A 225,116-nucleotide genomic window follows, 5' to 3' on the forward strand; every position below is an offset into this window, starting at 1 on the left:
AGACTTCCTCCACACCTACAACCACCACCGCTGCCACACCGCACTGGGCGGCCACCCGCCCATCAGCCGAGTTAACAACCCTGCGGGTCAATACACCTAGGACGCGTCCGGCGGTGCGGCGACGGGCTCGCGGGAGAGCCAGTCGCCGTACGCGCGGACCCGGCGCCGGTGGCGGAGGGCGTCCGCGGTGAAGATCCAGCGCGGGGAGACCCGCTCGCGGGGTTCCAGGCCCTGGGCCAGCCGGTCCAGCTGGAAGCGTACGAGGGCCAGCGTGCCCGCGGCGGCGAGGCTGCGGTCCCGCCACTCCAGCCGGGGCACGGCCACCCCCGCGTCCTCGCCCGCCCGCCAGCGCTCGGGCAGGTCGGGCCGCAGCGCCAGGGCGGAGGCCATCCCGACGACGGCGACCCCGCGGGCCAGGGCCTTCTCGGCGGTGGCGCGGCGGGTGATGCCGCCGGTCAGCATCAGCGGCACCCGAGCCGTCTCCAGCAGGTACTCGGCGAGGGAGAGGAAGTACGCCTCCCGTTCCAGGGTCCGCTGGTCGGTGGTGTGGCCCATGCTGGCGGGGCTCTCGACGGTTCCTCCGGAGAGCTCGACGAGGTCCACGCCGAGGCCTTCGAGGGCCGTGAGGACCTGGGCGGCCTCCTCGGCGTCGAAGCCGCCGCGCTGGAAGTCGGCGGCGTTCAGCTTGACCCCGATCGCGAAGCCCGCCGAGACTCCGGCCCGGACGGCGCCCACGATCTCGGTGAGCAGCCGGACGCGGTTCTCCAGACCGCCGCCCCACCGGTCGGTGCGCCGGTTGACGAGCGGGGACAGGAACTGGCTGAGGAGGTAGCCGTGCGCGGCGTGGACCTGTACGCCGTGGAAGCCGGCTTCCTCGGCCCGCCGGGCGGTGAGGGCGAAACGGGCGATGGTGGCCTCGATGTCGGCCTCGGTCATGGCGGTGGGCCGGGCGAAGCGCCGGGTGTGCTTGCCGAGGCTGATCGGGACGGCGGAGGGGGCCCAGGCGGTGCCGGGCATGTCGGAGCCGACCTGGCGGCCGGGGTGGTTGATCTGCATCCAGACGCGGGCTTGGCCGGAGGTGGCGGCCTTGGCCCAGCGGCGGAAGGGCTCCAGCGGGGAGCGGGCGTCGAGGACGACGGTGCCCGGGGAGGTCAGGGCCCGCCGGTCGACCATCACGTTGCCGGTGATCACCAGTCCGGCGCCGCCGCGCGCCCACCGCGCGTACAGCCGTTCCATGCGGGCGTCCGGGAGCTGGCCGGGCTGGGCGGCGAAGCTCTCCTCCATGGCGGCTTTGGCGAGACGGTTGGGCAGGGTGGTGCCACCGGGCAGGTCGAGCGGTGCGAAAAGGTCCATCCGAGCCCCCAAGCTTGTGGCGCGGCCGTCACGCGGGGCCGCGCCACAAGATGATCGCCTCAGAGCTCGGCGAGGTCCAGTCCGGCCTGGGCCGCGGCGGCCTGGACGGTCTGCTCCAGGAGGACCGCGATGGTCATCGGGCCGACGCCGCCGGGCACCGGGGTGATCAGGGAGGCGCGGGCGGCGGCGGACTCGAAGTGGACGTCGCCGACGTTGCCCTCGTTGTATCCGGCGTCCAGGACGACCGCGCCGGGCTTGATGTCCTCGCCCCGGATGAACTCGGCCTTGCCGACCGCGGCGACCAGGACGTCCGCCTGGCGCACGATCGAGGGCAGGTCCCGGGTGCGGGAGTGGCAGTAGGTGACGGTGGCGTTCTTCTCCAGCAGCAGCATCCCGGCCGGCTTGCCCAGGATGGCGCTGCGGCCGACGACGACGGCGTGCTTGCCGGTGAGGTCCACGTCGTACTCCTCCAGCAGGCGCATGATGCCGCCGGGGGTGCAGGAGACGAAGCCGGGCAGGCCGAAGCCCATGGCGGCGAAGGAGTGCATGGTCACGCCGTCGACGTCCTTGCCGGGGGCGATGGCCTCGAAGGCGGCGCGCTCGTCGATGTGGTGCGGGACGGGGTGCTGGAGCAGGATGCCGCTGATCTCCGGGTCCTCGGAGAGGGCGGTGAGGGTGGCGACGAGCTCTTCGGTGGTGGTCGCGGCCGGAAGCTCCACGTGGCGGGAGGTGATCCCGGCCTTGGCGCAGCGGTTCTGCTTCATCTTGACGTAGGTCACGGACGCGGGGTCCTCGCCGACGAGGACGGTGGCCAGGCAGGGCGCGGTGCCGGTGCGCTCGGTGATCTTCGCCGCGAGGGCGGCGGTGCGCTCCGAGACGCGGCGGGCGAGGGCCGTGCCGTCCATGAGCTGGGCGGTGGCGGTGGGGGCAGTCGTCACGGGGTCTCCTGAACGTCGCTGCGGATCGCGGTTCGCCCAGGCGCGCGGCAGACGACGTACGGACCGTACGGACGTACGCCGGGCCGCTCCCCGGTGGTGATCCACCCGAACGCCAGTCACGGCCCGGGGCCCACTGTAGTCGACATATCCGGTGGATGACCGGGGCCCGAGCTGGGACGATCGAGACATGACACGCACTTTCGACCATCTCGTCGCCGAGGCCGAGACCGTCTCGGTGGACGGGTGGGACTTCTCCTGGCTCGACGGCCGGGCGACCGAGCAGCGGCCCTCCTGGGGCTACCAGCGGCTGCTGGGCGAGCGTCTGGCCACGGTCCGCTCGGCCCTGGACATCCAGACCGGCGGGGGCGAGGTCCTCGCCGGAGCCGGTCCGCTGCCCCCGCTGATGGCGGCCACCGAGTCCTGGCCGCCGAACATCGACAAGGCGACGCGGCTGCTGCACCCGCTGGGCGCGGTCGTGGTGGCGGACGCCGACGAGCCCCCGCTGCCCTTCGGTGACGGGGCCTTCGAGCTGGTCGCCAGCCGCCACCCGGTGACCATCTGGTGGGACGAGATCGCCCGCGTGCTGGCGCCGGGCGGTACGTACCTCTCGCAGCAGGTGGGTCCGGCGAGCGTCTTCGAGCTCGTCGAGTACTTCCTCGGCCCCCAGCCGGAGGAGGTCCGGCGCGCCCGCCACCCCGACGACGCGGTCGCCGACGCGGCCCGGGCCGGGCTGGAGGTCGTGGACCTGCGGTCCGAGCGGCTGCGTACGGAGTTCCACGACATCGGGGCCGTGATCTACTTCCTGCGGAAGGTGATCTGGATGGTGCCCGGCTTCACAGTGGCGCAGTACCGGGACCGGCTGCGCGAGCTCCACGAACGGATCGGGCGGGAGGGTCCGTTCGTCGCGCACACCGCCCGCTTCCTCATCGAGGCCCGCAAGAAGCACTGACCGGAAGGGCCGACGGATCCCGGCCCGATCGGTTGCGCGGCCACAGCGTGGCGCAGGTCACTCAATTCAGCGCGTAACGAATCGACTCGGGCAGGCGATGAACCGACAGGTGTCCTCGCGCGGCCCCGGAATACAGACCCGCTTCGGTCTGTTTCCCGAGTCCGCGCGATGATGTCCCGCCCACTCCTTATCTGTTCGCAACGAGAGGCTCCTTGTGTCGCTCAGCCCGTCCCGTACGTTCCCTCCGGAGATCGCCGAATCCGAGGCCCTGGTCGCGCTCGTCGAGCGCGGCCGCGAGCAGGGTCACATCAACGGTGACGATGTCCGCCAGGCCTTCGAGGCCGGCCGCATCCCGGTGGACCAGTGGAAGCGGGTCCTGCGCAGCCTGAACCAGGTCCTGGACGAGGAGGGTGTCGCCCTCCACGTCAGCGCCGCCCCCGCCACCAAGGCTGCTGCCAAGAAGCCCCGCAAGGCAGCTGCCGCCCCGGCCCGCACCGTGACGAAGAAGGCGGTCGCCCCGCCGCGCCCCATCGGCGCGCGCAAGGCCTCGGCCTCCGCTGCCGCCCCGGCCGCCGCCGCGGCGATATCCGCTCCGTCGGCCGCCGCGTCGGAGGAGGTGTCGGCCGAGGCCGTCGCCGAGCCCAAGAAGCGCGTGGTCAAGAAGACCGCCGCCAAGAAGGCCACGGCCACCAAGAAGACCGCCGCCTCGAAGAAGGCCGGTGCCAAGGACGCCGACGACGCCGAGAACCCGGTCGTCGAGGGCGAGGACTGGGCCGTCGAGGACCTCGCCGACGACACCGAGGAGGAGGCGCCCAAGGCGGGCGGCCAGGGCTTCGTGCTGTCCGACGAGGACGAGGACGACGCCCCGGCGCAGACGGTCATGGTGGCCGGTGCCACCGCCGACCCCGTCAAGGACTACCTGAAGCTGATCGGCAAGGTGCCGCTCCTCAACGCCGAGCAGGAGGTCGAGCTCGCCAAGCGCATCGAGGCGGGCCTGTTCTCCGAGTACAAGCTCGAAGAGGAGGAGGACCACAAGCCCGCGTTCAAGCGTGAGCTGGAGATCCTCGTCGAGGACGGCCGCCGCGCGAAGAACCACCTGCTGGAGGCCAACCTCCGTCTCGTGGTCTCCCTGGCCAAGCGCTACACCGGCCGCGGCATGCTCTTCCTGGACCTGATCCAGGAGGGCAACGTCGGTCTGATCCGCGCGGTGGAGAAGTTCGACTACACCAAGGGCTTCAAGTTCTCCACGTACGCGACCTGGTGGATCCGGCAGGCGATCACGCGTGCCATGGCCGACCAGTCGCGCACGATCCGCATCCCCGTGCACATGGTCGAGATCATCAACAAGCTCGCCCGCGTGCAGCGCCAGATGCTCCAGGACCTGGGCCGTGAGCCCACCCCGGAGGAGCTGGGCAAGGAACTCGACATGACCCCCGAGAAGGTCATCGAGGTCCAGAAGTACGGCCGTGAGCCGATCTCCCTGCACACCCCGCTGGGTGAGGAGGGCGACAGCGAGTTCGGTGACCTCATCGAGGACTCCGAGGCGGTCGTGCCGGCCGACGCCGTGTCCTTCACCTTCCTCCAGGAGCAGCTGCAGTCGATCCTGGGCACGCTCTCCGAGCGTGAGGCGGGCGTGGTCTCCATGCGCTACGGCCTCAACGACGGGCAGCCGAAGACCCTGGACGAGATCGGCCGCGTGTACGGGGTCACCCGTGAGCGCATCCGCCAGATCGAGTCCAAGACCATGTCGAAGCTGCGCCACCCGTCGCGTTCGCAGGTCCTGCGCGACTACCTGGACTGAGCCGCTCCAGGCACCGGACAGACCGGAGGCCCGCGCCGTGCGTACGGCGCGGGCCTCCGCGTTCTCCGGGTCCGGCGTTCTCCGGGTCTCCGGGTCTCCGGCTGCCGTTCTCCGGGTCTCCGGGTCTCCGGGTGTCAGTGTTCGAGGAGGTGCTTGAGCTTCTCCTCGCTGCGGGGCATCTCCTTGCGGACCCTGGGCTTCACCACGAGGGGGACCAGGCCGCGGCCGAGGCCGTGGCCCTCGAAGTCGACGGACAGGGTGACGCGGGAGCGGGTCCCGCCGTCGAGGGGCTCGATCCGGCCGCGCACGTCCGGCCGGACCGGCCCGTCGACGCCGTGGATGTGCCAGCTCCGCGGCGGGTCGAGCTCGGTGAACTCCACGGTGGTGGGGATCCTCCGCTTGCCGTACCGCCGGGTGATCGCGACCCTGGATCCGACGTGCACGGGCAGATCGCCCATGGGGACGGCGGAGACCGCGCTGTCCTGCCACTCGGGCAGGTGCGTGGGGTCCGTCACGTAGGCGAAGACGTCCTCGGGCCTGCGGTCGATGTCGATGGTCTTGCTGATCGCGGACATGGCGACCCCTTGGACCCCCCTGGCGGGTCTTTCCCTCCAAATTACTCCGCGGCCGCACCGGCCGCGCGGCTCCGGCGGGCGGCCATCAGCGCGTACACGAGGACGCCGGCGAAGAGGAACAGCACGCCCTGGTAGACGGCCGCGTAGCCGGATCCGGCGACCAGCCACATCGAGAAGGCGAAGGCCACACCGGCCAGGGCGGCGTCGCGGACCAGCCGGCCGCGCCGGACCCGCTCCGACTGGCCGGACGCCAGGAAGTACAGCTGCGCGGCGGTGGAGAGCAGGTAGGGGACGGTCGCGGTGAAGGTGGTGACCAGGACCAGGATCTCGAAGACGCCCTCGGAGCCCGCCGTGTAGTTGTAGACGGTCAGCGCGGAGGCCAGGGCGGCGGTGACGAGGACGCCGACGACCGGGACCCCGCGCTGCTTCTTCTCGAAGACCTTCGGGAAGAGCCCGTCCTTGGCGGCCGCGTACGGGGTCTGCGCGCTGAGCAGGGTCCAGCCGTTGAGGGCGCCGAGCATCGAGACGACGGCGGCGCAGGCGACCAGCGTGCCGCCCCAGCCGCCGCCGAACATCGCGTCGACGGCGTCGGTGAAGGGGGCCTGGGAGGCCACCAGCTTGTCGTGGGCGACCAGGCCGAAGACGGACAGGGTGCCGAGCAGGTACACGATGGCGGCGCCGACGGTGCCGAGGACGGTGGCGCGGCCGACGTTGCGGGCCGGGTCGCGGACCTCGCCCGCGCTGACGGCGGCGGACTCGACGCCGATGTAGCTGAAGAGCAGGATCGCGGCGGAGGCGGAGACCGCGCCGACCGGGCTCTGGTCGGTGGCCTGGAAGGGGCCGAGGTTCGCCGGGTCGAAGAAGAACAGGCCGCCGACGGCCACCAGCAGCAGCGGGACCAGCTTCAGGACGGTCGCGACCACCTGGACGGCGCCCACGTACCGGGTGCCGGCGAGGTTGGCGAGGGCGGGCAGCCACTGCACGGCCAGGGCGGCCAGGCACATGGACCACCGGTGCTCCCCCACGGCCGGGAACAGCACCGCGAGGTAGCCGACGGAGGCCACGGCCAGGGCGGCGTTCGAGACCCAGGCGGTCATCCAGTAGCTGTACGCGGCGAGGAAGCCCGCGAAGTCGCCGAACGCGGCGCGCACGTACACGTACGGGCCGCCGGTCCGCGGGTGGCGCTGGGCGAGGCGGCCGAAGACGAGGGCGAGGGCGATCGCGCCGAGGGTCAGGACGGCGAAGGCCAGGAGGCTGATGGTGCCGAAGGGCGCGACCGAGGCGGGCAGCAGGAAGATCCCGCCGCCGATGACGTTGCCCATGACGAGGCAGACGGCGACCGGGAGGCCGAAGCGGCGCGCGTGCCGGTCCTCCGGGCGGGGGGTCTGCGGGGGTGCTGCTGCCTCGGCCGGCGGGGCTGCGGTGCTGGTCATCGGTGGTGCGCCTCTGGGTGTCTCACATGGTGGGCAGGTCAACACATGGTTGACCACCGCGAAGTGGGCGCCAAATCACCGGGTTTCGTCCGGCGCGGGGACCCCTGCGGAAGGAAGGGTTCCACCCGATGCGCCCCCCGGCCGGGAATCCTCCCGCGAGCCCGGCGGGACCGGCACCTGCGGGCCGTCCGCCTCGCGGAGCCAGCGGCGCAGCACCGCGTGCACCGCTTCGGCGCCCACCAGCTCCCGGTCCGGCTCCGACAGCCCCGTCGGCCACATCAGGAACGGGTGGGCCTGCTCCCCGCCCAGCCCGCCGTGCGAGCCGATCTGCTCCTCGAAGGCGTGCACGGCTCCGGTCTCCGGGTCGTACGCCGAGTTGACCATGATGTCGGCCACGTGCGGGAAGGAGTCCGTCCGGCGCACGGCCCGCGCCGCGCACGGCCCGAAGGCGGCCAGCAGCTCCTCCGCCTCCCCCGGTACGTCCAGCCGCGCCACCGCCCCGTTCCGTCCCAGCACCTCCCCGTCCACCAGCAGGAAGCCCACCCCGGGGTGGTTGGCCAGGGTGGGCAGCAGGGCCGGGTGCGCCCGCTCGATCCGCGCCCGGGAGGCCCGCCCCGGCAGGTCCGGGAAGGAGATCAGCCCGAGGTTCCCCGAAGCCAGCACCACCGGGCCCCGGCCCGTTCCCGGACGGACCTCCTCCGCCTCCTCCTCCACGGGCCGGTGCAGCGCGGCCAGCACCGCCGCGCGGGCCTCGGCGCCGCTGCGCGTACGGCCGGCCCGGCGGGAGACGGGCAGTCCGCAGCCCGCCCGGACCAGGTCCCTGAGACTGAGGCCGTACCGGCCGAGGAAGGTCTCCCCGGGGCTCTGGCCGTGGTCCGACAGCAGCACCACGCGGTACTCCCGGGGGGCGTGCTCGACGACCCGGGCGATCAGCGCGAGGCTCCGGTCGAGGCGGGCCAGTACCCGGTCGGTGTCCCGGCCGTGCGGTCCCGAGTGGTGCGCGACCTCGTCGTAGGCCACCAGGTCCGCGTAGACGGCGGCGCGCCCCGCGAGCACGTCCCCGATCACCGCCGCGACCACCACGTCCCGTTCGACCACCGTCGCGAAGGCGCGGATCAGCGGGTACAGCCCGCCGCGCGCCACCCGGGGACGTTCTCCCCGGGCCCGTGAGCGCAGCGACTGGCCGATCTCCCGTCCCACCTCGGCGACGAAGGACAGCGCCGTGCGCACCGCGTTCGCCGGGTCGGAGAAGTACGCGAAGTAGCCCGCGCGGGAGCGGTTGGCGCGGCCCCGCCGGGCCGCGACGGACAGCACCAGCGCCAGCTGGTCGGCGCCCCCGCTGAACAGGTTGCCCCGGCTGGCGCCGTCCAGGGTGAGCAGCCCGCCGTCCCGGGTCCGCTCGACGGCCCGGCGCTGGAGTTCGGCGGCGCTCGTGGGCCGGTTGCAGACCATCACCTCGCCGGTGTCCTTCTCGTACCAGCGGAAGGCGGGGACGTCGAAGGTCGAGCCGTGCAGGATGCCGAGCTGGCTGGCTCCGGTCTGGCTGGACCAGTCCGTGTGCCAGGGCACGACCCGGTGGGTGCGCTCCAGCCAGTCGGCCACCGTGGGCATCAGCCCGTCGGCGGCCGCCCGGCGCAGCGCCTCGTACCCGACCCCGTCGAGCTGGAGGAACACCAGCCCGGGGCCGCCGCCCGGGGGCGCCCCGAAGCGGCGGCGGCGCCGGTCGGCGAGCCGGTACAGCCGGCGCCGGTACGCCTCGTCGTCGCGCACCGCGAGGGCGGTGGAGGTGGCCGAGGCCACGGCCGACATGACGGCGGCGACGACCACGGCCGTCTCGGGCGCGGCCGCCGCACCCCGCCCGGCGGGGATCAGGCTGAGGGCCATCAGCAGCAGCGAGCCGTTGAGGAAGAAGACGAGCAGCCCGAGCACGAGGGCCGGCACCAGGAGCAGGGCCCGGACGAGGAGCGGCCACACCAGCGCGCTGAGGAGGCCGAAGGCCCCGGCGCCCCAGGCGGCGGTCAGACCGGTCCGGGTGATGCTGGCTCCGTCCGCGGACTGGAGCCGGAAGTCCGGCAGGATCCCGGCCAGGACGAGCATCGTCAGGGTCGACGCCGCCCAGACGAGGACCACCCGCAGCAGTGCCCCGCCCGCGGACCGCCAGCGCCACCGCTCCCGCCACACGCCGCACCCGCCTCGCTCCCCGGTCCGCGCCCGGCCCGCGGTCCCCTCTGCCAGCGTCGCACAGGGCGGCGGGGGCGGCCGGTCGACACGGGTGGCGCACGGGAGTACGGGGCGGGGCGGCCGGGCGGCCGGCGGGTGCCGTCGCGTCAGGTGCCGTCGTAGCCGGCGGTCGGCATGGACAGCCTGCGGTGCACCTCGGCCTTCATGGCGGAGGTGTACACCGGTTCGTCGAGACCGGCGGTCTCCAGCCGTACGCCGCGCCGCGCGCACTCGGCGGTGAACTCCTCGACGGAGCGCAGCGCGCGGGCGAGGACCCGGCGGTTGGGGGCGACGAACAGGTCGACCTGTCCGGCGTCCACGTCCCGCCAGAGCCCGCAGTGGTCGGTCCGCAGCCCGTAGAAGAGCAGCTGGCGGGTGACGACGTACCCCTGCTCGGCGGCCCAGCGCGCGCACATGGCGTGCTGGCTGCGGGTGTCCACGGCGAAGGGGTCGGCGTCGAGTTCCTCGAGCGGGGCCAGGCTGGCGATCGCGGCCACGCGCAGCGCATCCATGGCGCCCGACCCTACTCCGATCCGGGCCCGGGGAGGAGGGGTGCGCCGGGTTCCGCTGCCGCGCGGGCGGGCAGGGAGACCCCTGGGGCCCGTGGTCGGACTGCCGTCGTCGCCCGCAGGGCGGCCCCGCGGCGTCCGGTGCGTGCTCTCGGCGTGCCGGGCGTCGCGGGGCGGACGGGAGTTTGACGGCAGGCCCTAGGCTCGGAGGGTCGAGGGAAGGCGGTGCGCGGGGTGCCGGTGGAGATCACCTGGTGGGGTCATGCCACGTGTGCGGTACGGGACTCGGGGGTGCGGGTGCTGACCGATCCGCTGTTCGCCCGGCGGCTGGCGCACCTGCGGCGGCGGCGCGGGGCGGTGCCCCCGCCGGAGGCGGCGGAGGCGGACGTGGTGCTGGTCTCGCACCTGCACGCCGACCATCTGCACCTGCCCTCACTGGCGCTGCTGGCGCCCGGGACCCGGCTGGTGGTGCCGCGCGGGGCGCGCCGGGCGGTGCCGGGGCTGGCGCGGCTGGCGGGGGCGCGGGGGCTGGTGGTGTCGGAGGTGGTCCCGGGCGAGGAGGTCGGCGTACGGGAGGGGGTGCGGGTGCGGGCGGTGAGCGCGCGGCACGACGGGCGGCGGCTGCCGTACGGGCCGCAGCGGGCGCCGGCGCTGGGGTACGTGGTCCAGGGCTCGGCGCGGACGTACTTCGCCGGGGACACCGGGCTGTTCGACTCGATGGCCGAGGAGGTCGGTCCGGTGGACGTGGCGCTGCTTCCGGTCGGGGGCTGGGGGCCGTACCTGGGGCCGGGGCACCTGGACGCGGGGCGGGCGGCGCGGGCGGCGGCGGAGCTGGCGCCGGCGGCGGCGGTGCCGGTGCACTACGGGACGTACTGGCCGATCGGCATGGACGCGGTGCGGCCGCACGAGTTCCACGCGCCGGGCGGGGAGTTCGCGCGGCTGGCGGGGCTCCTCGCGCCGAAGGTGGCGGTACGGGTCCCCGCGCACGGGGAGCGGGTGCGGCTGCCGTGACGCCGTGGCGGCTGGCGGCGGACGTGGTGGGGCGGGTGCCGCCGGAGACCACGCAGCAGGCGGTGGGCTACCCGGCGCTGTTCGTGCTGGTGGCGCTGGGGGCGCTGGTGCCGGTGATCCCGACGGGGGCGCTGGTGAGTTCGGCGGCGGTGGTGGCGTTCCATCAGCAGTCGCTGCCCTTCGGGGTGCTGCTGGTGTTCGCGGTGGCGGCCCTGGCGGCCTTCGCGGGGGACGTCACGCTGTACTGGCTGGGGTCGCGCGGGGTGCGTTCGCGGGGCGGCTCGCGCTGGCTGGAGTCGTTGCGGGGGCGGGCCGACCCGGAGCGGCTGGAGCGGGCGCGGCTGAAGCTGGACGAGCACGGGGTGCTGGTGCTGGTGCTGTCGCGGCTGGTCCCGGCGGGCCGGATCCCGGTGATGCTGGCGTGTCTGCTGGGCGGGCTGCCGCTGCGGCGGTTCGCACGGGGGGACGCGCCCGCGTGCCTGGCCTGGGCGGCGGCGTACGGGCTGATCGGGATCCTGGGCGGCTCGCTGTTCTCCGAGCCGTGGAAGGGCGTGGTGCTGGCGGTGGGGCTGACGCTGCTGATCAGCGTGGCGCCGGGGGTGTGGCGGCGGGTCCGGCCGGGCAGGGTCCGGCCGTGAACTCCGCCTCCTGGGACACGGTCCGCGCCCTCGCCGCCCATTTCGAAGCGTCCGCCGCCGAGCGCGGGGTGCGTCCTCCGCAGAGCCACGTCCTCCAGGTGCTGAAGATCGGCGAGGAGTTCGGCGAGGCCGCGCAGGCGGTGATCGGCGCCACGGGGAGCAACCCGCGCAAGGGGCAGTCGCACAGCTGGGACGACGTCCACGACGAGGTGTGCGACGTGATCATCACCGGCATGGTGGCGCTGGCCCGGATGCGCCCGGACGCGGCGGCCTATTTCGCGGAGCAGCTGGCGCTGAAGGCGTCCCGCTTCCTGCCGGATCAGGTCGGCTGAGACCGGGGCGGCGGCTCCTGGGGCGAGGACCGCGCTCCGGGGGCCGCGGGGGCAACCCCTGTTGCCGTTTCCGGGACGCCGGTGTGGAATGCCCGCATGGACGACCGTGCCGGAGCCCGTGACGATGCCGATGCCGACGGCGGTGCCCGCGCGGACGCGGCGTCGGCCCACCGCGCCGTCCTCGACGAGGTCGGCCCCCGGCTCAGGCGGCTGCGGGACCGGCGCGGTCTGACCCTGGCCGCGCTGTCGGAGGAGACGGGGATCTCCAAGAGCACCCTGTCCCGGCTGGAGTCGGGGCAGCGGCGGCCGAGCCTGGAGCTGCTGCTCCCGCTCGCCCGCGCCCACCGGGTGGCCCTGGACGAGCTGGTCGGGGCGCCTCCGGTGGGCGATCCGCGGGTGCGGATGACGCCCCGGGCGATGCGGCACGGCGGGACGTCCGTGGCGCTGACGCAGGGGCTGGGGCCGCTCCAGGCGTACAAGATGGTGATCCCGGACCGGGGCGCCGAGCCCGACCTGCGCACGCACGAGGGCTACGAGTGGCTGTACGTGCTGGACGGCCGGCTGCGGCTCGTCCTCGCCGGGCACGACCTCGTGCTCGGGCCCGGGGAGGCAGCCGAGTGGGACACCCGGACCCCCCACTGGTTCGGCAGTGCCGACGGGCGGCCCGTGGAGATCCTCAGCCTCTTCGGGAAGCAGGGCGAGCGCATGCACGTGGTCGCGAAGCCGAAGTCCGCCGCGCGGGGGAACGGATAAATCGCTCGCCGGTCCCCGACGGGGCCCCGTAACATCCCCATCCGAGTCGTGGTCATTACTCGGAGGGGTGGTCGGATGTGGGACCTCGCACGCTCGTGGGTCGACGGCTGGGCCGTCTCGCGGCGGACGCCGAAGCCGGTCGACGAGCCGTGGGGGCTGAGCGTCCGGGTCGGGGCGCCGAAGGAGGCGGTCCGGTACGTCCTGCTCGACGCCGGTGAGGACACGGCCCGCGGGCTCGTCGGCACGGTCACCGAGCCGGCCGTCTGCGTCAAGGCCTTCCTGGCTCCGGCCGTCATGGAGCCGTGGTTCACGCCCGCGTGGGAGGCGGTCGAGCCCTGTGCGCTGATGGCCGTCGACCTGCGGCCGTCCCTCGTGCGCGCGCCCAACGGGTACACGGTCACCACCGAGACCGCCGACGACGTCACGAGCGTCCGCGTCCTGGCCGCCGACGGCCGGCTCGCCGCGGAGGGCCGGGCCGGTCTGGCGGGCGGCGCCTGCGTCTTCGACCAGATCGGCACCGAGGAGGCCCACCGGCGCCGCGGCCTCGGGACGGTCGTGATGGGCGCGCTCACCGGCGCGGCCGTCGAGAACGGCGCGGTCACCGGCCTGCTGGGCGCGACCGTCCAGGGCCGGGCCCTGTACGAGACGCTCGGCTGGAAGGTGCTGGCCCCGCTGAGCGGTTTCGTCCACCGGCCCGCCGCCCGCTGAACCCCGTCCCGTGCGAGGGAGCCGTCCGGCCGTCCGGGCCCACGCCTCCTACGGGCCGAGGGTGCGGGAGGCGCCGATCGGCAGGTCCCAGAGGTCCTCGCGGGGCAGTCCGGCACGGGCCCAGGCGGCGCGGGCGCGGCGCAGGGGCTCCATGACGGGCTCCGCCGACAGGACGAAGGTGGCCCAGTGCATGGGGGCCATCCTGCGGGCCCCGAGGTCCAGGCAGGCCCGCACCGCCTCCTCCGGGTCGGCGTGCACGTCGCGCAGCCACCAGCGCGGGGCGTAGGCACCGATCGGCAGGAGGGCGAGGTCGATGCCGGGGTGGCGGCGGCCGATCTCGCCGAACCAGTGGCCGTAGCCGGTGTCGCCCGCGAAGTACACCGTGCGGCCGTGCGCCGGGTCGGTGAGCACCCAGCCGCCCCACAGGGTGCGACAGGTGTCCAGCAGGGAGCGCTTGGACCAGTGGTGCGCCGGGACGAACTCGAAGCGTACGCCGCCCAGTTCGGCCGATTCCCACCAGTCGAGCTCCGTCACCCGGGTGAAGCCCCGGCGGCGGCACCAGCGGGCGAGCCCGGCCGGGACGAAGAGCGCGGTGTCGCGCGGCAGCCGCCGCAGGGTCGGGGCGTCGAGGTGGTCGTAGTGGTTGTGGCTGATCACCACGGCGTCGACGGGCGGCAGTTCCTCCCACGGCACCCCGACGGGGGTCACCCGGGCCGGGGTGCCGAGGATCCGGCGGGACCAGACCGGGTCGGTGAGGACCGTCAGCCCGCCGGTCCGCAGCACCCAGCTGGCGTGCCCCGCCCAGGTGGCGGACACCGTCCCCGGGGGTGCGGCCGGCAGCGGCGCGGGGTCGTACGGCAGGTCGGGGATCCCGCTCAGCCCCTCCGGGCCGGGCCGGAAGGCGCCCTCGCGGGCCAGCCGGGCGAAGGCGCGCAGCCCGGGCAGGGGGGTGGTCAGCCGGTCCGCGAAGGAGCGCGGCCAGAGCCGGTGTTCACCGAGCGGGCGCGGTGCGCCGGGGGCGGACGCGGGCCCGGGCGGGGCGGCCGGCGGCTGCCCCGGGGCGCGGCGGGGACCGGCGGTCGTCGGCGTGGCCGCCGGGGCGGCGGCCGGCGGGGCGGCCGTCACGGGGGCGTCCGGCTGGTCCCTCATCGAGAAGTCTCCGTTCGGCGGCGGCGGGCCGGTCCGGGCCGCACGTCAGTCGGCCAGCCCTGCGAGCACCGACCCGAGCCGGTCGAGCGCGCCCCGGACCTGCGGCAGTGTCAGCGGATCCCGGGAGCCCAGTGCGGCGAGCCGCTCCTGCGGGGTGGCGCCCAGCAGGGGTCCCGTCGACAGCCGTACGCGCAGCGCGCCCAGTTCGTCGGCGAAGCGCTGTCCGCCGGGTGTCGGCACGCCCAGCCGGGCGCCGAGCCAGTCCTCCAGTTCCATCGCGTCGCCGACGCCGTGCCGGGCGAGGCCGGTGCGCAGCGGGGTGAGGTCCGCGTACAGGTGCCGCCCGGCCTGCGGGGGCCGGGCGAGGGCTCCGGCGGCCAGCAGCTCGCGGTGCGCGGCGGTGGCCACCGTGCCGTGCAGGGCGGCGGCCGCGTAGGCGCGTCCCGCGACGGCGTCGGGTTCGTCGAGGGCGTGCGCGGCGGCCACCGCGACGGGGCCGGCGACGAGTGCGCCGGTGGCGGTGAGGACGTCGAGGGTGCGGGCGCGCAGCCAGGTGCCGCTCGGGGTGCCGGGGAAGCGGACCACAGCGGCGGGCCAGCCGCCCGGCAGCAGCGCCCCGGCGAGGTCGACGAGGACGGCGGCCCGGTCGGGGAGCATCTCGGCGGGGCTCAGCACCAGGGTGTCGTGCGGCCGGTGCACGGTGTCGCGCCAGCTCTCGTCGCTGACCACGAACAGCCCGGCGGCCTCCGCCGCCTCGCACGCCTCGCGGACCAGCTCGGGCGGCGGCACGGTGGCGGTCGGGTCGTCGGCCACCGACAGGAGCAGCACGCGCGGGTCGCCGCCCTCGGCGCGTACCCGCCGTACGGTCTCCAGCAGGGCGTACGGATCGGGTACGCCGCCGCACTCCGCCGGGGTGGGCACGTGGTAGGCCCGCCGTCCCAGCAGCCGGACCTGCGGGGTCCACCAGGCGGGACAGGGCCGGGGCAGCATCACGTCGCCGCCGTACGCGCCGAGCAGGGCGAGCAGCAGGGCGGGCGCGCCGGGTCCGGCGGCCACGTTCTCGGGGGCGGTGGCGAGGCCCCGCCGGGCCCAGTGGCGGCAGGCGGCCTCGCGTACGGGCTCCCCGCCGCCCGGGGGCTCGGGGGCGGCCCGGTCGGCGGCACCGGCGAACACGGAGGTCAGCTCGGGCAGGACGGGCAGGCCGGGCTCGGGGGCGGGGGGGCCGTACCGGACGGGACCGCGCCCCTCGGGTGCCGGCCGGTGCCAGGCCCCGGCCAGTCGTTCCGTCATGCCTTCGGCCATCCCCGACACGTGCCCGCCTCCCGCCGCCGCCACCGATCGACCTGCCCTTTATACGATCATTTACGGCGATACGCCCGTCAACCGTTACGGCCCGGTCGCGCTTTCACGGCCCGGCCGGGCACTCCGCTCAGCCCTTCCTGCCGAGGAGCGCCAGCAGCCTGGTCTGCGCGTCGGCCCCGGCGGGCACCTCCAGCGGCTCCGCGTACATCCCGCTCGCGGCGAGCCCGTCGGCGTACGGCATGACCTCCTTGATCGAGAACTCGACGAGGCCGGCGGGCAGCCGGTCGTCCGCCCCGATGGCCCGCGAGAGGTCCCAGGTGTGCACGACGCAGTCCGCCGTCAGCTCCGAGCAGTACGCCGACCCGCGCGTGGGCCCGTACGAGAGCGTGACCGTCCGCTCCAGCGCGCCGGGCGCGGCGAAGGCCGCGTGTCCGGCGGCCGCGGCCCTGTCCCAGGCCGCCACCGGGTCCTCGCCCAGCAGGTCGCCGGAGAGCTCGTCGCCGACCTCCGCCACCGTGCGCCCCTCGGTGACCAGCGGCGGGATCCAGAGCTGCTCGCCGGCGACGTGGTTGACCAGGTCCCGCACGGTCCACTCCGTGCAGGGGGTGGCGGCGCCCCACTGGGAGGCGTCGACGGCCCGCACGCGCTCACCGAAGAGCCGCAGTGCCGCGGCGTGCCATTCCAGCAGCGTCTCCGGCATGGGTCTCACCGTCCTTCGCCCCGAGGTGCGCCGCCCCCTGGGGCCCACTGTCCTCGCCCCGGCACGGCCCCGCCACCGACCCGGCCGATGCCCGGTCCCCGCAAGGAGACTGTCCACATGTCAATACACCCGTCTCGTATGGCGGTCGGATCGCCTACCGTGATCACCACGCCTTCGACGACCTTCGACGACGAGGAGTCCGCCATGAACGCCGCCCACGACACCCACGAGACGGCCGTCTACACCCACGGCCACCACGAGTCCGTCCTGCGCTCGCACCGCTGGCGCACCGCCGCCAACTCGGCCGCGTACCTGACCGGCGAACTGCGCCCCGGCATGCGGGTGCTGGACGTGGGCTGCGGGCCGGGCACCATCACGGCGGACCTGGCGGACCTGGTCTCCCCCGGCGGGCACGTCACCGCCGTCGACGCGGCCGCGGACGTACTGGAGCAGGCGGCCGCGCACGCGGCGGAGCGCGGGCTGTCCGGGGCGGTCGACTTCGCCACGGCGGACGTCCACGCGCTGGAGTTCCCCGACGACTCCTTCGACGTGGTCCACGCCCACCAGGTGCTGCAGCACGTCGGCGACCCGGTGCGGGCCCTGCGGGAGATGCGCCGGGTGTGCCGGCCGGGCGGGATCGTCGCCGTACGGGACGCCGACTACGCGGCGATGACCTGGTACCCGCAGACCCCCGGCCTGGAGGAGTGGCAGAGCCTGTACCGGCGGGTCGCCCGGGCCAACGGCGGCGAACCGGACGCCGGGCGCAGGCTGCTGTCCTGGGCCCGGGCGGCCGGCTTCACCGAGGTGGCCGCGTCGGCGACCGCCTGGTGCTACGCGACGCGGGACGAGGTCTCCTGGTGGTCGTCCCTGTGGGCGGACCGCACCACCGCCTCCTCCTACGCCTCCGTCGCGACGGAGGGCGGCCAGGCCACCCCGGAGGACCTGGCCGCCGTCGCCGAGGCCTGGCACTCCTGGGGCGCGGCCCCCGACGCGTGGTTCTCCGTCCTGAACGGCGAACTGCTGTGCCGCGCCTGACCTCCGCGTGACCGGCCCAGGGCCTGTCGTCATACTGCCGTCGTCGCCCGCGGGGCAGACGGAAGTGTGACGACGGGCCCTAGGCCGGCGGGCGCATCCGGAAGTCGTACCTCGGGGGCAGCGGGCGGTCCGTCAGGGTCGCCCACACCTCGGACAGGGTCTCCTCGCCCTCCAGCAGGTCGGCGATCTCGAAGCCGTCCTCGAAGACCCGCCGGGCCGCGGCCACGTGCCCCTCGGCCGCCAGCAGCCGGGCGGCGAGCAGCCGGAAGCGGCCCTGCTCGCGCAGCGGCGGGCGCAGCCGGTCCCAGACGGCCCGCGCCGCCGCCGGCCGTCCCGCGGCGAGCAGCGCGGTCATCGCCTCCCGGCCCAGCGCGGCCTCGGCGGCCGCCCAGGGCTCGCCGGGGCGGCTCTCCGCCGCCAGGCCCTCGAAGGCCGCCGCGTAGCGGTCCGCGGCCCGCTCCGGGTTCCCGGCCAGGGCGTCGGCCGCCGCCAGGCAGCGCAGCAGCGGCCAGCGGGAGGGGGCCTGCGCCAGCCCGCGCTCCCAGCTGCGCACGGCCTGGGCCACGTCCCCCGCGTGCCACTGGGCCACCCCCAGGTGGTACTCGGTCAGCGGGTCCGCCGGGGCGGTCTCCAGCATGTCCCGCCAGTGCGCGGCGACCAGTCCGGGCCCGGGCGGGGCGTCCTGGAGCGGGGCCGGGAGGACCCCGGTGCGCCACAGCCGGAGCCAGGGTTCCTGGGCGTCGTCCAGCGTGGACTCCGGGAAGGGGGTCCCGGGCAGCTCGAAGCCCCCGCACAGCACCTCCAGCGCGCCCCAGCCGGAGCCCTCCGCCAGCCGCTCCCCCGGTTCGGCGTCGGCCTGCCCGCGCCACGCCTTGTACGCCGCGTCCAGCGCCCCGGCCGGCAGCACCGCGTCGAGCGCCGCGGAGGCGGCACCGCGCGCGGCCGCCCAGTCGGCTCCGTGCACCGCGCCGGGCTCCGCCGACAGCGGCCCGTACGCCTCCAGCCAGCTGAACTCCGCTCCGGCGTCCAGCCGTACGTGCTCCAGCTGGGTCCGGGCCAGCCCGGCCTGGATCTCGGCGTAGCCGCCCGTACCGGGCTCCGTCAGCCACTCCTGCCACCGCCGGCCGCCCGGGCCCGCCCCCCACACGAACAGCTTGCGCCCGCGCAGCAGCCCGGTGGAGGCCTGCACCAGACCGCGCCCCTCGGAGTCCAGCGCGGCGATCCAGGGCCGCTCGGCCGCCCCGTCCTCGACCTCGTAGAAGAAGTCGGCGGGGTACGTACTGCCCGGCAGGTACGTCCGGTCCGCGCCCTCCCACTCCGGCACGGGGATCCGCCGCAGCGCCCGCTCGTACCCGAAGTGCCAGGCCTCCTCGGCGGGCGCCAGCACACGCGTCCCGTCGCCCTCGGGGACCGCGGTGTTGGACCACCAGTACACGGGGGCGGGCCGCTCGTGCGGATTGCGCACGCGCACACCGGCGTACAGGAAGTCCGAGTCCGCGGGCAGCCACAGGTCCACCTGGAACGGCAGGTCGCGCAGCCGTTCCCATTCCCACAGCCGCACCATCACTCCCCCGTCCGGCGCCGGTACCAGCGCGGCGTGCAGCGGGGCGCAGGACAGCGCGGTGTGCCCGGTGGCGCCGATGTTCCACTCGATGCCGCCGGAGAACCAGGCCCCGTTGAGCGCGAAGTGGGCGGGCTGGAACACCGGGTTGCTGTACAGGAGTTCACGCCCCGTCGGCAGGTGCACGAGGGAGTGGACCCGCCCGCCGAGTCCGGGCAGCACGGTGACGCGCAGCCGCCCGTTCTCGATGACGACCGCCTCGAACTCCCGCTCCGCGCGCCGCCGTCCGTACCCGTCGCGGATCCGGACCGGCAGCAGGGAGCGCAGCGGCTCGTAGCCGATCTGCCGCGCCATGTCGGGCGGCAGTCCCCGGCGCGAGCGTTCGTCCAGCTCGTGCACGCCGTCCGGGGCGCGCAGGGCGGGAAGCGGGTTGTCGGGTCCCAAGGAGGCGGCGGGGAGGGTCAGCTGGGCACGTCGCACGGTGGTGGCCATGGGGGAATGGAACACGCGGGTGGGCCCTGTGCACAGGGGTTCCGCACATCACCACCGGTCAGGATTACGCAAAGGCCCCCACGACCAGGTCGGCAAGGAGAGCGCCCGCACGCGCGTCCGGATCCAGGTCCGGATCGTAGATCGTGACGTTGAGGCCGACACAGCGCGGCGACCGGGCCAGTTCGCCCAGCAGTCCGGCGAGTTCGTCCGGGAGCAGCCCGCCCGGGTCCGGGCTGTCCACGGCCGGCATCACGGACGGGTCCAGCACGTCGGCGTCGAGGTGGATCCAGAAACCGGCCGTCTCAGGCGGGTGCAGTCCGTCCAGCGCCGCCCGCGCCACCGCGCCGGCGCCGCGCTCGCGGATCTCCCCGACGGTGTGGGCGGCGACGCCGGCCGCGCGCAGCTCCGGCAGGTCCTCGTCACCGTCGCGCAGCCCGAAGAGCCGTACGTCCTCCTCCCGCAGGTAGGGGCGGAGCCCCTCCAGGTCGGTGAGGGAGCTCTGCCCCCGCCCGGTGGACAGCGCGAGCTCCTCGCCCCCGGCCGCCCCGACGGGCCCGTTGACGGCCTCGTTGCCGGGGTGCCGGAAGTCGGCGGAGCCGTCGATGGCGGCCAGGCCGTAGCGGCCGAGGCGGCGCATGGCGAGTGCGGCACCGAGCTGGATGGAGCAGTCACCGCCGAGGACCACGGGGAACTCCCCGGCCCGCAGGTGCCCTTCGATCCGGTCGGCGAGGGCCACGGTGTACGCGGCGATGGCATCGGCGTGGAAGACGCCGTCGCCCTCCTTCCACTCGCCCCGGTCGTAGCGGGGCGGAACGACCACCCCGCCCTCCCGGGCACCGAGCCGATGCAGCAGCCCTTGCTCGCGCAGCGCTCCGGCGAGCTTGTACACCCCGGGCACGGTTCCGGGGGTGGGCGGGCGCAGACCGAGGTTGGAGGGGGCGTCGAGGAGTACGAGGCTTCGCATACCGCCATCCTGCGCCACGCCCCGCCGTCCGCGCCGGGATTTCCGCCCTGCGGGGCCGGGACAGGTGGGCGCGGGCACCAGCCCCGGACGGCCGCCGGACGGCAACCGATGAGGAGCGCGTAGCGATCAGCCGCGCCCGGGGGCTCCGCAGGGGGCTCTGGTCACCTTCTCGCGCGGGTAGCCGCGCCCCGGCCCCCACCCCACCCCACCCCATCAACCATCCCGCCGCGTCACCGCCCACCGCTCGTGGTCGCGCCACGCCCCGTCCACGTAGAGGAACTCCGGCGAGAGCCCCTCCAGGCGGAAGCCCCGGCCGCGGACCAGGCCGATCGACGCGGTGTTGCCCGGCTGGATGTTCGCCTCCAGGCGGTGCAGGCCCAGGCCCGGCACTGGACCCGACGGCTCCGCGAAGGCGTGCGCCAGGAGCAGGTCGAAGCCCTCCCCAAACAGCCCCCGCCCGGCGGCGTGCGCGAACGCCCCGTAGCCCAGCGCCCCGCACTGGAAGGCGCCGCGGACGATGTTGTTGACGTTGACGAACCCGGCGATGGTCCCGGTGTCCAGCTCGCAGACCAGGAAGCCGCTCCCGGCCCGCTGGGCCGCGTAGGGCTCGTACTCCTCAAGGGTCGCGGGCGGGGACAGCCAGGGCCGGTGCAGCTCGCGGCTCTCGCGCACCCGGGCGGTGAACTCGGGCCCGTCGGCGGTCCGGAAGGGGCGCAGGCCGACCCGGGCGCCCGTACGGACGTACTCAACGGAGTAGGACATCGCCCCAGGTTAGGCACTGTGGCAGCATCCCGGTGTGATCATCACCAGCACCCCCGCACCCGAGCAGCTCCGCACCGCCGCCGCGCGCAACAACGCCGAGTGGTGCGCCGCCGTTTCCCGCAGCGGACACTTCCGCGACTCGCTCTGGTCCAGCCCCCGCCGCACCCCGCCCCTCTACCCCGACGCCGTGACGCTCGCCCCGGACGCCACGGCCGCCGAGGTGCTCGCCGGGATCGACACCGCCACGCCCGGCTGCTCGGTGAAGGACAGTTTCGCCGCGCTCGACCTGGCCCCGGGCGGCTTCGAGGTGCTGTTCGAGGCGCAGTGGATCCACCGCCCGGCGGGGCCCGCCGCACCGGTGGGCGGCCGGCTGGAGTGGGACGAGCTGGAGGCGCCCGGGGAGCTGGTGGCCTGGGAGACCGCCTGGGACGGCGAGGAAAGCACGGACCTGTTCCACGAAGGCCTGCTGCAACCGGGCATCGTCTTCCTCGCGGGCCGTGACGGTGCCGGGATCGCCGCCGGGGCCGTCGTCAGCGCCGGCGGCGGCGTCGTCGGCGTCTCCAACGTGTTCGCCCACGACGACGCGGACGCCGACGCCGCCTGGGCGGCGGCCCTCGACGCGGCCGCCCGGCACTGGCCTGACCTCCCGGTCGTGGGCTACGAGCACGGCGAGGACCTAGACACCGCCGTACGGGCGGGATTCGCCCCGCTCGGCCCGTTGCGCATCTGGCTGCACACCGCCTAGAAGCACCGACTCGGCCACCCACGCATGCGGCGGCGCACCACCCGGAGAACCCGCTCGGCAAGCCACGCATCCGACCACGCACAACCCGAGAAGACCGGCTGGATCTCGTATACCCTTTCGGGCGATGACGTACCAACAGGCCGACCCCACCTGGGACTCGACGCTGTCGGCGGGGGAGTTCGCGGCGGTCACCGGCGTCGGGTTCGAACCCGTCGGACAGGTGATGGGCACGGCCGTCTTCTACTTGGGCAACACCGGGGCCTGGGGCTGCCCGGGCGCCTGGGAGGCCGCCGGCGGCCCCTCGGGCCCGTCCTCGCCGTGGAGCCCCTCCCTCGTGCCGTTGACGAGGGCCGTCCACGCGGCGCGCAGGCTGGCACTGAGCCGCGCGGTGGCCGAGTGCCGCGCACTGGGCGGCGACGGGATCGTCGCGATCAAGCTGACGGAACGCGCAGTCGGTCTCGACGCGACGGAGTTCACCGTCATCGGCACCGCGGTGCGGGCGCGCTCCCGCGTCCGGCCGCGGCAGCCCTTCACCTCGCACCTCGGCGGGCAGGACTTCGCGCGGCTCCTGCGATCCGGCTGGGTCCCCACCGGGCTCGCGTTCGGCGTCTCGCTCGCGATCCGGCACAACGACTGGCACGCCTCCGGACTCATCCGCCGGTTCGCGGGCAACCAGGAGATCGACGGCCACACGCGGCTGATCGCCCACGTCCGCCAGGACGCCCGCGCCCGCCTCGCCCTGGACGCCCGCAAGCACACCGTCGGCACCAGCACCGACGGAATCGTCGTGGACGAGGTCGGGCTACGGCTGCGGAAGACCGAGTGCCCCGACTCCGGGACGGCGCGCGACCTCATCGCGGAAGCCGTCTTCGTCGGCACGTCCATCACCCGGTTCGGCCGCTCCGGGCTGCCGGCCGCGGCCGGGCCCCTGACCATCATGAGACTGGAGCGCGAGCACTGACATGACCGGGCGAACAGAACGCGTACCAGCACCGGTGCCGGCACCGGCACCGGCACCGGACGGACGGGACCTCTCCGAGGACGCGATGCGGCGTCTGGCGCAGCTCCGGCCGGAGGGCGACGAGGGCTCCATGTTCACCTCGGACCTGACGGTGAACGAGTTCCTCCTCGTGCGCGAGGCCGGCTTCCGCCCCCTCGGTCTGGTCCTCGGCTGCTCCGTCTACCACGTCGGCTTCCAGATCGGCCGCTGGTCGAAGAACCAGGAGCTCACCAAGCTGTCCCAGGCCATGTACGACGCCCGCGAACTCGCGATGAGCCGGATGGAGGCCGAGGCGAGCGCGCTGGGGGCGGACGGGATCGTGGGAGTGCGGCTTGACGTCGAGTTCAAGGAATTCGGCTCGGACATAGCGGAGTTCATCGCGGTGGGCACGGCCGTCAAGGCGGACGGTGCCGATCCGGGACCGGCCGGGACCTGGCTCAACAACAAGGGCAAGCCGTTCACCTCGGACCTCTCCGGCCAGGAGTTCTGGACGCTGGTCCGCGCCGGGTACGCCCCGCTGGACCTGGTCATGGGCTCCTGCGTCTACCACGTGGCGCACCAGGGCTTCGTGCAGGCGCTGGGCAACACGGGCCGCAACGTCGAGATCGAGCCGTTCACCCAGGCCCTGTACGACGCCCGCGAGCTGGCGATGAGCCGGATGCAGGCGGAGGGCAGGGCCCTGGGTGCCGAGGGGATCGTGGCGGTGCGGCTGAAGCAGCACTCGCACGGCTGGGGGTCGCACACCACCGAGTTCTTCGCCATCGGGACGGCGGTACGGCCGCTGCGCGAGGACCACGTCATCGAACGGCCGACCATGGTGCTGGGCCTCGATGACTGACGGGAAGGGGCCTGCTCCGGTGGACGTGGCACTGCTGGCCGCCGCGCTGCGCCGGGACAGCGCCGACCTGGAGCTCTACGCCGGTGTGCTGTCCGCGAGCCTCGCCGACTCGCTGCCGCCCGGCGCCGTCCGGGTCAGCCGCAGGCGTTCAGTGGCACGACGGCTGTCCGGGCGGGAGGGGCCGGTCGACGGACTGGACGTCGCCCTCGGCGAGCAGCGTCTGTCCCTGCGCACGGACCGGGGCCGGACCACCGGCGAGATCTGCCACGAGGTCCGGGGGATCGTCCTCTCGCGGCGGCAGGTGGGGCTGGACGAGTGGATCGGCGTGCTGGCCGGGGCCCTCGCGGACGCCGCGGCCTCGAACACCCGCGCCCGCGAGGCCCTCGAACGGTTCCTCACGTAGGGGCCACCCGGCGTGTCCCGGCGGCCGCCGCCCTCACCCCTCACTCTCCACCCCTGACCCGCTCCCCCTTCCCTCACCCCCTACTCCGTACGCAGTTCCACCCGGGGCACATCACCGCGCTCGATGCCGAATACCTGGGTATACAGCGACAGTTCCGCCTCCAGGGCCCGCACCATCGTCTCCGCGCGGCGGAAGCCGTGGCCTTCGCCCTCGAAGGTGAGGTACGCGTGCGGGACCGCCGGCTCGCGGCCGCGCAGGGCGGCCAGCAGCCGTTCGGCCTGTGCGGGCGGGCAGACGGGGTCGTCGAGGCCCTGGAGCAGCACGAAGGGGGCGGTGATGCGGTCGGCGCGGGCCACCGGGGAGCGTTCGCGGCAGCGCAGCGCGAGGGTGGCCGGGGGGCCGGCCAGGCCGTCGGTGTAGTGCGACTCCAGGTCGTGGGTCTCGGCGGCGAAGCCCCTCAGGTCGAGCACCGGGTAGATGATCGCGGCGCAGGCGTACAGGTCGGTGGAGGCCAGGGAGGCGGCCGCCGTCCAGCCGCCGGCGCTGCCGCCGCGGATCGCGAGCCGGGCGGGGTCGGCGGTGCCCTCGGCGGCCAGGGCCCGGGCCACCGCCGCGCAGTCCTCGACGTCCACCACGCCCCACTGCTCGCGCAGCCGTTCGCGGTAGGCCCGGCCGTAGCCGGTGGACCCGCCGTAGTTCACCTCGACGACGCCGATGCCGCGCGAGGTGAAGTAGGCGATGTGCAGGTCCAGTACGGGAGGCACGTGCTCGGTGGGGCCGCCGTGCGCCCACACCACGTACGGGGGCAGTTCGTCGGCGGGCGCCCGCAGGTCCGGGTGGTGCGGCGGGTAGACGTGGGCGTGGATGTCCCGGCCGCCGGGGCCGGGGAAGGTGCGGGTCTGCGGCTCCGGGTAGTACGCCGGGTCCACCGGGTCGGCGGCCGGGGCGCCGACGACCCGGGCGTGGCCGGTGGCGGTGTCCAGTTCGACGACCTCGTACGCGCTGCGCGGGCTGGCCGCGACCCCGTAGACGCGGGTGCCGCTGACGGCGAGGGCCGGCTGCCAGGACGTCCAGGGGCCGGCGGCGTCCACGAGGTCGCCGGTGTCGGGGTCCAGGACGCCGAGGACGCAGGAGCCCAGCCCGTGCAGGACGGCCACCGGCCCTTCCGGCAGCGGGGCCAGCCAGGTCAGGCCGGGCTTCCAGAGGGCGCCGCCGAACTCCTCCTCGCGGGGGCACAGGTTGACCGGCGCCCCGCCGTCCGGGTCCACCCGGTACGGGTTCCACCAGCCGCTGCGGTCGCTCACGGCGAGCAGGGTCCCGTCGGCCGCCCACGCCACCTGGGCCACGGCCTCCTCGGGCCCGCCCAGCACGGTGCGGGGCTCGCCGAGCGTCCCGTCGGGCCGTACGGCGGCGAGCTGGAGTTCCGTACCGTCCCAGGGCATCCGGGGGTGGTCCCAGACCAGCCAGGCCGCGCTCCGCCCGTCGGGGGAGGGCTTCGGGCCGGTGCGGAAGCGGTGCCGGTCGTCGGTGAGCTCCCGTACGGCGGCACGGTCCCCGGCGGCGGAGCCGTCCAGCGGTACGGCGGCCGCGACGCGGCGGACGTCTCCCGGCGCGGGGCCGGTGAACTCCTCCAGCACGCACCAGACCTCGCCGTCGCGCAGCACGGGATCGGCCCAGCGCAGGCCGCCGCCGACGGCCGAGACGGGGGTGAGGGGGCGCGGCCCGGGGCTGCCGGGGGCGTCGGGTTCGTACGCGTACAGCCGCTGGTCGGGGTGGTGGACGAAGACCACCAGCGGCCCCCGGGGGCCCTGTTCGGCGCCCGCCCAGGGCAGGCCCCCGTACTCGGTGAGGCGGCTGCGCACGTTCCACGGGGCGGGCAGCACCGGCCGGGCGGCGGAGCCGTCGGCGGGGCGGCGCACCAGGGTGCGGCGGCCGCCTTCCTCGGGGCGGGGCTCGGTCCACCACACCTCGGAGCCGACGGTGCCCACGTATTCGGGCCGGCCGTCGTGCGCGGCGGCGTGCGCGGCGGCGAGCGGGGAGGGCCAGCTGCCGTAGGGTCCGCCGGCGGCGGCCGCCATCACCGGGCCCCCATCACAGGGTCCGCAGCGCGCGGTCGAGGACGCGGACCCCGAAGTGCAGGGCGTCGACGGGGACCCGTTCGTCCACGCCGTGGAAGAGGGACCAGTAGTCGAAGCCCGGCGGCAGCTTGAGCGGGGAGAAGCCGTAGCCGGTGATGCCGAGCCGGGAGAACTGCTTGGCGTCGGTGCCGCCCGCCATGCAGAAGGGGACCACGTGTCCGTCGGGGTCGAAGTGCTCGACGGACTCGCGCAGGATCCCGTACGTCCGCCCGTCGACGGGGGCCTGGAGGGCGACCTCCCGGTGGGCGAACTCCCAGTGCACGCCGGGGCCGGTGAGTTCGTCGAGGGTGGCGGCGAACTCCGCTTCGCCGCCGGGGACGGTGCGCCCGTCGACGTGGGCGGTGGCGTGGCCGGGGATGACGTTGAGCTTGTAACCGGCGTTGAACATGGTCGGGTTGGCGCTGTTGCGGATGGTCGCCTCGACGAGGGCTGCGGCCGGTCCGAGCTTGCCGAGGAGGTCGTCGAGGTCGGTGCCGGGGGCGCGCGGGTCGACGGTGAGGCCTTGGAGGGCTGCGAGTCCGCTGATGCAGGCGGTCACGGTGTCGGTGAGGCGGACCGGCCATGTGTGGGCGCCGATGCGGGCCACCGCGGCGGCGAGCCGGCTGACGGCGTTGTCCGGGTTGGGCTTGGATCCGTGTCCGGTGGTGCCGTGGGCGGTCAGCTTCAGCCAGGCGGTGCCGCGTTCGCCGGCCGCGATCGGGTAGAGGGCCTGGCCGGGCCGGGGGTGCACGGTGAAGGCCCCGGACTCGCTCAGGCCCTCCGTACAGCCTTCGAAGAGGTGCGGGTGCTCGTCGGCGAGGAAGCCGGATCCGTCGGCCGCGCTGTCCTCCTCGTCGGCGGTGTAGGCGATGACGATGTCCCGGCGGGGCCGTACGCCGTGGCGTGCCCAGGCGCGTACGACGGCCAGCACCATCGCGTCCATGTTCTTCATGTCGACGGCGCCGCGGCCCCAGACGACGCCGTCGCGGACCTCTCCGGAGAAGGGGTCGACGCTCCAGTCGGCGGCCTCGGCGGGGACCACGTCGAGGTGGCCGTGGACGAGGAGGGCGGGGGCGGACGGGTCGGTGCCGGCGATACGGGCCACGACGTTGGTCCGGCCGGGGGTGCGCTCCAGCAGGACGGGTTCGAGTCCGGCCCCGGCGAGGCGTTCGGCGGCGTACTCGGCGGCGGGCCGTTCGCGGCAGTCGCCGCCGCCGCGGTTGCTCGTGTCGATGCGGATCAGGCCGGAGGTGAACTCGACGGCCTCGTCGAGGGCGAGATCGTCGATGGCGGGACCGACGGAGACAGAACCAACCGGGGCCGAACCGACCGAGGCGGGACCGTGCGTGCCCGCGGAGCCGGGGCCGCCGTCCGGCACACCCGCTCCGCCGTGTCCTTCGCGGGCGGCCCCGCGGGGGTCGTCCTTCACCTGGTGCATGTCAGCCATACTGCTCCTCCACGGCCGCCGAGACGACCGTCGTGACCGCTTTGAAGGTCCGGATCGCCTCGTACATCGTCCCGCTGCTGTACGCGACCCTGCGTTCCGCACACCGTTCGACGCCGGGCACGACGGTCGCGGCCATCGACAGGTGCTCGGCGTCGAACTCGACCTCCATCGCGAAGGGGCCCCCGCGCACCGGCTCGTGCCGGACCGCGAGCTTGACCGCCTCGGCGGCGGCGGCGCGGATGTCGGCGGCGGTGCGGGCGGGGGTGCGGCAGACGGCCGCGTAGCGCGAGACGTGGTCCTTGACGGCGACGGTACGGGCGTCCGGCGCGTAACCGGCGGCGTCGGCGCAGGTCAGGTCGTCGCCGGTGACCAGGATGACGGGGACCCCGTACTCGGCCACGACGTGGGCGTTGAGGACGCCCTCGCTCGCGCGCAGGCCGCCCAGCCAGACCCCGGTGATGGAGTTGGCGAGGTAGGTGTGGGCGAGGACCCCTTCGGCGCCCGCGCCGGTGTGGTAGCCGACGAAGGCGATGCCGTCGACGTCGCCGTGCTGGACGCCCTCGACCATGGAGAGGGACTTGTGCCGGCCCGTGATCATCTCGGCGCGGGCGTCGAGCTTCTCCAGGAGCAGGTTGCGCATGGTCCAGTGGGCCTCGTTGATGAGGACCTGGTCGGCACCGCCGTCGAAGAAGCCGAGGACGGCCGCGTTCACGTCGGAGGTGAACATGCCCCGGCAGCGCTCCCATTGGGGGGTGCCGGGCAGCACGTCGGCGGGCCAGGTGACGCCCGTGGCGCCTTCCATGTCGGCGGAGACGAGGATCTTCATCGGGCCCCCGGTGGGTCGGGTCGCGGAGCCCCACCCTAGCCGCCCGGGGCCCTGGCGGCCCGGGGCCACGCCCGGCCGGGACGGGCTCCGGGGAAGGGGTTCACGGCGGGTCCCGGAGCGGCTCGCGGCGCGGCTCGCGGCGCGTGTCCCGGGGCGGCTCACGGCGGCCGGGAATTCCACCCGAACCGGTGAGCCGTCCCCGGGCGTCGTCCCGTCGGCGGCGCGTGGCCCTCGTCACGGCCCGGCGGTCAGCCCTTGACTTCCTTGGCCAGGTTCTCCAGCACGGTGTCGTAGATGCGGCCGAGGCCCTTGGGGGCGAAGGCGCGCTCGAAGAAGCCGCCGATGCCGCCCGCGCCGTTCCACACGGTGCTGACCACGGTCCGGGAGCGGCCCTCGCCGGCCGGGGTGACGGTCCAGGTGGTGACCATGGTGGAGTTGCGGTCCTTCTCCACGAGCTGGCCGTCCGTGGGCTCGGTGACCTCGAGCAGGCAGTCCCGTACGCGCTTGCTGGTGGCCTGGAGCTTCCAGTGGACCAGGGTGCCCTCGCCGTCGCCGCCCTCGCGCACCTCGTACTCGCTGAAGTGCTCGGGGAGCAGCTTGTTCCGGGTGCCGGTGTAGTCCGCCAGCGCGTCGAACACGGTGTCCGCGTCGGCCTCGATGATGCGCTCCGTGGTGGCCTCGACCTGCGCCATACCTGTTCCTCCAGCAGTTGGGATCGTGCGTCGCGGCAAGCCAACCACCTCCGGGGCGGCCGCCCAAATCCGGGGGGCGGGCGGGGGCGGGCGGTGGCGGGCGGGGGCGGGCCCCGCCGGGCGGGCCATCCGGCACGGTCGCGGAACAGGTGTTCAGTTCTGCGGGCCCCCGTCACGGTGACGGGGGCCCTCCGGGTGCTGCGGGGCCGGTCAGTGGATGACGCGGAAGCTCCGCCAGGGGAGGCTGGCGGGGGCCGTCACGTTCGACAGGGTGGTGGCCACGTAGGTGCCGTCCTCGCGGTCGCCCTTCTTGCAGTCGGGCGTGCGGTAGAGCACGACGTCGACGAGGGTGTTGTTCTCGACGTGGGTGGCCCCGTGGGGCACGGGGACGCGGTGGCAGCCCTTGACCGAGGTGTTGGAGTAGCTCACCTCCAGCGGGGAGTCGTGCCCCCGGAACGTCAGCATGCCCACGGTGCTGCGGCCCAGGCCCGAGCACGCGGTGCCGGTCAGCAGCAGGGCTGCGACCCCGGTCATGACGCCGATACGCCGTCTGTGGGTCATGGCGCGGTCCTCGTCTGTGCGGTGGCGGCGGTCGATGGCCACAGCCTGCCCCGGCCCGGCGCGCGCGGCATCCCGGGTGGGCCGTCCGTGTCGGCACCCCCGGAACACCGCCCGGCCCGGGGCGGCCGGGACGCACGGGGCGGGCTCCGTGACACCCCCGGTACTCCATCTGCGGCCCGGGGTGCGCGGTCGGACCGGGGGCGCCGCCGGGCGGTACGGGGCCGCGCCCGGGGGCCGTTCGCACGCGCCCGGCGCGCGCCGGGGCCGCACCGTCCGTCAAGTCCCGCCACCGGCGTCGGAGTCCGGCCACCGGCTACGCCCCCGCGGCCCGAAGGCCACTCCCGCCGGCCCCCGCCGGCCCCGCCTTCCGGCGCCGGGGTGGGTCCGGTCCGCGTACGGCGCGTGACCCGGACGCCACCCGACGGGTCATCACATCGGGCCAATGCGCGGCCCAATCCCGCGTTACCGCCACGGTTTCCGGGACGATTCCGCCCAGAACCCTCGGCTGGGAGGCCCCATGCTCCACCCCTCGAAGCTGCGCCCCGCGAAGAAGCGGGCCGCCGTCCTGCTGGCGACCGCCACCGTCGCCGCCGCCCTCGCGACCCCCGTCACCGCCGCCGCACCGGCGGAGGCGGAGACGGCCGCCGCGGCCGCGCTGCGCTGGACCGGCTGCGCCACCCCCCGTTACCCGACGCTGCAGTGCGCCTCCCTCAAGGTCCCGCTCGACCACGAACAGCCGGCGGGCCGGCAGATCTCCCTGGCCCTGACCCGGGTCCCGCACACGGCCGCCACCTCCCAGGGCCCCCTGCTGGTCAACCCCGGCGGGCCGGGCGGCAGCGGCCGCGCCCTCGCCGGGTTCATCGCGTCCGCCCTGCCGAAGGACGTGGCCGCCCAGTACGACGTGATCGGCTTCGACCCCCGGGGCGTGGGCAAGAGCGAGCCCGCCCTGGACTGCGGCTCCGGGCACTTCAAGCCCGTACGGCCCGACTCCGTGCCGCGTGACGGGGCGACGGAGCGGGCCAACCTGGAGCGGGTGCGCGCCTTCGCGGTGTCCTGCCAGGAGAAGCACGCGGACGTGCTCCCGTACGTCGGCACCGTCTCGGCGGCCCGCGACCTGGAGGTGCTGCGCACCGCCCTGGGCGCGGAGAAGCTCAGCTACTTCGGGTACTCCTACGGCACGTACCTGGGCGCCGTGTACGCCAAGCTCCACCCGCAGCGGGTGCACCGGCTGGTCCTGGACTCCGTGGTCGACCCGGCCGGCGTCTGGTACGAGGACAACCTCGCGCAGGACCTGGCCTTCGACGCCCGCCACAAGGCGTTCCTGGCCTGGGTGGCCCAGTACGACTCCACGTACCACCTGGGCACCGACCCGGCGCGGGTCGAGGCCCGCTGGTACGAGATGCGCGACGCGCTGCGCGCGGCCCCGGCGGGCGGGAAGGTGGGCCCGGCGGAGCTGGAGGACACGTTCATGCCGGGCGGCTACTACAACGGCTACTGGCCTTCGCTGGCGGAGGCCTTCGCGGCGTACGCGCTGAAGCAGGACCCGAAGCCGCTGGTGGCGACGTACGAGCGGCTGGGCGCGGTGGAGCCCTCGGCGAACAACAGCTACAGCGTCTACACGGCGGTGCAGTGCCGGGACTCGGCGTGGCCGAGGGACTGGAACCGGTGGCGGGCCGACATGTGGCGCACGCACGCCAAGGCGCCGTTCATGACCTGGAACAACGCCTGGTACAACGCCCCCTGCGCGTTCTGGCCGACGCAGCCGCTCCAGGCCCCGGACGTGACGAACGCCGGGCTGCCGAAGGCGCTGCTGTTCCAGGCGACCGAGGACGCGGCGACCCCGTACGAGGGCGCGGTGAGCATGCGGGACAAGCTGGCGGGCTCGGCGCTGGTGGTGGAGGAGGGCGGCGGCAACCACGGCATCGCCCTGAGCGGCAACAAGTGCCTCGACGAGAAGCTCTCCCTGTACCTGAGGACGGGACAGGCGGCGGACGCGACCTGCCCGGCGCAGCCCGCGCCGAAGCCGGCGGCCGCGACCCGTGCGGTGCCGCCGTCGGCGGGCGGGGCGGCCCTGCACGGTCTGCTGGGCTTCCGCGGCTGAGGCCGGGCGGGCAAGATCGTCCGCATGACCTCATCCGAGTACCGCGGCAACGACCACCTCACCCGTATCGCCGCCCCGGAGGGCGTCAGCCCCGGCAGCGGGTACAGCCACGTCGTCTGGGGCACCGGGCGGTTCGTGGCCGTATCGGGGCAGTGCGCCTTCGACGAGAAGGGCGAGGTGGTCGGCGAGGGCGATCCGGCCGCGCAGGCCCGGCAGGTGTTCGAGAACCTGCGGCGGTGCCTGGCGGCGGCCGGGGCGGGCTTCGAGGACGTGGTGAAGCTGACGTACTTCGTCACGGACGTGGCCCACCTGCCGGCGGTCCGGGCGGCGCGGGACGAGGTGATCGCGGCGGACCGGCTGCCGGCCTCCTCGGCGGTCCAGGTGGCCGCCCTGTTCCGGCCGGAGCTCCTGCTGGAGGTGGAGGCCTTCGCGGTGGTTCCGACGGCGGGCTGAGGGTCCGAGGCGGGGGGCCGGCCCGGCGGGACGCCCCGGCCCCCGGCCCCCGGCTCCCTGCCCCCGGCCGGGGTTCACACGCCGGGGTTCACGCGTCGGGGTGCCCCGCCTCCAGCCGGGTCAGGGCGTCGGTGGCGGCGAGCGCCAGCCGGGGGTGGGCCTGGGCGCGGACCAGGACGTCGCGGGCCCGGGGGTCGGCGAGGGTACCCAGGCCCTCGACGCAGGCCAGGGCCACCCGCCAGTACGGGTCGTGCGGGGCCAGCAGCCGGGACAGGGTCCTGATCAGGGCCGGGGCCGACTCCGGCGCCCGCAGCGCGGTGAGCAGCCGGACCGGGTGGAGGGCGTAGGCCGTGCGCAGGGCGTTGGTCGCCAGGGCCGCCGCCGCGCGGGCGGTGCGCGGGTCCCCGAGGACCCCGAGCGCCTGGGCGGCGGCCGCGCAGCGGGCCGGGTCCCGGTGGTTCAGCAGGAGCACCAGCGGCTCGAAGGCCCGCCGGTCCCCGGCCATGCCGAGCCGGTACGCGGCCAGTTCGCGGGCCCACAGGGGCAGTCCGGCGGACGTCAGGGAGGCGGCCAGGGCGTCCGGGCCGGCGGCGAGCAGTTCCGGGTACGCGGCCGACCCGTCGGCCTCCGCCCGCAGGCGTTCCAGCACGTCGTTCACGCGGCCACCCTAGGGGGCCGCGGGCCCCGGCAGGGGGTGTTCCGCGGAGCCCGTTGATCGATGATCGATGATCGGTACATTTGGGCGGTACAGGTCACATCTCCGCGCTCTGGCGGACCAGTTACCGGCCGGTTAATCTCACTTCCACACGTACGGAGCCGGCCTGGTGACGCAGCCGCCCCGTACCAGTCGGTTCGTCCGCTCGACCGTTCCACCCCACGGCTGGACCCCGGGACAGGGTTCCGCCGGTTTCCGCCCGCTGCCGCGCCCCGCTCCCTCTCGGGCGCACCGCCGGGCGTGCCCCGCACGGCTCTTCTCTTCCGTACGGCATCCGCGCGCGCTGTGCGCCGCGCGCTCCCTCAGTCGTCACCCTCTTCCACTGGAGTCCCGCGATGGACCTTCCGTCCACGTCCAGTCAGTCCTCCCTCCGCACCGTCGCCGTCGTCGGCCTCGGCACCATGGGCACCGGCATCGCCGAGGTCCTCGCCCGGGCCGGCCGCGAGGTCATCGGCATCGACGTCAGCGAGACCGCCACCCGCCGCGCCGCCGGGGCCCTCGCGGCCGCCACCGCCCGCTCCGTGGCCAAGGACAAGCTCACCGAGCAGGAGCGCGAGGCCGTGCTGGCGCGCTTCCGCACCTTCACCGACCTCGGTGCCGCCGCCGAGGCCGACCTGGTCATCGAGGTGGTCCCGGAGGACTACGACCTCAAGCACCGGATCATCGGCGAGCTCGACGCGATCGTCCGTCCGGACACCGTCCTGGCCACCGGCACCAACGCACTGTCCGTGACCCGGCTCGCCGCCGAGTCGCTGCGGCCCGAGCGCGTCCTCGGGATGCACTTCTTCAACCCGGCGCCGGCGATGAAGCTCGTCGAGATCGTGTCGAGCGTCCTGACCTCCCCGGCCGCCGTGGAGGCCGTCACCGAGCTGGCGGTGGAGCTCGGCAAGCAGCCCGTCGCGGTCGGCGACCGGCCCGGGTTCGTCGCGGACGGCCTGCTCTTCGGCTACCTCAACCAGGCCGCCGCGATGTACGAGGCCAAGTACGCCTCCCGCGAGGACATCGACGCGGCGATGAAGCTGGGCTGCGGCCTGCCGATGGGCCCCCTCGCCCTGCTCGACCTGGTCGGCGTGGACACCGCGCGCACGGTCCTGGAGGCCATGTACGCCTCCTCCGGCGACCGGCTGCACGCCCCGGCGCCGATCCTGGGCCAGCTCGTCGAGGCGGGCCTGACCGGGCAGAAGGCCGGGCGCGGCTTCTACACGTACGAGGCCCCGGGCAGCCCGGTGGTGGTGCGCGACCTCCAGACCCCGCTGGACGGGTCCCTGCTCGGCGCGGGCCGTCCGGTCTCCTCGGTCGGCGTGGCCGGCTCGGGAACGATGGCGAGCGGTATCGCGCAGGTCTTCGCGCAGGCCGGCTACCAGGTGGTCCTGGCCGCCCGCAGCGAGGAGAAGGCCGAGGCCGCGAAGGCCGCGATCGGGAAGTCCCTGGGCCGTGCGGTGTCCAAGGGCCGCCTGACCGAGGAGGCCGCCGCGCAGACCCTGGAGCGGATCACCCCGGCGGGGTCGCTGGAGGCCTTCGCCGACGTGGACCTGGCGGTCGAGGCGGTCGCCGAGGACCTGGCGGTCAAGCAGCAGCTCTTCGCGGGCCTGGACAAGGTCTGCAAGCCGGGCGCGGTGCTGGCCACCACCACCTCCTCGCTGCCGGTGATCGCCGTCGCGCGGGCGACCTCGCGCCCGCAGGACGTGATCGGCATGCACTTCTTCAACCCGGCGCCGGCCATGAAGCTGGTCGAGGTGGTCCGGACGGTCCTGACGGCCGACGACGTGCACGCCACGGTCCGCGAGGTCTGCGCGAAGGTCCGCAAGCACCCGGTGGACTGCGGGGACCGGGCCGGGTTCATCGTGAACGCGCTGCTGTTCCCGTACCTGAACAACGCGATCAAGATGGTCGAGCAGCACTACGCGGGCATCGACGAGATCGACGCCGCGATGAAGCTGGGCGGCGGCTACCCGATGGGGCCCTTCGAGCTCCTCGACGTGGTCGGCCTGGACGTGTCGCTCGCCATCGAGAAGGTCCTCTACCAGGAGTTCCGCGACCCCGCCCTGGCGCCGTCCCCGCTGCTGGAGCACCTGGTGGCGGCGGGCTGCCTGGGGCGGAAGACCGGCCGCGGATTCCGTGAGTACGCCCGCCGGTAGGCCGGGCCCTGAGCAGGATGCGTGGGGAGGGCTGCTCGGGTCCGCCGGACCCTCACGGCGGACATACCCTCCCGAGCCCAGTGCGGGCCCTCCCCCGCATCCACCCCCCTCGCACCCCCCTCCGGCGCGCGCGCCTGCGCGAATGAAGTACTTTCGCTCTATGTCCCAGCCCGCCAAGACCTCACCCCGTGCCGCGTCGGCCGCAGACTCCCCGGAGAGCGCGGCCGGCACCCGGGCGGCCGCCCAGCGGCTCAAGATGCGCCGCGAGCTGGCCGCCGCGGCCATGGAGCTCTTCGCGACCAAGGGGTACGAGGCCACGACGGTCGACGAGATCGCCGCCACCGCCGGGGTGGCCCGCCGGACGTTCTTCCGGCACTTCCGTTCCAAGGAAGAGGCGATCTTCCCGGACCACGACGACACCCTGACCCGCGCCGAGGCCGTCCTGGACGTGGCGCCGGCGCACGAGCACCCGCTCGACACGGTGTGCCGGGGGATCAAGGAAGTCATGAAGATGTACGCCGCCTCGCCGGCGGTGTCGGTGGAGCGCTACCGGCTCACCCGCGAGGTGCCGGCGCTGCGCGAGCGGGAGATCGCCTCCGTGGCCCGCTACGAGCGGCTCTTCACCCGCTACCTGCTCGCGCACTTCGACGAGACCGACCACCACGACGGCAACGACGACCCGCTGCTGGCCGAGGTGGCCGCGTCCGCGGTGGTGACCGCGCACAACCACGTGCTGCGGCGCTGGCTGCGGGCCGGGGGCCAGGGGGACGTGGAGGCGCAGCTGGACCACGCCTTCGCCATCGTCCGCAAGACCTTCGGCTCCGGGATCGGCGCCGGCCGTCCGGCGGACCCGGACGCCGGGGTCCCGAAGGCGGCGGTGCGCGCGGAGGGCGAGGTGCTCGTCGCGGTGGCCCGTACGGACGCTCCGCTCGACGAGGTCATGCGGACCATCGAGGAAGCGCTCAAGAACAAGTAGGCGGCTCCGTCGAGCCCCAGAAAGCGACTCTGGTCACAGCGGCCGCTCCCGTTCCGGGGGCGGCCGCTTTCGTATGCCCGAGTTGCCCCTACTCGCGGGTAACTCTGATCGATCATCGCTCATCTGCGCAGGTCAATCGGCAAGTGAGAGAAAGTTTTGGCACCCAGTGCCTTGCCGAGTGACACGGGGTGCCATACGTTGAGTCCCGTCCGGATGTCCCCGCGGCCCACGCCCACTCGGCACGGAACGCGCCCCGGATGCCTGCGTCACCAGGCCCCGCCCGCCCCACCACAGGCGCGCCAGCTCCACCGCTCCTCCCCCGGCCCCGGCCGGGACCCCAGGACCGACGGCACCACGCAGCAGCACCCACCACACGTAACCGCGCACCCCGCGCATCCCTCAGCGCACCCTCATCAGCGCTTGCCGGAGGCAATACCGTGAAGGACATCCTGGACGCGATTCAGTCGCAGTCCGCCACCGCCGCAGACTTCGCCGCACTGCCGCTCCCCGACTCCTACCGCGCGATCACCGTGCACAAGGACGAGACGGAGATGTTCGCCGGGCTCACCACCCGCGAGAAGGACCCGCGCAAGTCCCTGCACCTGGACCAGGTCCCGGTTCCGGAGCTGGGCCCGGGCGAGGCCCTGGTGGCCGTCATGGCCTCCTCGGTCAACTACAACTCGGTGTGGACCTCGATCTTCGAGCCGGTGTCCACCTTCAGCTTCCTGGAGCGCTACGGGCGCCTGTCGGAGCTCACCAAGCGCCACGACCTCCCGTACCACATCATCGGCTCCGACCTCGCGGGCGTCGTGCTGCGCACCGGCCCCGGCGTCAACTCCTGGAAGCCGGGCGACGAGGTCGTCGCGCACTGCCTCTCGGTCGAGCTGGAGTCCTCGGACGGCCACAACGACACGATGCTCGACCCCGAGCAGCGCATCTGGGGCTTCGAGACCAACTTCGGCGGCCTGGCGGAGATCGCGCTCGTCAAGTCGAACCAGCTGATGCCGAAGCCGGACCACCTCAGCTGGGAGGAGGCCGCCTCCCCCGGCCTGGTCAACTCCACCGCCTACCGCCAGCTGGTCTCCCGCAACGGCGCCGGCATGAAGCAGGGCGACAACGTCCTGATCTGGGGCGCCAGCGGCGGCCTCGGCTCCTACGCCACCCAGTTCGCCCTGGCCGGCGGCGCCAACCCGATCTGCGTCGTCTCCTCCCCGGAGAAGGCCGAGATCTGCCGCAAGATGGGCGCCACCGCGGTCATCGACCGCAACGCCGAGGGCTACAAGTTCTGGAAGGACGAGCGGACCCAGGACCCGCGCGAGTGGAAGCGCTTCGGCTCGAAGATCCGCGAGCTGACCGGCGGCGAGGACATCGACATCGTCTTCGAGCACCCGGGCCGCGAGACCTTCGGCGCCTCCGTCTACGTCACCCGCAAGGGCGGCACCATCACCACCTGCGCCTCGACCTCCGGCTACATGCACGAGTACGACAACCGCTACCTGTGGATGTCCCTCAAGAAGATCGTCGGCTCGCACTTCGCCAACTACCGCGAGGCGTGGGAGGCCAACCGCCTGATCGCCAAGGGCAAGATCCACCCCACCCTCTCGAAGGTCTACTCCCTGGAGGAGACCGGCCAGGCCGCCTACGACGTCCACCGCAACCTGCACCAGGGCAAGGTCGGCGTCCTCGCGCTCGCCCCCGAGGAGGGCCTGGGCGTCCGCGACCACGAGATGCGCGCCCGGCACCTCGACGCGATCAACCGCTTCCGCAACGTCTGAGTCTGAAGTCCACTCAAAGGCCATAAGGATCGCCTGAGATGACAGAGCGCCAGAAGGACCGTCCGTGGCTCATGCGGACGTACGCCGGCCACTCCACGGCCGAGGCGTCCAACGAGCTGTACCGCCGCAACCTCGCCAAGGGCCAGACCGGCCTGTCGGTCGCGTTCGACCTCCCGACGCAGACCGGCTACGACCCCGACCACGTCCTCGCCCGCGGCGAGGTGGGCCGGGTCGGGGTGCCGGTCTCCCACCTGGGCGACATGCGGCGGCTGTTCCAGGACATACCCCTGGAGCAGATGAACACCTCGATGACCATCAACGCCACCGCGATGTGGCTGCTGGCGCTCTACCAGGTGGCCGCCGAGGAGCAGGGAGCGGACATCTCCCAGCTCCAGGGCACCACCCAGAACGACATCGTCAAGGAGTACCTCTCGCGCGGGACGCACGTCTTCCCGCCCGGGCCCTCGCTCCGCCTGACGACGGACATGATCGCGTACACGGTCAACCACATCCCGAAGTGGAACCCGATCAACATCTGCAGCTACCACCTGCAGGAGGCCGGGGCCACGCCGGTCCAGGAGATCTCGTACGCGATGTCCACCGCGATCGCCGTCCTGGACTCCGTGCGCGACTCGGGCCAGGTGCCCGAGGAGCGCTTCGGCGAGGTGGTCGCCCGTATCTCCTTCTTCGTGAACGCGGGCGTCCGCTTCATCGAGGAGATGTGCAAGATGCGCGCCTTCGGCCGCATCTGGGACAAGGTCACCAAGGAGCGCTACGGCATCGAGAACGCCAAGCAGCGCCGGTTCCGCTACGGCGTCCAGGTGAACTCGCTCGGCCTGACCGAGGCGCAGCCCGAGAACAACGTCCAGCGGATCGTGCTGGAGATGCTCGCGGTCACCCTCTCCAAGGACGCCCGCGCCCGCGCGGTGCAGCTGCCCGCGTGGAACGAGGCGCTGGGCCTGCCCCGCCCCTGGGACCAGCAGTGGTCGCTGCGCATCCAGCAGGTCCTGGCCCACGAGAGCGACCTGCTGGAGTACGAGGACATCTTCGCCGGATCCCACGTCATCGAGGCCAAGGTCGACTCCCTGGTCGCCGACTGCCTGGCCGAGATCGACCGGATCCAGGAGATGGGCGGCGCGATGGCCGCCGTCGAGTCCGGGTACCTGAAGTCCCAGCTGGTCTCCTCGCACGCCGAGCGGCGCGCTCGGATCGAGGCCGGCGAGGACAAGATCGTCGGGGTGAACTGCTTTCAGCAGACCGAGGAGAACCCCCTCACCTCGGACCTCGACGGGGCCATCATGACCGTCGACCCCGCCGTGGAGGCGTTCACCGTCGAGCGCATCACCCGCTGGCGCGCCGAGCGGCAGGAGTCCTCGGACCGGCAGGGGGGCGGCGACCCGTTCGTCTTCCCGACCGCCGGGCAGGCCCTGGACCGGCTGAAGGAGGCCGCCGCCGGGACCGAGAACCTGATGGAGGCCACCCTGGAGTGCGCCCGCGCCGGTGTCACCACCGGCGAGTGGGCGAACGCCCTGCGCGAGGTCTTCGGCGAGTTCCGCGCCCCGACCGGGGTCTCCTCGGCCCCGGTCGCGGTCACCGCCGAGGAGGGCACGCCGCTGGCCCTGGTCCGGGAGAAGGTCGCCCGGACGGCGGACGAGCTGGGCTCCGGCCGGCTGCGCCTGCTGGTCGGCAAGCCCGGCCTCGACGGACACTCCAACGGTGCCGAGCAGATCGCCGTCCGGGCCCGCGACGCCGGGTTCGAGGTGGTCTACCAGGGCATCCGGCTGACTCCCGAGGAGATCTCCTCGGCGGCCCTGGCCGAGGACGTGCACTGCGTGGGACTGTCCATCCTGTCCGGTTCGCACAGCGCACTGGTCCCGGACGTCCTGGAACGCCTGCGCACGGCGGGGGCGGGCGACATCCCCGTCATCGTCGGGGGCATCATTCCGAACGCCGACGCCGTCACGCTGAAGGCCGCCGGGGTGGCCGCCGTGTTCACCCCGAAGGACTTCGGCATCACGGAGATCATCGGCCGTATCGTCGACGAGATCCGCAAGGCCAACAAGCTCCACCCTCTCAACATCGCTGAAAGCACGGAGGTCCCCGCATGACCACGCCCCTCTCCCCCGTGAACCGGCTGCGTCCGCGCCGCTCCTGCCTCGCGGTCCCGGGCTCGAACCCGCGGTTCCTGGAGAAGGCCCAGGGCCTGCCGGCCGACCAGGTCTTCCTGGACCTGGAGGACGCCTGCGCCCCCCTCGCCAAGGAAGGCGCCCGCCACACCATCGTGGACGCGCTGAACAACGGCGACTGGACCGGCAAGACCCGCGTGGTCCGCGTCAACGACTGGACCACCCACTGGACGTACCGCGATGTCATCACCGTCGTCGAGGGCGCCGGGCAGAACCTCGACTGCATCATGCTGCCGAAGGTCCAGGACGCCCAGCAGGTCGTCGCGCTGGACCTGCTGCTGACCCAGATCGAGAAGACCATGGGCTTCGAGGTCGGCAAGATCGGCATCGAGGCGCAGATCGAGAACGCCAAGGGCCTGGTCAACGTCGACGAGATCGCCGCCGCCTCGCCGCGCCTGGAGACCATCATCTTCGGCCCGGCCGACTTCATGGCCTCGATCAACATGAAGTCCCTGGTCGTGGGCATGCAGCCGCCCGGCTACCCGGCGGACGCCTACCACTACATCCTGATGCGGATCCTGATGGCGGCCCGTACGCACAACCTCCAGGCGATCGACGGCCCCTTCCTCCAGATCCGCGACGTGGACGCCTACCGCGAGGTCGCCGGGCGCGCCGCGGCCCTCGGCTTCGACGGCAAGTGGGTGCTGCACCCGGGCCAGGTCGACGCGGCCAACGAGGTCTTCTCGCCCTCGCAGGAGGACTACGACCACGCCGAGCTGATCCTCGACGCCTACGACTGGTGCACCTCCGAGGCGGGCGGCAAGAAGGGCTCCGCGATGCTCGGCGACGAGATGATCGACGAGGCCAGCCGCAAGATGGCCCTGGTCATCGCCGGCAAGGGCCGGGCCGCGGGCATGCGGCGGAATTCGAAGTTCGAGGCCCCCACCGCCTAGGCGATCCGGCAGAGCCGGGCGCACCCATCCCCAGCCCCAGGCCCCCCGCAGGGCCTGGGCAAGCACCCCGGAGGGGCACCATGCAGTTTGGCCGCACCTATGAAGAGTTCACGGTCGGAGACGTGTACCGGCACTGGCCCGGGAAGACGGTCACCGAGTACGACGACCACCTCTTCTGTCTGCTCACCATGAACCACCACCCGCTGCACATGGACGCGAACTACGCGGAGAACACCACGGACTTCGGCAGGAACGTGGTGGTGGGCAACTACGTCTACTCGCTGCTGCTCGGCATGTCCGTGCCGGACGTCTCCGGGAAGGCCATCGCCAACCTGGAGATCGAGTCGCTGCGGCACGTGGCGCCGACCTTCCACGGCGACACGATCTACGGCGAGACCACGGTGCTGGACAAGACCCCGTCGAAGTCCAAGGACGACCGCGGCATCGTCTACGTGGAGACCAAGGGCTACAAGCAGGACGGCACCCTCGTCTGCGTCTTCCGGCGCAAGGTGATGGTCCCGACCGAGACGTACATCACGGCGCGCGGCGGCGAGCAGCCCGGCCGGCCTCAGCTGAAGGAACAGGGGAAGTAGCCATGGCACGACTCGCCCAGACCGCCGGGCTCACGGACGTCCAGCAGGAGATCCTCAAGACCGTCCGGGAGTTCGTCGACAAGGAGATCATCCCGGTCGCGACCGAGCTGGAGCACCGCGACGAGTACCCGCAGCAGATCGTCGACGGCCTCAAGGAGCTCGGCCTCTTCGGTCTCATGATCCCCGAGGAGTACGGCGGCCTGGGTGAGTCGCTGCTCACCTACGCGCTGTGCGTCGAGGAGATAGCGCGCGGCTGGATGTCCGTGTCGGGCATCATCAACACGCACTTCATCGTGGCGTACATGCTCAAGCAGCACGGCACGCAGGAGCAGAAGGACCACTTCCTGCCGCGCATGGCGCTGGGCGAGGTCCGCGGCGCCTTCTCGATGTCCGAGCCGGGTCTGGGCTCGGATGTGTCGGCCATCACGTCCAAGGCGGTCAAGGACGGCGACGAGTACGTCCTGAACGGCCAGAAGATGTGGCTGACGAACGGCGGCTCCTCGACCCTGGTGGCCGTTCTGGTCCGGAGTGACGAAGGACACCCCGAGGGCACGGCGCCCCACAAGTCGATGACGACCTTCCTCGTGGAGAAGGAGCCGGGCTTCGGCGAGGTCCGTCCGGGCCTGACCATCCCGGGCAAGATCGACAAGATGGGCTACAAGGGTGTCGACACCACCGAGCTCATCATGGACGGACTACGCATTCCGGCCAATCGGGTCCTCGGAGGCCAGACGGGCCGAGGGTTTTACCAAATGATGGACGGCGTGGAGGTCGGCCGCGTCAACGTGGCGGCGCGTGGCTGCGGCGTCGCACAGCGTGCTTTCGAACTGGGTGTCTCCTATGCCCAGCAGCGTCACACTTTCGGCAAGGCGATCGCCGAGCACCAGGCCATCCAGTTCAAGCTGGCCGAGATGGCTACCAAGGTCGAAGCCGCCCATGCGATGATGGTGAACGCGGCACGCAAAAAGGACTCCGGGGAACGAAACGACCTCGAAGCCGGGATGGCGAAGTACCTCGCCTCCGAATACTGCAAGGAGGTCGTCGAGGATGCCTTCCGTATCCACGGCGGCTACGGGTTCTCGAAGGAGTACGAGATCGAGCGCCTCTACCGGGAAGCGCCGATGCTTCTGATCGGTGAAGGAACCGCCGAGATCCAGAAAATGATCATCGGGCGACGCCTGCTCGAGGAGTACCGACTCCAGGGCTGAATGTCCCTTTTGCGGTGGATCATCCGATGATCCACCGCAGAAGAGTGACCATCAGTCACTGGCCGACGGCCATCGACTCGGCTTCTGGCTTGCCCAGTTGTTGCGCGCAACCGATAGCATTCCAGTAAAGCCGCCGTCCCGTCCCCCCGTTTGCGGCGCGGCAATCACCCGCTACGAAGGTCATCCATGCCCCACAGCCAAACCTCTGCACACCGCGACAGCCTTGCCGGCGCACGCCTCGCGCGCGGAGCATCGCCGTGGCTTCTGCCGACCGTCGCCACCGCGGCGCTCAGCCTCACCCGGGCCCGCAAGTCCGGACGCTGGGCCGCGGTGGCCGTGCCCGCCACCGCTCTCGCGGCGGGCATGCTGTGGTTCTTCCGCGACCCCGAGCGTGAGATCGCCCAGGGCCGCGTCATCTCGCCCGCCGACGGTGTGGTGCAGAGCATCATGCCGTGGAAGGACGGGCGCACCCGCGTCGCGATCTTCATGAGCCCGCTGAACGTCCACGTCAACCGCGCGCCCCTGGCGGGCACGGTGACGTCCGTGGAGCACATCCCCGGCGGGTTCGTCCCGGCGTTCAACAAGGAGAGCGAGAACAACGAGCGCGTCGTCTGGCACTTCGACACCGAGCTCGGCGACATCGAAATGGTGCAGATCGCCGGCGCCGTCGCGCGCCGCATCGTCCCGTACCTGCCGGCCGGAACCAAGGTGGAGCAGGGCGAACGCATCGGTCTGATCCGCTTCGGCTCCCGCGTCGACATCTACCTCCCGGAGGGCGTCGAGGTCGCGGTCGAGGTCGGTCAGGCCACCACCGCGGGGGTGACCCGAATTGACCGTGACTGACCCCGAGACTCCTGCCACCGGCTGGGTTCCCGAGTCCGCCGAGGAGGAGTCCGCCGAGGACGACATGCCGCTCTCGCTGCGGCTGTCGATAGCGGACACGCTCACCCTCGGTAACGCCACGTGCGGATTCATGGCGGTGTACTTCACCACCACCGGGATCCTCATCCCGCACCTCACCGGCAGCGGCGAGTCGGGCATGGCCCGGCACAGCGCGGCGACCGCGGTGATACTGATGCTGCTCGCGGCGGTCTTCGACCTCTTCGACGGCATCGTCGCCCGCAAGCTGCGCAGCTCGCCGATGGGCGCGGAGCTGGACAACCTCTCCGACCTGATCAGCTTCGGGCTGGCGCCGGCGTACTTCGTGCTGGTCTACGGCATGGTCGCCGACGACGCGCACCAGAAGATGTCGGCGCTCGCGGCGATCGTGGTGCTGCTGGCGGTCGTCCTGAGGCTCGCGAGATTCAGCTGCGTGACGATGAAGGACGGCATGTTCCAGGGCATGCCGAGCCCCTTCGGCGCCCTGACGGTGGTCTCCGTGGTGCTGCTGGAGCTGCCGTTCATCCCGACGCTGCTGGCGATCATCGGGGTGGCCTGGCTGATGGTGAGCCGGGTCGAGTACCCGAAGCCGCGGGGTGTCCTCGCGGCGGCGATGCTGAGCTGGATCGTCGGGGCGATGGGCCTCCTGGCGGCCTGGGCGTTCGACGCCCCGGGCGGCCAGCTGCTCCTGCAGACGGGCTGCGCGCTCCAGATCGCCCTCGCGGCGACGATCCCGCTGTTCGCGACGACCCGTCGCGCGAACACGTTCCGCCACAACCGGCGGGAGGCGCGGGCGGCGTCGCAGCTGCCGTAACGCTGCCGCTCGGCCGTACGCGAAGGCCCCGGGTGCCACTGGCCCCGGGGCCTTTCGCCTTTTCTGACGCGCCGCTCGCGCGGCTGCGCCGGGCTCCGTCCGTGGGGTGCGGGGACGGGGTCGGTGCGCCTGGCTGGTGCCGGTGGCGTGTGCGGGCGGTGTGCCGCTGCGCTGGGCTGGCCCCTCCCCGCCCTTCACCCGTTCTCGCCCTCAGTCGCCGGGCGCGGCTCAAGACACGGCGCTACCGCGCCAGCGCCTCAAACGCCGGCGGGGCTGTGTGCAGCCCCGCCGCCGTTTGGGGCGCTGGGGGCACCTCCCAGCGGTAGCCGGGGGAGGGTCCGGGGGCGGAGCCCCCGGCAAGGGGCCGGGGCAGCGCCACGGGGAACGGGCGAAGGGCGGGGCGGGGAGCGGCTCCGCGCAGCGGAACCCCCGCGGCCCCCGCCAGGGCTACGCTTGATGTCGGAAAACCGCCAGCCCCGGCCGGGGGCGGCCCGGGATGCTGGAGCCATGTACACCGACACCGACCGCTGCGTCAGGGCCGTGCAGTCGAAGGACGCCCGGTTCGACGGGTGGTTCTTCACCGCGGTCCGGACGACCGGCATCTACTGCCGGCCCAGCTGCCCGGCCGTGCCGCCCAAGGTCGAGAACATGAGCTTCCTGCCCAGCGCCGCCGCCTGCCAGCAGGCCGGGTACCGGGCCTGCAAGCGGTGCCGGCCCGACACCAGCCCCGGCTCCCCCGAGTGGAACGCCCGCGCCGACGCCGTCGCGCGCGCGATGCGGCTGATCCAGGACGGGGTCGTGGACCGGGAAGGGGTACCGGGGCTGGCGCTGCGGCTGGGGTACTCCACCCGGCAGGTGGAGCGGCAGCTCAACGCCGAGCTCGGCGCCGGGCCGCTGGCCCTGGCCCGGGCGCAGCGCGCCCAGACCGCCCGGCTGCTCATCGAGACCTCCGAGCTCCCGATGGGGGACGTCGCCTTCGCCGCCGGGTTCTCCTCGATCCGGAACTTCAACGAGACGGTGCGCGAGGTGTTCGCCCTCACCCCCGGTGAGCTGCGGCTGCGGGCGGGCCGGAAGGGGGCCGGGCGGGGCGGGCCGCGGATCCCGGGGACGATCAGCCTGCGGCTGCCGTACCGGGCGCCGCTCAACCCCGACAACCTCTTCGGGCACCTCGCCGCGACCGCCGTCCCCGGGGTCGAGGAGTGGCGTGACGGGGCCTACCGGCGGACGCTGAGGCTGCCGTACGGCTCCGGCGTGGTCGCCCTGGCCCCCGGCCCCGGCCACATCGGCTGCCGGCTCGCGCTGACCGACCTGCGGGATCTGACCATCGCCATCAGCCGCTGCCGCTGGATGCTCGACCTGGACGCCGACCCGGAGGCCGTTGACGACCGGCTGCGCACCGATCCGCTGCTGGCCCCGCTCGTGGACAAGGCGCCCGGGCGCCGGGTTCCCCGGACCGTCGACGCGGCGGAGTTCGCCGTACGGGCGGTGCTCGGGCAGCAGGTGTCCACCGCGGCCGCCCGGACCCACGCGGCCCGGCTGGTGACCGCGTACGGGGAGCCCGTCGAGGACCCCCACGGCGGGCTCACGCACCTGTTCCCCTCCCCCGCAGCGCTGGCCGGCGTCGACCCGGAGACGCTGTCGATGCCGCGCAGCCGCCGCACCACCCTCACCACCCTCGTCACGGCCCTGGCGGACGGCTCGCTGCCGCTCGGCATCGACAGCGACTGGGAGGCCTCCCGGGCCCGGCTGTCGGCGCTGCCCGGCTTCGGCCCGTGGACCACCGAGGTCATCGCGATGCGGGCGCTCGGCGACCCGGACGCCTTCCTCCCCTCCGACCTGGGGGTCCGCAAGGCCGCCCGGGGGCTGGGGCTGCCGTCCACGCCCGCCGCCCTCACCGCCCGTGCGGGCGGCTGGCGGCCCTGGCGCGCGTACGCCGTCCAGTACCTGTGGGCCACCGACTCGCACCCGATCAACCACATGCCCGTACCGCAAGGAGCACCGTCGTGAAGAGCGTGAGCAGCGTCAGCAACAAGGTCCAGACCGTCGTCGACAGCCCGTACGGGCCGCTCACCCTGGTCGCCACGGACGGGGTCCTCAGCGGGCTGTACATGACGGGCCAGCGGCACCGGCCGGCGGAGGAGTCCTTCGGCGAGCGGGTGGCGGACTCCGAGGAGCCGTTCCCCGAGGTGCGGCGGCAGCTGGCCGGGTACTTCGCCGGCGAGCTGACCGAGTTCACCCTGCCGGTGCGGCTGGAGGGCACCGCGTTCCAGCGCAGCGTCTGGGAGCAGCTCGTGCGGATCCCCTACGGGCAGACGTGGTCGTACGGGCGGCTGGCGGCGGAGCTCGGCAAGCCGAACGCGTCTCGCGCGGTCGGCCTGGCGAACGGGAAGAACCCGGTCGGCATCATCGTGCCCTGCCACCGGGTGATCGGCGCCTCGGGCTCGATGACCGGGTACGGCGGCGGCATCGAGCGCAAGGTGCGGCTGCTGGAGTTCGAGAGCGGGGCCGCGGCGCGGTAGGCCGGATCCCCCGGGAGTCAGATCACCACGAGCGGGACGAGCAGCGCGAAGCCGGCGCCGGCTTCGACGGCGTAGGCGTAGAGGGACGGGTGCTGGACGGGGGCGGCGAGCAGGACCACGCCGTTCTGGGTGGCGGCGGCCTTGATCCAGTCCTCGTCGGCGCCGAGGCGGCCCTGGTACCAGCCCTCGCAGGCGCCGGGGCCGGTGACGGCGAGGACGTCGTCCTCGCGGCGGTAGAAGGCCTGCCAGCCTTCGGCGGGCGCGGACCAGCCCTCGAAGTCCTCGAAGGCGGACCAGCCGCCCTCGCGTATCGCGGTGTCGAACAGCCAGATCGGCATCCCCTCTTCGGAGACCTCGCCGCCCGACTGTTCGTCGGTGGTGAAGTGGACCATGGGGAGGGCGTCGGGCCCGTCGGCCGTGCTCGGCCAGGCGTACATCGTGATCATCTGTTGATTCTGCCCTGGTCGGAGGAGTCCAAGTACGCGGGGTTCAGGCGGCGCTGGGCCGCCGGCCGTTCTCCAGTTCCACGGTGCCCTCGCCCGACTCCAGGACCCGGTAGGCCTCTTGGGTGCGCAGGCCGAGGGATCCGAGGAGGTGGCCGGTGAGTTCGCCGGGCTCGACGAGCTTCCAGGAGAGCAGTTCCTCCTCCTGGAGCTTGATGGAGGCCAGCTGGGCGGCGTCGAGCACGCCTCCGTCGTAGAGGTAGGCGACGAGCGGCGGGCGGCCGGCGCCGAGGCTCCAGTCGACGGCGAGGAGCCGGCCGAGGGGGAGGTCGAGGCCGATCTCCTCGGCGCTCTCGCGGCGGGCGGCCGTACGGGGTGATTCGCCGGTGTCCGATTCGACGGTGCCGCCCGGCAGGGCCCAGCCCTCGCGGTAGTTGGGCTCGACGAGCAGGACCCGGCCCTGTTCGTCGCGGAAGAGCGCGGCGGAGCCGGCCAGCACCCGGGGCAGGCTCGCGATGTAGGTGGCGAAGTCATCCGTGGTGGTCACGCGGCCACCCTAACCGGCGGTCCGGCCCGCGGTACCGGGCGGGCCCCGCCCCGTCACACCTGGGTGTCGCCGCCGTCCTCCCGGTCGCGGCCCCGGGCTTCGGCGACGCGGCGCAGCCGGGGGTGGCGGGTCTGGCCCTGTTCGGTGATGGCGTCGCCGACCATGGCCTTGACGGCGTCCCGCAGTCCGTGGAGGGCGGGGTGGCGGGCGGGGCCGGCGCCGGGGTCCTCGCGGAGTTCCTTCAGCAGCGCCCAGCACAGCAGCAGCATGACGACCGCGAAGGGCAGGGCGACCAGGATGGTCGCGGTCTGGAGGGATTTCAGGCCGCCCGCGACGAGCAGGACGGCGGCCACGGCGGCCATCAGCACGCCCCAGGTGACGACGAGCCAGGTGGGCGGGTGCAGGGAGCCCCGGCTGGTGAGCGAGCCCATGACCAGGGAGGCCGAGTCGGCGCTGGTGACGAAGTACGTCATGACGAGGGCCATGGCGACCCAGGAGGTGAGGGTGCCGAGCGGGAGCGCGTCGAGCATCGCGAAGAGGGAGGCCTCGGCGCCTTCCCTGACCTTGGCGGCGAGGTCTGCGGCGCCCGTGGAGTCGAGGCGGATGGCGGTGCCGCCCATCACGCAGAACCAGACGACGGTGGCGCCGCTGGGGACCAGCAGGACACCGACGAGGAACTCGCGGATGGTGCGGCCGCGCGAGATGCGGGCGATGAAGGTGCCGACGAAGGGGGCCCAGGAGAGCCACCAGGCCCAGTAGAAGATCGTCCACGCGCCGAGCCAGGCGCTGTCGGTGAAGGCGCCGGTGCGGGTGGCCATGGGCAGCAGTTCGTGCAGGTAGCTGCCGACGCCGGCGGGGATGACGTCGAGGACGTAGACGGTGGGCCCGAGGACGAAGACGAAGAGCATCAGGGCGGCGGCGAGCACGATGTTGATGGTGCTGAGCCACTTGACGCCCTTGTGCAGGCCGGAGAAGGCGGACAGCACGAAGGCGGCGGAGAGCGAGGTGATGATGACCAGCTCGACGCCGGTGGAGTCCTCGATGCCGGTGGTGATGTTCAGGCCCTTGGAGACCTGGAGGGCGCCGAGGCCGAGGCTGGTCGCGGTGCCGAAGACGGTGGCGAAGACGGCGAGCAGGTCGATGGCCTTGCCGGGGCGGCCGTCGGCCCGTTCCGCGCCGATGAGGGGGACGAAGGCGGAGCTGAGGCGGTTGCCGCGGCCCTTGCGGAAGGTGGCGTAGGCGAGGGCGAGGCCGGCGATGCCGTAGATCGCCCAGGGGGTGAGGGTCCAGTGGAAGAAGGAGTAGTCCAGGGCGGCGCGGGCGGCGTCCCCGGTGCCGGGGGCGGCGCCGCTGGCGGGGGGCGGGTTCAGGTAGTGGGTGAGGGGCTCGCCCACCCCGTAGAACATCAGGCCGATGCCCATGCCCGCGCTGAACATCATCGCGATCCACGCGAGGTTGCCGAACTCCGGCTCGGAGTCGTCGGCGCCGAGCCGGATCCGGCCGAAGCGGCTGATCGCGAGGACGACGCACATGACGAGGAAGACGTCGGCGGCGATCACGAACAGCCAGGCGAAGTTGTTCAGCACCCAGGCGAGGGCGGTGGAGGAGGCGGTGTCGAAGGAGTCCTTGCCGAGGGCGGCCCAGCCGACGACGGCGAGCACGGCGACCACTCCTACGGTGACGACCCCGAGGTCGGGAGAGTCGTCCGCCGGTCCGCCGGGGCCCTCTCCCGGGGCATCCGGACGTGGTTGTTCCAGTGATTCCGCGCTCATGCGGCCACACTATGCAGGCGTATATCCGTATTTAGGCGTATGGCGCGCCGCATGTGGCCCAGGCCACTCATGGGCATAGGAGGATCCTCCGGATAAGCTCATGGTGGCGCGACCGCACTGTTCGATAGCAAGGGATAGCAAGGTGACGGACGGAGCAGTAACTGAGGCCGCGCGCGTGCTCATCGCCGCGGACAAATTCAAGGGCTCGCTCACGGCCGTTCAGGTCGCCGAGCGGGTGACGGCCGGCCTTCGCAGGGCCGTCCCGGACGTGGAGGTCGAGACCCTCCCCGTCGCGGACGGCGGCGACGGCACGGTCGCGGCCGCCGTGGCGGCCGGTTTCGAACGCCGGGAGGTACGGGTCACCGGACCCCTCGGCGACCAGGTCACGGCCGCTTTCGCCCTGCGCGACGGCACCGCCGTGGTCGAGATGGCGGAGGCCTCCGGGCTCCAGCTGCTGCCCGCGGGCACCTTCGCCGCGCTGACGGCGACCACCTACGGCTCCGGCGAGCTGCTGAAGGCCGCGCTGGACGCGGGCGCGCGCTCGATCGTCTTCGGCGTGGGCGGCAGCGCCACCACCGACGGCGGTGCCGGCATGCTGGCCGCGCTGGGCGCGGTGTTCCTGGACGCGAACGGCGAACCCGTCGGTCCGGGCGGCGGCGCGCTGGCACAGCTGGCGTCGGCCGACCTGTCCGGGATCGACCCCCGCTTCGCGGAGGTGGACTTCGTCCTGGCCAGCGACGTGGACAACCCGCTGACCGGCCCGAAGGGCTGCGCGGCGGTCTACGGCCCGCAGAAGGGCGCCTCGCCGGAGGACGTGGCGACGCTCGACGCGGCGCTGGCGCACTTCGCGGTGGTGCTGGAGAAGTCGATCGGCCCGAAGGCCGCCGAGTGCGCGGTGCTCCCGGGCGCGGGCGGTGCGGGCGGCATCGGCTACGGGGCGCTGCTGCTCGGCGCGACGTTCCGTCCCGGCATCGAGCTGATGCTGGAGGTGCTGGGCTTCGCCCCGGCGCTGGAGCGGGCCACGCTGGTCATCACCGGCGAGGGCTCCCTGGACGAGCAGACCCTGCACGGCAAGGCCCCGGCCGGTGTCGCGGCGGCGGCGCGGGCGGCGGGCAAGCCGGTGGTGGCGGTCTGCGGGCGGCTGCTGCTGGGGCAGGAGGCCCTGGAGGCGGCGGGCATCCGCAAGGCGTACCCGCTGACGGACCTGGAGCCGGACCCGGCGAAGTCCATCCCGAACGCCGGGCCCCTGCTGGAGCGCGTCGCGGAGAACATCGCCGCCGAGGTCCTCTGACCCCGGCCGCGTACGGCCTTGAGGCCCGTCACCCCCGCGCGGGGGTGGCGGGCCTCGCCGCTTCCCGTACGGAGCCGGTCCGCCTCCGGGGCTACGGGGTGTGAGCCGTCCGCGCGGCGTCGAGCAGCTCGGCCGTGGTGACCACGCGGGCGAAACCGCCGCCCTGGAGGTTCACGGCGGTGGCGGCGGCCAGCTCGCCGGCGGTCAGCGACAGCCCGGCCGGGCCGGCGAGGTCGAAGGTGTGGGTGGCGTCCAGCGGCAGCAGCACCTGGTAGCCCAGGTTCCCGGCCATGCGGGCGGTGGTCTCGACGCACATGTTGGTCTGGATCCCGGCGACGACCAGCTGGCGGATGCCGCTCGCGTCGAGCCACCCGGCCAGGTCCGGGGTGCCGTAGAAGGCCGAGTTGACGGTCTTGGTGACGAGCAGGGCCTCCTGGCCGCGCCGTTCCTCGACGAAGTCCTTGAAGGCGTGTCCGGGGTGGTCGGGGGCCAGGACGGAGCCGGGCCGCGAGGCGTGCCGCACGAGGACGACCGGGCGGCCGGTGTCGTGCCAGGCGTCCATGAGCGCGGCGATGTTCCCCTCGGCGGCCGGGTTGTCGCGCTTCCCCCAGAAGGCCGTGTCGTCGAAGCCCTTCTGGACGTCGATCACGAGCAGGGCGCCGTCGGCTGCGATCTCGATCGCGTTCTCTGTCATGGCTCCATCGTGTGCGCCCGGCCGTACCCGCCCCAGGGGCCACGGGACCGCGAACCGATGGGATCCTGCCAGACTGGCAGGACCGCCGCTCCGGGGTCTGGCACAGTGGCCGCATGCAGCGCGTCGCGATCGTCGCCCAGCCCGGGATCCGCAGCTTCGACCTCGCCGTCATCACCGAGGTCTGGGGCCCGGACCGCAGCCGCACCGGGGTGCCCGCCTTCGAGCTGCGCCGCTGCGCCCTGGACGACGGGCCGATCGCCCTGCCCGGCGGGCTGACCCTGATGCCCGACCGGGGCCTGGACTGGCTGGGACGGGCGGACCTGATCGTCGTACCGGCACTGGCCGAGCCCGCCGACCCGACGCCCGAACCGGTCCTCGCCGCCCTGCGCGCGGCGCACGCCCGCGGTGTTCCGGTGGCCGCGCTCTGCGCCGGGGCCTTCGTACTCGCCGAGGCGGGCCTGCTGGACGGGCGCCGGGCGGTGACCCACTGGTGGCTGGCCCCGCAGCTCGCGGCGCGCTACCCGGCGGTGCTGGTCGAGGAGGCGCCGCTCTTCGTGGAGGACGACGGGCTGTGGACCTCGGCCGGGGTGGCCTCCGGCATCGACCTGTGCCTGCACCTGGTGCGCGAGGCCCACGGCGCGGAGGCAGCCGCCGCCATCGCCCGCTCGATGGTGACCGGCCCCTTCCGCACCGGGGACCACGCCCAGTACCTGGACCGGCCCACGCCGGCGGCGGACCGTACCACCGAGGCGCTGGCCGCCGTACGGCAGCAGGCCCTGCGCCGGCTGCACGAGCCGCTGGACGTGGCCACGCTGGCCCGCTGGGCGGGGATGTCCCCGCGCTCCTTCGCCCGGCACTTCACCGCCGCCACCGGCACCACGCCGCACAAATGGCTGCTGAGCCGCCGCCTGGACGAGGCCCGCAAACTCCTGGAGCGCACCGACCATCCGGTGCCCGAGGTCGCCCGGCGCGCCGGGTTCGCCAGCGAGGTCACCTTCCGCCAGCACTTCGGCGCCTCCTTCGGACTGAGCCCCCGCGCGTACCGGGCGGCCGCGGCCAGCGCTCCCGCGCGCGGCGACAGTGTTAGAAATGGCTCATGACCGGACGTTCGGGTCGGCACAGGGAGACGCGGCCGGCGAGCCTGCTCGCGCGCCTCTCCCTGGCCCGGAACAGCATCGCCGGCCAGGTGTTCTCCGTCACCGCCGTCATCGTGCTGCTGCTGATCACCGCGGCCGCGCTGGCCCTGGTGTTCCAGGCCCGCTACGACAGCGAGCGCGGTGCCCGCGACCGCTCCCTGGCCGCCGCCGAGGCCTTCGCCCACGCCCCCGGCCTGCCCGCCGCCCTCGCCTCCCCCGACCCGACCGCGGCGCTGCAGCCGCTGGCCGACGGCGCCCGCCGCGCCTCCGGGCTGGACTTCGTCGCCGTCATGACCACCGACGGGATCCGCTACACGGACTCCCGCCCCGAACTGATCGGGCGGCGCGCCACCGGCGACCTCGCCCGCGCGGCGGCCGGGGAGTCCTTCACGGAGGTGTTCAAGGGCGACCCCAGTGACGCCGTCCGCGCCGTGGTCCCCGTACGGGACGCCCGGGGCACCGTGGTCGGGCTGGTCGCCACCGGCATCGAGGTGGAGAACGTCGGCAACGCCGTGGAGAAGCAGCTGCCGCTGCTGATCGGCGCGGCGGCGGGCGCCCTGCTGCTGGGCACCGGCGGCGCCGCCCTGGTCAGCCGGCGGCTGCGGCGCCAGACGCGGGGGCTGGGCGCCGTGGAGATGGCCCGGATGAACGAGCACCACGAGGCGGTGCTGCACGCCGTGCGCGAGGGGGTGCTCATCGTCGGCGCCGACCACCGGCTGCTGCTCGCCAACGACGAGGCCCGCCGGCTGCTGAACCTGCCGCCGGACGCCGAACAGCGGTACGTCGGCGACCTCGGCCTGGACCCGCGCACCACCGAGCTGCTGCTGTCGGGTCGGGTCGCCACGGACGAGGTCCACCTGGCGGGTGACCGGCTCCTCGCCGTCAACGTACGGCCCACCGAGCCCTTCGCCGGGCGTCCGTCGGGCAGTGTCACCACCCTGCGCGACACCACCGAGCTCGCGGCGCTGTCCGGGCGCGCCGAGGTGGCCCGGGAGCGGCTCCAGATGCTCTACGAGGCGGGGGTGCGGATCGGCACCACCCTGGACGTGGTGCGGACGGCGGAGGAGCTGTCGGAGGTGGCGGTGCCGCGGTTCGCGGACTTCGTCACCGTCGAGCTGCTGGAGCCGGTGCTGCGCGGGGACGAGCCCTCGCCGGGGACGGGGGTGCACACGCGGATGCGCCGGGCGGCGATGAGCGGGAGGCGCACCGACCAGCCGCTCCAGCCGGTCGGGGACGTGATCCGCTTCGAGGTGCCGACGGCTCCGATGGCGGCGGCCCTGGCGGCGGGGCACGCGGTGCTGGCGGCCGACCTGCACGCGGCGATGGGCTGGCGGGCCCAGGACGAGCCGGGGACGAAGCAGGCCCTGGACTACGGGTTCCACTCGCTGATCTCCGTACCGCTCCAGGCCCGGGGGGTGGTGCTGGGGATGGCGAACTTCTGGCGTGCGGCGGACACCCCGGAGGCCTTCGACGAGGAGGACCTGTCCTTCGCGGAGGAGCTGGGGACGCGGGCGGCGGTCTCCGTGGACAACGCCCGCCGGTTCACCCGCGAGCACGCCACCGCGGTGGCCCTCCAGCGGAGCCTGCTGCCGCGGGTGCTGCCGGAGCTGAGCGGGGTGGACGTGGCCTTCCGGTACCTGCCCGCGCAGGCGGGGGTGGGCGGGGACTGGTTCGACGTGATCCCGCTGCCGGGGACGCGGGTGGCGCTGGTGGTGGGCGACGTGGTCGGCCACGGGGTGCACGCGGCGGCGACGATGGGCCGGCTGCGGACCGCCGTGCACAACTTCTCCACCCTGGACATGCCGCCCGACGAGCTGCTGGGCCACCTGGACGAGCTGACGGCCCGGATCGACCAGCTGGAGAGCGGCGCCCCGGACGACGACGGGAACCCCGGCGGCACCGGCCTCGCCGAGGGGGCGGAGGAGCCGCCGGCCGGCATCACCGGCGCGACCTGCCTGTACGCCGTCTACGACCCCGTGTCGGGGCAGTGCACGATGGCCAGCGCCGGCCATCCCGGGCCGGCCCTCGTGCATCCGGACGGGCGGGTGGAGTTCCCCGAGCTGCCCACCGGGCTGCCCCTGGGGGTGGGCGGGATGCCCTTCGAGGCGGCGCGGCTGGTGCTGCCCGAGGGGAGCCGGCTCGTGCTGTTCACGGACGGGCTGCTGGAGGACCGCGACCGGGACTTCGACACCGGGCTGGCGCTGCTGACCGAGACCCTGGCCCGGCCCGGCCGCAGCCCCGAGCAGGCCTGCTCGGACGTGCTGGCGGCGATGCTGTTCCCGGTGCCGGGCGATGACATCGCGCTGCTGGTCGCCGACACCCGGCGGCTGGAGGCGGGCCGGATCGCGGAGTGGGACGTGCCCGACGACCCGGCGGCCGTCTCGCGGGTGCGCCGCGAGGCCGCCGCGCAGCTGCGGGAGTGGGGTCTGGAGGAAGCTTCCTTCACGGCCGAGCTGATCCTCAGCGAGCTGATCACCAACGCGATCCGCTACGGGGGCGAGCCGATCCGGGTCCGCCTGCTGCGCGACCGGGCCCTGATCTGCGAGGTCTCCGACGCCAGCAGCACCTCCCCGCACCTGCGGTACGCGGCCACCACCGACGAAGGGGGCCGCGGCCTGTTCCTGGTGGCGCAGTACGCCGAACGGTGGGGCACCCGTTACACGGAGCGCGGCAAGGTCATCTGGGCGGAGCTGTCGCCGTCGGGCGGCGCGGAGGCCCCGCTGCCGCTCGCGATGGACCTGGACGCCCTGGAGGACCTGGCCTGGTGAGGGGTGAGGGCCTCCGCCCTCACGCGGTGCGGACGGTACGGGCCAGCAGGACGGCCACGTCGTCCGGGGGCGCCTCAGGCAGCAGCCGGCCCAGGATGCCGTCGCAGAGCTCCTCCAGCGGCCGGCCGGCGTGCCGCAGGGCCCGCGCGAGGTGGTCCATTCCCTCGTCGAGGTCCCGGTGGCGGCATTCGATCAGCCCGTCGGTGTAGAGGGCGAGCAGGCTGCCGGGCGGCAGGGGGACCTCCTCCGTGCGGAAGTCCCGGCCGCCGGTGCCCAGCGGGGTGCCGGAGGGGCCGTGGAGGAAGGAGACGCGCCCGTCCGGGGTGGCGACGGCGGGCGGCGGGTGGCCGGCGCGGGCGACGACGCAGCCGCCGGCCACCGGGTCGTGCACGGCGTAGACGCAGGTCGCCATCTCGTCCTCGCCGAGGTCGGCGACCACCGCGTCGAGGGAGCGGAGCATCCGGGCGGGCGGCACGTCGTGGCGGGCGAGGGTGCGCACGGCCGTGCGCAGCTGGCCCATGACGGCGGCGGCGTGGATGCCGTGGCCCATGACGTCGCCGATGACGAGGCCGGTGCGGCCGCGGGGCAGCTGGATGACGTCGAACCAGTCGCCGCCGACGTCGTGCTCGCTGGCGGGCAGGTAGCGGCCGGTGAGTTCCAGGCCGGGCACCTCGGGGAGGGCGCTGTTGGTGAGGCTGCGCTGGAGGGTGAGGGCGGCCTGGCGCTGGCTGGTGTACATCCGGGCGTTGTCGATGTTGAGGGCGGCCCGGGCGACGAGTTCGTCGATGAGGACGCAGTCCTGCGCGTCGAAGGGCTCGCGGGAGCGCAGCCGGGTCACGGCCACGGCCCCGAGGACCTTGCCGCGCGCGACCAGGGGCACCATGCGGGCGCATCCGAGGGTGGCCAGGTAGTCGCGCAGGGCGCCCGCGCGCGGGTCGGTGATCAGTGCGGGGATGTCGGAGACGTAGAGGTTCATGGGCACGCCCTCGGCGATGACCCGTTCGTAGACGGTCCCGGCCGGGATCTGGAAGGTCTGGCCGGGCGCGAGGCGGGCGGTGGGGGCGGCGGGGTCGGGGAAGGTGGCCGCGAGCCGGCGCAGCACCCCGTGGGTGGAGGCGGCGGCGACGGCGCTCTCGTCGGGGTCGAGTACGGACTCCAGGAGCTGTACGTCGGCCGAGTCGGCGAGCTGCGGGACGAGCAGGTCGGTGATCTCCTGGGCGGTCTGGCGCAGGTCGAGGGTGGTTCCGATGCGGGCTCCGGCCTCGGCGAGGAGGGCGAAGCGGCTGCGGGCGCGTTCGGCCTCCAGCAGGGCCCGCTGGCCCTCGGTGATGTCGATGAGGGAGGCGATGAGGCCGAGGGGGCGGCCGTTGCCGTCGAGCAGCGGGGCGTAGGAGCAGGACCAGGTGCGGTCCTGGTCGGGGCAGGCGGGGGTGCGGCCGGTGCGGCGCACGTCGACGACGGCGGTGCCCTGTTCGAGGACCTGGCGCATGGTGGCTTCCAGGGCGGTGGCGTTGACGCCGGGGACCACCTCGGTGAGGCGTTTGCCGAGGTGCTCGGCGGCGGAGACGCCGTTCATCCGGGCGAGGGCGTCGTTGACGCGCAGGAAGCGCAGGTCGGGACCGAGGGTGGCGAGGCCGATCGGGGACTGGGTGAAGAGGCTCTGGAGGGCGGCGAGGGAGTCCCGCATCCGCAGGACCTCGGAGGTCTCGACGGCGATGAGCATGGCGCCCCTGCGGCCCTGGGGGTCGGCGGCGGGGACGATCCACATCTCCATGGCCACCCGGTGGCCGTCCCGGTGGCGGACGGGCAGGGTGCCGACGACGGTCTCTCCGGCCTGGACGCGGCGGGTGAGGTCCTCGGCGAGCTCGCGGTTGGCCTCGGGGACGAGCACGGCGGTGCCGGGGCGGCCGAGGATGTCCTCGGGACGGTGTCCCAGCAGGTCCTGGGCGGCCAGTGACCACTCCACGACCCGGCCGTCCGCGTCCTCCCGCCACAGGGCGATCGGGAGCAGTTCGCGCAGGACGCCCGCGTACCCGACCGCCGCCGTCGGCGGATCGGGCACCTTGCTCGTCGACTGGTAAGTGTCCAATGCACCGACCTCACCCCGAGGGGGCCTGATTCGTACCGATTCACCCTATCCGAGCCCCCGGTGCGGGGCTCTTCGCGACGGCGAAAGGGCCCCGGTCCGCAGTTCCCGGACCGGGGCCCCGGCGGAAGGGGGGTGCCCGTCAGAAATCCACCTGCGCGCGGACGTCGGCCCGGCCGACCGACTCCAGTTCCCACATGGTGCAGTAGAGGCGGCGGATGTACTCGATGTCGGCATTCCGGGCGTGGGCCTCGCGCACCGGGTACATCACCGTCAGCTCGTACGATCTTTCGCGGTTGATGTCGCCCTCCTTGTCACGCCACTGTCCGCGGCCTTCCTGGAGGGTCAGCCCGGACGGAAAGCGCGGTGTGACCACGTCCGCGATGAACTTGTTGAACTGCTCCTCGGTGATGGGCGGGTGCCCGTTGTGCCGGCCGGTGCCGAAGTAGAGGTGCGTCGAGATGTACGCCGTACCCGTCTCGGCGCCCTGCGCCTCCGCCGATGCCGCCGAGGCGGTCCCGGCGCCGAGGGTGGCCTGCGACACCGGTCCGCCGAAGGCGAAGAGGAGCGCGGCCGCTGCGAGGAGGCCGGCGGCGGGCGTGGAGAGGGAGATCCTTAAGGAGCGCATGCGGTGTTCCTGTCTGTGTCCGTGTGGGTGGTCCGTGGTCCGCGGGCCGGGGTCCGCCGGCCCGCCCCGCGGGCGGGCGGCCGGGTCCGGTTTCCGGGGTCTAGGCGGGCAGCAGCGGCGGCAGCGATTCCAGCAGGTGGGCCGCCGCGTCCCGCAGGGGGGCCGGGACCCCCTCGTCCCGGCGGAGGGCGGCTGCCGTCCTGCCGAGCGTGCCGGTGGTCCGTACGGACCCGATGGCGGCGGCGCCCGGGGCGACCCGCGCAATCAGGTCCTCCGCCTCCCGCCAGGCCCCGGCCCCCGCGAGGGCCGCGAGCAGTTCCGCCGTGAAGAGGTGCCGGTAGGAGGGGCCGGGGGCGGTGGCCGCCCGGTGCAGCAGCGGGACGGCCCGGTCCCAGCGGCGCAGCCGGGCCTGTACCCAGCCCTCGTGCCCGAGCAGTTCGGCCTCGTCGATCCACCAGGCCCAGTGCGGGTCCCGGTCCGAGACCCCGTCCAGGAAGCGGCCGCGGGCCCGGGAGATCAGCTCCAGCGGCTCCCTCCGGGCGCCGAGCAGGGCGGTCGCGTGGGCCCGGCGGATCAGGACGAGGCTCTCGACCCGGGCGGGCAGCGGCCGTGGCCCGCCGACCCTGGCCGCCGCCTCCAGGGCGGCGCGCGGCCGCCCGGTGTGGGTGGTGAGCATGCTGTCGTTGAGCAGGACGAGCCGGGCCGTCCAGCGGTCCCCGCACAGCTCCGCCAGGGCCAGGGCCCGCGCGTTCATCCGGCGGGCCCGGCGGTGGCGGCCGGCGTCGAAGAGGATCCAGCCGATGACCTCGCTCAGCTCGGCGAGGGCCGCGAGCCGGTCCGGGTCGTACCCGCGCAGGGCGCGGGGGTCGGCCGACAGTTCAGGGATCCGGCGCACGGCCTCGCGTACGGCGGGCACGGCGGCCGTCGCCCCGTGCGCGGTGTCGAGGTCCACCAGGCGCGCGATGGTGCGCACGGCCAGCCGGACCGCCGCGTCCCGCTCCTCGGCGCCCCCGGGCGGGCCGCCGGGCGCCGTCATGACAGCAGGCCGGCGTCGACCGCTCCGGCGCGGCGCTGGCCGAGGTCGTCGAAGGAGGAGGCCACCTTGCTGAGCCACTCCACCTCGTCGCGGAAGTCCTCGTACGGGGGCCGCACGGGGATGTCGGAGGTGTCGGCCCGCTCGGCGCGCTCCGCCCGCTCCTCGGCGGGGCGGCTCAGTACGGCGCGCACCTGGAGCGCCTCGCCCAGGGGGGAGGTGGGGTCCTCGGGCAGGTCCAGGGAGCGGGCCACGCGGGTGAAGTCCTCCAGGGAGAGGGAGGTGCGCAGGATCAGCTGGCCGTCGCGTATCTCGATGACGCGCCGGTAGAGGCGGTAGTGCGGGTCCCGGGGCGGCACCAGGTCGCGCAGCCAGGAGCGCGGAGGGTCCAGCGCGATGTCCGGGGAGGCCTCGTACAGGGCCCACCACAGGGGGCGCAGCCGCTGGTAGGAGCGGTAGCTGCGGGCCCAGCCGCGGGCGCGGGTGATGCGGATCCCCCAGGAGGGGATGGTCCAGCCGGCGATCTGGAGCAGGGCGCCGACGCTGCCGCACGTCCACTGGATGGGGTCGAGCGCGGCCGCGTCGTAGTCCAGCCGGGTCCCGGCGATCTGGATGCTGCGGGTGACGCAGTAGACGAGGATCATGCTGGCGCCGACGGTGACGGTGCGCATGCCGACCTTGAGCCACTGCCGGTTGGCCATCGTGGTGAAGCGCAGCGACAGCCGCACCGTCTCGAACTGGCCCACGGCGCAGATCAGCAGGTAGAAGGACATGTAGAGGGCGTAGCTGCCGTGCTGGATGCTCAGCAGGATCGTGGAGGTGGCCGTCTCCGAGTGCGCCACGGGCCCGACGGCGAAGGAGGCGACGATCAGCACGGCGAGGGCGGCGCCGAAGAACAGGACGCGGCGGCGCGCCATGCGCCGGGCCTCGGCGGGCGGCGAGGACCAGTACACGAGGACGACCTGCTGGGCGGCGGTCAGCACGACCACGGCGACCTGGGTGATCAGCGAGGTGATGTTCGGCAGGCCGAAGAAGGCGGAGATGTGCAGCCGGAGCTGGTCCAGGTCGACCAGGAAGCTGATTCCGGAGCACAGGAAGTAGGTGCACAGCGCCCACAGGGCGATGTCGTTCTTCCGGCGCAGCAGGTCCGGGAGGCGGTAGGCGAAGGCGGCCAGGCCCACGAAGGCGCAGACCCAGGCGAGGACGGTGTAGATCACGCGGGCCCCTGGTCCGGCCTGCCGAGGCCGCTCTCTATCCGGGCCACGATCTCGGCGGCCTCGTCCGGGACGCCCCAGGCCCGCTCGGTCCAGCGCTTGGTGGCGCGGGCCAGGATCAGCGAGGCCATGGTCTCGGCCTCCTGCTCCTCGTCGTCGCTGTAGCGGGAACGCATCAGTACGCCGCGTACGGCCTCGGGGTCGACGTCCGAGAACAGCCCCCCGGAATCGCCGGCTCCGGCCTCCGGGCCCGCCCCGCCGGCCTGGCCTCCGGCCGAGGCGCCGAGCTGGTCCAGCTGGACGGAGCCGTTGTGGTCGAAGGCGATGTGGGCGAGCTCGTGGGCGATGATGTGTTCCTTGTGCGACGCCGAAGCCGCCTTCTCGAAGGCGATGATGTCGAAGTCATCGGTTTTCAGCCATATGCCGAAGAGATGGCGTTCGGGGAAGGACGTCGGAATCAAATGGATCGGCCGGCCGCGCTGCTCACTGAGATATGCGTGGAGTTCGTCGATGCCGCAGCCGTGCTCCATGCCCCACTGGGCGAGCAGTCCCTCGCAGGTGTGGCGGACCTTCTTGAGACGGCGCCTGAGCCGCCTGTCCTCCGACGCCGGTAACGCGGAGCCAGGTAACTTCATCCCTCAGTCCTCCGGCGAACCCAGCGGTCGGACAATGCGGCCATGATGCCACACCCCAACTCAGCCCTGCTCAAGGCCAGTTCTATCCGGCCATTCGCTCAGGGATTTCCGCCGGGGATTCCGTCTCGACCACCACTTGACTCCGGGCAAAGGCGGAGGAAAATCGGTGATACACCGGAATACCGGAAAGAGCCGCACCTCCCTCGGGAGACGTCCCGGGGCCCGCGTGACCCTTGTCCAGGCTCTGGCCAGGCCCCCGGCCGTTCTCGCGGACCACGGGAGCCATCGGCGACGGCGGATGGCTCATGGCACCGGCGGGACGGCCGGGGACTGTCGTGTCGTCGTGTCCGGGGGGACCACGGGGCGGGGATCAGCGTTCCCTCACTTCCGCGATCCCGCGCTCCGTGCGCCCCCGGTCCGGCGCTCCGCGCCGCGCCCCCGCCGGCGGCCTGCGTCCCCGCCCGCGCCCGCGCTCCGGTCCGTGCCCGTGCCCCCGCCGGTGCTCCCTTGCGTCGCCCCGGCCGTCAGCGGCCGGCCAGCACTCCCGCGATGCCCCGTGCGAGGCAGGGGATCCGGTCGGCCCCGATGCCCGCGATGTTGATCCGCCCCGCGGTGGTCCCGTAGATGGCGTACTCGCGGCGCAGCCGGAGCATCTCCTGCGCCGTCAGCGGCAGCATCGAGAACATGCCCCGCTGCCGTGCCAGCGAGCGCGCCTGCGCCTCCCAGCCCAGGGCGTCCAGGCGTGCGGCGAGGTCCGTCCGGTTGGTCTCGATCCGGCCCCGCATCTCGTCCAGCTCCGCACGCCACAGGTCGCGCAGCCCCGCGTCCTCCAGGACGGTGGTGACGACGGCGGCCCCGTGCTCGGGCGGCATGGAGTACAGGGTCCGGGCGGCGTTCTGCAGCGCCGTCTCGGCGTGCCGCACCGCGCGGGCGGACGCGCCCAGGACGATGGCGCAGCCCGTGCGGTCGCTGTAGAGGCCGAAGTTCTTGGAGCAGCTCACGGCGACGAGCATCTCCGGGACGCGCTCGGCCAGCAGCCGCGTGGCCGCCAGATCGGCCTCCAGCCCGTCGCCGAGCCCGTGGTAGGCGAGGTCGACGAACGGGACCCAGCCGTCCCGGGCCGCCAGGTCGGCCAGCGCCGCCCAGTCCTCGGGCTCCGGGTCGGCGCCGGTCGGGTTGTGGCAGCAGCCCTGGAGCAGGACGACGTCGTCGCGGCGCGCCCCGGCCAGGTCGCGCAGGACTCCGGCCGCGTCGAAGCCGCCCGCGGCGTCGCACCAGCCGAAGGTGCGGACCTCCAGGCCGGCGGCCTCCAGGATGGGGCGGTGGTTGACGTAGGCGGGGTCGCTGATCCACACCGTGGTGCCCGGGCGGGTCCGGCAGATCAGGTCGGCCAGCAGCCGCAGCGCCCCGGAGCCGGCGACGGTCTGCACGGCGGCGGCGCGGTCGGAGGGGCCCTGGGGGCCGAGGACCAGGTCCAGCAGGGCCCGGTTGAAGGCGGCGTTCCCGGAGAGCCCGCGGTACTCCTTGGACTCGGAGCGCTCCGCGAGGCGCATCTCGGCCTCGCGGACGGCGGCCATCACCGGGGTGCGGCCGGTGTGGTCGCGGTAGACGCCGAGGACCAGGTTCAGCCGCTCGGCCCGCTCGTCGGAGCCGAACTCGTACGTCAGGTCCCACAGGGGGTCGGTGGGCGGCGGGGGGAGGAGCTCAAGCATCTGCGGGGACCTCGGGGCGGGGGGCGGGACGGACGGCGGCGGAACGGGCGGGGGTACGGCGGCGGTTGGCGAGGACGACGCCGGCGGTGATCAGCGGTACGCCGATCAGGACGGCCGGGGTCGGGGACTCGCCGAGGACGGGGATGGCGAGGAGGACGACGGCCACGGGGCTGAGGCTGCCCACGACGGAGCTGCGCTCGGCGCCGAGCCTGCGGATGGCGAAGGCGTACAGCAGGCCGGCGCACAGCCCGACCCCGAGCCCCTGCACGACGAGGAACGTCGCGATGTCGGCGCCGGCCGCGTGCGCGAGGCCCGTCGGGAGCACTCCGGTCAGCACCAGCAGCCCGATCACCGCGAAGGAGGGCAGGCACAGCAGTCCGATCGACCCGACGGGGTCGAGGTCCACGTCCCGCAGGCCCACCGTGTAGAGGGCCCACAGTCCGCTGGCCACCAGGAGCGTGCCGGCCCCCTCCAGTACGGCGGTGTCCACGGGGACGACGTACCGCCAGACGAGAGCGGCCACACCGGCGGCGATGAGGACGAGCCCGGCGGCCTGCGTGCCCCGGGGCACTCCGCGGCCCCGGGCGGCCATCAGCGCGGCGACGAAGAGCGGGACCATGCCGGGGACGATCGAGCCGACGAAGGCGGCCGAGGTCAGGGACCCGCCGTGCATCGCGGCCAGGAAGAACGGCACCCCCGCACCACAGATGATCTTGAGCGCGGCGCCCGGCTTCACGGCGGCGATGCGGCGCCGGCGCCGCCAGAGGGCGGGCAGCAGGACGAGCAGCGGGACGCCGAAGCGCAGCAGGGCGGCGTCGGCGGGCAGCAGGGAGGAGGCGCTCAGGCCGCGGGCGCTGAGCGCGAACGCCGCCCAGATGGCCACGGTCACGATCAGCGCGGCCATGCCGCGGGCCTGCGGTGACGGTCCGCGCCGGCCGGGGTTTCCGGCCGGCGGGACCGCCGTGTCATGAGGCGCGGCCGCGCCGGTGGTGTTGGTCGCGACCAAGGAATCTGCTCCAGCCTGTGAGAGCGGACCGGTCCGGCCCGTTCGCGGGCAACGCTAGGGCTTTTGCCGGGGCAGCCGATTGCCAGTTCTGCCGCTCGGACATACGTTTGGGGCAGGATCTGCCAAGAAACGGCGGAGAAACCCCAGCAGAGCCCCGTAGAACCCCCAGGAGCAGCCGTGGACGCGGTCGATCTGCAGATCATCCGGGAGTTGCAGGCCGACGGCCGGCTCTCCAACCAGGACCTCGCGGACCGCGTCCGCCTCTCCCCCTCCCCCTGCCTGCGCCGGGTCCGGCGGCTGGAGGAGGCCGGCCTGATCCGCGGCTACACGGCCGTGGTGGACCAGGTGTCCTTCGGGCTCCCGATCACCGTCTTCGTCCGGATCCGCCTGGAGCGCCACACGGCGGAGGCGGTCGCGCTGTTCGAGGAACACGTCGCGGTCATCGAGCACATCCAGGACTGCTACCTGATGGCGGGCAGCAGCGACTACCTCCTCCGGGTGGTCATCGAGGACCTGGAGGCGTACGAGTCCCTCGTACGCCACCGCATCCACGCCATTCCGGGGATCGCCTCGATCGAGTCGAGCTTCGCGTACGGCAGCGTGAAGCAGTCCCGTACGTATCCGCGTCCCGTCCCGGGCCGCACCGCACGGACCCCCTGACCGCCCCGGCGGGACCGGGAGCCCCGGGCTTCCTGGCGCTCGGGGGCTCAAGACGCGCGGGCAGTGCGGTGCCCGGGGCCGGCACCCGTCCACAACCTCCCGGGACAGAGCGTCTAATCCGTGCCCAGCGCTGCCTCGAAGGTGGCGTAGGCGGCCTCGTCGAAGAGGACGAAGCGGACCTCCTCCACCGAGGTGCGGGCGGCGCGGACCGTCTCGATCGCGATACGGGCTCCGTCGTCCATCGGCCAGCCGTAGATCCCGGTGGAGATCGCCGGGAAGACGACCGTACGGGCGCCCAGCTCGTCGGCGACCCGCAGGGATTCGCGGTAGCAGGAGGCGAGGAGGTGCGAGCGGTCCTCCTCGCGCGACCAGACCGGGCCCACGGTGTGGATGACGTGCCCGGCGGCCAGCCGGCCGGCCGTGGTGGCGACCGCCTGGCCGGTCGGCAGGCCCTTGCCGTAGTGGGAGCGGCGCAGGTCCTCGCAGGCGGCGAGGATCTCGGGGCCGCCGCGCCGGTGGATGGCGCCGTCCACTCCCCCGCCGCCGAGCAGCGAGGAGTTCGCCGCGTTGACGATCGCGTCGGCCTTCTCGGCCGTGATGTCGCCCCGGACGAGGGTGATGCGCACCATCAGTTCGCCTTTCGCAGGTGCCGCCATACCGCCTTGGCGGCGTTGTGGCCGGACATGCCGTGGACGCCCGGCCCCGGCGGGGTCGCCGAGGAGCAGAGGTACACCGCCGGGTGGGCGGTGGTGTACGGGGACAGGGTGAGCTTCGGCCGGAGCAGCAGCTGGAGGCCGGAGGCGGCGCCGCAGGCGATGTCCCCGCCGACGTAGTTGGGGTTGCGGGCCGCGAGCTGCGGCGGGCCGGCCGTGGCCCGGGCCAGGACCAGGTCGCGGAAGCCGGGGGCGAAGCGCTCCAGCTGCCGTTCCACGGCCTCGGTGAGGTCGCCGTCCCAGCCGGCGGGGACGTGGCCGTACGCCCAGAAGACGTGCTTGCCCTCGGGCGCCCGGCCGGGATCGGCCAGGCTGGGCTGGGCGGTGATGAGGAAGGGGCTGCGCGGGGCGCGGCCGCCGGAGGCGAGCTGGAGGGCGGCGTCGATGTCGCGGCTGCCGGGTCCGATCTGGACGGTTCCGGCCCGCCGGGGGGCCTCGGCGGTCCAGGGCACCGGTCCGTCGAGGGCGTAGTCGAGCTTGAAGGCGGCGGCGCCGTACCGGTAGCCGTCGTACGCGCGTCCGAGGCGGGCGATGCGGGCCAGAGCGGTCGGCGAGGTGTCGAAGACGTACGCGCGGGCCGGCGGCAGGTCGTCGAGCCGCTTGACCTCGAAGCCGGTGTGGATGGTGCCGCCGAGGTCCCGCAGGTAGCCGGCGAGGGCGTCGGAGACGGACTGCGAGCCGCCGCGGGCCATCGGCCAGCCGCCGGCGTGCGCGGCGAGGGCGAAGACCAGGCCGACGGCGCCGGTGGCGATGCCGTCCAGCGGGGCGATGACGTGCGCGACGAGCCCGGCGAACAGGGCGCGCGCCCGGTCGTCCCGGAAGCGGCGCAGCAGCCAGGTGGAGGGCGGCAGTCCGGCGAGCCCGAAGCGGGCCAGGGTGACGGGGTCCCGGGGCAGGGCGGTGCTGGGCAGGGACATGAAGTCCCGGGCGAGGGTGTCCCATTTCCCGAGGAACGGTTCCACCAGGCGCCGGTACGCGCCCGCGTCGCGGGGCCCGAAGGAGGCCGCCGTCTCCGCCACGGAGCGGGAGAGCACGGCGGCCGTGCCGTCGTCGAAGGGGTGCGCCATGGGCAGCGGGGCGTGCAGCCACTCCAGGCCGTAGCGCTTCAGCGGCATGGTCGCGAAGACCGGCGAGCCGGCGCCGAGCGGGTGCACCGCCGAGCAGGGGTCGTGCCGGAAGCCGGGGAGCGTCAGCTCCTCGGTGCGGGCGCCGCCGCCGATCGTACCGGCGGCCTCGAAGACGGCCACCGAGTGTCCCCGGCGGGCCAGTTCGACCGCGGCCGTCAGGCCGTTGGGCCCCGCCCCCACCACGACTGCGTCGAGAATCGGCGGCACTGACAACAGCTCCTTCGTCCGGCGGCGGCCTTGGCCCCACCCACCCTAGGGCCTGTCGTCGGCGTCTCGCCCGGCCCGCGGCGCCCGGTGCCGTGCGTCGCGGGCCTGACCGGCGCTGCTGTGACGACAGGGTCCAGGCGGTGTGGCCCGGGTCCGGCCCGTCCGCACCGGCCCGTAGCGACGGTCACGCACCCCGCAGCAGGTCGCGGATGCGGACGGCGGTGGCCTCGTCGCGACCGACCGCGAACGGCAGGGCGTTGTCCCGGTCCACCCGGAAGGGCACGCCCTCCACGGTGCTCTGCGCCCCGCCCGCCTCGGCGACCAGCAGCAGTCCGGCCGCGTGGTCCCAGGCGGAGGGCCAGGTGAAGGCCAGGGCGTCCATCTCCCCGCGCGCGACCTTCAGGTACTCCAGGCCGGCCGATCCGCAGGGCCGGGCGGCGACGCCCGGTACGTCGAGCCGGGCCAGGCTGCGCCGGTCCTCCTCGGACGTGTAGAGGGGGTGGGCGGTCGCCACGCGCAGGTCGGCGCCCGGTTCGGGCGAACCGCTGTGGATCCGCTCGCCGTTGACGTACGCGCCCTGCCCGCGCACGGCGGTGGACATCTCCTCCAGGGCCGGGGCGAAGGTCCATGAGGCGAGGATCTCGCCGCGCAGGGCGAGCGCCACCAGGGTGCAGAACTCGGGGTCGCCGTTGACGAACTGCCGGGTCCCGTCGACCGGGTCGACGATCCAGACGGGGGCGTCGGCGCGCAGCGCCCCGTAGACGTTCGGGTCGGCGTGCACGGCCTCCTCGCCGACGACGGCGGAGCCGGGCAGCAGCCGGGTCAGGGAGGCGGTGAGGTACTCCTCGGCCTTCCGGTCGGCGACGGTCACCAGGTCGTGCGGACCGCTCTTGTGGTCCACCTCGTGCTCGGCGAGCTGCCGGAATCTGGGCATGATCTCGACCGCCGCGGCCTTGCGGACGGCTTCTTCCACCTCGGGCAGGCCATGGGCCAGGAACTCATCGATCATGCCCCCATCACATCACGGCGGGCCGCCGATCCCCACTGCCGGGCGGGCCCGTGCCCGGCAGGACACCTTCCTGCCACGGGGCTAGCCTGAAAAGGGGTCGTCCGTGGCGGGAGAAAGGCGGCGGGCTCATGAGGGGACGCACCGGGGGTGCCGTGGCGATGGCCACGATGGTGGTACTCACGGTCGGCAGCGGCGGGGTGGTCTTTGCCGACGACCTGTCACCCAAGGAGATCTACGAACGCGCCGCACCGGCCACGGTGCACGTGATCGGGACCTACAGCGCCGGTACCGGGGTCATCTACGACGCGGAGAAGGGTCTCATCGTCACCAACGCGCACGTGGTGCAGGGCGAGCCGTCCCTGCGGGTCGCCGTCGAGGACCGGCCCCCCGCGGCCGCCCGCCTGCTGGGGATCGACCCGTGCGAGGACCTCGCCGTGCTGACCTTCTCGAACCCCCAACCGGATCTGAAGGAAGCCAAGTTCGGCGACAGCGAGAAGGTCTCGTTCGCCGACGGCGTCACCGCGCTCGGCTATCCGGACTCGATCGAGGCGCAGGGCGCGCAGAAGCCCGTGTTCACCACCGGTGCCGTCCAGAACCCGCAGGTCAGGGACTCCGCGCCGGACCCGACCCTGCCGCGCTATCCCTCGACGATCCAGCACTCGGCGACCATCAACCCGGGCAACTCGGGCGGCCCGCTGCTCAACGGCAAGGCCGAGGTGATCGGGATCAACACGCTCTCCTTCTCGGGAGGAGGGGTGCAGGGGCAGTTCTACGCCATCAGCAGCGACCACGTCCGGCCTCTGCTCGACCAGCTGGCCGGCGGCGACGTGAAGAACGACCCCGGCTGGCTGCTGGTGGACCTGAAGAACCCGGAGCTGGCCACCTACTTCTCCGAGGAGTACGCCGCCGACGTGGCTCGGACCCAGAAGGAACTGAAGGACGTCGACGGCATGATGGTCTGGTACGCGCGGACCAACTCCCCGGCCGCCAAGGCGAATCTGGGCCCCGGTGACGTGATCACGGACATGAAGGACACCCCCGTCACCTCGCTCGCGGAGGTCTGCGACGTCCTCCAGTCCGCGGCCCCCGGCGAGTCGGTGCCCCTGGCGGGCGTCTACTCCCCCATCAACGCCGACGGCAAGGAGATGAAGTCGGGCGAGGCCTGGACGACGGACCTCGTCATCGACAAGGGCAAGGGGTAGGGGCAGGGGCCGGCGCCGCTGGTACGGGGCCGTCACGGCCGGGCGGGGGCCCGGCCGGTCAGCTCACTCGCGCGTCACTCCGCCGCGTGGATGGCGGGCGGGCGCACCTCGATCTCCGCCCCGGTCTGCTTGAAGGACTCCGCCGAGACCGGAACCAGCACCGCGTCCCGGTGGAAGTCCCGCAGGTTCGTCGATCCGCAGCTGATCAGCGTGGCGGTCAGCTTCGCGCGGGTCCGCTCGACGTTGTCGTGCAGGCCGCCCGCGTACGGGACGTAGCCGTCGACTCCCTCCTCGAAGACCATCCGGCCGCCCTGCCCGTACCGGGCCGCGTTCTGCGCCCGCCGGGAGCCCTCGCCCCAGTACTCCTTGTACCACTGGCCGCCGATCTGGAGCTTGCGCGACGGGCTCTCGTCGAGCCGGGCGAAGTAGCGGCCGAGCATGATGAAGTCGGCGCCCATCGCCAGCGCCATCGCCATGTGCGAGTCGTTCAGCAGGCCGCCGTCACAGCACAGCGGTACGTACACCCCGGTCTCCCGGGCGTAGGCGTCGCGCGCCTCGACCACGTCGAGCAGCGCGGAGGCCTGGCCCCGGCCGATGCCCTTCTGGGCCCGCGTGGTGCAGATGGCACCGCCGCCGATGCCGACCTCCACGAACGCCGCGCCCGCGTCGGCCAGATAGCGGAATGCCCGCCCGTCGACGACGTTGCCGGCGCCGACGGGGACCTCGTCCCCGTACTCCGCCCGTGCGAATTCGAGGGTCTTCGCCTGGTACTCGGAGTAGCCGTCGGAGGAGTCCGGACGTGAGGGGAGCGGGGGCGCGCCCGGCGGGACGGTGCTCGCACGCGCGGCCGGATCGACACCGGTGGGCACCACAGACCCGGTCCGCGCGGTGCTGCACAGGCGCTCAATTCCGTTACGCCATACGGGATGGTACCCCAGCCGGCATGCAGACCGACCGAGTCCCCGCAGGTCGGGGCCCGGTGCGCGGGGCGCCAACTGCGCCCCGCCCACGGCGCGATGAGCGAGCTGACGTCGCGTCAGTCGGCGGTCGGGCGCGCCAGGTTCCTGGTGAACCACTGCAGGACGTCCGGGATCATCTTCCGGAAGTCCGATGTCAGGTGCTTGCCGCCCGGCTGCTCGTGGTACTCGATGGTGACCGGCGGGGCCGCCTTTGCCATCCAGCTCTTGACCACGCCCTTCTCGTACGCGTCGGCGCCCCCGGCCGTGGCCAGCATCCGCACGTCGGCCTTGCCCTGGGTGACCAGCTGATCGGGGTTGTTGGCCGCCTTCTCCGCGTCGTGGCCCTTCCACAGGGGCGAGTCCGGGATGAAGTAGCCGTCGATCGGCGCCGCCGCCTTGTAGACGTCCGGGTACTGGAGGGCGAGCTTGGCGCTGCAGAACCCGCCGGTGGAGGCGCCCATGACGCCCCAGCTGTCGCGGCCCTTCAGGGTGCGGAAGTTGGCGCGGACCCAGTCCGGGACGTCCTGGGCCATCCAGGTCGCCATCTTGGGCTGGCCCGGGATGTCGGAGCATTCCAGGCTCTTGCGCTCGTCGCCGCTGAAGTTCTGCACCGGCATGACCATGATGAAGGGGTGGGCCTTGCCCTCCCTGGCCAGCCGAGCGTTCTCCTCCTGGACGGGCAGCTCGCCGCCGGCCCACGTGTTGTAGCCGTTGCTCTGGCCGCCCGCGAACAGGGTGAGCACCGGGAAGCCCGTCCGGGCGTACTTGGGGTCGTGGTACTCGGGCGGCAGCCAGACCCAGACCTGGCCGGTCACACCGGACTTCGGGCCGGCCAGACGGGTCGTCGTGATCGGGCCGGCGGCGGTGTCCCGGGCCTTCGTCATGGCGGCGGCCGGGCCGGCCGGCATCTGCACCTTCCCCTCGGCCGGGGCACGCCGCCCGCCGGAGGGTCCGGCCGCAGGGCCGGCCGCGGCGCCGGTGGCCGCCGGTTCGCCGTCCGCCGGGGCGCTCCCCTTGCGGTCCCCGGAGCTCCCGCAGCCCGCGAGGGAGACGACCAGGGTCAGGACGGTGGCGCCGGTGAGGACGGCGCGGGACGAGGACAGCTGTCTGAGCACGTGAGAACTTTCGGACCGATGACGCGCCCGGTCCGTCCGACGGGGCGGCGGCCCCCGGTTGGGGCCGGACACCCGGGGCCCACGACGCTGGTGCGGCCCCCGGAGTGCCGGGCGCAGGGTCCCGTACGGAACCACACGGTCCGGCACGGCCCCCGTGACGCGGGCCGGGACGGACGGGGTGCGCCCACGACGACAGCTTAGCCCCAGGATTTCCGCCGATCGGACCGGCCCGCACGGGACGGCCGCCTCGGTTACCAGACGGCGTCTTCCGGGAGGAGGACGCGCAGATCGTCCAGGGTCGCTTCACGGCCGGAACGTTCGAAGGCCGCGATGCGGCGGGCATGGGCGCTCTTGACCTCGTCGAAGAGCTTCCTGATCTCGCGGGCGTTGCCCTGGGCGAACCTCTCCGGGTCGGCGGCGATCTGGGCGCGGACCGCCCGGAGCGTGGCGTCCGGGGTCTCGAAGCCGGAACGCTCCGCGTGGTGGGCCAGGATGGTGAGCAGCTCCTCGGGGCTGTAGGCGGGGAAGGCGATGGTGGCCGAGAACCGGGAGGCCAGACCGGGGTTGACGTCGAGGAAGGAGGCCATCTCGTCGGTGTAGCCGGCGGCGATCACGACGACCTCGTCCCGGTGGTCCTCCATCAGCTTCACCAGGGTGTCGATCGCCTCCTGACCGAAGTCGGCTCCGGACCCACCGGGGCGGGACAGGGTGTACGCCTCGTCGATGAACAGGACGCCGCCACGGGCGCGTTCGAACTGGGCGGCGGTCCGGAGGGCCGTGCTCCCGACGAACTGGCCGACCAGGTCGCTGCGGGACACCTCGACCACCTGGCCACGGGCCAGGACGCCGAGGGCGGCGAGCAGGGAGCCGTACAGGCGCGCGACCGTGGTCTTGCCGGTGCCGGGCGGGCCGGAGAAGATCAGGTGGCTCGGCATCGGGTCGGCGGGAAGGCCGGCCTGCCGGCGCCGCCGGGAGGTGACGATCAGGTCGGTCAGGCCGTGGATCTCCGCCTTGATGCCCTCCAGCCCGACCATGGCCGAGAGCTCGCCGAGGATCGTGTCCAGTTGCCCGGAATCCCTGGCCTCCGTGAACCGTGCGCCCAGTCCGCGGTCGACCACTCCGTCCAGGTCGTCGGGCAGGAGCAGCACCAGTTCCTCGGGGGACGGGGTGTCGTCGCGGTCGGCCAGCCTGAGGGCCTGCTGTTCGAGGGCGGCCTCGAAGATCCGGCGGGCCTCCCGTCCGTTGCCGAAGCTCTCGGTGCGCCGGGCCTGCCGGAAGTGGGCCGCCAGTGCGGCACGGGTCGGTTCGGCGAGCACGAAGCCGTACTGCCCGGCCAGCCCCTCGAAGATGCCGACCAGCTCGTCCGGGCTGTAGTCCTCGAACTCGATGGTGCGGGAGATCCGCGACTGCAGGCCCGGGTTGGCGGAGAGGAAGCCGCGCATCTCGGCCGAGTAGCCGGCGAAGACGACGACGACCTCCTCCCGGTGGTCTTCGAGCAGCTTGACCAGCGTGTCGATCGCTTCCTGGCCGAAGTCGGCGCCGGTGCCGAACCGGCGGGAGAGGGTGTAGGCCTCGTCGATGAACAGCACGCCGCCGCGGGCCTTGTTGAAGACCGCGGTGGTCATCGCGGTCGTCTCACCGAGGTGCGACCCGACCAGGTCGGCGCGGGAGACCTCGGTGAAGTGCCCGCCGGCGACCACGCCCAACGCGGCCAGCAGCCTGCCGTAGACGCGCGCGACGGTGGTCTTGCCGGTACCCGGGGAGCCCGAGAACACCATGTGCCGGCCGATCACCGGCCCTTCGGGCAGCCCCGCCGCCCGGCGCTGCTCGGCGACCCGCAGGAACTTGACCAGCTTCCGGATCTCGTCCTTGACCTCCCGCAGCCCGACCATGGCGTCCAGTTCGGCGAGGAGCCCGTCCACCGCCTCGGCGGCCACGGGTGCCGTCTCCGCCCGGGCGGGCTCGGCCCGTGCGGGGGCCTGCGCCGGCGCCGAGGCGGCCGTCGCCGCGGGCGGGACGTCCAGGCGGTCCTCGGCCTTGTTGCCCTCCGCGACCAGGTCCCGGATCTCGACGTGGGAGCCCTGCGCGGTGACGATCCCCGGCCCGTCGGTCTCGGTGACCGTAAGGCCCTGGAGCACCACCCGCGCCCCGGCGTCGACGCCGACGCCGGCCCGGCCGTTGCGTGCCAGCAGCGTCCCGTTCAGGATCAGGGAGCCGTCGCCCGTGACGCCCACCCCGATGTCGGACTCCGAGACCTTTCCCCTGACCAGGGCCGTCCTGCCCCCGTCGCCGGCCAGGACCCCGTGCGTGCCTGCCCGTACGACCTCGCAGTCCGTGAGGGTGGCCGTCGACCGCTCGTCCGCCGACACCCCGTTGCCCTTGGCGTCCCTCACGGTCATCCGGGCGGCGGTCAGGGAGCCGGAGGTCGTGCACCAGACGCCGTCGGCGGCCGAGTCCGCGATGAGGAGGCCGTGGACATCGGCCTGCCCGCTGTCACGGACCACCAGGCCGCACTGTCCCGAGCGGTGGATCTCGCTGGCACGGACGGCGGCCTGCGCGTGCTCCCGGACCAGGATCCCCGCCTGGCCGGCGTCCTCGACCCGGCACTGTTCGATCAGCGCGTTCACTCCCGAGGCCACGAGGACGCCGTGCTCCGCGGCGCCCTGTACCCGGGTGTCGCGGACGCTGACCCGGCTGCCGTCCCGCAGCGCGACACCGCACAGGGTGGAGCCGATCACCTCGCTCCCCTCGATCAGGCCCGCGGCGTCGGAGTAGACGACGGCGCCCTCCCGTACGGTGCTGCGCTGCAGGAAGAGCTCCGCCCCGCCCCAGGCGCTGACCGCCTGGCCGGACTTGGCGAGGAACTCGCAGTCCTCCACCACCCCGGTACCGCCCACCACGGCCAGCGCCCGCCCGGTCTCGTGCCAGTTGCGCAGGACCAGGCCCCGCAGGGTCATGTGGCCTTCCACCCGGAAGTTGTACTCGGCGGCCCCGTCGATGACGACCGATCCACGCCCGCCGAGCGCGTTGACGGCGACCGTCCCCCAGCAGCGGAGCGCCTCGGTCCGGTAGTGGCCCGGCGCGACGTCGATCAGGACCGGTCCGGTCGGCACGTGCGCCTCGAGCGCCTCGGCGATCGTACGCAGACCCCTCGGGTCCGTCTGCGACACCAGCAACCTGAACATCAACACCCCGTTAACCGCGACGACCCGCGCTCCTGATCGTATGTCAGGAGGCGGGTGTCCGAGGATCCGCTCCGGTACGGCGGACCGTCAGCCGGCGAGCGCCGGAATGATCTGCGCGCCGTAGGCGTCGATGACGGCCTCCCGTGCGTCGTGCATGTCGTAGACCGCGAACTGGTCGACGCCCAGGTCGCGCAGCGCCCGCAGCTTCTCGATGTGGGCCTCGGCCGGGCCCAGCAGGCAGAAGCGGTCCACGATCTCGTCCGGGACGAAGTCGGCGGACGGGTTCCCGGCGCGGCCGTGGTGGCTGTAGTCGTAGCCCTGGCGGGCCTTGATGTACTCGGTGAGGGCATCCGGGACCATGCCCGAGTGCTCCCCGTAGCGGGAGACCAGGTCGGCGACGTGGTTGCCGACCATCCCGCCGAACCAGCGGCACTGCTCACGGGCATGGGCCAGGGCGGCCGGGGAATCATCGGCCGTGACGTACGCCGGGGCGGCGACGCAGATGGTGATGGATGACGGGTCGCGGCCGGCCTCGGCGGCAGCCCGACGGACGGCCTTGACCATCCACTCCGTTGGACCATGCAAAGTCAAACTGGGTTGCCATCACGCCCTAAGGGCTGTCCCGCAAGTGCGGCCGTGCCGTGACCTGAGACCGGCTCGATAGGGTCAGGGCCACAGCCGATGGAAGAGGATCGTTCGATGGCGACGTACGACCAACTGACCGAGTGGGCCGGGCTGGGGCATGTCACGCGAGCCGGGCGGGATGTTATGGCCCGCTGGCGGATCCCCGGTTTCATGAAGGCACAGCTCGTCGAGGTGGGCATCCCGGTTGCTCCGCGCCTCATCGAACGAGCCGCGATGCAGAGCGAGGCTGAGCCAGCCCTGCTCACGTCCCGCGGCCCGCTCTACCGTCTCACCGAGCAGGCGGACCCCGATGATCAGGCCGAACAGTCATCGTTCGGCGTCGAGCCGGAGACCGGGGCGGTCTACTTCGTCATGCCTGACGGGGAGGCATGGTTCGCCAACTCGGGTATCGACGTGTGGCTCGACGTCCTTCACCGTTACGGCAGTCGCGTCACGGCCTCAAAGCTTCTCAGCGAGCCGGACGACCCGGAGGAATACCTCTCCGAAGAGGAGGAAGAGCGGGCTTTCGCCGAGCTGAACCGGCTGGCCGAGGAGCTGAAAGAGATCGACCCGGCAGCCTTCAACGGGTACGAGGGGTTTTTCTGGCCAGGGCTCCTGGACCGCTGGCTCTACTGACCTCGGCCGGCCGATCCGGGGCCCGTAAGTCTGGATCGTGCAGGGACGCCAGGCCCACCACTGAGATGATCTTCATGTGGGGGCTGTGATCACGGCGTCGGAGCCGTCATGGATAGCGCCGTACTCCGGCCTGAGTTCGAAGCAGTTCGGGAAACTGATCACCATGCTGCGACGGTGTGGACCGCCTCTTGTCTCCCGGGGTCGTCCGTGGAGTCTTCCGCTGGAAGACCGGGTGCTGCTGGTTGCCGCGTACTGGCGGACGAACCTGACCTTGCGGCAGCTGGCTCCCTTGTTCGGGATCTCGAAGTCGTCCGCGGGCCGGATCGTGAGCCAGCTCGGGCCCTTGCTCGCGCTGCGGCCGCGGAGCCGCTTTCGCAGAGACACGGTGCTGATCGTGGACGGCACCCTGGTGCCGACACGGGACCACAGCGTGGCCGAGCAGTCCAAGAACTACCGCTACTCGACCAACCACCAGGTCGTCATCGACGCCGACTCACGCCTTGTCGTCTCCGTCGGCCGGCCCGTGCCCGGCAACCGCAACGACTGCAAGGCATGGGAACTGTCCGGAGCCAAGAACTCGGTCGGCAACACCACCGTGATCGCCGACGGTGGCTACCGCGGCACCGGCCTGATCATCCCGCACCGTCGAGAACCCGGCCAGACCGAGCTACCGGCCTGGAAGGAAGCCCACAACACCTCCCACCGCAAAGTCCGCGCCCGAGTCGAGCACACCTTCGCCCGCATGAAGACCTGGAAGATCCTGCGCGACTGCCGTCTCAAAGGCGACGGCGTCCACCACGCCATGCTCGGCATCGCCCGCCTCCACAACCTCGCCCTGACCGGATAGTGGATCTATGCCGACGGCTGATGAGGAGCACGTCTGGGATCACTTGCGGGACAGCCCTTAGACACCTTGCTTGAAGGGCGAACGCTCACCGCCCACTGGAAAGTTGACGGTGAGCGGACCAAAAAGACCTACGGAGGAAATCAGTGAAACCCATCGCCGAGGCACGATATCGGGATGAGCACGGAGATGAACCGATACTTCTCTACACTCCCGAGGATGTAGACGCGGTCCTTGATGCCCTTCTGGAACCACCAAATGGGGTAATCAGGCAGAACCTCGCACAGATCCACTCACTAGAGAGGGAACTCCTACCTTCCGGGAATCCGGACCATGAATTGATGATTGGGCTTGACCGGGACCGGCAGGTCGGACTTGTCTCTTTCGCAGACACCGAAAACCATGTCACGCTCGGGCTTGACGATGGCAACCCGGCACCGGTTTATTTCATCGCAGGGCATGACACGTATTTTTCGGGGCGTTCAGAAATCCCGATGCACCTTGCACGTCAAGCGGCGAAGGAATTTTTGGCCTCCGGAGGTCAACGACCCGACTGCGTTCAATGGCAGGTAGACGACCTCTTCTAGTTCGACATATGCGGCACCGACATGAGCAGGCGTAAAGCCCCTCGATGCATGGGTACCACAGCGATCGAAGCCGAATAGAAAGCCGGTCAAGATCATATGGAGAATGCTCGGATCGGGATTCCCATCCGAGCATTTTGCAATGGACAGTCAGCAGGGACCGCCTCACATGTCCGACACCACAGATCCCGCTCACCGCAGATACGGCTGGGCGCTCTACGTAGACACCCTGCTACCTCTTCTTGACGCCCTGGTTCTCTTCCTCGGTCGCGAGCCGCGTGGTGGTGGAAGGGCACAGCACGGTGGCAGCCGCCAGGACGAAGGCCAGGCCGGTCGCGAAGATGCCGTAGATCAGGTGCTTGGTGTTCTCGATCGCCTCGCCGTACATGGCGGTGACGAACTGGGTCAGCGTGCACCCGGCGAGGCAGATCATCATGGCCAGGAAGGCCCGGCGGCGCGGATTGTCCTCGCTGCGGCGCAGCCACCAGGCTCCGGCCGCCGCCGAGGGCCCGCAGGAATCCGGCGTAGAGGGCCAGCCGGTGTTCCTGGGTGCCTTCAGGCTTGCCGGCGCTGCCGGGGTAGGAGCCGAGGTTGTCCGGCCGGGAGGCGCCGAAGTCGTCCAGCCCGCCGTCGGCGATCCGGAGCGCGACGCCCGGGTGCTTGGCCAGGTAAGTGCCGATGTTGGCGTAGGTGATGCGGTCCTTCACCTCGGGCCAGCGCGGATCCTTCTGGGGCGCCTTCTCGCCCCACCAGTTCAGCCCGGCGTACTGGCCGAAGCCGGCGGGGAGGCCGAGCTCGACGGCGCCCTTGGCCGGGTCGGGGCTCTTGCCCGTGATCCCGACGAAGATCATTTCGGTCCGGTTGATCTCCTTGAACGCCTCCATCTGGAACACCAGCGTGTGCGTGCCCGCCGCTCCGATCACCAGTGCGCCCGCGAGGGGGAGCACCCGGGCGGAGAAGCGGCCGGCGAGCCGGCCGACCGGCACCTTGGAGAAGAGGAGGAGCGCCAGGAGGGGGACGGCCATGGTGAGGGCCTGCATCTTGGAGCCGACCAGGGTGACCGACCCAACGGTGAACAGCAGCAGCCCGCCGAGCCTGGCCCGGGGCGAATCGCCGAGGTGGACCGCGCCGACCGCGGCGAACAGCAGCCCGGCCAGCCCGGCCAGCTCACTGAACGGCGAGGCCGCGTACCCCGCCACCACCGAGTCCCCGCCACCAGGAACAGCGCGCCGCAGACCAGGAGGCGCAGCATGAGCGGGCCCCGCAGCGCGACGGCGAAGACCGCGAAGGCCAGCCCCACGAGGGCGCACCAGAGCAGCGCCTGGGCCCGGAGGTCGAGCGCACCGGGATAGCCGAGCAGGTGGCTCAGCGGGCGGGCCGGCATGGGCATCCACTTGCCAGCGCCCGGATAGGTGTTCTCGGAGGTGCACGCCTCCGGCTTGGCCTGGTCATACCGGAAGTTCGCGTAGTGGAACCACCACCAGGACCCCTTGTCGAGGTGGACGGAGGTGTCGAGGGCGCACATCCGGGACGGGCCGTCACCGTAGTCCGCCATCCCGATCGGGCCGCCGTGGAAGATCCGGACGGCCGCCGCGAGGCCGACCAGCGGCCCGAACGAACACTACCGCCCGATTTGTCCCGCTATTCGCACATGCGCTCTCTGCTCACTCACCGGCACATTTTAGTCCACCTTTACCCAGCGTCCACCTCGCCGCTGGCTGCGGGGATAACCCGTTCCCCGTACGCGTCGATGACGGCCTCCCGGGCGTCGTGCATGTCGTAGACCGCGAACTGGTCGACGCCCAGGTCGCGCAGCGCCCGCAGCTTCTCGATGTGGGCCTCGGCCGGGCCCAGGATGCAGAAGCGGTCCACGATCTCGTCCGGGACGAAGTCGGCGGACGGGTTGCCGGCGCGGCCGTGGTGGCTGTAGTCGTAGCCCTGGCGGGCCTTGATGTACTCGGTGAGGGCATCCGGGACCATGCCCGAGTGCTCCCCGTAGCGGGAGACCAGGTCGGCGACGTGGTTGCCGACCATCCCGCCGAACCAGCGGCACTGCTCACGGGCATGGGCCAGGGCGGCCGGGGAATCATCGGCCGTGACGTACGCCGGGGCGGCGACGCAGATGGTGATGGATGACGGGTCGCGGCCGGCCTCGGCGGCAGCCTGGCGGACGGCCTTGACCATCCACTCCGTGAGGAACGGGTCGGCCAGCTGGAGGATGAAGCCGTCGGCCTTCTGGCCGGTCAGGGCGAGGGCCTTCGGTCCGTACGCCGCCATCCAGACGGGGAGTCTGCCCTCCTTGATCCAGGGGATGCGGATCGGGTTGCCGTCCACGACCGCCTCGCGGCCCTCGGCCAGGTCTCGGATGACCTCGATGGCCTCGCCCAGGCGGGCCAGGGTGTTGGGGGCGCGGCCGGCGACGCGCATCGCCGAGTCGCCGCGGCCGATGCCGCAGACGGTGCGGTTGCCGTACATGTCGTTGAGGGTGGCGAAGGTGGAGGCGGTGACCTCCCAGGTGCGGGTGCCCGGGTTGGTGACCATCGGGCCGACGTGGAGCTTGCGGGTGTTGGCGAGGATCTGGCTGTAGATGACGAACGGCTCCTGCCACAGCACCGCCGAGTCGAAGGTCCAGCCGTAGCGGAAGCCGTTGCGCTCCGCGCGCTTCATGAGGCTGACGACCTGGGAGGCGGGCGGGTCGGTCTGCAGGACGAGGCCGAAGTCCATACGTCGCTCCTTGCTGGGGAGTACGGGCGCCGGGGCGTGCGGGCCCCGGCACCGCCTAGAGGTACTGGCAGGTGGAGCGGGGGACGAAGGCTCCGTGGCCGGCCCGGCCGGTGAACTCCCGGCGTTCGATGACGAGTTCGCCGCGCGAGAGGACCGTGTCGACGCGCCCGGTGATCCGCCTGCCCTCGTACGCCGAGTAGTCCACGTTCATGTGGTGCGTCTCGGCGGAGATGACCTGCTCGGCGTGCGGATCGTAGAGGACGATGTCGGCGTCGGAGCCGGGCGCGATGGTGCCCTTCTGCGGGTAGAGGCCGAACATCCGGGCCGGTGTCGCGCAGGCGATCTCGATCCAGCGGCGGCGGGTGATGTGCCCGTCCAGGACCGCCTGGTGCAGGAGGTCCATGCGGTTCTCGACGCCGGGGAGACCGTTGGGGATCTTGGAGAAGTCGCCCCGGCCGAGCTCCTTCTGGCCTCGGAAGCAGAAGGGGCAGTGGTCGGTGGAAACGACCTGGAGGTCGTTCGTCCGCAGGCCCCGCCACAGCGCCGCCTGGTGCTCGCGCGGGCGCAGCGGGGTGGAGCAGACGTACTTGGCGCCCTGGAAGTCCGGTTCCGCCAGGTTGTCGGTGGACAGGAACAGGTACTGGGGGCAGGTCTCGCCGAAGACCGGCAGCCCCTTGTCCCGGGCGGCGGCCAGTTCCGCCACCGCCTCTTCGGCCGACACGTGGACCACGTAGAGGGGGGAGCCGGCGACCCTCGCGAGCTGGATCGCCCGGTGGGTGGCCTCCGCCTCCAGGAGCACCTTGCGGACCTCGCCGTGGTGGCGCGGATCGGTCTCCCCGCGTGCCAGGGCCTGCTCGACGAGGACGTCGATCGCGATGCCGTTCTCGGCGTGCATCATGATCAGCCCGCCGTTGCCGGAGGCCCGCTGCATCGCGCGCAGGATCTGCCCGTCGTCGCTGTAGAAGACGCCGGGATAGGCCATGAAGAGCTTGAAGGAGGTGACTCCCTCCCCGACGAGGAGGTCCATCTCCTTCAGGGTGCCCTCGTTGACGTCCGAGAGGATCATGTGGAAGGCGTAGTCGACGGCGCACTGGCCGTCGGCCTTGTCGTACCAGGTGTCGAGGCCCTCGCGCAGGGAGCGCCCCACGCTCTGCACGGCGAAGTCGACGATGGTGGTGGTGCCTCCCCAGGCGGCGGCGCGGGTGCCGGTCTCGAAGGTGTCCGAGGCCGCCGTGCCGCCGAAGGGGAGTTCCATGTGGGTGTGCGCGTCGACCCCGCCGGGGATGACGTACTTCCCGCTCGCGTCGATCGTGCGGTCGGCCGTCCAGGCCCGGGCCGCCGCCGAGCCGTGCGCGGCGAGGGCCGCCACCCGGCCGTCCTCGATCAGGACGTCCGCGTGGAGCTCGTCGGCGGCGGTGACGACCAGGCCGCCGCTGATCAGCGTACGGATGCTCATGTGCGTCCCCCTACTGGATGCTGCGCAGCGCCTGTTCGAGGATCTCGGCGCCCTCTTCCGCCTCGGCGACGGTGAGGGAGAGCGGCGGCGCGATGCGCAGCACGCTGGTGTCGTGCCCGCCGCCCTTGCCGAGGAGCAGCCCGCGTTCCCGGGCGGCCTCCAGGACGGCGGCCGCCGCCTGCGGGTCGGCCTGGTCGGTTCCGGGCTTCGTCAGTTCGATGCCGGCCATCAGGCCCCGGCCGCGGACCTCCCGTACGGCGGGAACGGAGGCGGTGACGGCGCGCAGCCGCTCCAGGAGCAGGCCGCCGACGCGGCGGGCGTTGCCCTGGAGGTCGTGGTCGAGCAGGTAGGCGAGGTTGGCGAGGCCGGCCGCCATGGTGACCGGGGAGCCGCCGAAGGTGGAGATGGAGTTGGAGTCGAGGCAGTTCATCACCTCGGCGCGGGCCACGACACCGCCGATGGACATGCCGTTGCCGATGCCCTTGGCGAAGGTGAGGACGTCCGGCGGGCCGTTCTGGGCGTGGGCCTGCCAGCCCCAGAAGTTGTCGCCGGTGCGGCCCCAGCCGGTCTGCACCTCGTCGCTGATCCAGAGGATGCCGTGCCGGTCGAGGACCTGGCGGAAGGCGGCGTACAGGCCGTCGGGCGGGGAGGTGAAGCCTCCGACGCCCTGGACCGGTTCGGCGATGAGCGCGGCCACTCCCCCGCGCGCCTGGCCCAGTACGTCTTCCAGGTCCGCGACGGCCGCGGCGGTGAAGGCGGCGTCGTCGAGGTGGGCGAAGGGGCCTCGGGTGCGGACCGCGCCGTGGACGTAGTAGGTCTGGAGCGGGGAGAGGCTGGTCGGGGACCAGCCCCGGTTGCCGGTGATCGAGACGGTGGAGAAGGACCTGCCGTGGTAGCTGTTGCGCATCGCCAGGATCTGGTTGGAGCGGCGGTACGTCGTGGCGAGCAGCAGGGCGGTGTCGTTGGCCTCGGTGCCGGAGGTGGTGAAGAAGACCCGGGCGTCGGGGATGCCGGACAGGGCGGCGACCCGTTCCGCCAGCTCGATCATGGGCCGGTTGAGGTACAGGGTGGAGGAGTGGATGATCCGCCCGGCCTGTTCGGCGACGGCCTTGGTGACCTCGGGCAGGGCGTGCGCGGTCATCGTGGTGAGGATGCCGCCGAAGAAGTCGAGGTAGCGGTTGCCGTCCGCGTCCCAGACGTGGCGGCCCTCGCCGTGGGTGAGCTCGATGGGGCGGTCGTAGTAGAGCGCGAGCCAGTCGGGCAGGACGGTGCGGTGGCGGCTGTGCAGCGGGATGGGGTTGGTCACGGCTGGACGAGTCCTCCGTAGGCGTCGGGACGGCGGTCGCGGTAGAAGGCCCACTGGTCGCGGACCTCCTTGATCAGGTCGAAGTCCAGGTCGCGGACGAGGAGTTCCTCCTCCTTGTCGCTGGCGACCTCGCCGACGAACTGTCCGCGCGGGTCGACGAAGTAGCTGGTTCCGTAGAAGTCGTTGTCCCCGTACTCCTCCTGGCCGACGCGGTTGATGGCGGCGACGAAGTACTCGTTGGCGACGGCGGAGGCGGGCTGTTCCAGCTGCCACAGGTACGCCGACAGGCCGCGCGAGGTGGCGGAGGGGTTGTAGACCAGCTGGGCGCCGCCCAGGCCGAGCTGGCGCCAGCCCTCGGGGAAGTGGCGGTCGTAGCAGATGTAGACGCCGACCTTGCCGACGGCGGTGTCGAACACCGGCCAGCCGAGGTTGCCGGGGCGGAAGTAGAACTTCTCCCAGAAGCCCTTGACCTGGGGGATGTGGTGCTTGCGGTACTTGCCGAGGTAGCTGCCGTCGGCGTCGATGACGGCGGCGGTGTTGTAGTAGAAGCCCTCGCTCTCCAGCTCGAAGACCGGGACGACGATCACCATGCCGGTCTCGCGGGCCAGGTCCTGCATCCGGCGGACGGTGGGGCCGTCGGGGACCGGTTCGGCCCAGCGGTAGTGCTCGGGCTCCTGGACCTGGCAGAAGTAGGGGGCGTTGAACACCTCCTGGAATCCGATGATCTTCGCGCCCTGGGCCGCGGCCCGACGGGCGTGCTCCTCGTGCTTGGCGATCATCGACTCGGTGTCTCCGGTCCAGGTGGCCTGGACGAGTGCGGCGCGGACGACTTGGGCCATGAGCTGCTCCTCGCGACGGGAACGCCGACTTCTACGCACGTAGACGGTGTGCGTAGGGAGTCGAAGGTAGGCCCCGTCACAGCGCGGGGCAAGACCACCTTGCGCGGTTGGAGTAGTCGATCAAGTTACGTCGCCCCGTGGTCGATTGCGGTCAGCAGACGGGCGGTTCAAGCCACCGGGATCCCGGCCACCCGCAGGGCGTGCGCCAGGTCGCGGTGGCGCGTGGCGGACTGGGCGCGGGCCGCGCGCAGCAGCCGGGGGGCGAACCAGTGCGGGTCCCGGCGGGCGAGGCCGGCCGCCTCCTCGGCGGTGCGCAGCCGGACGAACGCGGCCAGCAGGGCCTGGGCCTCGCGGTCCCGGCCCGCCGCGCCGAGAGCGAGCGCGGCCTCGGCCACTTCGGCGGCCGGGCGGGCCACGCCCTGGCGCAGCAGCCCGTCGCAGTCGGCCTCCCGGCCCGCCTCACCGAGGGCGGCGGCGGCCGCGGCGAGCCGGTCGGGCGGCAGCGAGGCCGCCTCCCAGAGCAGGGTGGCCCAGTCAGCGGCGAGGCCCGCGCGGCCGAGCTCGTCGGCGAGGGCGGGAAGTTCGGCGGCCGGCCAGGCGGCGGCCTCGCACAGCAGGGCGTGCGCCTCGCCGCTGCGCCCCTGGGCCCGCAGCGCGAGCAACTCGGCGGTGAACCCCCCGCGCGGCCCGCCTGCGGCACCCCCGCCGGGACTCCCCCACACGGAGACGTCGTCGGACGCGGGGTCACCCCCGGCATGAGCGGCGGCCTGGTGCGGGGGCGGGGCCGCGTGAGCGGCTGGGTGCGGGAGCGCTGCCGCGTGAGCGGCCGGGTGCGGGAGCGCTGCCGCGCGGGCGGCCGGGTGCGGGGGCGGGGCGGCATCCGGGTGGCCGGGCCGGTACGCGGGATCACCGGCGGCCGGGTGCGGGCCCGGGGCCGCTACCGCGTAGGGCGCGGCCGGGTGCGGGCCCGGGGCCGCTGCCGCGTAGGAGGCGGGCGCGGCCGGGTGGCTCAGCCGGGGCCCGGCACCGCCGGCAGCCGGATGCGGAGCCTGGGCGGCGGCCGGGTACGCGGGATCACCGGCGGCCTGATACGGGCCCGGGGCCGCTGACGCGTAGGTGGCGGCGGGCGCGGCCGGGGGGCTCGGCCTGGGCTCGGGACCGGCGGCGGCCGGGTGGGGCTGCGGGGCGGCGGCCCGGGGCGGGGGCGCGGCCGGGGTCGGGGGCTGTGGGGGTGGGGCCAGGCGGGCGAAGCGGGCGCCGCGCGGGGGCGGGACGGGGAGCTCCGGGACGGTGGCGGCGGACCCGGGCGGCGGGGCGTCCCCCGCGCCCGCGTACCGGGCTCCCCCGGCGCGCCGGGCCCCGCGCAGCCACCGGCCGCCCTCCGGCTGCGCCGGAACGGCGGGCAGCGGCTCCGGCTCCGGCTCCGGCAGAGGCTGCGACCCCGGCGGCTCCGGCCACGGCCACGACCCCGGTCCGGGCCGAGAACCCTGCCGAGGCTGCGACCCCGGCGGCTCCGGCCACGGCCCCGGCTCCGAGCGCGGCCGCGAATCCGGCGGCAAGGCGGCCAGCCGGGCCGCCAGGTCCGCGTGCCGCGCGGCGGCCCGCGCCGCGTCGTCCCGGGTCCAGGCCAGCTCCCGGTCGAGGGCGGCGGCCTCCGCCGGGTCCGCGGTGCCGGCGAGCCGGGCCGTCAGGGTCCGCAGGGCCTCCTCCAGCGCGGCCCGCTGCGCCTCCGCCGTGGCGAGCAGGCTCCGCAACTCCCACGGCCCGCCCGCCTGGGCGTCCCACGCGGCGACGGCCGCCGCCCGCAGCGCGGCCGCGTACCGGGCCTCGTCCGCCGCCCCGCCCTGCTCCCCCGGCAGGTCGCCGAGCAGGGATTCCAGTACGTCCCAGGGCGGGACCGCCACGCCGTCGAGACAGGCGCGCATCCCCTCCGGGTCCCGCCGCAGGAACTCCCCGTACCAGCCGGCTCCGGGATCGAGTCGCTGCGTCAGCCCCCGCAGGTAGTCCGTGAGTTGCCCGATCACCAGCGCAGTCGGCGTCTCCATGCACGCATTGCATCCCACCCGTGTTACGGGCGGGCTACGGACATCTCAAACCTTGACGGCGAACCCGCGTCCACCGCGCTCCCGCCCGCCGTGAGGACGGCGCCGGCCGGCGCCGGGGCCAGGGCGGAGGTCCGCCCCGCGGGGGTGGAGCAGGCGGCGGCCAGCAGGCCGGCCGCGAGGAGGGCGCCGAGGAGGGCGAGACCGAGGCGTTTCGTCGCGTTCATCACTGACACGCCCGTACGTCTGCCCCCGGGCGGGCCCTTCCACCGCGTTTTGGGCCGTCCGGCGGCCGGACACGCCCGCGAAGGAGCCCACCGGCGGCCGCGCGACCGGCCCCACCCGGGCCGGGCCGCGCCGCGCCGAGGCGCACCGGGACCGAGCGTCAGGCCGGCACGAGCGCGCAGCGCCGCACGACCTCGTCCAGGGAGAGTCCGAGCACGCCGGCGAGGGCGGCGACCGTGAAGAAGGCCGGCGTGGGCGCACGGCCCGTCTCGATCTTGCGCAGCGTCTCGGCGGAGAGCCCGGCGCCGGCCGCGACCTCGACCATGCTGCGGCCGGCGCGCGCCTCGCGCAGCAGGGCGCCCAGGCGCTCGCCGCGCTCGCGCTCTTCGGGTGTCAGGGGGGTACGGACCATGCCCCCATCCTACCCCGCACGCCAATAACTATCCCGGTAAACAAATACCGGTATAGTTATTGGCATGGTGCAACTGAAGACGGACAGATCGATCGACGAGATGCGCGCCGCCGGCCGGGTGGTCGCGCAGGCCCTGGCAGCCGTGCGCGGCGCCGCCCGGGTGGGGGTCTCCCTGCTGGAGCTGGACGCCACCGCCCGCGCGGTGCTGCGCGAGGCGGGCGCCGCCTCCCCCTTCCTCGGCTACCGGCCGCACTTCGCGCCCGTGCCCTTCCCGGCGGTGGTGTGCGCCTCGGTCAACGACGCCATCGTCCACGGCATCCCCGGCGCGTACCGGCTGAGCGACGGCGACCTGGTCAGCATCGACTGCGGGGCGAAGCTGCGCGGCTGGTGCGGGGACGCGGCCGTCAGCTTCACCGTCGGCCGCCCCCGCCCCGAGGACCTGCGACTCGTCGAGACCGCCGAGAGGGCCCTGGCGGCCGGCATCGCCGCCGCCGTGCCCGGCAACCGGATCGGCGACATCGCCCACGCCATCGGCACCGTCTGCCGCTCCGCCGGGTACGGCGTTCCCGAGGGCTTCGGCGGCCACGGCATCGGCCGCGGTATGCACGAGGACCCGGGCGTCCCCAACGAGGGCCCGCCGGGGCGCGGCATGAAGCTGCGCCCCGGCATGGTCCTCGCCATCGAGCCGATGCTGATCGCGGGCGGGACGGACGACTACGTCTGCGACCCCGACGGCTGGACCCTGCGCACCACCGACGGCTCCCGCGCCGCGCACGCCGAGCACACGGTCGCGATCACCACCCGCGGCCCGAGGATCCTCACCGCCCTCTAGTGCGGCTGCCGCCGACCGCCGCTACGGCCTGCCCTGCGGCCGTACGACCATCGCCGAACCGCCGCCCCGGCGGCTGGTCTCGGCGGCGGCCAGCCAGCGGCCGTCCGGCAGGCGCTGGACGCCGGTGGCGGCGCCGATCTCCGGGTTCTGCCGGAAGGCCTGGCCCAGGCCCTCCAGCTCGGTGCGCAGCTGGCTGTTCCACAGGCCCGGCTCCAGCTCGGTGGTGGTCTGGTTGCGCTGGCTGGCGCGCGGCGCGGCGATGGCGTCCACCAGCGGCAGGCCCCGGTCCAGATGGCCGGTCAGGGTCTGCAGGACGGTGGTGATGATGGTGGCGCCGCCCGGGGAGCCGACCGCGAGGACCGGGCGGCCGTGCTCCAGGACGATGGTCGGGGACATGGACGAGCGCGGGCGCTTGCCCGGGCCGGGCAGGTTCGGGTCGGGCACCCCGGGGGCGGCCGGCGCGAAGGAGAAGTCGGTCAGCTCGTTGTTGAGCAGGAAGCCCCGGCCGGGAACGGTGATGGCGCTGCCGCCCGTGGACTCGATGGTCAGGGTGTAGGACACCACGTTGCCCCAGCGGTCGGCGACCGTGAGGTGGGTGGTGTTCTCCCCCTCGTAGGTGGTGGGGGCGGCCTCGCCCGTGGTGGCGCAGGGGACGGGGTTGCGGGGGTCGCCGGGGGCCAGCGGGCTGGTCAGCGTACGGTCGGGCTCGATGAGGCAGGCGCGCGAGTCCGCGAACCGCTGCGAGAGCAGCTCGCGCGTGGGGACGGGCTGGGCGGCCGGGTCGCCGACCCAGCGGCCCCGGTCGGCGAAGGCGATCCGGGAGGCCTCGATGTACCGGTGCAGGTACTGCGTCTGGGACAGCTCCGACAGGTCGGTGCGCTCCAGGATGTTGAGCGCCTCGCCGACGGTGGTGCCGCCGGAGGAGGACGGGGCCATGCTGTACACGTCCAGGCCCCGGTAGCTCACCTGGGTCGGGGCCTGCCGCTTGGTCGCGTACGCGCGCAGGTCGTCGGTGGTCAGGTCACCGGGGCGGACCTTGCGGGTGGCGGCCGGGTCGACGGGGGGCTTGCGGACGGTGTTGACGATGTCCTCGGCGATGGGGCCCCGGTAGAGCGCGCCGGTGCCCTTGCGGGCGAGTTCGGCGTAGGTGGCCGCGAGGTCGGGGTTCTTGAACGTGGAACCGACGACGGGCAGTCGGCCGCCCGGCAGGAAGAGTTCGCGGGTGGCGGGGAAGTCCTTGAAGCGGTCCTGGTTCGCCTCGGTCTGGGCGCGGAAGGTGCTGTCGACCGTGAAGCCGTCCCGGGCCAGTTTCTCGGCCGGGCGCAGCAGGTGGGCGAGGGGGCGGCTGCCCCAGGCGTCGAGGGCGCTCTTCCAGGTGGCGGGCGTGCCGGGGACGCCGACCGACCGGCCGCTGGTCTGGCCCTCGGCGAAGGGGATGGGTACGCCGTTCTCCTGGAAGAGGGTCTCGGTGGCCGTGGCGGGCGCGGTCTCGCGGCCGTCGATGGTGTGCACGCGGCGCGAGCGGGCGTCGTAGTAGACGAAGTAGCCGCCCCCGCCGATCCCGGCGGAGTACGGCTCGGTGACCCCGAGCGCGGCGGCGGCGGCGACCGCGGCGTCCACGGCGTTTCCGCCGGAGCGCAGTACGGCGATGCCGGCCGCGGAGGCGTCGGCGTCGACGGTGGCGACGGCCCCGCCGTAGCCCGTGGCGACGGGCACCTTGGGCGGGACGGGGGTCTGCTGCGGCGGGGCGGCGGCCCCGGTGGAGACGAGCGCCCCGGCGAGGGCTGCGAACGCTAACTGACGTGCTGCGGAAGCGCGCATCCGGTTCCTCCAGTCGACTGCCTGTCAGACCTAGGATCGGCAGCCTAACTTCACGGGACGCGCCGCGTCAGGAAGGCGGTGCGGCGGCTACCATCCGCCGCATGAACGACGACGTCCGCAACATCGTGCTCGGGGTGGTGGCGACCGCCGTCAGCGGCGGTTTCGGCTGGTTCACCCGAACGTACCTGTGGCGCCGGGCGCTGCGCCGCAAGCAGGCCTTCTTCGGGCTGCCGGCCGGTTCGGACTGCCTGTTCGTGGTCAACCGCCAGATGGGCGGCACGGAGAACTCGCTGCACCGCAACGACGCCTTCGCGCTGCTGGAGATATCCGCCCTGATAAAGGACTGCGGGGCGACGGTGCAGGTCGTCACCCACGAGGCGCGGCAGGGCTTCGGCGAGCGCGCCGAGTTCTGCGTCGGCGGGCCCGCTTCGAACTCCCGCACCGTGGCCCACCTGCACTCGCTGCTCCCCGGGGTACGGGTCGACCAGTCCACCGAATCCGGTCCGGACCGGGGGTCGATCGCCGTCGGCGGGAACACGTACCGCTGGGAGCCGGGCCTGGCCGAGTACGTGCTGCTGGCCCGGCTGACCACGGGGCCGGGCACGCGGCCGGTCTTCCTGCTGTCCGGGCAGACCTCCAACAGCAACCGGGCGGCGGCCCGTTACCTGGCGCGGAACCACGAGGAGCTGGCCCGCAAGTACCGGCGGGAGTCCTTCTGCCTCGTGCTGAAGGTGGTCAACTCCGACGCCTACGGGCCGGACGTGACGGAGCTGGTCGCGGACGTCACCGGGGCGGCCCGGACACCCGCAGCGGCAGCCGCGTGAGGCCGTTGATGAAGTTGGACACCAGCCGGCGGGGCGGGCCGGCGAGTTCGGGAGCGGGCATGGAGGCGCGCCACTCCTCGTAGAGGGTGCGCAGCTGGAGCCGGGCGAAGTGGGCGCCGAGGCAGACGTGGGGGCCGTCGCCGAAGGAGACGTGGGGGTTCGGGGAGCGGGCGGGGTCGAGCCGGTGCGGGTCGGGGAAGACGCGTTCGTCGTGGTTGGCGGAGGCGTGGAAGACCACCACCTTGTCCCCGGCGCGGATCCGGGTGCCGGCGAGTTCGGTGTCGCGGGCTGCGGTGCGGCGGAAGCTGAGCACCGGCGGGTGGACGCGCAGGAGTTCCTCGACGGCCCGGTCGGGCGGGGCGCTGCCGTCGGCGAAGCACTGCCAGGCGTCGGGGTGGCGGGCCAGGGCGAGGAGGCCGCCGGGCGCGGCGCCGCGCACGGTGTCGTTGCCGGCGACGGTCAGCAGGAAGAAGAACATCTCCAGCTCGGCGGGGGCCAGTCCGGCCTGTGCGAGCGCGGTCATCACGTCGTCCCCGGGATGCTTCCGCTTGTACGCGGCCAGTTCGCGGGCGTAGCCGAACATCTCGCCGAGCAGGGCCGGGGAGCGCGGGTTGAGGGGTCTGCCGTCGGGGCCGATGAGGGGGGCCGGGGCGTCCTCGGGGTCCTGGTAGCCGATGACGCGTACGGTCCACTCCAGCAGCAGGCCCCGGTCGGCGGGCGGCACGCCCAGCAGGTCGGTGAGGTTGAGCAGGGCGTACTCGTCGGTGACGGTCCGCACGATGTCGGCGGCGCCGTCCTCGGCGCGGTCCCGGGCGGCGGCGAGGAGGGTGCGGGCGCGCTCCCGGGCCCGGCCCGCGAAGGCGTCGACGCGGGCGGGGGTGAAGGCGCGTGAGACCAGGCGGCGCAGCCGTCCGTGGCCGGGAGGGTCCTGGTTGAGCATGGTGCTGCGCAGGAACGGCAGGTCGGCGGGGTCGGGGTCGCGGATCTGGGTGGCGCCGAGCCACGAGGAGTACGTGGCGTGGTCGCGCAGGACGCGGACGACGTCGGCGTGCCGGGTGACGGCCCAGAAGCCGGGCCCCGCGGGCCAGCCCTGGACCTCGGGCTCCTCCTGCCAGGCCACGGGATGCCGGTCGCGCAGCAGCCGGTAGCGCTCGTGGGGGACCGCCTCGGCGTAGACGCGGGGGTCGAAGACGTCGGGGATGCCGGTGGGCCGGGCGGCGCTGTCCATGGTCCACACGGTGGCGGGAGGCCGGGGCCGCCGCAAGAGGCCGTCGGCCGCACGCGGGCCCTACCCCCGCGGGCCCTTCGCGGGGACGGGCGCGCGGGACCTGTGCGGGCCCGGCCCGGGTGGGCGCGGGCGGGCCCGGCCCGGGATGGGCGCGGGCGGGCCCGGCCCGGGATGGGCGCGGGCGGGCCCGGCCCGGGATGGGCGCGGGGCGGGCTCGGCCCGGGATGGGCGCGGGCGGGCCCGGCCCGGGATGGGCGCGGGGCGGGCTCGGAACCCTGTGCGGGCCCGCCCCGGGGACCCGCGCCGGGCCCATCCGGGGGGCCACACCGGGCCCGCCCCGGGGCGCGCGCCGACGGTCCTTCAGCCCTCCCCGTCCTCCCCGTCCTCCCCGCCGCCGTGGCCCACCGCGTCGCAGCGGGCCGCCTCCAGGGCGGTGTCGGTGCCGCGCAGCACCGCGTCGAAGGCCGGGGCGAGGGTGGACAGGGTGCTGCACACGAGCTGGCGGCGGGCCACCGGGTCGAGGTCCGCCACGGGGAAGGGGAGCCGTGCCTCCACCCGGTCGCGGGCCGTGAATCCGACGCCGATCTCGCCGAGTCCCCGCTCGTCGAGCGGGGGCAGCCGGGTGCCCAGGCCGGCTTCCAGCTCCGGGGCGCCGGGGCCGCTCAGGAGTCCCGCCAGGCTGCCCCGGGGGCCGTCGCGGGTGTGCTCGGGCTGGGGAGAGGGGACCAGCCGTCCCTCGGGGGTGACGAAGTAGGCCATGGACGTGCGGGCGGGCGCGGCGACGACGACCTTGGCGGCGGCGCCGCTCTCCACGACCCCGGTGGGCTTGATCCCGCAGCCGGTGAGCAGCAGGGCCGGACCGAGCAGGGCGGCGGCCGCCGCGCGCGTCCGCGTACGGCCGGTCCGCGTAAGGCGGTTCCGCGTACCACGGTTCCGCGTACGGATCATGCGGTGGCCTCCAGGGGCATGTCGAGGGTGAACACCGCTCCCCCGCCGGGGGCGTTGGCCGCGCTGAGGACGCCGCCGTGCAGCCGGACGTTCTCCAGGGTGATGGCGAGTCCGAGGCCGCTGCCGGCGGAGCGGGTGCGGGCCGCGTCGGCCTTGAAGAACCGGTCGAAGATGTGCGGCAGCACCTCCTCGGCGATGCCCGGACCGCTGTCGGCGACCTCCAGCAGCAGCCGCTCCCCGCCAGGGTGCTCCTCGGTGCGGACGGCGATCCGTACGGGTGCCTCGCCGTGGCGCAGCGCGTTGCCGACCAGGTTGGCCAGGACCACGTCGAAGCGGCGCGGGTCCAGCCGGGCGCGGACCCCTTCGGGCAGCTCGGCGGTGACGCGTCCGTCGCCGTCCCAGTGGCGGCGCTCCAGGGTCTTGCCCACGGCTTCGGCGATGTCCACCTCGTCGAGGTTGAGTTCGGCGGCGCGGGCGTCGAAGCGGGAGATCTCCATCAGGTCCTCGACGAGGACGGCGAGTTTGCCGGTCTCGGCGCTGATCAGCCGCAGGGCCTTGGCGGTGTCGGGGTCGAGCCCGCCGGCGTCCTCGTCGAGGACCTCGGTGACGGCGAGCATCCCGGCGAGCGGGGTGCGCAGTTCGTGGGAGACGTCGGCGGCGAAGCGGCGTGCCCTGGCCTCCGCCTCGCGCAGTTCGGCCACGGACTCCTCCAGAGCGCCGGCGGTCTCGTTGAAGGTGCGGGCGAGGCCGGCGAGTTCGTCGCTCCCCTTGACCTCGATGCGCGTGTCGAGGTGGCCCCGGCCCAGGTTCTGTGCGGCGCGCCGCATGTCCCGTACGGGGCGCAGGACGCTGCGCGCGGCGAGCAGGGCGGGGACGAGGGCGATGGCCAGGCCCGGGACCGCGCCCTGCTTGGCGGCCTCGACCATGGCGTCGACGGTCTGCTGTTCGCTGGTCAGCGGCATGACGGCGTAGACGGTGACCCCGGTGGGCTCCCGGTTGCCGCCCCGCACGTAGACGGCGGGCATGCCGATGGTGAGGTAGGGCTCGCCGTGGGCGTCCTCCACGCGCTGGAAGGCGGCGTGCGGGTTCGCGGCGACCTGTTCGCGCAGCTTCCGGGTGAGGAGGGCGGAGGTGGTGGGGGTGCCGTTGGAGGAGACGCGCAGGGTGCCGTACTCCCCGTAGACCACCCAGGAGTGCGGTTTGCCGCGCTTGCCCAGGTCGTTGACGAGGCGCTGGAGCTGCTGGCGGTCCATGGGCAGGCTCATGCCCTGGCCCTCCAGCTGGTCGCGCAGGGTACTGACGGCGGTGTCCTGGCTCTGGGTGAGGACGGCCCTGCGCGCCTGCCGGTAGGTGAGCGCGGCCGTGCTGACCGCGCAGATCGTGGCGACCAGCAGGAACGCCGCGATCAGCCGGGTGCGCAGACCGAAGGGGGCGATGCGGGAGCGTGCGGGTCCGGAGGGCACGGCCTAGAGGGGGCCGAAGCGGTAGCCGAAACCCCGCACGGTCTGTATGTAGCGGGGGTGGCGGGCGGGGTCCTCGACCTTGTTGCGCAGCCGGCGTACGCAGGCGTCCACGAGGCGGGCGTCGGCGTGGTAGCTGTGCTCCCACACGTACTCCAGCAGCTGCTGGCGGGAGAAGACCTGCTCGGGCGAGGCCGACAGGTGGAGCAGGAGTTTGATCTCGCTGGGTGCGAGGGGGACCCGTTCGCCGTTCTTGGCGACGGTCAGTCCTGCGCGGTCGATGGCGAGTTCGCCGTGGTGTTCCACGCCGGGCCGGCCGCCCGGGTCGCCCAGGCGGCGCAGCACGGCCTTGATGCGGGCCTCGATGATCTCGGTGCGGACGGGTTTGACGACGTAGTCGTCGGCGCCGGCCTCCAGCCCGACGACGATGTCGAAGTCGTCGCCGCGGGCGGTGAGCATGATGACCGGGACCTGGCTGGTCTCCCGGATCCGGCGGCAGACCTGTACGCCGTTGATCCCGGGCAGCATCAGGTCCAGCAGCACCAGCTCGGGGCGGAAGCCGGCGATGAGGGCGAGGCCCTCCTCGCCCGTGGCGGCGGCGCTCACCTCGTGGCCCCGGCGGCGCAGACCGAGGCCGACTCCTTCCCGGATGGAAGGGTCGTCCTCGATCAGCAGTACGCGTGGCATCCGGCCAGTATTCCAGGGTGATTCATGTGCTTTCCTCCCGCTACCGTCCGACCTTCCGGCGCAGGGAGTCCAGCAGGTCGGTGATCTCCGCCAGGCGCAGCGGCCGGGCGAGGAGTACGACGACCAGGGCGAGCGCCGCGGTTCCCGCCCCGGCGGCCGCGAAGGCTCCGAGGCCGTCGGCGGCGCGGGCGGCCGCGTACCCGGCGCCGGCGGCGGGCAGGCAGGCGGCGAGGAGCCTCAGGTGGGTGGAGAAAGCGGTGGTACGGGTCCCGCGGCGCGGGCCGAGCCGCCGGGCGAGGGTGTACCCGGTGACGGCGGCGCCCGCGAGGAAGGCGAGGGAGGTCGCGGCGGCCATGCCGGTGACGGCCCAGCGGGCGGGCAGCAGCAGGTAGGCGGCGTAGGACAGCGCGGCGTTGACGGCGACGATGACCAGGTTGAGGAAGAAGGGGGTGCGGGTGTCGGAGAGGGCGTAGAAGCCGCGCGCGAGCACGTACTGGGCGGAGTAGGCGACCAGGCCGGGGGCGAAGGCGATGAGCATGCCCGCCATGGCCCCGACCTCGGCGGTGGTGACGTCCCCGTACCCGGCGACGCAGTCCATCACCCAGGGGGCCAGCGCGGCGAAGAGGGCCGCGGCGGGGAGGACGAGGGCGGCGCTGGAGCGCAGCGCGTACGAGACGTCCTCGCGGACGGCGGTGAGGTCCCCGTCGGCGGCGGCGGAGCTCATCCGGGGCATCAGGGCGGTGACCAGGGAGACGGTGATGATGCCCTGGGGAACGATCCACAGCTGGTAGGCGCTGCTGTAGGCGGCGTAGCCGAAGCCGCCGGGGCGGTGTCCGACGGTGGTGGAGAGCACCGTCACCACCCAGTAGGCGAACTGGTTGGTGAGGACGAGCATGACCAGCCAGCCCGCGTTGCGCAGGGGGCGGGTGAGGCCGCTGCCGCGCCAGTCGAAGCGGGGGCGCCAGCGGAAGCGGGCGGCGCGCAGCGAGGGGATGAGGGCGAGGGCCTGGATGACGATCCCGGCGGTGGTGCCGATGCCCAGCAGCCGGGTGTCGGCGGCGCTGAGGCCGTCGCGGCCGCCGTGGGAGGCGAGGAGGAAGAGGCCGAAGACTCCGATGATGACGACGTTGTTGAGGACGGGGGTCCACATCATGGCGCCGAACCGGCCGCGGGCGTTCAGCACTTGCCCGAGCAGGGTGAAGAGTCCGTAGAAGAAGATCTGCGGCAGGCAGAAGCGGGCCAGCGCGACGACGGTGCTCCGCTCGCCGTCCGTGTACTCGGCGGGGGTGTACGCGCCGACGATCAGCGGGGCGGCGAGGACGGCGACGGCGGTGAGCACGAGCAGGGCCACGGTGCAGGCGGTCAGCAGCCGGTCGGTGTACGCGGCCCCGCCGTCGCGGTGTTCCCTGGCGGCGCGTACCAGCTCGGGGACGAAGACGGCGTTGAGCGCGCCGCCGATCAGCAGCATGTAGATGATGTTCGGGACGGTGTTGGCGACGGCGTAGCTGTCCCCGAGGATCCCGGCGCCCAGTGCGGCGAGGACCACGGCGGAGCGGACGAAGCCGAGGGCGCGGGAGACGACGGAGCCGGCCGCCATCAGCGCGCCGCTGCGCAGCACCGAGGTCTTGGCGGGGGGCGCGGCGGGAGCGGGGTCGGCCGCGGAGGTGCCGCCGGCCGCCGCGGGGGCGCCGCCTGCGGTCGCGGGGATCCCGCCGGCCGTCGCGGGCGGGCCCGTTGGTGTGGGTGCCGCGCCGCTGGTGGGTCCGTACATCTGGGTGTTTCCCTTCGCCTTGCCGAAGGGGGAGGGTAACCCGGTCCGCCGGGCGGCCCGTCACCGGGCGGGCGGTCGAATTCCGCCTCCGGTAGGGCCTTTCGGCCTGCCGGCGGCGCCGAAGGTCCCTTTTCCGCCAGCTGGACGCGGTTGCCGGAGAATTCCGGCGGGCCGGTTTTCGGCGGGCGGGCTTTCCGGAGGGCGGGCATCGAATGTGACCGTACGGCAACAGTTCCGCTGCGGCCCGCGTCACATACACCGTCGAGAACTTTTTCCGGCGAATGCGCAACCTAATGTTGCCGCGTTCACTCCTCATATGAGGACGACCGTTGTTTCGGAGGGGTTTTCGTTGAGCCGTACACGCCGCACCGCACTTCCGCGCCGCCGCGCCCGTCACGCCGCACTGGCGGGCACCGCGCTCCTCACGCTGGCGCTGAGCGCCTGCGGGGGCGGCTCCGACGGCGGGACGGCCGGCGAGGGCAAAGCGGCGGACGCGAAGGACGCCCCGGCCATGGCCGTCTCGGTGAACCTCACGGGTGACCAGGTCAAGGCGGGCGAGCCCGTCAAGGTGACCCTGGCCGACGGCAAGTTCTCGCTGGTGAAGGTGACGGACGGCAAGGGCGGGGAGCTGCCCGGGCAGATATCCGCCGACGGCCGGACCTGGACCTCGGAGCGCAACGCGTCCCCGGGCACCGACTACAAGGTCGAGGCGCAGAACACCGCCAGCCAGAGCGCGAGCACCCAGTTCAAGACCTCGCCCGCGGACAAGGTGAACAAGGTCTCCATCAACATCCCGAAGGGCAGCACGGTGGGCGTCGCGATGCCCGTCTCGCTCGTCTTCGACAATCCGGTGAAGAACAAGGCCGAGGTCGAGAAGCAGCTGAAGGTCACCACGTCGAACAACACCGAGGGGTCCTGGGGCTGGTTCAAGGACTATTCCGGGAAGGACCGGGTCGACTGGCGGCCCAAGGAGTACTGGAAGTCCGGCACCGACGTGAAGGTCGAGATGGACCTGAACGGGGTGGACTCCGGCCCCGGCGGCGGGCTCTTCGCCCGCGATTACAACACCGAGTTCAAAATCGGCAAGGACCGCCGGATGGAGGTCAGCCTCGACACCAAGAAGATGTCGGTGACCGAGGACGGCCAGGTGGTGAAGACGATCCCCGTCTCGGCCGGTACGCCCGGCGGCCAGAAGGCCTCCTGGTCCGGGAAGATGGTGCTGATGTCGAAGGAGGGCACCATCCGGATGGATTCCCAGACGGTGGGCCTGGGTGACTCCTACGACAAGATGGTCGACTACTCGATGCGGCTGACCTGGTCGGGCATGTACGCGCACGCCGCGCCGTGGAACGCCGCCAACTTCGGCCGCGCCAACAGCAGTTCCGGCTGCGTGGGGATGAGCGACGCCGACGCGAAGTCCTTCTACGAGCGGGTGCAGGTCGGCGACCCCTTCGAGGTGGTCGGCAGCGGCTCCAAGGGCAACGCCGACCTCGGCAACGGGTACGGCGAGTGGAACCTCTCCTGGGACCAGTGGAAGGCCAAGAGCGCCCTGGCCGGCGGCGGCACCCAGCAGGGCTGACCGCACGGCGGGCCGCCGTCACCTCCTCAATTGTTACCGCTACGTAACTTACTCATGGGTTACCTCCGGTAAGCCCTTCCCGTTACCGTCGGGTCACTTTCGGACACCGGCGCACGCGAGGAGCGATCGATGAGGACCCGCCCCACCACCGCAGCGGCCGTGGCCGCACTGCTCGCGGCCGCCGCCCTGGGCCTGGCCCCCCACCAGGCCCAGGCGGCCCCCGCCGCGACCACGTCGCTCACGGACGCCTCGTCCCAGGTGCGCTTCCACGACATCCCCGGCTCCGGCGGCATCACCCTCAAGGGCAACGTCTTCACCCCGGCCGGCACCGAGCCCGGCCGGAATCACCCCCTGATCGTGCTCCCCACCAGCTGGGGCATGCCGCAGATCGAATACATCGCCCAGGCCAAGCAGCTCGCCGACTCCGGCTACGTCGTGGTCAGTTACACCTCGCGGGGCTTCTGGCTCTCCGGCGGGCAGATCGAGACAGCCGGTCCGGCCGACATCGCCGACGTCTCCGCCGTCATCGACTGGGCCCTCGCCCACACCCCCGCCGACCCCGGCCGCATCGGCCTCGGCGGGGTCTCGTACGGCGCCGGCATCAGCCTGCTGGCCTCCGCGCACGACCCGCGCGTCAAGGCCGTGGTCGCCCTCAGCGGCTGGGCCGACCTGATCGAGTCCATCTACTCCGGCCGCACCCAGCACCTCCAGGCCGCCGGGATGCTCGGCGCCGCCGGCCACCTCACCGGCCGCCCGGGACCCGAACTCCAGCAGGTCCTCGGGGACTTCCTCGGCTCGAAGCTGGAGAACGAGCAGGCCATGATCGAGTGGGGGAGGAAACGCTCCGCCTCCGCGCAGGTGGACCGGATCAACGCCAACGGCGCCGCGATCATGCTGGGCAACGCCTGGGGCGACACCATCTTCCCGCCCAACCAGTACGCGGCCTTCTTCGAGAAGCTCACCGGCCCCAAGCGCCTGGAGTTCCGCCCCGGCGACCACGCCACCGCCGAGGCCGGCGGCCTGCTCGGCCTGCCCAACGACACCTGGACCAACGCCCACCGCTGGTTCGACCGCTACCTCAAGGGCGAGCGCAACGGCGTCGACACCGAGGCCCCGGTCCAGATCAAGTCCCGCAGCGCCGGGGGCTACGAGGGCTACGCCGACTGGAAGTCGGTCGGCTCCGGCGGCACCGAGAAGCTGCCCCTCGCCGACAGCGAGCACGTCTGGGCCAACGTCGACTCCGGCGCCAACGGCGGGATCCTCTTCCTCTCCAGCGTCCTCGACCAGTTCGCCAAGGCGCCCCCGACCGCCTCGATCCCGCTGCTCCCCCGCTCCTTCGCCGCCGTCTGGCAGTCCCCGCGCTACGAACGGGAGCGCCGGATCCGCGGCACCGTGCGCCTGCACACCACCGTCACGCCCACCAAGGGCGACGGCACCTTCGTCGCCTACCTCTACGACGTCGGCCCGCTCGGCATCGGCAAGCTCGTCAGCAACGCCCCGTACACCTTCCACGGAAAGACCCCCGGCCAGTCCTTCGGGGTCGACCTCGACCTCTTCTCCACCGCCTACGACGTGCCCGAGGGCCACCGGCTCGCGCTCGTCGTCGACACGGTCGACCCGCTCTACATCGAGCACAACCCCACCGGCGCGCAGCTGACCTTCTCCTCGCCGCGCACCGATCCCTCGTACGTCTCGGTGCCGCTGCGCGAGCAGTGATCCGCGGCTGCCGCCGGGGAGGAAGGCTCCGCGCCTACCTCCCCGGCAGTACCGTGCCCGGTTCGGCGGGGGCGACCTCGACGGCCCTGGTCTTCAGGCTGCGCCGCTCACGGCGCGCGACCCAGGTGGCGAACCAGGACAGCAGCATGCACATCCCGATGTAGATCGGCGAGATGATCATCACGACGGGGATGAACGGCAGGTCGTAGTCCAGGTTCGAGGCGATCAGCTTGCCCGCGTGCAGGAACTCCTCGTAGGTGATCAGGAAGCCCAGCGAGGTGTCCTTCAGGGCCACCACCAGCTGGCTGATGATCGTCGGCAGCATCGCCCGGACCGCCTGCGGGGCGAGGACGAAGGTCATCACCTGCGTCTTGCGCATGCCGAGCGCGTACGCCGCCTCGCGCTGGCCCTTCTCCACGGCGTTGATGCCCGTACGGAAGACCTCGGCCAGCACCGACCCGTTGTACAGGGTCAGCCCCGCCACCAGCGCGGGCAGCGGCTGGACCTTCAGCGCCACGAAGATGAAGAAGATCATCACCAGCACCGGCATGGCCCGGAAGAACTCCACGCACAGGGTCGCCAGCCAGCGCACCGGCCGGTGCGCGGACAGCCGGCCGGTGGCGAGCACCGCGCCGAGCACGAGCGAGAACACCGAGGCGTAGGCGAAGGCCTTCAGGGTGTTGCCGAGGCCCCTGAGCAGCAGCTCCTGGATGCCCTCGTAGGCGAAGGGGCCCCACTTGGCGGCGGTGAACTGGCTGGTGTCGAAGAGCAGGTACAGGATCCAGGCCAGCAGGGCGAGGATCACCACGGTGGAGGCGATCCCGTAGAGGAAGTGGCGGCGCTGGGCCTTGGGCCCGGGCAGGTCGTAGAGGGCGGTGGACTCCAGGTCCCCGTGCAGCGCGTGCGCGGTCATCGGGCGACTCCGTAGCGCTTCTCCAGCACGTTGAAGAGCGCGCTGATGGACAGGGTGATGATCAGGTAGCCGACGGCGATCCAGACGAAGGTCCAGATGATGCTGTAGCCCAGCTCGTTGAGGGTCTTGTACGTGCCCAGCAGCTCGGTGACGCTGAAGGCGCCGGCGATCGCGGAGTTCTTGGCGAGCGCGATCAGGGTCGAGCCGATGGGCGGGATGACGGAGCGGAAGGCCTGCGGCAGCACCACCGCGCCCAGGACCTGCCCGAAGGACATGCCCAGGCTGCGCGCGGCCTCGCCCTGCCCCTTGGGCACGGTGTTGATGCCGGAGCGCAGCGCCTCGCAGATGAAGGCCGAGGTGTAGCAGCCGAGCGCGAGGACGGCGAACAGTTCGAAGGGCAGGACCAGTCCGAAGCGCGGCAGGCCGAGCAGTACGGCGAAGAAGAGCAGGGTGAGCGGGGTGTTGCGCAGCACGGTCACCCAGACGGTGCCGAAGACGCGGAAGGAGCCGACGGGCGCGACGCGGAAGGAGGCCATCAGGAAGCCGAGGACCAGGGCGAGGAGCGAGGCGTAGACGGTCAGCTCGACGGTGCCGAGGAAGCCCTTCCCGTAGAGCGCGAAGTTCTCGGTGAGTACGTCCATGGAGGTGCGTTCTCCCTCAGCCCGCCGGGTAGCGGTCGATGGCGGGCGGCTCGGGGGCGGGCTGGCCGGAGAGGCCGAGCGTGGCCTCGTAGGCCTTCTTCCAGTTGCCGTTCTTCTCGTCCTCTTCCAGCGCGTCGTCGAGGGCGAAGCGCAGGGCGTTGTCGCCGCGGGGGACGCCGATGCCGTAGGGCTCCTCGGAGAAGGGTTTGCCGACGACCTTGAGTTCCTCGGGGACCTTGGCGGCGTAGCCGAGGAGGATGGAGTCGTCGGTGGACACGGCGTCGACCTGGTAGGTGAGCAGGTTGTCCACGCACACCGAGTAGGTGTCGTAGGCGACGAGCACGGCCTTGGGGAACTCCCGCTGGAGCCGCTGGTAGGGGGTGGATCCGGCGGCGGAGCAGACCTTCTTGCCGGCGAGGTCCTCGGGGCCCTTGATGTCCTGCTCGTCGCGGCGGACGAGCAGGGACTGGCCGGCCATGAAGTAGGGGCCGGCGAAGCCGACCTGCTTCTTGCGGTTGTCGTTGATCGTGTAGGTGCCCACGTAGTAGTCGATCTGGCCGTTCTGCAGGGCGGTCTCGCGGTTGGCGGAGGCGATCGTCCTGAACTCGATCTTCTCGGGGCCGAAGCCGAGCGAGGCCGCCATCATCTTGGCGATCTCGATGTCGAAGCCGGAGTAGCGGCCGCTCGCGGGGTCCTTCTCCCCCATGTACGGCTGGTCCTCCTTGACGCCGACCACGAGGCGGCCGCGCTTCTTCGCCTTCTCCCAGGTGCGCGACTGGGGCAGGGAGAAGGCGGTGTCGACCTGGTAGACGGGCAGGTCCTCGGGCTGGGGCCCCTTGACCGGCGGACTGCCGGGCTTGCCGCAGCCGGCGGCGGCCAGCAGCAGCACGGCCAGGGCGAGTGCGCGCAGGGTGTGCTTCATCGGGCCGCCCCTCAGTGCTTGAGGATCTTGGAGAGGAAATCCCGGGCCCGGTCGCTCTCGGGGGCGGTGAAGAAGGCCTCCGGGGTGCGGTCCTCGATGATCCGGCCGTCGGCCATGAAGACGACGCGGTTGGCCGCGGAGCGGGCGAAGCCCATCTCGTGGGTGACGACGACCATGGTCATCCCGTCGCGGGCGAGCTGCTGCATGACCTCCAGCACCTCGTTGATCATCTCCGGGTCGAGGGCGGAGGTCGGCTCGTCGAAGAGGAGCGCCTTCGGGTTCATGGCGAGGGCGCGGGCGATGGCCACGCGCTGCTGCTGGCCGCCGGAGAGCTGGGCGGGGTACTTGTCCGCCTGGTTCGCGAGGCCCACCCGTTCCAGGAGTTCCCGGGAGCGTTTGTCGGCCTCGTCCTTCTTGCGCTTCCTGACCTTGATCTGGGCGAGCGAGACGTTGGCGAGGACGGTCTTGTGGGCGAAGAGGTTGAAGGACTGGAAGACCATGCCGACCTCGGCGCGCAGGCCCGCCAGCTCCTTGCCCTCGGCGGGCAGCGGCCGGCCGTCGAGGGTGATGGTGCCGGACTCGATGGTCTCCAGCCGGTTGATCGTGCGGCAGAGGGTGGACTTGCCGGACCCGGAGGGCCCGATGACCACCACCACCTCCCCGCGGCCGACGGTGAGGTTGATGTCCTGGAGGACGTGCAACTTCCCGTAGTGCTTGTTGACGTCCCGCAGCTCGATCAACGGATCGACGGCCATACGCTGCCCTGCCCACTTGTCGGTGTGTCGAGGTCAGCGCAAACTATCCAGCCGTCGAAGGGGACTTCACCTCGACACGCTTAAAAGGTACATAAAGTACATTGGCGCATTGGCGCTTTTATTCGGTGCCGGTCAGTCCTCGGAAGCCTCGGCGTAGGCCTGACTGAGCTCCGGGGAGCCGGTCATCGCCCAGGACAGCCCCGACTCGATCACGTTGAGCTCCCGCCCGGAGGCCAGGCGGATCACCGGCTGGCCGTTGGGCCAGACCTGCCAGACGGCGCCCCGCAGGCTGCGCACGATCACGGTGCCGAGGTAGAAGCCCGCGTCGTTGCCCAGCCAGGGCACGGCCTCCGGGTCCCGGCGCCAGCGCGGCATCAGCTGGTCCAGCGCCTCCAACGAGGCCGGGGTCTGGTCGAGTTCCAGCCCGGCCGCCCTCGCCTGGGACCGCAGCAGCTCGCACTCCGCGAACAGCTCGGCGACGCCCTCGGGATCATCCCCGAGGGCGGCGGCGAGTCCCGCGGCCTGTTCCGTTTCGTGCCGGTTCCGCCAGTTGGCCAGGAAAGGGATGTTCATACCGACCAGCCTGGCACCAGGATCCCCGGCCGGCCACAGGGCGCGCCTTGATCCCCCCGTCTTCTAGACCTCCAGGTCGACGACGACCGGGGCGTGGTCGGAGGCGCCCTTGCCCTTGCGCTCCTCGCGGTCGACGTAGGCGTCCTTGACCGCCTTCGCGAAGGGCTCGTTCCCGTACACCAGGTCGATGCGCATCCCCCGGTTCTTGGGGAAGGCGAGCTGGCGGTAGTCCCAGAAGGTGTACGGACGGTCGTACTTGAGCGCGCGCGGCATCACGTCGGCCAGCCCGGCGGCCCGCAGGGCCTCCAGGGCGGCGCGCTCGGCCGGGGTGACGTGGGTCAGGCCCGCGAAGACCGCCGGGTCGTACACGTCCTCGTCGGTCGGCGCCACGTTGAAGTCGCCGAGCACCGCGAAGGGGCGGGTGCCGGCGGCGTCCTCGGCGATGGCGGTGGCCAGGGCGCCGAACCAGTTCAGCTTGTAGCCGTAGTGATCGTGCTCGACCTCGCGGCCGTTGGGCACGTACACCGACCAGACGCGCACGCCGCCGCAGGTGGCGGAGATGGCGCGGGGCTCCTGGACGCCCTCGTAGTCGGGGCCGCCCGGCAGCCCGACCACGACGTCCTCCAGCCCGACGCGGGAGAGCAGGGCGACGCCGTTCCACCGGCCGGTGGCGTTGACGACCGACTCGTAGCCCAGCTCGCGCAGCTCGGCGGCGGGGAACTGCTCCGCGGAGCACTTGGTCTCCTGGATGCACAGCACATCGGTGCCGGAGCTCTCCAGCCAGGCCAGCAGGCGCGGCAGCCGGGCGGTGATCGAGTTGACGTTGTACGTGGCGATACGCATGCCCACCAACCTACCGCCCGGCACCGACAGTCAGAGTGCGGCGCTCTCACCTGCGCCGAGACGGCTGTGCGGGGCCCCGCCGAACGTGCCGAGCACCATGTCGTAGACCGGCCGGGCGATGTCCGCGAGGTAGGCGTCGTGGATGTCGATGGCCCGGGCCGGCTTCACCTCGCGGACGTAGTCGATCACCTCGGCGACCTTGTTCCACGGCGCGTGGACCGGCAGCATCAGCGTCTCCACCGGGACGCCCGGCACGGTCAGCGCGTCCCCCGGGTGGAAGAGGGAGCCCTCGACGAGGTAGCCGACGTTGGTGACCCGCGGCATGTCGGGGTGGATCACGGCGTGGAGCTCGCCGTGGACCTGCACCTCGAACCCGGCGGCCGTGAAGGCGTCGCCGTGGCCCACGGTGTGCACCCGGCCGGGGTAGGCGGCGGCCATCCGGTCCGCGACGCTGCGCAGGGTCCACAGGGAGGCGGCCGGGTTCGCGTCGAGCGCCGCGCGCAGCCGGCCCTCGTCGAAGTGGTCGGGGTGCTCGTGGGTGACCAGCAGGGCGTCCGCCCCGAGGCCCGCGTCCGCTTCGCTGAAGGCGCCCGGGTCGATGACGAGCACGCGCCCGTCCTTCTCCAACTGGACGCAGGAGTGCAGCCGTTTGGTGAGCTTCATGATCCCACCTTAGGCGTGCCGGGTACCGGGGAGCGGTCTACGGGACGGTGGTGGAGACCACGTACACGCGGGGGGCCGAGGGGTTGGTGAAGTCGACGGTGACGTCCCGGGTGGGGCGCGGGTCCTCCGCCTCCAGGGTGACCCCGGACCACGCGTGCGTCGGGCTCCAGCTCCAGCCGGCGACGCCGGCGTCACGGTCGGAGACGGACACGCCGGGGGTCAGCGCCCCGCGGCTGGTGCCGACCGAGGCGAGGAAGGTGTCCAGGGCGGCCGGGGTCACCTGGAACTGCACGTAGAGCCGGCTGGTGTGCCAGTTGTTGGTCTCCAGGTAACCGACCGACGAGGCCCCCGGCACCGGGATCGGCACCTCGTAGATGCTGCGCTGCACCCTGGACGGCCAGGCCGGGCGCACCTTGACCGCGCCGACCCGGGCGGCCTTGTTCCTGCCGCTCTCGCGGCTCTGCTGGGCCGAGATGAACAGGTAGCCCGCCGGGACCCCGATGAGCAGCACGATGATGATCGCGGTGACCCAGCGGCGCCGGACGGTGCGCCTGCGGTCCTCGCGCTCCTCGGGGGTGGGCGGCCGGTTGGCGCCCGCTTCCGGGGAGGAGGCCTGGCGGGGCAGGGAGGGCGGTGTCACTGCTGTTCCTGATCCTTGGGGTCCGTGGGGCCCGCGGCGCCGCGCCGGCCGAGCTGCGCGTAGCGCTCGTACCGCTCGACGCGCCGGCGGGTGGCGCGGCGGAAGCGGCGGGCGACGAGGCGGGCGAGGTCGGCGGCGCCGACCATGCCGGCCTCGGGGCCGAGCTCGGCCTTGGCGATGCGGGCCTCGGGGCGGTAGCCGCGGCCGGTGAGGTGGCGGCGGAAGGCGTCCCGGGCGGGGCCGATCAGCAGGTCGTCGGCGGCGCTGACGCCGCCGCCGATGACGAAGCAGGAGGGGTCGAGGGCGGCGGCGAGGTTGGCGATGCCGACGCCGAGCCACTGGCCGATGTCCTGGAGGAGCTCGACGCACATGGCGTCGCCCTCGCGGGCCAGCTCGGTGATGAGCGGGCCGGTGATCTCGTGGACGTTGCCGCCGACCTTGGCGATGATGTTGTACGCCACCGGGGAGTCGGCGGCGGCCAGCTCGCGGGCCTCGCGGACCAGGGCGTTGCCGGAGCTGTACTGCTCCCAGCAGCCGCGGTTGCCGCAGGGGCAGCGGTGCCCGCCGGGGACGACCTGCATGTGGCCGAACTCGCCGGCCACCCCGAAGCGGCCGCGCTTGACCTGGCCGCCCTCCAGGATGGCCCCGCCGATGCCGGTGCCCAGGGTGATCATGACGAGGTGGTCCTCGCCGCGGCCGGCGCCGAAGCGCCATTCGGCCCAGGCGGCGGTGTTGGCGTCGTTGTCCACCATGACCGGGACCGCGAGCCGCGACTGGAGGGCGTCGCGCAGCGGCTCGTCGCGCCAGGCCAGGTGCGGGGCGAAGAGCACGCGGGAGCGGTCGGCGTCGACCCAGCCGGCGGCGCCGATGCCGACGGCGTGCACGTCGTGCCGGTCGGACAGGTCGAGGACCAGCTCGACGATGGTGTCCTCGACGACCTTGGGGCTCTTGGACTTGTCCGGGGTCTCGGTGCGGATCTTCTCCAGGATCACGCCGTCGGCGTCGACCACGCCGGCCATCACCTTGGTGCCGCCGATGTCGATGCCGACGGTCGGGACGCGCGGGGCGGTGCGCAGCGAGCGGCGCTCGCGGGTCCCGACGGTCCGCAGGACGGTGCCTCGCGCCGCCCCCCGGTGGGCGAGCGTGAAGTCCCGGTACGTGCTCATCGAGTCGTTTCGTCCCTGTCGGTGGCCGGATCGGATGGGGTGGTCGCCCCTGATTCTGCCACCCGCTCCAGCTCGTGGCTCAGCTCCTCCAGCTCCGAGCCGCCCGCCATCTGCCGGGTGAGCTCGTCGAGGGTGATCGAGTCGCGGGTGTGACTGCCCGCCATGGCACCGCGCTTGAGCAGGACGAAACGGTCCCCGACCAGGTACGCGTGGTGCGGGTTGTGGGTGATGAGGACCACGCCGAGGCCCGCGTCGCGGGCGGCGGCGACGTACTTGAGGACCACGCCGGACTGCTTCACGCCGAGGGCCGCGGTGGGCTCGTCCAGGACGAGGACCTTGGCGCCGAAGTACACGGCGCGGGCGATGGCCACGCACTGCCGCTCGCCGCCGGACAGGGTGCCGATGGGCTGGTCGACGTCGCGCAGGTCGATGCCCATGCGCAGCAGCTCGGCGCGGGTGGTCTCGCGCATGAACTCCACGTCGAGGCGGCGGAAGGGGCCGCGGCCCTTCGTCGGCTCGGAGCCGAGGAAGAAGTTCCGCCACACCGGCATGAGGGGGACGACGGCCAGGTCCTGGTAGACGGTGGCGATGCCGTGGTCGAGGGCGGCGCGCGGGTTGGCGAGCTCGGTCGGCTCGCCCTCGATCTCGAAGCTGCCGGCGTCGTGCCGGTGCAGCCCCGCGATGATCTTGATGAGGGTGGACTTGCCGGCGCCGTTGTCGCCGAGCACGCAGGTGATCTCGCCGGCCGACACCTCCAGGGAGACCCCCTGGAGGGCGCGGATGTTGCCGTAGTACTTGCTGACGTCCGTCAGCTTCACGAGTGGCGTGCTCATGCCCGCGCCTCCGCCCGCTTGCGGACCCATGCGTTCAGCAGCGTGGCGAGCAGCAGCATGGCGCCCAGGAAGAACTTGAACCAGTCCGGGTTCCACTGGGCGTAGACGATGCCGTTGCTGGTCATGCCGAAGATGAAGGCGCCGACGGCGGAGCCGATCGCGGAGCCGTAGCCGCCGGTCATCAGACAGCCGCCGATGACGGCCGCGATGATGTAGAGGAACTCGTTGCCGACGCCCTCGCCGGACTGGACGACGTCGAAGGAGAAGAGGATGTGCTGCCCGGAGATCCAGGCGCACAGCGCGACGCCCATGTAGAGGCCGATCCGGGTCTTGACGACCGGGACACCGGTGGCGCGGGCCGCGTCGGCACCTCCGCCCACGGCGAAGATCCAGTTCCCGGCGCGGGTGCGCAGCAGGATCCAGGTCGCGACGGCGACCAGCACCAGCCACCACAGGATGGTGACCTTGAGGGTGACCGAGCCGATGTTCCACTGCGAGGCGAACAGGGCCCGGGCGGAGGAGAAGCCCTCCATGTCGGCGATGGTCTTGGTGGACACCGAGCCGCTGATCAGCTTGGTGAAGCCGAGGTTCAGGCCGGTGAGCATCAGGAAGGTGCCGAGCGTGATGATGAAGCTCGGCAGCTTGGTGCGGGTCAGCATGAACCCGTTGAAGAAGCCGATGGCCAGGGTGACCAGCAGGGAGACCAGGACGCCGACCCAGGCGTTCGCGGTCATCTGGTAGCTGAACATCGAGCTGAACAGCGCCGAGGTGGTGACCATGACGCCGGCCGACAGGTCGAACTCGCCGCCGATCATCAGCAGGGCGACCGGGACGGCCATGATGCCGATGGTGGAGGCCGAGTACAGGACGGTGCTCAGGCTCGCGGGCCTCAGGAAGCTGTCGGCGGCGAAGCAGAAGAAGACGAAGACCGCGGCGGCGCCGACGACCGCGCCCAGCTCGGGGCGGCCCAGCAGCCGCCGGACGTACGAGGTGGGCGCGAGCCGTTCGTCGGCCGCGGGAGCGGCGGGGGTGTTCATCGGCTGCCCCGCTTGATGTACTCCTCCAGCTTGGCCGCCTCGGCCGCGGTGACGATCTGCGGGCCGGTCAGCACGGGCCGCCCGCCGCCGAGGACGTCCGCGTTGTAGCGGTAGAGCCACAGCAGGTCCACGGCCTCGTAGCCCTGGAGGTAGGGCTGCTGGTCCACGGCGAAGCCCAGCGCCCCCGACTTCAGGTCGCGGGCGACGGACTCGTTGAGGTCGAAGGTGTCCACCTCGGCCTTGCTGCCGGCCGCGTCCTTCGCCTTGACGGCGGTGGGGGCGAACGGCGCGCCGAGCGTGACGACGGCGTCGACGGAGGGGTCCGCCTGGAGCTTCGCCTGGACGGCCGCCTGGACGGAGGGCATGTTGGTGCCCTCGACGTACAGGTTCTCCATGGAGCCGCCGAAGGTCTTCTTGGCCCCGGCGCAGCGCTGCTCGTGGCCCACGTTGCCCTGCTCGTGCAGGACGCAGACGGCCTTCTTCTTCCCGCGCCTGGTCAGCTCGGTGCCGACCGCCTCGCCGGCGATCTCCTCGTCCTGGCCGATGTGGGTGAGCGCCCCGTACTCGGCGGACTGGGCGGAGCCGGAGTTGACCGTGACCACCGGGATGCCGGCCTTGACGGCCTTGGCGATGACGTCCTTGAGGGCCTCGGGCTTGGCAAGGCTGACGATGATCCCGTCGGCCTTCTGGTCGATGGCGTTCTGCACGAACTGGGCCTGCTGCTGCGCCTGGTCGTCATGGGAGTAGACGAAGTTGATGTTGTCCTTCGCCGCGGCCTCCTTGGCGCCCTTCTGCACGATGTCCCAGAAGGTGTCGCCGTCGCCCGCGTGCGTGACCATCGCGAAGGTCCAGCGCGGCGTGGACACGGCGGGCCGGCCCGCCTCCGCGGCCTTCGCCCGTTCCTCGGCGCGCTTGCCGCCCGTGCTGCTGCAGCCCGCGAGGGAGGCCCCCAGTACCGCCGCGAGCACGGCGCCGACGACGCGTACCCCTGTCCGAACCCTAGCCACGTCCCCGTGCCCTTCCCTCGTCCGTCATCAATCGGTCATTCCGGTTTCAGCCGCCCAGTATCCGCCACAGTGGACCATGAAGGGTCATCGGGGCATGGCCGGGCAGATTGACAGGTCCCCCGTACGGGGCCACGTTGAGTGCATGCGCATCGGGCTCATCGGAACGGGCCGGATCGGCTCGTTCCACGCGGCCGCACTGGCCCGACACCCGGACGCCGGCTCGCTGCTGCTGGCCGACGCCGACCCCGGGCGGGCCGCGCGGCTCGCGGACCGGCTCGGCGCCACCGCCGCCCCGACGGTCGACCAGGTCTTCACCTGGGGCGTGGACGCCGTGGTCGTGGCCTGCGCCACGGAGGGCCACGCCGACCTGGTGGTCCGGGCGGTGCGCGGCGGGCTGCCGGTGTTCTGCGAGAAGCCGCTGGCCCCGGACCTGGCCCGCACCCTGGCGGTGCTGCGCGAGGTGGGGGCGGCCCGTGGGCTGCTCCAGGTGGGCTTCATGCGCCGCTTCGACGCGGGCTGCCGCACCGCGCGGGAGCTGGTCCGTTCGGGTGCCCTGGGGCGGCTGCACACGGTGCGCACGATGACCGCCGACCCGGCTCCGCCGCCGGCCGAGTACCTGGCCACCTCCGGGGGCCTGTACCGGGACTGCCTGGTGCACGACTTCGACATGGTCCGCTGGGTGACCGGGCGCGAGGTGGCCGAGGTGTACGCGGCCGGTTCGGACGCGGGGCCGGTCCGGTTCCGCGAGGCGGGGGACGTGGACACCGCCGCCGCCGTCCTGACGCTGGACGACGGGACGCTGGTCACCAGTACCGCGACCCGCTGCAACGGCGCCGGGTACGACGTCCGCATGGAGCTGGCCGGGGAGCTGGACCAGGTCTCGTCCGGGCTGGACGACCGGACGCCGATCGCCTCGACCGAGCCGCACGGACCGCCCCCGGCGAGCAAGCCGTGGAGCGGCTTCCTGGAGCGGTTCGGTCCCGCCTACGAGGCCGAGCTGGCGGCCTTCGTCCGGCTGGTGCGCGGCGAGGGCAGCAACCCCTGCGACGGGCTCCAGGCGCTCGCCGCGTTCCGGGTGGCCGAGGCCTGCGAGCGGTCCCGGCGGGAGCGCCGGCCCGTACGGCTGGAGGAGCTCCCGGACCTGTAGCGTGCGGGCGCCGGCGGACATGCGGGCCACAGTAGGGCCGGTGATCAAGCCCGCAGGAGCCGTTTACCGGCCAATCGGCGCGGCGACGGCGCCGTCGCGGCTCAGCCCGCCGCGCGGCGCCCCCAGGCCGTGCCCGCGAGGACGAGGGCGGCTCCGGTGAGGCCGAGCGGGCCGAGGTGCTCGCCGCCGATGGCGATGCCCGCGGCGGCCGCCCACAGCGGTTCGGTGCCCAGCAGCAGGCTGACGCGGGAGGGCGAGGTGCGGCGTACGGCCCACATCTGCGTGAAGAAGGCGAAGAGGGTGCAGAAGACGGAGAGGAAGGCGAGCCCGGCCCACTCGGCGGGGCCGAAGCCGGCGGCCGCCGCCCAGGGCCCGTCCCCGGTACCGGGGACCGCGGCCAGCAGGGCGAAGACCAGGACGGCTGAGCCGAGCTGCACGGTGGTCAGGGAGAGCGCGTCGGCGTCCTGAACGGCCTTGATCCGCGCCATCAGCAGCACGTGCACCGTGCGGGCCAGCGCGGCAGCGAGGATGAGCAGGTCACCGAGGCCGGGCGCGGTGAAACCGGCGCCCTGGGTGAGCAGCACGACGCCCGCGACCGAGACGGCGGCGGCCCCGAGGAAGGCGGCCGAGGGGGCCTCGCGGCGTACGGCGGACTCGGCGAGGGGGGTGAAGATCATGGTCAGGCTGATGATCAGACCGGCGTTGGTGGCGGAGGTGTGCACCACCCCGTAGGTCTCCAGCAGGAAGATCCCGCCGAGTACGAGCCCCAGCGCCCCGGCGCCCCGCAGCTGGGCGGGGCTCAGCGCCCGCAGCCGCTTCCGGCCGGCGAGGACGAGCACGGGCAGCACCAGGGCGAAGCGCAGCACCAGGACCGCAATCACGGTATGCGCGGTGGTGATCCCCTTGGCGGCGAGGTAACTGCCGCCCCAGACGACGGCGACCAGCAGCACGGGCAGATCGGCGAGCCAGGCCCGGCGGGGGGCGAGGACGGGGGCGGGGGCGGCGAGCGTGGGCACCGGGCGGCTCCGACGGCGTGAAGGGTGTGGAGACGTCGGCGGCTCGCACGGCTGCGCGCCCACCGTACCCGAGTGGATCTTGCCGGTCGACGGGATATCCCCGCCGCCCCCGGCACGGCCCCGCCCCTCAGTCCGCGAAGGTGCCGAAGGAGGCGCGGCCCGTGGGGCGGTAGGTGTGGATGGCGGTGCCCCTGCCCGTGGTCCGGGAGCCGGTCAGCTCGAAGGCCGTGGCCAGGCCGCCGGTGGGGAACAGGCGCCGCCCGGCACCGAGGAAGACGGGGAAGACCAGCAGGTTCAGCTCGTCGACGAGGTCGCGCGCGAGCAGCCACTGGGCGAGCTGCCCGCTGCCGTGCACCTGGAGCTCCCCGTCCAGGGCGTCCTTGACGCGGACGATCTCCGACTGGAGCTGCTCCCCGTCCACGACGGTGGCGGGGCCCCAGGCGGGGTCCTTCAGGGTGGTGGAGGCGACGTACTTCGGCAGCCGGTTGAGCTTGTTCGGCACCGGGTCGGCCGGATCGTCGTGCAGCGGCCAGTACGAGGCGAAGATCTCGTACGTCCGGCGCCCGAGGAGGAAGGCCCCGGCGCGGTCGAAGACCTCGTTCATGAATTCCCCCATGCCCTCGTCGGCGAAGGGCACGAGCCAGCCGCCGTACGGGAAGCCCCCGCTGCGGTCCTCCTCCGGCCCGCCGGGGGCCTGCATCACTCCGTCGAGGGTCAGGAAGGTGGTGAGGGTCAGCTTGCCCATGGTGCGGCGCTCCTTGTGTCCACGGCTTGTCCCGTTGTCGGTTCAGACTCCCGCCGGCGCCGGAACTCATCGGTGCGGCGCGCGTGAACGCGAGGTCGGATTCCCGCCAGCGCCGCCCGCCCCCGGCGGATTTCATTGAACCCGCAACCACATGAACGGTTCGGGGAGGAACGACATGAACGGCAACACGGTGGCCCTGGTGACGGGCGGCAGCCGGGGCATCGGGGCGGCCACCGCGCTGCGGCTGGCCGAGGACGGCTTCGACGTCGCGGTCACCTACGTGAGCGGCGCCGGCGCCGCCGCCGAGGTCGTCGGCAAGATCGAGGCGCTGGGCCGCCGGGGCCTGGCGGTACGGGCCGACGCGGGCGACGCCGACGGCCCGCGGACGGCGGTCGAGGAGACCGTACGGACACTGGGCCGGCTCGACGTCCTGGTCAACAACGCCGGCGTCGGCCTGCTCGGGCCGCTCGACACGCTCGGCACCGCCGACGTGGACCGGGTCCTCGGCGTCAACGTCCGGGGCGCCTTCCTGGCCGCGCAGGCCGCGGCGGGGCACATGGGCCCCGGCGGCCGGATCATCGTCATCGGCAGCTGCATCGTGGGCCGGGTCCCCGGCCCCGGCGGCACCCTGTACGCGATGAGCAAGGCGGCCATGACGGGCCTGACGAAGTCCCTCGCCCGGGAGCTCGGCGGGCGCGGCATCACCGCCAACCTGGTCCACCCCGGCCCGACGGACACCGACATGAACCCGGCCGACGGCCCGTACGCGGACCCGCAGCGCTCGATGACGGCCCTCGGGCGCTACGGCACCCCGGAGGAGGTCGCCGCCATGGTGTCCTTCCTCGCCGGGCCGGACTCCGTGTACGTCACCGGGGCGGAGTTCTCGGTCGACGGCGGCCACACCGCCTAGGCGGGGGCGGGTACCGGGCGAGGGGGCGCACCACGGAAGTGGTGCGCCCCCTCGGCGCGTTCCGGACCCCGGGGGTGTCGGCCCCCGGGGGCGGGTCACAGGGCGGAGCGGATCAGCCGCCCAGCTCCTGGTGGCGGGCGGCGTGCGCGGCCGCGCCGGCCTCCGTCAGCGAACCGAACAGACGCAGGCGGGAGAAGCCGCCGTCCGGGAAGATGTCGATCCGCACGTGGGTGCCGACCGCAGGGGCGTCCAGGACGAAGCGGTGGTTCGTGTCGGGCTGCAGGCGGGTGCGCGGCAGGAACTCCGCCCACTCGCCCTCCTCGCCCGTCTTGACCGACAGCGAGGCCCAGCCGGCCGAGTTGCCCTTGAGGTAGGCGGTGTCGATCTCCACGGCGCGGATCTCGGACTCGGCGACGAGCTGGTAGCGGATCCAGTCGTTGCCGTTGTCACGGCGGCGGGCGGTCTCCCAGCCGTCGTCCATCTTGCGGGAGCGGCCCGGGTTGATGGTGTTGGTCGGCGGGGAGTAGAAGCGGTTGGACGCGTCCTCGACCGAGCCGCCGTTCTCCAGGGCGACGACGTCGAAGGTGCCGAGCACGGCGAGCCACTTCGGGTCGGGGCGGACCTCGCCGTAGACGCGCAGGCGGGCGATGCCGCCGTCCGGGTGCTGGTTCAGGCGCAGGTGCGTGAAGCGCTGCTCCACGTTGACCTCGAAGCCGTTGGCGGCGTGGCCGCCGACCGGGGTGCGCTCGACGAGGGTCGTCCACTTGACGTCCTCGGAGAGCAGCTCGGCCTCGGTCGGGGAGCCCTCGACGGACGCGCCCTGGACGGACACGGCCTGCGGCATGTTGCCGCGGAAGTGGGCGGTGTCGACGACGATGCCGCGGATGACGCCGGGGGCGCCGAGGCGGATCAGGGCGTAGTCGTGGTCCTCGGCGGCCGGCCAGGGCTGCTCGGCGGACACGCCGCGGCGGCGGCGGGTCTCCCAGCCGTCCATGACCTTGCCCTTGTGGCCGAAGTGCTCGGGGTCGAAGTGGCCGGCCTCGGCGATCAGCAGGTTCTCGCGCTCGGCGAAGAACTCGTCGTTGGCGGCGATGACACCGGCACCCAGCTCGCGGGCCGCGAGGTTCGCGTACTGGGTGAAGGGGAACTCCGCGGTGCGGTAGTCCGCGTACGGGTCGCCGCCCCCGTACGGGTTCGCGTTACCGGTGAAGGAAGGAATCGCCACTGTCAGTTCTGCCTTTCAAGGAGGAGGCCCGTGGGCTCGGTCGGGGTGCCGTGGTCGGCGATCTGCGTGCCGCGCAGCCAGGTGGACTTCACGACGCCGTACAGGGTCCTGCCCGCGTACGCCGTGACCTGGTTGCGGTGGTGCAGCTCGGCCGGGTCCACGGTGAAGGTCTCTTCGGGGGCCAGGACCGCGAAGTCGGCGTCACGCCCGGCCTCGATGGCGCCCTTGGCCGCGAGGCCCGCCAGCGCGGCGGGGGCGGTGGACATCCAGCGCGCGACCTCTTCGAGGGTGCGGCCGCGCTTGCGCGCCTCGGTCCAGATGGCGGGGAGGCCCAGCTGGAGGGAGGAGATGCCGCCCCACGCGGTGGCGAAGTCGCCGGTCTTCAGGTCCGCGGTGGAGGGCGAGTGGTCGGAGACGATGCAGTCGATGGTGCCGTCGGCGAGCGCGTCCCACAGGACGTCCTGGTTGGCGGCCTCGCGGATGGGCGGGCAGCACTTGAACTCGGTGGCGCCGTCCGGGACTTCCTCGGCGGTGAGGGTGAGGAAGTGCGGGCAGGACTCGACCGTGATCTGGACGCCCTCGGCCTTGGCCGCGGCCAGCAGGGGCAGCGCGGAGGCGGAGGAGAGGTGCAGTACGTGCACGCGGGCGTTCAGCCGCTTCGCCTGGTCGATCAGGTTCTGGATCGCGGTGTTCTCGGCGTCCTGGGGGCGGGAGGCCAGGAAGTCGGCGTACTTGGGGCCCGGGTTCTGCGGGGCGGACTCCAGGTGGTGCGGGTCCTCGGCGTGCACGATCAGCAGGCCGCCGAAGCCGGTGATCTCGGCGAGGGAGGTGGCCAGCTGCTCCTGGTCGAGCAGCGGGAACTCGTCCACGCCGGAGGGCGACAGGAAGCACTTGAAGCCGTAGACGCCGGCGTCGTGCAGCGGGCGCAGGTCCTTGACGTTGTCGGGGAGGGCGCCGCCCCAGAAGCCGACGTCCACGTGCGCCTTGGTCCGGGCGACCTCCTGCTTGACGCGGAGGTTGTCGACCGTGGTGGTCGGCGGCAGGGAGTTGAGCGGCATGTCGAGGATGGTGGTGATGCCGCCGGCGGCCGCGGCGCGGGTGGCCGTCCAGAAGCCCTCCCACTCGGTGCGGCCGGGGTCGTTCACGTGGACGTGGGTGTCCACCAGACCGGGGAGCAGGACGTCGTCACCGAAGTCCTCCAGCCGGGCTCCGGCCGGCACCTCGGCGTCGTGCGCCAGCACGGCCGTGATCTTCCCGCCGGCGACGGCCACCGAGGCGGCGCGCGTCCCCTCGGGGGTGATGACGCGCGTCGAGCGCAGTACCAGTTCCACTGCCACGTCGGCCACCGGAAACTCCCCATCTACTTCCACAGAGCGAAATTCAACGTTCTGTTGACGGAGTCTTCACCCCGATCCGGGGCCAGTCAAGAGCGCCCGGAGGGACTGCTGACACGTTCTCACCGCAATTGGATGTTTCCACAGGATGGAATTAAGATTTCGCTATCCAGAATGTAGCTACCGCCACCGAGGACCTGGCGGGTAACTTCCCGAGGACGTCCACCACCAGGACAAACCACCTCTGACCGGCGAGGACGGCGCGGGCCCGGCTCTAGGGCCGACGTCGACCGACCGGTAGGCTGCTTCCTTGCCTGCCAGCACCGAAAGGACCGCGCCGTGCCGACGTCCAGCGCCAGCACCACCGACGCTTCCGCCAAGCCCACCGCCGGCGGCGGTGGCGTCCAGTCCCTTGAGCGCGCCTTCGATCTGCTCGAACGCATGGCCGATGCCGGTGGCGAGGTCGGTCTCAGCGAGCTCTCGGCCGCCAGCGGCCTGCCGCTCCCGACCATCCACCGCCTGATGCGCACCCTCGTGGCGTGCGGGTACGTCCGGCAGCAGCCCAACCGACGGTACTCCCTCGGCCCCCGCCTCATCCGCCTCGGCGAGTCCGCGTCGCGGCTGCTGGGCACCTGGGCACGCCCCTACCTCGCCCGTCTGGTCGAGGAGACCGGGGAGACGGCGAACATGGCCCTGCTCGACGGCGACGAGATCGTGTACGTCGCCCAGGTGCCGTCCAAGCACTCCATGCGCATGTTCACCGAGGTCGGCCGGCGGGTCCTGCCGCACTCCACCGGCGTGGGCAAGGCCCTGCTCGCCCACACCCCGGCCGACGAGGTCCGCGCCCTCCTGGCGCGCACGGGGATGCCCGCCGCGACCGAGAAGACCATCACCACCCCCGAGGGCTTCCTGGAGGCCCTGGAGCAGGTCCGCAAGGTCGGCTACGCCGTCGACGACAACGAGCAGGAAATAGGAGTCCGCTGCCTCGCCGTGTCCGTGCCGGACTCGCCGACCGCCGCCGCGATCTCCATCTCCGGTCCGGCCGGACGGGTGACCCAGGCGGTGGCCGAGTCCTTCGTGCCGATCCTCCAGGGCGTCGCCGCCGAGCTGTCGGTGGCCCTGCAGAGCCAGACCCCGGCGTAGGCCCGCGGGCCCGTCGGCCCGTACGGACGGCGAGAGCCCCGGCACCCTCCCCCTGCGGGGGTGCCGGGGCTCTCGCGCGCCCGGGCGCGCGCCGCCGCGTACGCCTCCTCAGACCGCCCGGGCGGCCGCCGGGGACGCTCCGGCGGGCGCCCCGGGGGTGAGGCGGCCGTCGGCCATGACCGCCGTACGGTCCATCCGGTCCAGGTGGGCGCGGTCGTGCGTGACCAGCACCGTGGCGGTGGACCGCTCCCGGGTGAGGGAGACCAGCAGGTCGAGGACCGCCGCGCCGCGCTCGTGGTCGAGGGCGCTGGTGGGCTCGTCGACCAGCAGCACGGCCGGCTCGTTCATCAGGGCCCGGGCGATGTTCACCCGCTGGCGCTGCCCGCCCGACAGCTGGTGCGGGCGCTTGCCGGCCTTGTCGGCCAGGCCGACCGCGTCCAGCAGCTCCAGGGCCCGGCGGCGCGGCTGACGGGAGGGGCGGCCCGAGACGTGGGCCATCACCTGGAGCTGTTCGGCCGCGGTCAGCGAGGCGAGCAGGTTCGGCTGCTGGAAGACGATGCCGATCCGCTCCCGGCGCAGCGCCGACTTCTCGGCGGGGCCGAGCCGGGTGGTGTCCCGGCCCGCGACCACGACCCGGCCGGAGTCCGGGGTGACGAGGGTGGCCGCCACGGCCAGCAGGCTGGACTTCCCAGAGCCCGAGGGCCCCACGATCGCGGTCAGGGAGCCCGCGGGCACCTCCAGGGACACCGCGTCGAGCGCGGTGAGGCGGCCGTCGCCGTCCGGGTACGTGAGCGTGACGTCGTCCACGAGCAGGGTCATCGGGCGCTCCCCAGGGCGGTCAGCGGGTCGACGGCGGTGATCCGCCGGATGGACAGGGCGGCGCCCAGCGCGCCGAGCACGATCATGATCGCGGCGGGGGCCAGCACGGTGGCGGCGTCCAGGACGAAGGGCACGTCGCCGCCGCTGATCAGGGCTCCGAAACCGGCCGCGAGCGCGGTGCCCGCGCCGGTCCCGATCGCCAGCATCACCACGGCCTGGCCGAGGGCGTCCTTCAGCAGGTACGGGGTGGAGGCGCCGAGGGCCTTGAGCACGGCGATGTCACCGCTGCGCTGGATCGTCCAGACGGTGAAGAAGGCCCCTATGACCAGGGCGGAGATGGCGAAGAGGAATCCGCGCATCAGCTGGAGCGAGCCGTTCTCGGCCTGGTAGGACCCTATGGCGCCGAGGGCCTCGTCGACCGTCTGGGCCCTCGTGCCCGCCGCGTCGTCGCCGGCGGCCCAGTCGGTGTCCCCGGAGCCGTCGAGGGCGATGACGGTGGCGGTGGTGTCCGAGGAGCCCCCGGGGTTGCCCACGCGCTGCCAGTCGTCCAGGTCCATCCAGACGACCGGGGTGTGGCTGTAGGCGGCCGTGCCCGATACGGCGGCCACGGTCACCTCCAGCGGCCCGACCCGGACCCTGGCCCCGGCGGTGAGCCCGCCCAGCTCCTTCGCCGCCTTCTCGGTGAGGACCACCCGCCCCCGGGCGAGCCCGGCCCCGGCGGGCGCCAGCCGCCCGGCCGGCTCGACGCCGAAGACGGAGACGGCGGCGGTGCGCCCGTCCGAGACGGCGTTGGTGGTGCGGATGCCGAGCGGCTGGGCCGCGGTGACGCCGGGCTGCCCGCGCCAGGCCTTCCAGGCGCTCTCGGGCAGCTGGGACTGGGTGAAGGAGACCTTCTGGTCCCCGGCCGGCGCCGCGAAGGCCAGCCGCGAGGCGGGCAGCCCGGTGATGGCCGAGATGTTCTCCCGGGCCAGTCCGGACGTGAGCCCCGACAGCAGGCCGACCAGCAGCGTGATCAGCAGGACGACCGACCCCATGAGGGCGAAGCGGCCCTTGGCGAACCGTAGATCTCTCCATGCGACGAACATGACCCCCACCTTGGTCCCGCACCCGGCCCCGGGGCATCGCGCCACGGTGGGCAACCTGCGATCGAAGGTGGCATCCGGACATCAAACTTTCGGTTGACCGGCGCCCCGGACCGCCCGCTTACGCTGGTCGGACGATGTCTTCCGCACCGCCCTCCCGCCTCCTGACCCCCGTCTCCCGCGTGCTGCGGCTGTGCCTGCACGCCCTGCTCCTCGGGCTGCTCGCGCTGGCCTCCGCCCGGGCCGTCGCGGACTCCGCACCGGACGCCGGCCGGGTGACCGCCCTCTGCGTCCTGCTGGCCGCCGTGTACGCGGCGGGCGTCCGGCTCCCCGCCGTGCGGCACTCGGCGCGGGCCGCCGGGCTGTGGCTGGCCGGGGTGGGCGCGGTGTGGGCCGCGCTGCTGGCCGTCTCCCCCGACGGGGTGTGGATCGCCTTCCCGCTGTACTTCCTGGAGCTGCACCTGCTGCGGCTGCGCTGGGGCGTGGCGGCCGTCGCGGCCACCGCCTGCGCGGCCATCGGCGGCTTCCTCGCGCACAGCGGCTCCGTCACCCCCGGGGCCTTCCTCGGGCCGCTGCTCGGCGGGGCCGTCGCCGTCGCCACGGTACTGGGCTACCAGGCCCTGTACCGCGAGAGCGAACGCCGCCGGGAGCTGATCGAGGAGCTCATCGCCACCCGGGCCGAGCTCGCGGCGGCCGAGCGGGGAGCGGGGATCCTCGCGGAGCGGGAACGGCTCGCCCGGGAGATCCACGACACCCTGGCCCAGGGCCTGTCGTCCATCCAGCTGCTGCTCCGGGCCGCCGAGCGGGCGCTGTCGGAAGACGCGGCGGCCCCGGGCGCCCCGCCCGGCCCGGGGGCGGGCGCTCCCGCCGGCCGGGGGGCTCCGGGGGCCGGCGTCCCCGGCACCCCCGCGGCGGCGGCGCTCGCGCACATCGCCCGGGCCCGGGAGGCCGCGCAGGACAACCTCGCCGAGGCGCGGCGCTTCGTACGGGCCCTGACTCCCCCGGACCTGGAGCACGGCTCGCTGGCGGCGGCGCTGGAGCGGCTGTGTTCGGGGGCCCCGGGCCCGCGGGTGCGCTTCTCCGTCAGCGGCACCCCCCGGGCGCTGCCCACCCCGTACGAGGTGGCCCTGCTGCGGATCGCCCAGTCGGCGCTGGCCAACGTGGTGCGGCACGCGGAGGCGGGGCGGGCGGAGATCACCCTGACGTTCATGGACGCCTCGGTCACCCTGGACGTGGTCGACGACGGCCGGGGCTTCGACCCCGCCGGCGCCGCCTCGGGCGACGGCGGCTTCGGCCTGCCCGCGATGCGGGCGCGGGCCGAGTCGCTGGGCGGCCTGTTCACCGTGGAGTCCGACCGGGGCCAGGGCACCGCCGTGGCCGTCACCCTGCCGCTGCCCGTGGAGGCCTGACCATGACCATCCGGCTCCTGCTCGCCGACGACCACCCCGTGGTCCGCGCCGGGCTGCGCGCGGTGCTGGACACCGAGACGGACTTCGCGGTGGTCGCGGAGGCGGCGACGGCGGAGCGGGCGGTGGAACTGGCCGCCTCCGAGGAGGTCGACGTGGTCCTGATGGACCTCCAGTTCGGGGCCGGGATGCACGGCTCGGCGGCCACGGCGGCGATCACCGCCCGCCCGGGCGCGCCCCGGGTGCTGGTCCTGACCACCTACGACACGGACGCGGACATCCTGGCGGCGGTGGAGGCGGGCGCCTCGGGCTACCTGCTGAAGGACGCCCCGCCGGAGGAGCTGGCTGCGGCGGTCCGCACGGCGGCGGCCGGCCAGTCGGCGCTGGCCCCGGCGGTGGCGCTGCGGCTGATGGACCGGATGCGGACCCCGGCGGAGGCGCTGACGAAACGGGAGCTGGAGGTGCTCCAGCTGGTCGCGGACGGGCTGTCGAACCAGCAGATCTCGAAGCGGCTCTTCCTCAGCCAGGCCACGGTCAAGTCCCACCTGGTGCACGTCTACGCGAAGCTCGGCGTCGACTCCCGCACCTCCGCGGTCGCCGCGGCCGCCACCCGCCGCCTGATCCGCACGCCGTAGGGGTCCCCCGGTACGGGCCGTCCCCCGGGCGGGGTGCCTCCATACGGGGGCTGTCTCCCGGGCGGGCGGGCCGGGAGGCAGGCGGGTGGCGGCCGTACCGGGGGCGGTGGCCCTGATGTCCCGGCCGGCGGCCGACGCGTACGTCGGGCGGGACCGGCAGGGCGTCCGCGGCTCACGCCACCCAGTAGGGCCGCTCCACCCCCGGAGCCAGCGGGACGCCGTCGTGGAAGGCCGCGGCGAGGCGGCGTACGCCCTCGTCCAGGCGGTCGGCCGGCAGCGTGTACGGGATGCGCAGGCGGTGCTCGAAGGTGCCCGGGTCGACGCCGAAGCGGGCTCCGCGGCCGATGTGCACCCCGGCGGCGGCCGCCCGCTCGGCGAGGGCGGAGCTGACCGGTTCGCCGAGGTCCACCCAGAGGGAGAGGCCGCCCGGGGGCAGCTGCCAGGACCACTCGGGGGTGTGCCGCTGGAGCGCGGACACCAGGGCGGCCCGCTGGGTGCGCAGCTGCGCGAGCCGGTCCGGCAGGGCGCGTTCCAGGCCCTCCAGCAGCGGGAGCGACACCGCCTGGTCGAGTACGGAGCCGGTCATGTCCGCGGAGACCCGTACGGCGGTCAGCTCGGCGATCAGTTTGGCGGTGGCCCGGATCCAGCCGACGCGCAGGCCGCCCCAGTGGGTCTTGCTGAGCGAGCCGATGGTGATCACGTGGTCGGCGCCGGAGCGGGGGGCGAGCGAGGCCAGCGGGGCGGGGGCGGGCACGTCCAGCGCGATGTCGGCGATGGTCTCGTCGACCACCAGCCAGGTGCCGGTGGCCCGGGTCGCGGCGAGCAGCCGCAGCCGCTGTTCGTCCGGCATCAGGCTGCCCGTGGGGTTGTGGAAGTCGGGGATCACGTACGCCAGCCGGGGCACGGTCTGACGGAGCGTGGACTCGGCTATCTCCATGTCCCAGCCGCTGTCGGAGACGGCGATGGAGGCGGTGCGCAGGCGGGCGTGGCGCAGGGCGTCGAGGACGTTGGCGTAGGTGGGGTTCTCGGTGACGACGCGGTCCCCGGGCCGGCAGAGCAGGCCGACGGTCAGGGCGAAGGCCTGCTGGGCCCCGGCGGTGACCAGGATCTGCTCGGGGCGGGTGGGCAGGCCGCGCCGGGTGAAGCGGTCGGCGACGGCGGCGCGCAGGTCGGGCAGCCCGAAGGGGTGGTAGCCGGGGGTGCGGGCGAGTCCGGGCAGGCGCGGGGCGGCCCACGCGAGGGCCTCGGCGAGGCTGTCGGGCGGGGCTCCCATCGCGGCGATGGCGAGGTCGATGCCGGGGTCCCCGTCGGCGCTGTAGCCGCCGGAGCCGAGGAGGGCGTGGGCGCCGACCGGCCCGTGCCCGTCGGGCAGCTCGGTCCAGGTGCCGGAGCCGCGGCGGCTGCGCACGTAGCCGCTCTCGCGGAGCAGGTCGTAGGCGCCGGTGACGGTGGCGCGGCTGGCGCCGATCGCCTCGGCGAGGTCGCGCTCCGCGGGCAGCCGCACGTGCAGGGCGATGCGGCCGTCGAGGACCAGGGTGCGCACGGCGTCGGCGAGGGCCCGGTAGCCGGGCCGGCCGAGCACCTCGGCCGGGAGCAGTGCCGCGAGCTGACGGCTCCCCATCGTCCTGTCCGCCGTATGGACCACTCGCCCGTTTGCCATGCCAACCTCCCCTGATTGGCTCTGCCGACCAGGCCAATCGGGGTCCAGACTCGCGGTATTGGCCCCCGATTGGCAAGGAGTGCTCCGCAATGCCGTACAGCACCTTCACCCACGGTTTCACCGATCGTGACGAACGGGCCCTGCTGGCCGCCGCCGAGGACCGGATCTCGGAGCCGCTGCGCATCGGGGCCGCGCTGGCCTCCGTACGGCGGCTGCTGGCGGGGCTGCCACCCGTCCGGGGGAAGCGGCGGCGAGAATCGCTGACATGTCAGCAGTCGAGCACTCCCGCGCAACCGTCCCCGGCCCCGGCCGCCCCCCTGCCCCTGTGACGTCCGCGTCCGGCGGCGCCCCGCCCTCGGGGGCGGCGTCCGGGGAGGCCCCGCCCGTCATCGCCGGCCTGCTCCTGGCCGCCGGCGGCGGCCGGCGGCTCGGCGGACGCCCCAAGGCCCTGCTCCCCTACCGCGGCCGCCCGCTCGTGGAGAACGCGGTGCGGGTGCTGCGCGAGGCCGGCTGCGGCCCGGTGCACGTGGTGCTCGGAGCCTCGGCCGCCGAGGTCCGCGAGCGCGCCGACCTGGCGGGCTGCGTGGTGGTGGACAACCCGGACTGGGCGGAGGGCATGGGCTCCTCCCTGCGGGTCGGGCTCGCCTCGCTGGCCGGTACGGGCGCCGGCGCGGCCCTGGTGTCACTGGTGGACCAGCCGGGCATCGGGCCGGCGGCGGTGGCCCGGGTGCGGGAGGCCTACCGGTCCCCGTCGAGCCTGGTGGCGGCGGCGTACGACGGGGAGCGCGGGCATCCCGTCCTGTTCGGCGCGGACCGCTGGGCGGACATCACGGCGACGGCGACCGGGGACCAGGGCGCGCGGGTCCACCTGAAGAACCACGCCGCCGAGGTCATGCTGGTGGAGTGCGGGGACGTCGCGGCCGCTTTCGACATCGACACCCCCTCCGACCTGGCACGTCTGGACTGAGCGGGGCGTGACCGGTATGGCACTGAGGGCCACCGGCATCCGGAATCTGTCGACTCAGAGAATCTCGACATCAACAAACCATTGAACTTCCACCATGAGGAAATTACTATCCACTGGTCAGAAGCGCCCTGAACCCCCAGACGGCGCCCGCGACCGTTACCCGGAACTCTCCACACCCGACGGCACTGCGTGCCGTCTCGCGCGAGCATTCCCCGCGGCCGCCAGGCACCGCCGCTGAAGGAGTGACAGATATGTCCGCACCAGCGCCGTCCCCGCTGGCCATCGTCGACGCCGAGCCCCTGCCCCGGCAGGACGAAGTCCTCACCGAAGCGGCTCTCGCCTTCGTGGCCGAGCTCCACCGGCGGTTCGCCCCCCGCCGCGCCGAGCTCCTCGCCCGACGCGCCGAGCGGCGCGCCGAGATCGCCCGCACCTCCACCCTCGACTTCCTCCCGGACACCGCACAGGTCCGCGAGGGCGACTGGAAGGTCGCGCCTGCCCCGGCCGCCCTGAACGACCGCCGCGTGGAGATCACCGGTCCGACCGACCGCAAGATGACCATCAACGCCCTCAACTCGGGCGCCAAGGTCTGGCTCGCCGACTTCGAGGACGCCTCGGCTCCCACCTGGGAGAACGTCGTCCTCGGCCAGCTCAACCTCATCGACGCCTACGAGCGCCGCATCGACTTCACCGACCCGCGCACGGGCAAGGCGTACGCGCTGAAGCCCGCCGACCAGCTCGCGACCGTGGTCATGCGCCCGCGCGGCTGGCACCTGGAGGAGCGCCACCTCAGCTTCGAGGGCGGCCCGGCCTCCGGCTCCCTCGTGGACTTCGGCCTCTACTTCTTCCACAACGCCCAGCGCCTGATCGGCCTCGGCAAGGGCCCGTACTTCTACCTCCCGAAGACGGAGTCGCACCTGGAGGCCCGCCTCTGGAACGACATCTTCGTCTTCGCCCAGGACTACGTCGGCATCCCGCAGGGCACCGTCCGCGCGACCGTCCTCATCGAGACCATCACCGCGGCCTACGAGATGGAAGAGATCCTCTTCGAGCTCCAGGACCACGCGGCGGGCCTGAACGCGGGCCGCTGGGACTACCTGTTCTCCATCGTCAAGAACTTCCGTGACGGCGGCGAGAAGTTCGTCCTGCCGGACCGCAACGCGGTGACGATGACCGCCCCCTTCATGCGCGCCTACACCGAGCTGCTCGTCCGCACCTGCCACAAGCGCGGCGCGCACGCGATCGGCGGCATGGCGGCCTTCATCCCGTCCCGCAAGGACGCCGAGGCCAACGCCATCGCCTTCGCGAAGGTCAAGGCCGACAAGGACCGCGAGGCCGGCGACGGCTTCGACGGCTCCTGGGTCGCCCACCCCGACCTGGTCCCGATCGCCATGGCCTCCTTCGACGCCGTCCTGGGCGACAAGCCCAACCAGAAGGACCGCCTCCGCGAGGACGTCTCCGTCGCCCCCGGCGACCTGATCGCGATCGACTCCCTGGACGCGAAGCCCACCTACGAGGGCCTGCGCAACGCGGTCCAGGTCGGCACCCGCTACATCGAGGCCTGGCTGCGCGGCCTGGGCGCCGTCGGCATCTTCGGCCTCATGGAGGACGCCGCCACCGCCGAGATCTCGCGCTCCCAGATCTGGCAGTGGATCAACGCCGGAGTCGTGTTCGAGAACGGCGAGCGCGCCACCGCCGAACTGACCCGCAAGATCGCCGCCGAGGAGCTCGACGCGATCCGCGCCGAGGTCGGCGAGGAGGCCTTCGCGGCCGGGAAGTGGCAGCAGGCCCACGACCTCCTGCTCCAGGTCTCCCTGGACGCCGACTACGCGGACTTCCTGACCCTCCCCGCGTACGACCAGCTGGTCGGCTGACCCACGGCCCAGGCCCGCACCACCCCCTTCGGCTGAAACGCACAGCAGTCGAACACCCGCTCCGCCCCCGTCGCCCCAAGGCGCCGGGGGCGGAGCCGTGTTCGCGCGGCGGTGTGTGCCGATGCGAAGCCGGAGGGGGCGCGCGGACCCCCGCGCCCCCGGTCCGGACCCCCCTCGGCGGCCGACCGACCGGTCGGGCGTTACTGCATCGTAATCCGACTGTACCTAGCGGTAACAAGTGGGCGCGTGCCACCTTTCCGATGCCACCGGCGCCGGCGGTACCCCCACTTTCCAAGCCACGCACCGAAGTTGTTGGCGACTTCGGCGTGGCCGACCGCAGGAGTTCCGCAGTGATCGGATTCCGAAAGGCCGGCAAGGGCCGGGCCGCTCCACGTCGTGTGCGACGACTGGCCGGCGCCGGAATGGTTCTGCCGCTCGCCGCCGCCCTGCTCGCCGGCGGGGCCGGGACGGCGGTGGCCGGGCCCGGGACGGGACCCACCGCCGTGGTGTCCATGGGCGACAGCTACATCTCCGGCGAGGCCGGACGCTGGAAGGGCAACAGCCTGACCAACAGCGGGAGCAGGAACGGCACCGACCGGGCGTGGGTCAGCGGCAGTTCCTACGATCCCTCCAAGGTCTACGCCGCCACCGCCGGCGGCTGCCACCGCTCGGACTCGGCCGAGGTGCTGAGCGCGGGCGCCATCGCCGAGACGGCGGTGAACCTGGCCTGCTCCGGGGCGACTTCGGAGAACGTCTTCCGCGCCTCCAACGGCGGTGTGGCCTTCAAGGGCGAGGCGCCGCAGGCCGACCAGCTCGCGGCGGTGGCCGCGAGCCGCAACGTGAAGGTCATCGCGCTGTCCATCGGCGGGAACGACCTCGGCTTCGCCGACATCATCAAGGACTGCGCGTACGACTTCGTCCTGTGGGGCTCGTACTGCTACGACGACCAGCAGGCGGGCGTCGACCAGAAGATCGACGGCGTCATGGCGAACGTCGGCAAGTCCGTCGACGAGATCCGCGCCGTGATGCGCCAGGCCGGGTACGCGGACTCCTCGTACCGCATCGTGCTGCAGTCCTACCCGTCCCCGATCCCGCGGGGCGCCGAGAACCGGTACACCCAGAGCGACTGGAGCCGGCTCAACACCGGCGGCTGCCCCTTCTGGAACCGGGACTCCGACTGGGCCCGGGACTCGCTCGTGCCGCAGATCGCGAACCGCATCAAGGGGGTCGCGGCGGCCAAGGGCGTGCAGTTCCTGGACCTGCGGGACATGCTCCAGGGCCGTGAGGTCTGCGCGAAGGCCAGCAAGCAGGTCAGCTCCGCCGTCCCCGCCTCGGCGAAGACGAGCGAGTGGGCGCGCTGGATCGACAACAACGAGTCGCAGGGCCTGATCCAGGAGTCCATGCACCCGAACTACTACGGGCAGCTGGCCGTCGGCCGCTGCCTGGCCCTGGCCGTGGCCCAGCCCGCGGGCTCGGCCTCCAGCTGCAAGAACACCGCCGGGGGCGACCACACCGGGATGTTCCTGGCGGCGGCTCCGTAGGACGGACGCTCCGTAGGACGGACGCTCCGCAGGACGGGACGCGCCGCGCGACGGACGCTCCGTAATTCGGAGGAGGAGCGGCGGGCGGGCTGTCATGATCAGGCCATGGCAGCCCGTCCCGCACGTCCCAGTCTCTACATCTCCGTCGACATCGAGGCCGACGGCCCGATCCCCGGCCCCTACTCGATGATCAGCTTCGGCGCGTCCGTCGCGGGCCGCCAGGACGGCGCCGTGTACCGGGCCGCCGATCCCGAACTCCAGACCTTCTACCGGGAACTGCGGCCCATCAGCGGCCGGTACGTGGAGGCCGCCCTCGCCGTCAGCGGCCTGGACCGCGAGCGGCTGCTGCGCGAGGGCGCCGACCCGGCCGCGGCGATGGCCGACTTCCGGGCCTGGGTGCGGGAGGTCTCCGCCGGGGCGCAGCCGGTCATGTGCGGCTACCCGGCCTCCTTCGACTGGACCTTCCTGTACTGGTACCTGATCGAGTTCGGCGACGACAGCCCCTTCGGCCACTCCGGCTGCCTGGACATGAAGACCCTGTACGCGGCGAAGGCCCGCGTCCCGCTGCGCGCGGCCGTGAAGGGCCGCATGCCCCGCGAACTCCACTCCCGGCGCCGCCACACGCACCACGCGCTGGACGACGCCGTCGAGCAGGCGGAACTGATGAGCAACCTGATGCTCTGGCAGCCGGACGCGGACCCCGCCTAGACCCGCCGTCAGGCCGCCCGCTCCGGGCCCTCCAGCGCCGCCATGGCCGTGGTGAAGGCCGCGCGGCAGCGCAGCCAGTCCGGGTCCGGGGACGGGGCGTGCAGGGCGAGGAGCTTCGGGAGGAGGTCCGCCGAGAAGGCGCGGGCCGCCTCGGCCGGGAGCAGGGACGGGAGGTTGTCGATGGCGATCACGTCCACCGGCGGGCCCCCGCCGGGCAGCCGGCGCGCCGGGGCCGTCCAGTCGGTGAGGCGGTCGTACACGGGGAGCAGGTGCAGCTCCGATCCGGTGTCACAGGTGATGTCGGCGATCACCGACAGCCGCCGGGGCGCCGTCTCCAGGTCGGCCGGGGTCAGGAAGGGCGGCACGGGACGGGTGGTGAGCACCGCGTTGACCAGGATGTCGTGGCCGAGCAGCGCGGCGCGGTCCAGGCGGCGGGTCGCGGTGCGGTCCCAGCGGGTGACCGGGATCCCGGCGGTGGTGAGGGCGTCGCAGGCGCCGCGTCCGCTGCGTCCGCCCGCGCCGATGACCAGCGCCCGTAACCCGTCGGGGGCGGCGGCGCGCAGCCGGGCGTCGAGCTCCGGCCGGGGCAGCGGGACCAGGGGGGCCGCGAGGGCGCCCCGGGCGTGCAGGGCGGCGAGGGCGGCGCCGGCGTATCCGGCCCAGTAGCCGAAGGCGGCCAGCCGGCGGCCCTGTTCGTCGGCGAGGTACTCCAGGTCGAGCAGGGTCCCGCCGCCCACCGCGAACCGGCGCAGCAGTTCGGGCGCCTGCGCCTGGCCCTTGTAGGCGTGCCCGAAGTAGACGTGCCGGTGGTGCAGGGCCTCGGGCATCGGCGGGAGTTCCTTCAGCCCGAGGACGTACGCGGATCCGGGCGCGGCCCGCGACCAGGAGCCGGCCGGGGCCGTGCCGCAGCCGGCCGCCCCGTACGCGTCGAGCGGGAACACCCGGTGGGCGGACTCCTCCACGGTGATCCGTACGCCCTGCCGCACGAGCAGCGCGGCGTCCTCGGGGGTCAGCGGTGCACGGCGTTCGGTGGGACGGGTCTCGCTGCGCATCCACAGCTGGGGGGTTTCGGACATCGCTGTACCACCTGTCCGGTCAGAGGGGTGGGATGAGCGCACTCATGCGATGTCTTTCCGCGTCCTTGACGCGGTACGCCGGACGGGGGCCGCAACTCCGGGCCCCGGGGCACCTCGTGCCCCAGCCGGTGACCTGCGGCTCAGAGTTCCGGCAGGAGGTCCCGCAGGGTGCCGCGGGAACCCTCCGCGCGGGCCGCCCGGAAGGCCTCCGGGGTCATGCGCAGGCGCAGGATCCGTTCGGCGCGCGGGGCGCAGGCGGCGGCGGGGCGGTGGGCGCGGACCGCTCCGAGCAGCCGCGCGGCCGCCTCGTCGTGGCCGAGGTCGGCCTCCAGTTCGGCCAGCAGCTCCGCCGAGAGGACCTGCCCGAGGCGGTCGCCGAGGGCCAACTGGACCTCCAGGGCGGCCACCAGCCGGGTCCGGGCCAGCGCGGGGCGGCCCTTGCGGCGCTGGACGCGGGCGTGGGCGTAGTCGGACCAGGACCGGGCCCACAGGTCGGCGGGGCCGCCCGGCTCCCCTTCGCCGGGGGCCACGGACGCCGGGTCGGTGTGCGCGAGCGCCATCGTCAGGGCGGCCGCGAGGGCCGGGCGTCCCGGGCCGAACTCCGGGTCCTGCGGGAGCTGGCCGAGGGCGTCCCGGAACTCGTCCGCGGCCTCGGCGGGCCGGTCCTGCCACAGGGCGGCGGTTCCCCGGGCGTACGCGAGGTAGGCGAGGGCGGCGTCCTCCCCCTCCAGTACGGCCGCGCTCCAGGCCTCCACCAGCAGCGGATCGGCGGATCCCGGCCGGCCGAAGGCGGCAGCCAGCCAGGCCGCCAGCCACAGTGCGCGGGCCGGCCGGGGACGCGGGTGCAGGGCGAGGGCCCGCTCCAGGTGCCGGCGGCCCTCCGCCTCCAGCCCGCAGGCCGACCAGAGGAACCACAGCGACACGGCGACCTCCAGCGCGCCCGCCGGGCCCGCCTCGGCCAGCGGGTCCATCGCGAGGCGCAGCTCGGGCAGCTCCCGCAGGGCCAGGGCGCGTGCCTGGGGCTGCGCTCCCGACCGCCACAGCCAGGCGGCCCGTTCGGCGATGACGCGGCACCGCTCGTGGTGGCGGCGGGCGGCCCGCTCCGCGTCGCCGCCGGGGGCGTGCGCGAGCCGCCGGGCCTCGTGGGCCCGTACGGACAGGGGGAGCCGGTAGCGCTCCGGTTCGCCGGGCTCCGTGAGCAGGGAGGGGGCGATGCCGCGCAGGGCCTCGGCGGCCTCCTCGGGGCCGAGCGCGCCGAAGCCGCACACCTGCGCGACGGCGGCCTCGTCGAAGGAGCCCGCGAAGACGGACAGCCGCGTCCACAGCAGCCGCTCCGGGGGCGAGGCCAGCCGGTGCGTGCGCAGGACGTCGGCACCGCCGGCCCGGCCCGCGCCGTCGGCGAGGAAGCCGAGCGGGTCGGCGGTGAGCCGGCGCAGGGCCTCGGCGGGGGCGTACCGGGCCGCGCGCCCGGCGGCCAGCTCCAGCGCGCCGGGGATCCCGTCGAGGGCTCGGCACAGGGCGGCGACGGCGCCGGCGTTGTGCTCGGTGAGCGCGAAGGAGGGGTCGGCTCCGCGGGCCCGCTCGGCGTAGAGGCGTACGGAGGCGTACGCGGCGACCTCGCCCACGGGATGCGGAATGGCCGGATCCGATGGTTCCGGCGGGACCGGGAGCGGGCCCAGGGCGAGCTGCGCCCCCTGGTGGAACCCGAGGGTCCGCTGCGAAGTGGCCAGAATTCGTACCCTGGGCAATCGCGCCAGGAGCCGGCCCGCGAGGGCCCCGGCGCAGTCGCCGAACTGCTCGCAGCCGTCGAGCACCAGCAGGGCCAGGCGGCCGTCGAGCCGCCGCTCCAACTCCTCCTCCAGGCCGTCCAGGAGGGGGCCCGGCAGGCTCGCCAGGTCGGCCCACACCACGTCGGCGCCCCGGCTGCGGCGCAGGGCCCGGGCGGTCCGCGCGGCGAGCCGGGTCTTGCCTATTCCCGCTGGTCCGACCAGGCTGACCAGGCGTTCCTCACCGAGCAGGGCAGCGGTGCGCGCGAGCTCCCGCTCCCGTCCCACGAAGCTCGACAGTTCGGCCGGCACCGTGTGGCGCAGGCTCGAGCCGGGGTCACCCACATGTCCTCCTCCCGCTCTGCTCGAGGCCCGCTCGACCGCCGGATGGCGCGGGCGGGCCCATGAGGAGAGATGATCAGCCGAAAGTAGGGTTGACCGGCCGACGGCCGGGAGAACCACCAGGGGAAGGTATGAAGTCGGCCATTTCCGCCATCGATGACACCGACCGGGCGCTCGTCCACGCACTCCAGCTCGCTCCGCGCGCCAGCTGGGAGCGCCTGGGGCAGGTGCTCGGGGCGCGTCCCGAGACCCTCGCCCGCCGCTGGGAGCGGCTGACCGCCGCCGGCGAGGCCTGGATCTCGGGCATCGGTCTGCGTACGGGTACGCAGGCGCCCTGCATGGCGTGGGTCGAGGTGACGTGCGCGGCGGGCGCTTCCCCGGCGGTGGGCGCGGCGCTGGCGGGCGACGCCCACACCATGGGCGTGGAGCACACCACCGGCAGCCGTGACCTGCTGGTCTTCGTGGCCGTCCCGGACCTGCGCATGCTGTACCAGTACCTGTACTTCCGGATGCAGCGGATCCCGGGCGTGCTCGGGACCCGGTCCTCGATGGTCACGGCGGTGCACTCCTCCCCCGACCGCTGGCGCCTGGACCAGCTGACGCCCGCGCAGGCCGGTCTGCTGACCGGGCACCGCCGCCGCGCAGGGGCCGCGGCCCCACCGGCGCCGGCCGCGCCGATGCCGGAGGAGGACCGGCCGCTGGTGCTGGCGCTGGCCTCGGACGCGCGGCGCAGCGTGGCCTCGCTGGCCCGGGAGTCCGGGATGAGCGAGTCGACCGTGAGGCGCCGCCTGGGCCGGCTGGAGGCGGGGCACAGCCTGCGCTACAGCTGCGCGATGGCCTCGGGGCTGACCGGCTGGCCGGTGTCCGCGACCGTGTGGGCGGAGGTGCCCGAGCACGAGGTGGCCGACTGCGCCGCGGTGGCCTCGGGGCTGCGCGAGACCCGGACCTGCATGTCGGTCAGCGGCCGCTGGAACTTCATGATCGGGGCCCGGCTGCGCACCGTCGAGGAGCTGTCCCGGTACACCGCCGACCTGACGCGGAGAATGCCCGGCCTGCGCGTCACCGACACGGTGGTGGCCCTGCACGTGCGCAAGTCGGAGGCGCAGGAGCTGGACCAGTCGGGCCGGCGGGTGCGTACGGTCCGGCCAGACATCTGGCGGGACCCGGCGCCGGCGGCCGCGGCCTGGGCCCCGCCGTACGGGCCGGGGCGGGCGCACGGGTCCGCGTGACGGGCCGGACCATCGGGACCACGCGACCGGAGGGGTCCGCACGCCCACGCCGGCCGCCCGCGTACACGCGCGGCGGCGCGCACGCCACACCCGCAGTGGGTGACGTACGCGCCGCCGCGCGGGGCGCCCGGTGACGGGCCGGGCGCCCGGCTCAGTGGACGAAGGCCGGTTCCGCGCCGGCCTCCGCCGCCGGCTTCCGCTTCGCGCCGAGGTGGTTGAAGGCCAGGTTGAGCAGGATGGCCACCACGCAGCCGGTGCTGATGCCGGAGTCGAGGACGACGAGGAGGTCCTCCGGGAAGGCGTGGTAGAAGTCCGGAGCGGCGATCGGGATCAGGCCGATGCCCACCGAGGCGGCGACGATCAGGGCGTTCTCGCCCTTCTCCATGGCCGCGCCCGCCAGGGTCTGGATGCCGCTGGCCGCGACGGAGCCGAAGAGGACCACACCGGCGCCGCCGAGGACGGGCAGCGGGACGACCCCGATGACGGAGGCCGCCATGGGACACAGGCCGAGGAGGATCAGGATGCCGCCGCCCGCGGCGACCACGAAGCGGCTGCGCACCTTGGTCATCGCGACGAGCCCGATGTTCTGGGCGAAGGCGCTGCACATGAAACCGTTGAACAGCGGGCTGATCGCGCTGCCGAGGGTGTCGGCGCGCAGGCCGCCCTCGATGGTCCGGGCGTCCGCCGGGCGGCCCACGATCCTGCCGAGGGCCAGGATGTCGGCGGTGGACTCGGTCATGCAGACCAGCATCACGATGCACATCGAGATGATGGCCGCGACCTGGAACTGCGGGGCGCCGAAGTGGAAGGGGGTCGGGAAGCCGACGACCGAGGCGTTCCTGACGGCGTCGAAGCTGGTCATGCCCAGCGGGAGGGCGATCAGCGTGCCCGCGATCAGGCCGAGCAGGATGGATATCTGCTGGAGGAAGCCGCGCAGGAACTTGCGCATCACCAGGACGATCGCCAGGGTGAGGGCGGCCATTCCGATGTTCTGCATCGAGCCGTAGTCGGCGGCGGTCCGGTTGCCGCCCTGCGACCAGTTGAAGGCCACGGGGAGCAGGGAGACGCCGATCAGGGTGATGACGGTGCCGGTGACCACGGGCGGGAAGAACCGGACGAGCTTGCCGAAGTAGGGGGCGGCGAGGAAGCCGACCAGTCCGGCGACGATGATCGCGCCGAAGATGATCGGGATGGCGTTGTCCCCCTCCCCCTTGCCGATGGCGATCATCGGGGTCACGCCGGCGAAGGAGACGCCGTTGACGAAGGGGAGCTTGGCGCCGATCTTCCAGAACCCGAGGGTCTGGAGGAGGGTGGCGAGCCCTGCGGTGAAGAGCGAGGCGCCCATCAGGAAGGCGGTCTCGGTGGCGGAGAGACCGACGGCCGGGCCGACGATCATGGGCGGGGCGACGACACCCGCGTACATGGCGGCCACGTGCTGGAGGCCGCTCGTGAACATCTTCAGCGGAGGCAGGGTCTCGTCGACCGGGTGCTTCTCCTCCGGTACTGCGACTGCATCTTTGCGAAACCTGGGCGTTGCGGCCACGGCTTCCTCCGGTCGGTTAAACACGTCGGCAGGGACGTGGGTGTCATGGAGGTGGTGCGAAAGCGTGCTGGTCGAGCCTGTATGGAGTTGTGGGTGTTGCGACTTCTTGTCCCAAGGGGTGCGGAATCGATTCGCCCAAAATCGGCTCCACGCGGTGGCTCCAGCCCCCCGAAGGGGCTGGGGGTGCCGTGGCAGTGGCACGGAAGGTGCTCTGCTGCGGTGCGGGTGTCACGAGTCACCGCCACGGTGGCGGTTCACGCGGATCACCGCTCCCGGGGCGCCCTCGGATCTCTCCTCGGGCGCTACCCGGGAACGGCTGCCGCGGACCCCGCTCGGGTCCGCGGCCGCCGGCCGGGGGCCGTCCCCCCCGGCCGGACTCCTGGGGTTCCCCCCAGCGGTCGCTGGGGAGATCAGCCCTGGGCGGAGATCCGCGCCAGGCGCTGCGCCTCTTCCCGGGTGGACACGGCGATCGCGTCCTCGTCGGCGAAGAGCAGGCGGTTGTTCTCGACGATCTGCTTGCCGTTGACGAACGAAGCGGTGACCGGGGCGGCCGCACCGAAGACCAGCGCGGTGACCGGGTCGGCGATCGAGGAGTGCAGGAAGGTGCTCAGGTTCCACAGCACCAGGTCGGCGTTCTTGCCGGCCTCCAGCGAACCGATGTTGTCGGCGCGGCCGAGGACCTGGGCACCGCCGTAGGTGCCGAGGCGCAGCGACTGGCGCGCGTTGAGCGCGGCCTCGCGGTGCACCGGGTTCAGGCGGTTGATGAGGAGCGCGTTGCGCAGCTCGGTGTGCAGCTCGCCGGACTCGTTGGAGGCGGTGCCGTCCACGCCGAGGCCGACCGGGACACCGGCGGCCAGCATGTCCGGGACGCGGGCGATGCCGGCGGCCAGACGGGCGTTGGAGGACGGGCAGTGCGCGACACCGGTCTTGGTGCGGGCGAACGCGGCGATGTCGGAGTCGTTCATGTGGACGCTGTGCGCCATCCACACGTCCTCGCCGAGCCAGCCGGTGGACTCGAAGTAGTCGGTCGGGCCCATGCCGAAGAGCTCGTGGCAGAACTTCTCCTCCTCGACGGTCTCCGAGCCGTGCGTGTGCATGCGCACACCGAGGCGGCGGGCCAGCTCGGCGCCCTGCTTCAGCAGCTCGGTGGAGACCGAGAAGGGGGAGCACGGGGCGACCGCGACCTGCGTCATCGAGTCGGCGGAGGCGTCGTGGAACTTCTTGATGGTCGCCTCGGTGTCGGCGAGGGCGCCCTCAAGGGTCTCGACGGCGTGGTCCGGCGGCAGGCCGCCGTCCTTCTCGCTGCGGTCCATGGAGCCGCGGGCGAGGGTGAAGCGGACGCCCATCTCGGACGCGGCGCGGATGATCGCGCCGGAGAGGTCGCCGGAGTTCTTGGGGTAGACGTAGTGGTGGTCCATCGCGGTGGTGACACCGCCGCGGGCCATCGCGGCCAGCGAGCCCTGGGCCGCCGTGTACGCCATCTGCTCGTCGATGCGCGCCCACGTCGGGTACAGCGCGACGAGCCAGTTGAAGAGGTTGTGGTCGGTGGCCAGGCCACGCGTGATCCACTGGTAGAAGTGGTGGTGCGTGTTGACCAGACCGGGGGTCACGAGGTGCCCGGTGCCGTCGATCCGGCGGACGACGTTGTCGAGGTTCTCGGGGGCTTTGCCCGCTCCGATGGACTCGATCTTGTTGCCGGCGATGACGATGTGACCCGAGGCGTACTCGGTGTCGTTCGCGTCGACGGTCGCGATCGCACAGTTTTCGATGACGATGCGCTCTACGGCGCTGTCATGGGCTGCCGATGCTGCCATGGGACTTCCTCGTGCTTTCAGTGGCGGTGCGGGCACGGCAAAACCCAGGGGATTTGAGTGCCGGATCCGGGGGCTTCGGCAGCTGACAGTACTGCCGCCCCGTGTGCTGGTCCGGGTGCCGATTCAGGAAGTTGTGGGGGTGTCGCGCCCCGGGGCCACTGCGGAGCCCCGGGACGCGCGCGCCGCGCCTAGAGGTTGGTCATGTCCACGGGGATACGGGCGTCAGCGCCGTCGCGGAGGACCGTCGCCTCGATCAGACCGTACGGGCGGTCCGCGGCGAAGTAGACCTCGTTGTCGTTCTTGAGGCCGAAGGGCTCCAGGTCGACGAGGAAGTGGTGCTTGTTCGGGAGCGAGAAGCGGACCTCGTCGATCTCCGAACGGTGGTTGATGATGCGCGAACCCATCTGGTACAGGGTCTGCTGCAGCGACAGGGAGTAGGTCTCCGCGAAGGCCTGGAGCATGTGCTTCTTGGTCTCGGCGTAGGACTTCTCCCAGTTGGGCATCCGCTGCTCGTCGTCCGACCAGTTGAAGCGCCAGCGGCCCGACACCTGGGTGGCCAGGATGCGGTCGTACGCCTCCTGCAGGGTCGTGTACTTGTCCTTCACGTAACCCCAGAACTCGGAGTTCGTGGAGTTCATGACGATCAGGTCCTTGAGGCCGGAGATGACCTCCCAGTTCTGGCCGTCGTACGTGATCTGGGTGACGCGGGTCTCCATGCCCTTGCGGACGAAGGAGTGGTTGACCTCGTCGGCGCCGATGAACTTGGAGTTGGCGTCCGAGGTCGCGATGCGGTCCCAGGCGTACTCTTCGATCCGGATGCGCGCGCGCTGGATCGGCTCCTGGCTGTTCACGAACCAGCGGGCCAGGTGGATGCCGAACTGCTCGGCGGACTCGATGCCGTACTCCTTGGCGAACGCGTACACCGTGTTCTTGGTGGTGTCCGTCGGGAGGACGTTGGCGTTCGAGCCGGAGTAGTGGACGTCGTCCATGTCGCCGGAGAGGGCGACCGAGACGTTCAGGTCCTTGATGTGGTGGGTGTCGCCGTCCCGCGTGATCTTGACGACGCGGTTCTCTGCCTTGCCGTACTGGTTCTGGCCCAGAATCGTGGCCATGCTAGCTCCCTCGGTAAACGGAGTAGCCGAACGGGTTGAGCAGCAGCGGTACGTGGTAGTGCTCGCCCGGGTTCACCGCGAAGGTGATGGTTACCTCGGGGAAGAACGCACCGCTGTCCCTTACGCGGGGGGCGTCCTGCTGCGCCTCGGCTTGCTTCTTCGAAAAGTACGTCTCGGTCTCGAAGTCGAGACGCACGTGTGTGGTGCCCTCCGGCAGGGCCGGCAGGTCCTTGCAGCGGCCGTCGGCGTCGGTGGCGCTGCCGCCCAGGGCCGCCCACTCGCCGTCGAGGCCCGCGCGGGCCGACAGGGAGATGGCGACGCCCTCGGCGGGGCGGCCGATGCTGGTGTCCAGGATGTGGGTGGACACCGACGCGGTGGTCTCGGTGCTCATGGTCACTCTCCTTCTGCGAGTTCGACGAGTCGGGTCAGGCGGATCCGGTTGATCTTCACCAGCTCGCCGCGGGCGATCTCTCGCTCCTGCTCGGCCGAGTGGTCGATCCGGACCTTCACCGCGTCCCGCATGAACTCACCGGTCGCGCCGGTGGCGCAGATGAGGAAGACGTGGCCGAACTTCTCCTGGTAGGCCAGGTTCAGCTCCAGGAGCTCGTTCTTGAGCTCCTCCGAGGCACCGGCCATGCCACGCTGCTCGCGGGCGGAGGTCGGGTCTCCCGGCTTCGGGCGGCCGATCGGCGCGTGGCCTCCCATCGCCTCGCCCAGGTCCTCCGCGGTGAGCTCCGCCATGGCGGACTCGTTGGCGGCGAAGAGGGCGTCGGCGGTGGCGAAGGGGCGCTGGGCGAGCATCTTGCTCCCCCACGCCGAACTGGCGCACACCTCGTGCAGCTCGGCCGTGGCCGCGCTGTCGTCCAAGGCGTTGAACCGGGTGAGACCCGGGGTCGGACTCGAAGTCACGGTAGGCCTCCGTGGCCTGTTGTTGCTTTGACGGGCTGCGCATAGCTAACGCCCTCGACAACACGGCGTCAACACTTTGTTGAAACTTCCCGTACACAAAAGCCGCCGCCCGGGTGAATTGGGCGGCGGCTCGTCACCACAGGTGAATCAGCCCTCACTCTTGGCTGACTTTGCCGGCTTCGTCTGGGCGGCCGAGTCCCGGTTCAAGTAGTTGTAAACCGTGAAACGGCTGACACCCAGGGCGCCCGCGACCGTTTCCACACCGTGCCGTACCGAGAAGGCGCCCCGCGCCTCCAGTATGCGCACCACGTCCTGCTTGGCCTTGCGGTCCAGCTGGGCCAACGGTACGCCGTGCCGGCGCTCCAGCGCGGCAAGGATGTGGTCCAGCGAGTCGGAGAGCTGGGGCAGGCGCACGGCCAGCAGGTCCTGACCCTCCCAGCTGAGCACGACGTCGTCGGGCTGCGCCAGGGCGGGGTCCATCATCTCTCCGCCCATCGCGTCCACGAGCGGCTTGACCGCGGTGACGAACGGGTGGTCGCGGGGCTCGCTCATGCTCCGTCCTCCCCGATCACGTTGACCTGGAGGGAGACGCGCGTCGCGCCGGCCTCCAGCGAGTCGCGCAGCAGCGCGGCCACGGCGCCCAGCACCCGGTCGGACTCGCCTTCCGCGGTGTTGCCGAACGGGCCGACGTCGACCGCGTCCAGCTGGGCCTTCTGGATGACCTCCCGGGCCGCCACGGCGTGGGCGGGGGCCTCTTCGAGATCGAAGGGCTCGGTCGTGAACTCAACTCTCAATCGCACGTCGCCAAGCTACCGGGCAGTCCTGAGATTCCGGGAGTCCGCACTTGACAAGTGCGACGCTCGGCTTGCAGTCTTCCATCAAGCAGAAAATAACTTCCGCAATACGGAAGGAGCGCATACCCCTCATGGGATACACCGACCAGCGCTTCGATGTGAACCTGTCGATCCTCTTCACGGAACTCCCGCTCCTGGAGCGCCCCGCGGCCGCCGCCGCGGCGGGCTTCACGGCGGTCGAGCTGTGGTGGCCCTGGATCGAGACCCCCACCCCCGCTCAGGAGGAGCTCGACGCCCTCAAGAAGGCTCTTGAGGACGCGGGCACCCAGCTGGTGGGCCTGAACTTCTACGCCGGCCAGCTGCCGGGCCCGGACCGCGGCGCGGTCTCGGTCCCCGGCGAGGAGTCGGACCGCTTCAACGCCAACATCAACGTCGCGGCGGACTTCGCCGCCTCGGTCGGCTGCAAGGCGCTCAACGCCCTGTACGGCAACCGCGTCGAAGGCGTGGACCCGGCGGTCCAGGACGAGCTGGCCCTGAAGAACCTGGTCGTCGCGGCCCAGGCCGCCGACCGCGTGGGTGCGATCCTCCTGATCGAGACCCTGAACAAGCCCGAGTCGCCGCTCTACCCGCTGGTGAGCGCCCCGGCCGGCATCGAGGTGGTGGACAAGGTGAACGAGGCCACCGGCCTCGGGAACGCCAAGTTCCTCCTCGACCTGTACCACCTGGCGATGAACGATGAGGACCTCTCCGAGGTCATCGAAAAGTACGCCGCCAAGACCGGCCACGTCCAGATCGCGGACAAGCCGGGACGCGGCGCCCCCGGCACCGGCGAGCTTCCCCTCGAGGACCTCCTCGACCAGCTCAAGAAGGCCGGCTACCAGGGCTTTGTCGGCCTGGAGTACAAGGCCGCCGACGCCGCCGCGTCCTTCGACTGGCTGCCGGCCGAGGCCCGCGCCGCCAAGTAAGAGGACGAAGTCCGGGCGAAGGCCCAGGCGACCCTCGCACTTTTCGTACGTACCGATAGAAGGACCCTCATCATGAGCAACCTCCCCAAGATCGCGTGGATCGGCCTCGGCATCATGGGCTCCCCCATGTCCGAGAACCTGCTGAAGGCCGGCTACTCGGTCACCGGCTTCACGCTGGAGCAGGACAAGCTGGAGCGCCTGGCCGCCGCCGGCGGCACCGCCGCCGCCTCGATCGCCGAGGCCGTGGCCGACGCCGACGTCATCATCACGATGGTGCCCGCCTCCCCGCAGGTCGAGGCCATCAACTACGGCCCGAACGGCATCCTCGAGAACGCCAAGTCCGGCGCGCTCATCATCGACATGTCGTCGATCACCCCGCAGACCTCGGTCGACCTGGCGAAGAACGCCGCCGAGAAGGGCATCCGCGTCATCGACGCCCCGGTGTCCGGCGGCGAGGCCGGCGCCATCGAGGCCGTCCTGTCGATCATGGTGGGTGGCGAGCAGGCCGACTTCGACGCGGCCCTGCCGATCCTCGAGGCCCTCGGCAAGGTCATCGTCCTGTGCGGTCCGCACGGCTCCGGCCAGACGGTGAAGGCCGCCAACCAGCTCATCGTCGCGGTGAACATCCAGGCGTGCGCCGAGGCCGTCGTCTTCCTCGAGAAGTCCGGCGTGAACCTCGAGGCCGCCCTCGACGTCCTCAACGGCGGTCTGGCCGGCTCCACGGTCCTGACCCGCAAGAAGGACAACTTCCTGAACCGCGACTTCAAGCCCGGCTTCCGGATCGACCTGCACCACAAGGACATGGGCATCGTCACCGACGCCGCCCGCAACGTCGGTGCCGCCCTGCCGGTCGGCGCGGTCGTCGCCCAGCTCGTCGCCTCGCTGCGCGCCCAGGGTGACGGCGGCCTGGACCACTCCGCCCTGCTCCGCGCGGTCGAGCGCCTCTCCGGCGCCCAGGTCTGATCCCCACGGCGGCCCGCTCCCCCGGGACGCCCCTCCCCCGCACGAACGGGGGTCCGAGTTTCCGGATGGTGCCGGTGCTGACACCTGTCCTGTCGCGCCCAAGCGCCGGCACCGTCCGGATCACCTCTCCTCTCTTCTTTCTTTCAACAAACTGTTGACGTCGAGTTCACGCCGAAATTAGGCTGTTCCGTATGACGGAAGACGCTTTCCGTCAGCAGTTACCCGTACGGAAGGTCACCATGTCGAAGCGCACGCTGACGACCGAGTCCGGCGCCCCGGTCGCCGACAACCAGAACTCCGCCACCGCCGGCGTCGGTGGCCCGCTCCTGATCCAGGACCAGCAGCTCCTGGAGAAGCTCGCCCGCTTCAACCGCGAGCGCATCCCGGAGCGCGTCGTGCACGCCCGCGGCTCTGCCGCGTACGGCTACTTCGAGGTGACCGACGACGTCACCGCGTACACCAGCGCGGCGTTCCTGAACACGGTCGGCAAGAAGACCGAGACCTTCCTGCGGTTCTCCACCGTCGCCGACTCCCTCGGCGGTGCCGACGCGGTCCGCGACCCCCGCGGCTTCGCCCTGAAGTTCTACACCGAAGAGGGCAACTACGACCTCGTCGGCAACAACACCCCGGTGTTCTTCATCAAGGACCCGATCAAGTTCCCCGACTTCATCCACTCCCAGAAGCGCGACCCCTTCACGGGCAAGCAGGAGCCGGACAACGTCTGGGACTTCTGGGCGCACGCCCCCGAGGCCACGCACCAGATCACCTGGCTGATGGGTGACCGCGGCATCCCGGCCTCCTACCGCCACATGAACGGCTACGGCTCCCACACCTACCAGTGGACCAACGCCCAGGGCGAGGCCTTCTTCGTCAAGTACCACTTCAAGACGAATCAGGGCATCCGCTGCCTGTCGGGCGAGCAGGCCGCCGAGCTCGTCGGCCAGGACGCCAACTCGCACCAGACCGACCTGCTCCAGGCGATCGAGCGCGGCGTGAACCCGAGCTGGACCCTCTACGTCCAGATCATGCCCGCCGCCGAGGCCGCGGACTACCGCTTCAACCCGTTCGACCTCACCAAGGTGTGGCCGCACGCCGACTACCCGCTGCAGCGCGTGGGTCGCCTGGTCCTCGACCGCAACCCGGACAACGTCTTCGCCGAGGTCGAGCAGTCCGCCTTCTCCCCGAACAACTTCGTCCCGGGCATCACCGCCTCGCCGGACAAGATGCTCCAGGGCCGCCTGTTCGCGTACGCCGACGCCCAGCGCTACCGCCTCGGTGTGAACCACACCCAGCTGCCGGTCAACGCCCCGAAGGCGACGAAGGCCGACAACTACGGCCGCGACGGCGTCATGGCGCTGCGCAACGGCTCGCGCACCGACAAGAACTACGAGCCCAACTCGTACCAGGGCCCCGCCGAGACCGGCATAGCCCTCGGTGCCCCCAAGGCCGTCTCCGGCTACACGGGCACCCACGAGGCCCCGGCCCACACCAAGGACGACGACTTCTTCCAGGCCGGTGAGCTCTACCGCCTGATGTCGGAGGCCGAGAAGCAGCGCCTGGTGGCGAACATCGCCGGCGGCCTGTCTCAGGTCACCCTCGAAGACGTCATCGAGAAGAACCTGGCTCACTTCCACGCCGCGGACGCCGACTACGGCCGCCGCGTCGAGGAGGCCGTCCGCGCCCTGCGCGACGCCTGAGCCGAAAAGCTGCACCGGGGGCCTGACGGGAGGTCAGGCTCCGGGTGCCGAGCCCGCACCGCGGACCCGGATGAGGGGTGGTACGCGGTGGGGGCAGGACGAGGACCGTGGCGGGCGAGCGAGCCAGTGCGGTGGTAATGGGTTCCGAGGCCCGTCTCTTGACCTGAGGGAGACGACGCCGGAGTTCTCGTCGCCCGACCGCCACGGTCCCAGCCACTCCTCTGTACAAGAGGGGCCACGCACAGGGCCCCCTCTTGTTCAGAGGAGAACCTTCCGACTCCGCCCGGCGGTGCGAACGTCCTGTCGCGCCAGCCTCGCTCCGTCGGGCGGTAACAACCAGAGAGCCGAGTCACGGACGGTCCCGTGACTCGGCTCTTTGTCGTTGGCGGCGACGGTACGGGGCTTGCGGCGCGGGCCGGCCATCTCCCCCTCGAGGGGGCGGGGGCCGGGCGGGGGCTGCCCACCCGCCCCCCGGGTGCGGGTGGGTGGGGTGGGGGCGGGATCCCCTTGGGCGGTCTCGGGGAGGGTAGGGGGCTTCCCGTCAGTCCCATCGTCCTTCCGTGTCGTGCCGGTCCCTCAAGGGCGCTCCCTTCGGTCGCGTCACTTCGTGATCGCCTTCGGCGACCCTTGACCGACCGGCCCACCCCGGAAAGCCGAAAGACTGCCGGGAAACCCCCAAAGAAACGGCACGGTCCAGAGAAGAAGGGACGGGTCCCTCAGGGATCAGACGAGGGGCCCACATCGCCCCGCCGGGCATTCGGGGCCCCTGGATGCCCGGTTCCGATCCGGGGCCCGGCTACCTGCACCGAATGCCGACCAAAGCAGCCCAGGGGCGCAGCAGATCGCTACGCGCTCCTCTGGTCACGGCGTCCGACGCCCGTCCTGGGCTGGTCATAGGCGGGTTCGACGTTGGTGACGGCGGTGGTGAACTCGCGGCCGGACGCGCCCCGGATGTAGGCCAGTTCCATCCAGCGCTCGTAGTCGACGGAGTCGGAGACGTTCTCGTTGATCACGGCCATCAGCACGCCCTCGACGCCCGAGGCGATATCGCGGACGCGCTGGCGGAGGAGGCGGTGAGGGACGTACTCGTAGCACTCACTCATCGGACGCCTCGAAGGTGGCGAGGAAACGTTCCCAGCCGGCGTACGCCCGGTCGAGTAGATCCGCACTCGGTGCGATGGTCGAAGCCACGGTCTTCAACTGGCTGTCATCGCTGTTGTCCTGAGGCATGCGCGCCCTCCTTGCTCACATTCGGTAGCAGAGCGACTACGACAGTAGTCGCAGTGTTTCTGTGAATCAAGAGAAATTGCTACTCGCAGGATGTCTGTGAGGCTGCGAGACTGTCTGCGACTCGAAAGGAGCACGTATGAGCGAGGGATTCGGCCTGGTCGTGCGCTTCTCGCTGCGCGATCAGGAAGCCGCGAAGGCATTCGATGAGCTGTGTGCGATCACCCTGGAGGGCATCAAAGGCGCGGAGACCGGAACGCTGACGTATGTGGTGCACGTACCGGAGGGTGAGCCCTTGGTGCGCGTGTTCTACGAGCTGTACGCGGACCGTGCGGCTTTCGACGCCCACGAGGCGCAGCCGCACACCAAGCACTTCCTCGCCCAGCGGGGCCAGTACCTTGCCGGTGTCGAGGTCACGTTCCTCGACGCGATCGCTGGGAAGGTGGCGGCACGCCTGTGAGTTCCGAGGAGCGGCGCGTCTTTGGGGCGCGCGTGGCCGATCTGCGCAAGCAGAAGGGCATGACGCAGGGAGAACTCGCTGCGGCCATCGGCCGCACGGCGAGCTGGCTGTCGCAGGTCGAGCGGGGCATCCAGCCGGTGAACCGCCTGGACGTGCTGCGGCTTCTCGCTGACGGCCTCGGCGTGCCGCTCCAGGTCCTCCAGCCCGACGCGCCGCCTCCGGCGGAGGCTGGACCTGCGCCCGTGTCGGAGACGAACGACCTCGATCGGGCCCGTCTGGTGCTGTCCGGACATCCCGCGCTCGATGTCCTCCTCAATCCACGCCAGGACTTCCAGCCGGACGATCTCCTGGCCCTCCGTTCGTCGGTGGACGGGATCTGGACCCTCACCCACAGCGCTCGGTTCAGGGAACTGAGCGCGGAAATAAACGTGTTGGTCCCGAGGCTGGAGCTGGCCTGCCGCACTGCGCCACCTGAACACGCACCCGAACTGCACGACCTGCTGGCCGGGACCTATCAAGCCCTGGCCGCAGCCTTCGTGCGTCAGCACGAGGCAGATGCCGCATGGGTCGCGGCGGACCGGGCGATCCGCGCGGCCGAGCTTTCAGGCAACCCGCTGAGCGTGTTCGCCGGGATCTACCGCCTGTGCCACGCCTTCGTCCGCCTGAACCACCTCGACCAGGCGGAGCACGCCGCTACCACAGCCATCAGCGCCCTCGAAAACACCAGAGCCGACGACCCCCGACACCTTTCCGTCCTGGGATCGCTGCACCTGGTCCTGGCACTCGTCCACGCCCGCGCAGGTGAGAGGTCTTCCGCGCGTCGGCAGATCGACGCCGCCCGAAGCGTCGCCCGACGCCTGGACGAAGACCGCAACGACTTCAACCTCGAGTTCGGCCCCACGAACGTGGAGATCCAAGCCGTCTCGACCGCAGTCGACCTCGGAGACGCCGGCGAGGCCCTCGACCTCTCCAAGGGACTCCACACCGACGGCATGTCCACCGAACGACAGGCACGCCTGCTGATGGACGTGGGCCGAGCCCACGCACAGCGCCGCCAGCACGCAGACTCACTGGACTGCCTGCTGCGCGCCGAGGAACTGGCACCCGAGATGATCCGCACCCACCTCGCAGCCCGGACGGCCATCCGGGACCTCCTGCTCAGCGCAGGCCGCAACGCATCCGACGAACTGCGAGCCCTCGCCGAACGCACAGACAGCCTCGGTTGATGAGCGCCCCACCGAAAGGCTCAACGCCACACCACTCCGTCTCAGTCGCCGGAGCGGTGGTGCGTGATGACGGCCGAATGTTGGCCATCCGCCGAGCCGACAACGGGACGTGGGAGCTGCCGGGCGGAGTGCTGGAACTGGCGGAAACCCCTGAAGACGGAGTGCGGCGGGAAGTGCTGGAGGAAACCGGCATCCACATCGAGGTGGACCACCTCACCGGCGTGTACAAGAACATCACGGCCGGCGTGGTGGCACTGGTCTTCCGCTGCAAGCCTTCCGGCGGCACAGAACGCCTGTCTGCCGAAAGCACGGCAGTCCAGTGGCTCACACCCGACGAGGTAGCCGAGCGCATGTCCAAGGTCTACGCCATCCGACTCCTCGACGCCCTCGACGGCAACAGCCCCCACGTACGAAGCCACGACGGACGCCAACTGCTCACAGACCAGCCCAGGACGGCCGCCGGCCGCCGAGATCAGAGGAGCGCGTAGCGATCTGCTGCGCCTGTGTGGTCCGCAGGATGCTCCTGTCGTCCTTCCGTGCAGGTAGAGCCCCTGTGGCTCCGGATCATGGCCTCTGGGGGCCCGGATGCCCGGCGGGCCGGCTCCCGGCCCCTCGTCTGGTCTCTGACGGACCCGCTCCTCCTGCTTTTGCCCCGTGACCGTTCTTTTGGGGGTTTCCCGGCAGTCTTTCGGCTTTCCGGGGCGGGACGGGCTGTCAAGGGTCGCCGAAGGCGATCACGAAGTGACGCGACGAAGGAGCGCCCTTTACAGGCCGGCACGACACGGAACGACGATGGGACTGACGGGAAACCCCCAGCACCTCCCCGACCCCGCCCCAGGGGCTACCGCCCCCTGGCCACCCACCCGCACCCGGGGGCGGGTGGGCAGCCGCCGACCCGCCCCCACCCCCTCGCGGGGGTGATAGCGCGCCCGCGCCGCAAGCCCCGTACCCCCAACGCCCAGCGGCCCCCGCCCCTCCCGGAGGAGGAACGGGGGCCGCCGTGTTCGTGCGGGGTCGATCAGACCTGGAGGGTCTTGATCGCGGTCGGGGCGTGGCCCGGCTCGGTCGCGAGCTCTTCGAACTCGGTGACGTCGCTCATGTCGACCGTCTTGCTCATCGCGATGTTGGTGACGCGCTCCAGGATGGCCTCGACGACGACCGGGACCTGGAACTCCTGCGCCAGCTTCTTGGCCTCCTCGAAGGCCTCGCCCAGCTTGTCCGGGTCGGTGACGCGGATGGCCTTGACGCCCAGGCCCTCGGCGACCTTGACGTGGTCGACGCCGTAGACGCCGATCTCCGGGGTGTTGATGTTCTCGAACTCGAGGTTGACCTCGAAGTTGATGCCGAGGCCGCCCTGCGCCTGGCGGATCAGGCCCAGGTAGGCGTTGTTCACGAGGACGTGGACGTAGGGGACCTTGTGCTGGGCGGCGACCGCCAGCTCCTCGATCATGAACTGGAAGTCGTAGTCGCCGGAGAGGGCGACGACCGGGGTCTCGGGCTGCGCGGTGGCGGCACCGATGGCGGCCGGGATGGTCCAGCCGAGCGGGCCGGCCTGGCCGCAGTTGACCCAGTGGCGCGGCTTGTAGACGTGCAGGAACTGCGCGGCCGCGATCTGCGAGAGACCGATGGTGGTGACGTAGCGGGTCTCCGGGCCGAACGCCTTGTTCATCTCCTCGTAGACGCGCTGCGGCTTCATCGGGATGTTGTCGAAGTGCGTGCGGCGCTGCAGCGTGGCCTTGCGCTCCTGCGCGGAGGCGGCCCAGGCGGAGAAGTCCGGCAGCTTGCCCTCGGCCTTCCACTCCTTGGCGACCTCGATGAAGAGCTCGAGGGCGACCTTGGCGTCGGAGGCGATGCCGAAGTCCGGGGCGAAGATCTTGCCCAGCTGGGTGGGCTCGATGTCGACGTGGACGAACTTGCGGCCCTTGGTGTAGGCGTCGAGGTTGTAGCCGGTGTGACGGTTGGCCCAGCGGTTGCCGATGCCGATGACGGTGTCCGACTCGAGGAAGGTCGCGTTGCCGTAGCGGTGGGCGGTCTGCACGCCGACCATGCCGGCGGCCAGCTCGTGGTCGTCCGGGATGGTGCCCCAGCCCATGAGGGTGGAGATGACCGGGATGCCCGTCAGCTCGGCGAACTCGACCAGCAGGTCGGAGGCGTCGGCGTTGATGATGCCGCCGCCGGCGACGATCAGCGGACGCTCGGCCTCCAGCAGGAAGCTCAGGGCCTTCTCGGCCTGGGCGCGGCTGGCCTGCGGCTTGTAGACCGGCAGCGGGGTGTAGGTCTCGGGGTCGAACTCGATCTCGGTCAGCTGGACGTCGATCGGCAGGTCGATGAGGACCGGGCCCGGACGGCCGGAGCGCATCAGGTGGAAGGCCTGCTGGAAGACGCCGGGGACCTGCGCGGCCTCCAGGACCGTGGTGGCGGCCTTGGTGACGGGCTTGGCGATGGTGGCGATGTCGACGGCCTGGAAGTCCTCCTTGTGGAGCTTCGAGACCGGAGCCTGACCGGTGATGCACAGGATCGGGATCGAGTCGGCGATGGCGGAGTACAGGCCGGTGATCATGTCGGTGCCGGCCGGGCCCGAGGTACCGATGCAGACGCCGATGTTGCCCGCCTTGGCACGGGTGTAGCCCTCGGCCATGTGCGAGGCGCCCTCGACGTGGCGGGCCAGCGTGTGCGCGATGCCGCCCACGTTCTTGAGCTCGCGGTAGAACGGGTTGATCGCAGCACCGGGCACGCCGAACGCTTGTTCGACACCCTCGAGCTTGAGGATCTCAACTGCGGCAGCGGCGGCTGTCATACGAGGCATCAGGTTCTCCTGCGGGTCTGGCGGTCAGACTTTTTCCGTCATCCGGAATTATTGTTCTGCTATACGGAACAAGCTAAGGCGCGACTTCGCGCACGTCAAGGCGGTGGGGCACCCCGGAACCCACCAAAAGCCGCATTGCGTTCGGTGAGTTGTACAAATGACCAGGGCCCGCGGCCGGATCGGCGTGAATCGGCCGGTCCCGCTCGCCCGGCCGTCGCCGGTGGTGGAGCATGGACCCACGCACAGCGACGGAGGGGGTCCAGGCTCATGGCGGAAGCGGTACCGGTGCGCTGTCCTTCGTGCCGGCGCGAGAACGGCTACAGCGTCCCGGTGTACCCCTGTGCCTGCGGGACTCCGGTGGTCCCGCCGCTGGACCTCGCGGCGCAGCCGGTCCCGCTCACGCACCGGAACTGGTCGGAGGCCTGGGTGACGGTGCGCTGCGCGGCCTGCGGGCGGGAGAGCGAGTGGCCGCACCCGGAGGTGGGCTGCGGCTCCTGCGGGCTGGTCGTACGGGTACCCGTGCACCCGGTGGAGCCGCCGCCCGGGGCGGGCGGGGCGGAGGGCGCGCGGGACGGCGTACGGGACGGCGCGCGCGACGGCGCGAGGGAGGACCCCGCGGGTGCGGGGCCGGAAGGAACGGGCCGGGCCGCGGAAGGCGCGGGTGCCCGGGCGGCGGGGCCCGGCGCGGGCGGCGCGGGCGCGGCGGGGTCGCGTACGGGCGCGGCCGCCGGGCGGCCCCCGCTGTCCCGGCCGGCGTTCCGGCCCGTGACCATCCGTACCGCGCGGGACGCGGTGGTGACGGCCGCGCTGTACCTGCGCTGGCTCGGCTTCCAGGACGTGCGCCAGCCCGACGGGGTGCCGATCCCCTCGGCGGCGGTGGACCTGCGGGCGCCGGGCGTGGTGGCGCAGGTGGACCCGACCACGGCGCCGGCCGGGCTGCGGGCGGTGGAGTGCGTGTGGCTGAACGGCCTGACGGCGTCGGCGACCAGCGTCTACTTCTCCCTGGCCGGGTACACGGAGGAGGCCCGGGGCCGGGCGGACGACCTGGGGATACCGCTGTTCGTCATGGACCTGACCGGCATGCCGCAGCCGGTCAACGACCCGGCGGACCGGCTGGTGGGAATGGGGGCCTAGGCTCAGGGGCTGTTGATGTTCGCATTCGTGTGAATTTCATTCCGACGCCCCTTCCTGCCGAGGAGAGCCTGATGAGCCTGTACGACATCCCGCTGACCACCCTGGACGACGAGCCCACCAGCCTGGCGGCCCACCGCGGCAAGGCGATCCTGCTGGTGAACACGGCCTCGCAGTGCGGGCTCACCCCGCAGTACTCGGGACTGGCCCGGCTGCAGTTCAAGTACGAAACGAAGGGCTTCACCGTCATCGGTGTGCCGTGCAACCAGTTCGGCGGCCAGGAGCCGGGCACCGCGGAGGACATCCAGACCTTCTGCGCGGCCGGCTTCGGCGTGACCTTCCCGATGCTGGAGAAGTCCGAGGTCAACGGCGAGAACCGGCACCCGCTGTACCAGGAGCTGGTGAAGACCCCGGACGCCGAGGGTGAGGCGGGGGACATCCAGTGGAACTTCGAGAAGTTCCTGATCTCCCCCGCCGGCGAGGTCGTGGCGCGGTTCCGCCCGCGCACCGAGCCCGAGGCGCCCGAGGTCATCGCCGCGATCGAGGCGCAGCTGCCGGGCTGAGGACCGTACGCCGTGCTCAGCCCAGGTCGGCCTCGTCGTACTCGCCCGCCGAGCCGGCCGCGGTGAGCTCGCGCAGCTCGACGCGGCGGATCTTGCCGGAGACGGTCTTCGGGAGCGCGGCGAACTCGATGCGGCGGATCCGCTTGTAGGGGGAGAGGACCGCCCGGGAGTGCTCGAAGAGCGCCCGGGCGGTCTCCTTGCCGGGCTCCCAGCCCGCCGCGAGGGTGATGTACGCCTTCGGCACGGCCAGGCGCAGCTCGTCGGGGGCGGGGACGACGGCCGCCTCGGCCACGGCCTCGTGCTCCAGGAGGGCGCTCTCCAGCTCGAAGGGGCTGATCTTGTAGTCGGAGGCCTTGAAGACGTCGTCGGCCCGGCCCACGTAGGTGAGGTACCCGTCGGCGTCGCGCGAGGCGATGTCCCCGGTGCGGTAGAGGCCGTCCGCCATGGCCTCGGCGGTCCGCTCGGGGTCGTCGCGGTAGCCGGTCATCACCCCGGCGGGGGCCTTGCGCAGGTCCACGCACAGCTCGCCCTCGACGGGCGACTCCTTGCCGGTGACGGCGTCCAGCAGCACGATCTCGTATCCGGGCGCGGGGCGGCCCATGGAGCCGGGCTTCACGGGGGTGCCGGGGAAGTTGCCCACCTGGAGGGTGGTCTCGGTCTGGCCGAAGCCGTCGCGGATGGTGACGCCCCATGCCTCCCGGACCCGTTCGATGACCTCCGGGTTCAGCGGCTCGCCCGCGGCGACGGCCTCGCGCGGGGGCGTGCGCAGCCTGGTGAGGTCGGACTGGATCAGCATCCGCCAGACGGTGGGCGGGGCGCAGAAGGTGGTGACCCCGCCGCGGTCCATCTCGGCCATGAGGCGCTCGGCGTCGAAGCGGGTGTAGTTGTGGACGAAGACGGTCGCGCCCGCGTTCCAGGGGGCGAACATGTTGGACCAGGCGTGCTTGGCCCAGCCGGGCGAGGCGATGTTGAGGTGGACGTCGCCGGGGCGCAGTCCGAGCCAGTACATGGTGGAGAGGTGCCCGATGGGGTACGAGGCGTGGGTGTGCTCGACCAGCTTGGGGCTGGCGGTGGTGCCGGACGTGAAGTACAGCATCAGGGGGTCACTGGCGAGGGTGACCCCGTCCGGGGTGAAGTGCGCGTCGGCGCCGTACATGTCCTCCAGCCGCCGCCAGCCGGTGGGCACCTCCGGCCCGGCGGCGATGCGGGTGTAGGTGCCGGGGACCTCGTCGAACTTGGGGGTGTCCTCGGCCCGCGCGATGACGTGGCGTACGTGGCCGCGGTCGACCCGGTCGCGCAGGTCGGCCGGGCCGAGCAGCGGGGTGGCGGGGATGACGACGGCGCGCAGCTTCATCGCGCCGAGCATCACCTCCCACAGCTCGCGCTGGTTGCCGAGCATGACCAGGATCCGGTCGCCGGCGGCGACGCCCTGGGCGCGGAGCCAGTTGGCGGCGGAGTCCGACCGGACGGCCAGCTCGCCGAAGGAGACGGAGCGGCTGGTGCCGTCCTCCTCGACGATGCGCAGGGCGTCGGCTCCGTTCCCGTGGGCGATGTGGTCGAACCAGTCGAGGGCCCAGTTGAAGCGTTCGGGGCGGGGCCAGGTGAAGCCGGCGTGGGCGGCGTCGTACTTCCCGCGGTGTTCGAGCAGGAAGTCGCGTGCCGCCAGGAAGCCGTCGAGGGCGCTGTTCTGCGTCATGGAAGGCATCGTGCCGCGCCGGACGGGGCCTCCACCAGGGCGGCGTCAGCCGTGGATTGACCCGAAGCGGACGGGTCCGGGCGCGCCGGCCATGCCGGTGAGCAGGGCTTCGCCCTCGGCGGCGATCTCGTCCTTGTGCGCCGGTGTCCGCGTATCGAAGAGCTCGACGGTGAGCCGGGGACGGCCGCTGGTGTCGTCGATGCGCCAGAGACCGGCGAGGAAGCCGTCGACGAGGAGGGTGCAGTGGGACTGGTTCCCGGTCCAGGTGCGGCCCTTGATCTCCGGGGGGACCACGCGGGTGCGGTCGGCGTGCGAGAGCAGCAGGTTGTCGAACTCGGGGAGGAAGCGGGGCGGGGCGGGCGTGTCGGGGTCGGGGCGGGGCGCGTCGGGGAGGTCGAAGAGCTCGGCGCCGTTCTCGTCGCGGAAGGTGACCAGCCGGGGGCGCAGCCGCTCGAAGGCCTCACGCAGACGGGTGAGCCCGGCCCAGGTCTGCATGTCCTTGACGGAGGCGGGCCCGAAGGCGGCGAGATAGCGCGGCACGACGGCGTCGATTCCCTCCTCCCCCGTCCCCTCCTCCTCCCCCGTCCCCTGGGCGCCATCGCCCGCCCAGCGCTCCAGGGTGGTCAGCCGCACCTGCCCGCTGCGGCCCCATACCCCGCGCGGGGTGACCTGCACGAGCGGCAGCAGGCAGCGGGCGGCGACGGACAGTGACTGCGGGTCGGCGGAGGGCCACTCGCACAGCAGTTCCCCGCGGATCTCCCCCATGGTGCGCGGCTCTGCCTCGACGAACTCCCGCGCGCGCCGGGTGAGCCGCTCCAGGTCCACCCCCGTCAGCCCCTTCCGGAAGTGGTTCACCTCCCGGTCCCGGGCGCCCTGCACGAGCGGCCTCAGTTCGAGCGCGTCCCGCACGGTGTGGGTGTGGATGGTGGACCGCATGGTCACCATCCGGACCACCTTCCGCTCTTCCATGAGCCGGCCCAGCTGCTCGGGGCGGAAGCCGGCGAGGCGGGCGTGCAGCTGGAAGTAGGGCGGCCTGACGTTCTGCGCCTGGAGCCCGAGCAGGTGCGCGACGGCGTCCTCCGGGGACATCTCGGCGCGGCTCAGCAGCAGCTGGCGGGCGAGCGTGGCACGGTTCAGAGCGCGGGTGCCGAGTACGGGGTTCGTCCTGGAAGCCATACCGGCAACCTATCCCCGGTCGCGGACACCTTCTGTCCGCAATGCCCACCCCTATTCGCCCGGAGGCTGACCTGCGATGTCGGAGCGCCCCCACCGCCGCCCCTCCTCGCCTTCACGGCGCTCGGGCTGGCTCCGGCCGCCCGGCCCCGCCGCCGCACCCCCGCCGGCACCCGAGGGCCCGACGCCCCCGGACCACGCGAGTGTGATCGACTCCGCGGTCTACCGCGACGGCCGCCGCGCGGCGACCCCCACCACCCTCGCGGACACCTTCCGGCTGCTGCGCGAGCAGCCCGACGGCATGGCCTGGATCGGCCTCCACCGCCCCACGGAGTCCGAACTCCACTCGCTGGCCGCCGAGTTCAACCTCCACCCCCTCTCGATCGAAGACGCCCTGGAGGCCCACCAGCGCCCCAAACTGGAGCGCTACGGCGACACCCTCTTCGTGGTCCTGCGCGCGGCCCGCTACATGGACGCCCTGGAGGAGGTCGACTTCGGCGAGCTCCACGTCTTCGTCGGCCCGGACTTCCTGATCACGGTCCGCCACGGCGCCGCCCCCGACCTCTCCGCCGTCCGCCGCCGCATGGAGGAAACCCCGGACCTGCTCTCCCTCGGCCCGGAGGCCGTGCTGTACGCGATCCTGGACGCGGTGGTGGACGGCTACGCCCCGGTCGTGACGGGCGTCCAGACGGACATGGACGAGATCGAGACGGAGGTCTTCCGCGGCGACCCCGAGGTCTCCCGCCGCATCTACGAACTCTCCCGCGAGATGGTGGAATTCCAGCGCGCGACCCGCCCGCTGGTCGGCATGCTCCACGGCTTGATGGCGGGCTTCGCCAAGTACGGCACGGACGAGGAACTCCAGCGCTACCTCCGCGACGTCGCGGACCACGTCACGCACACGAGCGAACGCGTGGACGGCTTCCGCCAGGCCCTGACCGAGATCCTGACGGTCAACGCCACCCTGGTCTCCCAACAACAGAACGCCGAGATGCGCGCGTTGGCGGAGGCGGGCTTCGAACAGAACGAGGAGATCAAGAAGATCTCCTCGTGGGCCGCCATCTTGTTTGCACCCACGTTGGTGGGAACGATCTACGGCATGAACTTCGAGACGATGCCGGAACTGCACTGGGTGGCGGGGTACCCGTTCGCGATCCTGCTGATGGCTGTGGTCTGCGTCAGCCTGTACGTCATCTTCAAGAAGCGCGACTGGCTGTAGCCGGCCAGGCCGACCAGGTCATCAACTTCCCATGAGCAAATGGACTGGGCAGCCCACTCGACACCCCGCCGGACCACTGGACGACACCATGACGGCGATGCCCGCAGCGACGACGACCGACAGGCCGCCCGCGCGGGGGTCATCGACGCGGCCCGCGAAGGGATCGCCCGCCTCCGGCCCTGACGTATCCTCCGAGCGGGCTGCGGTGCCTACCCATCGGTCGAAGGTGGGGTTAGCCCCACGTCGAAGGCGGTGGCTGTCCGGGTGCCCCCGAGATCGCCAGATTCATACGCTCGTCTACATGTTGAAGCGGACAGCACGAACAGCCATCGCCGGCGCTCTCACCGTGGCCGCCTTGGCCTTAGCCGTTCCGGCCAACGCTGGGGAGCGCAGTGACCCCGCACTGGTGCGGACGGACAAGGGCGCCGTACGCGGCACGGTCTCCGACACCGTGCGCGTCTTCCAGGGCATTCCCTACGCCGCCCCGCCCACTGGCGAGCGCCGCTGGGCATCCCCCGCGCCCGTCAAGAGATGGCGCGGCGCCCGGGACGCCACAAAGCCCGGCGCCGCCTGCCCCCAAACCGGTTCCGTCCCGCCGGTCGGGCCCGCATCCAGCGACGAGGACTGTCTCTTCGTCAACGTCACGACCCCGCGCACCGCCTCCTCCCCCAGGCTCCGGCCCGTGATGGTGTATCTGCACGGCGGCGACCACACGGACGGCACGGGCGCCATGTACGGCGCCGGGCGGCTCGCCGCCCGGGGCGATGTCGTCGTGGTCACGGTCAACTACCGGCTCTCCGCGCTCGGCCATCTCGCTCATCCCGACCTGGAGAAACGCGGTGAATCCGGCAACTACGGCTTCCTCGACCAGCAGGCGGCCCTGCGCTGGGTGCAGCGCAACGCCACCGCGTTCGGCGGCGACCCTGACAACGTCACGCTCTTCGGCGAGTCCGCGGGCGGCTACAGCACCTGCGCCCACATGGTCGCCCCGTCATCCGCCGGCCTCTTCGACCGCGTCATCCTGCAGAGCTCACCCTGCAGCGCCGACATGGGCCGGCGCGAACGCGAGGACGCCCTGGCCGCCGGGAAGGCCACGGCCGCCGCACTCCGGAAAGAGCACCCAGAGGACGATTGGCGTACGTCATCCCCTGACCGGCTGGTGAACGACTTCGGCACGGGTCCCGAGTACGGTCCGGTCTACGGCGGCACGCTGCTGCCCCGCACTCCCCGGGATGCCTTCGCAACCGGCCGGTTCAACAAGGTACCGGTGCTCCAGGGCATCAACCGCCACGAGGAACGCTTCAGGGCCTACGGATTCGAGCTGCAGAAGAAGGGGGAAACCAACAACCCGGCGGCACAGCTCGACGAGGCCGACTACCACCGCCACCTGAAGGACGCATTCAAGGAGCAGGCCCCCACCGTCGCCGCCCAGTACCCCATCAGCGCATACGGCAACTCACCGGCCCTCGCCCTCGCCGCCGCCCTGACCGACGGCAACTGGGCCCGTCACTCCATCGACACCGGCCGGGCTCTGGCCCGCCACGTACCCACCTACACCTACGAGTTCGCGGACAGCCAGGTTCCCTGGTACGCGGCTGAGAGTTACCCGAAGCCCGGGTTCGAGCTGGGGGCTTCGCACACGTTCGAGCTCCCCTACCTCTTCGAACTCGACGCCCACGAGCCCCTCACCCCGGCGCAGCAGGGCCTCTCCAACGAGATGATCCGCATCTGGACCCACTTCGCCCGAACGGGCCGAGCCGGCTGGAAGCCGACCACCCCGACGGCGACGAACGCGCAGTCTCTTGCCTCGGAGCCGGGCGGAATCCACCCCGTGGACTTCGCCAGGGAGCACCACTACGCGTTCTGGAAGTCCCTGCGCTGACCACGGCCCTCGGACGGCCGGTGCTCCAAGATCCCGGCCGCCGCCTGGAGCGTGATGGCGGCTGTCCCGGCGGCGGTTGCCGCACACAGGGCGATGAACACGTCAGGTGTCCAGGCCCACAGCGCCCTCGGGCCCACGAGCGCGAGGGCTGCCGTCAAGACGATCCAGGGCAGGGTGCCGGCCAGACACCACAGGACGGTGGGGGCGGTGCGGCGGTGCGCGGGCCGTCGACGGAGCAGGCGGAGCGAGCGGAAAGTCCCCAGGAGGAGAACGAGGACCAGGGCGGTGAGGCCCCAGACGGTGGCGTGGTAGGCCGCCGCGGAGGGGGCGTCGGCGGGACCGGCACCTCCGGCGAGGATGCGGGCGGCACCGAAGCCGACCTGCATGACGGCGCCGTCATGCAGGAGGCCGTGGAGGTTCTGCTGGAGGACGAGGGCGATGTTCTGGTCCGGCAGGAGGAAGAGCATCCCGGAGTAGCCGGGGGTGGCGCCGGTGTGCCAGATCGCGGTGTCGAGAGGTGCTTCGAGGCCCCCGACGCGCCACCCCAGCCCGTACCCGCTCTCAGCGCCGGACGGATCGATTCGTCCCGATTGCCGCATGAGGCGGACGGACTCGGGAGTCAGGACCGTCGTGCCGTTGCCGGCCTTCCCCGACCGGAGCTGGAGGGAGGCGAAGGCGGCGAGGTCGTTCAGGTCGCCGCCGGTGTAGCCGTAGGCGGCGCCGTCGTCGTCCACGCCGTCGGCGATCGCGGATGGTACGCCCCACAGGAGCTGGTGTCCGGGCGGAAGGTTCCGCTCACGAGCGGACGCCCTGTCGGTGATCGCCCCGCCCATCCCGGCCGGGCGCAGGACACTGTCTCGGAGATGGACGGCGAAGGGCCGGCCCGTTGCGGCCTCGACCACGGCAGCCAGCACGAGGTAGTTGGCACTGCTGTAGGCGTACGCGGTTCCGGGCAGTCCGAGAGGGCGGACGTCGTCCAGGTCGGCGACGCGCTCCGTCGCTCTCGGACAGTCGTCGTCGAGGCAGTCGGCGACCTCGAAGGTGGCTGACTCGGGGATGCCCGCGGTCTGCTGGAGCAGATGGCGGACCGTGACCCGGTCGGCGTGGCCGGTGCCGCCGAAGCGGAAGTCCGCCAGGTGGTCGACGACCCGGTCATCCAGGGAGAGTCGCTTGTCCTGCACGAGCGTCATCACGGCGCTCGCGGCGATCGGCTTGGCGACGGAGCCCCAGAGGAACGGCGTTGCATCGGTGACCCGTTGACCGTGGCCGTCAACGCCCCAGGTACGCGAATGGACGATCCCGTCGGGACCGACGACGGCATAGGCGAGCCCGGGCGTACGGGTGGCCTCCATGCGCTCACGCACATAGGCATCCACCGCAGCGAAGCGGTCGGACGGCGCGGCCGAATGCGGCGCTGCCGCAGCCTCACTTAAAGGAAGCAGAAGGAGCAGGAGGAGCAGGAGGGCGGTCGCCGCAGCGGCGGCGCGACTCAATGGGCAGGGCATCAGGGCGTCGTCCCTCTCAGGGCAGGGGCTTATAACCGTATGGAGATACGGTTATAAGCGTACGCTGGTACGGTTATCAAGTGCCGCGAACCGCCGATCACGAACAACGCCGCCGTCAGATCGCCGACGCCGTCAGTCAGTTGATTTCCGAGCAAGGGCTCGACGCCGTCACCGTCGCCCGCACGGCCGGCCGCGCAGGCATGTCCGTCGGCCTGGTGCAGCACTACTTCCGCACCAAGGACGAGATGCTCCTCCACGCCTTCCGCCAGGTCTCGGCCCGCATCCGCGCGCGGGCCGAGGAACGGATCAAGGAGGGCGTCGCGCACAGGCGGCCGATCGCCCGGGTCATGGCCGAGGTGATGACCGAGTACATCCCCCTGGACGAGGCCCGCCGCGCCGAGTACCGCGTGGCCCGCGCGTTCGCCGGACGGGCTGTCGACGCCCCCGCCCTCGCCGAGGTCGACGCCGAAACCGCCCGCGCGCTGCGCGAGGACATCGCCCGCGCCGTCCACAACGGCAAGGAGTGCGGCGAGGTCGACGAGCACGTGGACCCGCAGCCCGCCGCCGTCCGCCTCGCCGCCGTGATGGAAGGGCTCGCACTCCAGGTCTACCGCGAACCGGAGGGAGACGCGGGGATGCCCGTGGCCCGTTTCGTGGCCCCCCTGCTCGACGCCGAACTCGCCACCGTCTTCACCGGCGAGTGCCGCCAGTACACGAGGTAGCCGGCGCATCCCCCGCGGCCGGCGCTGTCCCGTGGACGGCCGCACGTCGGCATGGGCAGGCGGGGGCGGGGGAACCGGGTAACGTCTTTGTCATGTTCTTCCAGACACCGATGTACGAGTGAGTGCGTGACGGGCCCCCGCTGACGTTCCTCGACGTCGCCGCGCCCGTCCCCCGCCGATGAATCCGTAGAGCACTTCGCACCATCACCGGGAGAACCCGTGACCGACAGCAAGAACATCAACAACCCCGTGGGCCAGGGCGGCGGCCAGCGCAAGAAGCTGTCCCGCGCCGAGCGGCAGAACAACGGTCCGCACCGCAATCTCGACCGTCAGGGCGCCGCCGACCGGAAGGCGGAGCTGGTGCGCAAGATGCGCGAGAAGGCGCGCGCTGCCGAGGAGGCCGCGCAGACGGGCGACGACGACGCCGCACAGAGCTGACGCGCTTCCGCCGCGGGGCGGCACCGTAGGGGGCAGGGCCCGGACCGCGACACGTGGTCCGGGCCCTGCCCGCGTGGGCCCGCTCTATGCCGAGGCGGCGAGGTCCAGCACCACCGGGCCGCCCGCCCGGTCGACCCGGGTCGTCCAGCCCGGCGGCAGGCGCAGGGAGCGGGACGGGGGGACGTGGGCGGGGAAGCGGTGGTGCCACAGGAGGCGGCCGTCCTGGTGGGCCCGGATCAGGGGGGCGGTGAGGGGGCGGGCGGGGCGTAGGAGGAGGGGGCGGGTGGCGGGGGCGGGGAGGTGGTTCGGGGTGATCCACGCCAGTGGGGGGCGGGTGAGGAGCGGGGGGCCCGGGGTGGGCCAGGGGGTGCCCGCGAGGTGGGACAGGAGGGCGGGCGCGGCGGCGGTGCCCTCGGCGGTGGCGGTGGCGGCGGACTCGATGCCGTGGAGGGCGTTGCCGACGGCGAACACCCCCGGGGTGGCCGTGCGGAAGGCCGTGTCCACGCGGGGGCCGCGGGTGCCCGGGTCCAGGGGGACGGCGCCCCGGCGGGCCAGTTCGTGTTCGGGGATCCAGTCGCCGGTGAACACCACCGTGTCGCAGGCGATGAGCCCCGGCCGGCCGTCCTCGTGGCGGACGGAGACGCCGGAGAGGCGGCCCCGGCCGTGGAGGGCGGTCACCGAGGTCCGGGTGAGGAGGGGGACTCCGGGGAGGGCGGTGCCGCGCGGGAGTTCCGTGAGCACCCCCGCCACCTGCGTGCCCGCGCGGCGGAGGGTGCGTACGGCGTGGCGGGCCACCGGGCCGGCGCCCACCACCACGGCGCGGCGGCCGACGGCGTGGCCGTAGAGGTGGACCGACTGCTGGAGTTCCCCGGTGGTGAGCACGCCCGCCGGGCGGGATCCCGGCACCAGGCGGGCGCCGCGGGGGCGTTCGCGGGCGCCCGTGGCGAGGACGACGGCCCGGGCCGTGACGCGTTCCAGCCCGGCCGGGCTCGTGGTCTCCAGGGTCAGCGGGCCCGCCCAGCCGGTGGCGGTGACGCCGGTGCGGACGGCGGCTCCGGCGTCCAGTGCCGCCGCGACCGCTCGGCGTGCGTACGCCGGGCCGGACAGCCAGGGCCGTGGCGGTCTGCCGAAGCCGCCGTGGAGGCAGTGGCGCGGTACGCCGCCCGGCTGGTCGTCGCGTTCCAGGACCTCGACGCGGCCGGCGCCCGCACGCGCGACGCGGGCGGCGAGGGCGAGTCCGGCGGGGCCCGCCCCGACGACCAGTACGTCGACCGTGCGGTCCGAGCGGTCCGTGCGGTCCGTGCGGTTCACCGTCGGGGCTCCTTCGACTCGAACAGGGCGCGGACGGCGGCCCCGCAGTGGAAGCCCTGGCAGCGGCCGGCCCGGGCGCGGGTGCGGCGGCGCAGTCCGTCGAGCGAGGCGGGCGGGAGGGTCGAGGCGAGCGCGTCGCGGATCTCCCCGCGCGTCACGCGCTCGCAGTGGCAGACGATCCGGCCGTACTCGGGGTCCGCCGCGATCAGGTCCGCGTCGCGGTACGGGCGGGGGAAGGCCTCGCCCAGGTTCGGCATCCGGACCGGTTCGAGGTCCCGGGCGCCGGTCACGGGCAGGCCGCCGTCCGCGAGCAGCTCCACCACGTGGGCGGCGATCGCCATCGAGGCGCTCAGGCCGGTCGAGCGGATCCCGCCCACGGTGACGTACCGCTGCGCCGGGTGGGCGCGGATCGCGTAGTCCTCGCAGGCGGTGGCGGCCCGCAGCCCCGCGTACACGGCGGTGACCTCCTCGTCCAGGAGGGCGGGCAGGATCCGGCGGCCCTTGTCGCGCAGCAGGGCGAGGCCTTCGGCGGTGGACCCGGTGGCCGTCTTGTCGTCCAGGTCCTCGGCGGTCGGCCCGAGCATCACCTTCCCGTGGACGGTCGGGGTGACCAGGACCCCCTTGCCGAGCGCTCCCGGCACCGGCAGCAGGATGTGGCGTACGAGGCCCCGGGCGAGGTCGTCGAAGACGACCAGCTGGCCGCGCCGGGGGGTCACGGTGAAGTCCGCGTGGCCGAGCAGCCGGTCGATCTCGTCGGCGTACAGGCCGGCGGCGTTGACGAGGTGCCGGGTGCGCAGCGGCCCCCGGCCGGTGGCCAGCAGGTGCGGCTCGCCCGGGGTGACGGCCTCGACCCGGCAGCCGAGGTGGAGGTCGGCTCCCGCGCGGACCGCCTGCGTCGCGTACGCGAGCGTGGTGGTCCAGGGGCAGATGATCGACTCGCCCGGTACGTCCAGCGCTCCGAGCACTCCGGGGCCGAGTTCCGGTTCCCGGGACCGCACGTCCGCGGCCGGCAGGATCCGCGTCCCGTGGTGGCCGTTGCGCCGGGCCTTGTCGGCGAGGGCCGGCAGGGCGGCGCGCTGCTCCTCGTCCCAGGCCACGAGGAGGGCGCCGAGCGGTTCCACCGGGATTCCGCTCTCGGCGGCGTACGCGGCGAGCCGCCGGCTGCCGTCGCGGACGAGCCGGGACTCCAGGGAGCCGGGTACGGCGTCGAAGCCGGTGTGGAGGATGGCGGTGTTGGCCTTGGAGCTGCCGTCGCCGACGTCGTCGGCGGCGTCGAGCAGCGCGATCCGCAGCGGGAGACGGGCGAGTTCGCGGGCGATGGCCGCGCCCACCACGCCGGCGCCGATGACGGTGACGTCGTACTCCCGGCCGGCGGGGAGGGGGCCGCGGGTGGTGACGGTCATGCCGGGCCGTCGAGTGCGGGGGCCGCGGGTGCCGGGCCGTCGAGCGCCGGGCCCGCGGCCGCCTGCCCGTGGAGCAGGGCCGCGACCGCCGTGCGGAAGCGGGCTCGGCGCTCGGCGGCCTCGTCGGCGCCGGCCCTGGGCTCGTAGACGGCGGACGGCTTCCATTCGGGCACGGCTTCGCGGACGGTGAGGGAGGGGTCGAGCCCGAGCCGGGCCACGGCGCCGACGCCGAGGGCGGTGGCGTCCGGCAGCGCGGACACCTCGACGGGGATCCGCAGCAGATCGGCCTGGGCCTGCATGAGCAGGGCGGAGCGGGTCAGTCCGCCGTCGACGCGCAGGGTGGTGAGCGGGGCTCCCAGGTCGGCGGCGGCCGCGTCCGCGAGCTCGGCGACCTGGGCGGCGATGCCGTCGCAGAGGGCGCGCACGAGGTGCCCGGCGGTGGTGCCGAGACCGAGACCGGTGACGGAGCCCCGCACGTCGCCGCGCCACCACGGGGCGGCGAGCCCGGCGAGCGCGGGGACGAAGGTGACGCCGCCGGAGTCGGGGACGCCGCCGCCGACGGCGTCGATGTCCCCGGCGCCGGAGATGACGCCGAGGTCGGTGAGCCAGCGTACGGCGGAGGCGGCCGTATACACCTGGCCGTCGAGGCAGTAGCTGGTCCGTCCGGCGATCCGCCAGGCCACGCAGCCGACCAGTCCGGTGGAGCTGCGGCGGGGGTTCGGTCCGGTCTGGGCGAGCAGGAACGCGCCGGTGCCGTAGGTGCACTTGGCGGCGCCGGGTGCGGTGACGCTCTGGGCGAGCAGGGCCGCCTGCTGGTCGACGAGCAGCCCGGTCAGCGGCAGTTCGGGGCCGAAGGCGGTGGTGGTTCCGACGCGGGTGTCCGCGTCGACGACCCGCGGCAGGGGCTCGCCGTCGAGGCCGAAGGCGTCGAGCGCCGTCCGCGACCAGCCGACGGTGTCGAGGTCGAGCAGCTGGGTGCGGCCCGCGGTCGCCGCGTCGGTGACGAACGCGCCGGTGAGGCGGTGCACGAGCCACGCGTCGCTGGTGGTGACGACGCCCCTCCGGGTCAGGTGGCGGCGTATCCAGGCCATCTTGGGGGCGGCGAAGTAGGGGTCGAGCGGCAGGCCGGTCCGTTCGCGCAAGAGGTCGGCGTGCGGGGCGAGTTCGGCGCAGAGCCCTGCGGCGCGGCGGTCCTGCCAGACGATCGCGTCGGTCAGCGGCTCGCCGCTCGCGGGGTCCCACGCGAGCACGGTCTCGCCCTGGTTGGCGAGGCCCACCGCGACGGCCGGTTCACCGGCCTCCGCCAGTGCGGCGCGTCCGGCGTCGACGACGGATCGCAGCAGCTCGGCAGGGTCCACCTCCACCCGGCCGTCCGGCAGGTACCGGGGCCGTACGGGGGCGGAGGCCGAGCCGATGACCCCGCGTTCCGGACACAGGACGAGGGCCTTGGTCCCCGAGGTGCCTTGGTCCACAGCGAGCACCGGGCCCGTCATCGCGACTCCGTCCTCCGCGTTCAGGCTGGTCGGTCGACCGCCGGTCGGAAGCCTCCACCAGGCGGGGCGGCCCGTCAAGATCCTTCAGGACAGGGGGAGTTGAAACTGACGCAAGATCACCCACCACGCATGGCTTGATACGTGCGTTCGAGAAAGAATCACGGGGCGAACGGCCGTACGCACCTTATAGTGATCGCCGATCAACGGGCGGTAAGGGCGCCGCCCGGGGGTCGACGGCGGGGGTTCGCCGGCCGGCTGGCGCATGGTTCACGCATCCCCGGTGCCGCGCCGGCCGATCGCGGCGCGGCGGTCGGACGCCGGTCGGGCCCGACCCGTCCCTCCATGCGACCCGAGGACCGATGACCACGATGACCACGAGACGAGCCCGTTCCGGCCCCGTTCCGTCCGGGACGAGGTGATGGCCGCCGGCGATTTCCGGCCCGTCTACCACCCCGCCGGCCTCGACGACGACCTGCGTGCCGCTGTCCAGGACCTGCGCACCGGGCGCTGGCTGTCGATGGCGCGGCTGCTGGAGCGGACCGACGGCTGGGGTCTGTGGACCCAGCGCACCCAGGTACTCGCCGCGGTCGCCGCCGGCTCCGACGTGGTCCAGGCCTGGCGGGCCGAGCAGCCCACCAGCACCGCCGCGACGGTGATGCACACCCGGGTCGCCGTCGAGCGCGCCGTACGCGCCCACCGCGCGGGCCACCCCCGCACGCACGAGCTGTGGCGGGAGGCCTGGCACGCCTGCCGGAGCGCCGCCGGCATCAGCCCGGCCGACCCCGTGCCCTGGGTCTGCCTGCTCGCCCTCGCCCTCCTCGACGGCGAGCGCCGGTTCGACGAGCACCGGCTGCGCCCGCCCGGCCCGATGCTGCCTCCCGGACCCTGGGGCATCCTCGCCGAGGCCGACAAGCGGGACCCGTTCAACCGCGAGGCCTACCACCGGATGCTCCAGTTCGTGTACGCGGGCACCCCCGGGGTGCACGCCGAGGCCACCAACTTCGCCCGCTGGGCGGCCGGTACGGCGCCGTCCGGGTCCGCCGTGCACCTGCTGCCGCTCTACGTCCACGTCGAGCGCTACCGCAGCGAGGGCGGGCAGGAGCGGGCGCTCGACCTGCACTGGGTCACCGAGGGCGCCGTCCGTGACGCGGCCCACGCCCTGGGCACCTGGTTCCCGTACGCGGACCCGGCGTACGCCTCGCCGCTCGACCTGAACCATCTCGCGCACGCCCTGTGGGGTGCCCACCTGTTCGAGGGGGCCGCCCGGGTCTTCGACGCGATGGGCGGGTACTGGACCACCCTGCCGTGGGCCCGGCGGACCGCCGACCCGGCCGACGCGGCCCTGGCCGAGGAGGTGTTCCTGCGCGCCAGGTCCCGCAGCCTGGCCGACCGGAACTGACCGGCACCGCGCCCCGCCCAGCCCCTTCGGCTTCCCCCTTCCCCTCCCCCGTCTCCCTCCCCCGTTCCCGTCCCCGTGCTCGAAGCCCTTCGGAGGTACCCCCGTGTCGCGCACCACGCCGGCAGCCCGCCCGGACCGCAAGGCCCCGCCCCACCAGGACGAGGAGGAGCGGCTCAGAGAGCTCGGCTACCAGCCCGTCCTCGCCCGCCGGATGGGCGGCTTCGGCAACTTCGCCATCAGCTTCTCGGTCATATCCGTGCTGTCCGGCTGCATGACCCTGTACGGCTTCGGTCTCGGCACCGGCGGCCCCTCCGTGATGCTGTGGGGCTGGGCCGGCGTCGGCCTCTTCGTCCTCTGCGTGGGCATGGCCCTGGCCGAGGTGACCAGCGCCTACCCGACCTCCGGCGCGCTCTACTACATGGCCGACCGGCTCGGCGGCCGCCGCTGGGGCTGGTACACGGGCTGGCTGAACCTGCTCGGCCTCCTCGGTGCCATCGCCGGCATCGACTACGGAGCCGCGCTGTTCACCGGCGCCCTCCTCAACCTCCAGTTCGGCGTCGTGCCCACCCCCGGCCTGACGTTCGTGATCTTCCTGTGCATCCTGCTGCTGCACGCCGCGCTCAACCTCTTCGGCGTCCGCCTCGTCAGCGTGCTCAACTCCGTCAGCGTCTGGTGGCACCTGGGCGGCGTCGCCCTGATCGTCGGCGCCCTGGCGCTCGTCCCCGACCACCACCAGTCGCCGTCGTTCGTCTTCACCGAGTTCGTCAACGACACCGGCTGGGCCAACCCGTTCTACGTGGCGGCCGTGGGCCTCCTGCTCGCCCAGTACACCTTCTCCGGCTACGACGCCTCCGCGCACCTCTCCGAGGAGACCTCGAACGCCTCCGTCTCCGCGGCCAAGGGGATCGTGCGGGCCATCTGGGTCTCCTGGATCGCCGGGTTCGCCCTGCTGGCGGGGCTCACCTTCGCCATCAAGGACTACGCGGCCGTCCAGGGCACCGGCACCGGTGTCCCGCCGGCCCAGATCTTCCTCGACGCCCTGGGCACCGGCGGCGCCACCGCCCTGCTGCTCGTCGTCATCGTCGCGCAGCTCTTCTGCGGCAACGCCGAGGTCGCCGCCGCGAGCCGGATGGTCTTCGCCTTCAGCCGTGACAACGCGCTCCCCGGCTCCGCCGTGTGGCGCAGGGTCAGCAGCCGCACCCAGACCCCGGTCCCGGCGGTCTGGCTGTCCGTCGTCGTCGCCGGTGTCCTCGCGCTGCCCTCGCTGTACTCCGCCACCGCCTACGGCGCGGTGACCGCCATCAACGTCATCGGCATCACCCCGGCGTACGCCATCCCGATCTACCTGCGGCTGCGCGCGGGCGACCGCTTCCGGCCCGGGCCGTGGAGCCTGGGCCGCTGGAGCAAGCCGGTCGGCTGGATCGCCGTCGTGTGGGTGGCCGTGGTCACCGTGCTGTTCTGTCTGCCGCAGAAGTCCCCGGTCACGATCGACTCGATGAACTACGCGGTGATCGCCCTGGCGGTCGTCCTGGTCCTCGCCAGCGTGTGGTGGTACGCCGCCCGCCGCTCGTACGGCACCCCGGCCGCGTACGGCAACGCCCGCGAGCAGGCGGACATCGCGGAGGACATCGTCTGACGCCGCCGTACCGCCCATGCCGCCCCGCCCCGCCCCGGCTGCCCCGGGGCGGGGCGTCGGGGTTGCGGGCCTGCGGACCGTCAGCGGACCGGCGGACCAGCGGGCCTGCCGACCAGTGGGCCGGCAGAACGTCAGCGGACCATGCGGGCGATGGCGCGCGAGGCCTCCTCCACCTTGTCCCGGGCCCTGTCGCCGCCCTCGGCGACCGCGTCCGCGACGCAGGAGTGGAGGTGGTCCTCCAGCATGGTCAGCGCGAAGGACTGCAGGGCCTTGGTGGCGGCGCTGACCTGGGTGAGCACGTCGATGCAGTACGTCCCCTCCTCCACCATCCGCTGGAGGCCGCGCACCTGGCCTTCGATGCGGCGCAGCCGCTTGAGGACGTCGTCCTTGTGCGCGCTGTAGGCGGGGGCTGGGGCGGTGGCGGTGCCACCGGGATGTGCGGTCTGTGCGGTGTAAGCGGGCACGGCGATCGATCCCTTCCCGTTCGTACGTCCCTCTCGTCGTGAAACGTCGTCACCCCTCCGGGGTATGCCCTCAGTGGGAGTGCCCGTCCTGCTCCTCCGGTGCCGCCGAGGGGGGCGCGGCCGGGTCCGCCGGCTTCGCGGCGGCGCCGCCGCCCGCGTTGACCGTGAAGGCCGCCGTGCGCACCTTTCCCTCGTGCTGGAAGTCCAGGAAGAGCCGGTAGGTGCCGGGGCTCGGGGCGGTCGCGGTGAAGGAGACGTCCGGGCCGGGGCCGCCCTCGTTGGGGTGGACGTGCAGGTAGGCCAGGTCTCCGTCGCGCAGGGCGACGAGGTGGCCGTACGCCCCCAGGTAGGGCTCCAGGTTGGTGACGGGCCTGCCGTCCTTGCTGACCGTGAGCTTGAGCTCGCCCGCCTTGCCGGGGTCGAGGGTGCCGCCCAGGGCGACCTGGTAGCCGTCCGCCTCCGCCGTGTTCACGGCCGGCGGCATCGGGTTCGGCGCGTACGCCCCGGGGACCGAGAGGTCCGCGCCGAGGGTGACGTTCTTCGCGCCCGGGGCGGCGGGGGCGAAGTCCGCGAACGCCTTGTACGCGCCCGCCGCGGGCAGGTCCACCGGCGCCGACCAGGTGCCGTCCGCGTCCCGCACCGGGTGCAGGTGGCGGTAGACCGTGAGGTCGCGCGAGGCCACGATGAAGTGCAGCTCCTTGCCGTGCTCGGTCTTGTACGCGGTGACCTTGCGGCCCTCCGCGTCCTTGACCGAGAACTTCAGCTCGCCCTGGCCCGCCGCGATCCGCGGGGTGTCCAGGCTCAGGGTGTACCCGCCCTCGGAGACCTGGAGCCCGCCGGCCGCCGGGCCCTGGGCCGCCGCCCGGTCGTGGCCCCCGTGTCCCGCGGACGCCCCGGAGCCGTCCTGGGCCTGCGCCGCGTGGCCCCCGTGCGCCGGCTTGGCCGGCGCGCCCACGGGGCCCACGCCCACGCCCACCCCGTAGGCGGTCCCGAAGGTCGCCGCCAGCGCGGCGGCGAAAACGGTGATCTTCACTCCGGTGTTCATGGCTGATCTCCCCTACACGTACGTACCACTGCCGCGTCCAGCGGTTCCATGGACTTCACGATACCCCCCAGGGGTATCAAGTCAAGCTGGAGGAACACTTGCGGTGCATACCTTGGGGGGGTATATCTGGAGTCAGGCCGGAGATACCCCCACCGGGTATCCACCGCGCCGGTATTCCGCACCACCGAGGTCCGATCAAGGAGAAACACATGTCTTCCTGCTGCACCCCCGAAGGCAGCTGCGGCACCAACGCCGGCGAGACCACGACCGCCGTGGCCGTCGTCGACACCACCGCCACCGTCTACCGCGTGTCCGGCATGTCCTGCGGGCACTGCCGGACCGCGATCACGGCCTCCGTCGGCGCGCTCGACGGCGTCGTCTCCGTCGACGTCGACGTCGACGGCGGCGTGGTCACCGTCACCACCGCCGGCGAGCCCGACGACGCCGCGATCACCGCGGCCGTGGACGACGCGGGCTACGAGCTGACCGGCCGGGCCTGACACCCGCCCCGCCCCCGACCCACCCGGCCGCCGGGGCCCCGTCCGTCCACCGGGCCCCGGCACCCACCTCCGCGCTCGAACGAGGAGCAGCACTCATGACCACCATCACCTCCGGCGCCGCCCAGGTCGAGCTCGCCATCGGCGGCATGACCTGCGCCTCGTGCGCGGCACGCATCGAGAAGAAGCTCAACCGCATGGACGGCGTCGAGGCCACCGTCAACTACGCCACCGAGAAGGCCAAGGTCACCTTCGACACCGAGGTCTCGGTCGCGGACCTGATCGCCACCGTCGAGGCCACCGGGTACACCGCGCGCGAACCAGCGCCGCCGCGCACGGGCGGCGCGCCCGCCGGCGACGCCGGGGCGGAGCAGCCGGAGGCCGACGAACTCGGTCCGCTGCGCCAGCGGCTGGTGGCCGCCGTCTCCCTCGCGGTTCCCGTCATCGCGATGGCGATGGTCCCGGCCCTCCAGATCGACTACTGGCAGTGGCTCTCGCTGACCCTGACCGCGCCCGTCGTCACGTACGCGGCCTGGCCCTTCCACCGCGCCGCCTGGACCAACGCCAAGCACGGCGCGGCCACCATGGACACCCTGATCTCGGTGGGCACGATCGCCGCGTTCCTGTGGTCGCTGTGGGCCCTGTTCTTCGGCACCGCCGGCACCCCCGGCATGACCCACGCCTTCGAGCTCACCATCGCCCGGACGGACGGCGCGGGGAACATCTACCTGGAGGCCGCGGCGGGCGTCGTCGCCTTCATCCTGGCGGGCCGCTACTTCGAGGCCAAGTCCAAGCGCAAGGCCGGCGCCGCGCTCAAGGCGCTGCTCGAACTGGGCGCCAAGGAGGTCACGGTGCTGCGCGGCGGCGCGGAGGTCACCGTGCCGACCGCCGACCTCCAGGTCGGCGACCGCTTCCTGGTCCGGCCCGGCGAGAAGATCGCCACCGACGGCACCGTCGTCGAGGGCTCCTCCGCCGTCGACGCCTCCATGCTCACCGGCGAGTCCGTCCCCGTCGAGGTCTCCGCCGGCGACTCCGTCACCGGCGCCACCCTCAACGCCGGCGGCCGCCTCGTCATCGAGGCCACCCGCGTCGGCGCCGACACCCAGCTCGCCCGGATGGCCAAGCTGGTCGAGGACGCCCAGAACGGCAAGGCCGCCGCCCAGCGGCTCGCCGACAAGATCTCCGCGGTGTTCGTCCCGGTCGTCATCGGACTGGCCCTGGCCACCCTCGGGTTCTGGCTCGGCACCGGCTCCGGCCTCGCGGCCGCCTTCACCGCCGCGGTCGCCGTCCTGATCATCGCCTGCCCCTGCGCCCTGGGCCTGGCCACCCCCACCGCCCTCATGGTCGGCACCGGCCGCGGCGCCCAGCTCGGCATCCTGATCAAGGGACCCGAGGTGCTGGAGAGCACCCGCAAGGTCGACACCATCGTCCTGGACAAGACCGGCACCGTCACCACCGGCCAGATGACCCTGCTCCGCGTCCACACCGCCGACAGCACCGACGAGGCCGAGGTGCTGCGCCTCGCCGGAGCCCTGGAGCACGCCTCCGAGCACCCCATCGCCCAGGCGGTCGCCGCCGGCGCCACCGCGAAGGTCGGCACCCTGCCCGCCCCCGAGGACTTCGCCAACATCCCGGGGCTCGGCGTCCAGGGCATCGTCGACGGGCACGCCGTGCTCGTCGGCCGCGGCAAGCTGCTCGCCGAGTGGGCGATGGAGCTGCCCCCGCACCTGGAGCGCGCCAAGGCCGAGGCGGAGGCCGCCGGCCGCACCGCGATCGCGGTGGCCTGGGACGGCGAGGCCCGCGCGGTCCTGGAGGTCGCCGACGCGGTCAAGGACACCAGCGCGGAGGCCATCCGCCGGCTGCGCGCCCTCGGCCTCACCCCGATCCTGCTGACCGGCGACAACAAGGCCGTCGCCGAGACGGTGGCCCGCGAGGTCGGCATCGACGAGGTCATCGCGGAGGTCATGCCGCAGGACAAGGTCGACGTCGTCAAGCGGCTGCAGTCCGAGGGCCGCAGCGTCGCGATGGTCGGCGACGGCGTCAACGACGCGGCCGCCCTCGCCCAGGCCGACCTGGGCCTGGCCATGGGCACCGGCACCGACGCGGCCATCGAGGCCGGCGACCTGACCCTGGTGCGCGGCGACCTGCGCGCCGCGGCGGACGCCATCCGGCTCGCCCGCAAGACCCTCGGCACCATCCGCTCGAACCTCTTCTGGGCCTTCGCCTACAACGTGGCCGCCCTGCCGCTCGCCGCGGCCGGACTGCTCAACCCGATGATCGCCGGTGCGGCCATGGCCTTCTCCTCGGTCTTCGTCGTCGGCAACAGCCTGCGCCTGCGCGGCTTCCGGGCCGCCGCCGACTGAGCGCGCCCCCGGCACCCGCCGCCCCTCCACCGCGCGGTCCGGTGGAGGGGCGGCGGGCGTTCCGGCGCCCTCGTACCGGGCCGGGGTATGCCCCCGCCGGCACGGCGGGCCGTACGATGAGCCGCTCGCGAGGGGGAGGTCCGAGAGGGATGCGCGTACGCCGGCTGGGAGAGCTGGAGGCCGAGATCATGGACCGGGTGTGGCAGTGGGAACGCCCCGCCTCGGTCCGCGAGATCGTGGACGACATAAACCGGGTCCGCAAGGTCGCCTACACGACCGTGATGACCGTGGCCGACATCCTGTACCGCAAGGGCTGGCTGAGCCGCGAGAAATCGGGCCGGGCCTGGATGTACCAGGCGGTGCGCAGCCGCGAGGAGTACACCGCGGCGCTGATGCAGGACGCGCTCGGCGACAGCCAGGACCGCAGGGCCACGCTGCTGCGGTTCGTGGAACGCATGTCCCACGAGGACGTGGAGGCCCTGGACGAGGCGCTGCGCGCCGCCCGCCCGGGCCGTCCCTCCGAGGGCGGGAGCGGCCGGTGAACCACCACGTCCTGCCTCCCCTCGGAGTCGCCCTGATCACCGGGCTCGTGCTCCCGTGGCTGCTGGTCCGTGCCCGCTGGGCCCAGCAGGTGCCCCGGATGGGCCTGGCCTCCTGGATCGTGTGCGGCGCCGTCTTCGCGCTGTCGACGGCGCTGCTGCCCGCGCAGCTGCTGCTGCCGGCGGAGACCAGCCACCGGCTCATCGACGCGGTCATGACCCTGACCCCGCCCTCGCCCGCCCGACTGGCCGCGGCCACCGCGCGCGAGGCCGTCGCGGCCGCGTCGGCGCTGGCGGTCCTGATGGTGCCCGGCGTCGGTTTCGTACGCGAACTCGTGCGGGCGCGCCGGGCCCGCACCCGGCACGCCGAACTGCTGCGCCTCGTCGGCCGGTACGACGCCCGGCTGGGCGCGACGGTACTGGAGGACGCGCGTCCGGCGGTGTACTGCCTGCCGGGGCGCTCACGCCGGGTCGTGGTGTCCTCGGGTGCGCTGGAGGTCCTGACGGAACAGGAGCTGGCCGCGGCGCTCGCGCACGAGCGGGCCCACATCGGCGGCCGGCACCACCTGCTGGTCGCGGCGGCGGGCGCGTACTCGGCGGTGTTCCGCCGGCTGCCGCTGGCCCGGATCGGCGGGCGGACGGTGCCGCTGCTGCTGGAGATGGCCGCCGACGACCGGGCGCTGCGCGGGTGTTCCAGCGACGCGCTGGCCACGGCGCTGTACGCGCTGGCCGCGGGCCGCGCGCCGCGCAGGGCCTTCGCGGCGGGCGGTCCGTCGGCGGCGGTGCGGATGCGGCGCATCCTGGGTCCGCGCCGCGCGGGGCGTCCGGTGCTTCGGGGGGTGTTAGCGGTGGCGGGGGCGGTGTCGGCCGTCGTTCCGCTGGTCGTCGCGTGTTGTTGGACCTCCTGACGGCGGATCGCGTTCTTCCCCTTCTCTCGCCTCCGTCCTGCGTCAACCCGGTTATTTACTAAGCCAATTCGTAGATTTACCGGCGCCCCCGGCCACTCGAATTGCCCGCTATTCTGAGCGCGTGCGGGCTCAGGACCGGTACGGCGAGAGGTGCGGAAAGAATGCTGCTGGCTGACGTGCGGACGGCAGCGCCCGGGGACGCGACGGCGATTTCCCGGCTCCTCGCCGAGGCGATTCGCGACGGCTACGGCGAGGCCCTCGGGGAAATCCGGGCGGGCCGGCTGGTGTCCGATCATTGCGCCCTGCCCCGCATAAGAGCGGAAATAGAAATTCCCGGCGGGGCGCCCGCCTGGCTCGGCTGGCTGGTCGCGGAGGACTCCGAAGGCACCGTCGTCGGGGCCGTTTCGGGCGGGGTGCCGGTGCCCGCCGAGGGTGAGATCTACGCCCTGTGCGTGACCCCGGCCCGGCAGCGGGAGGGCATCGGCAGGGCGCTGCTGGAGGCGGCCACCGACCGGATGCGGAAGCACGGGGCGGCGTACCAGGCGGTCACGCTGCCCGTCGAGAAGGCCCCGGCGCTCCCCTTCTTCACCCACCACGGCTTCGACTGCCTCACCCCGGTCAGGCTCGGCCGCGCCCTCTGACGGCGCCCCACCCTCCGGGCGGCGTGGCAGATCCACGCCATCGCGTGTTCACGCAGCCCGTCGCTCTGGCCCCGGCCCTCCTCCGCAGGACAGGATTTCACCAGCGGCGCGGTCCCGGCGGCACGGGATCCACGCCCCGGACGGCTGGACCGAGCGACCCCCTGGAGGAGCGATGCACACCCCGAGCGGCACTTCCCTGCCCGTCCTGCCGGTCGTGCCCGCCCCGTTCACACCCGCCCCGGCGTCCGCGCGCGCGGCCGCGGTCGTCCCGTGGGCGCCCGGCGGGGCGGCCGTCCCGTCGCCCGCCGGTTTCCTGCCCGGCCTGGAGTCGGCCGCCCCCGCCGAGGAGGACGCGGTCTGGCTGCACGACGCGCTGCTGGGCCCGCACAGCGCGGACATCGTCCGCTACCTGAGCCTGGCCAGGCGGTGCGGCGGCCCGGTCCTGGACCTGGGCTGCGGTGCGGGACGGCTCGCGGTGCCGTTCGCCCGCCACGGCTTCCGCGTCGAGGCCGTCGACCGCGACGCCGCCTCCCTGGAGCGGCTGGAGGCCTGGGGCCGGCGGATCGGGCCTCAGGTGTCGCGGCGCCTGGTGACCACCCGGGCCGATCTGGCGGGGCTGCGGCTGCGGGGCACGTACCGGCTGGCGCTGCTGGCCGGGTCGATGGTCTCGGCGGTCGCGCCGCAGGACCGTCCCGGGCTGCTGCGCGAGATCGCCGCACACCTGGAGCCGGGCGGGGTGCTCGCCCTCGACTACACGGCGCACCTGCTGCGCGGGCTGTCGGAGGAACCCCGGCGCACTTGGGCGTTCCAGGTACCGCGCTTCGACGGGGTCGAGGAGTGGACGGTGGCCAGCCAGGTGTTCGACCTGGACGGGATGGGCGAGCACATCACCTACCACTCCCTGCGGACGGGCAAGCTGAGCACCGACCGGGTGACGCGGACCACCCGCAAGTGGATCGTCGACCCGGAGCGCCTCACCGCCGAACTGCACGCGGCGGGCCTGCGCGTGGAGCGCCGGCGCGGGCACCGCGTCGACGAGCGGACGGAGAGCGTCCTGCTGGTCTGCCGGGCCGCGGACTGACGGGCCGTCCCGGAACCCTCCGGCGCGGAGGGTTCCGGCGCCCCCTCCCGGCCGTCCCGTTCCACGAGGCCGGGCAAGAGGTACGATGCCCACAAAGGTTTGAGTGGACCAGATCGCGGATGGTGGCGGAATGATGGCTGTCGTGGAGGGGTCGACCGGCCGCGAGGCGGTGATCCAGCGCCTCCGCGACGTGGGGCTGCGCGTCACCGGGCCGCGTCTGGAGGTGCTGCAGGTCCTGGCGGCGGGCGGCCACATGGACGTCGAGTCCATCACGGCCGCCGCCCGCGAGCGGCTCGGGACCCTGACCAGCCAGGCCGTCTACGAGATGCTGCGGCACTTCCTGGAGACCGGGCTGGCGTCGAAGTTCGACCGCCCCGGCCTGCCCGCCGTCTTCGAGATCTCCGGCCCGCCCCACCAGCACGCTCTGTGCGTGCGCTGCGGCCGGGTGGAGAACGTACGGGCCGAGGTGCCCGAGCCGGCCGGCGAGACGATCCGCGCGTGGCGGATGGGCGAGGGGGCCGAGGTCATCTTCAAGGGGCTGTGCCCCGACTGCCTGCTCGCCGCGCAGGACTGACGGCCGGCGGGCACGGGCCGCGCCCGCCCCGCACCCCCTCATCCGTCCCCGCATCCCCTTTCCCGCAAGGGAGTTGGCGCGCACAGGGGTGCACCGGCACTCCGGCGGGGTCGCGTCCGGGCCGGCCGGAAGCGCAGGCGCGCACCTCAGAGGCGGTCTGTGACCCCCGTCACATCCCCTTCGAGGGGGCGGGAGCCCTCCGGCAGGCATGTGCCAAAGTGTGACTGTCGATTCGTAAGATGAGGGGGTCGCTTCGCGATGGCAACGGGCGACGGCAAGGACGGCATCCAGTCCGCCGACAGGGTGCTGGCCTTCTATCAGGAGCTGCGCCTGCGCGGGGTGTCCGATCTGAACGAGGTCTTCCGCGAACTCGGGCTCGCGCCCGAGGAGTACGAGAAGTGGCGCGCGGAGCTGACCGCCCTCGGCCTCATCGTGCCGACGGGGACCACCCACGCCACCCGCGCCGACCTCCAGTCCGGCGCCTGGGAACCGGGCCCGGACGCGGTGACCGTCGTCGACCCCGAGATCGCCCTGCTGCGGATGCTCCAGCGCGAACGCGAGCGGCTGCGCGAGCACCTGGACGAGTCGGACCGGGCGTACAGCGCCCTGGAAACCCTGGTCGGAAGGTTTCTGCGGCCCGGTTCACTGAACGGTTCCGACGTCGAGGTCGAGATCCTGGACGACTACGCCCGGATCCAGCAGGTACTGGAGGACATCACCGACGTCATCCGGCACGACCTGACGTCCATGCACGTGACGGCACTGGTCCGGGAGGTCGCGGACCGGGTGCTCAGCCGCGACCGCCGCCAGATCGACAACGGGGTGCGCATCCGCGCCATCTACCACCAGCGCATCACCACCTCGCCGGAGGCGGTGGAGATGCTCCGCCGCCGGGTCGAGGCCGGGGTGGAGATCCGCCTGTCGCCCGCCGTCCCGATGAATATGATCATCGCGGACCAGCAGTTCGCCGTGCTGCCCGTGCACCCCGACGACCGGGCGGCCGGCGCCATCCTGGCCCGCGGCCCCGCCCTGGTCCGCTCCTACCTCGCGCTGTACGAGCACTGCTGGCACGCGGCGACCCCGTACGGCGACGACGTCGCGCCGGAACTCGGCGGAGACGGGCTGTCCGAACAGCAGCGGGCCGCCCTGAAGATGCTCGCCTCGGGAATGAAGGACGAGAAGGTCGCCCGGAATCTCGGGGTGTCCCTGCGGACGGTGAGCCGAATGCTGTCCGAATTGATGCAGGAAATGGGGGCGTCGAGCCGTTTCGAGGCCGGCGTACGCGCCCAGCGGCTCGGCTGGCTGGACTGATTTCACCCACCACGGACCAGCCTCCGGCGATCCTCGACGGAATGTCCGATCCTTGTGCGGAGACCCCCGGAAATACCACCGAAATACTCCCGCGCCGCGAAATACGGCAGAGCGGGGAAGCGAAAAGCCCCGCGACCGCCCGAGGGCGGTCGCGGGGCTTCACCCGCGTGAGCGGGGCGGGCCGTTCAGTCCCAGCCGTTGTCGTCAGCGCGGGACGACGAGCGGCCGGCGAGGGCCGCGATACAGGACGGGCGGGCGGGAGCGGCGTGACGGGCGTTCCCGTGGATTCCGGTGGCGTACGCAGCGGACATGATTTCCTCCAGGGAGTTGGAATATCGATTCCGTCTCCGCGGATCCGTGCCGCCGGTATTCCGTCGAAGACATCTCCATTCTCATATGGATGCCACGGCCGGGCCACTTCCCTGTAGCGCGTTTAGGGCGGATCTGGAGTTCATACAGACGTTACACCTGCACATCTTTGGTCAACTCAAAAGAGCTGTTAGGGTGGCCTTCCGGCCTTCTCGACCCTCCAGGGGAGAGGTGTCGGCGAGGCAGGAGCGTGCCGCCGCTCCTGCCTCACTCACGTCCGGGCCCCACCGCTCCTCGCGCAGCACGTCCCGGTAGACCTCCAGGGTCCGTTCGGCCGCGGCCCGCCAGCTCATGTTCCGGGCGTGGCGCACCGCCGCCCGCCCCATCGCCGCGGCCTCCCCCGGGTGCTCCGCGAACCAGCGCAGGCAACGGGCGTACTCCACCGGGTCGTTGTCCCGTACGAGCAGTCCCGTCTCCCGGTCCCGGACGGCGGTCGGCAGCCCGCCGACGGCCGAGGCGAGGACCGGGGTCCCGCAGGCCTGGGCCTCCAGCGCGACCAGCCCGAAGGACTCGCTGCGCGAGGGCACCAGCAGGACGTCCGCCGCCCGGTACCACTGGGCCAGCTCGGCCTGCGGCACCGGCGGGTGGTGGCGCAGTACGTCCGCCACCCCCAGTTCCCGCGCCAGTTCCCAGGCGTCGCCGCGCGGCCCGGCCCCCGAATCCCCGCCGACGACCGGGACGACGGTCCGCCGGCGCAGCTCCGGGTCCTCCCGCAGCAGTTCGGCGATGGCGCGCACCATCACGTCGGGGCCCTTGAGGGGCTGGATGCGGCCCGCGTACAGGGGGATGAAGGCGTCGGCCGGCAGTCCCAGCCGGGCCCGCGCCGCGGCCCGTCCCCGTCCGGGTCCGAAGGTGCGCAGGTCGACACCGGGCCGGACGATCTCCGTACGCCGGCCCTCGGCGCCGTACAGCTCGCGCAGCGCCCGTGCCTCGTCGGCCGTGTTGGCGATGAGGCGGTCGGCGGAGGCGGTGACCTGGTGCTCGCCGCGGATCCGCAGCTCCGGTTCGGGGGTGTCGCCTTCGGCGAGGGCCCCGTTCTTCACCCGGGCCAGGGTGTGCGCGGTGTGCACCAGCGGGATGCGCCAGCCGGCGGCGGCGATGCGGCCGGCCTGCCCGGACAGCCAGTAGTGCGAGTGGACCAGGTCGTAGCGCCGCTCCTCCTTGAGCAGGGCCAGCGAGAACGGCACGACCAGGGCGGGCATGTCCTCCTTGGCGAGGGCGGCGCGCGGGCCGGCCTCCAGGTGGCGGACCCGCACGCCGGGGCCGAGGGCGTCCGGACAGGGGCGTACCTCGCCCCGGCAGCGGGTGAAGAGGTCGACCTCGACGCCCTGGTCGGCGAGGGCGCGGGAGAGCTGGACCATGTAGACGTTCATGCCGCCCGCGTCCCCGGTGCCGGGCTGGTGCAGCGGCGAGGTGTGGACACTGAGCATGGCGACGCGCAGGGACACGTGGAGCTCCTACGGGCAGGGGCCGCGTCCGCCCGGCACCGCCGGGTGACCGGCGCGCGGTCACGCGGCGAAGAAGGGATTCTGTCGGTTCTGTCGTCGTGCTGGAGTGCTGGAGTGCGGAAGTGCTGCCGTGCTGAATGGGTGCCGTGCTGAATCGGTGCCGGACCGTCGTGCTGCCGGACCGTCGTACTGCCGTGCCGGGTGGTACGGGTCGTGCCGGGTGTGCGGTCGCCGTCGCCGGGGCGCCCGAGCCGTGTCCTTCGGACCGGGCCGGGCCCGCCCGGTCCGAAGGACACGGCCTAGAAGCCGAACACCGGGCCCGAGGGCGGCGCCAGCCGGGTCCCCGGGGCGGGCGGGACGAGTGCCGCGGCCGAGACGGGTCCCCCGGGTTCCGCCTTGAGGGCGGCGGCCAGCCGGTCCGCGCCCTCCGGCATCACCGGCCGCGCCCAGGCGCCGAGCGCGCGGGCGACGGCCAACTGGGCCGCCAGCACCGGGAGGTGGCGTCCGCCGGAGGTGGGGCGGTGCGCCTCGTGCGCGTTGACGTGGCCGAAGTCGGCCGCCGAGCGGACCATCTCGTCGAGCAGGGCGACCGCCCTGCGCGGGTCGAAGGCCTCCGGCGAGTAGGCCTCGCGCAGGTCCTCCACCCCGCGCAGCAGCCGTCGTTCCAGTACCTCCCAGCCGGTGCCGCCGGGCAGGGCCGCGGGGGCCAGTCCGGCGCACTCCTCGCGTACGGCGGCGAACAGCCGGGCGAGCCAGTTGTTCCAGCTCTCGTCCAGCTCACGGCGGGCGGCGGCGAGCCGGTCGGCGTGGAAGGCCGTGCGGCGGCCGAGGGGGCGGGCCTGCAGGACGTGCCGGCGCAGGGTGTCCGATCCGTACTCGGTGATCAGGTCGAGCGCCCAGGCCTTCTGGCCGGAGCCCCAAACGAGCGCCTCGTCCTCGATGACGTACGCCTCGTTGACGCAGAAGCTCTGCGGCAGCTTGACGCCCTGGGCGAAGAGCAGCACGGGGAGCAGCACCGCGTGGCAGAAGGCGTGGCCGAAGCCGCAGAAGTGGACGGCCCGTTCGGGCAGCGGGTGGTCGCCGTGGCCGAAGAGGTGCATGGCGGCCGCCTCGAAGCAGCCGTCGATGCGGTGCTCGGGAAAGCCCTCGACGGGGACGGGCAGTCCCCAGTCGGCGGGGTGGGACACGGCGATGTCCGGCAGCCCGTCCTCGACGAGGGACTCGCAGAGCGCGGCGAGCCGCGGCGGGAGGCCCGTGCCGGCCCAGTACTCGGCGAGGGCCTCCCGATGGGGCTCCAGCGGGATGTACAGGCGTCGGCAGCGCCGCGGCAAGGCCGGGGAGGCGCACTGGGCGCAGCGCGGCTCCAGCAGGTCGCCGCCGTCGTTGGGGCGGGCGCACTCGTGGCACATGCCGCCGTCGCTGAGGGCCGCGCAGTGCGGGCAGGTGCCGGTGACGTGCGCCCCGTGGAGCCAGCGTCCGCAGGGTTCGCAGTACGGGGTCAGGCGGGTCCGGGCGGCGATGACGCCGTCCGCGTACAGCCGCCGGAAGAGGTCCTTGAGCCAGCTCCCGTAGCCCTTGTCCTGGCGGGGGCGCACGATGTGGTCGAACTCGACGCCCGAGCGCAGCCAGTCCGACGTGATCGCGGCGCGGTACCCCTCGGCGACCTCCTCCGGTTTGCGTCCGGCGCGCAGGGCGCGGACGTGGACGGAGCTGGCGTGGTCGGCGGTGCCGGTGGTGAACCGGACGGGCTCGCCCTCGGCCCGCAGGTAGCGGGCCAGTACGTCGGCGGCGACGTACGGTCCTGCGAGATGGCCGACGTGCAGTTCGCCGTGGGTGGCCGGCGGGGTCGCGGTGATCCAGACGGGGGTGCTCATGGGACCTCCTTGACGCTGTGGTGCGAAGGAACGCAGCGAGGCTCGGAACGGAAGTAGCGGGGTGCCCAGCCAAGACTGACAGAGAAACGAACCGCCCGGTCTGGTATCGGCTTGCGCGTTCGCGCCGTTGCGTGGACACGCCAGCGGAGGCCCTCACCGCGCCCTCAGCCCGCCCCCACCGCGCCTCCCACGCGCCTGCGCCGGCACTGCCGGAACCGCCCGGAGCTCCGTCAGGCGGCCCAGTCCACCGGCACGCGCAGCCCCCGCACCACCTCGGTCCACAGCTCGTGCGTGGCCAGCGCCCACAGCGCGAGCGCGTCGCGGTCCGACGGCCGCTCCAGCTGACGGGCCAGCAGGGTCCGCACCCGGTCGGGCCGGACCTGGCCGGCCCGCGCCAGCCGCTCCGGCGACAGCAGCTCCCGTACGGGTTCCAGCAGCGGGCCGCCGGGCGCGAGCATCGCGGTGACGGGCAGCGCGAACGGCTGCGGGGGCCGCCCGGTCACGGCCTTGGGCAGCAGCTCCCGCCCCGCCTCGGCCAGCGCCCGCCGGTCCTGGAGCAGCCGGGGCGACAGGGACCGGGCGTGGGCGGTGACGGAGGGCCGGCAGAACGGCATCCTCGCCTCCACGGCCGAGGCCATGCCCAGGTGGTCGGTCCGGCGCAGGTGGCGGGCCGGCAGCCGCCAGCGGCTCTCGAACGCGGTGACCGCGGCGAGCCGGTCGCCGCCCGCGGAGCGCAGCTCCCGCTCGACGCGGTCGGCGGCCGAGCCCTCCTCGGCGATGAAGGCCCGGTAGGCGGGGGTATACAGGTACTCGCGCAGCAGCCGGGGCGCGGCGGAGAGCCCGTCGGTGTAGGCGGCGGCCCAGTCGGCGACGAAGGGCCCGGTGCCCGCCGCCCGCGCCCGCGCGGAGGCACCGAAGAGCTCGTCGGCGCCGTCCCCGGTCAGGGCCACGGTGTAGCCGGCCTCCCGCACGGCCCGGAAGAGGGCGTAGGTGCTGAGCGCGGCCGGGTCGGCGTCGGGCTGCCCCAGGTGCCGGGTGGTGAGGGTCAGCAGCGACCCCAGCTCGGCGGGGTCCAGGGCCACTTCGTGGTGGACGGTACGGGCGTGCCGGGCGACCGCGCGGGCGTACGGGGCCTCGCAGCCGGGCCGGCGGCCCCGGTGGGCGAGGTGGAAGGTGTGCGGGGCGGGGGCGCCCGCCTCCCGGGCGTACTCGGCGGCCAGCGCCGTGACCAGGCCCGAGGCGAGGCCGCCGCTGGTGAGCACGCACACGGGTACGTCGGCCCGCGCGAGGCGGCCCACCTCCCGCCGCAGCACGTCGGCCGTGGCCCGGCGGGGCCGGTCGGGGGCGTCCTGCGGCGGGGGCATGCGGCGCAGCGCCGCCGGCCGTCCAGGGTGTACGACGGCGGTGGCGCCCGGGGGGAGGAGGCTGATGCCCTCCAGGGCGGTCCGGGCGGAGATCGGCGTGCGCAGCGCCAGGACGGTGTCGAGGCTGTCGGCGCGCGGGGCGGTCCGCACCCCGTCGAAGGCCAGCAGCGCCGGGATCTCGGAGGCGAACCGGAACGTCCCGTCCGCGCCCTGGTGGTAGTGCAGGGGTTTGGTGCCCATGGGGTCGGCGGCGAGGACCAGCCGGGGGCTCGCGCGGACGTCGAGGACGGCGACGGCGAACATCCCGTCGAGCCGCCGCGCGAATCCCGTCCCGTGCTCGGCGTACAGCGCGGGCAGGAGGGTGCCGTCGCACTGGTCGGGGAACCGGTGGCCGCGGGCGGCGAGTTCGCGCCGCAGCTCGGCGTGGTTGTAGATCTCGCCGGCCAGGACGGCGACGACCCCCGGGAGGTGCGCCAGCCGGTACGGCTGCCGGCCGCCGCCGGGGTCGGTCACGGCGAGCCGGTCACAGCCCAGCGCCCAGCCGGGGCCGCGCAGCACCTCGTGCCCGTCGGGGCCGCCGTGCCGCTGCCGGGCGGAGACCGCCGCGAGTTCGGCCGGGTCGGGGGCGGCCCTCCCGGCCGAGAGAGAGCCGAAAATCCTGCCCATTGCCGGTGGCCTCCGCTTCCCACGCGCGCGTGGTTCCCTCAACGATGTGGAGCAGTGAAGTCTTCGAGTGGCGTAGAGGCGACATGTCGCGAGTACGCCAAAGGAGCCGCCTTGCGGCCCACGCCCGCGCCGAACAGGCTGATCACATGGAACACTTCGCGACCGATCGCAGAGACCGCAGCGCCCCCGAATCCCTGCTGGTCGTGGCCGCGCACCCGGACGACATCGAGTTCTGCGTCAGCGGGACGGTCATGCGGTGGATCGCGCAGGGCACCACCCGGGTGACGTACTGCATCGTCACCGACGGCGGTGCGGGCGGCTACGACGAGCAGCTCCCGCGTCAGGCCATGGGAGACCTGCGGCGCGCCGAACAGGTCCACTCGGCCAAGCGCAGCGGCGTCGACGACGTCCGCTTCCTCGGCTATCCCGACAGCTACGTCGAAGCGAGCGTGGAGCTGCGCCGTGACCTGTGCCGGGTGATCCGGGAGGTCCGCCCGCAGCGGGCCGTGATCCCGAGCCCGGAGATCAACTGGGGCCGGATAGCCGACCTGCATCCCGACCACCGCGCCGTGGGCGACGCCGCCCTGCGGGCCATCTACCCCGAGGCGCGCAATCCGTTCGCGCACCCCTCGCTGCTGAAGGAGGAGGGCCTGGAGCCGTGGATCGTGCCCGAGCTGTGGCTGATGACGGGGCCGACGCCCAACCAGTACATCGACGTCACCTCCGTCTTCGACCGCAAGGTGGAGGCCCTGCGCATCCACACCTCGCAGACCGCGCACTTCGACGACCTGGCCGGGCTGCTGCGGGAGTGGCTGGGCGAGCACGCCCGGGCGGCGGGGCTGCCGCCGGGGCGCATGGCGGAGGCCTTCCAGGTCGTCAGGATCGACTGATCTCGGGGGTGTTCCGCCCGGGCCGGGTCGCGTTCGCCGTGTGGGGCGGACGGGACCCGGCCCGTTTGCTGTCCGGGGTCACCGGTAGACCAGCAGTTCCGCCTCGGTCGCGCCGGCCAGTTCGTACCGGGTCGCGACCAGGGGGCGGCCGGAGTAGAGCCGGATCAGCGTCGGCGCGTCGCCGCGGAAGCGGGCGGCGGGACGGCCGGGCACCTCGTTGCCGAGGACCAGCGGGCCCTGGGGGGCTCCGATGTCGGCGACCAGCCGGGGCGTCTCCCGCTTGCGGCTGACCATGCCCAGCAGGGGCAGGGCCAGCGGCAGGCTGTCGCCGGCGTACTCCCCGGGCTCACCGATCGCCGCGCGGACGTCGCCCGCGTGGATCCACTCCCCCAGCGCCACCGCGTCCAGGGTGCCGTCGCCGGCGGCGATGACGGAGCCGGCCTCGGTGAGGCCTCGCTCCAGCTCGTCCACGATCCGCGCCACCGGCCAGTCCCCGCGTTCGGCGACGTCGGCGGCGTTGGCGGCCGGCAGGAAGACACCTTCCTCCAGCCGGCCCTCCACGATCCGGATCAGGGCGGCCGCGCAGTGGGCGAGGACGTCCCGTACGGTCCAGCCGGGGCATGCGGTGCGGAGCCCGTACGCCGTCTCGGGCGTCCGGCGCAACAGCGGGACCAGCACGTCCCGTTCGGTGCGCAGCAGCCGGTCCGGGAGCCAGGGGTCCCGGACGGACTCCGCTGCGGTGTCCACGACTGCTTCGACGGCTGTCTCCACGACCGCTCCCCTCGTGTCCACGGCCGTCAGTAGCGGTAGTGGTCGGGCTTGTACGGGCCCTCGACCTCGACGCCGATGTACGCGGCCTGCTCCGGGCGCAGGGTGGTGAGCTTGACGCCCAGCGCGTCCAGGTGGAGGCGGGCGACCTTCTCGTCCAGGTGCTTGGGCAGCACGTACACGTCGGTCGGGTACTCGGACTGCTTGGTAAAGAGCTCGATCTGGGCCAGGGTCTGGTCCGCGAAGGAGTTCGACATCACGAACGACGGGTGGCCGGTCGCGTTGCCCAGGTTGAGCAGGCGGCCCTCGGACAGCACGATCAGGACCTTGCCGTCGGGGAACGTCCAGGTGTGGACCTGCGGCTTGACCTCGTCCTTGACGATGCCCTCGACCTTGGCCAGACCGGCCATGTCGATCTCGTTGTCGAAGTGGCCGATGTTGCCCACGATCGCCTGGTGCTTCATCCTGGCCATGTCCGAGGCCATGATGATGTCCTTGTTGCCGGTCGTCGTGACGAAGATGTCCGCGATCTCCACCACGTCGTCCAGGGTGGCGACCTGGTAGCCGTCCATCGCCGCCTGCAGCGCGCAGATCGGGTCGATCTCGGTGACGATGACCCGCGCGCCCTGGCCGCGCAGCGACTCCGCGCAGCCCTTGCCGACGTCGCCGTAACCGCACACGACCGCGACCTTGCCGCCGATCAGCACGTCGGTGGCGCGGTTGATGCCGTCGATCAGCGAGTGCCGGCAGCCGTACTTGTTGTCGAACTTCGACTTCGTCACCGCGTCGTTCACGTTGATCGCCGGGAACAGCAGCTCGCCGGCCTGGTGCATCTCGTAGAGGCGGTGGACGCCCGTGGTGGTCTCCTCCGTCACGCCGCGGATCTCCGACGCCAGCTGCGTCCAGTTCAGCGTGCTGCGGCCGAGCAGTTCGAGGACGAGGGCCATCTCCTCGTTGTCGGCGGTCGACGGGTCCGGGACGGCCCCGGCCTTCTCGAACTCGACGCCCTTGTGGACGAGGAGGGTGGCGTCACCGCCGTCGTCGAGGATCATGTTCGGACCGGCGTGCCCGGGCCAGGTCAGCGCCTGTTCGGTACACCACCAGTACTCCTCCAGCGTCTCGCCCTTCCAGGCGAACACCGGGATCCCGGCGGCCGCGATCGCCGCGGCGGCGTGGTCCTGCGTGGAGTAGATGTTGCACGACACCCACCGGACCTGCGCGCCGAGCGCGACGAGCGTCTCGATCAGGACGGCCGTCTGCACCGTCATGTGAAGGGAGCCGGTGATGCGGGCGCCGGCCAGCGGCTGCGCCTCGGCGTACTCCTCGCGGATCGACATCAGACCCGGCATCTCGTGCTCGGCCAGGGTGATCTCCTTGCGGCCGAACGCGGCAAGGGAAAGGTCCGCGACCTTGAAGTCCGTGAACCCGTCAGACATGGGAAGTGCTCCTTGAACTCGTCCGGCGCCGGAGGTCATCGGCGGCCTCCGGCATTGAAGTAGCCGGCCTCGGGGTGGTGGATGACGATGGCGTCGGTGGACTGCTCGGGGTGCAGCTGGAACTCCTCGGAGAGCTGGACGCCGATTCGCTCCGGCCGGAGCAGGTCGGCGATCTTGGCCCGGTCGGCCAGCTCGGGGCAGGCCGGATAGCCGAGGGAGTAGCGGCAGCCCTGGTACTCGGTGCGGAACATGCCGTCCATGGCGGCCGGATCCGACCCGGCGATACCCAGCTCGGCGCGGACCCGGGCGTGCCAGTACTCGGCGAGGGCCTCGGCCAGCTGGACGGACAGGCCGTGCAGCTCCAGGTACTCGCGGTAGGAGTCGGACTCGAAGAGCTTGGCCGTGGCCTCGCCGATCTTCGAGCCGACGGTGACCACCTGGAAGCCGACGACGTCGACCTCGCCCGAATCGTCCGGGCGGACGAAGTCGGAGAGGCAGAGCCGGCGGCCACGGCTCTGGCGGGGGAAGGTGAAGCGGGTCCGCTCTCCCCCGTCCTCGTCGAGGACGATCAGGTCCTCGCCCTTGGAGACGCAGGGGAAGTAGCCGTAGACCACGGCCGCTTCCAGGAGCCGCTCGGTGTGCATCCGGTCCAGCCAGCCGCGCAGCCTGGGCCGGCCCTCCGTCTCGATGGAGCCCGCGTCCTTGAGGCCCCACTGCCCCTTGAAGAGCGCCTGCTCGTCGAGCCAGCCCGCGTACTCCTTGAGCTGGATGCCCTTGACGACGCGGGTGCCGAGGAACGGCGGCTCGGGCACCGGGTTGTCCACGGCCACGTCGGAGCGGCCGCCGGTCTCCTCCGGCTCGTGCACGTCGAGGACTGCTGCCCGCTGCGGTACGCGGCGCTGCTTGAGGGGTGGGAGTTCGGCGCCGGGGACGCCGCGCTTGACGGCGATGAGCGCGTCCATCAGGCGCAGGCCCTCGAACGCGTCGCGGGCGTAGCGGACTTCGCCCTCGTAGATCTCGTGGAGGTCCTGTTCGACGTAGGCGCGGGTCAGGGCGGCACCACCGAGGATGACCGGGTAGTCGGCCGCCAGCTTGCGCTGGTTGAGCTCCTCCAGGTTCTCCTTCATGATCACCGTGGACTTCACCAGCAGGCCGGACATGCCGATCACGTCGGCCTTGTGCTCCTGCGCGGCTTCCAGGATCGCGGAGACCGGCTGCTTGATGCCGATGTTGACGACGTTGTAGCCGTTGTTGGTCAGGATGATGTCGACGAGGTTCTTGCCGATGTCATGGACGTCACCGCGCACGGTGGCCAGGACGATGGTGCCCTTGCCCTCCGCGTCGGTCTTCTCCATGTGCGGCTCCAGGTAGGCCACGGCCGTCTTCATCACCTCGGCCGACTGGAGCACGAACGGCAGCTGCATCTGCCCCGACCCGAACAGCTCACCGACGACCTTCATGCCCTCCAGGAGGGTGTCGTTGACGATGTCGAGGGCCGGACGCGTGGTCAGCGCCTCGTCGAGGTCCGCCTCCAGGCCGTTCTTCTCCCCGTCGATGATCCGCCGCCGCAGCCGCTCCTCCAGCGGCAGCGCCAGCAGCTCCTCTGCACGGCCGGCCTTGAGGGACTTGGTGTTGACGCCCTCGAAGAGGGCCATCAGCTTCTGCAGGGGGTCGTACTCCCCCTCACGCCGGTCATAGATCAGATCCAGTGCCGTGCTGACCTGCTCCTCGTCGAACCGGGCGATCGGCAGGATCTTGCTCGCGTGGACGATGGCCGAATCGAGTCCGGCCTTGACACACTCGTCCAGGAACACCGAGTTCAGCAGGACCCGGGCAGCCGGGTTGAGGCCGAAGGAGATGTTCGACAGACCCAAAGTGGTCTGCACCTCCGGGTGACGCCGCTTGAGCTCGCGGATCGACTCGATCGTCGCGATCCCGTCCTTGCGGGACTCCTCCTGGCCCGTGCAGATCGTGAACGTCAGGGTGTCGATCAGGATGTCCGACTCCCGGATCCCCCAGTTGCCGGTCAGGTCCCCGATCAGCCGCTCCGCGATCGCGACCTTGTGCTCGACGGTGCGGGCCTGGCCCTCCTCGTCGATGGTCAGCGCGATCAGCGCCGCACCATGTTCTTGGGCCAGCCGGGTGACCTGCGCGAAACGCGACTCCGGGCCGTCACCGTCCTCGTAGTTGACGGAGTTGATGACCGCACGCCCGCCCAGCTTCTCCAGACCCGCCTGGATCACCGGAACCTCAGTCGAGTCCAGAACGATGGGGAGGGTGGAGGCCGTCGCGAAACGGCCGGCGAGTTCCTGCATGTCGGCGACGCCGTCACGGCCGACATAGTCCACGCACAGGTCCAGCATGTGCGCGCCCTCACGGATCTGGTCCCGCGCCATCTCCACACAGTCGTCCCAGCGGCCGTCCAGCATCGCCTCACGGAACTTCTTCGACCCGTTCGCGTTCGTCCGTTCACCGATCGCCATGTACGAGGTGTCCTGCCGGAACGGCACCGTCTGGTACAGCGACGCCGCACCCGGCTCCGGCTGCGGGGTGCGCTCGGTGATCGCCGTGCCCCGGACGCGCTCCACGACCTGCCGCAGATGCTCGGGGGTGGTGCCGCAGCAGCCGCCGACGAGGGAGAGGCCGTACTCGTGGACGAAGGTCTCCTGCGCGTCCGCCAGCTCGGCGGCGGACAGCGGGTAGTGCGCGCCCTGCTTGGTCAGGACGGGCAGGCCGGCGTTCGGCATGCACGAGAGCGGGATCCGGGCGTGCCGCGCCAGGTAGCGCAGGTGCTCGCTCATCTCCGCCGGACCCGTCGCGCAGTTCAGACCGATCATGTCGATCCCCAGCGGCTCCAGCGCCGTCAGCGCCGCCCCGATCTCCGAACCCAGCAGCATCGTGCCCGTCGCCTCCACGGTGACCTGCACGATCAGCGGGAGGTCCCCCATGCCGCACCACTCCAGCGCCTGCCGCGCGCCGATGACGGCGGCCTTGGTCTGGAGCAGGTCCTGAGTGGTCTCGACGAGCAGCGCGTCCGCGCCGCCCCGGATGAGGCCCTCGGCGCTCTCCTGGTAGGCCGCGCGCAGGGGCTCGTACCCCACGTGTCCGAGGGTGGGCAGCTTGGTGCCCGGGCCCATGGAGCCCAGTACCCAGCGGGGCCGGCCGTCCCGCGCGGTGTACGCGTCGGCCGCCTCGCGGGCGATGCGCGCGCCTGCCTCGGACAGTTCGTAGACCTTGTCCTCGATGCCGTACTCGGCGAGCGCGGAGAGGTTGCTGCCGAAGGTGTTGGTCTCGACGCAGTCCACGCCGACCGCGAAGTACTCGTCGTGGACGGAGCGGACGATGTCCGGGCGGGTGAGGTTGAGGACCTCGTTGCAGCCCTCCAGTCCCAGGAAGTCGTCCATCGTCGGGTCCGCGGCCTGGAGCATCGTGCCCATGGCGCCGTCCGCGACCACCACGCGGGTCGCGAGTTCCTCCCGCAGTGACCTGCTCATTCCAGGGCCTCCAGGTGTGTGGACAGGTGCGTCGCGGTCGCCGGGCCGTACGCGGCGCGGAGCCGGGCCAGCAGTGGCTCCCGCTCCAGGCGGTACTCCTGGGTGCCGGCGTGGTCGAGTACGGTCGCCGCGACCGCGCAGCCCAGCCGGGCCGCGTACTCCTCGGGGACGCCCCAGGCCGTTCCGGCGAGGAACCCGGCCCGGAAGGCGTCGCCGACGCCCGTAGGGTCGACGACCTCCCCGACCTGCACGGCGGGTACGGTCAGCGGCTCGCGGTCCGTGCCGCGGATCTCCACCCCGGCCTCGCCGCGCGTGGTGACCCAGGAGCCGACCTTCCGCAGGATCTGCTCCTCGGTGAGCCCGGACCGCTCGCACAGCAGGGCGGACTCGTACTCGTTGGTGAACAGCCGCTGCGCCCCGTCGACCAGTTCCCGCACCTCGTCCCGGCCGAGCCGGGCCAGCTGCTGCGAGGGGTCGGAGGCGAAGGGGATGCCCAGTTCGCGGCAGCCCCGGGTGTGGCGGAGCATGGCCTCGGGGTCGTCCGGCGAGACGAGGACGAGGTCGGGCCTGCCGACGCGGGCGACGACCTCCTTCAGGTCGATCTCGCGGGCTTCGGCCATCGCGCCCGCGTAGAAGGTCGCGATCTGGTTCTGTTCCCGGTCGGTGGTGCAGACGAAGCGGGCGGTGTGGCGGGTGTCGCTCACCCGTACGGAGTCGGTGTCGACCCCGTGGTCCTTGAGCCATACCCGGTACGGCTCGAAGTCCCCGCCCACGGCGCCCACCAGCAGCGGGCGCAGTCCCAGCATGCCCAGGCCGAACGCGATGTTCGCCGCCACTCCGCCCCGCCGCACTTCCAGGTTGTCCGCGAGGAACGAAAGGGATACCCGGTCCAGCCGGTCCGCCAGCAGCTGCTCGGCGAACCGGCCGGGGAAGGTCATCAGATGATCGGTCGCGATGGATCCGGTGACAGCGATGCGCATGTCAGACCCCGGCTGCCTTGCGCAGCGCGTGCACGCGGTCGGTGCGCTCCCAGGTGAAGTCGGGGAGCTCGCGGCCGAAGTGGCCGTAGGCGGCGGTCTGGGCGTAGATCGGGCGCAGCAGGTCGAGGTCGCGGACGATGGCGGCCGGGCGCAGGTCGAAGACGCTGGAGACGGCCTCCTGGATGCGCTCGTCGGGCAGGGTGCCGGTCCCGAAGGTCTCGACGAAGAGGCCGACGGGCTCGGCCTTGCCGATCGCGTAGGCGACCTGGACCTCGCAGCGGGCGGCCAGGCCGGCGGCGACCACGTTCTTCGCGACCCAGCGCATCGCGTACGCGGCGGAGCGGTCGACCTTGGACGGGTCCTTGCCGGAGAAGGCGCCGCCGCCGTGGCGGGCCATGCCGCCGTACGTGTCGATGATGATCTTGCGGCCGGTCAGGCCCGCGTCACCCATCGGACCGCCGATCTCGAAACGGCCCGTCGGGTTCACCAGCAGGCGGTAGCCCTCAGTGTCCAGCTTGATGCCGTCCCCGGCCAGCTGCGCGAGCACGTGCTCGACGACGAACTCCCGGATGTCCGGGGTCAGGAGCGAGTCCAGGTCGATGTCCGCGGCATGCTGGGTGGAAACCACCACCGTGTCCAGGCGGACCGCCTTGTCCCCGTCGTACTCGATGGTGACCTGCGTCTTCCCGTCGGGACGCAGGTACGGGATCGTCCCGTTCTTGCGGACCTCGGAGAGGCGGCGCGAGAGGCGGTGCGCGATGTGGATCGGCAGCGGCATCAGCTCGGGCGTCTCGTCCGTCGCGTAGCCGAACATCAGGCCCTGGTCACCGGCACCCTGCTTGTCGAGCTCGTCCTCGTCGCCCTCGACCCGGGACTCGTAGGCGGTGTCGACGCCCTGCGCGATGTCCGGGGACTGCGCGCCGATGGACACCGACACGCCGCAGGAGGCGCCGTCGAAGCCCTTCTTCGACGAGTCGTAGCCGATGTCGAGGATGGCTCCGCGCACGAGTTCGGCGATCGGCGCGTACGCCGTCGTGGTGACCTCGCCGGCGATGTGGACCTGGCCGGTGGTGATGAGCGTCTCGACGGCGACCCGGGAGGTCGGGTCCTCGCGCAGCAGCGCGTCGAGGATCGTGTCGCTGATCCGGTCGGCGATCTTGTCGGGGTGGCCCTCGGTCACGGACTCCGAGGTGAACAGGCGCTTGCTCATGCCTGGCCCACCTTGGCGGTGAAGAAGTGGGTGCGGATGGCGTCGAGGGTGCGGATCTCGTCGACCTCCAGGGTCTCCAGCTGGATGGCGCGGCCGCTGTGCTGCTCCAGCAGGAAGACGAACTCGACGAAGGACAGCGAGTCGATCAGCCGGCTCTCGATGAGGTCCAGGTCGCCGGCGATGTCGTCGAGCTCCTCGTGGCGGGCGAGGAGCCAGTTCTTCACGAGCTGCAGACCGTCGGACATGGTGTTTCTCCTTGAATCACTGTGTACGGGTGGGGTGGGGGGTGCGGGCTCCGGGGCGGGTCCCGGCTCCGGGAGCGGCTCTGGCACGGCGAGCGGATCCAGTACGGGGGCGGCGACCGCGACGGCGTAGTCCACGTCGTGGCTGATCGTCACGGTGATCCCGGCGATGCCGGACCGCGCGGCCATCTCGGCGGCCGACCGGTGGAGTTCCACGAGCGGCCAGCCGCCCTCGGAACGCCGCACGATGATGTCCCGCCAGGGCAGGAACACCGCGCGGACGCGCAGGGTCTTGAACGCCGCCTCCTTGGCGGCGATCCGCCCGCACAGGCTCAGGACGTCGAGCTTGGCGGAGGTACGGCAGTCGGCGAGTTCGCCGGGGGTGAGCATGCGCTGGAAGAAGTCCTCGCCGTAGAGGCCGAGGAGCCGGCGGACACGGGTGACGGACACGATGTCCATACCGAGGTTCGCCCAGCCCAGGCCGCCCGCCGGCGGGGCGGCGACGGGTCGGGTCAGCACCTCAGATCGCCGGCCCGGCCGCGTTCGCGCGCAGGACCGCGGCGGTCGCCGCACCCCAGCTTCCGTGGCGCCGGGTGAGCGCGGACAGCCAGCGTTCGAGCCCGAAGGCGACACAGCTGGTGAAGGCGGCACCGCCGCCGGAGGCGAGGGGGATCTCGCACCGGTCGCCGAAGAAGTTGCGGTGGGTGTTGACCGAGGCGATCGCGAGGTCCTCGTACAGGAACTCGTGCTTGACCGGGGTCAGGCGCTGGAGGACGGCCTTGGAGCTGCCCTTGTCGAAGAAGGGGTCGCAGGCGGCCTCGCGGCTCAGCGGCAGGTCGAGGGCCTCGGCGAAGGCGTTGATCCGCCGGGTGAAGGTCGCGAGGTGCTGTTCGGCGTGCTCACGGGTGCCGATGGCGACGATCTCCCGCATGCGGAAGCCGAGCTGGCGGCGCAGTCCCTCGTAGTGGGCCTCCTTGCGGAAGCACCAGCCGACCACGGTGACGAGTTCGTCGTCGGCGGCCGGGCGGCCCTGGTGGTCGATGTAGACGGCGTAGCAGGACGCGGACGGCAGGCCGAGCGCGGCCGGCTCCAGCGCGTCGCAGGGGAAGCAGCCGGTGTCGGTGGAGAACTCGCTGGTCTCCCGGACGTCCAGGTTCAGCGGCGCCGCGACGACGGCCTGGTGCGGGAAGTTGTCGTAGTAGTCGAGCCGGGCCAGGTCGGCGGCCGGCAGGAGCGGGGGCATGGTCATCGACCGGGCGCCCGCCTGGACGCCCCAGCTCTCGAACGTGTCGTCGAGCAGCCGCAGCAGGGCGGTGCCCTCGGGGCCGAGCGACGGCAGGCCCCGGGTGTCTCGGGCGCTGTCGGTGGTCATGGCGGTCATGGGGGAGTCACCTCTCGGACGGCGGTCGGGCCTCTCAGACGACGGGCAGGACGTCGTCCGTGAAGATCCCGGTCTTCAGGAAGAAACCGAGCGGCTTGCGGATGGTCTTGCGCTCGAAGGGCCGGCGGCGCTCGTCGGCGACCAGTGCGTTGCGCAGGCCCACCGGGTCGGCGATGCCGGCGTCGCGGTAGACGTGCGGGTTGTAGAGGGAGTTGAGGCTGTAGACGACGTACCGCTTCAGGTACGCCTCGACCTCGGCGACCCGGGCCGCGGGGACGGCCTCGCGCATCCGGTCGAAGAGCAGGGAGACCAGTTCGCGGCCGAAGGCGATGTGCCGGGACTCGTCCTGGTGGTGGATCCGGTTGACCTCGCGGATGGTGTGGCAGAGGTCCTCGTCCCGCGCCATCCGCGTGTTGTAGTGGTCGACGAGCTCCTCGAAGAACAGGATCCGGGCGAAGACGAGGAAGTTCTCCACCTCCGGCTCCCAGGCGGAGTCGGCGCGCAGGGCGGTCGAGCCGTAGATCTTGTCGCCGTAGCGGCGGCAGAACTCGGCGAAGAACCACATGTGCTCGTTTTCCTCACCGATGAAGTGGTGGAAGAAGTCCGAGGGCACCTCGAAGCCGGGCATGTGGATGCGGCCGACGACCTCGATGAGCAGTTCGCGGATGCCGTGCACGTTGAGGCTGTAGAAGTTGATGCTCTCCCACTTGGAGAGGCGCTGGATGGTCTCCTCGCCGAGCTCCTCGTAGAAGGGGGTGCCGTACACGGTGAGCAGCTCGGGGGTCATCCACATGCGGCCCTCGTCGAGCTTCTCGGGCCAGTCGAACTGCTGGTACGGGTTGTAGTACTCCTCGATGGAGCGGGAGCTGAGCCGCTCCAGGACTTCCAGGAACCGGTCGCTGACCGGCAGGGGGGCGCTGACGCCCATGGTGACTCCTCGGGGTGTGTGGTGGTGCCGGGGCCGCCGGTGAGGGCGGCCCCCTCGGCGGTGGGGCCGGGTACGGCGGGGCCCCTACGGCCGGACTTCGTAGACGGCGTTGACCGGGGTCTCGGTGGCGCGGCGCCAGCGGGTGAAGCCGGCCTCTTCGGAGATGGCGCGGAAGGCCTTCTCGCCGGAGTGGTTGCCGAGGGCGTGGGGGCCGCGCTGGGCGACGGCCACGGGCAGGCACATCACGGCGGAGAGGGCCATGAACATGCGGGCGGCGGGGGTCTGGGTGTCGATGTCGTCGGGCGAGACGTTCGACTCGACGAGCATCCAGGTGCCGTCCGCGTCCAGGGACTTGTGGACGTGCCGGGCGGCGGAGACCGGGTCGCCCATGTCGTGCAGGGCGTTGAAGAAGGTGACCAGGTCGTAGCCGGTGCCGGGGTAGTCGTCGGCGGACGCGACCTCGAAGACGACGCGGTCGGAGAGGCCGGCCTCCTCGGCGAGCCCGCGGGCGATGGAGATGGCCTCTTCGGAGTAGTCGAAGCCGTGGACGGTCGCCTGCGGGAAGGCCTTCGCGATCAGCAGGGTGGTGTGGCCGACGCCGCAGCCGACGTCGGCGACGGTGCCGCCGGCGGCGAGCTTGCCGGTGACCCCGGTGAGGGCGGGCAGCCATTCGGGGACGAGGCGGTGCTCGTAGGTGGGCTGGAAGAAGCTGCCCATACCGGTGTCGAGGGCCGGGTCGTGCTCGGCCCAGCCGACGCCGTCGCCGGTGCGGTACGCGTCGACGAGGAGGTCCTCGGTGCCGTAGAGGGCCTTCAGGGCGGTGAAGAACCCGGCGGCGAAGGTGACGGAGTCCGGGTCGGCCAGCACGGGGGCGTGGTCGGCGGGCAGCGTGTACGTGCCGGCGCTCGGGTGGCGCTCGACGTATCCGGCGCTCAGCTGGGCGTGCAGCCACTCCTCCGCGTATCGGGCGTTGATGCCGGTGCGCTCGGCGAGCGCGGCGGGGGTGAGGGGGCCCGCCTCGGCGAGGGCGCGGTAGAGGCCGAGCCGCTCGCCGAGGGCGACGGTCAGGCCGCGTACGGCGGCGCCGGCGTCGCTGATGACGCGCTGGTGGAAGTCGTGGACGGCGGTCATGCTGCTTTCACCTCGGCGGTCGGGAGGTCACAGGTGAAGAGGAAGGAGCGCGGGACGCGCGGCACGCTGCGGGCGGGCACCGGGTAGGGCCAGCGGCCGAAGTCGGCGCCGTCCTCGCCGGGCTGGCGGACCTCGCGTACGTCCCAGCCGCATTCGGTGAGCAGTTCCTCGGGGGTCTCCGTGCCGAAGAGCCACGGGTTCCCGTCCTCCTCGAGGCAGCTGAGGAAGGGCCGGGACAGCGGGTTCTGCAGGGCGGCCTTGCTGATGACGTCGCCGAGCAGCACGGATCCGGGGGCGGAGTGCGCGGCGAGGGTGGAGATGAGGCCGCGCACGGCCTGCTCGGGGAGGAAGAAGAGAAGGCCCTCGACGACCCACAGCACGGGCTGGTCGGAGCGCCAGCCGGCTTCCTTCAGCGGGCCCGTCCAGTCCTGGGTGAGGTCGACGGGGACGGTGACGCGGGTGCGTCCGGCGGGGGCGGGCTCACCGGCGAGCATCCCGGCCTTGGCCTCCAGGAGCGCGGGGCGGTCGAGTTCGTAGACGGTGACGCCGTCGGGCCACGGGAGCCGGTAGAAGCGGGTGTCCATGCCGGCGGCGAGGAACACCACCTGGCGGATGCCGTGCTCCTGGACGGTCCGGACGATCTGCCGGTCCAGGTAGGTGGTGCGGATGGCGAGGAACGGCACGGTGCCGGCCCCCGCGTAGCGCTCCAGCAGTTCGAAGCCGATGGTGTCGGCGACGGTGCGCGCGTACGGATCGGCGAACAGCCGGTCCTCGCGCTCGGTTTCCAGGGCCCGCGCGGCGGCGGTCCACTGGGCGGTGCGGGATACGGCCTCCACGGGAGGCTCCCTTCACTTCGGCGGGGCAGGGGCGGGGTCAGGCCAGGGAGCGCACGCAGACGACCGGGTCTTCGGCGGCGGCGGGGTGCGGCGCGTCGCACTCGGCGGGCCGCCGCTCGAAGATGCTGTGCAGGATCATGCTGAAGACGACGTTCCCGTCGGCGTCGGACAGCGTGCACTTGGGCTGTACGACGCCGGTGCGCGGGTTGAACGGCGAGGGGCGCGAGCCCAGGACCTCGACGCGCGCCGTGAGCACGTCCCCGGGGCGGACGGGCCGCAGGTAGCGGATCTCGTCGACGCCGGGGGAGCCGGTACAGGCGCTGTAGGCGAGGAGCCCGTCGACGTAGCGGCGCATGAACATCGAGGCGCTGTGCCAGCCGCTGGCGATCAGGCCGCCGAACGGGGTCTGGGCGGCGAGCGCCGGGTCGGTGTGGAAGGGCTGCGGGTCGAAGCGCCGGCCGAACTCCAGCACCTCCTCCGTCGTGACGGTGACGGTGCCCAGTTCGTGGACGTCACCGGCCCGGAAGTCCTCGAAGTAGCGCATCACGCGACCCCCTTGACGTAGAGGAGTGTTTCTCTGGCGTGAACCAATCTACGAATCAGCCGATTATTTTGTCAACCCAAAAGAAGACCGCAGTGCCTGTTCCACGTCCTCCCAGAGATCCTCCGGATCCTCGATGCCGACCGACATCCGGACCAGGCCCGGTCCGATCCCGGCGCGCGCCAACGCCCCTTCGTCCAGCTCCCGGTGGGAGGTGCTGGCGGGGTGCGTGACCAGCGTCTCCACCCCGCCCAGCGACAGCGCGAGCCGCGCCAGGCGCACCCCCTCGACGAAGGCCCGGCCCGCCTCCCGGCCCCCGTGGAGCTCGAAGGAGAGCAGCCCGCCGCCGCCGGAGAGCACCTTGCGGGCCATGGCGTACGAGGGGTGCGTTCCCAGCCACGGCCAGTGGACGGCCGCCACGGCGGGGTGGGCGGCGAGACGCTCCGCGAGCAGGCCCGCGTTGGCGCAGTGCTCTCGCATCCGCAGCGGGAGCGTGGCTATCCCGCGCAGGGTCAGCCAGACCGCGAACGGGTCCGCACTGGCGCCGAGTTCGACCGTGCGCGGCCACACCTCGCGGCGCAGCGCGTCGTCCGCGAAGACCGCCGCGCCGCCCAGGACGTCGGAGTGCCCGGCGAGGTACTTGGTCGTGGAGTGCAGCACGATGTCGGCGCCCAGCTCGACCGGGCGGCACAGGACGGGCGAGGCCAGGGAGTTGTCCACGGCGCTGAGCACCCCGAGGCGCCGGGCCGCCGCCAGCAGGCCGGGCAGGTCGGCGACCTGGCCGGTGGGGTTGGCGATGGTCTCCAGGACGAGCAGCCGGGTGCGCGGGCCGGCGAGCGCCTCGAACTCCCCCACGTCGTCGCCGCCGATGTAGTGGACCTCCACACCGTAGCGCTCGACCAGGTCGCTGAGCGCCGCGTACGTCCCCCCGTACAGGCAGCGTTGCGCGATCACGTGGTCGCCGGGGCGCAGCAGGGCGAGCAGGACTCCGCTGATGGCGCCCATCCCGGAGGCGAAGGCGATGGCGGAGGCGGCGCCCTCCAGGCCGGCCACGGTGCGCTCCAGGGCCCGCACGGTGGGGTTGCCGCGGCGGGTGTAGACGTAGTCGCCGTCGGGGCCGGCCATGGCCCGGGCCAGTTCGTCGGCCGAGTCGAAGGCGAAGGCGGAGGACTGGACGAGCGGTACGGACAGGGGCCGGCTGGCGGGGAGTTCGAGCTCGTGGGCGACGTGCACGGCCCGGGTGCGGATGTCCTTCATCGAGGGGCCTCCCTTTCGTTGCGGGTGCGGAACCCGGGCACGGCACCCGGGTACGGGGCGGGGGTACGGGGCGGGGGTACGGAAAAGGGGTCGCCCGACGTCCGGGACGGACGTCGGGCGACCCCTCGGGTGACGCGGGCGGTCCCGTACGTCACACCCCCGCCGTCTCGCTGCGCGACGCCGGGGCGGCGTCGGCGGCGGGAGCGGCGGCCGCGGCGGCGGACTTGTCGCCCTTCATCACGAGCAGGGTGATCACCGCACCCGCGGCCGCGATGGCGGCGGCGGCGATGAAGGCGGAGCTGAACCCGTCGGTGAGGGCGGGCAGGTTGCCGAGCTCACCGGCGCCCTGCGTGGTGGCGAGGGCGGTCAGCGCGGCCAGGCCGAGGGCGGAGCCCACGTTGTAGGTGGTGTTGACGATGCCGGAGGCGAGGCCGGCCTGCTCCTGCGGGGCGCCGGACATCGAGGCGATCATCGCCGGGATGTAGGCGAGGGCCATGCCGAGCGCGGCCACCAGCGAGGCGGGCAGGACGTCGACCAGGAAGGTGCCGGTCGGCTCGACGGCGGACAGCCAGAGCAGGCCGGCGGCGAGGGCGAGCAGGCCGACCACGATCAGCGGCTTGGCCCCGAAGCGGCCCATGAGGCGGGCGGTGATGGCCGTCATGAAGATCATCAGCAGGATGGTCATCGGGAGCAGGGCCGCACCGGAGGCGAAGGCTCCGTAGCCGAGGACCTGCTGGAGGTACAGGTTGAGGAAGTACCACATCGGGATCCAGGCCGCGCCGAGGAGCGTCATGGCGAGGTTGCCGGCGCCCAGGCGCGGGATGCGCCACACGCTGAGCGGCATGAGCGGCTCGCGGACGGTCTTCTGGACCACGAAGAAGAGGACGAGCAGGACGGCGGCGCCGATCAGCTCCAGCACGGTGGCGGTGGCGCCCCAGCCGACCTCGGGGGCCCGGACGACGGCGAACACGGCGAGCGCGAGCCCGGCGGTGACGGCGACGGCACCCAGGACGTCGACCGAACCGCGGCGGGACTGGACGGCGGGCAGCAGCTTGGTGGCGGCGAGGGTCGCGACGCCGATCGGGACGTAGATGATGAAGACCCACGGCCAGCTCACCCACTCGGTGAACACGCCGCCGAGGAACACGCCGGCCGTACCGCCGGCGGGGGCGGCGGCACCGTAGAGGGCCATCGCCTTGCCGAGTTCCTTGGGGTTGTGCCCGAAGAGCATCATCAGCAGGGTCATGGCCGAGGGCGCGATCAGCGCCCCGCCGACCCCCTGGACCGCCCGGCCGACGATCTCGACCGTCGCGGTCTGCGCGGCCGCGGCCAGCACCGATCCGACGATCATGACGACCCAGCCGGAGGCGAAGATCTTGCGCGCGCCGAACAGGTCGGAGAGCCGTCCGCCGAGCAGCAGTAACCCGCCGAAGACGATGACGTAGGCGTTGAAGACCCACTGGAGCTCGCCCTGGGAGAAGCCCAGGTCCTTCTGCATCTCGGGGAGCGCGACCCCGATGATCGAGGTGTCCATGATCACCATGAACTGAGCGGCGGCAAGCACGCCAAGTGCCCACCAGCGCCGGGGATTGACGGTTGACATTGCCCTGACCCTCCTCTGTCACATACCCCTGGGGGGTACCTTCGCGTAGCAACGTAGCATACCCATGGGGGGTATGTAAGAGAGCTGTCGGAACGCATCCGGCCACCCGCCCGGACCCGGCCGGACACGCGCGGGGGCCCCGCCCCGGCCGAAGCCGGGACGGGGCCCCCGCGCGCCCTACCGGCGGGCCGTCAGGGTCGCGGCCACCGACGCCGGGACGGGCGCCAGGCCCGCCGGGCGGCTGGAGAAGCCGCCCCGGCCCCGGGTACGGCCGCGCAGCCGCGACGCGTACCCGAACAGCTCGGCCAGCGGCACCGTCGCCGTGACCACCGAGGTCCCGGACCGGGCCGCCGAACCCGTGACGCGGCCGCGGCGGGCGGCGAGGTCCCCGAGGACCGCTCCGAGGCCGTCGTCCGGGACGGTCACCGTGACCTCCGCGACCGGCTCCAGCAGCTCCAGCGCGCAGCGGCGCAGGGCGTCCCGCAGCGCGAACCGGCCGGCCGCGCGGAACGCCATCTCCGAGGAGTCCTTGGAGTGGGTCGCCCCGTCGGTCAGGACCACCCGCAGGCCCGTCACCGGATGCCCGCCGAGCGGACCCTCCCCGAGGGCGTCACGGCAGCCGGCCTCCACGGCCCGCGCGTACTCCTGCGGCACCCTGCCGCCCGTCACCGCCGAACGGAACTCGAAACCGGGCTCCTCCAGCGGCTCGACGTCCAGCACGACGTGCGCGAACTGGCCCGCGCCGCCGTCCTGCTTCACGTGCCGGTACACGAAACCGGCCACCCCGCGCACGACGGTCTCCCGGTACGAGACCTGCGGCCGGCCCACCGCGACCTCCACCCCGTACTGGCGCCGGATCTTCTCCACCGCCACGTCCAGGTGCAGTTCGCCCAGCCCCGACAGCACGGTCTGCCCGGTCTCCGCGTCGGTCCGCACCACCAGGGACGGGTCCTCCTCGGCGAGCCGGGCCAGCGCGGACGCGAGCCGCCCGGTGTCCGTACCCCGGCCCGCCTCGACCGCGACCGACACCACCGGGTCGGCCACCGTGGGCGGTTCCAGGAGCAGGGGCGCCCCCGGCGCGCACAGGCTGGTCCCGGCCCGCGCCGACTTCAGCCCGACGACGGCCACGATGTCACCGGCCACCGCTTCCTCCCGTTCCTCGTGCCGGTCCGCCTGCACCCGCAGGATCCGCCCGACGCGTTCCGTCCGGCCCGTGGCCGGATCCAGTACGGAGTCCCCCCTGCGCAGGGTGCCCGCGTAGACCCGCAGGTACGTGAGCCGTCCCGTCGCCGTCGCCGTCACCTTGAAGGCGAGCGCCGCCAGCGGCTCCGCCGGGTCGGCGGCCCGTTCCCGCACCGGCGGCATGTCGTCCGGTGCCGGCAGGTACGCCACGACGGCGTCCAGGAGCGGCTCGATGCCCCGGTTGCGGTACGCCGAACCGCACAGCACCACCACGGCGTCCCCGGCGAGGGTCAGCTCGCGCAGGGCGCGGACCAGCGTCGGCACGCTCAGCGCGGAGCCGGCGCAGAACTCCTCCAGCGCGTCGGCGTGGAGTTCGGCCACCGCCTCCTCCAGTCGCCGGCGCCTGCGCCGCGCCTCCTCCAGCAGCGGTTCCGGCACCGGCACCGTCTCGTACGAGTCGTCGCCGGCGTGCCAGAGCAGCGCCCGCATCCGCAGCAGGTCCACGACGCCGGTGAACCCGTCCTCCTGCCCGACGGGCAGCTGGACGACCAGCGGGACGGCGCCGAGCCGCTCCCGGATGGAGCCGACGGCCGTGTCGAGGTCGGCGCCCGCCCGGTCCAGCTTGTTGACGAACGCGATCCTCGGTACGCCGTGCCGGTCGGCCTGCCGCCACACGGACTCGCTCTGCGGCTCGACGCCGGCCACGGCGTCGAAGACCGCGACCGCCCCGTCGAGCACCCGCAGGGAGCGCTCGACCTCGTCGGAGAAGTCCACGTGCCCGGGCGTGTCGATCAGGTTGACCCGGTGCCCGTCCCAGGAGCAGCTGACGGCCGCGGCGGAGATGGTGATGCCCCGGTCGCGTTCCTGGGGGTCGTAGTCGGTGACGGTGGTGCCGTCGTGGACCTCGCCCCGCTTGTGGATGGTGCCGGTGGCGAAGAGGATCCGTTCGGTGACGGTGGTCTTGCCGGCGTCGACGTGGGCGAGGATGCCGAGGTTGCGTACGGCGGCGGTGCCGGTGGTGCTTCCGGTGGTGGTGTGACGGTGTTCGGTGCGCATGACCCGGGGCCTTTCGGTGCCTGGGGTGGGAAGAGGGCAGCGCGATTCCCGGGACGCCGATCCGGCCCGCGGCAGGGCCACGGGTACCTTCCGGTGGATCGATCAGGGGTGCGTCACGGGCGTACGGTGACAGCCGCGCGGCTGTTACCGCGCGCTGCGGGACACCGGGATCACGTCGTACCGGCAGGGGGGAACGACGGCGGCGGTGCGGTACGCACGCATGGCCCGGTCCCCCTTCTCTTCGCTCGGCATCGGCAGGCACCGCCCTGGCGGCGGCGCGCACCGCGACTGTAGGCGGCGCGCGCCGGTGAAGGCACCCGGTTTTCCGGCGGGTCACCCCCGCGGCGGCGTCAGGAGCCGCTCGCGCAGCCGGGCCGTGGTGTCCGGGGTGATGCCGACGGCGTCGGTGAGGTACGCGGACGGGGACCCGTAACGGCCGGTCAGGTCGGCGAGGAGCAGCTCCATCACGGTGGCCGGGGCGCGCCCGTACGAGGGCCAGCGCAGGGTGCGTCCCGGGTGGGCGGCGTGCCAGTCGGCGGTGAGGCGCCCGGTGGCGAGCTCGGTGAGGGCGAAGTCGGCCAGGATCTCCTCCTCGGGCACGTCGAGCAGGGTCAGGACGAGGGCGGCGATCAGGCCGGTGCGGTCCTTGCCGGAGGTGCAGTGGAAGACGGCGGGGCCGGGGCCGTCGGCGATGAGCCCGATGGCCCGGCGGATCTCGTCCACGCCGTCCTCGGCCACCTCGGCGAAGCGGTCGGCGAGGTGGCGCCAGGGGTCGAGGGCGGGGTCGATCTCGGCCTGGTCGTAGGGACGGTGCTCGATGCTGAGGTTGGCGTACGTGAAGCGCTCCGGCTCCGGAATCCGGCCCTTGGCCTCGATCTCCCAGGGGTAGCGCAGGTCGATGACGGTCCGGACGCCGAGCCCGAGGAACCGCTCCCAGTCGGCGCCGCGCAGCTTGCCGAGGGAGTCGGCCCGGTAGAGGCACCCCCACCGGACGGCCCGGCCGTCGGCGGAGCGGTAGCCGCCCATGTCGCGGAAGTTGTGGAGGCGCTCGAAGGAGATGTGGCGGGTGCCTCCGCCGGCGGCGGCCTGGGTCAACTTGGGCTCCTGGGATGGGTGTTGTGATGGTGGCGCCAGGATGCCTCAGCCGTCCGCGGGTTCTTCACGGTCGGGGGAGGTGATCTCCCACACCCCGTCCGACTCGGTCGCGGTCCAGCCGCCGGGGATGTCGAGCGGCTCGGCGAGGGTGACGCCGGTCAGCGTGACGGGCCCGAGGAAGGTGACGCCGGCCAGGGAGAGGCGCGCCCCGAAACCGGTTCCCTCGAAGGTGACGGGGCCCTCGAACACGGACCCGTCGAAGGTGGTCTCGCCGAACTCCCCGCGCAGGAAGCGCGCCGGCCCCCGGAAGCCGGTGCCGCCGAAACTGGTGCCCGCCGTCTTCGTCCTCGAACCGGCCCACCGGAACATGCCTTCGAAGACGGCGCCGTCGAAGGACAGGACCCCCGTGCACACGGTGTTCCTGATCAGGACCGGACCTCGGAACAGGGCTCCTGTGAAGAGGGCCGCGTCCCCGAATCGGCTCGTGTCGAAGGCAGCCAGGCCCTGGAAGGAGGCATGGCTGAAGGAGGCCGCGCCCTCGAACCAGGCGTCGCGGAAGACCGCCTCCCCCTCGCAGGCCAGGGCTTCGAAGTCCGAGGCACGCGCGAAGCGGGTGCCCACGGCAGAGAGCGGACCCTCGCACACGGCGCGCGCGAAGGACACCGGTTCGTGGAAGACGGATGCTCCGAGCGACGTCCGGCCGTGGAAGACCACACGCCCGAAGTCCGCGCTCCCTTCCACCACCATGCCGTCCAGCTCCGCCGCTTCCTCCATGACCGCGCTGTAGAAGGAGACGGAGCCTCGCCAGGTCACTTGCACGAACCGCGCCGCCCTGAGGAACACGGCGCGGTCGAAGGCGGCCGCGCCGTGGAACGTGGCCACGTCGAAGCGCGCCACCCCTTCGAAGACGGCTCGGTCGAAGAGTGCGTCGGCCCCGAAAGCGGCACGGACGAAGTCGGCCGTCCCCCCGAACACCGCGCGGTCGAAGTCCGCGTCGCCGCTGAAGGTGACTTCCCGCTCTGCCCAGTCGTCCTGGAACGACGCCCTCGCGAAGGCCGCCGGCCCCAACCGGACCAGACCCGTGCCCGGCTCGCGCACCGCGTCGAACAGCCGGCCCAGCAAGCCCCCTTCGAAGGTGGTGCCCCGGAAGTCGACGGCGGAGCCGGGTCCCAGGGTCCGCAGGTGGGCGTCCTGCTCGGAGCGCGACAGGTGGGCCAGACAGCGGCGGCGTCCGGGCAGCCTGATGCCGATGCACCCCGCCGAAGTCACGCCGCGAGGCCTGAATCCGCAGCGGGGCCAGGAGAACTCGTCCAGGCGGTACATCTCGGCGCCCGACAGCAAGGCGGCCAGTTGGCCGAACTCCGCGGTGACGAACCCGGTGTCGTCCCCCAGCGGCGTGAGGACACGCAGCGCGAGCGGCCCGAGCAGCTCGTGGAGCTCCGCGTACAGCGACCGGGAGAGCGCGGCCGTGAGACGCTGCGTGTGCCCCGGTCGCCCGGACCCCGTCCGCCCGGCGGTCCCGGCGTGGTCGAGGAGCGCTTCCGGGTCCTCTGCCGGGACCTCGGGATCACCCGCCGCCAAGGCCACGGCGAGGGACCGTGGGAGCCCTTCCGCCCATGCGGCACCCAGGCGGGCCGCCACCCGGGGCAACGCCGTCAGCAGCAGCCCGGCCGCGCCGTAGGCGCCCGGCCCGGACAGTGAGATCCGTACGGTCCCCTCGCCGCGCGCTCGCTGCAGCTCGCCGACGACCCCGGCATCCGCCATCTCCTCCAGCAGGACCGCGGCCAGCTCCGGAACCGGGTGGCTGCCGCGCGGTTGTGAGCCCCCTGCCGGCCGCAGGGCCACGGTGACCCCCGTGCCGAGCGGCCGGCCCCCCATCGCGGCCCGGAAGCCGTCCTGGGTGAGCAGGGCGTTGGCCGTGAGGAACACCATCCGGTCGGGCCGGACGGTGTGCACGACGCCGCGCAGGCCTCCTCCGTCGGAGAAGACCGGGCCGCCCCGGAAGTGGATCCAGTCCCCCGGCTCCGGGGAGATGCCGACGATCTCCCCGTTCCGGGCTCCGGGCTGGATCCGCGTCTCCCCCTGCATCGTGTACCAGTCACGGCCGTCCGCGTAACCGTGGACGGCGACCTGCGCGTCCTCCTGCGCGGGCCAGGCTTCCCACACCGGCGGCGTGAACCGCTCGCGTTCCGTCAGGTCCTCCTCGCTCTCCAGCAGCAGCACGCGCGGGCTCGCGTCGTCCCACCAGACGGGCCGGCAGGCGGCCTCGCGCCCGCTCGGCAGGGAGACCCAGGCGACGGCGTCCCAGGGCTGCGCCACGTCCCCGGCGGTCAGCACCAGGCGGGGGGCGAGCAGGGTGCCGGCCTCGCGCGGCTCGGTCAGGGGCTCGAAGCGGACGCGGACCACGCGCTCGCGCGCCCTCGGGCCGAGCGGGGCAGGCTGCTCCGGCTCCGCCGGGAGGCGTTCCTCCCCCGGCCGCTCGGCGAACGGCAGGGTCCCCGCCGGGACCCGGCGGCGGCCCTCCTCCCCCGTCGTGACGCGGGTCGCGGAGAAGTCCGGGCCGGTGCCCCGGTGGCGGAACATGAACTCCCACACCCGGCGGCGCACGAGCTCCCGTACCGCCGCGACGTCCCCGCGCAGCTGGGAGCCGAGCAGCACCTCCCGTACCCCCGGGAGGAAGTCGAACTCGGCCTCCTCCGGACGCTGCTGCCCCTCCCACGGCGCGAAGAGCCCCCCGAGGGCGACCTCCGCCAGGTGCCCGTGCTCGGAGTCGCGCAGCAGGGAGCGCCGTACGAGGGTCATCACGGGCAGCGTCAGCGGTACGGCGGCCAGGTGGGCGGCGAGCTGCTGAGCGGTCGGGGAGGCGCTCGCCCGGAACCGCTCGACCGCCTCCAGCGCGGTGGTGTCCGGGTGCGGCGGGGCGGCGGCCGGTCCGGGGGCGGCGTCCAGACGCAGGCAGGCCAGGCGGCGCCACCGGCCGTCGCCGGAGACCGTGCGCGCGAGCCGGGCCAGGCCGGCGGCGGCCGGCCCGATGACCGGGATCACGGGGCCGCCGCCGCGCGCCCGCCGGGCGGCGGGGACCCGCTGCCAGGACCGGGTCGCGGCGGCGGGCCGGTCGGAGCGGACGGCGAAGGGCACGGGCTGCACGGCGCCCCGGGTCCACAGCCGTTCGGGCAGTACGTTCAGCACGGCCACGGCGTTGTGGCTGCTCCAGTGCCGCAGGACGCGCAGCAGCGGCGCCTCCTGCCAGCCCCCGGCGACGGTGTCGGAGACGAGGAGGATCAGCCTCCGGCCGGCGGGGTCGGCCAGTTCGAGGGGGTTGCGGGGGTGGCCGTCGCGGCCCCGGGAGAGCATCGGCGTCCCGCCCGGCGCGGTGCCGGTGAGCTGCCAGGCGCGGACGTCGCGGAAGACTCCGCTGCGGGTGAGGACCCCGCGCAGCTCGGCCACCAGGTCGGCCCAGAGCAGCATCGAATGGTGGCCGTCGACGACGAGGGCCAGGTCGAGCCAGCGGCTTTCGGCGGGGCGCAGCACCGGCGTGGGGACCATCGCCTCGATGCTGCGTTCCACGGTGAGCTGCTCGTCCAGCTCCTCCCCCGGCCCCCCGATGGAGCGGCGTCCGACGGGGCGCAGCGCGCGCATCAGGGCGAGCGGGTCGTCGAGGGAGGCGGTGCGGGGCAGCCGCAGCGGTACGCCGCGCCGCGCGCCCGCGCCGTCGGGTGCCCCGGCGCCGGGCGCGTCCGCGGGCGTGGCGGGCGGTGGTGGCGGGGGCGGGACGGCGGGGTAGAGCCGGACGGTTCCGGCCTCGGGCGGGGGCACCCGGCCGGATGCGGGGTCGGGGCCGGGGGGCGCGGGCGCCGGCGGGGTTTCGTCCGGGTCCGGCGGCTCGGGCTGCCGTACGCCCCTCTCCCGGGCCTCGGCGGTGGCCGGGTCCACGCGTGCGGCCAGCCAGAGGATGTCGGCGATCTCCTCGGGGCCGACGGCGGTGCGGGGCGCGGCTCCGTCCTCGGCGCCTTCGGCGAAGGCGGCGAGCAGCCTCTCGATCACGCGCCGGGCCCGGTGAGGCGGTGCATGACGGTGTCGAGGAAGCGGGCCCGGTCGGCGGGGGCCGACCAGGCTCCGGACAGGCGCAGCTGGATGGCGTTGAGGAGCTGGTCGGTGGCGAGGTCTCCGTCCTCGGCGCGTTCGAGGAAGCTCCGGACGAGGTCCTGGTACTCGGCGGCGTCCTCGCCGGTGATGTCGACTCCGAGCCGTCCGCGCACGATGCGGGCGAGCTTCTCGGGGCCGGGGGCCTCCAGGTGGAGGCGGACGCAGCGGCGCAGGAAGGCGGGCGGGAAGTCGCGTTCGCCGTTGCTGGTGAGGATGACGACGGGGAAGTAGCTGCACTGGACGCGGCCCTGGGTGACGGCGACGCCGGCGTCGGGGTCGTCGTCCGTGCCGATGGCGACGGTGGGCTCCTCCTTGGCGAGCCGGGCCAGTTCGGGGATGACGAAGCCGCCGTCCTCGAAGACGGTGAGGAGGTCGCCGGGCAGGTCGATGTCGCTCTTGTCGATCTCGTCGATGAGCAGGACGCGCGGCCGGCCCTGCGGGAGCAGGGCGGTGCCGAGCGGGCCGAGGCGCAGGTAGCGGGCGATGGAGGGGACGGCGGCCGGTCCCTCCGCCGTGTCGGGGCGCCGGGCGCCGGGGACGCGGACCTGCTCCAGTCCGGCTTCCTGGAGCCGGCCGATGGCGTCGTAGAGGTACAGCCCGTCGCGCAGCACGGTACGGCTGGTGATCGGCCAGTGCAGTACGGGGCCCAGGGCCAGGTCGGCGGCGATGCCGTAGGCGAGGGTGGACTTGCCGACGCCGGGCTTGCCGGTGATCAGCAGCGGCCGGCGCAGGTGCAGGGCGGTGTTGACCACGTCCTTCTCGGGCTCGTCCGGGACGTAGCCCTCGCCGCGCCGCCGGGTGCGCTCCCAGGCCTCGCCGGAGCAGCCGGGCGGCCCGTAGGAGGGGTCGGGTACGCCGGTGAAGTCCCGCCAGGGCGGCGGCGTTCCGGCTTCCAGCCGGGTGCGGCGCTCCTCGCCGGGGCCCGCGCCCTGGTACAGCCACCAGTCCTTCGCCACTGCCTGTGCCTCCATCGTCTGTTCGCGGGGTGGTGCGTTCGGGTCGGGGCCCGTGGCGGGCCGGGGCTCGGACGGGTCGTGGGCGGCGGGTTCAGGTGGCCAGCGAGCGGAGGTCGAGCGTGTCGTCGGGATCGTCCCACAACAACACCAACTGGTCTTCCCCTTCCTGGTCTTGGCCGACGGCTGCCCGGCGCGCCTCCCGTACCCGGGCGGGCAGCCGGAACACCGTGGGCGTGCCGGGCCCGGCCTCCGGGGCGAGCAGCGCGGGCAGCCCGCCGGCGGGTGCTCCTCCGCCGCGCCGCCACACCGCGACGGGCACCCCGCCTTCGAGCACGGCCTCCAGCAGGGCGGCCGTACGGCTGCCCGTGGCGTGCCCGAGGACGCAGGCGGGCGCCGGGTGCGCGCCGAGCCGCAGCCCGAGGGCGTCGGTGACGTCCTCGTCCTCGACCAGCCGTACCGCCTCGGGGTGGCGTCCGTCGTGGACGTGCAGCCAGCGCCATTTGTCCCGCCATTCGGTGCGGGTGTCCTCGCGTTCCCGGGGGCAGCGCACCACCACCTCGTGGACCGAGCCGAGCGGGCGGGTCCGGCCGCCGGGTCCGCGGGGGACGGGCCACTGGTCGAAGTCCGTCTCCAGCAGCTCGTACGGGACGTGGAACTCGATCCGCCCGATGCCGTCGTGCGGCCCCCCGGCTCCCGGGTCGCCCTCGGCGAGGCGGCGGACGAGTTCGGCGCGTACGACCGCCGGACGGACGGGGCTGCCCTCCGACTCCCAGACGTGGCGGGTCCGTTCGCCGCGCACCCACATCCGGGCCAGCAGGCCGTCCCCGCCGCCGGGCGGGGACTCCAGGCGCACGTGCAGGGTGGCCCGGCGGGCGGGCGCGGGCGGCGGGCGCAGGGCGGGCAGGCCGAGCCGCTCGCGGGCGGCGCGTACCCACCCTGCGAGCGCCGCCGCCCACTCGGGGTCGCCGGGGCCGCCGCCGGAGCCGCCGCCGGGGCGCGCGGTCCGGTCGGCGAGGTAGTGCACGAACGGGACCGCCAGCGGCATGCCGGTACGGCCGCCCTGCCGTTCGTCGAGGTCGGCGACGACGTCGAGGAGGGTGTCGGCGGGCAGCCCGGTGTGGACGGGGGTGGTGCAGCCGGCCGCCCTGAACGCCCAGGCGTAGGCCTCGTACGTACAGCGCGGCAGGTCGCGGCCCTCGAAGAGCTCGCCGAGCCCGTCCCACCCCGTCTGGTCCAGGCGGGGCGCGCGGGGCAGGAACGGCCCGGCCGGGCCGCCGCCAGGGAAGCCGCCCCGGAAGCCGCCGGGAGAGCCACCGGGGAAGTCGCCGGGGAAGTCCAGGAAGGAGTTGGCGTCCCAGTCCCGGTCGACGACGAACTGCGGCAGCTGCCAACCGTCTCCGCGTTCCCGCAGCCGCTCGAAGGCGCGGTGGATGCTGCGGGCGGCGTCCGGCAGGACAGCAGCGCCCTCCCGTACGGAGCGCTCCCCCAGCTCGCCGAGGAGCGCTTCGGTGAACCGCCCCTCGCCCCTCTCGGCATCGTTCTGCGCGGCCTCGCCCTCGCGGGAGGCGTACAGCCGGAACTGCCGTCGGCCGGGGACGGTGTGGCCGCCTCCGTAGTCGGCGCTGCCGAAGTTCCAGCGGCTGTCGCGGGGCGCGTCGACCCGGCAGGCGTCGACGAGCGCGGCCTGGAGCGGGAACCGGCGGTGCTTGACCAGGTCGGTGCGCCACCAGCGCAGCGCGGAGTCGAGGTTGAGGTGGCGGATGTGCCCGGGCCGGGCGTCGGCGCAGGGCAGCATCAGTTCCCGGTCCCGCCCGAGGTAGCCGTGGCCCGCCCAGAAGATCCACAGCAGGTCCCCGTCGCATTCGGGGAGTTCGTCCAGCAGGACCGCCCGGGCGTTCGCCTCGGTCGCGGGCCGGTGGGCGCTGCGCAGTTCGGCCAGGCCCGCGGAGCCGGACCAGTCGAGGGTGCCCGGGTCGTCGAGCGGGGAGAGCAGCAGCCGTACGTTCGCGGCCGGCACCTCGCCGGGGCCGGTCAGCCACCGGGCGAAGCGCAGGGCGTCGCGGGCGGGGCCGCGCAGGTTCCAGTGGTGGCTGATCTCGTACCGCTCGACGCCGGCGACGAGGGCGAAGGTGCGGCCGGGGCTCACGTCCTGGTGCGGGCGGCCGGGGACCGTCACCCGATCCCCGCTTCGGTCACCGCCTGTTCGACGCGCTCGTAGAGGGACTTCTGTTTCCAGTAGGCGCTGTGGCTGGCGGGGAAGGGCTGGCGGCTGCTGACCTCGTGGTCCGTGACACGGGGGTCGCCGGGGAAGACGGGGCCGGCGAGGTAGGACAGCACGTCCTGGCGGTCGTACACGTTGAGCCAGCGCGGGAAGCCGTACGGGAGCGAGCCGCCGGGGGGCAGGGCGGTGAGGGCGCCGAGTTCGTGGAGGTACGGGGCCTGCGAGCCGACGGTGACGAGCAGTGCGGCACCCGGTACGGGTCCGCCGTCGGCGGCGGCCAGCGCGAGCAGGTCCACCAGGGCGATGCCGCCGAGGCTGTGGCCGATCAGTACGACCGGGCCGGGCCGGGCGGTGATCCGCTCGTGGAGGAACGCCCGCAGGCCGGCGCCTCTGGCCTGGTAGCGCAGGACGTCCCCGAGCGCGGGGGCGGCGCCCGTGGTGAGGGAGCCCCGCCAGGCGTTGAGCACGGGCTGGGTGGTGACCCGCAGGGCGAGCCGGCCGAGGACGGCGGCGGCCCGGCCTCCGGGGACGCGGGCCCCGCCGCCGAGCCGGGCGGTGAGGAGCTCGACGAGCCGGTCCCGTTCGGCGGCGGTGCAGTCGGCGTCGGCCCCGCGGGCGGCGAGGGCGGCCGCGGTGACGGCCCGGGCGAGGGCGGTGGCCAGCTCGCGGGCCTGCGGTTCGGTGGTGGCGCGGGCCCCGGCGCGGGCCGCCTCGGCGGAGGCGGCGACGTCCTCCAGGGCGGGGCGGAACCCGGCGGCGAGGCCGGTGCCGTCGAGCAGGGAGCGCAGCTCGTCGGGGGTGTCGGGGGTGCCCGCCGGTGCTCCGGCGAGCCGGTGCAGCAGCTCCATGACCCGCTCCCCGGCGGGCCGTAAGCCGGGCATCGCGAACGGGTCGGCGTCCTGCTCCTCGCCCCAGCCGGACTCGGCGGGCACCCGCAGCTCGCACAGCGGGTCGGCCAGCAGCAGCCCCCACTCGGCCGCCTCCTCGTCCGCGCCGGCGCCGGCCGCCGCCCCGGGTACGGAACGCCCGCCGGCGCCCGGCTCCGCGCCGAACCGCTCGCCCCAGAAGCAGGAGTCGACCTCCACACCGGGGAAGCGGGCCCCGAGGCCCTCGCGCACCAGCCCGGACAGCGCCTCGTGCCGCTCCCTGCGCACGCCCGTGCCGTGAACGAACAGAAACCGCATGACCGCACCGCCCCCTCGTCGCTCTCCCGCCCGGCACGATAGCGCCGGGCGGGGAACGGGAGGTACGGATTGGGCAGTTCGGCACACTGGACGGCCTGGGGCGCCGTGCGACGGGCACGGCCCGGGGGATGTTCGGAGCGCGTGGGTGGATCTCAACTCGATGGTCATCGCGATGGCGGGCGTGGCGGGAACCCTGGGAGCGGCCCTGCTGACCCAGCGGGGCTCGGAACGGGCGAGACGCCGCGAGATGGAGCTCGTCCGCACCCAGGAGGAGACCCGCGAAAGCCTGTCACTGCGGCGCACCTGCTACGCCGAACTCAACCGGGACGCGCGGCAGTTCAACACCGCGCTCAACCGGCACCTGCACGTCATGCGGGAGCGCGGCGTGGAGGACGCCGACCGGGACGCGCTCGACGAGGCGAAGAACGCGCACCGCGACCGCCACTCCGAGGCGCAGATGGTCGCCCCCGATGACGTCCTCGCGACGGCGAGCGCCGTCAACCGGGGCCTGACCGAGGTCTACGGGCAGCTCAAGCGCCTCGAACGCGGTGCCCCCGGACCGGGCGAGACGCTGGAGGGGGCTGCCCGCGCCCAGTACGAGGTCTGGGCGGTGCTCCGGACGATGCGCACCGCCATGCGCCGCGACCTCGGCGTCTCGGACGACGGGTAGCCCGGTCCGTCAGAGCTTGCGGGCGAAGAGGATTCCGTCGGCCACGGGGAGCAGGAGGGATTCCACCCGGTCGTCGGCGCGGACGTGGGCGTTGAACTCGCGGACGGCCCGCCCGTGGCCGTGTGCCGCCGGGTCGGCCGCGTCACCGCCGAAGAGGGCGTTGTCGGCGAGGAGCAGCCCGCCGGGCCGGACGCGGGGCACCAGTTCCTCCCAGTAGTCCCGGTAGCCGTCCTTGTTCGCGTCGATGAAGACGAGGTCGACGACGGGTTCGGCCGGGAGGGCGCGCAGGGTCTCCAGGGCGGGCGCGAGCCGCAGCTCGATGCGGTCGGAGAGCCCGGCGTCCTTCCAGGCCTCCTGGGCGATCGCGGTCCACTCCGCCGACACGTCGCAGGTGAGGACCTGTCCGCCGGGGAGCAGTCCGGCGGCGAGCGCGAGGGTGGAGTAGCCGGTGAAGGTGCCGACCTCGACGATCCGGCGGGCTCCGACGAGCTTCGCGAGGAGGGTGAGCAGGACGCCCTGCTCGTGCGGGATCTGCATCACGGCCCGGTCTCCGAGGGCGCGGGTGCGTTCGACCAGCCGCCGCTGGACCTCGCTCTGCGGCTCCGCCTGGGCGAGTACGTAGGCGTACACCTCGGGGGTGAGGGGGACCGTCTTCACTTCGTCGGGCTGCCTGTTCATGGTGTACGTCCTCTCGTTGGCATCGGTCGCGTCATCGGCGTCGTTCACGCGGGCGGGTCGGGCAGGGCGGGCAGGGCGGGCAGGGGCTTGCCGAGGGGGCCGCGCGGGATCCGGTCCACGAGGCGCACCCGGCGGGGTTCGGCGCCGAGGCCGCGCGCGGCGGCCCGTACGCCGTCCGCCGTCAGCGGGCCGCCTCCGGCGACGAACAGGTCGTACGCCTCCCCGTGCGGCGGGTCGGTGACGCGTACGCAGGCGACGTCCGCCCCGGGGAGGGCCGCGCGCAGCCGGGCGGCGACGGCGTTGAGGTCGTGCCGGACGCCGTTGATCCGTACCAGGTGGGCGCGGCGGCCGACGCGCAGGAACATGCGGTCGCCGAGCCGGCGGACGATGTCGTCCATCTCGTGGCGGTCGGGCCGGCTGCCGTCGGGGAGGGCGGACAGGCGCGGCCCGGAGACGGTGAGCGGGCCCTCCTGTCCGGTGCGGGGCGCGGCGAAGGCGACGTCGTCGAGGAGGGTCCAGGGTCCGGCGGGGTCCCAGCCGGTGCGGTGGGCGACGGAGCCGGTCTCGGTGGAGCCGAGCAGCTCGATCAGGACGGCGCGCGGGTCGGAGGCGAACCGGCGTGCTTCCGGCGGGAGTTCGGCGGAGCTGTGCAGGAAGGTCAGCTGCTCGAAGGAGGCCGTCCAGCGGGGGTGGCGGGCCAGCGCCCGGAAGGTGGCGGGGATGGCGACGACGGCGATCCGGTGGACGTCCGGGACGGGCGGTGGCGGGCAGTCCCCGGCGGGCCAGAACCACACGGGCAGCCCGGTCACGGCCGGGAGCAGCACGGTGGCGCAGGCCCCGTAGGCGTGCCGGGGCGGGGCGAAGCTGACGATCGCGCGGGGTGCGTACGGGGCGAGCAGGCGGGCGGTCTGCTCGGCGTCGGCGCGCAGCCGGGCCCCGGAGAAGATCCGTCGCACGGGGTCGCCGGTGGCCGTGTCGGACGCCTGGAACTCGTACCGCCGGGCGGTGAGCCGCTCCCGCGTCCGGGCCGCTTCGGCGGGGCCGAGGCGGTCCCAGGGCAGGTGCCACGGCCCGGACGGCCCGTCGGGGACGGCGGCGCCGATGCCGGGCCGCTCCCAGGGGGCGTCGAGGGGCAGGGCGGGGTACGGCGGTTCGAGGGGCATGCGCTCGTCTCCCCCTGTGCGTTCGGGTGCCGGGACGGTGCGGGGACTGTGCGGGGCGGCGCCGGGTGCGGCGCCGGGGCGCCCGCCGACACCCGGGGCCTCAGGGGCACAACGAGGCCGCCCCCCTGGGGGAAACGGGCCGGACGCGGACCCCTGCCCCTCACCCGTGGCGCGTGGAACGCGGCCCGTGCTCCGCTCCCGGTGCCGGACCCGGACCCGGGAACCGAACTCCCGGCAAGGTCTGCTCCGTTGCGCGGACACGGTCACGCCCCGGCCGTCCGGTGGCGGGCGGGGTCTGTGAGGGGCGACACGTTCCCGGCGGGAACCCGCGGGTGGGGCGGGGCGTTGGGCGGGGGTGGCGATCTTCTGGGGTGGGGCATGACGGGCAAGGCCGTGCGGGTGTGGGTGCTGGCCGGGGTCTGCTGCGCACTCGCCGTCGCCGGGGCGGGCTTCGCGGTGAGCCGGTTCGGGACCGTCGCCGCCGGGGACGCCGGTCGCGGGAGCTACGTGCAGGACGAGCGGGTGGGGGACGAGACCGCCGCCAAGGCCCTGAAGAAGCTCGCCGAGGGCGGTGGGGAGCGGGGGGCGCCGGGCGAGGGCGAGGGCGGGTGGAAGGCCTCCGAGCCGCTGCGGGCGGTCACCGTCGCGCCCGAGGCGGCCATCGGGGCGCTGTTCTCGCCCGGGATGGACTGGGACGACGAGCACCACTGCTCCGGGAGCGTGGTCCACTCGCCCGACGGGGACCTCGTCGTGACCGCCGCGCACTGCGTGTACGCCGGCGGGTTCCGGACCAATCTGGCGTTCGTGCCGGCGTACGCGGACGGGAAGGCGCCGTTCGGGGTGTGGGTGCCGACGCGGATCGACGTCGATCCGCGGTGGGTGTCCTCTTCGGATCCCGACTACGACGTGGCGTTCGTCCGGGTGCGGCGCCCCGGGCATCCCGGGCAGCGGCTGGAGGACGTCACGGGGGCGCACACCGTCCGCTTCGGGCAGCAACTGCCCTCCCCCGCCCGGCTGGTGGGCTACCCCCATGACGCCGAGCAGCCCCTCGGGTGCGCCAACACGGCCGTGGCCGCCGGTCCCGCGCAGCTGCGGCTGGACTGCGCGGACGTGCCCAACGGGACCAGCGGCGGCCCCGTCCTCACCGCGGCCGGAACCCTGGTCGGGGTGATCGGCGGCCGCGATGGCGGCGGGGACGAGGTGACCTCGTACAGCAGTTACTTCGGCGACGGGGTACGGGACCTGTACGAGCGGGCCGTCCGGGGTTAGCCGGGCCCGTGGTGCGGCGGGTAGGCGGTCGTGGTGCGGGGTGAGGTGGGCAGGCGCCACTTCGACAGGACGCGGAACACCGTGCCCGGGGCGAGCAGGGTGTTCGGCGGGGTGGAGAGCGAGAGGACGCCGAAGAAGGGGGCCGAGATGGCCGGGTCCGTGTTCGCCCCGGCCATGACGCGGGCCATGTACGCCTGGAGGACGCGCGTCGCACGGTCCGGCGGCGGCCCCTCGGTGCCCGGGTAGCGCAGGTCCTCGCTGGTGGCGATCTGCCAGGCGACGTTCGCCGCGGTGACCGTGTGCCGCTGGACCCGCCGCGCCTGCGCCGGGATCTGCGCGGCGCTGAGCCCCTTGACGGCGTCGCCCAGGGCCTGGGCCGTGATGGCGGCCACCGTCATGCCGTGCCCGTACACCGGATTGAAGCGGCACGCCGCGTCGCCGACGACGAGGAGGCCCTCGGGCCAGCGGTCCATGCGCTCGTAGTGGCGCCACTCGTTGGCGGTGGCCCGGAACCCGGCGGGCGGGCCCAGCGGCTCCGCGTCGCGGATGGCGTCGTGGAGGGCGGGGCTGCGCAGGCTGCGGGCGAACTCCAGGAAATCGGGGTCCTTCGTGGGCGGGGCGTGCTCGCCGTTGCCGACCAGGGTGACCAGCCAGCGGTCCCCCTCCAGCGGCACCAGCACTCCCCCGCGCGGGCTGTCCGGACGGCCCTGCACGTACATGCCGTGCCAGCGGCGGTCCGGGTCGTCGAGGGCGGTTTTGGGGATGGCGTACGGGCGGCTGGAGTAGCCGAGGTGGGAGTCGTAGCGGGTGACCGCCGGGGCGGGGTAGCCGAGGGCGGCCAGCCAGGCGGGGGCCTTGGAGGTGCGCCCGGTGGCGTCGACCACGAGCGCCGCGCCGAGCCGGCCGCCGTCGCGCAGGGTCACGCCGGTCACCGAGCGGCCGTCCGCCCCGCCGACGAGCCCCGTCGCGAGGCGTCCGCCCAGCATCCGGATCCGCCCGTCGCGCAGCACGGCGCGGCGCATCGTCCAGTCGAGGAGTTCCCGGCTGCCGATCAGCATCCCCGCCCCGGGTACGGGGCGGAACCAGTCGGCGGGGCTCAGCCACAGGAAGTCGCGGGGCGACTCCAGCAGGGCGGCGCCGGCCGCCATCAGTTCGGCGGTGGTGCCGGGCAGCAGCTGCTCCATCAGCTCGACACCGCGCGCCCACAGCACGTGCGCGTGCCGGGACTGCGGCAGGCCGGGGCGGAACTCCGGCCCGCGCAGGGACAGTTCGTCCCGCTCGACGACGGTGACGCGGGCGAACCGGCCCGCCAGGACCCGCGCCGTCAGCAGCCCGGCCAGGCCGGCCCCGAGGACCACGGCGTGGCCCCCGGGGGATTCTGTGTGGTTGTCCGGAGTGTCGTCCATGCAACGAGTGTCCGGCCGCCGGGGCGGCCCGGGTCAGGTCCCGGCCGGGGCGGACGGTTGCGTGCCGGGGCGTGGCGGGGGCGCGGGCGGGGCGGAGGGGGCGGCCGGGGGCGCGTACGGGGGCGGGCCGGCGGGCGGAGGGCCCACGGGGTGCCGTCGGGGTCCGGGGGACCAGGGGTCCCGGCGGGGTCCGGGGGGGGCCGACGGAGTCCGGCAGGGTCGGGCAGGCGCCCCGGCGGGGTCCGGGGGGAGCCCCGGCGGGGGGCTACGGCGCCGGGTAGGTGACGCCCGTGAGCTTCTCGGACTCCGACCACAGCCCCCCGGCGGCCGCGTCGTCCAGGGTCCGGCGGGCCCGCCAGGAGCGGACGGGCGCCGCGCGCCGGCCGAACCCGGGCCCGGTCTCGAACCCGCCGGCGGTGCGGCCGTACGGCAGGGCCATCACCCCGGCGTTGTGCACCAGCAGGTCCAGGGTGGGGTGGAGCCGGGCGAAGGCCCCTGCGAACTCCCGTACGGAGTCCAGTGCGGCGAGGTCCGGTTCGAGGAACTCGACGCGGGCCTGCGGCAGTTCGCCGCGCAGCCGGTTCACGGCGGCCCGGCCGCGCGCGGCGCTGCGGCAGGCCGGGACGACGGTCGCGCCGCGCCGGGCGAGCTCCCGGCCGGTGACGAGGCCGATGCCGCTGTTGGCGCCGGTGACGACGGTGACGCGGCCGCTCCGGTCGGGTATGCGGGCGGCGTTCCAGCCCGTCACGGCAGCCTCCTCGGGTGGGCGCGGCCCCTCACCCTACTCAGGGGTACCGGCCGCCGACACCAGGACGTCCCCGGCCGCGACCCGGCTGTAGAGCACCGTCCGGCCCGCCCTCCGGCGCAGGATCAGCCCCGCCGCGAGCAGCACCTTCAGCTGCCCGGCCACCGCCCCCAGACTGAGCCCGGTCAACGCCACCAGCTGCGTCGTGGACTTCGGGCTCTCCAGCAGCACCAGCACCCGCGCCCGAACCGGCCCGAGCAGCCGTACGAGCGCCTGCGGCGCGGCCGTCCCGGGCCCCGGCTGGGTCAGCTGGCCCGCGCAGGGGTACACCAGCGCGTGCCGGTACGTACCGGTCCAGGCGACCCACCCGTGGGCGTGCGTCACCGGTACGAAGACCAGCCCGGCCTCCCCCGACAGTTCGCGCGGGCGCCGCCGCTGGAGGTTGACCCGCAGCCGCCCGCCGCCCAGCCATGCCATGCCCGGCCGCATCCCCGAGAGGGCTGCCTCCCAGCCGCCCCTGCCGAGCCGGCTGGTACGCACCAGCACGTCCGCCTCCGCGACCCGGCGGCGCCGGTCCCAGTCGGGGCGCACGGCCTCCTCCCAGACCCACTCCAGCAGTTCGGCCGTCCTCGGGCCGAGGCCGCGCGCCCGGTCGAGGCCCTCGGGGAGCCGGCCGGTGGCGGCGCGCAGGTCGGTACGGACGACCGCGTCCGGGGCGGCGCGGACGGTGGCGACCTCCTCGGCGAAGGCGCGGCCGTCCCGGTGGGCCGGCGGGGTCAGGTACCCGGCGATCCACAGCCGGCCGAGGGCGGCCCGCACCAGGGCGGCGGTGAGGGGCTCGGCGGCGAGGTGGGCCCGGTAGTGCGGGAGCCGGTCGGCGAGCCAGGCCCGCTCGGCGGGGTGGGCGGGGGTGCGGCGCTCCAGGGCCATGAGGGCGGCGGTGGTCTCGGCGAGGGGGGACACGACGAAGCGGCTGCGCGCGAGCGCGTCGGTGTCGATGCGCCACCATCCCATGCCGTACCCCCTCCACCGGTCCGGCTCCCGGTGCCGGGGCCGCCGCCCCCGATGATGCCGTGCCCCTGGCCGGGGGATCACACGAACCCCGGGCCACCGACCCCGATGCCCCCGCACCCCCGGCCGGTCCCACCCCCACCGCCACCCCGCGAGGTTTCGCCTCCCGGCGAAACTCTGGGACCCTTCCGGCCGCCGTCGGAGACTCCCCGCATGTCACGCAGTTACCGGGCCCTGGCCGCCCACACCCCCGAGTTCGTCCCCTTCTTCCTCGCCGCCGCCCTCCGCGTCGGGGCCTCCACCGCCGGCGGGCTCGCCCTCGGGGTGCTGGTCTACGGCCGGACCCGCAGCCCGCTGCTGGCCGCCCTCGCCATGTTCGGGCCCTCCCTCGCGCAGGTGCTCGGCGCGACCCTGCTGATGGCCGCCGCCGACCGGCTCCCGCCCCGGGCCGCGCTCGGCGGGCTCGGCGCCCTCGCCGCCGCCGGGACCGCCCTGCTCGCCGCCCCCGGGCTGCCGCTGTGGGCGGTGTTCGCGGTGCTGCTCGGGCTCGGACTGGCCGACTCCCTCGCCGGCGGGGTGCGTTGCGGGCTGCTCATCGAGATCCTGCCGCCCGGGGACTACCTCCTCGGCCGCTCCCTCCTCGCCGTCGTCGCCGGTGTCACCCAGGTCGCGGGCTTCGCCGCCGGCGGGCTGCTGCTCGGGGCGCTCTCCCCGCGCGGGGTCCTGCTGGTGTCGGCCGCGCTGGGGCTGGCCGCCGCGCTCACGGTCCGCTTCGGGCTGCGCCGCCGCGCGCCCCGGGCCGGGGGCAGGCCGTCCCCCGCCGAGACCTGGCGCGTCAACCGCCTGCTGCTGTCCGACCCGGCCCGCCGGACCCTGTACCTCGCCCTCTGGGTGCCCAACGGGCTCGTCGTCGGCTGCGAGTCGCTCTTCGTCCCGTACGACCCCGCGCACGCCGGGCTGCTCTTCGGCTGCGCCGCCGCCGGGATGCTGATCGGCGACACCGTCGCGGGCCGCTGGCTGCCCGAGCGGCTGCGCTCGCGGCTGGCGCCGCCGCTGCGGCTGCTGCTCGCGCTCCCGTACCTGGTGTTCCTCCTGGAGCCGGGGCCCGTCGTCGCGGCGGCCGCCGCCGCCCTGGCGTCGACCGGCTACGCGGCCGGGCTGCTGATGCAGGAGCGCCTCGTACCGCTGCTGCCCGAGGGGACGCAGGGGCAGGCGCTCGGGCTGCACTCGGCCGGGATGCTGACGATGCAGGGCGTCTGCGCGGCGCTCGCCGGGGCGGTGGCCCAGTACACCTCGCCGGCGGTCGCGATCACCGTGCTGGCGGCCGCGTCGGCCGGGGTCACCCTGGCACTGGAGCCGGGCCTGCGCCCCGATAGGCTGCGGGTCCGTCCGCCGCATTCCCCTTCTCCCGTTCCCCGAGGTACCGCGCAGTGAGCTCCGCAGCACCCCCCGTACCGGTGACGGTCGTCGGCCTCGGCGCCGACGGCTGGGCCGGGCTCACCGCCGGCGCGCGGTCCGCGCTCGCCTCGGCCGAGGTGCTGATCGGCGGGCCCCGGCAGCTGGACCTGCTGCCGCCGGCGGAGTGCGGCGGGCTGCGGGTCGCCTGGCCGAGCCCGCTGCGCCCGGCCGTGCCGAAGCTGATGGCCGAGCACGCGGGGCGCCGGATCGCCGTACTGGCCAGCGGGGACCCGATGTTCTACGGGATCGGCCGCGCGCTCTCCGAGGAGCTGGGCGCGGACGCCCTGCGGGTCCACCCGCACCCGTCCTCCGTGTCGTACGCCTGCGCCCGCCTGGGCTGGCCGGTGGAGGACACCGAGGTGGTCACGGTGGTGGGCCGTCCGGTGGCGCGGCTCGCGGCCGCACTGCACGAGGGCAGGCGGGTGCTGGTGCTCAGTGCCGGAGCGGCGACCCCGGACGAGATCGCCGCTCTGCTCCGAGAGCGGGGCTTCGGCCCGAGCCGGATGCGGGTGCTGGAACAGCTCGGCTCCGAGCGCGAGGACGCGTACGAGGGCACCGCGCACGACTGGGACCGTCCGCCGGGCGATCCGCTCAACGTCGTCGCCGTGGACTGCCGCCGCGATCCCGCCGCAGCGGTGCCCCGGCTCGGCGCGACCCCCGGTCTGCCGGACGCCGCGTACGAGCACGACGGCCAGCTCACCAAGCGCCACGTGCGTGCCGCGACGCTGTGCGCGCTGGCCCCGGCCCCCGGCGAGCTGCTGTGGGACATCGGCGGCGGCTCCGGTTCCATCGGCATCGAGTGGATGCGCACGCACCCGTCCTGCCGGGCGGTGGCCGTCGAGCGCGTACCGGAGCGGGCCGGGCGGATCACCCGGAACGCGGCCGCGCTCGGCGTCCCCGCCCTGCGCGTGGTCGTCGGCGCGGCCCCGGCGGCGCTGGCCGGACTCCCGGCCCCGGACGCGGTGTTCATCGGCGGCGGGCTGACCTCCCCGGGCCTGCTGGACGCGGCCTGGGCGGCGCTGGCACCGGGCGGCCGGCTCGTGGTCAACACCGTCACGCTGGAGTCGGAGGCCGTCCTCGCCGAGCGCCACCGGCGCCACGGCGGCGAACTGGTGAAGCTGGCCGTCGCGCACGCCGTGCCGGTCGGCGGTTTCACGGGCTGGCGGCAGGCGATGCCGGTCACCCAGTGGTCGGTCACGAAGCCGGCACCGGAACCGCTCACCCAGCCGGCACCGGCCACCGAGCCGGAACCGCTCACCCAGCCGGAACCGCTCACGAAGACGCAAGGAGATTCAGCATGACCGTGTACTTCATCGGCGCGGGCCCCGGCGCCGCCGACCTCATCACGGTGCGCGGTGCCCGGACCCTGGCGGCCGCCCCGGTCTGCCTCTACGCGGGCAGCCTGGTGCCGCGCGAGCTGCTCGCCGAATGCCCGGCGGACGCCCGGCTGGTGGACACCTCGCAGCTGAACCTGGACGAGATCGTCGCCGAGTGCGTACGCGCCCACGAGGCGGGCCTCGACGTGGCGCGGCTGCACTCCGGCGACCCGTCCATCTTCAGCGCGGTGGCCGAGCAGATGCGGCGCCTCGACGCGGCGGGCATCCCGTACGAGGTGGTCCCGGGCGTGCCGGCCTTCGCGGCGGCGGCGGCCGCCCTGAAGCGGGAGCTGACCGTGCCCACCGTCGGCCAGACCGTGATCCTCACCCGGATCGCCCAGCAGGCGACGCCGATGCCGCCCGGCGAGGACCTGGCCACCCTCGGCCGCAGTGGTGCGCTGCTGGTGCTGCACCTGGCCACCCGGTACGTCGACCGGGTCGTGGACGAACTGCTGCCGCACTACGGGGCCGAGTGCCCGGTCGCGGTGGTGGCCATGGCCAGCCGCCCCGACGAGCTGATCCTGCGCGGGACCCTGTCCGACATCGCGGCGCAGGTGAAGGCGGCGGGGCTGGTGCGGACCGCCGTCATCGTGGTGGGCCGGACGCTGGGCGCCGAGCAGTTCCGCGACAGCCACCTGTACTCGCCGGAGCGCGACCGGCATGTCTGCTGAGCCCGTCCGGACGGACGGCGGCGGGCCCGACGGCCCGCACCACGTGCTGGTCCTGGGCGGTACGACGGAGGCCCGCCGCCTGGCGGAGGCGCTGGCGCGCGAGACCTCGTACCGGGTGACGAACTCGCTCGCGGGGCGGGTCTCCTCGCCGGTCCTGCCGCCGGGCGAGACCCGGATCGGCGGTTTCGGCGGGGTGGCGGGGCTGGCCGGCTGGATCGTCGGCAACGGCGTCACCCACGTCGTGGACGCCACCCATCCCTTCGCGGAGCGGATGAGCTTCCACGCGGCCGAGGCGGGGGCGCTGACGGGTGTTCCGCTGCTGGCGCTGCGCCGTCCCGGCTGGACGCCGGGGCCGGGCGACGACTGGACGTTCGCGGACTCCCTCGCCGACGCGGCCGCCGTGCTGCCCTCGCTCGGGGGCCGGGCGTTCCTGACCACGGGCCGGATGGGGCTGCACGTGTTCGCGCACCTCACCGACACCTGGTTCCTGGTGCGTTCGGTGGATCCTCCGGCGGCGCCGGTGCCGCCGCGGCTGGAAGTGCTGCTGGCGCGCGGCCCGTTCGGGCTGGCCGAGGAACGCGAGCTGCTGGCCCGGCACCGGATCGACGTGCTGGTCACCAAGGACAGCGGAGGCGACGCGACGTCCCCCAAGCTCACCGCGGCCCGCGAGGCCGGGATCCCGGTGCTGGTCGTACGCCGGCCGGCGGTTCCGGAGCGGGTGGAGGAGGCCGCTTCGGTGGAGGCCGCCGTGGACTGGCTCCGCAACACCGCGCCCCGGCCCCGCTGACGGGTTGCCCCGGCCGGCCGCCGGACCGGCGGCCCGTACCGCGCCCCGGCCCCGGCCCGGCCCGGCGGGCATCCCACCACCCGTCGCCACCAGCGCCGATGACGGTCCGCCCGCCGGTGGCCACCGGCGGCCGCCGGCCCGTCGCACCCTCTAGGCTGAGGGAATGCGGATACGTCACTCCCTCGTCCTGATCCTCGCCGCCGCGACGTTCCTCACCGGGTGCGGCGGCAGCGGGCAGCAAGAAGCGACGCCCCGGATGTGGGAGCCCGACGACGCCCTCCAGCGGGCCGACAAGGCGCTCGGCAAGGAGGCCGGTGACGGCCGCGTCACCCAGCGCGGTACGAGCTTCCTCGCCAGTGGCCTGGACAAGAGCCTGGAGGCCGGCGGCGAGGGCCCGTACCGCTTCGACATCGCCTGCGACAGCGAGGAGCGCCCGCGGGTGAAGCTCGTCCTGTCGCGCGAGGGCGGTTCCGGGGACCGGTCGTTCGACGTGTCGTGCGGCACGGTCGGGGAGGTCACCCGGCTGAACTTCCCCGCGGGCACGGCGCTCACCGCGCACATCGAGCCCTCCGCCGAGGAGGACTCGCCCCCGGCCGGGGTGCTGTCCTGGCAGCTGCTCACCGTCGACCCCGCCGCCGTGCGGGGCTGCCCCGACGCCCTGACGGGCTGCCCGGGCTGAGCCGGCCGCGCGCGGTCGCGGCGGCCGGGGTCAGCCCGGGACCGGCCGGGGTCAGCCCGGGACCGGCCGGGGTCAGCCCGGGACCGGCCGGGGTCAGCCCGGGACCGGCCGGGGTCAGCCCGGGACCGGCCGAGGTCGGCCCGGGACCGGGCTCACGGGTAGCGGCGCGGGGTCCAGGTCACCCGGGAGCCGTCGGGCCGCCGCGTGACCTGGGTCTGCGAGGAGCCGATCAGCAGGATGGTCCGCATGTCCACCTCGGACGGGTCCAGTTCGGCCAGCGTCAGGACGCGCACCGACTGCTCCGGGCCGCCCACGTCCCGCGCGACGACCACCGGCGTCTGCGGCGCGCGCAGCTCCAGCAGCAGCTCCCGGGCCTTGGCGACCTGCCAGGTCCGGCTGCGCGAACCGGGGTTGTACAGGGCGAGCACCAGGTCGGCGGCGGCCGCCGCGCGCAGCCGCTCCGCGATGACCTCCCACGGCTTGAGCCGGTCGGAGAGCGAGAGGGTGGCGTAGTCGTGGCCCAGCGGTGCCCCGGCGGCGGCGGCCGCCGCGTTGGCCGCGGTCACACCGGGCAGCACCCGTACGGGGACGTCCGCGTACGGGGCCTGTCCGGCGACCTCCAGGACGGCGGTGGCCATGGCGAAGACGCCGGGGTCGCCGCCGGAGACGACGGCCACCCGCTTGCCGCGCCGGGCGAGGTCGAGGGCGAACTCGGCCCGCTCGGACTCCACCTTGTTGTCGGAGCCGTGCCGGACCTGGCCCGGCTTGACCGGTACCCGGTCCAGGTACGTGGTGTACCCGACGAGCACCTCCGCGTCGGCCAGCGCGCGCTTCGTCTCGGGGGTCAGCCACAGCGGCCCGGCCGGGCCGGTGCCGACGACCGCGACCTCGCCGGGCCCGGACGGCACGCTGCCCGGGTTGCCGATCCGGCTGGGCACGACGGCGACGGCGAAGTACGGGACGCTGTCCGGGTCGGTGTCCGCGAGGACCCCGGTCCGCTCCCCCTCCATGGTGGCGCGCTCGACGTAGCGGGCCTCGGCGAGCCGGCCGCTGCCCTCCATCGCCCGCCGGACGGCGGGGAAGGTGCGGCCGAGCTTCATCACGACCGCCGAGTCGGTGGCGGCGAGGCGCGCGGTGAGCTCCTCCTCGGGCAGGGTGCCGGGCAGGATCGTCAGCACCTCCTCGCCCTCCACGAGCGGGGTGCCGAGGCGGGCGGCGGCGGCGCTGACGGAGGTGACGCCGGGGATCACCTCGGCCTCGTACCGGTCGGCGAGCCGCTTGTGCATGTGCATGTACGAGCCGTAGAAGAGCGGGTCGCCCTCCGCGAGCACGGCGACGGTGCGGCCGGCGTCGAGGTGGGCGGCCAGGCGGGCGGCGGAGGCCTCGTAGAACTCCTCCATCGCGCCCTGGTAGCCGCCGGGGTGGTCGGTGGTCTCGGTGGTGACCGGGTAGACCAGCGGTTCCTCGACGTGGTCGGAGCGCAGGTGCTTCGCGGCGATCGAGCGGGCGATGGAACGGCCGTGGCGGGCGCTGTGGTAGGCGACGACGTCGGCTTCGGCGATCACCTCGACGGCCCGCAGGGTCATCAGGGAGGGGTCGCCGGGCCCGAGCCCGACACCGTACAGCTTGCCCTTCGTGTCCTGACGGATGCTCATTCCTCCTCGCTCGCGATCGCGTTGACCGCGGCGGCCGCGATGGCACTGCCACCGCGCCGGCCCCGCACGATCAGGTGGTCGAGGCCCGAGGAGTGGGCGGCGAGGGCGTCCTTGGACTCGGCGGCGCCGATGAAGCCGACGGGTACGCCGATGACGGCGGCGGGGCGCGGAGCACCCTCCTCGATCATCTCCAGCAGCCGGAACAGCGCGGTGGGCGCGTTGCCGACGGCGATCACCGAGTTCTCCAACAGGCCCCGGTCGCGCCAGACTTCGAGCGCGGCGGCGCTGCGCGTGGTGCCCATCTTCGCGGCGAGCGCGGGCACGGCCGGGTCGGAGAGGGTGCAGATCACCTCGTTGCCGGCGGGCAGCCGCTTGCGGGTGACGCCGCTGGCGACCATCTGGACGTCGCACAGGATCGGGGCGCCGGCGTGCAGGGCGGCGCGGGCGCGCAGGACGACGTCGGGGGTGTAGCCGAGGTCCTGGGGGAGATCGGTCATGCCACAGGCGTGAATCATGCGCACCGCGACCTGGGCGACCGAGGCGGGCAGCCCGGAGAGGTCCGCCTCGGCGCGGATCGTGGCAAAGGACTGGCGGTAGATCGCGGCGCCGTCCTTCTCGTACTCGAACACGGTGTACTCGCTCATTTCTTCACTGCGATGCGGGTGTCGGGGTGGTGCGGGCGGCCGTGAGGGCGGCCGCCAGAAGGTCGTGGGGCGTGGGCCGCCCGTCGAGTTCGTACCCGTCCGGGGTGGCGACCAGGTCCACCCAGGCGGTGCCGCGAGGGTGCCCGCACCGGCGGGCGCAGCCCGACCAGTGGACCGGGAGCCCGCCCGCCGTTTCCCGTACGACGGCACGCGCGTCGGCGCGTACGTCCGCGAGGGACTTGGCACAACCGGGCTTCCCCGTACAGGCGGTGACGGACTGCCAGGGGCTGTCGGGCCCGGCCACCAGGCCGGCCGCCTCGATCCGGGCGTACCCGTCGGACGGCGTGGCGGCGCCACCGCGCGGCAGGACGACGCTGCGCCACGGGGTGACGCGCAGCTCCCCGCCGGCGGCGTCGGCGACCTCGGCCAGCACCCGCCACTGGGCGGAGCCGAGCCGCCCCAGCGGGGGCAGCACGCAGAGGGCATCGCCGGGGCCGCCCGGCCGGGGCGGTTCGGCGTAGGGCCACGCCACCTCGGGCACGGGGACGGCGTCGACGCCGGCGGCGGCCAGCCGCCGGGCGAACTCCCCGCCCTCCAGGGCCTGTCCGGCGGGCAGCTCGGCGACCCGCCAGGCCCGGGTGCCGGCGGCGTCGGCGGCGTCGAGGAAGTACTCGGCGGCCAGCAGCGCGGCCCGGGGGGCGTCGCCCTCGGCCACCCCGACGGCGTCGGCCGCGGCTCCGAGGCGCAGCAGCACCTGCTCACCGCTGCCGAGCACGGTCACGTCGGGGTCGAGGGCGGCGACGTCCCCGCGCCCGTCGTCGAGGGCGAACAGGAACCGCCCGGACAGGGCCGTCGCCCGGGTGCTCGCGCACAGCAGCCGGTCCAGCTCCCGGACGCGGCGCACGACATGGGCGCCGCCCCTCGGGGACGCCACGATGTTGCGCACCCGTTCGTGGCTGGGCGCGGGCAGCAGGCCGGCACCGTCCAGCAACTCGGCGAGCCCGGCGCCGCAGCCGTCGGCGAGTCCGCGCAGCTGGACGTTGCCGCGCGAGGTGAGTTCCAGGTGCCCGTCCCCGAACCGGTCGGCGGCGAGGCCGAGCACGAGCGCCTGCGCGGCGGTGAGCAGCCCGCCCGGGATGCGGACGCGCGCCAGGTACCCGTCGTCGGCGGAATGCAGCCGCAGCGCGCCGGGGCAGGCGTCGCCGCGCTCGCGTATGACGGGTTCGTCCCGCAATGCGACGGAAGGGGGCTGGGGCATGGCCGCGAGCATACCCACGATTCCCCGCCCCCGACCTGTGTCCGTCGCCACCCCGACCAGCGGATCCGCCCCACCCGCCTCCCCCACCGCGCCCGCCCCACCACCTCCCTCCCCTCGCCCGGTGCCCGGGAAAGGGGGTCCGGCGCAACACCCCAGGGGCGCGGGCGAGGGGCGCGGCGGGGCGCGGCCCGCGCGGCGGCACCGCGCCCCACCCGCCCCGGCGGCCGCACCGGCAACGCCCCCGCCGCCCGGGGCGGGCCACGGCGGGCCCGCCCCGCCCACCCCCACTCCCGGCCAGGGAAAAGGCCGCCTAAGATGACCTTCCGACGGGCCGCTCGGCCCGTCATCGCCGAGGACGGCGACATGGGAGGAAGCCCGGTGCGATTCCGGCGCGGTCCCGCCACTGTGAACCCCGCGGAGCGATCGGCCGGGTGAGTCAGGAACTCCCGCTGTCCTCACTGCCCGGGGCGCGGAAACCCCGAGGAAGGCCTGCCGCCGCATGATCCTGCTGCTGTCGACGTCCGACACCGATCTGCTCAGCGCCCGCGCCGCGAACATCGCCGGCGGCCCCGTGCCGTACCGGTTCGCGAACCCCTCCCGCCTCCCCCTGGACGACCTGCCCGGTCTGCTCGACGGGGCCGGCCTGGTCGTCGTACGCCTCCTCGGCGGTCTCCGCGCCTGGCAGGAGGGCCTCGACGTGCTCCTCGCCGCCGGCCAGACCCGCCCTGTGGTCGTGCTGACGGGCGAGCAGGCCCCCGACGCGCAGCTGATGGAGGCCTCGACGGTCCCGATCGGCATCGCCGCCGAGGCGCACCGCTACCTCGCGCACGGCGGCCCGGCCAACCTCGAACAGCTGGCCCGTTTCCTCTCGGACACCGTCCTCCTCACCGGCCACGGCTTCGAGCCCGCCGCCGCCTCCCCCACCTGGGGCCCCCTGGAGCGCACCGCCCCCCGGGGCGACGGTCCCCGCGTCGCGGTGCTCTACTACCGCGCCCACCAGATGAGCGGCAACACCGCCTTCGTGCACGCCCTCTGCGACGCCATCGAGGCCAAGGGCGGGCAGCCCCAGCCCCTGTACGTGTCCTCGCTGCGCACCCCGGAGCCCGAGCTGCTCCAGGAGCTGTCGTCCGCCGACGCGATCGTCACCACCGTCCTGGCCGCGGGCGGCACCCGCCCGGCGACCGCCTCCGCCGGCGGGGACGACGAGTCCTGGGACGCGGGCGCGCTGGCCGGGCTCGGCGTGCCGATCCTCCAGGCGCTGTGCCTGACCGGCTCGCGCGGCACCTGGGAGGAGAACGACGAGGGCCTGTCCCCGCTCGACGCGGCCACGCAGGTCGCCGTCCCCGAGTTCGACGGCCGTCTGATCACCGTCCCGTTCTCCTTCAAGGAGATCGACGAGGACGGCCTGCCCGCCTACGTCGCCGACGCCGAGCGCGCCTCCCGGGTCGCCGGCATCGCCGTCCGCCACGCCCGGCTGCGGCACATCGAGCGCGCCGACA

General features: G+C 73.3%; 197 protein-coding genes, 3 pseudogenes and 2 riboswitches (1 of these 202 running past the window's edge). Of the genes and pseudogenes, 80 read left to right on the forward strand and 120 right to left on the reverse strand.

Translation table 11 applies throughout. From position 1 onward, the window contains the following. Window positions 1-100, forward strand: a pseudogene (locus AC069X_RS18820) (IS481 family transposase); the annotation flags it as partial. On the opposite strand, the gene AC069X_RS18825 reads toward AC069X_RS18820, so the two are convergent. Together AC069X_RS18825 and AC069X_RS18830 are read right to left on the reverse strand one after the other, a co-directional pair. After that, window positions 97-1,353 (reverse strand): NADH:flavin oxidoreductase/NADH oxidase family protein, encoded by a 1,257-nt coding sequence (locus tag AC069X_RS18825; RefSeq protein WP_478729710.1) that lies wholly within the window; start codon window positions 1,351-1,353, stop codon window positions 97-99. The pseudogene AC069X_RS18820 and the gene AC069X_RS18825 overlap by 4 nt on opposite strands. Before the next feature lie 59 nt (window positions 1,354-1,412). Continuing rightward, window positions 1,413-2,258 carry a bifunctional 5,10-methylenetetrahydrofolate dehydrogenase/5,10-methenyltetrahydrofolate cyclohydrolase gene (locus tag AC069X_RS18830; protein WP_478729898.1) on the reverse strand — a complete coding sequence of 282 codons (846 nt, stop codon included), beginning with the start codon at window positions 2,256-2,258 and terminating at the stop codon, window positions 1,413-1,415. Between the two features lie 60 nt (window positions 2,259-2,318). Beyond that, a riboswitch (ZMP/ZTP riboswitch) is annotated at window positions 2,319-2,421 on the reverse strand. Window positions 2,422-2,478: 57 nt separating this feature from the next. On the opposite strand from AC069X_RS18830, the gene AC069X_RS18835 reads away from it, so the two are divergent. Further along, on the forward strand, window positions 2,479-3,240 hold the full coding sequence (locus tag AC069X_RS18835) for a methyltransferase domain-containing protein (RefSeq protein WP_478729711.1): 762 nt from the start codon (window positions 2,479-2,481) through the stop codon (window positions 3,238-3,240). A 214-nt stretch (window positions 3,241-3,454) separates the two neighbouring features. Beyond that, window positions 3,455-5,041 carry an RNA polymerase sigma factor gene (locus AC069X_RS18840; protein ID WP_478729712.1) on the forward strand — a complete coding sequence of 529 codons (1,587 nt, stop codon included), beginning with the start codon at window positions 3,455-3,457 and terminating at the stop codon, window positions 5,039-5,041. A 134-nt stretch (window positions 5,042-5,175) separates the two neighbouring features. On the opposite strand, the gene AC069X_RS18845 is transcribed toward AC069X_RS18840, so the two are convergent. The 4 genes from AC069X_RS18845 to AC069X_RS18860 all read right to left on the reverse strand — a co-directional run bounded on the left by AC069X_RS18845 (window position 5,176) and on the right by AC069X_RS18860 (window position 9,781). After that, complete coding sequence (locus tag AC069X_RS18845; protein ID WP_478729713.1) at window positions 5,176-5,616, reverse strand: SRPBCC family protein; 441 nt, start codon at window positions 5,614-5,616, stop codon at window positions 5,176-5,178. A 41-nt stretch (window positions 5,617-5,657) separates the two neighbouring features. Continuing rightward, complete coding sequence (locus AC069X_RS18850; protein ID WP_478729714.1) at window positions 5,658-7,049, reverse strand: amino acid permease; 1,392 nt, start codon at window positions 7,047-7,049, stop codon at window positions 5,658-5,660. A gap of 75 nt (window positions 7,050-7,124) precedes the next feature. Next, window positions 7,125-9,230 (reverse strand): phage holin family protein, encoded by a 2,106-nt coding sequence (locus AC069X_RS18855; RefSeq protein ID WP_478729715.1) that lies wholly within the window; start codon window positions 9,228-9,230, stop codon window positions 7,125-7,127. Window positions 9,231-9,376: 146 nt separating this feature from the next. After that, the gene (locus AC069X_RS18860) at window positions 9,377-9,781 is read right to left on the reverse strand and encodes a hypothetical protein (protein ID WP_478729716.1); all 405 of its coding nucleotides are present in this window, start codon (window positions 9,779-9,781) and stop codon (window positions 9,377-9,379) included. A gap of 231 nt (window positions 9,782-10,012) precedes the next feature. Here AC069X_RS18860 and AC069X_RS18865 point away from each other — a divergent pair, with 231 nt between their 5' ends. The 5 genes from AC069X_RS18865 to AC069X_RS18885 all read left to right on the forward strand — a co-directional run bounded on the left by AC069X_RS18865 (window position 10,013) and on the right by AC069X_RS18885 (window position 13,220). Next, a complete protein-coding gene (locus AC069X_RS18865; RefSeq protein WP_478729717.1) occupies window positions 10,013-10,789 on the forward strand; it encodes an MBL fold metallo-hydrolase in 777 nt (258 codons plus the stop codon). After that, window positions 10,786-11,427, forward strand: coding sequence for a DedA family protein (locus AC069X_RS18870; protein ID WP_478729718.1), 642 nt, complete (start codon window positions 10,786-10,788; stop codon window positions 11,425-11,427). Before AC069X_RS18865 ends, AC069X_RS18870 begins: the two co-directional genes overlap by 4 nt. Continuing rightward, window positions 11,424-11,759, forward strand: coding sequence for a MazG-like family protein (locus AC069X_RS18875; RefSeq protein WP_478729719.1), 336 nt, complete (start codon window positions 11,424-11,426; stop codon window positions 11,757-11,759). Before AC069X_RS18870 ends, AC069X_RS18875 begins: the two co-directional genes overlap by 4 nt. A 96-nt stretch (window positions 11,760-11,855) precedes the next feature. Further along, window positions 11,856-12,512, forward strand: a complete 657-nt coding sequence (locus AC069X_RS18880; protein WP_478729720.1) for a helix-turn-helix domain-containing protein — start codon at window positions 11,856-11,858, stop codon at window positions 12,510-12,512. Window positions 12,513-12,587: 75 nt separating this feature from the next. Beyond that, window positions 12,588-13,220: a GNAT family N-acetyltransferase gene (locus AC069X_RS18885; RefSeq protein ID WP_478729721.1), complete on the forward strand. Its 633-nt coding sequence runs from the start codon at window positions 12,588-12,590 to the stop codon at window positions 13,218-13,220. A gap of 48 nt (window positions 13,221-13,268) precedes the next feature. Here AC069X_RS18885 and AC069X_RS18890 read toward each other — a convergent pair whose 3' ends face one another. The 3 genes from AC069X_RS18890 to AC069X_RS18900 form a co-directional block, all read right to left on the reverse strand. Further along, complete coding sequence (locus AC069X_RS18890; protein ID WP_478729722.1) at window positions 13,269-14,369, reverse strand: MBL fold metallo-hydrolase; 1,101 nt, start codon at window positions 14,367-14,369, stop codon at window positions 13,269-13,271. 45 nt (window positions 14,370-14,414) lie between these two features. Continuing rightward, a complete protein-coding gene (locus AC069X_RS18895; protein WP_478729723.1) occupies window positions 14,415-15,659 on the reverse strand; it encodes an aminotransferase class I/II-fold pyridoxal phosphate-dependent enzyme in 1,245 nt (414 codons plus the stop codon). 139 nt (window positions 15,660-15,798) lie between these two features. Beyond that, a complete protein-coding gene (locus tag AC069X_RS18900; RefSeq protein ID WP_478729724.1) occupies window positions 15,799-16,371 on the reverse strand; it encodes a TIGR03086 family metal-binding protein in 573 nt (190 codons plus the stop codon). A 204-nt stretch (window positions 16,372-16,575) separates the two neighbouring features. Here AC069X_RS18900 and AC069X_RS18905 point away from each other — a divergent pair, with 204 nt between their 5' ends. Further along, window positions 16,576-17,406, forward strand: a complete 831-nt coding sequence (locus AC069X_RS18905; protein ID WP_478729899.1) for a methyltransferase domain-containing protein — start codon at window positions 16,576-16,578, stop codon at window positions 17,404-17,406. A gap of 79 nt (window positions 17,407-17,485) precedes the next feature. Here AC069X_RS18905 and AC069X_RS18910 read toward each other — a convergent pair whose 3' ends face one another. The 3 genes from AC069X_RS18910 to AC069X_RS18920 form a co-directional block, all read right to left on the reverse strand. After that, window positions 17,486-19,459, reverse strand: a complete 1,974-nt coding sequence (locus AC069X_RS18910; protein ID WP_478729725.1) for a DUF5107 domain-containing protein — start codon at window positions 19,457-19,459, stop codon at window positions 17,486-17,488. A 64-nt stretch (window positions 19,460-19,523) separates the two neighbouring features. Next, entirely contained in the window at window positions 19,524-20,423 is a 900-nt protein-coding gene (locus AC069X_RS18915; RefSeq protein WP_478729726.1) for an arginase family protein, read from the reverse strand. 213 nt (window positions 20,424-20,636) lie between these two features. Next, window positions 20,637-21,185: a GNAT family N-acetyltransferase gene (locus AC069X_RS18920; protein ID WP_478729727.1), complete on the reverse strand. Its 549-nt coding sequence runs from the start codon at window positions 21,183-21,185 to the stop codon at window positions 20,637-20,639. 40 nt (window positions 21,186-21,225) lie between these two features. Here AC069X_RS18920 and AC069X_RS18925 point away from each other — a divergent pair, with 40 nt between their 5' ends. The 4 genes from AC069X_RS18925 to AC069X_RS18940 all read left to right on the forward strand — a co-directional run bounded on the left by AC069X_RS18925 (window position 21,226) and on the right by AC069X_RS18940 (window position 24,171). Further along, window positions 21,226-21,930 carry a hypothetical protein gene (locus tag AC069X_RS18925; protein WP_478729900.1) on the forward strand — a complete coding sequence of 235 codons (705 nt, stop codon included), beginning with the start codon at window positions 21,226-21,228 and terminating at the stop codon, window positions 21,928-21,930. A 124-nt stretch (window positions 21,931-22,054) separates the two neighbouring features. Then, complete coding sequence (locus AC069X_RS18930) at window positions 22,055-22,891, forward strand: heavy metal-binding domain-containing protein (RefSeq protein WP_478729728.1); 837 nt, start codon at window positions 22,055-22,057, stop codon at window positions 22,889-22,891. Window position 22,892: 1 nt separating this feature from the next. Beyond that, entirely contained in the window at window positions 22,893-23,768 is an 876-nt protein-coding gene (locus AC069X_RS18935; protein WP_478729729.1) for a heavy metal-binding domain-containing protein, read from the forward strand. Next, window positions 23,761-24,171, forward strand: a complete 411-nt coding sequence (locus AC069X_RS18940; RefSeq protein WP_478729730.1) for a hypothetical protein — start codon at window positions 23,761-23,763, stop codon at window positions 24,169-24,171. Before AC069X_RS18935 ends, AC069X_RS18940 begins: the two co-directional genes overlap by 8 nt. Before the next feature lie 80 nt (window positions 24,172-24,251). Here the strand turns inward: AC069X_RS18940 and AC069X_RS18945 are convergent, their stop codons facing one another. The 5 genes from AC069X_RS18945 to AC069X_RS18965 all read right to left on the reverse strand — a co-directional run bounded on the left by AC069X_RS18945 (window position 24,252) and on the right by AC069X_RS18965 (window position 29,814). Then, the gene (locus tag AC069X_RS18945) at window positions 24,252-26,249 is read right to left on the reverse strand and encodes a prolyl oligopeptidase family serine peptidase (RefSeq protein ID WP_478729731.1); all 1,998 of its coding nucleotides are present in this window, start codon (window positions 26,247-26,249) and stop codon (window positions 24,252-24,254) included. A gap of 13 nt (window positions 26,250-26,262) precedes the next feature. Further along, window positions 26,263-27,726 (reverse strand): M20/M25/M40 family metallo-hydrolase, encoded by a 1,464-nt coding sequence (locus tag AC069X_RS18950; RefSeq protein WP_478729901.1) that lies wholly within the window; start codon window positions 27,724-27,726, stop codon window positions 26,263-26,265. Between the two features lies 1 nt (window position 27,727). Continuing rightward, window positions 27,728-28,561, reverse strand: coding sequence for a M55 family metallopeptidase (locus AC069X_RS18955; protein ID WP_478729732.1), 834 nt, complete (start codon window positions 28,559-28,561; stop codon window positions 27,728-27,730). Between the two features lie 248 nt (window positions 28,562-28,809). Then, on the reverse strand, window positions 28,810-29,253 hold the full coding sequence (locus AC069X_RS18960) for an SRPBCC family protein (protein ID WP_478729733.1): 444 nt from the start codon (window positions 29,251-29,253) through the stop codon (window positions 28,810-28,812). A 210-nt stretch (window positions 29,254-29,463) separates the two neighbouring features. Further along, the gene (locus AC069X_RS18965) at window positions 29,464-29,814 is read right to left on the reverse strand and encodes a hypothetical protein (RefSeq protein ID WP_478729734.1); all 351 of its coding nucleotides are present in this window, start codon (window positions 29,812-29,814) and stop codon (window positions 29,464-29,466) included. Between the two features lie 517 nt (window positions 29,815-30,331). Between AC069X_RS18965 and AC069X_RS18970 the strand changes: the two genes are divergently transcribed. Beyond that, window positions 30,332-31,915 carry an alpha/beta hydrolase gene (locus tag AC069X_RS18970; protein ID WP_478729735.1) on the forward strand — a complete coding sequence of 528 codons (1,584 nt, stop codon included), beginning with the start codon at window positions 30,332-30,334 and terminating at the stop codon, window positions 31,913-31,915. A 24-nt stretch (window positions 31,916-31,939) separates the two neighbouring features. Further along, window positions 31,940-32,368 carry a RidA family protein gene (locus tag AC069X_RS18975; RefSeq protein WP_478729736.1) on the forward strand — a complete coding sequence of 143 codons (429 nt, stop codon included), beginning with the start codon at window positions 31,940-31,942 and terminating at the stop codon, window positions 32,366-32,368. Between the two features lie 88 nt (window positions 32,369-32,456). Here AC069X_RS18975 and AC069X_RS18980 read toward each other — a convergent pair whose 3' ends face one another. Continuing rightward, window positions 32,457-33,026: a HEAT repeat domain-containing protein gene (locus AC069X_RS18980; protein WP_478729737.1), complete on the reverse strand. Its 570-nt coding sequence runs from the start codon at window positions 33,024-33,026 to the stop codon at window positions 32,457-32,459. 392 nt (window positions 33,027-33,418) lie between these two features. Here AC069X_RS18980 and AC069X_RS18985 point away from each other — a divergent pair, with 392 nt between their 5' ends. From AC069X_RS18985 to AC069X_RS19035, 11 genes are all read left to right on the forward strand, one after another. Beyond that, window positions 33,419-35,221 (forward strand): 3-hydroxyacyl-CoA dehydrogenase family protein, encoded by a 1,803-nt coding sequence (locus AC069X_RS18985; RefSeq protein WP_478729738.1) that lies wholly within the window; start codon window positions 33,419-33,421, stop codon window positions 35,219-35,221. A gap of 160 nt (window positions 35,222-35,381) precedes the next feature. Continuing rightward, window positions 35,382-36,197: a TetR family transcriptional regulator gene (locus AC069X_RS18990; RefSeq protein ID WP_478729739.1), complete on the forward strand. Its 816-nt coding sequence runs from the start codon at window positions 35,382-35,384 to the stop codon at window positions 36,195-36,197. A 437-nt stretch (window positions 36,198-36,634) separates the two neighbouring features. Beyond that, window positions 36,635-37,972, forward strand: a complete 1,338-nt coding sequence (gene ccrA, locus AC069X_RS18995; protein WP_478729740.1) for a crotonyl-CoA carboxylase/reductase — start codon at window positions 36,635-36,637, stop codon at window positions 37,970-37,972. A 38-nt stretch (window positions 37,973-38,010) separates the two neighbouring features. Then, window positions 38,011-40,080 (forward strand): protein meaA, encoded by a 2,070-nt coding sequence (locus tag AC069X_RS19000; protein WP_478729741.1) that lies wholly within the window; start codon window positions 38,011-38,013, stop codon window positions 40,078-40,080. Next, a complete protein-coding gene (locus AC069X_RS19005) occupies window positions 40,077-41,051 on the forward strand; it encodes an HpcH/HpaI aldolase/citrate lyase family protein (RefSeq protein ID WP_478729742.1) in 975 nt (324 codons plus the stop codon). The genes AC069X_RS19000 and AC069X_RS19005 overlap by 4 nt, the downstream gene beginning before the upstream one ends. A gap of 80 nt (window positions 41,052-41,131) precedes the next feature. Next, window positions 41,132-41,644: a MaoC family dehydratase gene (locus AC069X_RS19010; RefSeq protein WP_478729743.1), complete on the forward strand. Its 513-nt coding sequence runs from the start codon at window positions 41,132-41,134 to the stop codon at window positions 41,642-41,644. A 2-nt stretch (window positions 41,645-41,646) separates the two neighbouring features. After that, window positions 41,647-42,852 carry an acyl-CoA dehydrogenase family protein gene (locus tag AC069X_RS19015; protein ID WP_362472370.1) on the forward strand — a complete coding sequence of 402 codons (1,206 nt, stop codon included), beginning with the start codon at window positions 41,647-41,649 and terminating at the stop codon, window positions 42,850-42,852. A 186-nt stretch (window positions 42,853-43,038) separates the two neighbouring features. Then, window positions 43,039-43,695: a phosphatidylserine decarboxylase gene (locus tag AC069X_RS19020; RefSeq protein WP_478729744.1), complete on the forward strand. Its 657-nt coding sequence runs from the start codon at window positions 43,039-43,041 to the stop codon at window positions 43,693-43,695. After that, window positions 43,682-44,545: a CDP-diacylglycerol--serine O-phosphatidyltransferase gene (pssA, locus tag AC069X_RS19025; RefSeq protein ID WP_478729745.1), complete on the forward strand. Its 864-nt coding sequence runs from the start codon at window positions 43,682-43,684 to the stop codon at window positions 44,543-44,545. The genes AC069X_RS19020 and pssA overlap by 14 nt, the downstream gene beginning before the upstream one ends. Window positions 44,546-45,052: 507 nt before the next feature. Beyond that, the gene (locus AC069X_RS19030; RefSeq protein ID WP_478729746.1) at window positions 45,053-46,552 is read left to right on the forward strand and encodes an AlkA N-terminal domain-containing protein; all 1,500 of its coding nucleotides are present in this window, start codon (window positions 45,053-45,055) and stop codon (window positions 46,550-46,552) included. Then, complete coding sequence (locus AC069X_RS19035) at window positions 46,549-47,064, forward strand: methylated-DNA--[protein]-cysteine S-methyltransferase (protein WP_478729747.1); 516 nt, start codon at window positions 46,549-46,551, stop codon at window positions 47,062-47,064. The genes AC069X_RS19030 and AC069X_RS19035 overlap by 4 nt, the downstream gene beginning before the upstream one ends. Before the next feature lie 17 nt (window positions 47,065-47,081). On the opposite strand, the gene AC069X_RS19040 is transcribed toward AC069X_RS19035, so the two are convergent. Genes AC069X_RS19040 through AC069X_RS19050 form a run of 3 tightly spaced genes read right to left on the reverse strand, consistent with a single transcriptional unit; the run spans window position 47,082 to window position 49,826 of the window. Next, complete coding sequence (locus AC069X_RS19040; protein WP_478729748.1) at window positions 47,082-47,510, reverse strand: hypothetical protein; 429 nt, start codon at window positions 47,508-47,510, stop codon at window positions 47,082-47,084. Window positions 47,511-47,553: 43 nt separating this feature from the next. Further along, the gene (locus AC069X_RS19045) at window positions 47,554-48,054 is read right to left on the reverse strand and encodes an NUDIX domain-containing protein (protein WP_478729749.1); all 501 of its coding nucleotides are present in this window, start codon (window positions 48,052-48,054) and stop codon (window positions 47,554-47,556) included. 53 nt (window positions 48,055-48,107) lie between these two features. After that, entirely contained in the window at window positions 48,108-49,826 is a 1,719-nt protein-coding gene (locus tag AC069X_RS19050; RefSeq protein WP_478729750.1) for a BCCT family transporter, read from the reverse strand. A gap of 175 nt (window positions 49,827-50,001) precedes the next feature. Between AC069X_RS19050 and AC069X_RS19055 the strand changes: the two genes are divergently transcribed. Next, window positions 50,002-51,117, forward strand: coding sequence for a glycerate kinase (locus tag AC069X_RS19055; RefSeq protein WP_478729751.1), 1,116 nt, complete (start codon window positions 50,002-50,004; stop codon window positions 51,115-51,117). A gap of 91 nt (window positions 51,118-51,208) precedes the next feature. Here AC069X_RS19055 and AC069X_RS19060 read toward each other — a convergent pair whose 3' ends face one another. Further along, window positions 51,209-51,811, reverse strand: a complete 603-nt coding sequence (locus AC069X_RS19060; RefSeq protein ID WP_478729752.1) for a cysteine hydrolase family protein — start codon at window positions 51,809-51,811, stop codon at window positions 51,209-51,211. Between the two features lie 113 nt (window positions 51,812-51,924). On the opposite strand from AC069X_RS19060, the gene AC069X_RS19065 reads away from it, so the two are divergent. Further along, window positions 51,925-52,911, forward strand: coding sequence for a GlxA family transcriptional regulator (locus AC069X_RS19065; RefSeq protein ID WP_478729753.1), 987 nt, complete (start codon window positions 51,925-51,927; stop codon window positions 52,909-52,911). After that, window positions 52,908-55,715 carry a SpoIIE family protein phosphatase gene (locus AC069X_RS19070; protein ID WP_478729754.1) on the forward strand — a complete coding sequence of 936 codons (2,808 nt, stop codon included), beginning with the start codon at window positions 52,908-52,910 and terminating at the stop codon, window positions 55,713-55,715. The genes AC069X_RS19065 and AC069X_RS19070 overlap by 4 nt, the downstream gene beginning before the upstream one ends. Before the next feature lie 19 nt (window positions 55,716-55,734). On the opposite strand, the gene AC069X_RS19075 is transcribed toward AC069X_RS19070, so the two are convergent. From AC069X_RS19075 to AC069X_RS19105, 7 genes are all read right to left on the reverse strand, one after another. After that, window positions 55,735-57,804: a SpoIIE family protein phosphatase gene (locus AC069X_RS19075; protein ID WP_478729755.1), complete on the reverse strand. Its 2,070-nt coding sequence runs from the start codon at window positions 57,802-57,804 to the stop codon at window positions 55,735-55,737. Between the two features lie 139 nt (window positions 57,805-57,943). Beyond that, window positions 57,944-58,429: a DUF3574 domain-containing protein gene (locus AC069X_RS19080; protein ID WP_478729756.1), complete on the reverse strand. Its 486-nt coding sequence runs from the start codon at window positions 58,427-58,429 to the stop codon at window positions 57,944-57,946. A gap of 100 nt (window positions 58,430-58,529) precedes the next feature. Next, complete coding sequence (locus AC069X_RS19085; protein ID WP_478729757.1) at window positions 58,530-59,465, reverse strand: DNA-binding protein; 936 nt, start codon at window positions 59,463-59,465, stop codon at window positions 58,530-58,532. Then, a complete protein-coding gene (locus AC069X_RS19090; protein WP_478729758.1) occupies window positions 59,462-60,679 on the reverse strand; it encodes an MAB_1171c family putative transporter in 1,218 nt (405 codons plus the stop codon). Before AC069X_RS19090 ends, AC069X_RS19085 begins: the two co-directional genes overlap by 4 nt. After that, the gene (locus AC069X_RS19095) at window positions 60,676-61,311 is read right to left on the reverse strand and encodes a hypothetical protein (protein WP_478729759.1); all 636 of its coding nucleotides are present in this window, start codon (window positions 61,309-61,311) and stop codon (window positions 60,676-60,678) included. The genes AC069X_RS19090 and AC069X_RS19095 overlap by 4 nt, the downstream gene beginning before the upstream one ends. A gap of 524 nt (window positions 61,312-61,835) precedes the next feature. Further along, a complete protein-coding gene (locus AC069X_RS19100) occupies window positions 61,836-63,023 on the reverse strand; it encodes an amino acid aminotransferase (RefSeq protein WP_478729760.1) in 1,188 nt (395 codons plus the stop codon). After that, on the reverse strand, window positions 63,016-63,927 hold the full coding sequence (locus AC069X_RS19105) for a DMT family transporter (RefSeq protein WP_478729761.1): 912 nt from the start codon (window positions 63,925-63,927) through the stop codon (window positions 63,016-63,018). Before AC069X_RS19105 ends, AC069X_RS19100 begins: the two co-directional genes overlap by 8 nt. Window positions 63,928-64,206: 279 nt before the next feature. On the opposite strand from AC069X_RS19105, the gene AC069X_RS19110 reads away from it, so the two are divergent. Beyond that, window positions 64,207-64,689, forward strand: a complete 483-nt coding sequence (locus AC069X_RS19110; RefSeq protein ID WP_478729762.1) for an Lrp/AsnC family transcriptional regulator — start codon at window positions 64,207-64,209, stop codon at window positions 64,687-64,689. 113 nt (window positions 64,690-64,802) lie between these two features. On the opposite strand, the gene AC069X_RS19115 is transcribed toward AC069X_RS19110, so the two are convergent. The 3 genes from AC069X_RS19115 to AC069X_RS19125 all read right to left on the reverse strand — a co-directional run bounded on the left by AC069X_RS19115 (window position 64,803) and on the right by AC069X_RS19125 (window position 67,745). Then, window positions 64,803-65,318 (reverse strand): O-acetyl-ADP-ribose deacetylase, encoded by a 516-nt coding sequence (locus AC069X_RS19115; protein WP_478729763.1) that lies wholly within the window; start codon window positions 65,316-65,318, stop codon window positions 64,803-64,805. Then, entirely contained in the window at window positions 65,318-66,736 is a 1,419-nt protein-coding gene (locus tag AC069X_RS19120; RefSeq protein ID WP_478729764.1) for a phytoene desaturase family protein, read from the reverse strand. Before AC069X_RS19120 ends, AC069X_RS19115 begins: the two co-directional genes overlap by 1 nt. A 184-nt stretch (window positions 66,737-66,920) precedes the next feature. After that, the gene (locus AC069X_RS19125; protein ID WP_478729765.1) at window positions 66,921-67,745 is read right to left on the reverse strand and encodes an inositol monophosphatase family protein; all 825 of its coding nucleotides are present in this window, start codon (window positions 67,743-67,745) and stop codon (window positions 66,921-66,923) included. 128 nt (window positions 67,746-67,873) lie between these two features. Here AC069X_RS19125 and AC069X_RS19130 point away from each other — a divergent pair, with 128 nt between their 5' ends. Then, window positions 67,874-68,947 carry a S1C family serine protease gene (locus AC069X_RS19130; RefSeq protein WP_478729766.1) on the forward strand — a complete coding sequence of 358 codons (1,074 nt, stop codon included), beginning with the start codon at window positions 67,874-67,876 and terminating at the stop codon, window positions 68,945-68,947. Window positions 68,948-69,021: 74 nt separating this feature from the next. Here AC069X_RS19130 and AC069X_RS19135 read toward each other — a convergent pair whose 3' ends face one another. The 4 genes and pseudogenes from AC069X_RS19135 to AC069X_RS19150 all read right to left on the reverse strand — a co-directional run. Continuing rightward, window positions 69,022-69,819, reverse strand: a complete 798-nt coding sequence (locus tag AC069X_RS19135; RefSeq protein ID WP_478729767.1) for an IMP dehydrogenase — start codon at window positions 69,817-69,819, stop codon at window positions 69,022-69,024. A 164-nt stretch (window positions 69,820-69,983) separates the two neighbouring features. After that, complete coding sequence (locus AC069X_RS19140; protein ID WP_478729768.1) at window positions 69,984-71,021, reverse strand: alpha/beta hydrolase; 1,038 nt, start codon at window positions 71,019-71,021, stop codon at window positions 69,984-69,986. A 251-nt stretch (window positions 71,022-71,272) separates the two neighbouring features. Further along, window positions 71,273-74,191, reverse strand: coding sequence for a right-handed parallel beta-helix repeat-containing protein (locus AC069X_RS19145; RefSeq protein WP_478729769.1), 2,919 nt, complete (start codon window positions 74,189-74,191; stop codon window positions 71,273-71,275). Window positions 74,192-74,293: 102 nt separating this feature from the next. Then, a pseudogene (locus tag AC069X_RS19150) lies at window positions 74,294-74,779 on the reverse strand (LLM class flavin-dependent oxidoreductase); the annotation flags it as partial. 126 nt (window positions 74,780-74,905) lie between these two features. Here AC069X_RS19150 and AC069X_RS19155 point away from each other — a divergent pair. The 3 genes from AC069X_RS19155 to AC069X_RS19165 all read left to right on the forward strand — a co-directional run bounded on the left by AC069X_RS19155 (window position 74,906) and on the right by AC069X_RS19165 (window position 76,897). Beyond that, on the forward strand, window positions 74,906-75,466 hold the full coding sequence (locus AC069X_RS19155) for an SUKH-4 family immunity protein (RefSeq protein ID WP_478729770.1): 561 nt from the start codon (window positions 74,906-74,908) through the stop codon (window positions 75,464-75,466). 76 nt (window positions 75,467-75,542) lie between these two features. Beyond that, window positions 75,543-76,313, forward strand: a complete 771-nt coding sequence (locus AC069X_RS19160) for a transposase (RefSeq protein WP_403636391.1) — start codon at window positions 75,543-75,545, stop codon at window positions 76,311-76,313. A gap of 143 nt (window positions 76,314-76,456) precedes the next feature. Beyond that, a complete protein-coding gene (locus AC069X_RS19165; RefSeq protein ID WP_478729771.1) occupies window positions 76,457-76,897 on the forward strand; it encodes an Imm1 family immunity protein in 441 nt (146 codons plus the stop codon). Between the two features lie 92 nt (window positions 76,898-76,989). Here AC069X_RS19165 and wsfD read toward each other — a convergent pair whose 3' ends face one another. The 8 genes from wsfD to AC069X_RS19205 form a co-directional block, all read right to left on the reverse strand. Further along, on the reverse strand, window positions 76,990-78,093 hold the full coding sequence (wsfD, locus tag AC069X_RS19170) for a glycan biosynthesis hexose transferase WsfD (RefSeq protein ID WP_478729772.1): 1,104 nt from the start codon (window positions 78,091-78,093) through the stop codon (window positions 76,990-76,992). Window positions 78,094-78,586: 493 nt separating this feature from the next. Then, window positions 78,587-79,618, reverse strand: a complete 1,032-nt coding sequence (locus AC069X_RS19175) for a TIGR03842 family LLM class F420-dependent oxidoreductase (RefSeq protein ID WP_478729773.1) — start codon at window positions 79,616-79,618, stop codon at window positions 78,587-78,589. A gap of 55 nt (window positions 79,619-79,673) precedes the next feature. After that, entirely contained in the window at window positions 79,674-81,074 is a 1,401-nt protein-coding gene (hydA, locus tag AC069X_RS19180) for a dihydropyrimidinase (protein WP_478729774.1), read from the reverse strand. Window positions 81,075-81,084: 10 nt separating this feature from the next. Beyond that, complete coding sequence (locus AC069X_RS19185; RefSeq protein ID WP_478729775.1) at window positions 81,085-82,380, reverse strand: aspartate aminotransferase family protein; 1,296 nt, start codon at window positions 82,378-82,380, stop codon at window positions 81,085-81,087. Continuing rightward, on the reverse strand, window positions 82,377-83,219 hold the full coding sequence (locus AC069X_RS19190) for a nitrilase-related carbon-nitrogen hydrolase (RefSeq protein ID WP_478729776.1): 843 nt from the start codon (window positions 83,217-83,219) through the stop codon (window positions 82,377-82,379). The genes AC069X_RS19185 and AC069X_RS19190 overlap by 4 nt, the downstream gene beginning before the upstream one ends. Before the next feature lie 167 nt (window positions 83,220-83,386). After that, window positions 83,387-85,264 carry a hypothetical protein gene (locus tag AC069X_RS19195; RefSeq protein ID WP_478729777.1) on the reverse strand — a complete coding sequence of 626 codons (1,878 nt, stop codon included), beginning with the start codon at window positions 85,262-85,264 and terminating at the stop codon, window positions 83,387-83,389. Window positions 85,265-85,287: 23 nt separating this feature from the next. Further along, a complete protein-coding gene (locus AC069X_RS19200; protein WP_478729778.1) occupies window positions 85,288-85,488 on the reverse strand; it encodes a hypothetical protein in 201 nt (66 codons plus the stop codon). A 158-nt stretch (window positions 85,489-85,646) separates the two neighbouring features. Then, window positions 85,647-85,898, reverse strand: coding sequence for a helix-turn-helix domain-containing protein (locus AC069X_RS19205; protein ID WP_361603255.1), 252 nt, complete (start codon window positions 85,896-85,898; stop codon window positions 85,647-85,649). A 64-nt stretch (window positions 85,899-85,962) separates the two neighbouring features. Between AC069X_RS19205 and map the strand changes: the two genes are divergently transcribed. Beyond that, window positions 85,963-86,730, forward strand: a complete 768-nt coding sequence (gene map / locus AC069X_RS19210) for a type I methionyl aminopeptidase (RefSeq protein ID WP_478729779.1) — start codon at window positions 85,963-85,965, stop codon at window positions 86,728-86,730. A gap of 21 nt (window positions 86,731-86,751) precedes the next feature. On the opposite strand, the gene ggt is transcribed toward map, so the two are convergent. Further along, the gene (ggt, locus tag AC069X_RS19215; protein ID WP_478729780.1) at window positions 86,752-88,551 is read right to left on the reverse strand and encodes a gamma-glutamyltransferase; all 1,800 of its coding nucleotides are present in this window, start codon (window positions 88,549-88,551) and stop codon (window positions 86,752-86,754) included. A 101-nt stretch (window positions 88,552-88,652) separates the two neighbouring features. Between ggt and AC069X_RS19220 the strand changes: the two genes are divergently transcribed. Beyond that, a complete protein-coding gene (locus tag AC069X_RS19220) occupies window positions 88,653-89,375 on the forward strand; it encodes a hypothetical protein (RefSeq protein WP_478729781.1) in 723 nt (240 codons plus the stop codon). On the opposite strand, the gene AC069X_RS19225 is transcribed toward AC069X_RS19220, so the two are convergent. The 5 genes from AC069X_RS19225 to murJ all read right to left on the reverse strand — a co-directional run bounded on the left by AC069X_RS19225 (window position 89,335) and on the right by murJ (window position 95,469). Continuing rightward, the gene (locus AC069X_RS19225; RefSeq protein WP_478729782.1) at window positions 89,335-90,603 is read right to left on the reverse strand and encodes a cytochrome P450; all 1,269 of its coding nucleotides are present in this window, start codon (window positions 90,601-90,603) and stop codon (window positions 89,335-89,337) included. The two genes, AC069X_RS19220 and AC069X_RS19225, sit on opposite strands and share 41 nt — an antisense overlap. A gap of 360 nt (window positions 90,604-90,963) precedes the next feature. Beyond that, window positions 90,964-91,551: a hypothetical protein gene (locus AC069X_RS19230; protein ID WP_478729783.1), complete on the reverse strand. Its 588-nt coding sequence runs from the start codon at window positions 91,549-91,551 to the stop codon at window positions 90,964-90,966. Beyond that, window positions 91,548-93,014, reverse strand: a complete 1,467-nt coding sequence (locus tag AC069X_RS19235) for an ATP-binding protein (protein ID WP_478729784.1) — start codon at window positions 93,012-93,014, stop codon at window positions 91,548-91,550. The genes AC069X_RS19230 and AC069X_RS19235 overlap by 4 nt, the downstream gene beginning before the upstream one ends. A gap of 3 nt (window positions 93,015-93,017) precedes the next feature. Then, window positions 93,018-93,698 carry a response regulator gene (locus AC069X_RS19240; protein ID WP_478729785.1) on the reverse strand — a complete coding sequence of 227 codons (681 nt, stop codon included), beginning with the start codon at window positions 93,696-93,698 and terminating at the stop codon, window positions 93,018-93,020. A 40-nt stretch (window positions 93,699-93,738) separates the two neighbouring features. Next, entirely contained in the window at window positions 93,739-95,469 is a 1,731-nt protein-coding gene (gene murJ, locus AC069X_RS19245) for a murein biosynthesis integral membrane protein MurJ (RefSeq protein ID WP_478729786.1), read from the reverse strand. Between the two features lie 316 nt (window positions 95,470-95,785). On the opposite strand from murJ, the gene AC069X_RS19250 reads away from it, so the two are divergent. Both AC069X_RS19250 and AC069X_RS19255 read left to right on the forward strand, forming a co-directional pair. Continuing rightward, window positions 95,786-97,048 (forward strand): L,D-transpeptidase, encoded by a 1,263-nt coding sequence (locus tag AC069X_RS19250; protein WP_478729787.1) that lies wholly within the window; start codon window positions 95,786-95,788, stop codon window positions 97,046-97,048. Between the two features lie 129 nt (window positions 97,049-97,177). Next, the gene (locus AC069X_RS19255; RefSeq protein ID WP_478729788.1) at window positions 97,178-98,764 is read left to right on the forward strand and encodes an alpha/beta fold hydrolase; all 1,587 of its coding nucleotides are present in this window, start codon (window positions 97,178-97,180) and stop codon (window positions 98,762-98,764) included. A 34-nt stretch (window positions 98,765-98,798) separates the two neighbouring features. Here the strand turns inward: AC069X_RS19255 and AC069X_RS19260 are convergent, their stop codons facing one another. The 12 genes from AC069X_RS19260 to AC069X_RS19315 form a co-directional block, all read right to left on the reverse strand. Next, complete coding sequence (locus tag AC069X_RS19260) at window positions 98,799-99,677, reverse strand: amino acid ABC transporter permease (RefSeq protein ID WP_478729789.1); 879 nt, start codon at window positions 99,675-99,677, stop codon at window positions 98,799-98,801. Further along, the gene (locus AC069X_RS19265; protein WP_478729790.1) at window positions 99,674-100,318 is read right to left on the reverse strand and encodes an amino acid ABC transporter permease; all 645 of its coding nucleotides are present in this window, start codon (window positions 100,316-100,318) and stop codon (window positions 99,674-99,676) included. Before AC069X_RS19265 ends, AC069X_RS19260 begins: the two co-directional genes overlap by 4 nt. Before the next feature lie 16 nt (window positions 100,319-100,334). Next, window positions 100,335-101,240, reverse strand: a complete 906-nt coding sequence (locus tag AC069X_RS19270) for a glutamate ABC transporter substrate-binding protein (RefSeq protein WP_478729791.1) — start codon at window positions 101,238-101,240, stop codon at window positions 100,335-100,337. Between the two features lie 11 nt (window positions 101,241-101,251). Beyond that, the gene (locus AC069X_RS19275) at window positions 101,252-101,995 is read right to left on the reverse strand and encodes an amino acid ABC transporter ATP-binding protein (protein WP_478729792.1); all 744 of its coding nucleotides are present in this window, start codon (window positions 101,993-101,995) and stop codon (window positions 101,252-101,254) included. A 132-nt stretch (window positions 101,996-102,127) separates the two neighbouring features. Continuing rightward, window positions 102,128-102,568: a DUF6278 family protein gene (locus AC069X_RS19280; protein ID WP_478729793.1), complete on the reverse strand. Its 441-nt coding sequence runs from the start codon at window positions 102,566-102,568 to the stop codon at window positions 102,128-102,130. Between the two features lie 63 nt (window positions 102,569-102,631). Beyond that, entirely contained in the window at window positions 102,632-103,411 is a 780-nt protein-coding gene (locus tag AC069X_RS19285) for an exodeoxyribonuclease III (protein WP_478729794.1), read from the reverse strand. Between the two features lie 30 nt (window positions 103,412-103,441). Then, window positions 103,442-104,074 (reverse strand): MBL fold metallo-hydrolase, encoded by a 633-nt coding sequence (locus AC069X_RS19290; protein ID WP_478729795.1) that lies wholly within the window; start codon window positions 104,072-104,074, stop codon window positions 103,442-103,444. Window positions 104,075-104,111: 37 nt separating this feature from the next. Continuing rightward, window positions 104,112-104,714, reverse strand: a complete 603-nt coding sequence (locus tag AC069X_RS19295) for a hypothetical protein (protein WP_478729796.1) — start codon at window positions 104,712-104,714, stop codon at window positions 104,112-104,114. Beyond that, a complete protein-coding gene (locus AC069X_RS19300; protein WP_478729797.1) occupies window positions 104,711-105,880 on the reverse strand; it encodes an ROK family glucokinase in 1,170 nt (389 codons plus the stop codon). Before AC069X_RS19300 ends, AC069X_RS19295 begins: the two co-directional genes overlap by 4 nt. Continuing rightward, a complete protein-coding gene (locus AC069X_RS19305; protein ID WP_478729798.1) occupies window positions 105,877-106,713 on the reverse strand; it encodes an ATP-binding cassette domain-containing protein in 837 nt (278 codons plus the stop codon). Before AC069X_RS19305 ends, AC069X_RS19300 begins: the two co-directional genes overlap by 4 nt. Continuing rightward, complete coding sequence (locus AC069X_RS19310; protein WP_478729799.1) at window positions 106,710-107,750, reverse strand: ABC transporter permease; 1,041 nt, start codon at window positions 107,748-107,750, stop codon at window positions 106,710-106,712. The genes AC069X_RS19305 and AC069X_RS19310 overlap by 4 nt, the downstream gene beginning before the upstream one ends. Beyond that, window positions 107,747-108,757 (reverse strand): sugar ABC transporter substrate-binding protein, encoded by a 1,011-nt coding sequence (locus tag AC069X_RS19315; protein WP_478729800.1) that lies wholly within the window; start codon window positions 108,755-108,757, stop codon window positions 107,747-107,749. The genes AC069X_RS19310 and AC069X_RS19315 overlap by 4 nt, the downstream gene beginning before the upstream one ends. Before the next feature lie 142 nt (window positions 108,758-108,899). Between AC069X_RS19315 and AC069X_RS19320 the strand changes: the two genes are divergently transcribed. Beyond that, complete coding sequence (locus tag AC069X_RS19320) at window positions 108,900-109,904, forward strand: Gfo/Idh/MocA family protein (RefSeq protein WP_478729801.1); 1,005 nt, start codon at window positions 108,900-108,902, stop codon at window positions 109,902-109,904. 101 nt (window positions 109,905-110,005) lie between these two features. On the opposite strand, the gene AC069X_RS19325 is transcribed toward AC069X_RS19320, so the two are convergent. Both AC069X_RS19325 and AC069X_RS19330 read right to left on the reverse strand, forming a co-directional pair. Beyond that, a complete protein-coding gene (locus tag AC069X_RS19325) occupies window positions 110,006-110,920 on the reverse strand; it encodes a DMT family transporter (RefSeq protein WP_478729802.1) in 915 nt (304 codons plus the stop codon). Between the two features lie 127 nt (window positions 110,921-111,047). After that, window positions 111,048-111,665, reverse strand: a complete 618-nt coding sequence (locus AC069X_RS19330; RefSeq protein WP_478729803.1) for a dihydrofolate reductase family protein — start codon at window positions 111,663-111,665, stop codon at window positions 111,048-111,050. A 175-nt stretch (window positions 111,666-111,840) separates the two neighbouring features. On the opposite strand from AC069X_RS19330, the gene AC069X_RS19335 reads away from it, so the two are divergent. Then, on the forward strand, window positions 111,841-112,575 hold the full coding sequence (locus tag AC069X_RS19335; protein WP_478729804.1) for an SDR family oxidoreductase: 735 nt from the start codon (window positions 111,841-111,843) through the stop codon (window positions 112,573-112,575). 112 nt (window positions 112,576-112,687) lie between these two features. Here the strand turns inward: AC069X_RS19335 and alc are convergent, their stop codons facing one another. Continuing rightward, entirely contained in the window at window positions 112,688-113,800 is a 1,113-nt protein-coding gene (gene alc / locus AC069X_RS19340) for an allantoicase (RefSeq protein WP_478729805.1), read from the reverse strand. A 2-nt stretch (window positions 113,801-113,802) separates the two neighbouring features. After that, window positions 113,803-115,137: an allantoinase AllB gene (allB, locus tag AC069X_RS19345; RefSeq protein WP_478729902.1), complete on the reverse strand. Its 1,335-nt coding sequence runs from the start codon at window positions 115,135-115,137 to the stop codon at window positions 113,803-113,805. 336 nt (window positions 115,138-115,473) lie between these two features. Between allB and AC069X_RS19350 the strand changes: the two genes are divergently transcribed. After that, window positions 115,474-116,277, forward strand: a complete 804-nt coding sequence (locus AC069X_RS19350) for an IclR family transcriptional regulator (RefSeq protein ID WP_478729806.1) — start codon at window positions 115,474-115,476, stop codon at window positions 116,275-116,277. A 108-nt stretch (window positions 116,278-116,385) separates the two neighbouring features. Here AC069X_RS19350 and AC069X_RS19355 read toward each other — a convergent pair whose 3' ends face one another. Then, window positions 116,386-117,096, reverse strand: a complete 711-nt coding sequence (locus tag AC069X_RS19355) for an ABC transporter ATP-binding protein (RefSeq protein ID WP_478729807.1) — start codon at window positions 117,094-117,096, stop codon at window positions 116,386-116,388. Beyond that, entirely contained in the window at window positions 117,093-118,181 is a 1,089-nt protein-coding gene (locus AC069X_RS19360) for an ABC transporter permease (RefSeq protein ID WP_478729808.1), read from the reverse strand. Before AC069X_RS19360 ends, AC069X_RS19355 begins: the two co-directional genes overlap by 4 nt. 134 nt (window positions 118,182-118,315) lie before the next feature. On the opposite strand from AC069X_RS19360, the gene AC069X_RS19365 reads away from it, so the two are divergent. Further along, window positions 118,316-119,587: a sensor histidine kinase gene (locus AC069X_RS19365; protein ID WP_478729809.1), complete on the forward strand. Its 1,272-nt coding sequence runs from the start codon at window positions 118,316-118,318 to the stop codon at window positions 119,585-119,587. 2 nt (window positions 119,588-119,589) lie between these two features. Next, window positions 119,590-120,219 carry a response regulator gene (locus AC069X_RS19370; RefSeq protein WP_478729810.1) on the forward strand — a complete coding sequence of 210 codons (630 nt, stop codon included), beginning with the start codon at window positions 119,590-119,592 and terminating at the stop codon, window positions 120,217-120,219. 172 nt (window positions 120,220-120,391) lie between these two features. Here AC069X_RS19370 and yczR read toward each other — a convergent pair whose 3' ends face one another. Further along, a complete protein-coding gene (gene yczR / locus AC069X_RS19375) occupies window positions 120,392-121,840 on the reverse strand; it encodes a MocR-like transcription factor YczR (protein ID WP_478729811.1) in 1,449 nt (482 codons plus the stop codon). 128 nt (window positions 121,841-121,968) lie between these two features. Between yczR and AC069X_RS19380 the strand changes: the two genes are divergently transcribed. The 5 genes from AC069X_RS19380 to AC069X_RS19400 all read left to right on the forward strand — a co-directional run bounded on the left by AC069X_RS19380 (window position 121,969) and on the right by AC069X_RS19400 (window position 126,966). Then, window positions 121,969-122,208, forward strand: a complete 240-nt coding sequence (locus AC069X_RS19380; protein WP_478729812.1) for a hypothetical protein — start codon at window positions 121,969-121,971, stop codon at window positions 122,206-122,208. Continuing rightward, the gene (locus AC069X_RS19385) at window positions 122,205-122,846 is read left to right on the forward strand and encodes a nucleotidyltransferase family protein (protein WP_478729813.1); all 642 of its coding nucleotides are present in this window, start codon (window positions 122,205-122,207) and stop codon (window positions 122,844-122,846) included. Before AC069X_RS19380 ends, AC069X_RS19385 begins: the two co-directional genes overlap by 4 nt. 251 nt (window positions 122,847-123,097) lie before the next feature. Further along, on the forward strand, window positions 123,098-124,717 hold the full coding sequence (aceB, locus tag AC069X_RS19390) for a malate synthase A (RefSeq protein ID WP_478729814.1): 1,620 nt from the start codon (window positions 123,098-123,100) through the stop codon (window positions 124,715-124,717). 260 nt (window positions 124,718-124,977) lie between these two features. Beyond that, window positions 124,978-126,258 carry a GDSL-type esterase/lipase family protein gene (locus AC069X_RS19395; protein WP_478729815.1) on the forward strand — a complete coding sequence of 427 codons (1,281 nt, stop codon included), beginning with the start codon at window positions 124,978-124,980 and terminating at the stop codon, window positions 126,256-126,258. Window positions 126,259-126,363: 105 nt separating this feature from the next. Continuing rightward, a complete protein-coding gene (locus AC069X_RS19400) occupies window positions 126,364-126,966 on the forward strand; it encodes a 3'-5' exonuclease (protein WP_478729816.1) in 603 nt (200 codons plus the stop codon). Between the two features lie 8 nt (window positions 126,967-126,974). Here AC069X_RS19400 and AC069X_RS19405 read toward each other — a convergent pair whose 3' ends face one another. Both AC069X_RS19405 and AC069X_RS19410 read right to left on the reverse strand, forming a co-directional pair. Further along, a complete protein-coding gene (locus AC069X_RS19405) occupies window positions 126,975-128,042 on the reverse strand; it encodes a saccharopine dehydrogenase (protein ID WP_478729817.1) in 1,068 nt (355 codons plus the stop codon). A 140-nt stretch (window positions 128,043-128,182) separates the two neighbouring features. Further along, window positions 128,183-130,153: an ATP-binding protein gene (locus AC069X_RS19410; RefSeq protein ID WP_478729818.1), complete on the reverse strand. Its 1,971-nt coding sequence runs from the start codon at window positions 130,151-130,153 to the stop codon at window positions 128,183-128,185. A gap of 128 nt (window positions 130,154-130,281) precedes the next feature. Between AC069X_RS19410 and AC069X_RS19415 the strand changes: the two genes are divergently transcribed. Beyond that, window positions 130,282-131,379, forward strand: coding sequence for an Lrp/AsnC family transcriptional regulator (locus AC069X_RS19415; RefSeq protein ID WP_478729819.1), 1,098 nt, complete (start codon window positions 130,282-130,284; stop codon window positions 131,377-131,379). 151 nt (window positions 131,380-131,530) lie between these two features. Here the strand turns inward: AC069X_RS19415 and AC069X_RS19420 are convergent, their stop codons facing one another. The 7 genes from AC069X_RS19420 to AC069X_RS19450 form a co-directional block, all read right to left on the reverse strand. Next, window positions 131,531-132,922 carry a nucleobase:cation symporter-2 family protein gene (locus tag AC069X_RS19420; RefSeq protein ID WP_478729820.1) on the reverse strand — a complete coding sequence of 464 codons (1,392 nt, stop codon included), beginning with the start codon at window positions 132,920-132,922 and terminating at the stop codon, window positions 131,531-131,533. Between the two features lie 410 nt (window positions 132,923-133,332). Then, window positions 133,333-134,736 carry an 8-oxoguanine deaminase gene (locus AC069X_RS19425; protein WP_478729821.1) on the reverse strand — a complete coding sequence of 468 codons (1,404 nt, stop codon included), beginning with the start codon at window positions 134,734-134,736 and terminating at the stop codon, window positions 133,333-133,335. Window positions 134,737-134,924: 188 nt separating this feature from the next. Further along, window positions 134,925-135,848, reverse strand: a complete 924-nt coding sequence (gene pucL / locus AC069X_RS19430; protein ID WP_478729822.1) for a factor-independent urate hydroxylase — start codon at window positions 135,846-135,848, stop codon at window positions 134,925-134,927. 1 nt (window position 135,849) lies between these two features. Beyond that, window positions 135,850-136,239 (reverse strand): hydroxyisourate hydrolase, encoded by a 390-nt coding sequence (gene uraH, locus AC069X_RS19435; RefSeq protein ID WP_007267387.1) that lies wholly within the window; start codon window positions 136,237-136,239, stop codon window positions 135,850-135,852. Window positions 136,240-136,241: 2 nt separating this feature from the next. Continuing rightward, on the reverse strand, window positions 136,242-136,757 hold the full coding sequence (gene uraD, locus AC069X_RS19440; protein ID WP_478729823.1) for a 2-oxo-4-hydroxy-4-carboxy-5-ureidoimidazoline decarboxylase: 516 nt from the start codon (window positions 136,755-136,757) through the stop codon (window positions 136,242-136,244). Window positions 136,758-136,904: 147 nt separating this feature from the next. After that, entirely contained in the window at window positions 136,905-137,309 is a 405-nt protein-coding gene (locus tag AC069X_RS19445) for a helix-turn-helix domain-containing protein (RefSeq protein WP_478729824.1), read from the reverse strand. Beyond that, window positions 137,306-137,557, reverse strand: coding sequence for a thiamine-binding protein (locus tag AC069X_RS19450; protein ID WP_478729825.1), 252 nt, complete (start codon window positions 137,555-137,557; stop codon window positions 137,306-137,308). The genes AC069X_RS19445 and AC069X_RS19450 overlap by 4 nt, the downstream gene beginning before the upstream one ends. Before the next feature lie 125 nt (window positions 137,558-137,682). Between AC069X_RS19450 and AC069X_RS19455 the strand changes: the two genes are divergently transcribed. The 3 genes from AC069X_RS19455 to AC069X_RS19465 all read left to right on the forward strand — a co-directional run bounded on the left by AC069X_RS19455 (window position 137,683) and on the right by AC069X_RS19465 (window position 141,176). Then, window positions 137,683-138,516 carry a TIM barrel protein gene (locus AC069X_RS19455; RefSeq protein ID WP_125598712.1) on the forward strand — a complete coding sequence of 278 codons (834 nt, stop codon included), beginning with the start codon at window positions 137,683-137,685 and terminating at the stop codon, window positions 138,514-138,516. Window positions 138,517-138,588: 72 nt separating this feature from the next. Next, window positions 138,589-139,479, forward strand: coding sequence for a 2-hydroxy-3-oxopropionate reductase (locus AC069X_RS19460; protein WP_478729826.1), 891 nt, complete (start codon window positions 138,589-138,591; stop codon window positions 139,477-139,479). A 239-nt stretch (window positions 139,480-139,718) separates the two neighbouring features. Further along, the gene (locus tag AC069X_RS19465; protein WP_478729903.1) at window positions 139,719-141,176 is read left to right on the forward strand and encodes a catalase; all 1,458 of its coding nucleotides are present in this window, start codon (window positions 139,719-139,721) and stop codon (window positions 141,174-141,176) included. A gap of 845 nt (window positions 141,177-142,021) precedes the next feature. Here AC069X_RS19465 and AC069X_RS19470 read toward each other — a convergent pair. Both AC069X_RS19470 and AC069X_RS19475 read right to left on the reverse strand, forming a co-directional pair. After that, the gene (locus AC069X_RS19470; RefSeq protein ID WP_478729827.1) at window positions 142,022-142,279 is read right to left on the reverse strand and encodes a hypothetical protein; all 258 of its coding nucleotides are present in this window, start codon (window positions 142,277-142,279) and stop codon (window positions 142,022-142,024) included. Next, window positions 142,272-142,406 (reverse strand): hypothetical protein, encoded by a 135-nt coding sequence (locus AC069X_RS19475; RefSeq protein WP_478729828.1) that lies wholly within the window; start codon window positions 142,404-142,406, stop codon window positions 142,272-142,274. The genes AC069X_RS19470 and AC069X_RS19475 overlap by 8 nt, the downstream gene beginning before the upstream one ends. A gap of 136 nt (window positions 142,407-142,542) precedes the next feature. Here AC069X_RS19475 and AC069X_RS19480 point away from each other — a divergent pair, with 136 nt between their 5' ends. From AC069X_RS19480 to AC069X_RS19490, 3 genes are read left to right on the forward strand one after another with little or no spacing between them, the layout of a single operon-like run. Beyond that, window positions 142,543-142,863, forward strand: a complete 321-nt coding sequence (locus AC069X_RS19480) for a putative quinol monooxygenase (RefSeq protein ID WP_478729829.1) — start codon at window positions 142,543-142,545, stop codon at window positions 142,861-142,863. Continuing rightward, window positions 142,860-144,089, forward strand: coding sequence for a helix-turn-helix domain-containing protein (locus tag AC069X_RS19485; protein ID WP_478729830.1), 1,230 nt, complete (start codon window positions 142,860-142,862; stop codon window positions 144,087-144,089). The genes AC069X_RS19480 and AC069X_RS19485 overlap by 4 nt, the downstream gene beginning before the upstream one ends. Beyond that, a complete protein-coding gene (locus tag AC069X_RS19490; protein ID WP_478729831.1) occupies window positions 144,089-144,577 on the forward strand; it encodes an NUDIX hydrolase in 489 nt (162 codons plus the stop codon). The genes AC069X_RS19485 and AC069X_RS19490 overlap by 1 nt, the downstream gene beginning before the upstream one ends. 530 nt (window positions 144,578-145,107) lie before the next feature. Here the strand turns inward: AC069X_RS19490 and gcl are convergent. After that, the gene (gcl, locus tag AC069X_RS19495) at window positions 145,108-146,895 is read right to left on the reverse strand and encodes a glyoxylate carboligase (protein WP_478729832.1); all 1,788 of its coding nucleotides are present in this window, start codon (window positions 146,893-146,895) and stop codon (window positions 145,108-145,110) included. Window positions 146,896-147,162: 267 nt separating this feature from the next. On the opposite strand from gcl, the gene AC069X_RS19500 reads away from it, so the two are divergent. Next, entirely contained in the window at window positions 147,163-148,029 is an 867-nt protein-coding gene (locus AC069X_RS19500) for a hypothetical protein (protein ID WP_478729833.1), read from the forward strand. A gap of 71 nt (window positions 148,030-148,100) precedes the next feature. Beyond that, on the forward strand, window positions 148,101-148,589 hold the full coding sequence (locus AC069X_RS19505; protein ID WP_478729834.1) for a glutathione peroxidase: 489 nt from the start codon (window positions 148,101-148,103) through the stop codon (window positions 148,587-148,589). A gap of 16 nt (window positions 148,590-148,605) precedes the next feature. Here the strand turns inward: AC069X_RS19505 and AC069X_RS19510 are convergent, their stop codons facing one another. Together AC069X_RS19510 and AC069X_RS19515 are read right to left on the reverse strand one after the other, a co-directional pair. Next, window positions 148,606-150,285: an AMP-binding protein gene (locus tag AC069X_RS19510; RefSeq protein ID WP_478729835.1), complete on the reverse strand. Its 1,680-nt coding sequence runs from the start codon at window positions 150,283-150,285 to the stop codon at window positions 148,606-148,608. Between the two features lie 45 nt (window positions 150,286-150,330). Further along, a complete protein-coding gene (locus AC069X_RS19515; RefSeq protein WP_478729836.1) occupies window positions 150,331-151,461 on the reverse strand; it encodes a winged helix DNA-binding domain-containing protein in 1,131 nt (376 codons plus the stop codon). 76 nt (window positions 151,462-151,537) lie between these two features. Here AC069X_RS19515 and AC069X_RS19520 point away from each other — a divergent pair, with 76 nt between their 5' ends. Together AC069X_RS19520 and AC069X_RS19525 are read left to right on the forward strand one after the other, a co-directional pair. Continuing rightward, a complete protein-coding gene (locus AC069X_RS19520) occupies window positions 151,538-152,677 on the forward strand; it encodes a magnesium and cobalt transport protein CorA (RefSeq protein WP_478729837.1) in 1,140 nt (379 codons plus the stop codon). Between the two features lie 355 nt (window positions 152,678-153,032). Further along, complete coding sequence (locus AC069X_RS19525; protein ID WP_478729838.1) at window positions 153,033-154,559, forward strand: carboxylesterase/lipase family protein; 1,527 nt, start codon at window positions 153,033-153,035, stop codon at window positions 154,557-154,559. Here the strand turns inward: AC069X_RS19525 and AC069X_RS19530 are convergent. After that, window positions 154,532-155,923 (reverse strand): serine hydrolase domain-containing protein, encoded by a 1,392-nt coding sequence (locus AC069X_RS19530; RefSeq protein ID WP_478729839.1) that lies wholly within the window; start codon window positions 155,921-155,923, stop codon window positions 154,532-154,534. The two genes, AC069X_RS19525 and AC069X_RS19530, sit on opposite strands and share 28 nt — an antisense overlap. A 221-nt stretch (window positions 155,924-156,144) precedes the next feature. Here AC069X_RS19530 and AC069X_RS19535 point away from each other — a divergent pair, with 221 nt between their 5' ends. Both AC069X_RS19535 and AC069X_RS19540 read left to right on the forward strand, forming a co-directional pair. Beyond that, window positions 156,145-156,786 (forward strand): TetR/AcrR family transcriptional regulator, encoded by a 642-nt coding sequence (locus AC069X_RS19535; protein ID WP_478729840.1) that lies wholly within the window; start codon window positions 156,145-156,147, stop codon window positions 156,784-156,786. Between the two features lie 219 nt (window positions 156,787-157,005). Then, window positions 157,006-157,224, forward strand: coding sequence for a DUF6243 family protein (locus tag AC069X_RS19540; protein ID WP_478729841.1), 219 nt, complete (start codon window positions 157,006-157,008; stop codon window positions 157,222-157,224). Window positions 157,225-157,308: 84 nt separating this feature from the next. Here the strand turns inward: AC069X_RS19540 and AC069X_RS19545 are convergent, their stop codons facing one another. Genes AC069X_RS19545 through AC069X_RS19555 form a run of 3 tightly spaced genes read right to left on the reverse strand, consistent with a single transcriptional unit; the run spans window position 157,309 to window position 161,431 of the window. After that, complete coding sequence (locus AC069X_RS19545) at window positions 157,309-158,535, reverse strand: NAD(P)/FAD-dependent oxidoreductase (protein ID WP_478729842.1); 1,227 nt, start codon at window positions 158,533-158,535, stop codon at window positions 157,309-157,311. Continuing rightward, the gene (locus AC069X_RS19550; protein ID WP_478729843.1) at window positions 158,532-159,938 is read right to left on the reverse strand and encodes an FAD-dependent oxidoreductase; all 1,407 of its coding nucleotides are present in this window, start codon (window positions 159,936-159,938) and stop codon (window positions 158,532-158,534) included. The genes AC069X_RS19545 and AC069X_RS19550 overlap by 4 nt, the downstream gene beginning before the upstream one ends. Continuing rightward, the gene (locus tag AC069X_RS19555) at window positions 159,935-161,431 is read right to left on the reverse strand and encodes an FGGY family carbohydrate kinase (protein ID WP_478729844.1); all 1,497 of its coding nucleotides are present in this window, start codon (window positions 161,429-161,431) and stop codon (window positions 159,935-159,937) included. Before AC069X_RS19555 ends, AC069X_RS19550 begins: the two co-directional genes overlap by 4 nt. Before the next feature lie 418 nt (window positions 161,432-161,849). Here AC069X_RS19555 and AC069X_RS19560 point away from each other — a divergent pair, with 418 nt between their 5' ends. Together AC069X_RS19560 and AC069X_RS19565 are read left to right on the forward strand one after the other, a co-directional pair. Further along, window positions 161,850-162,830, forward strand: coding sequence for a hypothetical protein (locus tag AC069X_RS19560; protein ID WP_478729845.1), 981 nt, complete (start codon window positions 161,850-161,852; stop codon window positions 162,828-162,830). A 211-nt stretch (window positions 162,831-163,041) separates the two neighbouring features. Continuing rightward, a complete protein-coding gene (locus tag AC069X_RS19565) occupies window positions 163,042-164,466 on the forward strand; it encodes an amino acid permease (protein WP_478729904.1) in 1,425 nt (474 codons plus the stop codon). A 131-nt stretch (window positions 164,467-164,597) separates the two neighbouring features. On the opposite strand, the gene AC069X_RS19570 is transcribed toward AC069X_RS19565, so the two are convergent. Together AC069X_RS19570 and AC069X_RS19575 are read right to left on the reverse strand one after the other, a co-directional pair. Beyond that, entirely contained in the window at window positions 164,598-164,930 is a 333-nt protein-coding gene (locus AC069X_RS19570; protein WP_478729846.1) for a metal-sensitive transcriptional regulator, read from the reverse strand. Window positions 164,931-165,000: 70 nt separating this feature from the next. After that, complete coding sequence (locus AC069X_RS19575) at window positions 165,001-165,975, reverse strand: hypothetical protein (protein ID WP_478729847.1); 975 nt, start codon at window positions 165,973-165,975, stop codon at window positions 165,001-165,003. 209 nt (window positions 165,976-166,184) lie between these two features. Here AC069X_RS19575 and AC069X_RS19580 point away from each other — a divergent pair, with 209 nt between their 5' ends. From AC069X_RS19580 to AC069X_RS19615, 8 genes are all read left to right on the forward strand, one after another. Next, complete coding sequence (locus AC069X_RS19580; RefSeq protein ID WP_478729848.1) at window positions 166,185-166,475, forward strand: cation transporter; 291 nt, start codon at window positions 166,185-166,187, stop codon at window positions 166,473-166,475. 95 nt (window positions 166,476-166,570) lie between these two features. Beyond that, window positions 166,571-168,835, forward strand: a complete 2,265-nt coding sequence (locus AC069X_RS19585) for a heavy metal translocating P-type ATPase (protein WP_478729849.1) — start codon at window positions 166,571-166,573, stop codon at window positions 168,833-168,835. Between the two features lie 149 nt (window positions 168,836-168,984). Next, a complete protein-coding gene (locus tag AC069X_RS19590; RefSeq protein WP_478729850.1) occupies window positions 168,985-169,377 on the forward strand; it encodes a BlaI/MecI/CopY family transcriptional regulator in 393 nt (130 codons plus the stop codon). Then, the gene (locus tag AC069X_RS19595; RefSeq protein WP_478729851.1) at window positions 169,374-170,282 is read left to right on the forward strand and encodes a M56 family metallopeptidase; all 909 of its coding nucleotides are present in this window, start codon (window positions 169,374-169,376) and stop codon (window positions 170,280-170,282) included. The genes AC069X_RS19590 and AC069X_RS19595 overlap by 4 nt, the downstream gene beginning before the upstream one ends. Window positions 170,283-170,443: 161 nt before the next feature. Continuing rightward, window positions 170,444-170,923: an N-acetyltransferase family protein gene (locus AC069X_RS19600; RefSeq protein WP_478729852.1), complete on the forward strand. Its 480-nt coding sequence runs from the start codon at window positions 170,444-170,446 to the stop codon at window positions 170,921-170,923. A 172-nt stretch (window positions 170,924-171,095) separates the two neighbouring features. Further along, window positions 171,096-172,004, forward strand: a complete 909-nt coding sequence (locus AC069X_RS19605) for an SAM-dependent methyltransferase (RefSeq protein WP_478729853.1) — start codon at window positions 171,096-171,098, stop codon at window positions 172,002-172,004. A gap of 130 nt (window positions 172,005-172,134) precedes the next feature. Beyond that, window positions 172,135-172,578 carry a Fur family transcriptional regulator gene (locus tag AC069X_RS19610; protein WP_478729854.1) on the forward strand — a complete coding sequence of 148 codons (444 nt, stop codon included), beginning with the start codon at window positions 172,135-172,137 and terminating at the stop codon, window positions 172,576-172,578. Window positions 172,579-172,836: 258 nt separating this feature from the next. Further along, window positions 172,837-173,889: a helix-turn-helix transcriptional regulator gene (locus AC069X_RS19615; protein ID WP_478729855.1), complete on the forward strand. Its 1,053-nt coding sequence runs from the start codon at window positions 172,837-172,839 to the stop codon at window positions 173,887-173,889. Window positions 173,890-174,074: 185 nt separating this feature from the next. Here AC069X_RS19615 and AC069X_RS19620 read toward each other — a convergent pair whose 3' ends face one another. The 4 genes from AC069X_RS19620 to AC069X_RS19635 all read right to left on the reverse strand — a co-directional run bounded on the left by AC069X_RS19620 (window position 174,075) and on the right by AC069X_RS19635 (window position 179,610). Continuing rightward, window positions 174,075-174,200: a hypothetical protein gene (locus AC069X_RS19620; protein WP_478729856.1), complete on the reverse strand. Its 126-nt coding sequence runs from the start codon at window positions 174,198-174,200 to the stop codon at window positions 174,075-174,077. Window positions 174,201-174,371: 171 nt separating this feature from the next. After that, window positions 174,372-175,688: a D-inositol-3-phosphate glycosyltransferase gene (gene mshA / locus AC069X_RS19625; RefSeq protein ID WP_478729905.1), complete on the reverse strand. Its 1,317-nt coding sequence runs from the start codon at window positions 175,686-175,688 to the stop codon at window positions 174,372-174,374. A 317-nt stretch (window positions 175,689-176,005) separates the two neighbouring features. After that, on the reverse strand, window positions 176,006-177,580 hold the full coding sequence (locus tag AC069X_RS19630; RefSeq protein ID WP_478729857.1) for a class I tRNA ligase family protein: 1,575 nt from the start codon (window positions 177,578-177,580) through the stop codon (window positions 176,006-176,008). 230 nt (window positions 177,581-177,810) lie between these two features. Then, on the reverse strand, window positions 177,811-179,610 hold the full coding sequence (locus AC069X_RS19635) for an asparagine synthetase B family protein (RefSeq protein WP_478729858.1): 1,800 nt from the start codon (window positions 179,608-179,610) through the stop codon (window positions 177,811-177,813). Between the two features lie 146 nt (window positions 179,611-179,756). Here AC069X_RS19635 and AC069X_RS19640 point away from each other — a divergent pair, with 146 nt between their 5' ends. Further along, window positions 179,757-180,500, forward strand: a complete 744-nt coding sequence (locus AC069X_RS19640) for a PIG-L deacetylase family protein (protein ID WP_478729859.1) — start codon at window positions 179,757-179,759, stop codon at window positions 180,498-180,500. Between the two features lie 78 nt (window positions 180,501-180,578). Here the strand turns inward: AC069X_RS19640 and AC069X_RS19645 are convergent, their stop codons facing one another. The 19 genes from AC069X_RS19645 to AC069X_RS19735 form a co-directional block, all read right to left on the reverse strand. Next, window positions 180,579-181,271: a maleylpyruvate isomerase family mycothiol-dependent enzyme gene (locus AC069X_RS19645; protein ID WP_478729860.1), complete on the reverse strand. Its 693-nt coding sequence runs from the start codon at window positions 181,269-181,271 to the stop codon at window positions 180,579-180,581. 26 nt (window positions 181,272-181,297) lie between these two features. Further along, a complete protein-coding gene (ahcY, locus tag AC069X_RS19650) occupies window positions 181,298-182,704 on the reverse strand; it encodes an adenosylhomocysteinase (RefSeq protein ID WP_478729861.1) in 1,407 nt (468 codons plus the stop codon). 35 nt (window positions 182,705-182,739) lie between these two features. Then, on the reverse strand, window positions 182,740-186,198 hold the full coding sequence (gene metH / locus AC069X_RS19655; protein WP_478729862.1) for a methionine synthase: 3,459 nt from the start codon (window positions 186,196-186,198) through the stop codon (window positions 182,740-182,742). Then, the gene (locus tag AC069X_RS19660) at window positions 186,195-187,178 is read right to left on the reverse strand and encodes a carbohydrate kinase family protein (RefSeq protein ID WP_478729863.1); all 984 of its coding nucleotides are present in this window, start codon (window positions 187,176-187,178) and stop codon (window positions 186,195-186,197) included. Before AC069X_RS19660 ends, metH begins: the two co-directional genes overlap by 4 nt. A 1-nt stretch (window position 187,179) precedes the next feature. Continuing rightward, window positions 187,180-188,388 carry a methionine adenosyltransferase gene (metK, locus tag AC069X_RS19665; protein WP_478729864.1) on the reverse strand — a complete coding sequence of 403 codons (1,209 nt, stop codon included), beginning with the start codon at window positions 188,386-188,388 and terminating at the stop codon, window positions 187,180-187,182. Further along, window positions 188,385-189,149: a holo-ACP synthase gene (acpS, locus tag AC069X_RS19670; RefSeq protein WP_478729865.1), complete on the reverse strand. Its 765-nt coding sequence runs from the start codon at window positions 189,147-189,149 to the stop codon at window positions 188,385-188,387. Before acpS ends, metK begins: the two co-directional genes overlap by 4 nt. Before the next feature lies 1 nt (window position 189,150). Beyond that, entirely contained in the window at window positions 189,151-190,011 is an 861-nt protein-coding gene (locus AC069X_RS19675; protein ID WP_478729866.1) for a class-II aminoacyl-tRNA synthetase family protein, read from the reverse strand. A gap of 34 nt (window positions 190,012-190,045) precedes the next feature. Next, a complete protein-coding gene (locus AC069X_RS19680; RefSeq protein WP_478729867.1) occupies window positions 190,046-190,939 on the reverse strand; it encodes a diiron oxygenase in 894 nt (297 codons plus the stop codon). An 84-nt stretch (window positions 190,940-191,023) separates the two neighbouring features. After that, a complete protein-coding gene (locus AC069X_RS19685) occupies window positions 191,024-192,070 on the reverse strand; it encodes a class I SAM-dependent methyltransferase (protein ID WP_478729868.1) in 1,047 nt (348 codons plus the stop codon). Continuing rightward, entirely contained in the window at window positions 192,067-192,906 is an 840-nt protein-coding gene (locus AC069X_RS19690) for a class I SAM-dependent methyltransferase (RefSeq protein WP_478729869.1), read from the reverse strand. Before AC069X_RS19690 ends, AC069X_RS19685 begins: the two co-directional genes overlap by 4 nt. Window positions 192,907-192,943: 37 nt before the next feature. Continuing rightward, complete coding sequence (locus AC069X_RS19695) at window positions 192,944-193,450, reverse strand: MaoC family dehydratase (RefSeq protein ID WP_478729870.1); 507 nt, start codon at window positions 193,448-193,450, stop codon at window positions 192,944-192,946. A 63-nt stretch (window positions 193,451-193,513) separates the two neighbouring features. Next, on the reverse strand, window positions 193,514-194,704 hold the full coding sequence (locus AC069X_RS19700; protein ID WP_478729871.1) for a trans-sulfuration enzyme family protein: 1,191 nt from the start codon (window positions 194,702-194,704) through the stop codon (window positions 193,514-193,516). Window positions 194,705-194,855: 151 nt separating this feature from the next. Then, window positions 194,856-196,307 carry an MFS transporter gene (locus AC069X_RS19705; RefSeq protein WP_478729872.1) on the reverse strand — a complete coding sequence of 484 codons (1,452 nt, stop codon included), beginning with the start codon at window positions 196,305-196,307 and terminating at the stop codon, window positions 194,856-194,858. Window positions 196,308-196,484: 177 nt separating this feature from the next. Continuing rightward, window positions 196,485-198,545, reverse strand: a complete 2,061-nt coding sequence (gene fusA, locus AC069X_RS19710; protein WP_478729873.1) for an elongation factor G — start codon at window positions 198,543-198,545, stop codon at window positions 196,485-196,487. 333 nt (window positions 198,546-198,878) lie between these two features. Further along, the gene (locus tag AC069X_RS19715) at window positions 198,879-199,571 is read right to left on the reverse strand and encodes a tyrosine-protein phosphatase (RefSeq protein ID WP_478729906.1); all 693 of its coding nucleotides are present in this window, start codon (window positions 199,569-199,571) and stop codon (window positions 198,879-198,881) included. A gap of 114 nt (window positions 199,572-199,685) precedes the next feature. Next, entirely contained in the window at window positions 199,686-203,684 is a 3,999-nt protein-coding gene (locus AC069X_RS19720) for an SAV_2336 N-terminal domain-related protein (RefSeq protein WP_478729874.1), read from the reverse strand. Next, complete coding sequence (locus tag AC069X_RS19725; protein ID WP_478729875.1) at window positions 203,681-204,757, reverse strand: AAA family ATPase; 1,077 nt, start codon at window positions 204,755-204,757, stop codon at window positions 203,681-203,683. The genes AC069X_RS19720 and AC069X_RS19725 overlap by 4 nt, the downstream gene beginning before the upstream one ends. 76 nt (window positions 204,758-204,833) lie before the next feature. Then, window positions 204,834-206,918, reverse strand: coding sequence for a VMAP-C domain-containing protein (locus tag AC069X_RS19730; protein WP_478729876.1), 2,085 nt, complete (start codon window positions 206,916-206,918; stop codon window positions 204,834-204,836). After that, complete coding sequence (locus AC069X_RS19735) at window positions 206,915-208,147, reverse strand: hypothetical protein (protein WP_478729877.1); 1,233 nt, start codon at window positions 208,145-208,147, stop codon at window positions 206,915-206,917. Before AC069X_RS19735 ends, AC069X_RS19730 begins: the two co-directional genes overlap by 4 nt. A 145-nt stretch (window positions 208,148-208,292) precedes the next feature. On the opposite strand from AC069X_RS19735, the gene AC069X_RS19740 reads away from it, so the two are divergent. Then, on the forward strand, window positions 208,293-208,817 hold the full coding sequence (locus AC069X_RS19740) for a hypothetical protein (protein ID WP_478729878.1): 525 nt from the start codon (window positions 208,293-208,295) through the stop codon (window positions 208,815-208,817). A 9-nt stretch (window positions 208,818-208,826) separates the two neighbouring features. Here AC069X_RS19740 and AC069X_RS19745 read toward each other — a convergent pair whose 3' ends face one another. Together AC069X_RS19745 and AC069X_RS19750 are read right to left on the reverse strand one after the other, a co-directional pair. Beyond that, window positions 208,827-209,495: an O-methyltransferase gene (locus tag AC069X_RS19745; RefSeq protein ID WP_478729879.1), complete on the reverse strand. Its 669-nt coding sequence runs from the start codon at window positions 209,493-209,495 to the stop codon at window positions 208,827-208,829. A gap of 44 nt (window positions 209,496-209,539) precedes the next feature. Next, complete coding sequence (locus tag AC069X_RS19750; RefSeq protein WP_478729880.1) at window positions 209,540-210,658, reverse strand: class I adenylate-forming enzyme family protein; 1,119 nt, start codon at window positions 210,656-210,658, stop codon at window positions 209,540-209,542. 378 nt (window positions 210,659-211,036) lie between these two features. Here AC069X_RS19750 and AC069X_RS19755 point away from each other — a divergent pair, with 378 nt between their 5' ends. After that, window positions 211,037-211,927: a trypsin-like serine peptidase gene (locus AC069X_RS19755; protein WP_478729881.1), complete on the forward strand. Its 891-nt coding sequence runs from the start codon at window positions 211,037-211,039 to the stop codon at window positions 211,925-211,927. Here the strand turns inward: AC069X_RS19755 and AC069X_RS19760 are convergent. The 3 genes and pseudogenes from AC069X_RS19760 to AC069X_RS19770 all read right to left on the reverse strand — a co-directional run bounded on the left by AC069X_RS19760 (window position 211,924) and on the right by AC069X_RS19770 (window position 215,092). Continuing rightward, a complete protein-coding gene (locus tag AC069X_RS19760) occupies window positions 211,924-213,333 on the reverse strand; it encodes an FAD-dependent oxidoreductase (RefSeq protein WP_478729882.1) in 1,410 nt (469 codons plus the stop codon). The genes AC069X_RS19755 and AC069X_RS19760 overlap by 4 nt on opposite strands. A gap of 397 nt (window positions 213,334-213,730) precedes the next feature. Further along, window positions 213,731-214,081: pseudogene (locus AC069X_RS19765) on the reverse strand (SDR family NAD(P)-dependent oxidoreductase); the annotation flags it as partial. A gap of 33 nt (window positions 214,082-214,114) precedes the next feature. Further along, the gene (locus AC069X_RS19770) at window positions 214,115-215,092 is read right to left on the reverse strand and encodes a transcriptional regulator (protein ID WP_478729883.1); all 978 of its coding nucleotides are present in this window, start codon (window positions 215,090-215,092) and stop codon (window positions 214,115-214,117) included. A 210-nt stretch (window positions 215,093-215,302) separates the two neighbouring features. On the opposite strand from AC069X_RS19770, the gene AC069X_RS19775 reads away from it, so the two are divergent. From AC069X_RS19775 to AC069X_RS19795, 5 genes are all read left to right on the forward strand, one after another. Next, a complete protein-coding gene (locus AC069X_RS19775; RefSeq protein ID WP_478729884.1) occupies window positions 215,303-216,523 on the forward strand; it encodes an MFS transporter in 1,221 nt (406 codons plus the stop codon). Further along, a complete protein-coding gene (gene cbiE / locus AC069X_RS19780) occupies window positions 216,520-217,848 on the forward strand; it encodes a precorrin-6y C5,15-methyltransferase (decarboxylating) subunit CbiE (RefSeq protein ID WP_478729885.1) in 1,329 nt (442 codons plus the stop codon). The genes AC069X_RS19775 and cbiE overlap by 4 nt, the downstream gene beginning before the upstream one ends. Then, on the forward strand, window positions 217,845-218,594 hold the full coding sequence (gene cobM / locus AC069X_RS19785; RefSeq protein WP_478729886.1) for a precorrin-4 C(11)-methyltransferase: 750 nt from the start codon (window positions 217,845-217,847) through the stop codon (window positions 218,592-218,594). The genes cbiE and cobM overlap by 4 nt, the downstream gene beginning before the upstream one ends. Beyond that, window positions 218,584-219,381: a cobalt-precorrin-6A reductase gene (locus tag AC069X_RS19790; protein ID WP_478729887.1), complete on the forward strand. Its 798-nt coding sequence runs from the start codon at window positions 218,584-218,586 to the stop codon at window positions 219,379-219,381. Before cobM ends, AC069X_RS19790 begins: the two co-directional genes overlap by 11 nt. A gap of 163 nt (window positions 219,382-219,544) precedes the next feature. Continuing rightward, on the forward strand, window positions 219,545-220,060 hold the full coding sequence (locus AC069X_RS19795; protein WP_478729888.1) for a hypothetical protein: 516 nt from the start codon (window positions 219,545-219,547) through the stop codon (window positions 220,058-220,060). A gap of 152 nt (window positions 220,061-220,212) precedes the next feature. On the opposite strand, the gene AC069X_RS19800 is transcribed toward AC069X_RS19795, so the two are convergent. The 3 genes from AC069X_RS19800 to AC069X_RS19810 are packed head-to-tail and all read right to left on the reverse strand — an operon-like array spanning window position 220,213 to window position 223,617. Further along, window positions 220,213-221,715, reverse strand: coding sequence for a precorrin-2 C(20)-methyltransferase (locus tag AC069X_RS19800; RefSeq protein ID WP_478729889.1), 1,503 nt, complete (start codon window positions 221,713-221,715; stop codon window positions 220,213-220,215). Then, entirely contained in the window at window positions 221,712-222,359 is a 648-nt protein-coding gene (locus tag AC069X_RS19805; protein ID WP_478729890.1) for a precorrin-8X methylmutase, read from the reverse strand. The genes AC069X_RS19800 and AC069X_RS19805 overlap by 4 nt, the downstream gene beginning before the upstream one ends. A 4-nt stretch (window positions 222,360-222,363) precedes the next feature. Further along, window positions 222,364-223,617, reverse strand: a complete 1,254-nt coding sequence (locus AC069X_RS19810) for a cobalamin biosynthesis protein CobG (protein ID WP_478729891.1) — start codon at window positions 223,615-223,617, stop codon at window positions 222,364-222,366. A gap of 346 nt (window positions 223,618-223,963) precedes the next feature. After that, window positions 223,964-224,063: riboswitch (cobalamin riboswitch) on the forward strand. Between the two features lie 53 nt (window positions 224,064-224,116). Here AC069X_RS19810 and cobN point away from each other — a divergent pair. Further along, window positions 224,117-225,116 carry the 5' portion of a cobaltochelatase subunit CobN gene (gene cobN, locus AC069X_RS19815; RefSeq protein ID WP_478729892.1) on the forward strand. 2,645 nt of this gene lie beyond the right edge of the window, so the window shows 1,000 of its 3,645 coding nt (coding positions 1-1,000); the start codon lies at window positions 224,117-224,119; the stop codon falls past the right edge of the window.

It is taken from the genome of Streptomyces sp. NPDC043896, from assembly GCF_056435605.1.

Excerpts from the sequence above, each read along its gene's own strand:
- AC069X_RS19065 (WP_478729753.1), top strand. The coding sequence starts at position 51,925 with ATGCAGCGCGTCGCGATCGTCGCCCAGCCCGGGATCCGCAGCTTCGAC.
- AC069X_RS19415 (WP_478729819.1), top strand. The coding sequence starts at position 130,282 with ATGAAGTCGGCCATTTCCGCCATCGATGACACCGACCGGGCGCTCGTC.
- AC069X_RS19680 (WP_478729867.1), bottom strand. The coding sequence starts at position 190,939 with ATGGGCGTCAGCGCCCCCCTGCCGGTCAGCGACCGGTTCCTGGAAGTC.
- AC069X_RS18895 (WP_478729723.1), bottom strand. The coding sequence starts at position 15,659 with ATGACGGAACGACTGGCCGGGGCCTGGCACCGGCCGGCACCCGAGGGG.
- AC069X_RS19260 (WP_478729789.1), bottom strand. The coding sequence starts at position 99,677 with ATGACCGCGCACGCGCTGCACGGGGACCTGGAGTCCACCGCCCTCTAC.
- AC069X_RS18920 (WP_478729727.1), bottom strand. The coding sequence starts at position 21,185 with ATGTCCTACTCCGTTGAGTACGTCCGTACGGGCGCCCGGGTCGGCCTG.
- AC069X_RS19030 (WP_478729746.1), top strand. The coding sequence starts at position 45,053 with ATGTACACCGACACCGACCGCTGCGTCAGGGCCGTGCAGTCGAAGGAC.
- AC069X_RS19555 (WP_478729844.1), bottom strand. The coding sequence starts at position 161,431 with ATGACGGGCCCGGTGCTCGCTGTGGACCAAGGCACCTCGGGGACCAAG.
- AC069X_RS18930 (WP_478729728.1), top strand. The coding sequence starts at position 22,055 with ATGACGTACCAACAGGCCGACCCCACCTGGGACTCGACGCTGTCGGCG.
- AC069X_RS19770 (WP_478729883.1), bottom strand. The coding sequence starts at position 215,092 with ATGGGATGGTGGCGCATCGACACCGACGCGCTCGCGCGCAGCCGCTTC.
- ggt (WP_478729780.1), bottom strand. The coding sequence starts at position 88,551 with ATGCGCGCTTCCGCAGCACGTCAGTTAGCGTTCGCAGCCCTCGCCGGG.
- AC069X_RS19320 (WP_478729801.1), top strand. The coding sequence starts at position 108,900 with ATGCGCATCGGGCTCATCGGAACGGGCCGGATCGGCTCGTTCCACGCG.
- AC069X_RS19515 (WP_478729836.1), bottom strand. The coding sequence starts at position 151,461 with ATGGCTTCCAGGACGAACCCCGTACTCGGCACCCGCGCTCTGAACCGT.
- AC069X_RS18990 (WP_478729739.1), top strand. The coding sequence starts at position 35,382 with ATGTCCCAGCCCGCCAAGACCTCACCCCGTGCCGCGTCGGCCGCAGAC.
- AC069X_RS19735 (WP_478729877.1), bottom strand. The coding sequence starts at position 208,147 with ATGCGGTTTCTGTTCGTTCACGGCACGGGCGTGCGCAGGGAGCGGCAC.
- AC069X_RS18975 (WP_478729736.1), top strand. The coding sequence starts at position 31,940 with ATGACCTCATCCGAGTACCGCGGCAACGACCACCTCACCCGTATCGCC.
- AC069X_RS18985 (WP_478729738.1), top strand. The coding sequence starts at position 33,419 with ATGGACCTTCCGTCCACGTCCAGTCAGTCCTCCCTCCGCACCGTCGCC.
- AC069X_RS18915 (WP_478729726.1), bottom strand. The coding sequence starts at position 20,423 with ATGCGAAGCCTCGTACTCCTCGACGCCCCCTCCAACCTCGGTCTGCGC.
- AC069X_RS19095 (WP_478729759.1), bottom strand. The coding sequence starts at position 61,311 with ATGAAGTTACCTGGCTCCGCGTTACCGGCGTCGGAGGACAGGCGGCTC.
- AC069X_RS19250 (WP_478729787.1), top strand. The coding sequence starts at position 95,786 with ATGAGGACGACCGTTGTTTCGGAGGGGTTTTCGTTGAGCCGTACACGC.
- AC069X_RS19505 (WP_478729834.1), top strand. The coding sequence starts at position 148,101 with ATGAGCCTGTACGACATCCCGCTGACCACCCTGGACGACGAGCCCACC.
- AC069X_RS18830 (WP_478729898.1), bottom strand. The coding sequence starts at position 2,258 with ATGGACGGCACGGCCCTCGCCCGCCGCGTCTCGGAGCGCACCGCCGCC.
- AC069X_RS19220 (WP_478729781.1), top strand. The coding sequence starts at position 88,653 with ATGAACGACGACGTCCGCAACATCGTGCTCGGGGTGGTGGCGACCGCC.
- AC069X_RS19360 (WP_478729808.1), bottom strand. The coding sequence starts at position 118,181 with ATGTTCGTCGCATGGAGAGATCTACGGTTCGCCAAGGGCCGCTTCGCC.
- hydA (WP_478729774.1), bottom strand. The coding sequence starts at position 81,074 with ATGAGCATCCGTACGCTGATCAGCGGCGGCCTGGTCGTCACCGCCGCC.
- cobM (WP_478729886.1), top strand. The coding sequence starts at position 217,845 with ATGACCGTGTACTTCATCGGCGCGGGCCCCGGCGCCGCCGACCTCATC.
- AC069X_RS19300 (WP_478729797.1), bottom strand. The coding sequence starts at position 105,880 with ATGAGCACGTACCGGGACTTCACGCTCGCCCACCGGGGGGCGGCGCGA.
- AC069X_RS19330 (WP_478729803.1), bottom strand. The coding sequence starts at position 111,665 with ATGGGCAAGCTGACCCTCACCACCTTCCTGACCCTCGACGGAGTGATG.
- AC069X_RS19050 (WP_478729750.1), bottom strand. The coding sequence starts at position 49,826 with ATGAGCGCGGAATCACTGGAACAACCACGTCCGGATGCCCCGGGAGAG.
- AC069X_RS19810 (WP_478729891.1), bottom strand. The coding sequence starts at position 223,617 with ATGCCCCAGCCCCCTTCCGTCGCATTGCGGGACGAACCCGTCATACGC.
- AC069X_RS18825 (WP_478729710.1), bottom strand. The coding sequence starts at position 1,353 with ATGGACCTTTTCGCACCGCTCGACCTGCCCGGTGGCACCACCCTGCCC.
- AC069X_RS19060 (WP_478729752.1), bottom strand. The coding sequence starts at position 51,811 with ATGACAGAGAACGCGATCGAGATCGCAGCCGACGGCGCCCTGCTCGTG.
- AC069X_RS19590 (WP_478729850.1), top strand. The coding sequence starts at position 168,985 with ATGCGCGTACGCCGGCTGGGAGAGCTGGAGGCCGAGATCATGGACCGG.
- AC069X_RS19285 (WP_478729794.1), bottom strand. The coding sequence starts at position 103,411 with ATGCGTATCGCCACGTACAACGTCAACTCGATCACCGCCCGGCTGCCG.
- AC069X_RS19760 (WP_478729882.1), bottom strand. The coding sequence starts at position 213,333 with ATGGACGACACTCCGGACAACCACACAGAATCCCCCGGGGGCCACGCC.
- AC069X_RS19560 (WP_478729845.1), top strand. The coding sequence starts at position 161,850 with ATGGCCGCCGGCGATTTCCGGCCCGTCTACCACCCCGCCGGCCTCGAC.
- AC069X_RS19425 (WP_478729821.1), bottom strand. The coding sequence starts at position 134,736 with ATGGCAGCATCGGCAGCCCATGACAGCGCCGTAGAGCGCATCGTCATC.
- AC069X_RS18970 (WP_478729735.1), top strand. The coding sequence starts at position 30,332 with ATGCTCCACCCCTCGAAGCTGCGCCCCGCGAAGAAGCGGGCCGCCGTC.
- AC069X_RS19355 (WP_478729807.1), bottom strand. The coding sequence starts at position 117,096 with ATGACCCTGCTCGTGGACGACGTCACGCTCACGTACCCGGACGGCGAC.
- AC069X_RS19620 (WP_478729856.1), bottom strand. The coding sequence starts at position 174,200 with ATGTCCGCTGCGTACGCCACCGGAATCCACGGGAACGCCCGTCACGCC.
- AC069X_RS19480 (WP_478729829.1), top strand. The coding sequence starts at position 142,543 with ATGAGCGAGGGATTCGGCCTGGTCGTGCGCTTCTCGCTGCGCGATCAG.
- AC069X_RS19085 (WP_478729757.1), bottom strand. The coding sequence starts at position 59,465 with ATGACGGCGCCCGGCGGCCCGCCCGGGGGCGCCGAGGAGCGGGACGCG.
- AC069X_RS19310 (WP_478729799.1), bottom strand. The coding sequence starts at position 107,750 with ATGAACACCCCCGCCGCTCCCGCGGCCGACGAACGGCTCGCGCCCACC.
- AC069X_RS19805 (WP_478729890.1), bottom strand. The coding sequence starts at position 222,359 with ATGAGCGAGTACACCGTGTTCGAGTACGAGAAGGACGGCGCCGCGATC.
- AC069X_RS19580 (WP_478729848.1), top strand. The coding sequence starts at position 166,185 with ATGTCTTCCTGCTGCACCCCCGAAGGCAGCTGCGGCACCAACGCCGGC.
- AC069X_RS19015 (WP_362472370.1), top strand. The coding sequence starts at position 41,647 with ATGGCACGACTCGCCCAGACCGCCGGGCTCACGGACGTCCAGCAGGAG.
- AC069X_RS18910 (WP_478729725.1), bottom strand. The coding sequence starts at position 19,459 with ATGGCCACCACCGTGCGACGTGCCCAGCTGACCCTCCCCGCCGCCTCC.
- yczR (WP_478729811.1), bottom strand. The coding sequence starts at position 121,840 with ATGGGGAGCCGTCAGCTCGCGGCACTGCTCCCGGCCGAGGTGCTCGGC.
- AC069X_RS19155 (WP_478729770.1), top strand. The coding sequence starts at position 74,906 with ATGGCGACGTACGACCAACTGACCGAGTGGGCCGGGCTGGGGCATGTC.
- AC069X_RS18940 (WP_478729730.1), top strand. The coding sequence starts at position 23,761 with ATGACTGACGGGAAGGGGCCTGCTCCGGTGGACGTGGCACTGCTGGCC.
- murJ (WP_478729786.1), bottom strand. The coding sequence starts at position 95,469 with ATGTACGGACCCACCAGCGGCGCGGCACCCACACCAACGGGCCCGCCC.
- AC069X_RS19010 (WP_478729743.1), top strand. The coding sequence starts at position 41,132 with ATGCAGTTTGGCCGCACCTATGAAGAGTTCACGGTCGGAGACGTGTAC.
- AC069X_RS19275 (WP_478729792.1), bottom strand. The coding sequence starts at position 101,995 with ATGGCCGTCGATCCGTTGATCGAGCTGCGGGACGTCAACAAGCACTAC.
- AC069X_RS19585 (WP_478729849.1), top strand. The coding sequence starts at position 166,571 with ATGACCACCATCACCTCCGGCGCCGCCCAGGTCGAGCTCGCCATCGGC.
- AC069X_RS19265 (WP_478729790.1), bottom strand. The coding sequence starts at position 100,318 with ATGGACGTACTCACCGAGAACTTCGCGCTCTACGGGAAGGGCTTCCTC.
- AC069X_RS18935 (WP_478729729.1), top strand. The coding sequence starts at position 22,893 with ATGACCGGGCGAACAGAACGCGTACCAGCACCGGTGCCGGCACCGGCA.
- AC069X_RS19700 (WP_478729871.1), bottom strand. The coding sequence starts at position 194,704 with ATGAAGGACATCCGCACCCGGGCCGTGCACGTCGCCCACGAGCTCGAA.
- AC069X_RS19750 (WP_478729880.1), bottom strand. The coding sequence starts at position 210,658 with ATGCCCCTCGAACCGCCGTACCCCGCCCTGCCCCTCGACGCCCCCTGG.
- AC069X_RS19685 (WP_478729868.1), bottom strand. The coding sequence starts at position 192,070 with ATGACCGCCGTCCACGACTTCCACCAGCGCGTCATCAGCGACGCCGGC.
- AC069X_RS19775 (WP_478729884.1), top strand. The coding sequence starts at position 215,303 with ATGTCACGCAGTTACCGGGCCCTGGCCGCCCACACCCCCGAGTTCGTC.
- aceB (WP_478729814.1), top strand. The coding sequence starts at position 123,098 with ATGTCCGCACCAGCGCCGTCCCCGCTGGCCATCGTCGACGCCGAGCCC.
- AC069X_RS19755 (WP_478729881.1), top strand. The coding sequence starts at position 211,037 with ATGACGGGCAAGGCCGTGCGGGTGTGGGTGCTGGCCGGGGTCTGCTGC.
- AC069X_RS19470 (WP_478729827.1), bottom strand. The coding sequence starts at position 142,279 with ATGAGTGAGTGCTACGAGTACGTCCCTCACCGCCTCCTCCGCCAGCGC.
- AC069X_RS19660 (WP_478729863.1), bottom strand. The coding sequence starts at position 187,178 with ATGCGCATCGCTGTCACCGGATCCATCGCGACCGATCATCTGATGACC.
- AC069X_RS19445 (WP_478729824.1), bottom strand. The coding sequence starts at position 137,309 with ATGAGCGAGCCCCGCGACCACCCGTTCGTCACCGCGGTCAAGCCGCTC.
- AC069X_RS18880 (WP_478729720.1), top strand. The coding sequence starts at position 11,856 with ATGGACGACCGTGCCGGAGCCCGTGACGATGCCGATGCCGACGGCGGT.
- AC069X_RS19465 (WP_478729903.1), top strand. The coding sequence starts at position 139,719 with ATGTCGAAGCGCACGCTGACGACCGAGTCCGGCGCCCCGGTCGCCGAC.
- AC069X_RS18845 (WP_478729713.1), bottom strand. The coding sequence starts at position 5,616 with ATGTCCGCGATCAGCAAGACCATCGACATCGACCGCAGGCCCGAGGAC.
- AC069X_RS19270 (WP_478729791.1), bottom strand. The coding sequence starts at position 101,240 with ATGAAGCACACCCTGCGCGCACTCGCCCTGGCCGTGCTGCTGCTGGCC.
- gcl (WP_478729832.1), bottom strand. The coding sequence starts at position 146,895 with ATGCCTCGTATGACAGCCGCCGCTGCCGCAGTTGAGATCCTCAAGCTC.
- AC069X_RS19380 (WP_478729812.1), top strand. The coding sequence starts at position 121,969 with ATGCCGTACAGCACCTTCACCCACGGTTTCACCGATCGTGACGAACGG.
- AC069X_RS19550 (WP_478729843.1), bottom strand. The coding sequence starts at position 159,938 with ATGACCGTCACCACCCGCGGCCCCCTCCCCGCCGGCCGGGAGTACGAC.
- AC069X_RS19675 (WP_478729866.1), bottom strand. The coding sequence starts at position 190,011 with ATGACCGCCATGACCACCGACAGCGCCCGAGACACCCGGGGCCTGCCG.
- AC069X_RS19105 (WP_478729761.1), bottom strand. The coding sequence starts at position 63,927 with ATGGCCGCGCTGATCGTGACCGTGGCCATCTGGGCGGCGTTCGCGCTC.
- AC069X_RS19365 (WP_478729809.1), top strand. The coding sequence starts at position 118,316 with ATGTCTTCCGCACCGCCCTCCCGCCTCCTGACCCCCGTCTCCCGCGTG.
- AC069X_RS19635 (WP_478729858.1), bottom strand. The coding sequence starts at position 179,610 with ATGGGCAGGATTTTCGGCTCTCTCTCGGCCGGGAGGGCCGCCCCCGAC.
- AC069X_RS19335 (WP_478729804.1), top strand. The coding sequence starts at position 111,841 with ATGAACGGCAACACGGTGGCCCTGGTGACGGGCGGCAGCCGGGGCATC.
- AC069X_RS19240 (WP_478729785.1), bottom strand. The coding sequence starts at position 93,698 with ATGCCACGCGTACTGCTGATCGAGGACGACCCTTCCATCCGGGAAGGA.
- AC069X_RS19400 (WP_478729816.1), top strand. The coding sequence starts at position 126,364 with ATGGCAGCCCGTCCCGCACGTCCCAGTCTCTACATCTCCGTCGACATC.
- ahcY (WP_478729861.1), bottom strand. The coding sequence starts at position 182,704 with ATGTCTGACGGGTTCACGGACTTCAAGGTCGCGGACCTTTCCCTTGCC.
- AC069X_RS18950 (WP_478729901.1), bottom strand. The coding sequence starts at position 27,726 with ATGCACCAGGTGAAGGACGACCCCCGCGGGGCCGCCCGCGAAGGACAC.
- AC069X_RS19510 (WP_478729835.1), bottom strand. The coding sequence starts at position 150,285 with ATGACGCAGAACAGCGCCCTCGACGGCTTCCTGGCGGCACGCGACTTC.
- AC069X_RS19520 (WP_478729837.1), top strand. The coding sequence starts at position 151,538 with ATGTCGGAGCGCCCCCACCGCCGCCCCTCCTCGCCTTCACGGCGCTCG.
- AC069X_RS19230 (WP_478729783.1), bottom strand. The coding sequence starts at position 91,551 with ATGATCCGTACGCGGAACCGTGGTACGCGGAACCGCCTTACGCGGACC.
- AC069X_RS19475 (WP_478729828.1), bottom strand. The coding sequence starts at position 142,406 with ATGCCTCAGGACAACAGCGATGACAGCCAGTTGAAGACCGTGGCTTCG.
- AC069X_RS18885 (WP_478729721.1), top strand. The coding sequence starts at position 12,588 with ATGTGGGACCTCGCACGCTCGTGGGTCGACGGCTGGGCCGTCTCGCGG.
- metK (WP_478729864.1), bottom strand. The coding sequence starts at position 188,388 with ATGAGCAAGCGCCTGTTCACCTCGGAGTCCGTGACCGAGGGCCACCCC.
- AC069X_RS18860 (WP_478729716.1), bottom strand. The coding sequence starts at position 9,781 with ATGGATGCGCTGCGCGTGGCCGCGATCGCCAGCCTGGCCCCGCTCGAG.
- pucL (WP_478729822.1), bottom strand. The coding sequence starts at position 135,848 with ATGGCCACGATTCTGGGCCAGAACCAGTACGGCAAGGCAGAGAACCGC.
- map (WP_478729779.1), top strand. The coding sequence starts at position 85,963 with ATGGTGCAACTGAAGACGGACAGATCGATCGACGAGATGCGCGCCGCC.
- AC069X_RS19745 (WP_478729879.1), bottom strand. The coding sequence starts at position 209,495 with ATGAACAGGCAGCCCGACGAAGTGAAGACGGTCCCCCTCACCCCCGAG.
- AC069X_RS19070 (WP_478729754.1), top strand. The coding sequence starts at position 52,908 with ATGACCGGACGTTCGGGTCGGCACAGGGAGACGCGGCCGGCGAGCCTG.
- AC069X_RS19195 (WP_478729777.1), bottom strand. The coding sequence starts at position 85,264 with ATGGAGACGCCGACTGCGCTGGTGATCGGGCAACTCACGGACTACCTG.
- AC069X_RS19395 (WP_478729815.1), top strand. The coding sequence starts at position 124,978 with ATGCCACCGGCGCCGGCGGTACCCCCACTTTCCAAGCCACGCACCGAA.
- AC069X_RS19200 (WP_478729778.1), bottom strand. The coding sequence starts at position 85,488 with ATGAACGCGACGAAACGCCTCGGTCTCGCCCTCCTCGGCGCCCTCCTC.
- AC069X_RS19255 (WP_478729788.1), top strand. The coding sequence starts at position 97,178 with ATGAGGACCCGCCCCACCACCGCAGCGGCCGTGGCCGCACTGCTCGCG.
- AC069X_RS19725 (WP_478729875.1), bottom strand. The coding sequence starts at position 204,757 with ATGGAGGCACAGGCAGTGGCGAAGGACTGGTGGCTGTACCAGGGCGCG.
- metH (WP_478729862.1), bottom strand. The coding sequence starts at position 186,198 with ATGAGCAGGTCACTGCGGGAGGAACTCGCGACCCGCGTGGTGGTCGCG.
- AC069X_RS19115 (WP_478729763.1), bottom strand. The coding sequence starts at position 65,318 with ATGGTGCGCATCACCCTCGTCCGGGGCGACATCACGGCCGAGAAGGCC.
- AC069X_RS19455 (WP_125598712.1), top strand. The coding sequence starts at position 137,683 with ATGGGATACACCGACCAGCGCTTCGATGTGAACCTGTCGATCCTCTTC.
- AC069X_RS19490 (WP_478729831.1), top strand. The coding sequence starts at position 144,089 with ATGAGCGCCCCACCGAAAGGCTCAACGCCACACCACTCCGTCTCAGTC.
- AC069X_RS18835 (WP_478729711.1), top strand. The coding sequence starts at position 2,479 with ATGACACGCACTTTCGACCATCTCGTCGCCGAGGCCGAGACCGTCTCG.
- AC069X_RS19040 (WP_478729748.1), bottom strand. The coding sequence starts at position 47,510 with ATGATCACGATGTACGCCTGGCCGAGCACGGCCGACGGGCCCGACGCC.
- AC069X_RS18900 (WP_478729724.1), bottom strand. The coding sequence starts at position 16,371 with ATGCCGGAGACGCTGCTGGAATGGCACGCCGCGGCACTGCGGCTCTTC.
- AC069X_RS19175 (WP_478729773.1), bottom strand. The coding sequence starts at position 79,618 with ATGGACTTCGGCCTCGTCCTGCAGACCGACCCGCCCGCCTCCCAGGTC.
- AC069X_RS19080 (WP_478729756.1), bottom strand. The coding sequence starts at position 58,429 with ATGCGCTCCTTAAGGATCTCCCTCTCCACGCCCGCCGCCGGCCTCCTC.
- AC069X_RS19705 (WP_478729872.1), bottom strand. The coding sequence starts at position 196,307 with ATGTCAACCGTCAATCCCCGGCGCTGGTGGGCACTTGGCGTGCTTGCC.
- AC069X_RS19605 (WP_478729853.1), top strand. The coding sequence starts at position 171,096 with ATGCACACCCCGAGCGGCACTTCCCTGCCCGTCCTGCCGGTCGTGCCC.
- AC069X_RS19715 (WP_478729906.1), bottom strand. The coding sequence starts at position 199,571 with ATGGGCGGCTACCGCTCCGCCGACGGCCGGGCCGTCCGGTGGGGGTGC.
- AC069X_RS18965 (WP_478729734.1), bottom strand. The coding sequence starts at position 29,814 with ATGACCCACAGACGGCGTATCGGCGTCATGACCGGGGTCGCAGCCCTG.
- AC069X_RS19640 (WP_478729859.1), top strand. The coding sequence starts at position 179,757 with ATGGAACACTTCGCGACCGATCGCAGAGACCGCAGCGCCCCCGAATCC.
- AC069X_RS19005 (WP_478729742.1), top strand. The coding sequence starts at position 40,077 with ATGACCACGCCCCTCTCCCCCGTGAACCGGCTGCGTCCGCGCCGCTCC.
- fusA (WP_478729873.1), bottom strand. The coding sequence starts at position 198,545 with ATGCGCACCGAACACCGTCACACCACCACCGGAAGCACCACCGGCACC.
- AC069X_RS19615 (WP_478729855.1), top strand. The coding sequence starts at position 172,837 with ATGGCAACGGGCGACGGCAAGGACGGCATCCAGTCCGCCGACAGGGTG.
- AC069X_RS19695 (WP_478729870.1), bottom strand. The coding sequence starts at position 193,450 with ATGCGCTACTTCGAGGACTTCCGGGCCGGTGACGTCCACGAACTGGGC.
- AC069X_RS19125 (WP_478729765.1), bottom strand. The coding sequence starts at position 67,745 with ATGATCGATGAGTTCCTGGCCCATGGCCTGCCCGAGGTGGAAGAAGCC.
- AC069X_RS19795 (WP_478729888.1), top strand. The coding sequence starts at position 219,545 with ATGCGGATACGTCACTCCCTCGTCCTGATCCTCGCCGCCGCGACGTTC.
- AC069X_RS19630 (WP_478729857.1), bottom strand. The coding sequence starts at position 177,580 with ATGAGCACCCCCGTCTGGATCACCGCGACCCCGCCGGCCACCCACGGC.
- AC069X_RS19575 (WP_478729847.1), bottom strand. The coding sequence starts at position 165,975 with ATGAACACCGGAGTGAAGATCACCGTTTTCGCCGCCGCGCTGGCGGCG.
- AC069X_RS19405 (WP_478729817.1), bottom strand. The coding sequence starts at position 128,042 with ATGTCCGAAACCCCCCAGCTGTGGATGCGCAGCGAGACCCGTCCCACC.
- AC069X_RS19790 (WP_478729887.1), top strand. The coding sequence starts at position 218,584 with ATGTCTGCTGAGCCCGTCCGGACGGACGGCGGCGGGCCCGACGGCCCG.
- mshA (WP_478729905.1), bottom strand. The coding sequence starts at position 175,688 with ATGCTCAGTGTCCACACCTCGCCGCTGCACCAGCCCGGCACCGGGGAC.
- AC069X_RS19800 (WP_478729889.1), bottom strand. The coding sequence starts at position 221,715 with ATGAGCATCCGTCAGGACACGAAGGGCAAGCTGTACGGTGTCGGGCTC.
- AC069X_RS19600 (WP_478729852.1), top strand. The coding sequence starts at position 170,444 with ATGCTGCTGGCTGACGTGCGGACGGCAGCGCCCGGGGACGCGACGGCG.
- AC069X_RS18850 (WP_478729714.1), bottom strand. The coding sequence starts at position 7,049 with ATGACCAGCACCGCAGCCCCGCCGGCCGAGGCAGCAGCACCCCCGCAG.
- AC069X_RS19020 (WP_478729744.1), top strand. The coding sequence starts at position 43,039 with ATGCCCCACAGCCAAACCTCTGCACACCGCGACAGCCTTGCCGGCGCA.
- AC069X_RS19190 (WP_478729776.1), bottom strand. The coding sequence starts at position 83,219 with ATGGCCCAAGTCGTCCGCGCCGCACTCGTCCAGGCCACCTGGACCGGA.
- AC069X_RS19305 (WP_478729798.1), bottom strand. The coding sequence starts at position 106,713 with ATGAGCACGCCACTCGTGAAGCTGACGGACGTCAGCAAGTACTACGGC.
- AC069X_RS18960 (WP_478729733.1), bottom strand. The coding sequence starts at position 29,253 with ATGGCGCAGGTCGAGGCCACCACGGAGCGCATCATCGAGGCCGACGCG.
- AC069X_RS19205 (WP_361603255.1), bottom strand. The coding sequence starts at position 85,898 with ATGGTCCGTACCCCCCTGACACCCGAAGAGCGCGAGCGCGGCGAGCGC.
- uraH (WP_007267387.1), bottom strand. The coding sequence starts at position 136,239 with ATGAGCACCGAGACCACCGCGTCGGTGTCCACCCACATCCTGGACACC.
- AC069X_RS19100 (WP_478729760.1), bottom strand. The coding sequence starts at position 63,023 with ATGCTTGAGCTCCTCCCCCCGCCGCCCACCGACCCCCTGTGGGACCTG.
- AC069X_RS19290 (WP_478729795.1), bottom strand. The coding sequence starts at position 104,074 with ATGAAGCTCACCAAACGGCTGCACTCCTGCGTCCAGTTGGAGAAGGAC.
- AC069X_RS19565 (WP_478729904.1), top strand. The coding sequence starts at position 163,042 with ATGGGCGGCTTCGGCAACTTCGCCATCAGCTTCTCGGTCATATCCGTG.
- AC069X_RS19460 (WP_478729826.1), top strand. The coding sequence starts at position 138,589 with ATGAGCAACCTCCCCAAGATCGCGTGGATCGGCCTCGGCATCATGGGC.
- AC069X_RS19500 (WP_478729833.1), top strand. The coding sequence starts at position 147,163 with ATGGCGGAAGCGGTACCGGTGCGCTGTCCTTCGTGCCGGCGCGAGAAC.
- AC069X_RS19610 (WP_478729854.1), top strand. The coding sequence starts at position 172,135 with ATGATGGCTGTCGTGGAGGGGTCGACCGGCCGCGAGGCGGTGATCCAG.
- AC069X_RS18955 (WP_478729732.1), bottom strand. The coding sequence starts at position 28,561 with ATGAAGATCCTCGTCTCCGCCGACATGGAAGGCGCCACGGGCGTCACC.
- AC069X_RS19000 (WP_478729741.1), top strand. The coding sequence starts at position 38,011 with ATGACAGAGCGCCAGAAGGACCGTCCGTGGCTCATGCGGACGTACGCC.
- AC069X_RS18945 (WP_478729731.1), bottom strand. The coding sequence starts at position 26,249 with ATGGCGGCCGCCGCCGGCGGACCCTACGGCAGCTGGCCCTCCCCGCTC.
- AC069X_RS19225 (WP_478729782.1), bottom strand. The coding sequence starts at position 90,603 with ATGGACAGCGCCGCCCGGCCCACCGGCATCCCCGACGTCTTCGACCCC.
- AC069X_RS19280 (WP_478729793.1), bottom strand. The coding sequence starts at position 102,568 with ATGAACATCCCTTTCCTGGCCAACTGGCGGAACCGGCACGAAACGGAA.
- AC069X_RS19130 (WP_478729766.1), top strand. The coding sequence starts at position 67,874 with ATGAGGGGACGCACCGGGGGTGCCGTGGCGATGGCCACGATGGTGGTA.
- AC069X_RS19370 (WP_478729810.1), top strand. The coding sequence starts at position 119,590 with ATGACCATCCGGCTCCTGCTCGCCGACGACCACCCCGTGGTCCGCGCC.
- AC069X_RS18905 (WP_478729899.1), top strand. The coding sequence starts at position 16,576 with ATGAACGCCGCCCACGACACCCACGAGACGGCCGTCTACACCCACGGC.
- AC069X_RS18890 (WP_478729722.1), bottom strand. The coding sequence starts at position 14,369 with ATGAGGGACCAGCCGGACGCCCCCGTGACGGCCGCCCCGCCGGCCGCC.